General features: G+C 75.4%; 197 protein-coding genes, 2 tRNA genes, 1 other RNA gene and 3 pseudogenes (1 of these 203 cut by a window edge). 89 read left to right on the top strand and 114 right to left on the bottom strand.

What is annotated here, in order from left to right:
* From ASF47_RS06250 to ffs, 5 genes are all read right to left on the bottom strand, one after another.
* Positions 1-84, bottom strand: the 5' portion of a protein-coding gene (locus tag ASF47_RS06250) for a DUF5063 domain-containing protein (protein WP_082500080.1). Its footprint begins 600 nt before the window's first position; 84 of the gene's 684 nt are visible here — the first part of the coding sequence; its start codon is at positions 82-84; its stop codon lies beyond the left edge, outside the window.
* A complete protein-coding gene (gene recR, locus ASF47_RS06245; protein WP_056863159.1) occupies positions 81-677 on the bottom strand; it encodes a recombination mediator RecR in 597 nt (198 codons plus the stop codon). The genes ASF47_RS06250 and recR overlap by 4 nt, the downstream gene beginning before the upstream one ends.
* A gap of 27 nt (positions 678-704) precedes the next feature.
* Positions 705-1,079 carry a YbaB/EbfC family nucleoid-associated protein gene (locus ASF47_RS06240; RefSeq protein ID WP_056863158.1) on the bottom strand — a complete coding sequence of 125 codons (375 nt, stop codon included), beginning with the start codon at positions 1,077-1,079 and terminating at the stop codon, positions 705-707.
* Positions 1,080-1,149: 70 nt separating this feature from the next.
* Positions 1,150-3,513: a DNA polymerase III subunit gamma and tau gene (locus ASF47_RS06235; protein ID WP_056863157.1), complete on the bottom strand. Its 2,364-nt coding sequence runs from the start codon at positions 3,511-3,513 to the stop codon at positions 1,150-1,152.
* A gap of 103 nt (positions 3,514-3,616) precedes the next feature.
* Positions 3,617-3,707, bottom strand: an RNA gene (ffs, locus tag ASF47_RS20590) — signal recognition particle sRNA small type.
* A gap of 139 nt (positions 3,708-3,846) precedes the next feature.
* On the opposite strand from ffs, the gene ASF47_RS06230 reads away from it, so the two are divergent.
* A tRNA-Ser gene (locus tag ASF47_RS06230) sits at positions 3,847-3,935 on the top strand.
* 82 nt (positions 3,936-4,017) lie between these two features.
* Here the strand turns inward: ASF47_RS06230 and ASF47_RS06225 are convergent.
* Positions 4,018-4,677 carry a hypothetical protein gene (locus ASF47_RS06225; RefSeq protein WP_056863156.1) on the bottom strand — a complete coding sequence of 220 codons (660 nt, stop codon included), beginning with the start codon at positions 4,675-4,677 and terminating at the stop codon, positions 4,018-4,020.
* 297 nt (positions 4,678-4,974) lie between these two features.
* On the opposite strand from ASF47_RS06225, the gene ASF47_RS06220 reads away from it, so the two are divergent.
* Positions 4,975-6,114, top strand: coding sequence for a hypothetical protein (locus ASF47_RS06220; RefSeq protein WP_056863155.1), 1,140 nt, complete (start codon positions 4,975-4,977; stop codon positions 6,112-6,114).
* A gap of 57 nt (positions 6,115-6,171) precedes the next feature.
* Here ASF47_RS06220 and ASF47_RS06215 read toward each other — a convergent pair whose 3' ends face one another.
* The 6 genes from ASF47_RS06215 to ASF47_RS06190 form a co-directional block, all read right to left on the bottom strand.
* Positions 6,172-7,491, bottom strand: coding sequence for a S8/S53 family peptidase (locus ASF47_RS06215; protein ID WP_156697775.1), 1,320 nt, complete (start codon positions 7,489-7,491; stop codon positions 6,172-6,174).
* The gene (locus ASF47_RS06210; RefSeq protein ID WP_056863153.1) at positions 7,488-8,900 is read right to left on the bottom strand and encodes a type VII secretion protein EccB; all 1,413 of its coding nucleotides are present in this window, start codon (positions 8,898-8,900) and stop codon (positions 7,488-7,490) included. Before ASF47_RS06210 ends, ASF47_RS06215 begins: the two co-directional genes overlap by 4 nt.
* A gap of 4 nt (positions 8,901-8,904) precedes the next feature.
* Positions 8,905-10,257 (bottom strand): type VII secretion integral membrane protein EccD, encoded by a 1,353-nt coding sequence (gene eccD / locus ASF47_RS06205; protein WP_056863152.1) that lies wholly within the window; start codon positions 10,255-10,257, stop codon positions 8,905-8,907.
* Between the two features lie 199 nt (positions 10,258-10,456).
* On the bottom strand, positions 10,457-10,753 hold the full coding sequence (locus tag ASF47_RS06200) for a WXG100 family type VII secretion target (protein WP_056863151.1): 297 nt from the start codon (positions 10,751-10,753) through the stop codon (positions 10,457-10,459).
* Positions 10,754-10,785: 32 nt separating this feature from the next.
* On the bottom strand, positions 10,786-11,112 hold the full coding sequence (locus ASF47_RS06195; RefSeq protein ID WP_056863150.1) for a WXG100 family type VII secretion target: 327 nt from the start codon (positions 11,110-11,112) through the stop codon (positions 10,786-10,788).
* 269 nt (positions 11,113-11,381) lie between these two features.
* On the bottom strand, positions 11,382-12,752 hold the full coding sequence (locus ASF47_RS06190) for a hypothetical protein (protein WP_056863149.1): 1,371 nt from the start codon (positions 12,750-12,752) through the stop codon (positions 11,382-11,384).
* Between the two features lie 212 nt (positions 12,753-12,964).
* Between ASF47_RS06190 and eccCa the strand changes: the two genes are divergently transcribed.
* The 4 genes from eccCa to ASF47_RS06175 all read left to right on the top strand — a co-directional run bounded on the left by eccCa (position 12,965) and on the right by ASF47_RS06175 (position 18,266).
* Positions 12,965-16,984, top strand: coding sequence for a type VII secretion protein EccCa (gene eccCa, locus ASF47_RS06185; protein WP_235558661.1), 4,020 nt, complete (start codon positions 12,965-12,967; stop codon positions 16,982-16,984).
* 227 nt (positions 16,985-17,211) lie between these two features.
* Complete coding sequence (locus tag ASF47_RS20990; RefSeq protein ID WP_162242262.1) at positions 17,212-17,367, top strand: hypothetical protein; 156 nt, start codon at positions 17,212-17,214, stop codon at positions 17,365-17,367.
* Between the two features lie 69 nt (positions 17,368-17,436).
* Positions 17,437-17,754, top strand: coding sequence for a type II toxin-antitoxin system VapB family antitoxin (locus tag ASF47_RS06180; RefSeq protein ID WP_056863148.1), 318 nt, complete (start codon positions 17,437-17,439; stop codon positions 17,752-17,754).
* Positions 17,751-18,266, top strand: coding sequence for a LytR C-terminal domain-containing protein (locus ASF47_RS06175; RefSeq protein ID WP_056863147.1), 516 nt, complete (start codon positions 17,751-17,753; stop codon positions 18,264-18,266). The genes ASF47_RS06180 and ASF47_RS06175 overlap by 4 nt, the downstream gene beginning before the upstream one ends.
* An 8-nt stretch (positions 18,267-18,274) precedes the next feature.
* Here the strand turns inward: ASF47_RS06175 and ASF47_RS06170 are convergent, their stop codons facing one another.
* On the bottom strand, positions 18,275-19,786 hold the full coding sequence (locus ASF47_RS06170; protein ID WP_056863146.1) for a potassium/proton antiporter: 1,512 nt from the start codon (positions 19,784-19,786) through the stop codon (positions 18,275-18,277).
* Between the two features lie 124 nt (positions 19,787-19,910).
* On the opposite strand from ASF47_RS06170, the gene ASF47_RS06165 reads away from it, so the two are divergent.
* From ASF47_RS06165 to ASF47_RS06135, 7 genes are all read left to right on the top strand, one after another.
* Entirely contained in the window at positions 19,911-21,107 is a 1,197-nt protein-coding gene (locus ASF47_RS06165) for a pyridoxal phosphate-dependent aminotransferase (RefSeq protein WP_235558660.1), read from the top strand.
* Between the two features lie 77 nt (positions 21,108-21,184).
* The gene (locus tag ASF47_RS06160) at positions 21,185-21,649 is read left to right on the top strand and encodes a hypothetical protein (protein ID WP_056863145.1); all 465 of its coding nucleotides are present in this window, start codon (positions 21,185-21,187) and stop codon (positions 21,647-21,649) included.
* Complete coding sequence (locus ASF47_RS06155; protein WP_056863144.1) at positions 21,649-22,653, top strand: hypothetical protein; 1,005 nt, start codon at positions 21,649-21,651, stop codon at positions 22,651-22,653. The genes ASF47_RS06160 and ASF47_RS06155 overlap by 1 nt, the downstream gene beginning before the upstream one ends.
* Entirely contained in the window at positions 22,650-24,176 is a 1,527-nt protein-coding gene (locus ASF47_RS06150) for a hypothetical protein (protein WP_056863143.1), read from the top strand. The genes ASF47_RS06155 and ASF47_RS06150 overlap by 4 nt, the downstream gene beginning before the upstream one ends.
* Before the next feature lie 112 nt (positions 24,177-24,288).
* Entirely contained in the window at positions 24,289-24,741 is a 453-nt protein-coding gene (locus ASF47_RS06145; RefSeq protein ID WP_200918975.1) for a hypothetical protein, read from the top strand.
* A gap of 74 nt (positions 24,742-24,815) precedes the next feature.
* On the top strand, positions 24,816-25,781 hold the full coding sequence (locus tag ASF47_RS20985) for a hypothetical protein (RefSeq protein WP_056863142.1): 966 nt from the start codon (positions 24,816-24,818) through the stop codon (positions 25,779-25,781).
* Complete coding sequence (locus ASF47_RS06135) at positions 25,778-27,265, top strand: hypothetical protein (RefSeq protein ID WP_056863141.1); 1,488 nt, start codon at positions 25,778-25,780, stop codon at positions 27,263-27,265. Before ASF47_RS20985 ends, ASF47_RS06135 begins: the two co-directional genes overlap by 4 nt.
* An 11-nt stretch (positions 27,266-27,276) precedes the next feature.
* Here ASF47_RS06135 and ASF47_RS06130 read toward each other — a convergent pair whose 3' ends face one another.
* Both ASF47_RS06130 and ASF47_RS06125 read right to left on the bottom strand, forming a co-directional pair.
* Complete coding sequence (locus ASF47_RS06130; RefSeq protein WP_056863140.1) at positions 27,277-28,734, bottom strand: VWA domain-containing protein; 1,458 nt, start codon at positions 28,732-28,734, stop codon at positions 27,277-27,279.
* Positions 28,731-29,612, bottom strand: a complete 882-nt coding sequence (locus ASF47_RS06125; RefSeq protein ID WP_056863139.1) for an AAA family ATPase — start codon at positions 29,610-29,612, stop codon at positions 28,731-28,733. The genes ASF47_RS06130 and ASF47_RS06125 overlap by 4 nt, the downstream gene beginning before the upstream one ends.
* A 227-nt stretch (positions 29,613-29,839) precedes the next feature.
* Between ASF47_RS06125 and ASF47_RS06120 the strand changes: the two genes are divergently transcribed.
* Both ASF47_RS06120 and ASF47_RS20980 read left to right on the top strand, forming a co-directional pair.
* Positions 29,840-30,277, top strand: coding sequence for a hypothetical protein (locus tag ASF47_RS06120; protein WP_056863138.1), 438 nt, complete (start codon positions 29,840-29,842; stop codon positions 30,275-30,277).
* A 121-nt stretch (positions 30,278-30,398) separates the two neighbouring features.
* A complete protein-coding gene (locus ASF47_RS20980) occupies positions 30,399-30,599 on the top strand; it encodes a hypothetical protein (RefSeq protein WP_156697772.1) in 201 nt (66 codons plus the stop codon).
* Positions 30,600-30,751: 152 nt separating this feature from the next.
* On the opposite strand, the gene ASF47_RS06115 is transcribed toward ASF47_RS20980, so the two are convergent.
* The 3 genes from ASF47_RS06115 to chrA form a co-directional block, all read right to left on the bottom strand.
* Entirely contained in the window at positions 30,752-31,522 is a 771-nt protein-coding gene (locus tag ASF47_RS06115; RefSeq protein ID WP_056863137.1) for a crotonase/enoyl-CoA hydratase family protein, read from the bottom strand.
* A gap of 357 nt (positions 31,523-31,879) precedes the next feature.
* Positions 31,880-32,413, bottom strand: coding sequence for a gamma carbonic anhydrase family protein (locus ASF47_RS06110; protein WP_056863136.1), 534 nt, complete (start codon positions 32,411-32,413; stop codon positions 31,880-31,882).
* Positions 32,414-32,475: 62 nt separating this feature from the next.
* On the bottom strand, positions 32,476-33,837 hold the full coding sequence (gene chrA, locus ASF47_RS06105) for a chromate efflux transporter (protein ID WP_056863135.1): 1,362 nt from the start codon (positions 33,835-33,837) through the stop codon (positions 32,476-32,478).
* A gap of 234 nt (positions 33,838-34,071) precedes the next feature.
* On the opposite strand from chrA, the gene ASF47_RS06100 reads away from it, so the two are divergent.
* A complete protein-coding gene (locus tag ASF47_RS06100; protein WP_156697771.1) occupies positions 34,072-35,220 on the top strand; it encodes a hypothetical protein in 1,149 nt (382 codons plus the stop codon).
* A 186-nt stretch (positions 35,221-35,406) separates the two neighbouring features.
* Positions 35,407-36,987, top strand: a complete 1,581-nt coding sequence (locus tag ASF47_RS06095; protein WP_156697770.1) for a hypothetical protein — start codon at positions 35,407-35,409, stop codon at positions 36,985-36,987.
* 231 nt (positions 36,988-37,218) lie between these two features.
* Here ASF47_RS06095 and ASF47_RS06090 read toward each other — a convergent pair whose 3' ends face one another.
* Positions 37,219-37,692 carry a hypothetical protein gene (locus ASF47_RS06090; RefSeq protein ID WP_056863132.1) on the bottom strand — a complete coding sequence of 158 codons (474 nt, stop codon included), beginning with the start codon at positions 37,690-37,692 and terminating at the stop codon, positions 37,219-37,221.
* A 593-nt stretch (positions 37,693-38,285) separates the two neighbouring features.
* Positions 38,286-38,375: transfer RNA gene (locus ASF47_RS06085), tRNA-Ser, on the bottom strand.
* A 118-nt stretch (positions 38,376-38,493) separates the two neighbouring features.
* On the opposite strand from ASF47_RS06085, the gene ASF47_RS06080 reads away from it, so the two are divergent.
* Together ASF47_RS06080 and ASF47_RS06075 are read left to right on the top strand one after the other, a co-directional pair.
* A complete protein-coding gene (locus tag ASF47_RS06080) occupies positions 38,494-39,447 on the top strand; it encodes an alpha/beta fold hydrolase (RefSeq protein WP_082500075.1) in 954 nt (317 codons plus the stop codon).
* 219 nt (positions 39,448-39,666) lie between these two features.
* Positions 39,667-40,068, top strand: coding sequence for a PGPGW domain-containing protein (locus tag ASF47_RS06075; protein WP_056863131.1), 402 nt, complete (start codon positions 39,667-39,669; stop codon positions 40,066-40,068).
* Between the two features lie 138 nt (positions 40,069-40,206).
* Here ASF47_RS06075 and ASF47_RS06070 read toward each other — a convergent pair whose 3' ends face one another.
* The 11 genes and pseudogenes from ASF47_RS06070 to ASF47_RS06020 form a co-directional block, all read right to left on the bottom strand.
* Positions 40,207-40,878 (bottom strand): LutC/YkgG family protein, encoded by a 672-nt coding sequence (locus tag ASF47_RS06070; protein ID WP_056863130.1) that lies wholly within the window; start codon positions 40,876-40,878, stop codon positions 40,207-40,209.
* Between the two features lie 169 nt (positions 40,879-41,047).
* A pseudogene (locus tag ASF47_RS06065) lies at positions 41,048-42,523 on the bottom strand (lactate utilization protein B); the annotation flags it as partial.
* Positions 42,520-43,332 carry a (Fe-S)-binding protein gene (locus ASF47_RS06060; protein ID WP_442937558.1) on the bottom strand — a complete coding sequence of 271 codons (813 nt, stop codon included), beginning with the start codon at positions 43,330-43,332 and terminating at the stop codon, positions 42,520-42,522. The gene ASF47_RS06060 and the pseudogene ASF47_RS06065, both read right to left, overlap by 4 nt.
* 104 nt (positions 43,333-43,436) lie before the next feature.
* Positions 43,437-44,957, bottom strand: a complete 1,521-nt coding sequence (locus ASF47_RS06055; protein ID WP_235558658.1) for a rhamnulokinase — start codon at positions 44,955-44,957, stop codon at positions 43,437-43,439.
* On the bottom strand, positions 44,954-46,990 hold the full coding sequence (locus ASF47_RS06050; RefSeq protein WP_056863129.1) for a bifunctional rhamnulose-1-phosphate aldolase/short-chain dehydrogenase: 2,037 nt from the start codon (positions 46,988-46,990) through the stop codon (positions 44,954-44,956). The genes ASF47_RS06055 and ASF47_RS06050 overlap by 4 nt, the downstream gene beginning before the upstream one ends.
* Before the next feature lie 75 nt (positions 46,991-47,065).
* The gene (rhaI, locus tag ASF47_RS06045) at positions 47,066-48,256 is read right to left on the bottom strand and encodes an L-rhamnose isomerase (RefSeq protein ID WP_056863128.1); all 1,191 of its coding nucleotides are present in this window, start codon (positions 48,254-48,256) and stop codon (positions 47,066-47,068) included.
* 3 nt (positions 48,257-48,259) lie between these two features.
* On the bottom strand, positions 48,260-48,694 hold the full coding sequence (locus ASF47_RS22075; protein WP_082500073.1) for an L-rhamnose mutarotase: 435 nt from the start codon (positions 48,692-48,694) through the stop codon (positions 48,260-48,262).
* A gap of 106 nt (positions 48,695-48,800) precedes the next feature.
* Entirely contained in the window at positions 48,801-49,832 is a 1,032-nt protein-coding gene (rhaS, locus tag ASF47_RS06035) for a rhamnose ABC transporter substrate-binding protein (RefSeq protein ID WP_056863127.1), read from the bottom strand.
* Positions 49,829-50,953: an ABC transporter permease gene (locus ASF47_RS06030; protein WP_056863126.1), complete on the bottom strand. Its 1,125-nt coding sequence runs from the start codon at positions 50,951-50,953 to the stop codon at positions 49,829-49,831. Before ASF47_RS06030 ends, rhaS begins: the two co-directional genes overlap by 4 nt.
* The gene (locus tag ASF47_RS06025) at positions 50,950-52,059 is read right to left on the bottom strand and encodes an ABC transporter permease (protein ID WP_228941226.1); all 1,110 of its coding nucleotides are present in this window, start codon (positions 52,057-52,059) and stop codon (positions 50,950-50,952) included. Before ASF47_RS06025 ends, ASF47_RS06030 begins: the two co-directional genes overlap by 4 nt.
* The gene (locus ASF47_RS06020; RefSeq protein WP_082500072.1) at positions 52,056-53,645 is read right to left on the bottom strand and encodes a sugar ABC transporter ATP-binding protein; all 1,590 of its coding nucleotides are present in this window, start codon (positions 53,643-53,645) and stop codon (positions 52,056-52,058) included. The genes ASF47_RS06025 and ASF47_RS06020 overlap by 4 nt, the downstream gene beginning before the upstream one ends.
* A 223-nt stretch (positions 53,646-53,868) precedes the next feature.
* Between ASF47_RS06020 and ASF47_RS06015 the strand changes: the two genes are divergently transcribed.
* Positions 53,869-54,891 (top strand): LacI family DNA-binding transcriptional regulator, encoded by a 1,023-nt coding sequence (locus ASF47_RS06015; protein WP_056863125.1) that lies wholly within the window; start codon positions 53,869-53,871, stop codon positions 54,889-54,891.
* 328 nt (positions 54,892-55,219) lie between these two features.
* Here the strand turns inward: ASF47_RS06015 and ASF47_RS06010 are convergent, their stop codons facing one another.
* Entirely contained in the window at positions 55,220-55,654 is a 435-nt protein-coding gene (locus tag ASF47_RS06010) for a nucleoside deaminase (RefSeq protein ID WP_056863538.1), read from the bottom strand.
* A gap of 210 nt (positions 55,655-55,864) precedes the next feature.
* Complete coding sequence (locus tag ASF47_RS06005; RefSeq protein ID WP_056863124.1) at positions 55,865-56,350, bottom strand: tRNA adenosine deaminase-associated protein; 486 nt, start codon at positions 56,348-56,350, stop codon at positions 55,865-55,867.
* A 205-nt stretch (positions 56,351-56,555) separates the two neighbouring features.
* Between ASF47_RS06005 and upp the strand changes: the two genes are divergently transcribed.
* Positions 56,556-57,197 carry a uracil phosphoribosyltransferase gene (upp, locus tag ASF47_RS06000; RefSeq protein ID WP_056863123.1) on the top strand — a complete coding sequence of 214 codons (642 nt, stop codon included), beginning with the start codon at positions 56,556-56,558 and terminating at the stop codon, positions 57,195-57,197.
* Between the two features lie 178 nt (positions 57,198-57,375).
* Here upp and ASF47_RS05995 read toward each other — a convergent pair whose 3' ends face one another.
* The 7 genes from ASF47_RS05995 to ASF47_RS05965 all read right to left on the bottom strand — a co-directional run bounded on the left by ASF47_RS05995 (position 57,376) and on the right by ASF47_RS05965 (position 63,638).
* The gene (locus ASF47_RS05995) at positions 57,376-57,807 is read right to left on the bottom strand and encodes an organic hydroperoxide resistance protein (RefSeq protein WP_056863122.1); all 432 of its coding nucleotides are present in this window, start codon (positions 57,805-57,807) and stop codon (positions 57,376-57,378) included.
* Between the two features lie 70 nt (positions 57,808-57,877).
* Positions 57,878-59,281: an NAD(P)(+) transhydrogenase (Re/Si-specific) subunit beta gene (locus ASF47_RS05990; RefSeq protein WP_056863121.1), complete on the bottom strand. Its 1,404-nt coding sequence runs from the start codon at positions 59,279-59,281 to the stop codon at positions 57,878-57,880.
* A complete protein-coding gene (locus ASF47_RS05985) occupies positions 59,278-59,613 on the bottom strand; it encodes an NAD(P) transhydrogenase subunit alpha (protein WP_056863120.1) in 336 nt (111 codons plus the stop codon). The genes ASF47_RS05990 and ASF47_RS05985 overlap by 4 nt, the downstream gene beginning before the upstream one ends.
* Entirely contained in the window at positions 59,610-60,791 is a 1,182-nt protein-coding gene (locus ASF47_RS05980; protein ID WP_056863119.1) for an NAD(P) transhydrogenase subunit alpha, read from the bottom strand. Before ASF47_RS05980 ends, ASF47_RS05985 begins: the two co-directional genes overlap by 4 nt.
* A gap of 73 nt (positions 60,792-60,864) precedes the next feature.
* Entirely contained in the window at positions 60,865-61,458 is a 594-nt protein-coding gene (gene thpR, locus ASF47_RS05975) for an RNA 2',3'-cyclic phosphodiesterase (protein WP_235558656.1), read from the bottom strand.
* Between the two features lie 185 nt (positions 61,459-61,643).
* Entirely contained in the window at positions 61,644-62,396 is a 753-nt protein-coding gene (locus tag ASF47_RS05970) for a VIT1/CCC1 transporter family protein (RefSeq protein ID WP_056863118.1), read from the bottom strand.
* Between the two features lie 96 nt (positions 62,397-62,492).
* Entirely contained in the window at positions 62,493-63,638 is a 1,146-nt protein-coding gene (locus ASF47_RS05965) for an acyl-CoA dehydrogenase family protein (RefSeq protein WP_056863117.1), read from the bottom strand.
* 164 nt (positions 63,639-63,802) lie between these two features.
* Here ASF47_RS05965 and glgX point away from each other — a divergent pair, with 164 nt between their 5' ends.
* Genes glgX through ASF47_RS05940 form a run of 5 tightly spaced genes read left to right on the top strand, consistent with a single transcriptional unit; the run spans position 63,803 to position 73,870 of the window.
* The gene (gene glgX / locus ASF47_RS05960) at positions 63,803-66,034 is read left to right on the top strand and encodes a glycogen debranching protein GlgX (protein WP_056863116.1); all 2,232 of its coding nucleotides are present in this window, start codon (positions 63,803-63,805) and stop codon (positions 66,032-66,034) included.
* Positions 66,034-68,493 (top strand): malto-oligosyltrehalose synthase, encoded by a 2,460-nt coding sequence (gene treY, locus ASF47_RS05955; RefSeq protein ID WP_056863115.1) that lies wholly within the window; start codon positions 66,034-66,036, stop codon positions 68,491-68,493. Before glgX ends, treY begins: the two co-directional genes overlap by 1 nt.
* Before the next feature lies 1 nt (position 68,494).
* Positions 68,495-70,306 (top strand): malto-oligosyltrehalose trehalohydrolase, encoded by a 1,812-nt coding sequence (gene treZ, locus ASF47_RS05950; RefSeq protein ID WP_056863114.1) that lies wholly within the window; start codon positions 68,495-68,497, stop codon positions 70,304-70,306.
* A 58-nt stretch (positions 70,307-70,364) separates the two neighbouring features.
* Complete coding sequence (locus ASF47_RS05945) at positions 70,365-72,101, top strand: ABC transporter transmembrane domain-containing protein (protein ID WP_056863113.1); 1,737 nt, start codon at positions 70,365-70,367, stop codon at positions 72,099-72,101.
* A complete protein-coding gene (locus ASF47_RS05940) occupies positions 72,098-73,870 on the top strand; it encodes an ABC transporter ATP-binding protein (RefSeq protein WP_056863112.1) in 1,773 nt (590 codons plus the stop codon). Before ASF47_RS05945 ends, ASF47_RS05940 begins: the two co-directional genes overlap by 4 nt.
* A 104-nt stretch (positions 73,871-73,974) precedes the next feature.
* Here ASF47_RS05940 and ASF47_RS05935 read toward each other — a convergent pair whose 3' ends face one another.
* From ASF47_RS05935 to ASF47_RS05925, 3 genes are all read right to left on the bottom strand, one after another.
* On the bottom strand, positions 73,975-74,673 hold the full coding sequence (locus ASF47_RS05935; RefSeq protein WP_200918973.1) for an NAD-dependent deacylase: 699 nt from the start codon (positions 74,671-74,673) through the stop codon (positions 73,975-73,977).
* A 100-nt stretch (positions 74,674-74,773) separates the two neighbouring features.
* A complete protein-coding gene (locus ASF47_RS05930) occupies positions 74,774-75,337 on the bottom strand; it encodes a DUF4333 domain-containing protein (RefSeq protein WP_056863110.1) in 564 nt (187 codons plus the stop codon).
* Positions 75,338-75,560: 223 nt separating this feature from the next.
* Positions 75,561-76,478 carry a 1,4-dihydroxy-2-naphthoyl-CoA synthase gene (locus ASF47_RS05925; RefSeq protein ID WP_056863109.1) on the bottom strand — a complete coding sequence of 306 codons (918 nt, stop codon included), beginning with the start codon at positions 76,476-76,478 and terminating at the stop codon, positions 75,561-75,563.
* 78 nt (positions 76,479-76,556) lie between these two features.
* Between ASF47_RS05925 and ASF47_RS05920 the strand changes: the two genes are divergently transcribed.
* Positions 76,557-77,003 (top strand): nitroreductase family deazaflavin-dependent oxidoreductase, encoded by a 447-nt coding sequence (locus ASF47_RS05920; protein ID WP_056863108.1) that lies wholly within the window; start codon positions 76,557-76,559, stop codon positions 77,001-77,003.
* Positions 77,004-77,067: 64 nt separating this feature from the next.
* Here ASF47_RS05920 and ASF47_RS05915 read toward each other — a convergent pair whose 3' ends face one another.
* The 6 genes from ASF47_RS05915 to ASF47_RS05890 all read right to left on the bottom strand — a co-directional run bounded on the left by ASF47_RS05915 (position 77,068) and on the right by ASF47_RS05890 (position 87,934).
* Positions 77,068-77,676, bottom strand: coding sequence for an ACT domain-containing protein (locus ASF47_RS05915; protein ID WP_056863107.1), 609 nt, complete (start codon positions 77,674-77,676; stop codon positions 77,068-77,070).
* A 9-nt stretch (positions 77,677-77,685) separates the two neighbouring features.
* Positions 77,686-79,662 (bottom strand): exodeoxyribonuclease V subunit alpha, encoded by a 1,977-nt coding sequence (recD, locus tag ASF47_RS05910; RefSeq protein WP_082500069.1) that lies wholly within the window; start codon positions 79,660-79,662, stop codon positions 77,686-77,688.
* Positions 79,659-83,090, bottom strand: coding sequence for a UvrD-helicase domain-containing protein (locus tag ASF47_RS05905; protein ID WP_056863536.1), 3,432 nt, complete (start codon positions 83,088-83,090; stop codon positions 79,659-79,661). Before ASF47_RS05905 ends, recD begins: the two co-directional genes overlap by 4 nt.
* A gap of 107 nt (positions 83,091-83,197) precedes the next feature.
* Positions 83,198-86,620 (bottom strand): exodeoxyribonuclease V subunit gamma, encoded by a 3,423-nt coding sequence (gene recC / locus ASF47_RS05900; RefSeq protein ID WP_056863106.1) that lies wholly within the window; start codon positions 86,618-86,620, stop codon positions 83,198-83,200.
* A gap of 153 nt (positions 86,621-86,773) precedes the next feature.
* Positions 86,774-87,265, bottom strand: a complete 492-nt coding sequence (locus tag ASF47_RS05895) for a PGPGW domain-containing protein (RefSeq protein WP_056863105.1) — start codon at positions 87,263-87,265, stop codon at positions 86,774-86,776.
* A 120-nt stretch (positions 87,266-87,385) separates the two neighbouring features.
* Complete coding sequence (locus tag ASF47_RS05890) at positions 87,386-87,934, bottom strand: PGPGW domain-containing protein (protein ID WP_056863104.1); 549 nt, start codon at positions 87,932-87,934, stop codon at positions 87,386-87,388.
* A 185-nt stretch (positions 87,935-88,119) separates the two neighbouring features.
* Here ASF47_RS05890 and ASF47_RS05885 point away from each other — a divergent pair, with 185 nt between their 5' ends.
* The 3 genes from ASF47_RS05885 (at position 88,120) to ASF47_RS05875 (ending at position 91,367) form a co-directional block, all read left to right on the top strand.
* Entirely contained in the window at positions 88,120-89,022 is a 903-nt protein-coding gene (locus ASF47_RS05885) for a sulfite exporter TauE/SafE family protein (protein ID WP_056863103.1), read from the top strand.
* 250 nt (positions 89,023-89,272) lie between these two features.
* Entirely contained in the window at positions 89,273-90,166 is an 894-nt protein-coding gene (locus tag ASF47_RS05880) for a hypothetical protein (RefSeq protein ID WP_056863102.1), read from the top strand.
* A 238-nt stretch (positions 90,167-90,404) separates the two neighbouring features.
* Entirely contained in the window at positions 90,405-91,367 is a 963-nt protein-coding gene (locus ASF47_RS05875; protein ID WP_056863101.1) for a hypothetical protein, read from the top strand.
* A 150-nt stretch (positions 91,368-91,517) separates the two neighbouring features.
* On the opposite strand, the gene ASF47_RS05870 is transcribed toward ASF47_RS05875, so the two are convergent.
* Entirely contained in the window at positions 91,518-93,419 is a 1,902-nt protein-coding gene (locus ASF47_RS05870) for a flavin-containing monooxygenase (RefSeq protein ID WP_056863535.1), read from the bottom strand.
* Positions 93,420-93,812: 393 nt separating this feature from the next.
* Between ASF47_RS05870 and ASF47_RS21855 the strand changes: the two are divergent.
* The 3 genes and pseudogenes from ASF47_RS21855 to ASF47_RS05855 form a co-directional block, all read left to right on the top strand.
* A pseudogene (locus ASF47_RS21855) lies at positions 93,813-94,223 on the top strand (transcriptional regulator); the annotation flags it as partial.
* An 841-nt stretch (positions 94,224-95,064) separates the two neighbouring features.
* Positions 95,065-95,277: a TOBE domain-containing protein gene (locus ASF47_RS05860; protein WP_056863099.1), complete on the top strand. Its 213-nt coding sequence runs from the start codon at positions 95,065-95,067 to the stop codon at positions 95,275-95,277.
* Between the two features lie 162 nt (positions 95,278-95,439).
* Positions 95,440-96,045, top strand: a complete 606-nt coding sequence (locus tag ASF47_RS05855; RefSeq protein WP_056863098.1) for a hypothetical protein — start codon at positions 95,440-95,442, stop codon at positions 96,043-96,045.
* A 144-nt stretch (positions 96,046-96,189) separates the two neighbouring features.
* On the opposite strand, the gene ASF47_RS05850 is transcribed toward ASF47_RS05855, so the two are convergent.
* Together ASF47_RS05850 and ASF47_RS05845 are read right to left on the bottom strand one after the other, a co-directional pair.
* Positions 96,190-97,281 carry a TerC family protein gene (locus ASF47_RS05850; RefSeq protein WP_235558655.1) on the bottom strand — a complete coding sequence of 364 codons (1,092 nt, stop codon included), beginning with the start codon at positions 97,279-97,281 and terminating at the stop codon, positions 96,190-96,192.
* Between the two features lie 130 nt (positions 97,282-97,411).
* Positions 97,412-98,014: a TetR/AcrR family transcriptional regulator gene (locus ASF47_RS05845; RefSeq protein WP_082500067.1), complete on the bottom strand. Its 603-nt coding sequence runs from the start codon at positions 98,012-98,014 to the stop codon at positions 97,412-97,414.
* A gap of 133 nt (positions 98,015-98,147) precedes the next feature.
* On the opposite strand from ASF47_RS05845, the gene ASF47_RS05840 reads away from it, so the two are divergent.
* The gene (locus tag ASF47_RS05840) at positions 98,148-99,317 is read left to right on the top strand and encodes an acyl-CoA dehydrogenase family protein (protein WP_056863097.1); all 1,170 of its coding nucleotides are present in this window, start codon (positions 98,148-98,150) and stop codon (positions 99,315-99,317) included.
* A 313-nt stretch (positions 99,318-99,630) separates the two neighbouring features.
* Here the strand turns inward: ASF47_RS05840 and ASF47_RS05835 are convergent, their stop codons facing one another.
* Complete coding sequence (locus tag ASF47_RS05835; protein WP_056863096.1) at positions 99,631-101,586, bottom strand: acetoacetate--CoA ligase; 1,956 nt, start codon at positions 101,584-101,586, stop codon at positions 99,631-99,633.
* 46 nt (positions 101,587-101,632) lie between these two features.
* Here ASF47_RS05835 and ilvA point away from each other — a divergent pair, with 46 nt between their 5' ends.
* Positions 101,633-102,997: a threonine ammonia-lyase IlvA gene (ilvA, locus tag ASF47_RS05830; protein ID WP_200918971.1), complete on the top strand. Its 1,365-nt coding sequence runs from the start codon at positions 101,633-101,635 to the stop codon at positions 102,995-102,997.
* 345 nt (positions 102,998-103,342) lie between these two features.
* On the top strand, positions 103,343-104,542 hold the full coding sequence (locus tag ASF47_RS05825; protein WP_056863095.1) for a 4-hydroxybenzoate 3-monooxygenase: 1,200 nt from the start codon (positions 103,343-103,345) through the stop codon (positions 104,540-104,542).
* 46 nt (positions 104,543-104,588) lie between these two features.
* Here the strand turns inward: ASF47_RS05825 and ASF47_RS05820 are convergent, their stop codons facing one another.
* A complete protein-coding gene (locus tag ASF47_RS05820; protein ID WP_056863094.1) occupies positions 104,589-104,816 on the bottom strand; it encodes a hypothetical protein in 228 nt (75 codons plus the stop codon).
* A gap of 111 nt (positions 104,817-104,927) precedes the next feature.
* On the opposite strand from ASF47_RS05820, the gene ASF47_RS05815 reads away from it, so the two are divergent.
* The gene (locus ASF47_RS05815) at positions 104,928-105,275 is read left to right on the top strand and encodes a hypothetical protein (protein ID WP_056863093.1); all 348 of its coding nucleotides are present in this window, start codon (positions 104,928-104,930) and stop codon (positions 105,273-105,275) included.
* Positions 105,276-105,293: 18 nt separating this feature from the next.
* Here ASF47_RS05815 and ASF47_RS05810 read toward each other — a convergent pair whose 3' ends face one another.
* The 6 genes from ASF47_RS05810 to ASF47_RS05785 all read right to left on the bottom strand — a co-directional run bounded on the left by ASF47_RS05810 (position 105,294) and on the right by ASF47_RS05785 (position 113,044).
* A complete protein-coding gene (locus ASF47_RS05810; protein WP_156697767.1) occupies positions 105,294-109,271 on the bottom strand; it encodes a SpoIIE family protein phosphatase in 3,978 nt (1,325 codons plus the stop codon).
* Complete coding sequence (locus ASF47_RS05805) at positions 109,268-109,726, bottom strand: STAS domain-containing protein (protein WP_082500066.1); 459 nt, start codon at positions 109,724-109,726, stop codon at positions 109,268-109,270. Before ASF47_RS05805 ends, ASF47_RS05810 begins: the two co-directional genes overlap by 4 nt.
* A 98-nt stretch (positions 109,727-109,824) precedes the next feature.
* Positions 109,825-110,502, bottom strand: coding sequence for a 3-oxoacid CoA-transferase subunit B (locus ASF47_RS05800; protein ID WP_056863091.1), 678 nt, complete (start codon positions 110,500-110,502; stop codon positions 109,825-109,827).
* A complete protein-coding gene (locus ASF47_RS05795) occupies positions 110,499-111,215 on the bottom strand; it encodes a 3-oxoacid CoA-transferase subunit A (RefSeq protein WP_056863090.1) in 717 nt (238 codons plus the stop codon). Before ASF47_RS05795 ends, ASF47_RS05800 begins: the two co-directional genes overlap by 4 nt.
* Positions 111,212-112,462, bottom strand: coding sequence for a thiolase family protein (locus tag ASF47_RS05790; protein ID WP_056863089.1), 1,251 nt, complete (start codon positions 112,460-112,462; stop codon positions 111,212-111,214). Before ASF47_RS05790 ends, ASF47_RS05795 begins: the two co-directional genes overlap by 4 nt.
* Before the next feature lie 72 nt (positions 112,463-112,534).
* A complete protein-coding gene (locus tag ASF47_RS05785; protein ID WP_056863088.1) occupies positions 112,535-113,044 on the bottom strand; it encodes a MarR family winged helix-turn-helix transcriptional regulator in 510 nt (169 codons plus the stop codon).
* 91 nt (positions 113,045-113,135) lie between these two features.
* Between ASF47_RS05785 and ASF47_RS05780 the strand changes: the two genes are divergently transcribed.
* Both ASF47_RS05780 and ASF47_RS05775 read left to right on the top strand, forming a co-directional pair.
* Complete coding sequence (locus ASF47_RS05780; protein WP_056863087.1) at positions 113,136-113,927, top strand: pirin family protein; 792 nt, start codon at positions 113,136-113,138, stop codon at positions 113,925-113,927.
* A gap of 96 nt (positions 113,928-114,023) precedes the next feature.
* Positions 114,024-114,527 carry a VOC family protein gene (locus tag ASF47_RS05775; RefSeq protein ID WP_056863086.1) on the top strand — a complete coding sequence of 168 codons (504 nt, stop codon included), beginning with the start codon at positions 114,024-114,026 and terminating at the stop codon, positions 114,525-114,527.
* A 55-nt stretch (positions 114,528-114,582) separates the two neighbouring features.
* Here the strand turns inward: ASF47_RS05775 and ASF47_RS05770 are convergent, their stop codons facing one another.
* The 4 genes from ASF47_RS05770 to ASF47_RS05755 all read right to left on the bottom strand — a co-directional run bounded on the left by ASF47_RS05770 (position 114,583) and on the right by ASF47_RS05755 (position 120,276).
* Entirely contained in the window at positions 114,583-115,392 is an 810-nt protein-coding gene (locus ASF47_RS05770; RefSeq protein ID WP_082500132.1) for an IclR family transcriptional regulator domain-containing protein, read from the bottom strand.
* A gap of 178 nt (positions 115,393-115,570) precedes the next feature.
* Entirely contained in the window at positions 115,571-117,841 is a 2,271-nt protein-coding gene (locus tag ASF47_RS21655) for a sugar phosphate isomerase/epimerase and 4-hydroxyphenylpyruvate domain-containing protein (protein ID WP_200918970.1), read from the bottom strand.
* A gap of 6 nt (positions 117,842-117,847) precedes the next feature.
* Positions 117,848-118,888 carry a shikimate dehydrogenase gene (locus tag ASF47_RS05760; RefSeq protein WP_082500065.1) on the bottom strand — a complete coding sequence of 347 codons (1,041 nt, stop codon included), beginning with the start codon at positions 118,886-118,888 and terminating at the stop codon, positions 117,848-117,850.
* Positions 118,885-120,276, bottom strand: a complete 1,392-nt coding sequence (locus ASF47_RS05755) for an MFS transporter (protein WP_056863085.1) — start codon at positions 120,274-120,276, stop codon at positions 118,885-118,887. Before ASF47_RS05755 ends, ASF47_RS05760 begins: the two co-directional genes overlap by 4 nt.
* 112 nt (positions 120,277-120,388) lie before the next feature.
* On the opposite strand from ASF47_RS05755, the gene ASF47_RS05750 reads away from it, so the two are divergent.
* From ASF47_RS05750 to ASF47_RS05735, 5 genes are read left to right on the top strand one after another with little or no spacing between them, the layout of a single operon-like run.
* Positions 120,389-121,444, top strand: coding sequence for a LacI family DNA-binding transcriptional regulator (locus ASF47_RS05750; RefSeq protein WP_056863084.1), 1,056 nt, complete (start codon positions 120,389-120,391; stop codon positions 121,442-121,444).
* A 50-nt stretch (positions 121,445-121,494) separates the two neighbouring features.
* Entirely contained in the window at positions 121,495-122,055 is a 561-nt protein-coding gene (locus tag ASF47_RS21440) for a TlpA family protein disulfide reductase (protein WP_056863083.1), read from the top strand.
* Positions 122,055-122,210 (top strand): hypothetical protein, encoded by a 156-nt coding sequence (locus ASF47_RS20970; protein ID WP_156697765.1) that lies wholly within the window; start codon positions 122,055-122,057, stop codon positions 122,208-122,210. Before ASF47_RS21440 ends, ASF47_RS20970 begins: the two co-directional genes overlap by 1 nt.
* Before the next feature lie 21 nt (positions 122,211-122,231).
* The gene (locus ASF47_RS05740; protein ID WP_056863082.1) at positions 122,232-122,636 is read left to right on the top strand and encodes a TlpA family protein disulfide reductase; all 405 of its coding nucleotides are present in this window, start codon (positions 122,232-122,234) and stop codon (positions 122,634-122,636) included.
* Positions 122,637-122,685: 49 nt separating this feature from the next.
* On the top strand, positions 122,686-122,946 hold the full coding sequence (locus ASF47_RS05735) for a hypothetical protein (RefSeq protein ID WP_156697764.1): 261 nt from the start codon (positions 122,686-122,688) through the stop codon (positions 122,944-122,946).
* 145 nt (positions 122,947-123,091) lie between these two features.
* On the opposite strand, the gene ASF47_RS05730 is transcribed toward ASF47_RS05735, so the two are convergent.
* The 5 genes from ASF47_RS05730 to pcaH all read right to left on the bottom strand — a co-directional run bounded on the left by ASF47_RS05730 (position 123,092) and on the right by pcaH (position 127,972).
* Entirely contained in the window at positions 123,092-123,751 is a 660-nt protein-coding gene (locus ASF47_RS05730; protein WP_162242264.1) for an SCO family protein, read from the bottom strand.
* Positions 123,752-123,941: 190 nt separating this feature from the next.
* Positions 123,942-125,297: a bifunctional 3-oxoadipate enol-lactonase/4-carboxymuconolactone decarboxylase PcaDC gene (pcaDC, locus tag ASF47_RS05725; RefSeq protein WP_235558654.1), complete on the bottom strand. Its 1,356-nt coding sequence runs from the start codon at positions 125,295-125,297 to the stop codon at positions 123,942-123,944.
* Positions 125,294-126,502, bottom strand: a complete 1,209-nt coding sequence (locus ASF47_RS05720) for a lyase family protein (protein ID WP_056863079.1) — start codon at positions 126,500-126,502, stop codon at positions 125,294-125,296. The genes pcaDC and ASF47_RS05720 overlap by 4 nt, the downstream gene beginning before the upstream one ends.
* A gap of 4 nt (positions 126,503-126,506) precedes the next feature.
* Positions 126,507-127,100, bottom strand: coding sequence for a protocatechuate 3,4-dioxygenase subunit alpha (gene pcaG, locus ASF47_RS05715; protein ID WP_056863078.1), 594 nt, complete (start codon positions 127,098-127,100; stop codon positions 126,507-126,509).
* The gene (pcaH, locus tag ASF47_RS05710; RefSeq protein WP_082500061.1) at positions 127,097-127,972 is read right to left on the bottom strand and encodes a protocatechuate 3,4-dioxygenase subunit beta; all 876 of its coding nucleotides are present in this window, start codon (positions 127,970-127,972) and stop codon (positions 127,097-127,099) included. The genes pcaG and pcaH overlap by 4 nt, the downstream gene beginning before the upstream one ends.
* Positions 127,973-128,075: 103 nt before the next feature.
* Here pcaH and ASF47_RS05705 point away from each other — a divergent pair, with 103 nt between their 5' ends.
* The 7 genes from ASF47_RS05705 to ASF47_RS05675 all read left to right on the top strand — a co-directional run bounded on the left by ASF47_RS05705 (position 128,076) and on the right by ASF47_RS05675 (position 135,634).
* Positions 128,076-129,476: an MFS transporter gene (locus tag ASF47_RS05705; RefSeq protein ID WP_082500060.1), complete on the top strand. Its 1,401-nt coding sequence runs from the start codon at positions 128,076-128,078 to the stop codon at positions 129,474-129,476.
* Positions 129,477-129,530: 54 nt separating this feature from the next.
* A complete protein-coding gene (locus ASF47_RS05700; RefSeq protein WP_056863077.1) occupies positions 129,531-130,277 on the top strand; it encodes an IclR family transcriptional regulator in 747 nt (248 codons plus the stop codon).
* Positions 130,278-130,650: 373 nt separating this feature from the next.
* Positions 130,651-131,970 (top strand): hypothetical protein, encoded by a 1,320-nt coding sequence (locus ASF47_RS05695; protein ID WP_056863076.1) that lies wholly within the window; start codon positions 130,651-130,653, stop codon positions 131,968-131,970.
* Between the two features lie 3 nt (positions 131,971-131,973).
* Positions 131,974-132,594: a class F sortase gene (locus ASF47_RS05690; protein WP_056863075.1), complete on the top strand. Its 621-nt coding sequence runs from the start codon at positions 131,974-131,976 to the stop codon at positions 132,592-132,594.
* Between the two features lie 217 nt (positions 132,595-132,811).
* On the top strand, positions 132,812-133,804 hold the full coding sequence (locus tag ASF47_RS05685) for a DICT sensory domain-containing protein (protein WP_056863074.1): 993 nt from the start codon (positions 132,812-132,814) through the stop codon (positions 133,802-133,804).
* Position 133,805: 1 nt separating this feature from the next.
* Positions 133,806-135,128, top strand: coding sequence for an NAD(P)/FAD-dependent oxidoreductase (locus tag ASF47_RS05680; RefSeq protein ID WP_056863073.1), 1,323 nt, complete (start codon positions 133,806-133,808; stop codon positions 135,126-135,128).
* Positions 135,129-135,166: 38 nt separating this feature from the next.
* Positions 135,167-135,634 carry a hypothetical protein gene (locus tag ASF47_RS05675; protein ID WP_056863072.1) on the top strand — a complete coding sequence of 156 codons (468 nt, stop codon included), beginning with the start codon at positions 135,167-135,169 and terminating at the stop codon, positions 135,632-135,634.
* 59 nt (positions 135,635-135,693) lie between these two features.
* On the opposite strand, the gene ASF47_RS05670 is transcribed toward ASF47_RS05675, so the two are convergent.
* Positions 135,694-137,970, bottom strand: a complete 2,277-nt coding sequence (locus ASF47_RS05670; RefSeq protein ID WP_056863071.1) for a SpoIIE family protein phosphatase — start codon at positions 137,968-137,970, stop codon at positions 135,694-135,696.
* A gap of 192 nt (positions 137,971-138,162) precedes the next feature.
* Complete coding sequence (locus ASF47_RS05665) at positions 138,163-139,038, bottom strand: NAD(P)H-binding protein (RefSeq protein ID WP_056863070.1); 876 nt, start codon at positions 139,036-139,038, stop codon at positions 138,163-138,165.
* A 155-nt stretch (positions 139,039-139,193) separates the two neighbouring features.
* Between ASF47_RS05665 and ASF47_RS05660 the strand changes: the two genes are divergently transcribed.
* The 4 genes from ASF47_RS05660 to ASF47_RS21650 all read left to right on the top strand — a co-directional run bounded on the left by ASF47_RS05660 (position 139,194) and on the right by ASF47_RS21650 (position 142,513).
* On the top strand, positions 139,194-139,550 hold the full coding sequence (locus tag ASF47_RS05660) for a winged helix-turn-helix transcriptional regulator (RefSeq protein WP_235558653.1): 357 nt from the start codon (positions 139,194-139,196) through the stop codon (positions 139,548-139,550).
* A gap of 162 nt (positions 139,551-139,712) precedes the next feature.
* Complete coding sequence (locus ASF47_RS05655; protein WP_056863068.1) at positions 139,713-140,147, top strand: SRPBCC family protein; 435 nt, start codon at positions 139,713-139,715, stop codon at positions 140,145-140,147.
* Positions 140,144-141,832, top strand: coding sequence for a phytoene desaturase family protein (locus ASF47_RS05650; RefSeq protein WP_056863067.1), 1,689 nt, complete (start codon positions 140,144-140,146; stop codon positions 141,830-141,832). The genes ASF47_RS05655 and ASF47_RS05650 overlap by 4 nt, the downstream gene beginning before the upstream one ends.
* A gap of 252 nt (positions 141,833-142,084) precedes the next feature.
* Complete coding sequence (locus ASF47_RS21650) at positions 142,085-142,513, top strand: hypothetical protein (RefSeq protein WP_056863066.1); 429 nt, start codon at positions 142,085-142,087, stop codon at positions 142,511-142,513.
* A 66-nt stretch (positions 142,514-142,579) separates the two neighbouring features.
* Here ASF47_RS21650 and ASF47_RS21850 read toward each other — a convergent pair whose 3' ends face one another.
* On the bottom strand, positions 142,580-142,888 hold the full coding sequence (locus ASF47_RS21850) for a CDGSH iron-sulfur domain-containing protein (protein ID WP_235558651.1): 309 nt from the start codon (positions 142,886-142,888) through the stop codon (positions 142,580-142,582).
* Positions 142,885-143,862, bottom strand: a complete 978-nt coding sequence (locus tag ASF47_RS05635) for an iron-containing redox enzyme family protein (RefSeq protein WP_056863064.1) — start codon at positions 143,860-143,862, stop codon at positions 142,885-142,887. The genes ASF47_RS21850 and ASF47_RS05635 overlap by 4 nt, the downstream gene beginning before the upstream one ends.
* Positions 143,863-144,106: 244 nt before the next feature.
* Between ASF47_RS05635 and ASF47_RS05630 the strand changes: the two genes are divergently transcribed.
* Positions 144,107-144,802, top strand: a complete 696-nt coding sequence (locus ASF47_RS05630) for an SDR family NAD(P)-dependent oxidoreductase (protein WP_056863063.1) — start codon at positions 144,107-144,109, stop codon at positions 144,800-144,802.
* 39 nt (positions 144,803-144,841) lie between these two features.
* Here ASF47_RS05630 and mmuM read toward each other — a convergent pair whose 3' ends face one another.
* Entirely contained in the window at positions 144,842-145,930 is a 1,089-nt protein-coding gene (mmuM, locus tag ASF47_RS05625) for a homocysteine S-methyltransferase (protein ID WP_268778306.1), read from the bottom strand.
* A 137-nt stretch (positions 145,931-146,067) separates the two neighbouring features.
* Between mmuM and rraA the strand changes: the two genes are divergently transcribed.
* Positions 146,068-146,574, top strand: coding sequence for a ribonuclease E activity regulator RraA (gene rraA / locus ASF47_RS05620; RefSeq protein ID WP_056863061.1), 507 nt, complete (start codon positions 146,068-146,070; stop codon positions 146,572-146,574).
* A 423-nt stretch (positions 146,575-146,997) separates the two neighbouring features.
* On the opposite strand, the gene ASF47_RS05615 is transcribed toward rraA, so the two are convergent.
* Positions 146,998-147,150 carry a hypothetical protein gene (locus ASF47_RS05615; RefSeq protein WP_156697763.1) on the bottom strand — a complete coding sequence of 51 codons (153 nt, stop codon included), beginning with the start codon at positions 147,148-147,150 and terminating at the stop codon, positions 146,998-147,000.
* Between the two features lie 147 nt (positions 147,151-147,297).
* Complete coding sequence (locus tag ASF47_RS05610) at positions 147,298-148,341, bottom strand: SMP-30/gluconolactonase/LRE family protein (protein ID WP_235558650.1); 1,044 nt, start codon at positions 148,339-148,341, stop codon at positions 147,298-147,300.
* 150 nt (positions 148,342-148,491) lie between these two features.
* On the opposite strand from ASF47_RS05610, the gene ASF47_RS05605 reads away from it, so the two are divergent.
* Entirely contained in the window at positions 148,492-148,908 is a 417-nt protein-coding gene (locus ASF47_RS05605; RefSeq protein ID WP_056863059.1) for a VOC family protein, read from the top strand.
* A 28-nt stretch (positions 148,909-148,936) separates the two neighbouring features.
* Here the strand turns inward: ASF47_RS05605 and ASF47_RS05600 are convergent, their stop codons facing one another.
* Positions 148,937-150,181, bottom strand: coding sequence for a GAF domain-containing sensor histidine kinase (locus ASF47_RS05600; RefSeq protein WP_056863058.1), 1,245 nt, complete (start codon positions 150,179-150,181; stop codon positions 148,937-148,939).
* Between the two features lie 343 nt (positions 150,182-150,524).
* Between ASF47_RS05600 and ASF47_RS05595 the strand changes: the two genes are divergently transcribed.
* Positions 150,525-151,559 carry a PIG-L deacetylase family protein gene (locus ASF47_RS05595; protein WP_056863057.1) on the top strand — a complete coding sequence of 345 codons (1,035 nt, stop codon included), beginning with the start codon at positions 150,525-150,527 and terminating at the stop codon, positions 151,557-151,559.
* Between the two features lie 22 nt (positions 151,560-151,581).
* Here ASF47_RS05595 and ASF47_RS21435 read toward each other — a convergent pair whose 3' ends face one another.
* On the bottom strand, positions 151,582-151,995 hold the full coding sequence (locus ASF47_RS21435) for an STAS domain-containing protein (RefSeq protein ID WP_056863056.1): 414 nt from the start codon (positions 151,993-151,995) through the stop codon (positions 151,582-151,584).
* Positions 151,996-152,339: 344 nt separating this feature from the next.
* On the opposite strand from ASF47_RS21435, the gene ASF47_RS05585 reads away from it, so the two are divergent.
* Positions 152,340-153,545 carry a homogentisate 1,2-dioxygenase gene (locus ASF47_RS05585; RefSeq protein ID WP_056863055.1) on the top strand — a complete coding sequence of 402 codons (1,206 nt, stop codon included), beginning with the start codon at positions 152,340-152,342 and terminating at the stop codon, positions 153,543-153,545.
* A 43-nt stretch (positions 153,546-153,588) separates the two neighbouring features.
* On the opposite strand, the gene ASF47_RS05580 is transcribed toward ASF47_RS05585, so the two are convergent.
* Genes ASF47_RS05580 through ASF47_RS05570 form a run of 3 tightly spaced genes read right to left on the bottom strand, consistent with a single transcriptional unit; the run spans position 153,589 to position 157,673 of the window.
* A complete protein-coding gene (locus tag ASF47_RS05580; protein ID WP_056863525.1) occupies positions 153,589-154,689 on the bottom strand; it encodes a PLP-dependent cysteine synthase family protein in 1,101 nt (366 codons plus the stop codon).
* Positions 154,686-156,725, bottom strand: coding sequence for an alpha-amylase family protein (locus tag ASF47_RS05575; RefSeq protein ID WP_082500129.1), 2,040 nt, complete (start codon positions 156,723-156,725; stop codon positions 154,686-154,688). The genes ASF47_RS05580 and ASF47_RS05575 overlap by 4 nt, the downstream gene beginning before the upstream one ends.
* 54 nt (positions 156,726-156,779) lie before the next feature.
* The gene (locus ASF47_RS05570; RefSeq protein ID WP_056863053.1) at positions 156,780-157,673 is read right to left on the bottom strand and encodes an aldo/keto reductase; all 894 of its coding nucleotides are present in this window, start codon (positions 157,671-157,673) and stop codon (positions 156,780-156,782) included.
* A 121-nt stretch (positions 157,674-157,794) separates the two neighbouring features.
* Here ASF47_RS05570 and ASF47_RS05565 point away from each other — a divergent pair, with 121 nt between their 5' ends.
* The 3 genes from ASF47_RS05565 to ASF47_RS05555 all read left to right on the top strand — a co-directional run bounded on the left by ASF47_RS05565 (position 157,795) and on the right by ASF47_RS05555 (position 161,878).
* Positions 157,795-159,270, top strand: coding sequence for a protein adenylyltransferase SelO (locus ASF47_RS05565; RefSeq protein ID WP_082500056.1), 1,476 nt, complete (start codon positions 157,795-157,797; stop codon positions 159,268-159,270).
* 161 nt (positions 159,271-159,431) lie between these two features.
* The gene (locus ASF47_RS05560; RefSeq protein WP_056863052.1) at positions 159,432-160,553 is read left to right on the top strand and encodes an SPFH domain-containing protein; all 1,122 of its coding nucleotides are present in this window, start codon (positions 159,432-159,434) and stop codon (positions 160,551-160,553) included.
* A gap of 14 nt (positions 160,554-160,567) precedes the next feature.
* Positions 160,568-161,878, top strand: coding sequence for a hypothetical protein (locus ASF47_RS05555; protein ID WP_200918969.1), 1,311 nt, complete (start codon positions 160,568-160,570; stop codon positions 161,876-161,878).
* A gap of 103 nt (positions 161,879-161,981) precedes the next feature.
* On the opposite strand, the gene ASF47_RS05550 is transcribed toward ASF47_RS05555, so the two are convergent.
* Positions 161,982-163,667, bottom strand: a complete 1,686-nt coding sequence (locus ASF47_RS05550) for a sigma-54-dependent Fis family transcriptional regulator (protein ID WP_056863051.1) — start codon at positions 163,665-163,667, stop codon at positions 161,982-161,984.
* 279 nt (positions 163,668-163,946) lie between these two features.
* Here ASF47_RS05550 and ASF47_RS05545 point away from each other — a divergent pair, with 279 nt between their 5' ends.
* The 3 genes from ASF47_RS05545 (at position 163,947) to ASF47_RS05535 (ending at position 167,009) form a co-directional block, all read left to right on the top strand.
* Complete coding sequence (locus ASF47_RS05545) at positions 163,947-165,059, top strand: NDMA-dependent alcohol dehydrogenase (RefSeq protein WP_056863050.1); 1,113 nt, start codon at positions 163,947-163,949, stop codon at positions 165,057-165,059.
* 7 nt (positions 165,060-165,066) lie between these two features.
* A complete protein-coding gene (locus ASF47_RS05540) occupies positions 165,067-166,050 on the top strand; it encodes an AAA family ATPase (protein ID WP_082500055.1) in 984 nt (327 codons plus the stop codon).
* A 146-nt stretch (positions 166,051-166,196) separates the two neighbouring features.
* Complete coding sequence (locus ASF47_RS05535; protein ID WP_056863521.1) at positions 166,197-167,009, top strand: VWA domain-containing protein; 813 nt, start codon at positions 166,197-166,199, stop codon at positions 167,007-167,009.
* A 180-nt stretch (positions 167,010-167,189) separates the two neighbouring features.
* Here the strand turns inward: ASF47_RS05535 and ASF47_RS05530 are convergent, their stop codons facing one another.
* The 3 genes from ASF47_RS05530 to ASF47_RS05520 are packed head-to-tail and all read right to left on the bottom strand — an operon-like array spanning position 167,190 to position 171,054.
* Positions 167,190-168,203 (bottom strand): ABC transporter permease, encoded by a 1,014-nt coding sequence (locus ASF47_RS05530; protein WP_056863049.1) that lies wholly within the window; start codon positions 168,201-168,203, stop codon positions 167,190-167,192.
* On the bottom strand, positions 168,200-169,900 hold the full coding sequence (locus ASF47_RS05525) for a sugar ABC transporter ATP-binding protein (protein ID WP_082500054.1): 1,701 nt from the start codon (positions 169,898-169,900) through the stop codon (positions 168,200-168,202). The genes ASF47_RS05530 and ASF47_RS05525 overlap by 4 nt, the downstream gene beginning before the upstream one ends.
* Entirely contained in the window at positions 169,897-171,054 is a 1,158-nt protein-coding gene (locus ASF47_RS05520) for a sugar ABC transporter substrate-binding protein (protein WP_056863048.1), read from the bottom strand. The genes ASF47_RS05525 and ASF47_RS05520 overlap by 4 nt, the downstream gene beginning before the upstream one ends.
* Positions 171,055-171,244: 190 nt before the next feature.
* Here ASF47_RS05520 and ASF47_RS05515 point away from each other — a divergent pair, with 190 nt between their 5' ends.
* The 3 genes from ASF47_RS05515 to ASF47_RS05505 are packed head-to-tail and all read left to right on the top strand — an operon-like array spanning position 171,245 to position 173,729.
* Entirely contained in the window at positions 171,245-172,006 is a 762-nt protein-coding gene (locus ASF47_RS05515; RefSeq protein ID WP_056863047.1) for an SDR family NAD(P)-dependent oxidoreductase, read from the top strand.
* A 32-nt stretch (positions 172,007-172,038) separates the two neighbouring features.
* Complete coding sequence (locus ASF47_RS05510; protein ID WP_162242263.1) at positions 172,039-172,761, top strand: TetR/AcrR family transcriptional regulator; 723 nt, start codon at positions 172,039-172,041, stop codon at positions 172,759-172,761.
* Positions 172,762-172,763: 2 nt separating this feature from the next.
* Positions 172,764-173,729 (top strand): alpha/beta hydrolase, encoded by a 966-nt coding sequence (locus ASF47_RS05505; RefSeq protein ID WP_056903117.1) that lies wholly within the window; start codon positions 172,764-172,766, stop codon positions 173,727-173,729.
* Here the strand turns inward: ASF47_RS05505 and ASF47_RS05500 are convergent.
* Positions 173,720-175,363 carry a flavin-containing monooxygenase gene (locus ASF47_RS05500; RefSeq protein WP_235558648.1) on the bottom strand — a complete coding sequence of 548 codons (1,644 nt, stop codon included), beginning with the start codon at positions 175,361-175,363 and terminating at the stop codon, positions 173,720-173,722. The two genes, ASF47_RS05505 and ASF47_RS05500, sit on opposite strands and share 10 nt — an antisense overlap.
* 198 nt (positions 175,364-175,561) lie before the next feature.
* Between ASF47_RS05500 and ASF47_RS05495 the strand changes: the two genes are divergently transcribed.
* Genes ASF47_RS05495 through ASF47_RS05485 form a run of 3 tightly spaced genes read left to right on the top strand, consistent with a single transcriptional unit; the run spans position 175,562 to position 179,038 of the window.
* Positions 175,562-176,536 (top strand): enoyl-CoA hydratase-related protein, encoded by a 975-nt coding sequence (locus tag ASF47_RS05495; protein WP_056863044.1) that lies wholly within the window; start codon positions 175,562-175,564, stop codon positions 176,534-176,536.
* 4 nt (positions 176,537-176,540) lie between these two features.
* Positions 176,541-178,259 (top strand): class I adenylate-forming enzyme family protein, encoded by a 1,719-nt coding sequence (locus ASF47_RS05490; RefSeq protein WP_056863043.1) that lies wholly within the window; start codon positions 176,541-176,543, stop codon positions 178,257-178,259.
* Entirely contained in the window at positions 178,256-179,038 is a 783-nt protein-coding gene (locus ASF47_RS05485; protein ID WP_056863042.1) for an SDR family oxidoreductase, read from the top strand. Before ASF47_RS05490 ends, ASF47_RS05485 begins: the two co-directional genes overlap by 4 nt.
* 98 nt (positions 179,039-179,136) lie before the next feature.
* Here ASF47_RS05485 and ASF47_RS05480 read toward each other — a convergent pair whose 3' ends face one another.
* The 15 genes from ASF47_RS05480 to mftA all read right to left on the bottom strand — a co-directional run bounded on the left by ASF47_RS05480 (position 179,137) and on the right by mftA (position 194,812).
* Positions 179,137-180,273, bottom strand: coding sequence for an NDMA-dependent alcohol dehydrogenase (locus ASF47_RS05480; RefSeq protein ID WP_056863041.1), 1,137 nt, complete (start codon positions 180,271-180,273; stop codon positions 179,137-179,139).
* A 98-nt stretch (positions 180,274-180,371) separates the two neighbouring features.
* The gene (locus ASF47_RS05475) at positions 180,372-181,853 is read right to left on the bottom strand and encodes an aldehyde dehydrogenase family protein (protein ID WP_228941295.1); all 1,482 of its coding nucleotides are present in this window, start codon (positions 181,851-181,853) and stop codon (positions 180,372-180,374) included.
* A 238-nt stretch (positions 181,854-182,091) separates the two neighbouring features.
* Positions 182,092-182,856 carry a crotonase/enoyl-CoA hydratase family protein gene (locus ASF47_RS05470; RefSeq protein ID WP_056863040.1) on the bottom strand — a complete coding sequence of 255 codons (765 nt, stop codon included), beginning with the start codon at positions 182,854-182,856 and terminating at the stop codon, positions 182,092-182,094.
* A complete protein-coding gene (locus ASF47_RS05465) occupies positions 182,856-183,707 on the bottom strand; it encodes a nuclear transport factor 2 family protein (protein ID WP_056863039.1) in 852 nt (283 codons plus the stop codon). Before ASF47_RS05465 ends, ASF47_RS05470 begins: the two co-directional genes overlap by 1 nt.
* Positions 183,704-185,224 carry an AMP-binding protein gene (locus tag ASF47_RS05460; RefSeq protein WP_056863038.1) on the bottom strand — a complete coding sequence of 507 codons (1,521 nt, stop codon included), beginning with the start codon at positions 185,222-185,224 and terminating at the stop codon, positions 183,704-183,706. The genes ASF47_RS05465 and ASF47_RS05460 overlap by 4 nt, the downstream gene beginning before the upstream one ends.
* Positions 185,225-185,234: 10 nt before the next feature.
* A complete protein-coding gene (locus ASF47_RS05455) occupies positions 185,235-186,422 on the bottom strand; it encodes an acyl-CoA dehydrogenase family protein (protein ID WP_056863037.1) in 1,188 nt (395 codons plus the stop codon).
* A 52-nt stretch (positions 186,423-186,474) separates the two neighbouring features.
* Positions 186,475-187,620: a thiolase family protein gene (locus tag ASF47_RS05450; protein WP_056863518.1), complete on the bottom strand. Its 1,146-nt coding sequence runs from the start codon at positions 187,618-187,620 to the stop codon at positions 186,475-186,477.
* A 63-nt stretch (positions 187,621-187,683) separates the two neighbouring features.
* Entirely contained in the window at positions 187,684-188,559 is an 876-nt protein-coding gene (locus ASF47_RS05445; protein ID WP_200918968.1) for a 3-hydroxyacyl-CoA dehydrogenase family protein, read from the bottom strand.
* A gap of 169 nt (positions 188,560-188,728) precedes the next feature.
* Positions 188,729-190,180 (bottom strand): mycofactocin biosynthesis glycosyltransferase MftF, encoded by a 1,452-nt coding sequence (gene mftF / locus ASF47_RS05440; RefSeq protein WP_056863036.1) that lies wholly within the window; start codon positions 190,178-190,180, stop codon positions 188,729-188,731.
* A 13-nt stretch (positions 190,181-190,193) separates the two neighbouring features.
* The gene (locus tag ASF47_RS05435; protein WP_056863035.1) at positions 190,194-190,967 is read right to left on the bottom strand and encodes a mycofactocin-coupled SDR family oxidoreductase; all 774 of its coding nucleotides are present in this window, start codon (positions 190,965-190,967) and stop codon (positions 190,194-190,196) included.
* Positions 190,964-191,725, bottom strand: a complete 762-nt coding sequence (gene mftE, locus ASF47_RS05430) for a mycofactocin biosynthesis peptidyl-dipeptidase MftE (protein WP_056863034.1) — start codon at positions 191,723-191,725, stop codon at positions 190,964-190,966. Before mftE ends, ASF47_RS05435 begins: the two co-directional genes overlap by 4 nt.
* Positions 191,726-191,733: 8 nt before the next feature.
* Positions 191,734-193,023, bottom strand: a complete 1,290-nt coding sequence (gene mftD / locus ASF47_RS05425) for a pre-mycofactocin synthase MftD (RefSeq protein WP_056863033.1) — start codon at positions 193,021-193,023, stop codon at positions 191,734-191,736.
* Positions 193,024-193,032: 9 nt separating this feature from the next.
* A complete protein-coding gene (mftC, locus tag ASF47_RS05420; protein ID WP_082500050.1) occupies positions 193,033-194,421 on the bottom strand; it encodes a mycofactocin radical SAM maturase in 1,389 nt (462 codons plus the stop codon).
* Positions 194,418-194,708 carry a mycofactocin biosynthesis chaperone MftB gene (mftB, locus tag ASF47_RS05415; protein WP_056863032.1) on the bottom strand — a complete coding sequence of 97 codons (291 nt, stop codon included), beginning with the start codon at positions 194,706-194,708 and terminating at the stop codon, positions 194,418-194,420. The genes mftC and mftB overlap by 4 nt, the downstream gene beginning before the upstream one ends.
* A complete protein-coding gene (mftA, locus tag ASF47_RS20560; protein ID WP_082500049.1) occupies positions 194,693-194,812 on the bottom strand; it encodes a mycofactocin precursor MftA in 120 nt (39 codons plus the stop codon). The genes mftB and mftA overlap by 16 nt, the downstream gene beginning before the upstream one ends.
* A gap of 188 nt (positions 194,813-195,000) precedes the next feature.
* Between mftA and mftR the strand changes: the two genes are divergently transcribed.
* Complete coding sequence (gene mftR, locus ASF47_RS05410; protein ID WP_235557501.1) at positions 195,001-195,600, top strand: mycofactocin system transcriptional regulator; 600 nt, start codon at positions 195,001-195,003, stop codon at positions 195,598-195,600.
* Positions 195,601-195,732: 132 nt separating this feature from the next.
* Here the strand turns inward: mftR and ASF47_RS05405 are convergent, their stop codons facing one another.
* Entirely contained in the window at positions 195,733-196,521 is a 789-nt protein-coding gene (locus ASF47_RS05405) for a siderophore-interacting protein (RefSeq protein WP_056863030.1), read from the bottom strand.
* Between the two features lie 468 nt (positions 196,522-196,989).
* Positions 196,990-197,157, bottom strand: coding sequence for a hypothetical protein (locus tag ASF47_RS20965; protein WP_156697762.1), 168 nt, complete (start codon positions 197,155-197,157; stop codon positions 196,990-196,992).
* 158 nt (positions 197,158-197,315) lie between these two features.
* Here ASF47_RS20965 and ASF47_RS05400 point away from each other — a divergent pair, with 158 nt between their 5' ends.
* From ASF47_RS05400 to ASF47_RS05390, 3 genes are all read left to right on the top strand, one after another.
* Entirely contained in the window at positions 197,316-199,466 is a 2,151-nt protein-coding gene (locus tag ASF47_RS05400; RefSeq protein ID WP_056863029.1) for a PAS domain-containing sensor histidine kinase, read from the top strand.
* Between the two features lie 433 nt (positions 199,467-199,899).
* A complete protein-coding gene (locus ASF47_RS21645) occupies positions 199,900-201,309 on the top strand; it encodes a pyruvoyl-dependent arginine decarboxylase (protein WP_200918967.1) in 1,410 nt (469 codons plus the stop codon).
* Positions 201,310-201,340: 31 nt separating this feature from the next.
* Positions 201,341-201,709, top strand: coding sequence for a response regulator (locus tag ASF47_RS05390; RefSeq protein WP_056863028.1), 369 nt, complete (start codon positions 201,341-201,343; stop codon positions 201,707-201,709).
* 330 nt (positions 201,710-202,039) lie between these two features.
* Here the strand turns inward: ASF47_RS05390 and ASF47_RS05385 are convergent, their stop codons facing one another.
* Positions 202,040-203,074 carry a zinc-binding dehydrogenase gene (locus ASF47_RS05385; RefSeq protein ID WP_056863516.1) on the bottom strand — a complete coding sequence of 345 codons (1,035 nt, stop codon included), beginning with the start codon at positions 203,072-203,074 and terminating at the stop codon, positions 202,040-202,042.
* A gap of 11 nt (positions 203,075-203,085) precedes the next feature.
* The gene (locus ASF47_RS05380) at positions 203,086-204,678 is read right to left on the bottom strand and encodes a flavin-containing monooxygenase (RefSeq protein ID WP_156697761.1); all 1,593 of its coding nucleotides are present in this window, start codon (positions 204,676-204,678) and stop codon (positions 203,086-203,088) included.
* Positions 204,679-204,747: 69 nt separating this feature from the next.
* Between ASF47_RS05380 and ASF47_RS05375 the strand changes: the two genes are divergently transcribed.
* Positions 204,748-205,767: an AraC family transcriptional regulator gene (locus tag ASF47_RS05375; protein WP_056863027.1), complete on the top strand. Its 1,020-nt coding sequence runs from the start codon at positions 204,748-204,750 to the stop codon at positions 205,765-205,767.
* 61 nt (positions 205,768-205,828) lie between these two features.
* On the opposite strand, the gene ASF47_RS05370 is transcribed toward ASF47_RS05375, so the two are convergent.
* Complete coding sequence (locus ASF47_RS05370; protein WP_056863026.1) at positions 205,829-206,851, bottom strand: SDR family oxidoreductase; 1,023 nt, start codon at positions 206,849-206,851, stop codon at positions 205,829-205,831.
* 229 nt (positions 206,852-207,080) lie between these two features.
* Between ASF47_RS05370 and ASF47_RS05365 the strand changes: the two genes are divergently transcribed.
* The 5 genes from ASF47_RS05365 to ASF47_RS05345 are packed head-to-tail and all read left to right on the top strand — an operon-like array spanning position 207,081 to position 211,615.
* Entirely contained in the window at positions 207,081-207,530 is a 450-nt protein-coding gene (locus ASF47_RS05365) for an SRPBCC family protein (protein WP_056863025.1), read from the top strand.
* Complete coding sequence (locus tag ASF47_RS05360) at positions 207,527-208,705, top strand: glycosyltransferase (protein ID WP_200918966.1); 1,179 nt, start codon at positions 207,527-207,529, stop codon at positions 208,703-208,705. The genes ASF47_RS05365 and ASF47_RS05360 overlap by 4 nt, the downstream gene beginning before the upstream one ends.
* Positions 208,702-209,781, top strand: a complete 1,080-nt coding sequence (locus ASF47_RS05355; protein ID WP_056863024.1) for a glycosyltransferase — start codon at positions 208,702-208,704, stop codon at positions 209,779-209,781. The genes ASF47_RS05360 and ASF47_RS05355 overlap by 4 nt, the downstream gene beginning before the upstream one ends.
* Positions 209,778-210,806 carry a glycosyltransferase gene (locus tag ASF47_RS05350; protein ID WP_056863023.1) on the top strand — a complete coding sequence of 343 codons (1,029 nt, stop codon included), beginning with the start codon at positions 209,778-209,780 and terminating at the stop codon, positions 210,804-210,806. The genes ASF47_RS05355 and ASF47_RS05350 overlap by 4 nt, the downstream gene beginning before the upstream one ends.
* Positions 210,803-211,615, top strand: coding sequence for a glycosyltransferase family 2 protein (locus ASF47_RS05345; RefSeq protein WP_056863022.1), 813 nt, complete (start codon positions 210,803-210,805; stop codon positions 211,613-211,615). The genes ASF47_RS05350 and ASF47_RS05345 overlap by 4 nt, the downstream gene beginning before the upstream one ends.
* Before the next feature lie 495 nt (positions 211,616-212,110).
* On the opposite strand, the gene ASF47_RS21640 is transcribed toward ASF47_RS05345, so the two are convergent.
* From ASF47_RS21640 to eat, 6 genes are all read right to left on the bottom strand, one after another.
* Entirely contained in the window at positions 212,111-213,799 is a 1,689-nt protein-coding gene (locus ASF47_RS21640) for a glycosyltransferase family 2 protein (RefSeq protein WP_200918965.1), read from the bottom strand.
* The gene (locus ASF47_RS05335) at positions 213,793-215,085 is read right to left on the bottom strand and encodes a hypothetical protein (RefSeq protein WP_056863020.1); all 1,293 of its coding nucleotides are present in this window, start codon (positions 215,083-215,085) and stop codon (positions 213,793-213,795) included. The genes ASF47_RS21640 and ASF47_RS05335 overlap by 7 nt, the downstream gene beginning before the upstream one ends.
* Positions 215,082-216,200 (bottom strand): WcbI family polysaccharide biosynthesis putative acetyltransferase, encoded by a 1,119-nt coding sequence (locus ASF47_RS05330; RefSeq protein WP_056863019.1) that lies wholly within the window; start codon positions 216,198-216,200, stop codon positions 215,082-215,084. Before ASF47_RS05330 ends, ASF47_RS05335 begins: the two co-directional genes overlap by 4 nt.
* Before the next feature lie 728 nt (positions 216,201-216,928).
* Positions 216,929-217,711: an ethanolamine ammonia-lyase subunit EutC gene (gene eutC / locus ASF47_RS05325; RefSeq protein WP_200918964.1), complete on the bottom strand. Its 783-nt coding sequence runs from the start codon at positions 217,709-217,711 to the stop codon at positions 216,929-216,931.
* A 170-nt stretch (positions 217,712-217,881) separates the two neighbouring features.
* Entirely contained in the window at positions 217,882-219,297 is a 1,416-nt protein-coding gene (locus ASF47_RS05320; RefSeq protein ID WP_056863018.1) for an ethanolamine ammonia-lyase subunit EutB, read from the bottom strand.
* Positions 219,294-220,748: an ethanolamine permease gene (gene eat, locus ASF47_RS05315; protein WP_082500045.1), complete on the bottom strand. Its 1,455-nt coding sequence runs from the start codon at positions 220,746-220,748 to the stop codon at positions 219,294-219,296. Before eat ends, ASF47_RS05320 begins: the two co-directional genes overlap by 4 nt.
* A gap of 277 nt (positions 220,749-221,025) precedes the next feature.
* Here eat and ASF47_RS05310 point away from each other — a divergent pair, with 277 nt between their 5' ends.
* On the top strand, positions 221,026-221,313 hold the full coding sequence (locus ASF47_RS05310) for an excalibur calcium-binding domain-containing protein (protein ID WP_056863017.1): 288 nt from the start codon (positions 221,026-221,028) through the stop codon (positions 221,311-221,313).
* Positions 221,310-222,323 carry a DUF2510 domain-containing protein gene (locus tag ASF47_RS05305; RefSeq protein ID WP_056863016.1) on the top strand — a complete coding sequence of 338 codons (1,014 nt, stop codon included), beginning with the start codon at positions 221,310-221,312 and terminating at the stop codon, positions 222,321-222,323. The genes ASF47_RS05310 and ASF47_RS05305 overlap by 4 nt, the downstream gene beginning before the upstream one ends.
* Before the next feature lie 178 nt (positions 222,324-222,501).
* Here the strand turns inward: ASF47_RS05305 and ASF47_RS05300 are convergent, their stop codons facing one another.
* Positions 222,502-223,791, bottom strand: coding sequence for an NADH:flavin oxidoreductase/NADH oxidase family protein (locus ASF47_RS05300; protein WP_235558646.1), 1,290 nt, complete (start codon positions 223,789-223,791; stop codon positions 222,502-222,504).
* A gap of 220 nt (positions 223,792-224,011) precedes the next feature.
* Between ASF47_RS05300 and ASF47_RS05295 the strand changes: the two genes are divergently transcribed.
* Positions 224,012-225,388, top strand: a complete 1,377-nt coding sequence (locus ASF47_RS05295) for a flavin monoamine oxidase family protein (RefSeq protein ID WP_056863015.1) — start codon at positions 224,012-224,014, stop codon at positions 225,386-225,388.
* A gap of 202 nt (positions 225,389-225,590) precedes the next feature.
* On the top strand, positions 225,591-226,334 hold the full coding sequence (locus ASF47_RS05290) for a hypothetical protein (protein WP_056863014.1): 744 nt from the start codon (positions 225,591-225,593) through the stop codon (positions 226,332-226,334).
* A 95-nt stretch (positions 226,335-226,429) separates the two neighbouring features.
* On the opposite strand, the gene ASF47_RS05285 is transcribed toward ASF47_RS05290, so the two are convergent.
* Positions 226,430-227,446: a helix-turn-helix domain-containing protein gene (locus ASF47_RS05285; protein ID WP_056863013.1), complete on the bottom strand. Its 1,017-nt coding sequence runs from the start codon at positions 227,444-227,446 to the stop codon at positions 226,430-226,432.
* Positions 227,447-227,566: 120 nt separating this feature from the next.
* Here ASF47_RS05285 and ASF47_RS05280 point away from each other — a divergent pair, with 120 nt between their 5' ends.
* From ASF47_RS05280 to ASF47_RS21840, 3 genes and pseudogenes are all read left to right on the top strand, one after another.
* Positions 227,567-228,508: a helix-turn-helix domain-containing protein gene (locus ASF47_RS05280; RefSeq protein WP_056863012.1), complete on the top strand. Its 942-nt coding sequence runs from the start codon at positions 227,567-227,569 to the stop codon at positions 228,506-228,508.
* A gap of 122 nt (positions 228,509-228,630) precedes the next feature.
* Positions 228,631-229,968 (top strand): annotated as a pseudogene (locus tag ASF47_RS21845) (GAF domain-containing protein); the annotation flags it as partial.
* 1 nt (position 229,969) lies between these two features.
* Positions 229,970-230,686 (top strand): methyl-accepting chemotaxis protein (locus ASF47_RS21840; RefSeq protein WP_235558644.1); only part of this gene is annotated, 717 nt, incomplete at both ends.

Below are 230,686 nucleotides of genomic sequence, written 5' to 3'. Positions count from 1 at the left end.
GCGCTCGGCGCCGGCGGCCAGGGGCGCGCCGGTCTCGCGCACCGCGGGGCCCGTGGCCGGGTCAGAGGTCTGGGTCGGGGTCATTCTGCTGCTCGCCTCCCTGCGAAAGCACGTCCGAGGGTGACCTCGTCGGCGTACTCCAGGTCACCACCCACCGGCAGTCCACTCGCCAAACGCGTGACGCGCAACCCGATCGGGCGCAGCATCCGCGTGAGATAGGTCGCGGTGGCCTCGCCCTCGAGGTTGGGGTCGGTGGCGAGGATCGTCTCCGTGACCGTGCCGTCGGCCAGCCGCATCATCAGCTCGCGGATGCGCAGCTGGTCGGGCCCGATGCCGTCGATGGGGCTGATCGCCCCGCCCAGCACGTGGTAGCGCCCGCGGTACTCCCGGGTGCGCTCGATGGCCACGACGTCCTTGTACTCCTCGACCACGCACAGCACGGTCGGGTCGCGCCGCGGGTCGCGGCAGATCCGGCACTGCTCGTCCTCGGAGACGTTGAAGCAGATCGAGCAGAACTTCACCTTGGCCTTGACCTCGATCAGCACGTCGGCGAGGCGCCGGACGTCGACCGGGTCGGCCTGCAGGAGGTGGAAGGCGATGCGCTGGGCGCTCTTCGGACCGACCCCGGGCAGGCGCCCGAGCTCGTCGATGAGGTCCTGGACGACACCCTCGTACACCGCGCTCCCCTCCCCTGCTGCTCGGACCTAGAGCCCGAGCGAGCCGCCGGGCATGCCCGGGATCTCGCCGCCGCCGGCCAGCGGGCCCAGGGCCTCGCTGGCCATCGCGTCGGCCTGGGTCTTGGCGTCGCGGTAGGCCGCGACGACCAGGTCGCCGAGGTCGACGAGGCTCTCGGCGTCGCTGGCGTCGAAGCCTCCGGGGGCGATCCGGACGCCGACGAGCTCGCCGACACCGCTCACCGTGGCGGTCACGCCGCCCGCGGTGCCCTCGACCGTGGTCGAGGCCAGCCGCTCCTGGGCCACCTGCAGCTGCTCCTGCATCTGCTGGGCCTGCTGGAGCAGGGCGTTCATGTCGAAGCCGCCACCGCCGCCACCGAGCGCGTCGAAGGGGTTCTGCGTCATGGGGTCACCTCTGTGTCCGGTCGGGTGCGTGCGTGCGGGCCCAGCATGACGGGTCGCGCCAGGACGGCGGTCACTGGTGCCGGATCTCCTCGATCATCCGGGCACCCAGCTCGCGCTCCAGCAGCTCGGCGCCCCCCAGCTCGTGGCTGTCGGCGTCGAGGTCGTCGGGGTGGGCGTCGGCGTCGCGCTCGGCCAGGTCGTCGCTGCGCGGACGGTCCACACCGCCCGTGCGGGTCTGCTGGATGGCGCCGCGCGCCGCCGCGATCGAGTCGGGGCCGGCGGTGCGGACCTCCGGCACCACCGCCACCGTCGCCTCGGGGGCGACGCCCCGGGCCGGGGCGCCGTCGACCGCGCCGTGGTCGTCGGCCCGGGGCGTCCGCCCCTCGTCGTGGTGGTCGTCGGGCACACCCGGGGAGCCCTGCGCGCCCGGAGCGCCCGCGCCCTCGGAGCCCTGTCCCTCGGGTCCGGGCTCGTCGGCCCACGACGGCGGGCCCGCGGGCTCCTCGCGCGCCGGCGGCTCGGGGGGCTCGGAGCGCAGCGGCTCCGCCGGGCTCGCCGGTCGGGTCACCTGCGGCGTGCCCTCGGCCTGCGCGCCGGGGTCGACGATGGTCTCGATGCGCCAGTCGGAGCCCACGACGTCGATGGCGGCCTGGCGCACGATCTCGCCGCTGCCGCCGTTCTCGAACGACTCCCGGGCCCCGGAGTTGGAGAAGCCGAGGGTGAGGGTCTTGGCGTCGACGCCGACGACCTGGGCGTGCTGGGTGAGGTGGATCCAGGTGACCCGCCGGCGCAGCTTCGTGGCCTCGACGATGTCCGGCCAGAGCCGGCGTACGTCGACCAGGCTCAGCCCGGCCGCCGGGCCCGCCGCAGCGGCGGGGGCGGGCTCCCGCGCCGGCGCGGGTGCCGGCGCGGGAGCCGGTGGGGCCGGGGCCGGCGGAGCGGGCTCCGGCTCCGACGCCTCGACGGGCGGGGCGGGCGGTGCGGCCGCGGCCGCGGCGACGGACGGTGGCTGCGGCTCGGCGGGCGGGGCGGGCGGCTCGGGCCGGCGCGGCGGCGCCGGCGCGCGCTCGTGCTCCGTGCCGGGGACGGCCGACTCCTCCACCGGGGGCACGACCACCTCGGAGCTGATGCGGGGCACGACGGCGTCGGGGGCGGCGACCGGCTCCGGCTCCAGCGGCGGCTCGACCCGGGAGGCCTCGCGGTGCGGGCGGTCCTGGACGGGCGCGCCCGCGCGCACCGGCGAGGCCGCTGCCGAGGGGGTGCCGCTGATGGCCACCCGGCGCTCGAGGCGGTCGAGGCGCGCCATGAGGCCCTCGGTGGAGTGGTCGGCCGCGGGCAGCAGCACCCGGGCGCAGATGAGCTCGAGCAGCAGCCGTGGGGCGGTGGCGCCGCGCATCTCGGTGAGTCCCGCGGCCACGAGGTCGGCGGCACGGGTCAGCTCGGCGCTGCCGAAGCGTGCGGCCTGCGCCACCAGCCGCTCGCCCTGGTCCTCGGAGACGTCGATGAGCCCGGTCGCCGGCGCGTCGGGCACCGCGGCCACGATGACGAGGTCACGCAGGCGGCGCAGCAGGTCCTCGGTGAAGCGGCGGGGGTCCTGGCCGGTCTCGACGACCTTGTCCACCACCCCGAAGACCGCGCTGCCGTCGGCCGCGGCGAAGGCGTCGACGACCTCGTCGAGCAGCGCGTCGGGGGTGTAGCCGAGCAGGGCGGTCGCCAGCTGGTGCGTGACGCCGGCGGGACCCGAGCCGCCCAGGAGCTGGTCGAGCACGGAGAGCGTGTCGCGGGCCGAGCCCGCACCCGCCCTGACCACCAGGGGCAGCGCCGCCGGCTCGATCGGCACGCCCTCCTGCTCGCACAGCTGGGAGAGGTACGACGACAGCAGCCGCGGCGGGATCAGCCGGAAGGGGTAGTGGTGGGTGCGCGAGCGGATGGTCGGCAGCACCTTGTCGGGCTCGGTGGTCGCGAAGATGAAGCGCAGGTGGGGCGGGGGCTCCTCGACCAGCTTCAGCAGGGCGTTGAAGCCCTGCGTGGTGACCATGTGGGCCTCGTCGATGATGTAGACCTTGTAGCGGCTGCGCACGGGCGCGAAGAAGGCCTTCTCCCGCAGGTCGCGGGCGTCGTCGACGCCGCCGTGGGAGGCCGCGTCGATCTCGATCACGTCGATCGACCCCGGGCCGCCGCGGGCCAGGTCGCGGCAGCTGTCGCACTCCCCGCACGGGTCGGCGACGGGCGCCTGCTCGCAGTTGAGCGCCCGGGCCAGGATGCGCGCCGAGGTGGTCTTGCCGCAGCCGCGGGGCCCGGAGAACAGGTAGGCGTGGTTCACCCGGTTGTTGGCCAGCGCCGCGCGCAGCGGCTCGGTCACGTGGTCCTGGCCGATGACCTCGGCGAAGGACTCCGGCCGGTAGCGGCGGTAGAGGGCGAGCGGTGAGTCCACGCCCCGACCCTAGACGGCCGCTCCGACAACCACCACGGGCGGCGGCGCGACCGCGGGAGCGACCCGCGCGGACGCGGTCGGCGCCCTCCGCGTGCGGGCATGAAAAGGCCCCCCGCGCACCCGACAGAGCTCGCTTACCCTTGCTGCCTTCCGGCCCTGGGGGAGTTCGGCGAGATGCCGCCACACGGGGGGTTGGCCACGAGTGTAGGTGAGGCCCGCAGCAGCGCCAACACGAGCCCGCGACCGGCCGGCCGTCCCGGCCCGGGGCCCTTCCGGAGCCGCCCGCGGGGGTGCGATTTCACCGCGAGGACCGCCACGGGTACGCTCCTGCGCGGAGGATTCGCCTAGTGGCCTATGGCGCTCGCTTGGAAAGCGGGTTGGGTTAACAGCCCTCAGGGGTTCGAATCCCCTATCCTCCGCCACTCGACGGCGCCGCACTCGTGCGGCGCCGTCGCTGTCTGTCGGCACCCGTCGCCCCGCGAGGCCACCGCCTCCGGGGCCCGCTCAGCCCGCGCTCTCGCGGATGAGGTCGTCGACGTCGAGCCCGAAGGCCTCGGCGGTGTCGAGCAGCACCGTGGCCCAGTCGCGCAGCCGCTCGAGCGAGGCGCGGTCACGCACCTGTCCGATCTGCTCCTCGTTGTGGAAGGCGACCGTGTCGCGCACCATCTCGGCCACCACCGCAGCGGCCGAGCGCGGGTGGCTGCCCGTGGCCTCGACGTGCCACTCGAAGTGGTCGCGGTAGGCCTGCCAGTCGAAGCCGTGCCGGCTCGCCGAGAGCCGCGCGGCGCGGCGGAAGTCGGCGTCGCTCATCGTCGCCACCGCCGGGTGCGTCACCAGCTGGGCGGCGTCCTCCGTGGCGGTGCGGTAGTGCTCGTCGTCGGTCTCGAGCCGGCGCAGCGAGGCGCGCAGCACCTCGAAGCGGCCCCGGTGGGCGCGCGCCGCGGCGTCCCAGACCTCGCGGGCCTGGGAGGCGAAGGGGGCGAACTCCTCGGCGATCGCCGTGCGCACCCCCGCCTCCTCGGCCAGCCGTGAGCGCACCCCCGGCGGCAGCAGCTGCAGCTGCTCGTCGCTCAGCCGGCTGCCACCAGCCTGGCGCAGCGCGTCGGCGAGCGACGCGACGAGGCGGGTGCGGCCACGGTCGTCGGTCACGGAGTAGATCGGCACGGGGGGTCCTTCGTCGGACGGGGCGGCGGTGTCGCCGGGACGGGTCTGGTGGAGGCGAGGGGGCAGGGAGACGAGTCAGTGGTGCAGTTCTACGTCGGAGTCGGGCCCCGGCGGGGCCGGACGCGGTTTCTCGGACGATCCCGGACAGCGTCGGGTTCCGCAGCAGGGCCCCCGGCACGCCGGACCGCGCCCGGGACGGCGGGCCGGAGGGACTCCCGACACCGCCGTATGCTTCGGCCTCGGGCGGGCCCACCGGGAGCGCGCCCGCACGTCGTCGGGTCACTCGGGGGGCCATCGGTGGAGCAGGACACGGCCGGGGGGCCCAGCGGGTCGGGCGACCCCTCGCGGTGGGACGGTCTGGCCCTGGAGCTCCAGGCCCTGCGCGCCCGGGTCGGCGACCCGTCGTACGCCGAGATCGCCCGCCGCGTCAGCGGCGCCCGCGAGGCGGCGGGCACCCCGGCGCACGCCGCACGGGTCGCCCGCACCACCGTCTACGACGCCTTCCGCACCGGTCGCACCCGGGTCAACCTCCCGCTCGTGCGCGAGATCGCCCACGCGCTCGGCGCCGAGGACGAGCGCGTCGACGCGTGGGTCGAGCAGTGCCGGCGGCCGCGGCCGACCGCCCCGGCCCACCCCTCGGAACCCTCCGTGCCACCCACGCCCCCAGCGTCCCCAGCACCCCCGGGACCCCCAGCACTCTCCGCCCCCGACGGGGCCGACGCGGCGGACGGCGCGGAGGGCCGCACGGCCCGCCCCGTCGACCCCCCGCCCGCGCCGTCCGGGCCCGACCCGTCGTCCGGGGCCGGCACGGGGGTGCCGCCGCGTGGGCTGCTCCTGCTCCTGGTCGTGTGCGTCGTCGTCAACCTGCTGGGCCGCTCGCTGGTCGAGCTCCTGCAGCTGCCGGTGCACCTGGACATGGTCGGCACCGCGATCGCGGCGCTGGCGCTCGGGCCGTGGCGCGGCGCCGCGGTGGGCCTGGCCACCAACCTGCTGGGCGTGGCCGAGAGCGGCCCCTCGTCGGTGCCCTTCGCGCTGGTCAACGTGGCCGGTGCGCTGGTCTGGGGCTACGGCGCGCGGCGGTGGGGCCTGGGCCGCAGCCTGCCGCGGTTCCTGGCGCTCAACGTGCTCGTGGCCGCGGCCTGCTCGGCCGTGGCCGTGCCCATCCTCGTCTGGCGCTTCGACGGCGGCACCGGCAACGGCGGCGACATGGTCACCGACTCGGTGCTCGACCTCGGCGTCCCCTCGCTCGCCGCCCTCGCGGTCGCCAACCTGATGGTGTCGCTGGGCGACAAGATGATCAGCGGCTTCGTGGCGCTGGTGACGATCTCGGCGCTGCCCGCCGCCCTGCGCACGGCGGTGCCGGTGCTGCTGCCCGCGTCACCCCCGCCGGCCGACCCGAGCCCGCCCGGTGGGAGCCAGGAACTCGACCGCACCTGACCCGGCCGCTCCTGACCCGGCCGGCCCCGTCCGACCGGCAGGGCTCCCGGCCGACCGTCAGCGGCGGCGGGCCAGCACGGGTCGCAGCACCAGCGCGAGCAGGAGCGCGCCGCCTCCGAGCAACCCCCACCACAGCGCCTCGTCGCGCGCCCCGGCCAGCGGGTCGCTCACCGGCGGCGGGGCCAGCGCACTGGCGGTGTCACGGGCCACGGTGGTCTCCCCCGAGGTGCCCGAGCGCTGCGGCAGCAGCGGCCGGGTGACCGCCTCGGCGGCCTGCACCAGCCCGGCCCCCGTGAGCCGCGACGCGACGTCGGCGCGTCCGGCGGCGGTGCCGACCAGGCGGTCGACGAGCTGCTGCGGGGAGTCGCCGGGGAAGCGCGAGACCAGCAGGGCCAGCACCCCCGCCACCTCCGCGGTCGCGATCGTGGTCGAGGGACCCGGCGCGATGCAGGGGGCACCGTTGGCCGCCCACGACAGCGCGCCCACGCTGGGGGCGGCGACGTCGACGGCGGAGGAGCGCAGCGGGTCGGCGACGTCGGTGGCGGCGACGCCCACGACGTGCCCGGCGCCGGCCGGGCCCAGCACGTCGGCGGCGTCCTCGGTGGCCGACGGCCGCGCCAGCGGCACGTCGGCGCTGTCGGGGCGCGCCTCATCGACGACCGGGCGGTCGCCGACCCCGGCGACCACGATCGCCCCGGCGTCCCACAGCTCCTCGGCGGCGGCCTCGAGCGCGCGGTCCCGCGGCACCGCCACGGGCACCGCAACCACCACCGTCCGGTCGGCGGCGCGCACGAGCGGCAGCACCGAGCGCAGCCCGGCGGTCAGGGCCTCGGTCGTCGCCCCGACGCCCTCGGCGTCGGGGTCGACGTCGTCGAGCACCCGCACCGAGACCACCTGCGCCCCCGGGGCGATGCCGATCGGGGTCGGCCGCTCGGCGCCCTCCTCGGTGAACGACGCCCCGGCCACGATGCCGGCGAAGGTCGTGCCGCGGTGGTCGAGCGGGCGTCCGCCGCCCGCCTGGCTCGGCAGCACGGCGCCGGCCGGCACCGCGGGGACCTCGACGGCGCCCGAGTCCAGCACCACCACGGTGACCCCGGCCCCGGGCTCGACGCCCCGGGCGGCGAGCTCCTCCTGCGCCGCCGGCACGCCCATCGCCTCGAGGGGCAGGCTGTCGCCGGTCAGGGGCTCGCTGACCTCCGTGCCCTCCTCGAAGGCCTGGTCGCAGCCCTGCCCGAAGGGGCTGGCGGCGCCGGCCGGCGGCGGCGGCGGCAGCAGCGTGCCCAGCAGCGCGGTGACGGCGAGCCCGCCGACCACGACCCGCGAGCGGTGCCGCCGCTCGGGCCTGCTCGAGCCAGCCGGGGCGGACCGCCGGGTCACGCGCACTCCGTGGCCTCCTCGACGCTCTGCGGCGGGCACAGGGCCAGCTCGGGTGAGAGGACGACACCGGTGTCGAACATGTCGAGCCACGCGTCGGGCACGACCGGCAGGGTCATGTCGCCGTAGCCGAGGTAGGTCAGGGTGTCGGGACCCTCGAGGTTGAAGGCCGTGCCGGTGGAGTCGACGACGAAGGTGCTGGTGCTGGGCGCGCCCGACCAGTCGCCCACCACGAAGATGGCGCCCGCGCCGGGCTCGACCCGGACGTCGCGCTCGGCCCGCGGCAGGTCGGCCGCGCTGGCGTCCTCGCCCGGCTCGGCGTAGGCCTGGGCGCGGGGGGCGCCCTCGGGGTCGGTCTCCAGCAGCGCGCACTGGCCGCTGGGCACGGCCTGCTCCGGCGCCGCCGTCGGCCAGCGCGCACCGGCGTAGACGTCGCGGTTCTGGTCCACGTCGGGCGGAGCGATGTCGAGCGGCTCGCGGTCGGTGCCGCGCGCGGCGTTGGCGTAGACGGCGAGCGCGAAGGGGTCGAGCAGGCCGGGGCCGTCGCTGGTGAGGACGTAGCCGCCACCGTCGTCGGTGGCGACGTAGTCGCCGGCCACGCCCTCGGCGCGGGAGAGCCCGGGCACCTCGCCGCCGACCTCGCCGACGTCGAAGGAGTCGAGGTCGAGGGGGTCGCCCTCGGGGAAGAGCTGCAGCCAGTCGCCGCTGACCGCGGTGGCCTGGGCCTGGGTGGAGAGCCCGAACTCGTTGAGGAAGAAGTCGCGGCCGTTGTCCATCGACAGCAGGTACCGGTAGGCCTGGGCCGGGGTGTCGACGGTGGCCGGGGCGGTCGCGACCACCCAGACCTCGCCCTCGCTCTTGACCACGAAGGCCTGGCCCTCGCCGATCGGGGTGGCGTCGGGTCGCGCGGAGACGTCGACCTGGAGCGCCTTGGCCGGGCCGGTGCAGGCCGTCCACCCGCTCTCGACCATCTCGTCGGAGCCCGGCAGCGTCTCGGGCCCCTGGAGGATGCCGATCTCCGGCCCGAGCGGCAGCGTGTCGATGGTGTCCTGGGCGATGGTGGTGGGCTCGTCGAGCTGCCCCTGCAGCGCCAGGCGCGCGGAGACCACGTTGTCGACCGGGCGCGCCTCGGGGTTGCCCTCGCCGTCGAGGAGCACGACGTAGGAGGCTCCCTCGTCCTCGGAGATCAGCAGCCCCGGCTCGTCCCAGCCCTCGGGGGTGCGGTCGGTGAAGATGCCCGTGATGGCGGCACCGGCCACCAGGAGCACGGCGAGCGCCGCGCCGCCGATGAGGGTGCGGCCCGGCCGCGCCGGCTCGACCTCGCGGCCGCCGGGGGCGCCGGAGACGAAGGCGGTGACGAGCCGGCGCCGGCTGAAGGCGTGGGCCTCGACGAGGTCCTTCTTGGTCGCCACCGGGTCAGCCCGTGATCGAGGAGAACAGGCCGCTGGCCAGCACCAGCAGCGGGAGCATCGCCAGCAGCGCCACGGTCTCGACCACGTCGCCGAAGCGGCCGCCGCGCACCGACGGGGTGCGGGGCAGGAGGGTCACCGCCAGCAGCACGGCGCCCGCGGCGGCCAGGACGACCGCGGTCGTGGGCCGCCACTCGGGCTGGAGGTACATCAGTGAGAGCGCGACCGCGCCGAGCCCCACGATGCCGCTGACCAGGCCGACCAGCACCTCGGAGCCGGTGCGGTACTGGCGGGTGCGGAGCATGACCACGAGGCAGGCCACCACGGCCAGCAGGGTGCCGGACAGGCCGAGCCCGACCGCCAGCGGCACGACCAGCACCAGCAGCAGGCCCACCGTGGCCGAGATGGCCACCAGGATCTCGTGGGCCACGCGGGCGTCGGCGCTCACGCGCACGGGGTCGATCTCGTCGGGGTCGGTCGTGATGTCGGCGACGGAGTAGATCTGCTCGACGGTGGTGCCGGTCAGCCCGAGGGCCAGCCACGGGAAGACGCTGCCGGCCAGCACGACGAAGGCCATCGCGGTGGTCAGCACCACCGCCGTGTCGAGGTCGGCGACCCGGATCAGCAGGCCGGTGGCCACGAAGACGGCCCCCACCACCACCGGCGGCAGCACCAGCGTGCGCCCCTCCCCCAGCCCCACCAGCGCGACCAGCCCGGCCACGAGGGCCGCGCCACCGGCGCTGACCACCGCCGAGGGAGCGTCGTACGCCGACTCCGCGAGCACCAGCCCGGCCACGGCGGCGTAGAGGCAGCCCATCCACGCCACGGCCACGGCGGCCTCGGCCTCGCGCTGCGCGCGGGAGAGCACCACCGCGCCCGCCACCAGCACGGCGGCGACCACGGCGGCCGCGGTGCCGGCCAGCCGGGCGTCGCTCTGCACGAGCAGCGCCACGGCGCCGAGGGCCATCAGCAGCCCCGAGGCGCTCAGCGCCGTGCGGCGTCCCGAGGCGGGCGACCACGGCTTGAGGTCGCGCTCGACGACGTCGGTCATCGCCTCGACGACGTCGTCGTAGACCCGGGGCGCGGGGGCGTCGATGCCGGCCGTGACGGTGAGCAGGCCGCCGTCCTCGACGCCCTGCATCACCAGGCCCGAGTCGGGGGCCAGCTCGCGACCCTCCGCGGTCACGACGCGGTAGCCGCCGTAGACCGTGAGGGCGTCGAGCAGGCCGACGCTGCGGGCCAGCTCGGGCACGAGCTCGGCCACGGGCACCGAGCCGGGCAGGACCAGGTCGACCCGGCGGGTGCCGGAGGCGACGGTCACGCGCACCAGGCCGGTCGCGCTCACTGGCGCCTGGCTCATCGGCGTCTCCTTCTCCTCACCGGAGGTCCCTCCGGTGCTGTGCGCTGGGTCGATCGCCCACCGGTCTACCCCGTGGTGGTCCACGGACTCCCCGGTCCAGACCGGCAGTGATGCTAGCGGTGCCGCGCGACGGGGGCGGGCGGCACGACGAGGGGGCCGGCACCGGACGGTGCCGACCCCCTCGGGGTGGGTGCTGGGCTCAGCCGCCGAAGAGGCCGGCGCCGCGCTTGTCGGCCTCGCGGTACTCGGTGTTGGCGGTGGCGACGGCGTTGCTGGTGCGGGCGAGCAGGTCCTTCATCTCCAGGATGGCCTGGTCCCACTTGCGCTTGGCGTCGTCGTAGGCGAGGCGGGCGTTGCCGACCCAGGCGCCCTTGAGCTCGCTGAGCTCGTCCTCGAGCTGCTGCAGGCGGTTCTCGATGTTCTTCACGCCGGTGGCGAGGTCCTGCGCACCGGTGTCGAGTCCGGCGTGGTTGACCTTGATTCCGTCGAGCGACATGGCTGTGTCTCCTTGCTGTGGTCTGTGGGGGGTCAGACGCCGGGAGCGGCGTCGAGGCCGGCGCTGATGGACGCCATGGTCGAGGACTGCGACTCGTCGGTGGCGACGTTGTCCTTCTCCGTGGTCTGGAGGTTGGACTCGAAGACGTTGAGCGCGCTCAGGATCTTGTTCTGCTTGGCCTGCCACTCCTGCGAGAGCGTGTCGAAGGCGCGGAAGCCCTGGCCGCCCCACTGGGACTTGAGCTGCTCGACGTTGCCCATGAGGGTCTTGGAGATGTTGTCGAAGTCGCCCTTGGCCTCCGCAACCATGCCGGCTGCGCGGGAGAGGACCTTTTCGCCTTGGCCGTACTCGTTGGACATGCCAACTCCTTCTTTCGGGGGTGCGGCCGTCTCGCCGCGCGGGGGTGGGGGTGTCGCTGTGCCGTGGTCCGGGGCCCGGGACCGGAGCGACGCGGGACGAGCGCTAAGACGTCCTGCGCGGCGCCGGTGGCGGACACGCATCGGTCTACCCGGGGCCCCTGGGGCTAAACCTGGCCCGCCGCAGACCTGTGCAGGACCCCGGCCGCAGCGGCGTGTCGGGCGCGGCTCGCCGTGGCGGCGCGGCCCTCGCGCCAGGTCCCCACGACGGGTCAGCCCGGCAGGTTGATGCTCTCCCAGAGCACGCGGAAGATCCCGACCGCGACCACGACGCTGGCCAGCGCCCCGGCCCCCACGAGACCCTCGGCCACCTCGGCCCGCCGCGACCACCAGGCCGAGCGCCACCCCCGGCCGGTCGCGACGGCGACGAGCACGACGAGCGCGGCCAGCAGCACGGACCCGACCGCGAGCAGGGTGCCGGCGCCCTCGCGCAGCGCCCCGACGAGCGCGACGAGCAGCACGAGCCAGCACACGAGGCCTGCGCACCGCAGCAGGGCCCGCGCCGCGACGTGGCGGTAGCTGCGGGCCGCCAGCAGCAGGACGGCGCCGCTGAGACCGACGAGCACGCGCGCACCCACCCGGTCGACCGGCAGGGTGGCCGAGGCCAGCAGCAGGGGGGCCGCGACCGCGACCAGCACCAGCACCGCGGCCGACCAGGCCGTCAGCGTGCGGGCGCCCTGCTCGGCGACGGTCTCGACCGCGGAGGGGCGCACGACGGTGCGACCGCGCCGCCCGCGCGGACGCTCCCGCGCCGACCAGGCGCTCACGGCGAGGCGCTCCAGGTCGACGAGCAGCTGGTCGGGCACGTCCACGGCGTAGGCGGGGACGAAGCGGGGGGCCAGCACGGCCACGACGAGCAGCAGTGACCAGACCACCGGCGGCTCGAGGCCGACCAGCGCGCAGCCGGTGGCGAGCACGAAGACCAGGGAGCCCACGACGATCCAGACGCGCAGCCCCTCCTCCTGCCGCTGGTCGAGCGAGCGGCCCACCGCCGCGGTGAGGGCCGCGACGAGGGCGGCGAGGCCGATGACCGTGGGCAGCCGGGCCGGCTCGGGGTCCCAGACGACCGCGAGCGCGGCGGCGCCGGCGAAGACCGGGGCGGCCAGGGCACGGTGGCCCGCGAGACGACCGACGGGCATCACGCCGACCACGGCGGCGGCGACCAGCAGCCCCACCGTGAGGTCGCGGGTCGTGCCGTCGGCGCGGGTGGCGAGCAGCCCCGCCAGCACCGCGGTCGCCGCGGCGAGCGCCAGCCAGACCACCGCCAGGGCGCCGGGCGCGTCGGAGGGTCCGGTGGAGCCGCGCCGTGACCGGGAGGGCGAGGGGGCCGTGGTGGGGGCGGTGAGGGCGACGAGCACGTCGCCGGCCCGCACGCCCGACCCGGCGAGGGAGGCGCCGGGCTCGAGGGTGGCGCCGCGGTGGGTGCCCAGCGGCGGCACGTCGGCCAGGCCGGCCTGGGTGGCGTACTCCCGGGCGACGTCGAGCACGGTGACCGCCGTGGGCACGACCAGGTCGAGGGACCCGCGGGGCCCGTGCACGGTCAGCGCGACGCTGTCACCGACGTTGCTGCTCGCTCCGGCCACGGCTGCTCCACGCGCCTGGCGCCCGGGCCCCCCGGCCGGCGCCGGACCAGGGGGCGTGCCCGGGCGGTTTGGCCCGGTCGCACGCAGGGTAGTCGGTCGGCGGTGCGGCGCCTATCATCGCTGGACCTCAGCCCGACCACCCCACCCGGTCGCGCGGCGCGACCCCGGTCGGAGCCCCGTCACCCGGCCAGACCGACCCCGAGGGGACCTCGTTGACCACGACGCTGCGCGGGCACCGGCTCGAGGAGCCGGAGATGCCCTCCGGTCAGATCGTCCTGCAGGCCCCGCCCGAGATCGAGGACAGCGAGGGCGCCGGCGGCGTCCTGATGAACGCGATCCCGATGCTCGGCAGCCTCGGCTCGATCGTGCTGGTGGCCAGCATGGGCGGGCAGACCGGCGGGCGCTCCTACATCGCGGCCGGCATGTTCCTCTTCGCCACCCTGGGCTTCATCGTCGTGCAGATCGACCGGCAGCGGAAGCAGCGCGCCCAGAGCGTGACGGGCTCGCGCACCGAGTACCTGCGCTACCTCGCCGGCGTGCGCAAGATCGCCCGCGACGCCGCCGACCAGCAGCGCCGCGCGCTGACCTGGCACCACCCCGAGCCCTCCTCGCTGCCCGCGATCGCCGAGGAGCGCTCGCGGGTCTGGGAGCACGGCACCGCCGACCCCCAGTTCCTCCACGTCCGGTACGGCGTGTGCGCCCAGCCGCTCGGGCTCGAGCTGGTGCCGCCCGAGTCGGCGCCGATCGACCAGGTCGACCCGGCCGCCGCCTCGGCGCTGCACCGTCTGCTCGTCGTGCACCGGCTGCAGCCCGACCTCCCCGCGTCGGTCGACCTGCGCGCCTTCGACCGCCTCGAGCTGTGCGGGCCCGACGACCCCACCCGCGCGCTGGCCCGGGCGCTGATCTGCTCGGCCACGGCGTTCCAGTCGCCGGACCACCTCGTGGTGGCGGTCCTGGCCTCCGAGCGCACCCTGGCCCACTGGGACTGGGTCAAGTGGCTGCCCCACAGCCTGAGCCCGCGGGCCACCGACGCCGTCGGGCCGATGCGCATGGTCAGCACCTCCCTCGACGACCTCGCGGCCCTGCTGCCCGAGGACCTCTCCGACCGGCCCCGCTTCGGGGCCGACGAGCGGCCGGCCACGCCCCACCTGCTGCTGGTGCTCGACGGCGCCACGCTGCCTCCGGGCAACCACGTCATCCCGCCCGACGGCCTGCACGGCGTGACGGTGCTCGACCTGCCCTCGCGGTGGGACGAGATGGACGACGCCAGCAGCCTGCGGCTGCTCTTCGGCGGCGAGGTCGGCGCCGACGGCCGCGTGCCGGTGGAGGCGCTGCGCCTGCGCGAGGAGCCCATCCGGGCGCGCGCCGACCAGTGCGACCTGGCCACCGCGGAGGCCTTCGCGCGGCGCCTGACCCCGCTGCACACGGTGGCCGCGACCGGCGGCGACGCCGCGCCCTCCGGCGGCGAGATCACCGGGCCGACCGACTTCATGGAGCTGCTCTCGCTCGGCGACGTCCACACCTTCGACCCCGCGGTGGCCTGGCGCGCCCGGCCCGCGCGCGACCGCCTGCGGGTGCCGATCGGCAACGGCGAGGGCGGCGGGCTGGTGCACCTCGACATCAAGGAGTCGGCGCAGCAGGGCATGGGACCCCACGGCCTGTGCATCGGGGCCACGGGATCGGGCAAGTCGGAGTTCCTCCGCACGCTGGTGCTCGGTCTCGTGATGACACACTCCCCCGAGCAGCTCAACCTCGTGCTGGTCGACTTCAAGGGCGGCGCGACCTTCGCCGGCATGTCGGAGATGCCGCACGTCTCCGCGGTCATCACCAACCTCTCCGAGGAGCTCACCCTCGTCGACCGCATGCAGGACGCCCTGTCGGGGGAGATGGTGCGCCGCCAGGAGCTGCTGCGCGCCGCCGGCAACTACGCCTCGATCCGCGACTACGAGAAGGCCCGCGCCGCCGGCGAGGACCTCGAGCCGATGCCCTCGCTCTTCATCGTGGTCGACGAGTTCTCCGAGATGCTCTCGGCCAAGCCGGAGTTCATCGACCTCTTCGTGGCCATCGGCCGCCTCGGCCGCTCGCTGGGGCTGCACCTGCTGCTGGCCTCCCAGCGCCTGGAGGAGGGCCGGCTGCGCGGCCTGGAGTCGCACCTGTCCTACCGCGTGGGCCTGCGCACCTTCAGCGCCCAGGAGTCCCGTGCGGTGCTCGGCGTGCCCGACGCCTACGAGCTGCCGGCCGTGCCCGGCCTGGGCTACCTCAAGCCCGACCCGACCAGCATGGTGCGCTTCAAGGCCGCCTACGTCTCGGGCCCGCCGTCGGGTCGCACCCGGGTGATCCGCGACGAGGGCGGCCACGTGCAGGGGATCCTGCCCTTCACCGTCTCCGAGGTGCAGATGCTCGAGGTGCCGAGCGCACCCGAGCCGGAGGAGGCACCGCGGCCCGCGGCCAAGCAGGAGGGCCAGCAGAAGTCCCTGCTCGACATCGCGGTCGACCGCATGGTCGGGCACGGCCCCGAGGCCCACCAGGTCTGGCTGCCGCCGCTCGACGTGCCCGACACCCTCGACCAGCTCTTCGGCGACCTGGAGGCCGATCCCGAGCTCGGCCTGGTCTCGCGCCGCTGGCGCGAGCTGCCCGGCCTCACGATCCCCCTCGGCACCGTCGACCGCCCGCGCGAGCAGCGCCGCGACACGCTCACCGTCAACCTCACCGGCGCCGCCGGCCACGTCGTGGTCGTCGGCGGGCCGCGCTCGGGCAAGAGCACCCTGCTGCGCAGCGTCGTGACCAGCATGGCGCTGACCACGACGCCCACCGAGTCGCAGTTCTTCGTGCTCGACTTCGGCGGCGGCACGTTCACCCCGCTGGCCCGCCTGCCCCACGTCTCGGGGGTCGCGACGCGCTCCGAGCCCGACGTGATCCGGCGCATCATCGCCGAGGTCGTCGGGATCGTGGACCGGCGCGAGGCCTACTTCCGCGCGCACGGCATCGACTCCATCGAGACCTACCGCAGCCGCCGCGCCCAGGGCCGCGCCGACGACGGCTACGGCGACGTGTTCCTCGTCGTCGACGGCTGGAGCACCCTGCGCGCCGACTTCGACGACATCGAGATCGAGCTCCAGCAGCTCGCCGGGCGCGGTCTGACCTTCGGTCTGCACATGCTGCTGGGCGCCGCGCGCTGGTCGGACATGCGCGCCGCGATGCGCGACGTGCTCGGCACGCGCCTGGAGCTCAAGCTGGGTGACCACATCGACTCCGAGATCGACCGCAAGGTGGCCGCCCTCGTGCCGGCCGGTCGGCCCGGCCGTGGCCTGGTCAGCAGCAAGCTGCACTTCCTCGGCGCGCTGCCCCGCATCGACGGCGACGCCTCCGCCGACAACCTCGGCGACGGGGTCGACGACCTGATCACCCGGGTGGCCGACGCCTGGACCGGCCCTGCCGGTCCCAAGCTGCGGCTGCTGCCGGAGCGGATCGACCTCGAGCAGGTGCGCCGCCTCGCCGGTCTCGCCGAGGTCGACCCCGCGGCCGAGAAGCCCGGCGGGCCGATCCTGCTCGGCATCAACGAGAAGGAGCTGGCCCCGGTGGGGCTCGACGTCGACGCCGAGCCGCACCTGCTGGTCTTCGGCGACGGCCAGTCGGGCAAGAGCGCCCTGCTGCGCTCCTACGCCCAGGAGATCGTGCGCACCCGCACGCCCCGGCAGGCCCAGATCTTCCTCGTCGACTACCGCCGCTCGCTGCTCGGGGAGGTGCCCGAGGACTACCTGCTCAACTACATGACCTCGGCCACGCAGGCCACGCCGGTGCTCAAGGACCTCGCGACCTACCTCGAGAACCGCATCCCCGGACCCGACGTCACCCCCGACCAGCTGCGCAACCGCAGCTGGTGGGCCGGCGCGGAGGTGTTCCTGCTCGTCGACGACTACGACCTGGTCGCCACCCAGCAGAGCTCCCCGCTCCAGGCGCTGCAGCCGATGCTCGCCCAGGCCCGCGACGTGGGTCTGCACGTCGTGGTCACCCGCCGCTCCGGCGGCGCCTCGCGCTCGCTCTACGAGCCGGTCATCCAGTCGCTGCGCGACCTGGCCATGCCGGGCATGCTGCTCTCGGGCAGCCCCGACGAGGGGCCGCTCATCCGCAACCTGCGTCCGCTGCCCGCCCCGGCCGGCCGGGCCCGCCTGGTCACCCGCGACCGCGGCATCGAGGTCATCCAGAACGCCTGGAGCGAGCCCACCCTGTGAGGCCCCTCGCCCGTCCCGCGCCCGTCAGCAGCACACGACGGCCGCGGGCGGGGCGGAACGGCGCGGTCGACCGCGAGTCGTACGTCACGGCACGTGAGACCTGCTCGTAACCCGCGCTCAACAGTGCGGCCATCGACGCACCCCACGCTGGAGCCTCCGACCGGGACACGGGTCCCGGTCACGCCGACAGGCACCAGTCAGGGAGGCCGATGATGGAGAACCCCACCGTGTCCGACCGGGACCTCGAGCGTGCGCGCCAGCAGCGCGACCTCAAGACCCGCCACTCGCAGGCCCTCGCCCGCCTCATGGGCGAGCGCGCCGACCTGCGGGGCGTCAACGCCCTCGCCGACCTGGTCGACGACTCGCTGCGCTGGTCGGCCTGACCCGTCCGGGGTGCGGCGGGGCCGCCTCGCCGCGGCCACGGCGCACGTCGGGCTGGTTATAGTCGCGGCGTGATCTTCAAGCGCGTGGGCGAGGGCCGTCCCTATCCCGCCCACGGCCTGTCCTCGCGCGGTTGGGCCGACGTGCCGCCGCGCCAGGTGCGCCTCGACCAGCTGGTGACCACCAAGGACACCCTCCAGCTCGCCGCGCTCCTCGACGAGGACTCCACCTTCTACGGCGACCTCTTCGCCCACGTCGTGGAGTGGCGCGGGGAGTACTACCTCGAGGACGGTCTGCACCGCGCGCTGCGCGCGGCGCTTCAGCAGCGCACCGTGCTGCACGCGCGCGTGCACGCCGTGGTCGGGACCGGCGCGGGGACCGCGTCGTGAACAGCGCCCAGGCCCGCTCGGCGATCACGCTGACCGTGCTCGCCGTCCTGCTCGTGGCCGGGGCGGCGTGGGGCCTCTCGGCCGTCACCGCCCCCTTCTCCGACTCCGACGAGGCCTCCTCGAGCGCCTGCGTCGAGACCGACGTGGCCCGCGGCTCGACGCTGAGCAGCGCCCAGGTCCTCGTCAGCGTGCTCAACGCCGGCGACCGCTCGGGACTGGCCGGGCGGACGCTGCAGGGACTGGTCGACGCCGGCTTCGCCCGGGGCAGTGGTCAGGACGCGCCGGGCGACGCCGACGTGGCCCGCGCCCAGATCTGGACCGACGACCCCACCAACCCCGCGGTGCGGCTGGTGCGGACCCACCTCGGCGCCGACACCGAGGTCGTGCGCCGCGACGCCCCGGTCGACGGCGTCGTCGTGGTCGTCGGCGACGACTTCGACGAGCTCCTGCCGGGCAAGCAGCAGGTCAAGGTCCGCGGCGACGCCACCGTCTGCGTGCCGCCCGACGCCTGACCGGCGGCTCAGCCCCGCGGACCCTGCTCCGGGCTGCTCCACCGCGCCAGGCGGCCCGAGGCACTGACCAGGCGCAGCCGCTCCTCGGTGAGCTCGCGCTGCTTGCGCGGGGTCACGACGAGCAGGTCGTCGCCGCGTCGCAGCACCGTGCGCGGGTCGGGCACGAGCGTCCGGCCGTCGCGGATGACCATCGACACCGACACCCCCACGGGCAGCCGCAGCTCGCCCACCTCCACGCCGTGCAGGCGCGAGACCGGGCTGATGGTGATCTGGAGCAGGTCGGCGGCCACCCGCTCGAGGGGCGCGGCCTCGAGCTCGAGGTCGCGCGGCTCGGAGCGGCGGGCGACCCGCAGCACGCGCGCCACCCAGGGCAGGGTCGGCCCGGTGAGGAGGGTGTAGAGCACCACCATCACGAACACGATGTCGAAGAGCCGCTCGGCCCCCTCGACCCCCTCCGACAGCGGGATGGTCATCAGCACGATCGGCACGGCACCGCGCAGCCCGGCCCAGGACAGGAAGGCCAGCTGCCGCGGCGGCATCGGCTGGGCCAGGGCGCTCACCGCCACCGACAGCGGTCGGGCCACGAAGGTCAGCAGCAACCCGGCCACCACCGCCAGACCCACGGTCGCGGCGTCGATGCGGCCCGGCGAGAGCAGCAGACCGAGCATGACGAAGAGTCCGATCTGGGCCAGCCAGGCGACGCCCTCGGCGAAGGACCGGGTGGCCGCGCGGTGGGGCAGCTCGGAGTTGCCGAGCACGAGCGCGGCGACGTAGACGGCCGCGAAGCCGCTGCCGTGCAGCGCCGTGGCGCCGCCGTAGGCCAGGAAGGTCAGGCAGAGCACGGCCAGGGGGTAGAGACCGGAGGAGGGCAGGGCGGCGCGGCGCATCGTCCAGGCGCCGCCGAAGCCCGCGGCGAGCCCCAGGGCCACACCGACCGCGAGCTCGAAGACGATGATCGCGAGCACCACCAGCGGCGGGTGCTCGCCGACCGCCCCGGTCGAGATGAGGGTGACCAGCACCACCGTGGGGGCGTCGTTGAGGCCCGACTCGGCCTCCAGGGTGCCGGTGAGCCGGCGGGGCAACGGCACGACCCGCAGCACCGAGAACACCGCGGCGGCGTCGGTGGGCGAGCACACCGCACCCAGCAGCACGGCCAGCTCCCACGGCAGGCCCAGCACGTAGTGCGCCCCGACGGCGACCACCGCGACCGAGACCGCGACGCCGACCGTGGCCAGCGACAGGCCCAGGCGCATCACCGGTCGCGCCTCGCGCCAGCTGGTGGTGAGCCCGCCCTCGGCCAGGATGACGGCCAGGGCCGCGAACCCGAGGGCGTGGGCCAGCTCGGCGTCCTCGAAGCCGATGCCGAGGCCTGCCTCGCCGAGCGCGACGCCCATCAGCAGGTAGAACAGCAGGCTGGGCAGCCCGGCGCGCGAGGAGATCCGCACGGCCAGGATCGCCAGGAGCGTGACGGCCGAGCCGACCAGCACGAACTGGTCGAGCTGGTGGACGTCGAAGGTCATGTCACCTCTGCGCGTGGGGTGGCGGGCACGCAGTCTATCGGCGCGGGAGGCCGCCGCGGAGCGCCGCGACCGCTCCCGGACGCCCTCCAGGGTCCCCACTGGGGTCCCCTTCTAGGGTCGCAGGGTGACCGACCGGATGCAGGTGGCCAGCCGCGCCGCCGTACCCCCCTTCCACGTGATGGACATGCTGGCCGCGGCGGCGGAGCGCCGGCGCACCCACGGCGACCTCGTCGACCTGCTCGCCGGCCAGCCCAGCACCGGCGCCCCCGGACCGGTCGCCGCCGAGGCCGTGCGGCTGCTCGGGTCGGGCGACCCGCTGGGCTACACCCCGGCCACCGGGGTGCTGGAGCTGCGCGAGGCCATCGCGGGCCACCACCGGCGCACCCACGGCATCGACGTCGAGGCCGACGACGTCGTCGTCACCACCGGGAGCAGCGGCGGCTTCCTGCTCGCCTTCCTCGCCGCCTTCGAGCACGGCGACCGCGTGGCGATCGCGCGCCCGGGCTACCCCTGCTACCGCAACGTGCTCAGCGCGCTCGGCTGCGAGGTCGTCGAGGTGGCGACCGGCCCGGAGACCCGCTTCCAGCCCACGGTCGAGCAGCTCGACGCGCTGCACGCCGAGGTGGGGCTCTCGGGCCTGGTGGTGGCCAGCCCCGCCAACCCCACCGGCACCATGCTGCTGCCCGAGGAGCTCGCCGCCCTGGCCCGCTGGGCCGAGGAGCACGGGGTGCGGCTGATCTCCGACGAGATCTACCACGGCATCGAGTACGCCCCGCTCGAGCAGGGCCCGCAGGCCCGGCTGGCCCGCTCGGCGTGGGAGACCAGCCGCCAGGCCGTGGTCTTCTCCAGCTTCAGCAAGTACTTCTCCATGACCGGGTGGCGCATCGGCTGGATGCTCGTGCCGCGCGACCTGCGACGCGCCGTCGACGTGCTCACCGGCAACTTCACCATCTGCCCGCCCGTGCTCGCCCAGCGTGCGTGCCTCGCGGCCTTCACCGAGGAGACCTACGCCGAGCTCGACGCCCACGTGGAGCGCTACGCCCACAACCGGCGGCTGCTGCTCGACGGGCTGCCGCGGCTGGGACTGAGCCGCCTCGCGCCGGCCGACGGGGCGTTCTACGTCTACGCCGACGTCTCCCACCTCACCGACGACTCCATGACCTTCGCCCGCGACCTGCTCGCCCGCACCGGCGTGGGCGTGGCCCCGGGCGTCGACTTCGACGTGGTCGAGGGCCACCGCTCGGTGCGGCTGAGCTTCGCCGGACCCACCGCCGTGGTCGAGGAGGGCCTCGACCGGCTCTCCACAGCCCTGCGTCCGTGACGTTTCCGGGCCGCCGAGGTCGGGCACGGTCCTGCCACAGCACCCGGCCCACCGCCCACCCCCCTCGGAGGTCCACGATGTACGGCGACCCCTCGGCCCTCCTCGGTCTCGCCCGCCGCATGCGTGACGTGGCGGGCGACGTCCGCGCCGAGGCCGACCGGCTGGTGGGCCGGGCGGAAGCCACCACCTGGACCGGCGTCGCCGCCGACGCGGTGCGCCGGCGGGCCCGGCAGCGGGCGGGTGACCTGCGGCGCACGGCCGCCCTCCACGACGCCGCCGCCGAGGCCCTCGAGCGCCACGCCCGCGAGGTCGACCGGCTGCGCGAGCTCATCGCCGCGGCCGAGCGCCGCCTCGCCCGGCTCCTCGACGCGGTGCGCGAGCGCGCCGACGACTGGCTGGACCCGCTCGGCGGGCGGCTCGACGACTGGACCGGAGGACTGGCCGACCGGCTCGAGCGGATCACCCCACCGCCCCCGGGCCACCGCGACTGGCTCGACCTGGAGCTGCCGGGCCTGCTGCCCGGCCTCGGGAGTGCGGCCTGATGACGACCCGGATCGACCTCGGTCGTCTCGACGGCGCCGGGGCCGAGCACGAGGCCGCACCCGGACCCGGACCCGGACCCGGGGCCGGGGCCGGCCGGGAGAGCGCGGATCCGCGCCGGGTGCGGGTCTCGCGGCGCGCGGCCGAGGCCCTGGGGCGCCGCCTGGAGTCACCGATGCCGTGGCAGGTCGCCCGCCGCACCGGCCCCGACCGGACCCTCGACGGCTCGATGCGTCCGGCGCCCGTGCCGCCCCACGACCCCGACGACACGACCGACCCGTGGGAGGAGCTCGGCGGGCTCGGCCTGGTCGACGCCTCCGGCCGGCTCTTCCCGGAGCTGCCCGGCGCCCTCGACGTGCTGGCCCGCCCCGAGACCGCGGTCGACCTCGACCTCGTCGTGCGACGCCCGACGACGGGCGCCGCCCCGGTCGCCGCCCCGGGTGACGGCGCCGGGCCGGGCGGGTCGACCGACGTCCAGCTGCGCGCCTGGCACCGCCGGCGCGCGGGACGGGTCACCGCCGTCGCCACCGCGGGCGCGCAGGTGGAGATCGGCTGGTTCGACGACCGCTCGTGGGCCGCGGAGCTGGCCCGCGTCGCCGCGGTCACCAGCGCCCTGGCGCCCACCCCGCCGGCGCGCGACCTCACCCTGCCCCACGAGCTCATGCTCGGCGTGGGCGTGGCGCGCCGCACCGACGCACCCCGGCTCACCGAGGAGCTGCTGCGCCGTCACCTGCCGCACATGCGCGTGCCGGAGGGCGCCGACGCCCGTGAGCAGGTGCAGCTGCTGCACTCCGGGGTGGTCGGACGCCTGCGCGCCGTGGTCTCCGGCCAGGGCGACGACGGCCGTCGCAAGGTCGGCTGGGTGAGCTGGCTGCTCTTCAGCGACGGCTGGCGCACCCTGCGTCCCCACGTCGACTCAGGGGTGTCCCAGGTCGGGGTGCACCACGTCGAGCCCTCCGCCCTGGGCCGCGAGGTGGCCCGGCTCGTCGCCGGGGTCGCGTCGTGAGCGCCCCAGGCGACCCCACGGTCACCGACGCACCGGGCCACGCCCTCCCGCCCCTGACGTCGCTCACCGGCGGCGCGACCGGCCTCGCGGCGAGCTGGCCGCAGCTGGTCGCGCTGGCCTCGGCGTACGACGCCTCCGGGGACCGGCTGCGCGACTGGGCGGGCGAGGGGTCGCGGGTCCTGCTCGACGCCGACCTGCTGGCCTCGGCGCCGCTGGCGCCGCGCACGTTCGCAGCGGCCGAGGCCGCCGTGGTGGCCGCCTGCGCCGGACCGGACGGGGCGCTGGCCGCCTCCGCGGCCTGGGAGACCGACGCCGTGATGGTGCGGGTGACGCTGCACTGGCTGCGCGAGAGCGACGAGCTGGTGCGGGCCACCTTCGAGGCCGTGGACCTGCTCGCCGGCCGGGCGGTGGGCTTCACGCTGACCGCCTCGGCCCCGCTGTGGCTGCCCGGCGCCGTGGTCGTGGGCGGGGCGGCGGCCCTGCTCTGGCCGACGCTGCTCCGGCCGGCGCTGCCGCCGTCGGTGCGGCGCGACCTCGACCGGGGCCTGACGGGGGTCGGCCGGCTCACCGAGCAGTGGCTGCTCGAGCACCCCGGGCTGGTGCAGCACCTCGCCAACGGCGGCGGCGGGCTGCTCGACGGCCTCTGGGACGGGCTCACGCCGGCGACACCGGGCGGTCCCTTCGGGCCGCCGTCGTCGACCCCCGACACCGAGTCGGCCGCGGGCCTGCTCGCCGCGCTCTACGACGACCGCACCGGTGTCGCGGTGCCGCGCGGCGACCTCGCGGTGGGCCTCGGCGCCGTCGCCCCGGCCACCCTCGCCGGGCTGCTGACCCACCTCCAGCAGGTCGCCGCGCTGTCGGGGCCCGACGGGCGCGGGGCCCCGGGGGCCGTGGAGGTGCAGACGCTCCACGGGCCCGACGGCCAGGTGCGCCACGTCGTCTACCTGCCCGGCACCGACGACCTCGGCACGCTGCCGTGGACCCAGGACTCCGACGTGCGCGACATGGCGACCAACTACCTCCTGCTCGCCGGCGAGAGCAACGCCTACCAGGACGGTGTGGTCGCCGCGCTCGAGCAGGCCGGGGTGCAGCCCGACGAGCCGGTCCTGCTCGTGGGTCACTCCCAGGGCGGCATGACCGCCGCGGCCCTGCTCGCGCAGGGCAGCCCGTACGACGTCACCCACGTCGTGACCGCCGGCTCCCCCACCGCCCACCTCGACGGCTTCCCGGCCGGTGCCCACGTGGTGTCGCTGGAGAACCACGGCGACGTCGTGCCCCTGCTCGACGGCGAGGACAACCCCGACACCGCCGAGCAGCTCACCGTCGGCTTCGACGCCGGCGGCGCGGGCGTGGTGGGCCACCACGGACTGCCGGCCTACGTCGCCGGCGCCGCAGCGCTCGACACCTCGACCCACCCCGGCGTCGTGGAGCAGGTCCAGAGCCTCACCGCCGCCGGCTTCCTCGACCCCGGCGGCCACTCCACCGCCTCCAGCCAGGTGCTCCAGGTGGTCGCCGAGCGCTGAGACCACTGCCGACCACGGGCCGACCACGGGCCCCGACGCGGGGCCGGGGCCGTGGTTTCGCCGCCCCGGGCCCGGGGAAAGCGAGCGCACGAGGAGAGGCGAGGGAGGCACGATGTACGGCGACACCGACGTCATGCGCAGGCGGGTGCTGCAGCTGCGCGAGCAGGGCGGCGACATCCGCGCCCTGGCCGACCGGCTGGTCGCCCGCACCGAGGCCGTCGGCTGGAGCGGACGGGCCGCCGAGGCGATGCGCGAGCGGGTCAGGGAGCGCGCCGGGCACCTGCGCGACGCCGCCGCCGACCACGACGCCGCCGCCGACTCCCTGGAGCGGCACGCCCAGGAGGTCGGCCTCCTGCAGGAGACCATCGGCGAGCGCGAGCGACGCGCGGCGACGCTGGTCGCCGACGCCCGCGCCCGCGTCGCCGCGGTGCAGGCCCACGCCGACGCCGACGCCGCCCTCGGGGTGCGACGTCTCGCCGACCCGGCCGACGAGCAGGTCGCCGGCTTCGACGCGCCACCCGCGGGGCACCGCGACTGGCTGAGCGTCGAGCTCCCGGGCCTGTGACCCTCCACCCCCGGGCCGCGTGAGCCCGTGACCACGTCCGGCCCACCCCCCGACACCGTCTCGAGAGGACGCCGATGCCCACCATCGACCTGAGCAACCCGCCGCCCCCGGCGGCCAACCTGCTCGACGCGCTGCCGCGACGGGTGGCCCTCACCCTGGCCGAGCTGCACCTGGTGGCCGAGGCCGCCGGAGGCGCTCCGCTGCCGTTCGCCCCGACGCCCGCGCCCGCCGCGGGCCCGGGCGGGCTGGACGGTCGCCTCGGCTCGAGCCGCGGCACGACGGAGGACGCGGCGTACGCCTCGGCGCTGTCGTCCCTGCACGACCCCGAGGCCTCGCTGGGCCGTCGTGGCCTGCTGGCGGGCGGCGAGGTCGACTCCGGCCTTCTCGGAGCCGTCGGCCTGCTCGCCACGCCTGTCGTCGCCCTCGACGTCGACCTCGCGGTCGGCCCCCTGCGCTGCAAGGCCTGGCACCGCCAGGCCGGGGACGCCGTCGCCACCCTGGCGACGGCCGACGGCATCGTCTTCGAGCTGGCGTGGTTCCCGGTCTCCCAGTGGGCCATGGAGCTGGCCCGGGTGGCCGTGGTGCCCGAGGACCTCGCGCTGACCACCTCGCAGGTGCCGGCGGTGCTCGACGCCCCCTTCGCGCTGGTCGACGCCGCGGGCGAGGCGGTGCGCTCGGGGCGCAGCGACCTGCTGCCGGTGCTGGTCGCGCAGCACACCGGCCGCACCCGCTCGATGAGCAGGACCGGCGCCGACGAGCGGTGGGCCGGTCGGCAGACGACGCTCGACGACGCCGCCACCGTGGGCGCGCTCGGCGCCCTGACCACCGAGGCACGGGGCCGCCTGCGGGCGTTGGTCGCCGACGTCTCCGGCGCGAGCACCAGTGTGGTCGGCGTCGTCTCCTGGGTGCTGCTCGCCGACGGCTGGCGCGCGCTGCGCCCGCGCCACGTCGACGACGAGCACCGGGTGGGCGTGCACCGCGTCGAGCCGCCCGACCTCGCCGCCGAGCTGGCGCCCGTGCTCGCCGAGGTGACCCGGTGACCGGGGACCTGCCCGACCAGGGCACGCCCGCCAGCGGACCCGGCAGCGGACCCGGCGGCGATCTCCTCGGGGAGCTCCTCGGCCGGCGGCCCGACGGGTCCGCCGGGGCCGCGGGAGACGCAGCGGCAGCGTCACCCGCGCCGCGCTCGGCGGTGGAGGACGCCGACCTCGCCGACAAGTACGACCAGATGATGCGGCTCGCCGACGAGTTCGACGCGGCTGGCCAGCACGTGCGCGAGCGGGCCCGCCTCGGCGTGGAGATCCTGCGCGACCCCGACGTCGCCGACTCCGCCGACCTCTCCCGGTCGACCTGGGCGCGGGCCGAGGACGACATCCGCGCCGCCACCGCCGGCAAGCACGGCCTGCTGACCCGCTCCATCGAGCTCGACGCCGACGCGCTCGTGCTCCGGGCGACGGTGCTGACCTACCGGTGGATCGACGAGCTGCAGTCGGCGGCCTACGAGACCCTCGGCTCCATCGCCGGTCGTGCCATCGGCTACCTCGCCCCCGGCGTGGCCCTGGGTGGCGCGATCGTGTCGGCCGGGCTGATCGAGACCGACGCCCTCGACCGTGACGGCGTGGCGGCCTACCTCAACGAGCTGGCCGAGAACAACCCCGAGCTGATGGACCACGTGAGCAGCGGCGGCGGTGGCCTGCTCGACGGGCTGCAGATGCGCTCGATGCTCACGGTCGGCGTGCTCGCGGGCGACACGCAGCGGGTCGCGGCCGCCGGCGGTCTGCGCGCCGCCGGGGTCACCGACTTCCCCACCGACCTCGGCTCCGCCCTGCGCGACGTCGCCGGCGGCCTCGTGGACGACGGGGCCCCCGGCGTCGCGGACGCGCCGGATGCCGGCGGCGCGGACGGGCCCGGCGTCCCCGGCGCGGACGACCCGGTGCAGCGCGCACCCCGCAGCATCGAGGAGCTGCTGACCGCGCTGGCCGCAAGCCGGCGCAGCGTCACCGTGCAGCGGGTCGGCCCGCAGCGCTACATCGCCTACCTGCCCGGCCCCGAGGCCGGGGAGGGCCGGCTGCGGCTGGTCGGGGGCGACCACACCGCCTACGACGCCGAGGTCGTGGCCGCGGTGGAGCGCGCCGTGGCCGGCGACGAGGGCGCGCGCGTGATGCTCGTCGGGTCGGCGCAGGGCGGTGTGACCGCCGCCGAGATCGCCGCCACCGTCGCCTCGCCGCACTTCGTGGTCGACCAGGTCGTGACCGCCGGCGCGCCGGGCGCGCAGGTGACGCGCGTGCCGGAGACCACACGGGTGCTGTCGCTGGAGGACCGCTCCGACCCGGTCGCGCTGCTCGGGTCGCTGGTCAACGCCGGTCTGCCGCACCGCGTCACGGTGGTCTTCGAGGGGGCCTCGGCCCGCGCCGACGGCACCAGCGTCTACCTCGCCGGTGCCCGGGCCGCCGACAGCGCGACCCACCCGGAGCTGCGCGCGGAGATCCAGCGCATCCAGGGGCTGGGCTACCTGGCCGGCTGACCCGGGCCGCCTCACAGCACCTGGTGGACGAACTCCCCGAGCTGGGTCAGGTTGCGGCACTCCACCATCGGCACGACCTCGCCGTAGCGCGACGCGGCGGAGTCACCGGTGTCCCAGTGGCGCCGGTGCTCGGGGTTGAGCCACCAGGAGTGACGGATGCCGGCGGTCAGCTCGCGCAGCACGTCGAGGCGGAGGTCGGCGTAGTTGGAGCGGGCGTCGCCCAGCACCAGCAGCGACGAGCGCGGACCCAGCGCGTCGGGGTGCTCCTCGGCGAAGCGGGTGAGGGCGCGGCCGTAGTTGGTGCGCCCGAAGCGGGCGGCGTGGGCCGCGCTGGCCGCCAGGTCGCCCATCACGTCGACGAGGTCGGCGCCGGGGCGGAAGTACGGCGTCACCTCGTGCACGTCGTCGACGAAGGTGAAGGCGCGCACGGCCTGGAACTGGTCGCGCAGCGCGAAGACCAGCAGCAAGGTGAACTGCGCGAAGTGGGCCACCGACCCGCTGACGTCGCACAGCACGACCAGCTCGGTGCGGTGGGGCCGGCGCGGCTTGTGGTGGGTGGTTAGGGGCACGCCACCGGTCGACATCGACGCCCTCACCGTGCGCCGGAAGTCCAGTGGGCCGCGACGTCGCGAGTGGTGCTCCTGGGTCAGCCGGCTGGCCAGGCGACGTGCGAGCGGGTGGATCTCGCGCCGCATCTCCTCCAGGTCGGCGCGACGCATGGAGAGGAAGTCGAGCCGGTCGATGGTGGGCCGCATCGCCACCGAGGCGACGTGGTCGGGCCCCTTTTCCTCGCCGATGCGGCGGCGCGCGTCGGCCTCGACGGTGCGGGTGAAGGCGCCGATCCGCTGGGCGGCCGCGCGGTCGGCCTCCTCGTCGCCGCGACCGCCCGCGACCAGCCCGGCCACGATCTTGTCGACCAGCTCGCCGGGCGCCACGCGCTGCAGCGCGGTGTAGGCCGACCACGAGGACAGTCCCGGGCCGCGGCCCGGCATCGCTCCGAAGCGGCCCACCATCTCCGCGGCCATGCGCGCGAGGGCGTCGTCGTCGCCGGCCAGCAGGGCGTCGAGCAGGCGCTCGCGGAAGTCGGTGAGCGCCGCGGCGTTGTCGCGCACGCCCTCCCCCGCGGCGTCGGGGCCGTCGGGAGCGTCGGGCCCGTCGGGCTCGCCGTCGGGCGAGGTGTCGGCGGTCGAGCCGCCGGGGGTGCCGTCGAGCCCGAGGCCGCCGTCGCCGACCAGGCGCGGAAAGTAGAGGTCGAAGAGGGCGTCGAAGGTGGGTCGCTGGGCGCGACGCTTGACCAGCGTCGCGGCGTACCCCTCACGGACGAGGGCCCGGTCGTCCCAGCTCAGCGCGGTGAGCGCGGCGATGGCGTCGAGGTCCTCGGCGAGCGAGACCGGGAGGCCGGCGGCGCGCAGCGCCTCGAGGAAGGCGATGTGCCGCTCGAGGAGGCCGCTCGTGCCGGCCGCGGTCATGCCCGCAGCCGCAGCTCGCGCACCGCGCGGTCGTGGTCGGAGGCGTGCTTGAGCACGACCCCGAGGGTGTCGGTGACGGCCTTGTCGTCGAGGTCGCGGATCTCGAGGGCGATGAGGGTGCGCGCCCAGTCGACCGACTCCGCGATCGACGGCGCCTTCTTCAGCTCCAGCTCGCGCATCCGGCCCACCATGACCACCAGCTGCTCGGCGACGCGGTCGTCGAGCCCCGGCACCTGCGAAGAGACGATCTCCCGCTCCCGCTCGGCGTCGGGGTAGTCGAGGTGGAGGTAGAGGCAGCGGCGCTTGACCGCCTCGGAGAGCTCGCGGCTGGCGTTGGAGGTGAGCACGACGAAGGGCCGGCGCACCGCGGTCACCGTGCCGAGCTCGGGGATCGTGACCTGGAAGTCCGAGAGCACCTCGAGCAGCAGCCCCTCGACCTCCACGTCGGTCTTGTCGACCTCGTCGATGAGCAGCACCGTGGGCTCCTCGCGCCGGATGGCGGTGAGCAGCGGGCGGGTCAGCAGGAACTCGTCGGTGAAGATGTCGTCGTGGGTGGCGCTCCACTCCTGCGCACCCTCCTGGGCCCCCTGCGAGGCCTGGATGCGCAGCAGCTGCTTCTTGTAGTTCCACTCGTAGAGCGCGCGGGCCTCGTCGAGGCCCTCGTAGCACTGCAGCCGCACCAGCTCGGCGTCGCAGGCCCGCGCGACGGCCTTGGCCAGCTCGGTCTTGCCCACCCCCGCCGGGCCCTCGACGAGCAGCGGCTTCTCCAGCGCCCCCGCGAGGTAGGAGGTCGTCGCGGTGGGGGTGTCGGCGAGGTAGCCCGCCGCGGCGAGCCGCTCGACGGCCTGCGCCGGGGAGGAGAACCAGGAGGAGGTCATGGCCCCATCCTGTCCCACCGGCGGTGCCGCCGGGCGCGGGACCGGTCTGGACCGGCCGGTGCCTCGCCGGTCGGGAGGGTCACCTCGGTGCGCGCGGGTCGTTGAGAGGGGACCACGAGCCCCGGCGGGGTCCGTGGGCGTGGTTCCGGGACCCGCAGCTCCCCCTCCCCCCCCGTCACCCACCTCCGCGGTCGCCGCCGCCGGTGGCCCTCCCCCAGGAGCCCGCCATGCACCCCTCCGCCGACGTCGCCCCGCCGTCGACCCCGCCGTCGACCCCGCCGTCGATCCCGCCGTCGATCGCGCCGCGGACACCGCCGCCGCTGGTGGCCCGGCTGCTGGTCGGGGTCCGGCTCGCGGTGGTGGTGCTCCTGGCCGCGCTCGTGGTGGCGCTCGTGCTCGGCCCGCGTACGACGGAGCCGTCCGGGTCGGCCCCGGGGCTGAGCGCCGAGCCCGTCGCCGACGTGCCCGACCGGGTCGACGCGCTGATGGCCCGCCACCGCTGCTCCACCCTCGGCCTCGGGCCCGACGTCATTCCCGCGCAGGCGCTGCTGCGCGGGCGCGACGGGGTGGTCCGGGTGACCGGCTTCGACCGGGGCTGGGCCGCGTGGACGGGTGAGGCCCCCGGTGAGCTGGTCGCCGTGTGCCTCGGACCCGCTCCTCGCTGAGCCCCGCCCCTCGCCGGACCCCGCGGGGACCGCTCGTCGTGCCGGACCGGCCGCCCGGCGCATGCCGCGGGGATCCACGGCCGGGGCCGTCACCCCCGGACCCGAGGCTCGTTGGAACGTCATGCGACGCCGTCCTCCCGCCGCCGCCGTGACCGCGGTGCGAGCCGTGAAGGCCACGGTCTTCACGCTGCTGATGATCCTGCTGGTCGGCCTGCCGCTCGGCGGCGGCCAGGGCGTCGGGTCGGCCGGCACCGGCGGCACCGGCGACGGTCCGGGCGCGCCGCGCCAGGCCGCCGTCACCGTCCTCGGCCCCGGCGACTGACCCCGGGACCCGCTGCCGGGACCCGCTGCCGGGACCCGCCGTTGGGACCCGCTGCCGGGACCCGCTGCCAGGACCCGCTGCCAGGACCCGCTGCCAGGACCCGCCGCCAGGACCCGCCGCCCGGCGCGCTGCCAGGACCCACCGTCGAGGGGTCAGAAGGCGCCGTGCCGCCCGGCCCCGGACGCGAAGCGGGCGGCGCCCTCCAGCGCTCCCGCCGCGAGCGAGGCCCGGCCGTGGTCGAGCTCGACGGCCAGGGCCTCGGCCTCGGGCAGTCCGTCCTGCTCCAGCAGCGAGAGCCGGTCGTGGCGCAGGCACTCCTGGGGGAGACCCGCGAGCTCGCGGGCGAGGGTCTCGGCCGCGGCGCGCGCCCCGCCCGGGGAGACCACGCGGTTGACCAGGCCGATCCGCTCAGCCTCGACGGCGCCCACCGGACGGCCGGTGAGCACGAGGTCGAGGGCCCGGGAGGCGCCGATCAGGCGGGGCAGCCGCACGGTGCCGCCGTCGATCAGCGGCACGCCCCAGCGCCGGCAGAAGACGCCGAGCACGGCGTCCTCGGCGGCGACCCTCAGGTCGCACCACGCGGCCAGCTCGAGCCCGCCCGCGACGGCGTACCCCTCGATCGCGGCGACCACCGGCTTGCCCAGCCGCATCCGGGTGGGACCCATCGGGGCGTCCTGGTCGACGTCGTCGACCCGGTTGCCGTGCTCGCCGCCGACCGCCTTGAGGTCGGCTCCGGCGCAGAACGTGCCTCCCTCGCCCCACAGCACCGCCACTGACTGGGTCTGGTCGGCGTCGAAGGCCCGGAAGGCCGCGGCCAGCGCGGCGGCCGTGGGACCGTCGACGGCGTTGCGGGCGTGCGGGCGGTGGAGCACCACGGTGGTGACCGGCCCCTCGGTCTCGACGCGTACGGCGGGAGCGCTCATGCCGGCAGCGTAGGACCCACGCACCGCCCGCCCCCGGACGTCATGCGCACCGTGGATGCGCATCCACCTCTCGTATGACGTCGCCGCCGCGCCGCCGCAACCGCCACGGGACGTCATGCGCACGGTGGATGCGCATCCACCTCTCGTATGACATCCCCGCCACCCCGCCGCGACCCCCGCACCGCCCGCCCCCGGACGTCATGCACACCGTGGATGCGCATCCACCCCTCGTATGACGTCACCGCCGCGCCCGCCACGCCGCCGCGCCCGCCACCCCGCCGCGCCCGCCGCAGGACGTCATGCGCACCGTGGATGCGCATCCACCCCTCGTATGACGCCCGCGACGGACCGGCCCGCTCAGTCCTCGTCCACCGGGCCGGCGCCGGCGGCGTGGCGGCGGGCGAGGTCCTGGTAGTAGCGGGCGTTGGACTCGATCCACGGCTCGGAGCTGCTGCCGGCGACGGGCTTGACCGCGCGGGCGGGGACGCCGGTGGCCACGACGCCGCCCTCGATGACCGCGCCGGGGGTGACCACCGAGCCGGCGCCGACCAGGGTGCGCGCGCCGATGCGGGCGCCGTCGAGCAGGGTGCTGCTGTTGCCGATGAGCGCCTGCTCGCCGACCTCCGCGCAGTGGACCACGCAGGAGTGGCCGATCGAGGCGTTCGGGCCGACCGTGAGCGTCTCGCCGGGTGCGGCGTGGAGCACCGAGCCGTCCTGCACGTTGGTGCCCTCGCGCACCACGATCGTGCAGATGTCGGCGCGCAGGACCGCGCCGTACCAGATGCTCGCGCCGGCCTCCACGGTCACGTCGCCGATGAGGGTGGCGGTGGGGGCGACGAAGGCGTCGGGGTGCACGGTGGGGCGCTTGCCCTCGAACTCGTAGAGCGGCATGGAGCCATTCCACACTCTCCCGGGCCCGCCGCGCGCGGCGGGCGCGCCGCCCGACCCACGGCTCAGCCGGCGAGCAGGTGCACGACCACGCCCGCGACCGCGCAGACCCCGAGGGTCCGCAGCACGGGCCAGCCCCGGCCGAGCACCAGCAGCAGCCCGAGGGCGGTGACGGCGAGGGCGGCGGGATCGAGCGAGGCCGGCACGGGCAGCTCGAGGGCGAGCGGCCCGCGGTCCACGCGCACCGTGTCGGTGAAGAGGGTGTGCACCGCGAAGTAGACCGCCAGGCTCGCGATCACCCCGACCACCGCGGCGGTGATCCCGGTGAGGGCGGTGCGCAGGGCGCGGTTGCCGCGCAGCCGCTCGACGTACGGCGCGCCGAGCAGGATGAAGACGAAGCAGGGCACGAAGGTCACCCACGTGGTCAGCAGCGCCGCCAGCACCGCCGCGAGCCAGGGGTCGAGCGTGCCGGGATCGCGGTAGGCGCCCACGAACGCGACGAACTGCACCACCATCACCAGCGGCCCCGGCGTGGTCTCGGCCAGCGCCAGACCGCGCACCATCTCGCCGGGGGCCAGCCAGCCGTAGACGTTGACCGCCTGCTGGGCCACGAAGGCCAGCACGGCGTAGGCCCCGCCGAAGGTGATGACGGCCGTGCCACCGAAGAAGAGCCCCTGGTCGACGAAGACGCTGTCGCGCCCGGCCAGCACCGCCGCCACGGCGACGGGGGCGGCCCACAGCAGCAGACCGAGGCCGAGCACGCGCAGCGAGCGGGCGGTGGAGGGGCGCTCGGTGTGGAGCGCCTCGTCGCCGATCAGCGGGGCGGGGCCGTCGTCGGCGAGCGGCGGCGGGGCGGCGCCCAGCCCGGGCAGCCGGGTGCCGAGGGCCCAGCCGAGCACGCCGGCGGCGAGCACGACCACGGGGAAGGGCACCCCGAAGACGCTCAGCGCCACGAACGACGCCAGCGCCAGGCCCACCAGGGCCGGGTGGCGCAGCGCCTTGCGCGAGAGGCGGGTGACGGCCTGCACGACGATGGCGACCACCGCCCCGGCCAGGCCGAGGAAGAGGCCCTCGAGCAGGGTGGTCTCGCCGTAGCCGACGTAGAGCGCCGACAGGGCCAGCAGCGTGACCACGCCGGGGAGCACGAAGAGGATGCCGGCGACCAGGGCCCCACGCACGCCGTTGAGCAGCCAGCCGACGTAGGTGGCGAGCTGCTGGGCCTCGGGGCCGGGCAGCAGGGTGCAGTAGGACAGCGCGAAGAGGAACCGCTGCTGGCCGATCCAGCGGCGCTCCTCCACCAGCGTGCGCTGCATGACCGCGATCTGGCCGGCCGGTCCGCCGAAGGTCTGCAGCGAGATGAGGAACCACGCGCGCGTGGCCTCCCGCAGCGGCACCACGTCGGCGGAGCGTGCGTCGCGCTGGCTCATCGGCGTCCTCGGGGTCGGTGCGGGCGGGCGGTCGTGCGGCCCGTCGAAGTCTAGTGATCGAGTGGGGTTTGCGGGGCGGGCGGGTGCTCCGACCACCACCCTGCCCGCCGCCGGCCTCATGAGGGTCGTCGGGAAGGACCGGCGGCGGCCCACAACGAAACCGACGCGGGGCGCGTCGACAAGGGGACGGCCGACCGCCGGCCCGTCGCGCCACCCTCCCGCGAAGGACCCCCGATGACCACCCACCTCCACCCGACGCCTCGCACCCCCGACCCCGCACCTGTCCCGGCACGCGCTCCTGCCTGCGTCCGTGCGACCGTCCCTGCCCGGCGCGCGCCCGGCGTCGTGCGGGCCACCGGGCTCACGGCACTGGCAGCGGTGACGGCGGCGGTGCTGGCGGCGCTGGCGCCCGTCACGGCCACGGCGCTGCCACCCGCCGGCGGCGGGGCGCCGACCTCCACGGTGTCGACGGCGACGGACCGCGCCGTGCCCAAGACCGTGCTCAACCCCGGGCAGCTCGAGCGCGGAGCGGGCCCCCGGGTGCCCCGGGTGCTCGGCACCTCCATCGTCGACGGCTCCCTGGAGGTGCCGGTCGACGCCGACGAGATCGACCTGCTCGGCCCCGCCGGCGACGACTACGTCGTGGTGGCCTACGACGCCAGCGGCGGCGTCGTCGAGCGGGTCTCCCCCGACGGGTCCACCCGGGTGCTCCGCGAGAGCAACATCGGCCTCAACGAGCTCTCGAGCGACGGCAGCCAGCTCTTCGACGTCGTCACCCGCGGGCGCGACCGCACCGTGGTGCGGGTGCTCGACACCACCACCGGCGAGGTCACCGCCCGCCGCGGCTTCCCCGGCTTCGTCGACGTGCTCGACGCCGCCGACGGCGTGGCCGTGCTCGGCGGCACGGCGCCGCGCCGCACCATCTCCTGGGACACCGCCACCGACGAGACCACCCGGATCGTGAGCCGCCAGGGCTACCGCGCCGACCTGGCCGCCGACCGGCTCTCGACCTTCTCCGGCGACCCCTACGACGGCGGCTGCAGCCGGATCACCCCCCTCAGCGACCCGGCCCGCACCCTGTGGCGCTCCTGCGACGACATCGAGGTGGCCGCCTCCCCCGGAGCCGGTCGCCTGCTGACCGTGCCGCTGCTGCTCGACGGCCCGCTGAGCGAGGTCGCCGTGCGCGGCGCCGCGGGCCGGCTGCTCGGGGGCTACGGCACGCGGGGCACGTTCGGTCCGCTCGTCTGGGAGGACGACCGCACCGCGTTGATCACGGTCTACGGGGTCCGCAGGACGGCCGTGGTGCGGTGCACCGTCGCCGGCCCGGCCGAGGACCGCACCTGCGAGCGCGCGACGCGGCTGATCCCGACTCCCGGCCTCTGACCCGACGCGGCGGAAAGCCGGCGCGGTCGGGTCAGGTCGGGCCCCCACGGGCCGATGGACCAGACCGTGACCGGCTCCCCCCGAGGCCCTCGCGCCCACCCCCCGACCCGCCCCGCCCCGCGCGACGCCGTCCCCGCGGCACCGCGCCCTCGACGCCCACGGGCGCTGGCCGTCGTGCTCCTCGGCGTGCTGAGCCTCCTGACGGGTGCCCTGAGCGCGGCCACCGGCACCGCGACGGCGTCGCTGCCTCCCGCGCCGTCCGCGCTGGCGGTGTCACCGACCAGCTACGTCGGTGGCCAGGCCGTCACCTGGACCGGCAGCCTCGGGGTCGCCGGTCCGCGGGCGCTGGTGCTGGAGCACCACATGGGCCGACCGGGCGATGCGTGGGTCACCGAGCCCGGCGTGGTCGGCACGAGCGCCCTCGACGGGAGCTTCTCCTTCGTGCACGAGGCGCCGAGCATGATGAACATCCACTACCGGGTCAGGGGCGGCTCCGCGGTCTCCGCCCCGCTGACGTTCCTCGCCAAGACCCAGGACCTCACCATCCGCGTCGCCGGCACACGCGCCGACGCGGCCAACCCGCCCGGCCGGGTCGAGGCCGGTCGCCCCTTCGCGATCGCCGTCGACACCACGCCCGACGAGCTGCGCGGGTCGACCTCCCGCGGCCTGCCGGTCTTCGAGGGCCGCACCCTCACCCTCCAGCGCCGCGTCGACGCTGACACCTGGGACACCCTGGCCACCACGACGGTGCCCGCCGACGGCGCCACGCGCTTCACCGACCTGGAGGCCGACGCCGGCGTCGTCGTCTTCCGGGTCCGCGCCGAGGACCACCGCACCGGCGGCCACCGGATCGGCTGGACCCAGTCCTTCCCCCTCTACGTGCTCGTCGGCGAGCAGGCCCAACAGGCCTGGGACCGCGACCACCCGACGACGACCTCGCCCCGCCCGTCGTACGTCGGAGCCGCTGCGGCTGCGCCGACCAGGGCCGCCACCGCCGGCCGGGCCCTCCAGGCCGCGCCGGGGGCGACGGCGGGCCAGCGCCTGCGGTGGTTCCCTGCGCTCTTCGACTTCGCCTGGGAGTTCGGCCAGTCGCTGACCAGCCTGCCGGCGCGCGGCACCCGCCTGGCCGGTGGGTGGGTCGACCACTCCGAGGGCGCGGGTCGGGTGAGCAAGGTCAACGGTGGCCTGGCCATCGACAGCAAGCGCCTCGCCACGGCCGGCCCGGGCGACTTCGGCACCACCCGCGCGACCCTGCGCGGCAACGCCATGACCTACGGACGCTGGGAGGCCCGCATGCGCGTGCGCGACGCCGCCGAGCGCACCGGCCACCCCTACGACGTGCTCGCCGAGCTGGTGCCCGCCGCGGTGGGCGACCAGGACTGCGGCGCGGGCACGATCAGGCTGGCGCGGATCTCGCCCCACTCCCGGGTCGTGCGCTTCGGCGCCCAGTCGGCGCAGCACCGCTGGTCGGGCCGGGTCACCGGCCCCGACACCCCGACGCGCTTCGCCTACGCCGTCGCGGTCGAGGTCGGCCGCGACCACGTCACCTGGTTCGTCAACGGTGTCCCGGTCGGCACGGTGACCGGTGAGGAGGTCGTGCCGGGCGTGCCGCTCACCCTGCGCCTCTCGCTGGTCGGCGACGGCGCGCAGGAGATGGACCACACCGGGCTGATCTCCGACTGGCAGCGCGGCTTCCCGATCACCACCGGCGAGGAGACCCTCAGCCGCGACCGCCTGCCGCGCCGGGCCGTCGCCGCACGCTGCTGACGCCCTGCCCGGCGGGCCTGCCGCCCGCGACCAGCCGCAGACGCCGTCGCAGGGTTTGGGCCGACCCCAGGATGGCGGCTACGCCACGCGACCCCAGGGGAAAGGGCGGCTTGTGCCTTCGCTGGATTTTGGGTGGCCCAGTCCGCAGCAAACCCACAGTGGTCATTCTGAACCTGACTCCGGGTTTGCGGGGCTTGCTGCCCTGAAGCAGGTACTCATTCTTGTGGGTTCCTACTCGGTGGCTGCGGCCTGGTAGTCCTTCACTTGGGTTTCGAAGAGTCCGGCTATCACGTCGGCGTCAGATGACAGAAGACCACCGCCAGCCGTAACGACAATGGTGGGGCCGACAAGGGCGTAGTTCTGCAACAGGACAGTGCCCTCGGCATCAATGCGAACCCCGACCGAATCTTCACCGACCCTGGGCGCTGACATGGCGGCGTACACCAGTCGGGTTCCCTGGAACGTCTCGGATTCGCAGGCGTCGAGCGCTGTAGTGAGGGCCTCGAACGCTGCGCGGGCCCGATCAGGGGTCTCGTACTGACGAAGACCCGTGCGCAGGATCTGCCCGGACACGCCGCCACCCTTGGTGAACTCATGAAAGACGAAGGCGTCCTCCTCCGGGGCCTGGTAGTCGCAGAAGGTCTTGTTCCCCGGCTCACTGGGCGGGTCTTGGCTGTAGCCGACAGGGAGATCCTGAATGGTCAAGAGCGCCGCTGTGAGGGCGCTTTCCGACAGTACGTTGTACGCCGGCTCCGGCGAACCGGTCGCAGAAGGTGAGGCACTGACGGACTCTGACGATGCATCTGACTCAGGGGATATCGGGTCATCGATAGCAGGCGCGCCGCCGCAACCTGCGGCGAGAGCCAGGGCCGCGGCGGAAATTACGAGAGCTATGCGATTCATGAAAGGCCGTTCTGTCGAGTTCCAGGGTGGGTGCTGAAACGCATCATGTCCGAGAGGGCTGACACTTTCGAGCACCCCGCATCGCTGCCTCGCCGGATCGGTCGACGACATCAGGTCGAACCTGCAGCGTCGCAGAGAGCCAGTTAAAACGTCGCGACGCGGCTTCTGGCACGAGTGACGGCGTAGGGAACACCACCCGCAGGCTCCGCTTGGGAACTTCGTCCTCGCGGCTCACTACGACAGGACAATCAGCCGACAAGCTCTCGGCAACAAGGTGGGACTGTCGAAGGCGCGTACCGCTTGACTCAGCGGGGCGACCGGAGACGACAAAGCCCCACGCAGATCCAGTCCGCACGGGGCTTCGTCGTTCTCGGGTCACGACTTGCGAAACCCATTGGCGGTGGCGGTGGGATTTGAACCCACGGTGGGTTTAACCCCACACATCATTTCGAGTGATGCACCTTCGGCCGCTCGGACACGCCACCGCGGGAGAATGTACCGGAGGGGGTGGGTCAGGGCGAATCCGGCCGGACGTCGTCCCGGGGCCCGCCGCCACGGCGGTCGGGACGACCCCGGCTCGGGTCCGCGCGGCATGATCGGGCCGTGACCCCGAGCAGCGAGACCGGCCCCCGCCACGACGCCAACACTGGCACCGGCCACGGGCCCGACCACGAGCCCGACCGCCACGACGTCGAAGTCGAGGGCGGCGCCCTCGCCACCTTCCGGTACGGCGCCCCGGGCGCACCCCCCGCGCGCACGGTGCTGGCCGTGCACGGCATCACGGCCAGCTCGCGGGCGTGGTCGGCGGTCGCGCGGTCGCTGCCCGACGACTGGGCCCTCGTGGCCGTCGACCTGCGCGGGCGGGGCGCCTCACGCGACCTGCCCGGCCCGACCGGTCTCGACCGCCACGTCGCCGACCTCCGGGCCGTCGTACGGAGCCTGGACCCGGAGGGCTCGGGCGACCTGGTGCTGCTGGGCCACTCGATGGGCGCCTACGTCGGGCTGCTCCTGGCCGCCGACTCCCCCGACGCCTTCGCGCGCGTGGTGCTGGTCGACGGGGCCGTGCCGCTGCCCGTGCCGGCCGGCGCCGACCCCGACGTCGTGCTCGAGGCCACCCTCGGCCCCGCCCTGGCCCGGTTGAGCCAGACCTTCCCCGACGACGACGCCTACGTCGACGTCTTCCGCGCCCACCCCGCGCTGGCCCCGCACTGGAACGACGACGTCGAGACCTACGCCCGCTACGACGCGCTGACCACCGACGCCGGGGTGCGCTCGCGCGCGGTCGAGGACGCCGTGCGCGCCGACGGGCGCGACCTGCTGGTGCTGGGCGAGCGGCTCGACGCCGCCCTGCGCGGCCTGCGCACGCCGACGACGCTGCTCGTCGCGCCGCTGGGGATGTTCGGGGAGGCGCCCGGGCTGCTGCCGGCCGAGGCGGTCGCGGCCTACGACGCCGAGGTGCCGGCGCTGGAGGTCGAGACCCTCGCGGGGGCCAACCACTACACGATCCTCTTCGACCCGTCCGCCGCGCGGCGGGTGGCCGCCGCGGTCACGGGCTGACCCTGCCCGGGACGGGCCGGTCGGGCTGACCCGGTCGGGGTCGGGGTCGGGGTCGGGCCGGGCCGGGCTGACCCGGTCGGGGTCGGGGTCGGGCCGGGCAGGGCCGGTCGGTCGGGGTCGGGGTCGGGCGCGAGGCGCGGCGTTCCTCAGACGCCGCTCAGGCGGACCGGTGAGACTGGTCGCCCGCCGCCGTACCCCCGGAGCACCCCGGAGCCACCTGTGACCGACCTGACCCTCGCCCCGCGCGCCGACGCCCTCCTCGCCCGCATGGAGGCGTGGTCGGCGCGCAGCCTGGCCCGCTCGCTGGCCGTCAAGGCGGCGGTGACCGTCGCCGGGCCGCTCGTGGTGCTCACCGGGGTCGCCATGCTGGTGCTGCCCGGCCCCGGGCTCGTGGTCATCGCGCTGGGCCTGGCGCTGCTCGCCGTGGAGTACCCCTGGGCGCGCCACGCGCTCGCCCTGCTCGGTCGCGCCCTCGCGCGGGCCAAGCAGGCCACCCTGCCCGCCGGCGCCTCGGGCTCGCGGCGGCTCCTCGGCGTCGCCGCCATCGCCGGTGTGCTCGTCGTCGGCTTCCTCGCCACCACCGCGGTCACCGCGCTGCTCGGCTCGCTGGCGCTGCTCTGAGGCGGGCGCGGGTTTCGCCGGTCGGCTGGTGAAACCCGCACCTGTCGGCCCACGCGTCGGCCGACAGGTGCGGGTCCGGGCCGACCGGTGTGACGGGTGGTGCCGGTGGGGCAGGCCGCTCGGCGGCCGACGGGGGGGTCAGTCCACGAGCAGCACGTGCAGGGTCCGGGGGCCGTGGACGCCCTCGACGCGGTCGAGCTCGATGTCGCTGGTGGCGCTGGGGCCGCTGATCCAGGTGAGCGGGCGGGCGGGGTCGAGGAGCTCCACGGCGTCGGGGACGTCGGCGACGACCTGGTCGGCGCGCACGATGCAGACGTGGAGGTCGGGCACGAGGGTGATCGCGCGGCGGCCTTGGTCGGGGGTGTGGTCGAGCACGATGGTGCCGGTCTCGGCGACGCCGACGCGGGCGGCGGTGACCACGGCCACGCAGGCGTCGAGCTCGGCGGCACTGAGCACGCCGGCCTCCCCAGCGGTGTCCGAGGCGGCGGGCGAGGGGTCGTCGACCACGGCGCGTGGCACGTGTACGTCGAGCCCGGCGGGCACGACCACCCGGCCCTGCGCCGGCAGTGCGGCGGCGATGCGCTCCTCCAGCTCGGCGGCGGCGCAGCGCTCGACCACCGCGCGGTAGTCGGCGACGCGTTCGTCGAAGAGGTCCACCAGCGCGGCGTGGGCACCCTCGTGGGTCGCCGGGGTCGCGCGCGGCGGCACCACCGGCGAGGCGTCTGCGGCCTCGGGCACGACGTCGCCCAGCGCGGCGCGCACCCGGGCGAGGATCTCCTCGCGTGCCGAGGTCGGGGCGCGGTCAGTCATCGGCCAGTCCTGTCTGCGTGGGGCCTGTCTGCGTGGGGCCTGCCTGTGTCGGACCGGACTGTGTCGGACCGGGCTGTGTCGCACCGGTCGGGGCCTGTCCGGCCGAGGGCTGTCCGACGGGTCCAGTCGGGGCGGGTCCGGTGGGGGTGCGTCCGCCGTCGGTGCGCTGCCACCAGGCGCGGAACGACTCGGCGGGCGGGGCGGGCAGGTCGCGGGCGCCGGTCCAGGCGGCGCCGGGCCCGGGGAGGCGGCCGGCGGTGGCACGGCCTCCGGGCAGCGACGTACGCGACAGGCGGGTGAGGACCTTGCCGGTGAGACCGGAGGCCTTCTCGACCAGGCCGAGGCGGCGTGCGTCGGTGAAGGCCCAGGCGGCGGCCTTCATGGCCACGGCCTCGGCCTTGGGCACACGGTCGCCGCGGTGGCCGTCGACGACCTTGGAGCGCAGGTGGACCAGCACCTCGGGGATGTCGATGCGCACCGGGCAGACCTCGAAGCAGGCTCCGCAAAGCGAGGAGGCGTAGGGCAGCGAGTCGGTCTGGGCGCCCGCGGCACCGCCGGGGCCCTCGGGGCCGGTGCCCTTCATCAGCGGGTTGAGGATCGCCCCGATCGGGCCGGGGTAGACCGAGCCGTAGGAGTGACCGCCGGTGCGCTCGTAGACGGGGCAGACGTTGAGGCAGGCCGAGCAGCGGATGCAGCGCAGCGCCTGGCGCCCGACCTCGTCGGCCAGGGCGTTGGTGCGCCCGTTGTCGAGCAGCACGACGTGGACCTCCTGGGGGCCGTCGCCGGGGGTGACGCCGCTCCAGGTGGAGGTGTAGGGGTTCATCCGCTCCCCGGTCGAGGAGCGCGGCAGCAGCCGCAGCAGCGGGTCGAGCTCGGCCCAGGTCGGCACGACCTTCTCGATGCCCACGACCGAGACGAGCACCTCGGGCAGGGTCAGGCACATCCGGCCGTTGCCCTCGGACTCCACCACGACCAGGGTCCCGGTCTCGGCAACGGCGAAGTTGGCGCCGGAGACGCCGACCTTGGCCCGCAGGAACTTCTCGCGCAGGTGCAGCCGCGCCGCACCGGCCAGCTCGGCCGGCACATCGGTGAGGCCCTCGGGCGCGGGGCGGCCGGCCTGGCCCATGTGGTCGCGGAAGATCTCGCGGACCTCGGCGCGGTTGCGGTGGATCGCGGGCACCAGGATGTGGCTGGGCAGGTCGTCCCCGAGCTGCACGATCAGCTCGGCCAGGTCGGTCTCCCAGGCCGCGATCCCCTCGGCGGCCAGGGCGGTGTTGAGGTCGATCTCGGCGGTCGCCATCGACTTGACCTTCACGACCTCCTCGACCCCGTGGCTCCTCGCGACCTGCGCGACGATCGCGCAGGCCTCGGCGGCGTCGCGGGCCCAGTGCACCGTCGCACCGGCCGCGGTCAGGGTCGCCTCGAGCTGCACCAGGTGGGTGTCGAGGGAGCGCAGGGCGCGCTCCTTGACGGCGGCGCCGGCCAGGCGCAGCTCCTCCCAGTCCTCGACCTCGGCGACGACCTTGGCCCGCTTGGCGCGGATCGTGGCCGTGGCGTGGGCCAGGTTGTGGCGCAGCTGGGTGTCGCCGAGCGCCTCGCGCGCGGCGGTCGGGAAGGGCGGCATGCCCACGAACGTGCGGCTCATGCGACGTCTCCGCTCGGGCTGGAGGTCGGCATCGGGGCCTGGACCGGGGTGGCCTCGGCAGGAGCGGCCAGTACGGCGCCCTCCTCGGTGGAGGCCAGCACCTCGGCCAGGTGCATCACCCGCACCCCCGAGCGCTCGCGCGAGAGCAGGCCGCCGACGTGCATCAGGCAGGAGTTGTCGCCGGCCACCATCACCTCCGCGCCGGTCTCGCGCACGTGGCGGGCCTTGTCGGAGCCCATCGCCACCGAGGTGTCGGCGTTCTTGACCGCGAAGGTGCCCCCGAAGCCGCAGCACTCCTCCGCGCCCGGCAGGTCGACCAGGCGGATCCCCCGCACCGCCTCCAGCAGCCGGCGCGGGCGGTCGCCCACGCCCAGCATCCGCAGCGAGTGGCAGGTCGGGTGGTAGGTCACGCGGTGCGGGAAGTAGGCCCCCACGTCGCTCACCCCCAGCACGTCGACCAGGAACTCCGAGAGCTCGTGGACCTTCGGCGAGGTCGCCTCCACCGCCCGCTCCAGCGAGCGGTCGCCGCTGCGCCGTGCCACGATGCCGTGCTGGTGACGCGCCGAGCCCGCGCACGAGCCCGACGGCGTCACGATCGCGTCGTAGCCCGCGAAGGCGTCCACGAACGTCCGCACCACCGGCACCGCCTCGTCCAGGTACCCGGTGTTGACCATCGGCTGCGCACAGCACGTCTGCGCCGCCGGGAAGTCGACGTCGACGCCGAGGCGCCGCAGCAGCCGCACCACCGCCTGCCCCGTCTCGGGGAACATCGCGTCGTTGACGCAGGTCACCATCAGCGCGACGCGCACGGTGTCTCCTTCGGGTCGGTGCTGCGGGGGAGGGAGTGGTGGGTGCGGGGCCGTGCTCCCTCCGCGACCGTACGCCGGTCGGCGGCGGTCGGCACGGGGGCGGGTCAGGAGCCGCGGGGCAGGCGCGCCTCGGCGGCGTCCCAGTCGTGGCCCCCGCGGGGCTCGTGGCGGCGCAGCCCGTGGGTGGCGCGCACGAGTGCGCGCATCGCCGCCAGGTCGGGCAGGTCGGCGCCCAGGGTGCGGGCCTGCACCAGCACGTTGCCGAGGGCGGCCGCCTCGGCCGGCCCGGCGAGCACGGGCAGTCCGCAGGCGTCGGCGGTGAGCTGGCACAGCAGCGCGTTCTGCGACCCGCCGCCCACGACGTGCACGACCTCGAGGCGGCGCCCGGCCAGGTCGGCGGCGGTGCGCAGGTGGCGACGGTAGGCCAGGGCGAGCGAGTCGAGCACGCAACGCACCAGCGCCATCCGGTGCTCGGGCACCGGCTCCCCCGCCCGCGCGGCCAGCGCCACGACCCGGTCGGGCATCGGATCGAGCGCGGTGCTCGGCGCGAGCAGGGCGGGGTCGTTGATGTCGACCACGGTGCGCAGCGCGGGGGCCTCCCCCGCCCCGGCCAGCAGGGTCGGCAGGTCGGTGCCGGCGAGGCCCTGCTCGGTCCAGGACCGCACGCACTCCGAGAGCACCCACAGGCCCATGACGTTCTTCAGGAACCGCACGGTGCCGTCGACGCCGCCCTCGTTGGTGAAGTCGGCGACCCGCGCCGCCTCGCTCAGCACGGGCTTCTCCAGCTCGAGCCCGACCAGCGACCACGTGCCCGAGGAGATGTAGCCGAACTCCTCCTCGCCGGCCGGCACCCCGACCACCGCGGAGGCGGTGTCGTGGGAGCCGACGGCGATGACCGGCACGTCCTGGGCGAGGTCGAGCCCGGCGGCCACGTCGGGGCTGACCCAGCCGATCCGGTCGCCGGCGTCGCGCAGCGGCGGCAGGATCGCCCACGGCACGCCGACACGGCGCGCCAGGTCGGTGGACCACTCGCGGGCGCTCACGTCGTAGAGCTGGGTGGTGGAGGCGTTGGTGCGCTCGGCCCCGACCTCCCCGGTGAGCCAGTAGGCCAGCAGGTCGGGCAGCAGCAGCAGGGTCTCGGCCGACTCCAGCGCCGCGGTGCCGCGGGCGGCGACGAGCTGGTAGATCGTGTTGAAGGGCAGCTGCTGGAGCCCGGTGACGGCGTAGAGCTCCTCGGCGGGCACGGTGCGCAGCACCTCGGCGGCCACGCCGTCGGTGCGGCGGTCGCGGTGGCTGTGCACGTTGCCCAGCAGCGCGCCGTCGCGGTCGAGCAGGCCGTAGTCGACGGCCCAGGAGTCGATCCCGATGCCGTGCAGCGGGCCCGAGCGGGCCACCGCGCGCAGTCCGGCGAGCACCTCGCGGTGGATGCCCACGACGTCCCAGTACAGCGAGCCGCGCACGGGCACCGCGCCGTTGGCGAAGCGGTGCACCTCGCTCAGCGCGAGGTGGCCCGGCGCGACGGTGGCGGCCATGACCCGGCCGCTGGTGGCGCCGAGGTCGACGGCGGCGACCCGCAGCGGCGCGCCGGGGGCGGCCACCGGGGTCGCCGGGGTGCCCGGGCTCACCGCAGGAACGCCGCGGCCACGCCCGCGTCGACCGGCACGTGCAGGCCGGTCGTGTGGGTCATGTCGGGCCCGCAGAGCACGAAGACGGCGTTGGCGATGTTCTCCGGCAGCACCTCGCGCCTGAGGATGGTGCGCTGGGCGTAGAACTTGCCGAGGTCGTTTTCCTCCACGCCGTAGACCGCGGCGCGGTTGGCGCCCCAGCCGCTGGCGAAGATGCCCGAGCCCTGCACGACGCCGTCGGGGTTGACGCCGTTGACCTTGATGCCGTGGGCGCCGAGCTCGGCGGCCAGCAGCCGCACCTGGTGGGCCTGGTCGGCCTTGGTCGCGGAGTAGGCGATGTTGTTGGGGCCGGCGAAGACGGAGTTCTTGGAGGAGATGTAGACGATGTCGCCGCCCATCTCCTGCTCGACCATCACCTTGGCGGTCGCCTTCGAGACCAGGAAGGACCCCTTGGCCATCACGTTGTGCTGCAGGTCCCAGTCGGCGGCGGTGGTGTCCATGAGCGACTTCGACAGCGAGAGCCCGGCGTTGTTGACGACGAGGTCGACACCGCCGAAGGCGAGCACGGCCGCGTCGACCATGGCCTGCACGGCGTCCTCGTCGGAGACGTCGGCGGCCACACCGACGGCGACGTCGGAGCCGCCGATCTCGGCCGCGGCGGCCTGCGCCTTCTCCAGGCTCAGGTCGGCGATGACGACGCAGGCGCCCTCGGCGGCGAGCTTCTTCGCGGTGGCCTTGCCGATGCCGCCTGCGGCGCCGGTGACCAGGGCGACGCGGGTGGCCAGCGGCTTGGGCTTCGGCATCCGCTGGAGCTTGGCCTCCTCCAGTGCCCAGTACTCGATGCGGAACTTCTCCGCCTCATCGATCGGGGCGTAGGTCGACAGGCCCTCGGCACCGCGCATCACGTTGATGGCGTTGACGTAGAACTCCCCGGCCACGCGGGCGGTCTGCTTGTCCTTGCCGAAGCTGAACATGCCGACGCCCGGCACGAGCACGATGAGCGGGTCGGCGCCGCGGATGGCGGGCGACTCCGGGGTGGCGTGACGGTCGTAGTAGGCCTGGTAGTCCTCGCGGTAGGCCACCGCGAGCTCCTTGAGCCGCGCCACGCAGTCCTCGACGGGCGCGTCGGAGGGCAGGTCGAGCACGAGCGGCTTGACCTTGGTGCGCAGGAAGTGGTCGGGGCAGGAGGTGCCCAGCGCGCCGAGGCGGGGGTGCTCGGAGGAGGCGAGGAAGTCGAGGACCTCGCCGGTGTCGGTGAAGTGGCCCACCATGGGCCGGTCCTGCGAGGCGATGCCACGGATGGTGGCGCCGAGGGCGGCGGCCTTGGCGCGGCGCTCGGCCTGCGGCAGCGGGGCGTAGCCGGCCAGCGGCGGGCCGAACGGCTCGGGCCGGCTGTGCTCGGCGATGTAGGCCGCGGCCGTGTCGATGATCCACAGCGAGGCCCGCTCGGCCTCGTCGCTGGTCTCGCCCCACGCGGTGATGCCGTGGCCGCCGAGGATGCAGCCGATGGCCTGGGGGTTCTTCTCCTTGATCTCGGCGATGTCGAGGCCGAGCTGGAAGCCGGGGCGGCGCCACGGCACCCACACCACCTTGTCGCCGAAGATCGTCGAGGTGAGCTCCTGACCGTCGGCCGCGGTGGCGACGGCGATGCCGGAGTCGGGGTGGAGGTGGTCGACGTGGGGGGCGTCGACCAGGCCGTGCATGGCGGTGTCGATCGACGGCGCGGCGCCACCCTTGCCGTGCAGGCAGTAGTCGAAGGCCGCGACCATCTCGTCCTCGCGCTCGAGGCCGGGGTAGACGTCGACCAGCGCGCGCATCCGGTCGAGGCGGAGCACGGCCAGGCCCTGCTCGGTGAGGGTGCCGAGGTCGCCGCCGGAGCCCTTGACCCAGACCAGCTCGACGGGCTGGCCGGTGACGGGGTCGGTCTCGGTGCCCTTGGCGGAGGTGTTGCCGCCGGCGTAGTTGGTGTTCTTGGGGTCGGAGCCCAGGCGGTTGGAGCGGGCGATCAGGTCGGCTGCCGCGGGGTGGGTCATGGTGGTGTCAGTCCTCGGTGGGGTTCGACGTGGGGTTCGACGTGGAGTACGGCGGGAGGGCGGGTCGGGTGCGGCTCAGGTCCAGGACAGCTGGGCGCCGCCGACGCGGGCGGCCTCGATCTGCTGCTGGTGGCCGGAGGCGGCGTAGGCCTTCATCGGGTGCGCGGGCAGGCCGCGCTCCTCGCGCCAGGCGGCGAGGTCGGGGCGCACGTCGGTGCTGTAGGCGTCCATGAAGACCTCGTGGGCGCCGAGCACGTCTCCGGCCTCCTGGGCCGCGGCGAGCGCGGCGCGGTCGACGAACAGCGCGCGGGCCGTCATCTCCTGGACGTTGAGCACCGAGCGGATCTGGCCGGGGATCTTGTCCTCGACGTTGTGGCACTGGTCGAGCATGAAGGCGACGTCGCTGCGGCCGTCGGCGTTGGCGGGGCCGTAGCCGCCGCCGCGGATGACCTCGAAGAGGATCCGGAAGAGCTGGAAGGGGTCGGCCGAGCCGACGATGAGGTCGTCGTCGGCGTAGAAGCGGCTGTTGAAGTCGAAGGATCCGAGCTTGCCCAGCCGCAGCAGCTGCATGACGATGAACTCGATGTTGGTGCCCGGAGCGTGGTGGCCGGTGTCGAGGCAGACCACGGCCCGCTCGCCCAGGGCGCTGACCTGGGCGTAGGAGGTGCCCCAGTCGGGCACGTCGGTGTGGTAGAACGCCGGCTCGAAGAACTTGTACTCCAGCACCAGCCGCTGCTCCTCGCCGATCCGGTCGTAGATCGCGGCGAGCGACTCCGCGAGGCGGTCCTGACGCCCGCGCAGGTCGGCCTGGCCGGGGTAGTTGCTGCCCTCGGCGAGCCAGATCTTGAGGTCGCGGGACCCGGTGGCGTGCATGACGTCGATGCACTCGAAGTGGTGGTCGATCGCCTTCTGGCGGACCTTGGCGTCGGTGTGGGTCAGGGCGCCGAACTTGTAGTCGTCGTCCTGGAAGGTGTTGGAGTTGATCGTGCCCAGGGCCACGCCCTGCTCCTCGGCGTGGGCGCGCAGCGCGGCCCAGTCGTCGGTGAGGTCCCACGGGATGTGCAGGGCCACCGAGGGCGCGAGCCCGGTGAAGCGGTGCACGGTCGCCGCGTCGGAGACCTTCTCCTGGATCGAGCGCGGGGTGCCCGGCGTGCCGAAGACCTTGAAGCGGGTGCCGGAGTTGCCGAAGGCCCAGGACGGGAGCTCGATGGCCTGGCCGTCGAGCTGGTGCGCGATGCCGGCGAAGCGCGGCGTGGTGTCGGTCATGGTTCAGCTGCCTTCGGGAGTGTGCGGCGTGGTGGTGGGGGTGGGGCCCGGGGTGCGGGCGGTGGCGGTGGCGGGCGGCTGGCCCTGGAGCTGGTCCGGGAGCTGGTCCGGGAGCTGGTCCTCGAGGTGGAAGACCTCCTCCAGGACGAGGAAGCCCTCGTCGGGGGCGAGACCCTCGAGGTCGACGAAGAGCTCGCCCATCTCGGCCTGCCAGCGGGCGTTGACCTCGGTGGCGGCCATGCCGGCCTGCGCGGCGGCGAGGTCGGGGGTCTCGAGGTATCCGATCAGCAGTCCGTCCTCGCGCAGGAACAGCGAGTAGTTGTGCCAGCCGGTCTCGTGCAGCGCCCGGCACATCTCGGGCCACACCGCGGCGTGGCGGCGGCGGTACTCGTCGATGCGGTCGGGACGGACCTGGAGCTGGAAGCAGACGCGCTGCACGGGCCCTCCGAGTCGGGTGGTGGTCTGGTGACGGGTGGTGCCGGGGTCCGGCCGGCCCGGGTAGGTGGGCCGGCCGGACGGATCGGTCGTGTCGACCGGGGCCGACTCAGAAGTCGAAGTCGTCGATGTTCGACTCGTCGAAGACGAAGGGCTCGCCGAGGAGCACGACGCCGTCGGCGCCGACGGTGTACTCCCCGAGGTCGCCGGCCTCGAAGGTGTCGCCCTCCGCGCCGTCGATGTCGCCGTCGGCGAGGGCCTTCGCGGCGTAGGCGGCCAGGTAGCCGAGGTCCTCGGGGTTCCACAGCGCGAAGGCGGTGACGGTGCCGTCCTTGACGTACTCGCGCATCTGGTTCGGGGTGCCGAGACCGGTGACGGCGACCTCGCCCTTGTACTCCGAGGTGGAGATGTAGCGGGCGGCGGCCGCGATGCCGACGGTGGTCGGCGAGACGATGCCCTTGAGGTCGGGGTGCGACTGCAGGAGCGCGGCGGTCTTGTCGAAGGAGGTCTGGTCGTCGTCGTCGCCGTAGACGGTGTCGACGAGCTCGATGTCGGGGTGGTTCTCCTCGAGGTCGGCCTCCATGAGGTCGATCCACTCGTTCTGGTTCGTGGCGTTGGCGGCCGCGGAGAGGATGGCGATCTCGCCCTCGTCGCCGATCTGCTCGGCGATGAGGTCGACCTGGGCCTTCGCGATGCCCTCGGCGTCGGCCTGGCTGATGTAGAGGTCGCGGCACTCGGCGTCGGTGTCGGAGTCGAAGGTGACGATCTTGGTGCCGGCGCTGCTGGCCTCGTCGAGGGCGTCGCAGATGGCGGTCGGGTCGTTGGCCGAGATGACCAGCGCGTTGACGCCCTGCTGGGCGGCGGTGTTGATGAAGGGCACCTGCGCGTCGGGCGTCGCGGTGTCGGGCCCGACCTCCTCGAAGGTGCCGCCGAACTCGTCGACGGCCTTCTCGCCGCCGGCGTCGCTGGTGTCGAAGTAGGGGTTGCCCAGGTTCTTGGGCAGGAAGGTGACCGAGGTGGCGTCGCCGCCACCGCCGCCGGAGGACGAGGAGCTGTCGTCGCTGCCGCAAGCGGTCAGGCCCAGACCGGCCACCAGCGCCATCGCGGCGATCGTGGTCGTGCGCCGAAGGTTGTGCGTCATCGTGCGTCCCTTTCGTGGGTGTTCTCGGGCAGTGACCGCTTGCCGGTAGCTGCCGACCGCCTGCGGAGCAGGCCGGTGTTCCTCCCTGAGGTCAGAGCCGAGACCCAGGAGAGAAGGCTGGAGGAGATGACCGAGAGCACCAGGAGCACTCCGATCACGATGTTGATCACGTTGACCGTGTAGCCCTCGAGGCGCATCGCGGAGTTGATGACGCCGATGAGGAGCACGCCGGCCAGCACGCCGTGCAGCGCGCCCTTGCCGCCGAAGATCGACACGCCGCCGAGGAGCACGGCCGCGATGACCTGCAGCTCCATGCCGGTGGCGTTGTCGCCGCGGGCGCTGCCGTAGTAGAGCGTGAAGTAGATGCCGGCGAAGGCGGAGATGGCGCCCGCCAGCACGAAGGTGACGAACTTCGTGCGGGCCACGTCGACCCCGGTGAAGTGCGCCGCCTCGTCGTTGAGCCCGATCTCGAAGACGCCGCGCCCGAAGGGGGTGAAGTGCAGCACCAGCACGAAGAGCACGGCCAGCACGGCGATGGGCACGAGCACGAGCGGGTACGACGCCCCCTCGCTGATGCGCTCGCGGGCCAGGTCGGTCCACCTCTCCGGGAAGTCGGTCTTGGCCTCGGTGCCGAGCAGGCCCACCGCGATGCCGCGGTAGAGCGCCAGCGTGCCGATGGTGACGGCCAGCGACGGCAGGCCGACGTAGGCGACCAGGAAGCCGTTGAAGGCACCGCACACCACGCCGACCGCGATCGCGATCGCCCCGGCGACCGGGAGGGAGAGCCCGGCGTCGACGTGCAGGATGCCGACGAGCACCGAGCTGAGCCCCACCACGCTGGCCACCGAGAGGTCGATCTCGCCGGTGATGACCACCATCGTCATCGGCAGCGCGATGAGCAGGATCGGGGCGGTCTCGAGGAAGAGGTAGTACAGCGTCAGCGGGCCGTCGAAGAACTCGATGCTGCCGCGGGCGTAGAGGAAGACCGCGACGAGCAGGAAGATCACCGCGAACTCGCGGGTCAGCAGGGCGCGCATCCACAGCGGTCGGGAGTAGGCGCGGTAGGTGCGGGTCTCCCGCTCGCTCAGCGCCGGACCGCCCGGGGTCGTCGTCGTGCTCATGCCGTCACCTGCGTCCGGTCGCTGGGGTCGTGGGGGCCGGGGCTCGATCCCGGGCCTGGTCCGGGGCCGCCCGGCGGCGCCTCGTCGCGCGCGGCGACCAGGCGTCGCTCCTGGCGGAGCAGGAGCACGCGGTCGAGCACGATCGCCAGCAGGATCAGGGCGCCGACCACGGCGCGCTGCCAGAAGTCGGAGATGCCGAGCACGGGCAGGGCGCGGTTGATGGTCACGAGCAGGAAGGCGCCGATGGCGGCGCCCCAGACCGTGCCGCTGCCACCGAAGATGGCGACCCCTCCGATCACGGCCGCGCCGACCGCCTGGAGCTCGATGTCGCGCCCCGCCCCGGAGCTGATGGAGCCGTAGCGGGCGGCGTAGAAGACCCCGGCGAGGCCGGCGAGGGCGCCGCACAGCACGAACGCCGCCAGCACGCGCCGGTTGACCTTGAGGCCGTAGAGCGTCGCGGCGTCAGGGTCGGAGCCGATGGCGTAGAGCTCGCGGCCGCCGCGGGCGGTGTGGAGGTAGTAGCCCACCACGACCAGGGCGACCGCGGCGATGAGGATGAGCACGGGGATCGACAGCACCTGACGGGTGCCGAGGGCGAGGAAGCCCGAGGGGAGGTCGGAGGCGTTGATGCGGTCGCTGCCGGCCCAGGTCAGGAAGATGCCGCGGTAGATGTAGAGCGTGCCGAGCGTGATCACCAGGGCGGGCACCTTGCCGAAGGCGACCAGCACGCCGTTGACTAGGCCCAGGGCGGCCCCGAAGGCCAGCCCGATCACGAAGACCAGGACCACCGGGATGCCGGGGTAGGCGAGGAAGACCTTGCCCACGAGGTAGGCGGTGAGCCCCAGGGTCGACCCGACCGAGAGATCGACGTTGCGGGTGACGATGACCGCCGTCTGGCCGACGGCCAGGACCAGCAGGATCGAGGGCGTCAGCAGCAGGTCGCGCCAGCCCCCGCTGCTGAAGAGGAACGAGCTGCTCGACGCGGTGGTCAGCGCGACGAGCAGGAGCAGGACGGTCAGCACCGCCATCTCCCGCGAGCGCAGCAGGGTGCCGAGCAGGCGCCGGGCGGGCGGGACCGAGCTGGGCTCGACCAGGGTGGCGCTCACGCGGAGACCTCCTTGAGGTGGGTGTCGGGTCCGCTCGCGCCGGCGGCGTCGGGGTCGGTGGAGGCACCGCCGGCGAGGTGGCCCTCGCGGTGGGTGGCGGCGTGCATGACGGTCTCGGGCGTCGCGGCGTCACGGTCGAGGTCGGCGGTGAGCCGGCCCTCGCAGACGACGAGCACCCGGTCGGCCATGCCGAGCACCTCGGGCAGCTCGGAGGAGATCATGAGGATGGCCAGGCCCTGACCGGCCAGGTCGGAGAGCAGCCGGTGGACCTCGGCCTTGGTGCCGACGTCGATGCCGCGGGTCGGCTCGTCGATGATGAGCAGCGTGGGCTCGGTGGCCAGCCACTTGGCGATGACGACCTTCTGCTGGTTGCCCCCGCTCATGGTGGAGGCCTTCATGTCGAGCGCGCTGGTCTTCACCTCGAGGCGACCGGCCCACGGGCCCGCCGCCCTGTTCTCGTCGCGGGCGGTGAGCAGGCCGGCGTGGGACAGGCCGCGGCGGATGACGCCGGCGACGTTGCGCGCCACCGAGGCGTCGGTGACCAGGCCCTGCTTGCGGCGGTCCTCGGGGATGAAGGCCATGCCGGCGCGGATCGCCGCGCGAGGCTTGCGCGGCGGGACCGGCGCGCCGTGGAGGCTGACGCTGCCGGCGGAGTAGGCGTCGACACCGAAGACGGCGCGGGCGATCTCGCTGCGCCCGGCGCCCACCAGGCCCGCGAGCCCGACGATCTCGCCGGCGCGCACCTGGAAGGTGACGTCGTGGAAGACCCCGGGCGTCGTCAGCCCCTGCACGTCGAGCACCACGTCGCCGATCGGCGCGGGCGTCTTGGGGAAGAGGTCGGTGACCTCGCGGCCGACCATGAGGGCGACCACCTGGTCGACGGTGGTCTCGGCGATGGCGCGCGTGCCGACGTACTCACCGTCGCGCATGACGGTGACGGTGTCGCAGAGGTCGAAGACCTCCTCGAAGCGGTGGGAGATGAAGACCAGGGCCCGACCCTCGTCGCGCAGGCTGCGGGCCACCGCGAAGAGGCGGTCGACCTCGACGCCGCTGAGCGCGGCGGTCGGCTCGTCCATGATCAGCACGTGGGCGTCGAGGGAGATGGCCTTGGCGATCTCGATGATCTGCTGGTCGGCGATCGACAGCCCGCGGGCCAGGCGGCGCGGGTCGAGGCCGACGCCGAGGCGGGCGAAGATGGCCTCGGCCTCGGCGTGCATGCGCGCCCGGTCGATGCGGCGACCGCGACCGAGGGGCTGGCGGCCCATGAATATGTTCTCGGTGACCGAGAGGTCGGGGAAGAGCGTCGGCTCCTGGTAGATCACCGCGACGCCGGCCGACTTGGACTCGGCGGTGGAGCCGAAGTCGACGGCCTCGCCGCGCAGCTCGAAGACGCCGGAGTCGCGGCGGTGCACACCGGCGACGATCTTGACCAGCGTCGACTTGCCGGCGCCGTTCTCCCCCACGAGGGCGTGGATCGAGCCCGGGCTCACGGCCAGGCTCCCCGAGCGCAACGCCGCCACGGCCCCGAAGGACTTGGCCACGTCGCGCAGCACCAGGGTGGCATCGGCGGGTGCCGCTGCGGCCATGGTTTCCTCACTTCCGTCGTCCGGACCATCTGTTTTGAAAGGTTTCAATCCGGTGTCCAGACCGTAGGTGACTGCTGTCACAGCCGTCAAGCGCTCTACCGCAATTCGGGGGAAAAGACCGGTCAGCGGACACGGGACACAGGATCATCGGCGCACTAGGCTGCCCTAGATCGTTTCAAGCAGCGGGTCCAGACCACCCGCAGGAGCAGGCAGGGGTGGTGGTGTGAGCGACGCTGCGCGCAGCGCCTCGGTCAAGGACGTCGCCGCGGCGGCCGGGGTCTCCCTCGGCACGGTCAGCAACGTGCTCAACCGCCCCGACCGGGTCAGCCCCGCCACCCGCGCCCGCGTGCAGGACGCCATGCGCGAGCTCGGCTTCGTGCGCAACGAGTCGGCACGCCAGCTGCGCGCCGGCACCAGTCGGACGCTGGCCTACGTCATGCTCGACGCCGGCAACCCCTTCTTCACCGACGTGGCCCAGGGCATCGAGGTCGCCGCCGAGGACGTCGACCTCACCGTGGTGCTGTGCAACAGCGCCAACCGCGCCGACCGCGAGGCCGCCCACCTCACGCTGCTGGAGCAGCAGCGGGTGCAGGGCGTGCTGGTCACGCCCGTCGACCCCCACTCCGCCACGCTCGACGACCTCGTGCGCCGCGGGACCCCCGTGGTCATCGTCGACCGCACCCGCCCCGACGCCTCGCTGTGCTCGGTCTCCGTCGACGACGAGCTCGGCGGCCGCATCGCCGTCGAGCACCTGCTCGACCTCGGCCACGAGCGGATCGCCTTCATCGGCGGGCCCGCCACCCTCGGACAGGTGCGCGAGCGGCTCGCCGGCGCGCGGCGTGCCTGGGCCGACGCCGGCCGCCCCGAGGACGACCTGCTCGTCGTCACCACCGCCGCCCTCGACGTGCGCGAGGGGCGCGAGGCCGGCCAGCGCCTCGCCGGGCTCCCCGCCCGCCGTCGCCCCACCGCCGCCTTCTGCGCCAACGACCTGCTCGCCCTCGGCCTGCTGCAGCAGGCCATCGGCTCGGGCACCCGGGTGCCCGAGCAGCTCGCCATCGTCGGCTACGACGACATCGAGTTTGCCGCCGCGGCCGCCGTGCCCCTCACCTCCGTGCGTCAGCCCCGCCAGGAGCTCGGTCGCACCGCCGCCGCCCTCGTCCTCGCCGAGGCCACCGACGAGACCCACACCCACCGCCAGGTGCTCTTCACCCCCGAGCTGGTCGCCCGGGCCTCGACGACGGGGTAGGTGGGGCCGTCTGCGGGTTTCACCAGCCGGCTGGCGAAACCCGCACTGGTCGGCCCGTGCGTGGGCCGACAGGTGCGGGGGTGGGCCGACCGGTGTGACGGGCGGGGCTGGCGGGACGGCGCCGAGGCCGGAGGCAGCGGTCGCCACCAGGAGCGACGTCGGGACGGGTACGCCGCGGCGCGGGTTTCACCAGCCGGCTGGCGAAACCCGCACTGGTCGGCCCGTGCGTGGGCCGACAGGTGCGGGGTTGGGCCGACCGGTGTGACGGGTGGGGCGGGCGGGACAGGCCGGAGACGCGCCTGTGAGGCGCCGCGGTCGGGCGCGGGGGTCAGGCGCGGTGAGCGCGGAAGAAGTCCTCGAGCAGGGCGGCGGAGTCGGGGGCGAGCACGCCGGCGACGACCTCGGGCCGGTGGTTGAGCCGGCGGTCGCGCACGACGTCCCAGAGGCTGCCGACGGCGCCGGCCTTGTCGTCCCAGGCGCCGAGCACGACGCGATCGACCCGGCTGAGCACGGCGGCGCCGGCGCACATCGTGCACGGCTCGAGGGTGACCACGAGGGTGCAGCCGTCGAGGCGCCACTCCCCGCGGGCGCGGGCGGCCTCGCGCAGCGCGACCACCTCGGCGTGGCCGGTCGGGTCGGCCTCGGCCTCGCGCACGTTGCGGCCCCGCCCCAGGACGGCGCCGTCACCGTCGACGACCACCGCGCCGATCGGCACGTCGCCGGTGCCCAGCGCGGCCCGGGCCTCGGCCAGGGCCTCGCGCATGGCGGGCTCCCACGCGGCGAGGGCGGCCGGCGAGGAGGTCATGGCGGCATCATGCCGGGTCGCCCGACCAGGCGCGGACGCGTGGGCGTCGCGCACCGTCTCGTTCCCGGGGCGGCTCGTGCTCGGGGCGGCGCGGGCACCGGGCAGCGCGGGCGCGGGGCGGCACGAGGAGAGTGCGGCGCGGGCGCGGGCGGCGTACTCCGGGGTGGGTCAGACGTCGACCATGCCGACGACGTCGTCGAAGAGCTCGCCGAAGCCGAGGCGACGGGCGACGTCGGAGAGGATCTCGTCGGGGTAGAGGTCGACGTCGTCGAGCAGCACCCCCAGGTCGAGCTCGTGCATGCCGAGGTCGGCGAGCAGGCCGAGGTCGCCGGCCGGCACCTGCTCGTCGTCGTCGCCGAGGTCGGGCAGGCCGAGGTGCTCCAGCGCGGAGTCGGCGAGGTCCCAGTCGTCGGCGGCGGTGACGTCGGAGAGCAGCAGGCGCACCGACGTGCCAGCGACCCGGAGCAGCAGGAACCAGTCCTCGTCGACGGCCACCATGCCGATCGCGCCACCCTCGCCGGGCAGGCGGCGCAGCGCCTCGGCCAGGGTCTCGACGTCGTCGAGGTGGTGGTGGGTGATCTCCTGGACGCTCCAGCGGCCCTGCTCGCGGTAGGCCGCCACCGCGAAGTCGACCGCGTCGATCTGCTCGCTCACGGTGCTCTCCCGTCCGCTGCGTCCGTGGCCCCGGTCGGCGCCCGGGTGGTGCCCGAGGGATGACCGGGTGGTGGCTGGAGTGGTGCGGGTCGCCGGAGGTGGCCCGACCCCAGCGTGACAGACCGGGGTGGCCGGGGCCACCCCTGCGCGACGGGCTTGACCGACGGCTGAGCCGGCGCCGTCGGCGTGCCCTAGGGTTTCGCGCATGCGCACCCACGTCGTGGACCACCCGCTCGTCACCCACAAGCTCACCACGCTGCGTGACGAGCGCACCGACTCCCCGACCTTCCGCGCCCTGGCCGACGAGCTGGTGACGCTGCTGGCCTACGAGGCCACCCGCGACGTGCGCGTCGCGACCGTCGAGATCCGCACGCCCGTCTCGGCCGCCACCGGGGTGCGCCTGGCCTCCCCCAAGCCGCTCGTGGTGCCGATCCTGCGCGCCGGTCTCGGCATGCTCGACGGCATGATGCGGCTGCTGCCGACGGCCGAGGTCGGCTTCCTGGGCATGGTGCGCAACGAGGAGACCCTCGAGGCCTCCACCTACGCCGAGCGCCTGCCCGAGGACCTCTCGGGGCGCCAGTGCTATGTGCTCGACCCGATGCTGGCCACTGGCGGCACGCTCGCCTCGGCCATCCGCTTCCTCACCGACCGCGGCGCCGACCACATCACCGCGATCTGCCTGCTGGCCGCCCCCGAGGGCTGCGCGCGCCTGGAGCAGGAGCTCGAGGACATCGGCGTGCCGGTCACCGTCGTCACCGCTGCGATGGACGAGCGCCTCGACGAGAACGGCTACATCGTGCCCGGGCTCGGCGACGCCGGCGACCGGCTGTACGGCGTGGCCCACTGAGCCGAGCGCCCGGGGCGGCGCACGGCTGACGGCGCCACCGGGCGCCACCCGTCAGCCGGCACCGCCCGCCAACCGGCACCGCCGGCCACCACCGGGAGACGGCACGAGCCGCCACCCCGGAGGGCGACGGCTCGTGCGAGGTCCCGCCCGAGGGCGGGAGTGGATCCGGTGGCGAGGGTCAGGCGCCCCTGCCGACGACGGTGACGGGCACGTTGCCGCGGGTGGCCTTGGAGTAGGGGCACACCTGGTGGGCGGCCTCGACGAGCTCCTGGGCCTTGGCGTCGTCGACGCCGGGGATGGTCACCTCGATGTCGGCGGTGATGGCGAAGGAGTCGCCCTCGGGGCCGAAGCCGACGGCGATCTCGAGCTGCGAGCCCGAGGCGTCGACGCCGTGGGCCTTGGCGACCATGGTCAGCGCGCCCTGGAAGCAGGCGCCGTAGCCGACGGCGAAGAGCTGCTCGGGGTTGGTGCCGGTGCCGGGCCCGCCGGTCTCCTTGGGGGCGGTCAGCGAGAGGTCGAGCACGCCGTCCTCGGAGGTGGCGCGGCCCTGGCGGCCGCCGGTGACGGAGGCGCGGGCGGTGTAGACGATCTTCTCCGGTGTGTTGGTCATATGTGCTTCAACAGGTGGACCGCGCGGTCTCTTCCCCGACCGCACACCACGTCTCGCGATGTGGGAGCGCTCAGAGCGCCTTGAGGGCGGCGAGCAGCCTGGTGAGGGAGTCCTTGGCGTCGCCGAAGAGCAGCGTGGTCGTGGGCTCGTGGAGCAGGTCGTTCTCGATGCCGGCGAAGCCGGGGCGCATCGAGCGCTTGAGGAAGACGACCTGGCGGGCCTGGTCGACGTCGAGGATCGGCATGCCGTAGATCGGCGCCGACGGGGTGGTGCGGGCGGCGGGGTTGACCACGTCGTTGGCGCCGACGACGAGCACGACGTCGGTCTCGCGGAAGTCGGCGTTGATGTCGTCCATCTCGACCAGCTGCTCGTAGGGCACCTGGGCCTCGGCGAGCAGCACGTTCATGTGGCCCGGCATGCGCCCCGCGACGGGGTGGATGGCGTAGTCGACGCGGGTGCCGCGCGCGCCGAGCACGTCGACGAGCTCGCGCAGGGTGTGCTGGGCCTGCGCGACGGCGAGGCCGTAGCCGGGCACGACGATAACGCGCTCGGCGTAGGCCAGCAGGATCGCGACGTCGGCGGGCCCGGCGCTGCGCACGGGCCGGTCGGAGGCCTCGCCCGCGCCGAGGGTGGAGCCGCCGCGCAGGGCGCCGAAGAGCACGTGGGCGGTGGAGCGGCCCATCGCGCGGGCCATGAGCAGGGTGAGGAAGGTGCCGGAGGCCCCGACGAGGGTGCCGGCCACCAGCAGGGTGGTGTTGGCCAGCACGTAGCCGCCGGCGGCGACGCTCAGCCCGGTGAAGGCGTTGAGCAGCGAGATCACGATCGGTACGTCGGCCCCGCCGACCGGCAGCACCAGCAGCACGCCGAGCGCGAGCCCGAGCACGCCCAGGCCGATCCCGAGGCCGACCGAGGGGTCGAGCACGCACAGCACGGCGAGCACCACGGCGGCGACCAGCCCGACCGCGAAGACCACCGGGAGGCCGCGGAAGAGCACGGGGCGGGAGGTCATCAGCTCCTGGAGCTTGGCGAAGGTGACCACGGAGCCGGCCAGCGAGACCGAGCCGACCACGACGGTGAAGACGGTGGCGGCGACGTCGAACCACCCCGTCGACCCGGGGGCGGTGGCCGCCAGGGCGGCCTGGTGGTCGAGCTCCAGCAGTGCCACCAGGGCGGCAGCGCCGCCGCCGACGCCGTTGAAGAGGGCCACCATCTGCGGCATCTGGGTCATCTGCACCCGCCGGGCCCCGACCACGCCCACCACGGAGCCGAGCGCGACCGCGGCCAGGATGAGCGGCACGTGGTCGAGGCCGCCGGGCACCCCGGAGTCGACGAAGGGCACCGCCACGGCCACCACGGCCGCCGCGGCGCCGACCAGGTTGCCGGCGCGCGCCGTGCGCGGCCCCGAGAGACCCTTGAGGGCGAGGATGAAGCCGACCGCGCAGAGCAGGTAGACCAGCTCGGCCGCGGTGCTCACGCCCGGCCCCCGCGCCGGGGGGCGTCCGGCGCCTGCGACCCGGGACCGGGACGGCGGCGCACGAACATCTGCAGCATGCGGTCGGTGACCACGAAGCCGCCGACCATGTTGACGGTGGCCAGCACCACCGCGACCAGGCCCACGACGAGGCCCAGGGTGCTCTCGGCGGTGCCGGTGACGAGCACCGCGCCCAGCAGGATGACGCCGTGGATGGCGTTGGCGCCCGACATCAGCGGGGTGTGCAGGGTCGAGGAGACCTTGCCGACGACCTCGATGCCGACGAAGACGCTGAGCACGAAGACGGTCAGCCACACGATCGGGTCGTCGGTCACGGTGCTCCTGCGGTGGACGGGCCGACGGGTGGGCCGTCGGACGGGCCCTCGAGCAGGGCGCGGGTGGGACCGTGGCGCACCACGCCGTCGTGGGTGACGCAGGCGGCGTCGAGCACCTCGTCGGCGAGGTCGGGGGCGAGGGCCGCGGGCGCGTCGGCGGTGGCCGGGCGGGTCATCAGGGCCACCAGGTTGACGACGTTCTGGGCGTAGAGGCGCGAGGCCGGCTGGGGCATTTGGGCCGGCACGTTGCGCCCGCCCCAGACCTGGGCGGCGCCGACGCGCACCAGCTCGCCGGGCACCGAGCCCTCGACGTTGCCGCCGGAGTCGGCGGCCAGGTCGACGACCACGGAGCCGGGCGCCATGGCCTCGACCATCGCGCGGGTCACCAGCAGCGGGGCGGTGCGGCCGGGCACGGCGGCGGTCGTGATGAGCGCGTCGGCGGCGGCGACGTGGGGCGCCAGGAGCTCGCGCTGCAGCCGCGCCCGCTCCTCGTCCATCTCGCGCGCGTAGCCGCCGCTGCCCTCGAGCGGCGGGAGGTCGAGGTCGATGGCGCGGGCGCCCATCGAGGCGATCTCCTCCGCGGAGGAGGGACGCACGTCGTAGGCCCGCACGACCGCGCCGAGCCGCTTGGCGGTGGCGATGGCCTGCAGCCCGGCCACGCCCGCGCCGAGCACGACGACCTGGGCGGGCTCGACCGTGCCGGCGGCGGTCATGTTCAGCGGCAGGAAGCGCCGCAGCAGCCCGGCGGCGACCACGGCGCAGCGGTAGCCCGCGACCAGCGACTGCGAGCTCAGGGCGTCCATCGACTGGGCCCGTGAGATCCGCGGCACCAGCTCCATCGCGAAGCTGCTGATCCGCAGGTCGCGCAGGTCGGCGACCAGGTCGAGCTCCTGGGCCGCGGGCAGGAACGACACCGTGGTCGAGCCGCTGGCCAGGCGTCGCGCGGTGGCGCGCTCCAGCGGTTGCACCGAGACCACCACGTCGGCGTCCTCCACGGCACGGTCCTCAACCGTGGCGCCGGCCGCCTCGTAGTCGGCGTCCTCGGCCAGCGCGCCCAGGCCCGCGCCCGGCTCGACCACCACGTCGTAGCCCAGCGCGGTGAGCGCGCCCACGAGCTCGGGCACCAGCGCGACCCGGGTCTCCCCGGGTCGGGTCTCGCGGGCCACGGCGATCCTCACCCGGGCAACGTAGCCCCGCCGGCACCCCTTGCGCGCCCCCCGCGCCGCACCGGCGGGCGTGGTCGGACCGGCCTCAGCCGCCCAGCGGCAGTGTCGCGAGCACCTCGTGGCGCGGTCGCCCGCGCGGGCCCTCCCCGAGGTGGGACGACAGCAGCGCGACCTCGTCGGCGGTCCACGCCGGGCCGGCGTAGGTGTCGAGCAGCCGGACCCAGTCGAGCACCCCGGCGGGCGCGCCGAGGCGGCCCACGGTCAGGTGGGGTCGGAAGCGCTGGCCCTCGGGCGCGGCGCCGACGTGCGAGGCCGCGCCCCGCACCCCGGCGGCGAGCCGGTCGAGCTCGGCACGCGCGTCGTCGTCGAGGTCGAGGCCCGCCCACAGCACGCGCGCCGTCAGCGGATCGGGGAAGGCGCCGCCGCCGGCGACCCGCGCGCGGAGCGGCGTACGGCGGGCCGCTGCGAGCGCCAGCGCCTCGACCAGGTCGTCGAGCACGCGCTCGGGCGCGGCCGGGCAGAAGGCGAGCGTGAGGTGCACCTGCTCGGCGGCGCTCCAGCGGAAGGGTGCCGCCGCGCGGCGCGGCTCGAGGAACGCGTCGAGGTGCTCCAGCGCCTCCGGTGGCGGCACGAGCGCGACGAAGAGCCGCAGCCGGGCGCCGCGGTCGCGCCCGCTCACGCGCGGGGCCCGGAGGCGGCCGACCGGGCGGGTGGGACCGGCGAGGCCGGCGAGGTCGGCGAGGTCGGCGAGGTCGGCAGCGTCGGCGCGACGGGGAGGAGCAGCGGGGCCGGGGGCACCCGGCGATGCTAGGAGCCGACCGCCCGCGGGGTCGACGGGTTTTCCGGCCGGGCCCCGGCGCTCGGTCAGCCGATGCGGGTGCCGAGCAGGGCGCCGACGAGGTAGGTGACGCCCATGGCGAAGAGGCCGCCGGCGACGTTGCGCGCCAGGGCGCGCTGCGGGGGGCCGTCGGAGAGGCGGGCGCTGGTCCAGCCGGTGAGGGCCAGGGCGAGGGCGACCGAGACGACGGTGACCCAGATCCGCAGCGAGGCCGGCACGAGGGTGATGGTCAGCAGCGGGAGCAGCGCGCCCAGGGTGAAGGCGACCATCGAGGCGAAGGCCGCCGACCAGGGGCTGGTGAGGTCCTCGGGGTCGATGCCCAGCTCGGCCTCTGCGTGCGCGCCGAGGGCGTCGTGCGCGGTGAGCTGGCGAGCGACCTGGAGCGCGAGGTCCTGCGAGAGGCCCTTGTCGACGTAGAGCCCCGCCAGCTCGGCCAGCTCGTCCTCGGGGTCCTCGCGCAGCTCGCGCTCCTCCTTGGCCAGCAGCGCCTCCTCGGCGTCACGCTGGGTGCTGACCGAGACGTACTCCCCCGCGCCCATGCTGAGCGCGCCGGCGGTCAGGCCGGCGACGCCGGCCACGAGGATCGCGGTGCGGTCGGTGGTCGCGCCGGCCACGCCCATCACGATGCCGGCGGTCGACACGATGCCGTCGTTGGCCCCGAGCACCCCGGCGCGCAGCCAGTTGAGGCGGTTGTTGCGGCCCTCGACGTGCGGCTCGTCGGCGTGGGGGCCGGGCTCAAGGGGGAGCCCGTCGGCGCCGTGGTCCAGGTCGGTGGTCACGCGCCGATCATGACCCCGGCCGCCGCCCACGACAAGCAAGGCGAGGCTGGGCTGCCCGCCCCCCTCGACGGGCCGGCCGGAGCCGCACCGCGGCGCTCAGAGGCCGAGGTCGCGGCCGATGAGCTCCTTCATGATCTCGTTGGAGCCGGCCCAGATCTTCGAGACGCGGGCGTCCTTCCAGGCGCGAGCCACGCGGTACTCGTTCATGAAGCCGTAGCCGCCGTGCAGCTGCACGCAGTGGTCGAGCACGTCGTTCTGCACCTGCGAGGTCCACCACTTGGCCTTGGCGGCGTCGATGGGGGTCAGCTCGGCGCGGGTGTGGGCGAGCACGCACTCGTCGACGAAGGACTGGGTGACGTCGATCTGGGTCACCAGCTCGGCGAGCAGGAACTTGTTGTGCTGGAAGGAGCCGATGCCCTGGCCGAAGGCCTTGCGCTCCTGGGCGTAGACGATGGTCTCGGCGAGGATCTGCTTGGCGTGGGCCAGGTTGGAGACCGCGCAGTTGAGCCGCTCCTGCGGGAGGTTCTGCATCATGTGGATGAAGCCCTGGTCGAGCTCGCCCACGACGTCGTCGTCGGTGAGGCGCAGGTCCTCGAAGAACAGCTCGGCGGTGTCGGACTCGGGCTGGCCGACCTTGTCGAGCTTGCGTCCGCGCGAGAAGCCGGGCAGCGAGGTGGAGACGCCGAAGAGCGTGATGCCCTTGGCCTTCTTCTCCGGGGAGGTGCGGGCGGCCACGACGACGAGGTCGGCGGAGTAGCCGTTGGTGATGAAGGTCTTCGAGCCGCTGAGCACCCACTGGTCGCCGTCGCGCACCGCGGTGGTCTTGAGCGCGGCGAGGTCGGAGCCGCCGGAGGGCTCGGTCATGCCGATGGCCGTGAGCAGCTCGCCGCTGGCCACGCCCGGCAGCCAGCGCTGGCGCTGCTCCTCGGTGGTCAGCTCCACGAGGTAGGGCGCCACGATGTCGGAGTGGATGCCCACGCAGGAGGGCAGCGAGGCGTTGACCTTCGACAGCTCCTCGGTGAGCACCGCGTTGAAGCGGTAGTCGCCGGCGCCCATGCCGCCGTACTGCTCGGGCACCTCGAGGCCGAGCAGGCCCTGCTTGCCGGCCTCGAGCCAGAAGTCGCGGGGCAGGCCCTTGGCCTCCAGGTGCTCCTCGGCGTGCGGGGTGACGGAGCGGTCGACGAACTCCTTCACCGATGCCCGGAACGCCTCGTGGTCCTCGTCGTAGATCGCGCGCTTCATGGCGCCAGGCTACCGGTGGGTAACCGAGGGGTGAAGACACCCCGGGAGAGGGGTGGGTCACGCCCTGCCCCCCTCAGGGGTGGGCCTGCCACCGGCCCGTCATGCTTTGATCGATCCAAGGTTGGACCCCCACCCGCACCCTCGAGAACCAGCACGGAGTACCCATGGAGATCTGGCCCGGCCACGCCTACCCGCTCGGAGCGACCTACGACGGGAGCGGCACCAACTTCGCCCTCTTCAGCGAGGTCGCCGAGCGCGTGGAGCTGTGCCTCTTCGAGGGCAGCGGCGAGGACTTCACTGAGACCCGCCTGGAGCTGACCGAGGTCGACGCCCACGTCTGGCACTGCTACCTCCCGCAGGTGCAGCCCGGCCAGCGCTACGGCTACCGCGTGCATGGCCCCTGGGCGCCCGAGCAGGGCCTGCGCTGCAACCCCAACAAGCTGCTGCTCGACCCCTACGCCAAGGCGACCACCCACGAGATCGACTGGGACCCCAGCCTCTTCGCCTACGAGTTCGGCGACGAGGAGTCGCGCAACGACGACGACTCCGCCGCCCACATGATGCTCGGCGTCGTCATCAACCCCTTCTTCGACTGGGAGGGCGACCGCAAGCCGCACGTGCCCTACAACGAGACGGTCATCTACGAGGCCCACGTCAAGGGCCTGACCGAGCTGCACCCCGACGTGCCCGAGGCGCTGCGCGGCACCTACGCCGGCCTGGCCCACCCCTCGGTCACCAGCCACCTCAAGCGGCTCGGGGTGACCGCGATCGAGCTGATGCCGGTGCACCAGTTCATCCAGGACAACACGCTGCTCGAGAAGGGCCTGCGCAACTACTGGGGCTACAACACCCTGGCCTTCCTGGCCCCCCACGCCGACTACGCCGCCGCCGCGCGCGACGAGCACGGCCGCGGGATGCAGGTGCAGGAGTTCAAGGCCATGGTCAAGGCCATGCACGCCGAGGGCATCGAGGTCATCCTCGACGTCGTCTACAACCACACCGCCGAGGGCAACCACCTCGGCCCCACGCTGAGCTTCAAGGGCATCGACAACCAGGCCTACTACCGACTGGTCGAGGACGACCAGCGCTACTACATGGACTACACGGGCACCGGCAACAGCCTCAACGTCCGCCACCCCCACTCGCTGCAGCTGATCATGGACTCGCTGCGCTACTGGGTCACCGAGATGCACGTCGACGGCTTCCGCTTCGACCTCGCCTCCACCCTGGCCCGCGAGTTCTACGAGGTCGACCGCCTCGCCACCTTCTTCGAGCTCGTGCAGCAGGACCCGGTGGTCAGCCAGGTCAAGCTCATCGCCGAGCCCTGGGACGTCGGCCCCGGCGGCTACCAGGTCGGCGGCTTCCCGCCCCAGTGGTCGGAGTGGAACGGCGCCTACCGCGACGTCGTGCGCGACTTCTGGCGCGGCGAGCCCTCCCTGGGCGACTTCGCCAGCCGCCTGGCCGGCTCCTCCGACCTCTACGAGCACTCGGGGCGCCGCCCCTTCGCCAGCATCAACTTCGTCACCGCCCACGACGGCTTCACGCTGCGCGACCTCGTCTCCTACAACGAGAAGCACAACGAGTCCAACGGCGAGGACAACAACGACGGCGAGAGCCACAACCGCTCGTGGAACCACGGCGTCGAGGGCCCCACCGACGACGAGGCCGTGCTCGAGCTGCGCGCCCGCACCCAGCGCAACTACCTCACCACCCTGCTGCTCTCCCAGGGCGTGCCGATGCTGCTGCACGGCGACGAGGCCGGCCGCACCCAGGACGGCAACAACAACACCTACGCCCAGGACTCCGAGATCGCCTGGATGCACTGGGACCGCCTCGACGAGCCGCTGGTGGAGTTCACCGCCTCCGTCGCGCGGCTGCGCGCCGAGCACCCGACCTTCCGCCGCAAGCGCTTCTTCACCGGCAACGAGGTGCGCTCCGACGACGGCGAGCGCCTCGACGACATCGTGTGGCTGCACACCGAGGGCCGCCCCATGGGCGACGGCGACTGGGAGGCCGGCGACGCCGAGGGCGGCTGCCGAGCGATCGGCATGTACCTCAACGGCCAGGGCATCGCGGGTCTCGACGCCCGCGGCCAGCGCATCGTCGACGACCACTTCCTGCTCTACTTCCACCCCTGCGCGGAGGACGTCGAGGTCACCCTGCCCCCCGGTGAGTACGCCGAGCGCTGGAGCATCGTCATCGACACCGCGGGCGGCCACGAGCGGGGCCAGTCCCTCGACGCCGGCGCCACCCTGCCGCTGACCGGGCGCAGCGTCGTCGTGCTCCAGCAGCACGCCGACGTCGAGCCCGAGCCCGACAGCTCCGTGGCCGCCTCGGTCAAGGCGCTGACCACCACCACCGAGCAGACCGCCGCCGGCGGCCCCGAGGGCGTCTGATGGCCGGGACCTCCCCCGGGTCCGGACCCGGCGCCACCCCCGCCGGCGGCACCCGGCGACCGGTGTCGACGTACCGCCTGCAGATCACCGAGGACTTCGACCTGCACACCGCGGCGGGGCGGCTGGAGTACCTGCGCGACCTCGGCGTCGACTGGGTCTACCTCTCGCCGCTGCTGGCCGCCGAGCCCGGCAGCGACCACGGCTACGACGTGGTCGCCCACGACCGCGTGGACGAGTCCCGCGGCGGCGCCGAGGGCCTGGCCGCGCTGTCGGCCGAGGCCCGCCGGCTCGGGCTGGGCGTGCTCGTCGACATCGTGCCCAACCACGTCGGCGTGGCCACGCCCACCGACGAGCAGTGGTGGTGGGACGTGCTCAAGCTCGGCCGCGAGTCGGAGCACGCCACCGCCTTCGACGTCGACTGGGCCGCCGGCGACGGCCGCATCCGGATCCCGGTCGTCGGCGACGACGACCTGCCCGAGGGCGACGGCGGACCCATCGGCCACCTCACCCTCTCCCCCGACCGCGGCGAGCTGCTCTACCACGACAACCACTACCCCGTGGCCCCCGGCACGGCCGGCCCCGGCACCCCGGGCGGCGACGACCCGCAGGCCGTCCACGCGCTGCAGCACTACGAGCTCGTCAGCTGGCACACCGCCGACGACGGGCTCAACTACCGCCGCTTCTTCGCCGTCAACACCCTCGCCGCGCTGCGCGTGGAGGACCCCGAGGTCTTCGCCGAGTCGCACCGCGAGATCCGCCGCTGGTTCACCGAGGGCCTCGTCGACGGCCTGCGCGTCGACCACCCCGACGGCCTGCGCGACCCCCAGCGCTACCTCGACGACCTGCGCGACCTCACCGGCGGCGCCTACGTGCTCGTCGAGAAGATCCTCGAGCCCGGCGAGCGGCTCAGCGACTCCTGGGCCACCGACGGCACCACCGGCTACGACGCCCTGGGCCACCTCGACCGCGTGCTCACCGACCCCGCCGGCCAGGCGCCGCTCGACGCGCTCGAGACCCGCCTGCGCGGCCACGAGGTCGACTGGGCCGCGATGATCCACGACACCAAGCGCGAGGTCGCCGACGGCATCCTCGGCAGCGAGGTGCGCCGGATCACCCGCGAGGTGCGCCGGGTCACCACCGAGGCCCCCGAGGCCGCGGTCGTCGACGCCGTGGCCGAGCTGCTGGCCTGCTTCCCCGTCTACCGCTCCTACCTGCCCGACGGCGTCGAGCACCTCGACGAGGCCTTCGCGCTGGCCCGCGAGCACCGCCCCGACCTGGCCGGCACCCTCGACGTGCTGCGCCCCGTGCTCGGCGACATCTGGCACCCGCCGGCGCGCCGCTTCCAGCAGACCAGCGGCATGGTCATGGCCAAGGGCGTCGAGGACTGCGCCTTCTACCGCTGGTCGCGCCTGACCTCCCTCAACGAGGTCGGCGGCGACCCCAGCGTCTTCGCCCTGCCCGTCACCGCCTTCCACGAGGCGATGACCGAGCGGCAGCGGGAGTGGCCCCACGCCATGACCACGCTGTCGACCCACGACACCAAGCGCGGCGAGGACGTGCGCGCCCGCATCACCGTGCTCGCCGAGCGCCCCGAGGACTGGGCCGCCGCGCTGGAGCGGCTGCTGGCCCTCGCGCCGCTGCCCGACCCCGGCTTCGGCTCGCTGCTGTGGCAGGCCGTGCTGGGCGCCTGGCCGGCCAGCACCGACGGCGCCGGGGTCACCGGGGAGGTGCCCGCCGACCTGCGCGAGCGCCTCCACGGGTACGCGATGAAGGCGATGCGCGAGGCCGGTGACCGCACCACCTGGACCGAGCCCGACGAGGCCTACGAGGCGGCGGTCCACGCCGCCGTCGACGCCGCGATCGACTCCGCCGAGGTCCGTGCCGTGCTCGACAGCCTGCTCGCGCAGGTCACCGGGCCGGGCTGGAGCAACGCGCTGGCCGCCAAGCTGGTGGCGATCACCATGCCCGGCGTGCCCGACGTCTACCAGGGCTCCGAGCTGTGGGAGCAGTCGCTGGTCGACCCCGACAACCGGCGCCCCGTCGACTTCGACGACCGCGTCGCGCTGCTCGCCGAGGTCGCCGCCGACGGCGCCGGGGCTCCGCCGCTGACCGCCTCGGTCGACGACCACGGCGCGGCCAAGCTCCGCGTCACGGCCCGAGCCCTCGGCCTGCGCCGCGGGCGGCCCGAGCTCTTTTCGTCGTACGACGGGGTGCGCGCGAGCGGCCCCGCGGCCGACCACGTGCTCGCCTTCGACCGCGGCGGCGCGGTCACCGTGGCCACGCGGCTGCCCGCCGGCCTCGCCGGGCGCGGCGGCTGGCAGGACACCCGGCTCGAGCTGCCGGCCGGCGCGTGGCGCGACGTGGTCTCCGACCGCGTCGTGACCGCCGACGAGCAGGGGCTCGCGCTCGACGACGTGCTCGCGACCTACCCCGTCGCGCTGCTGGTGAGGGAGGACTGACATGACCGGGACCACCGGATCCACGACCGGCACGACCCGTGCACCCGCGCGGGGGCCCTTCGACGTCTGGGCGCCCGTGCCCGAGCGGGTGCGGCTGCACGTCGCCGGCGCCGAGCCGGTGGCGATGACCCGCGGAGACGACGGATGGTGGACCCCCGCCGGCGCGGTGCCCGGCGCCGACTCCGGCCCCGTCGACTACGGCTACCTGCTCGACGACGACGACACCCCGCGGCCCGACCCGCGCTCGCGGCGCCAGCCCGACGGCGTCCACGGCCTCTCGCGCAGCTTCGACCCCTCGGCGTACGCCTGGGGCGACGGCGCCTGGACCGGGCGCCAGCTCGCGGGCTCGGTCGTCTACGAGCTCCACGTCGGCACCTTCACCCCCGAGGGCACCCTCGACGCCGCGCTGGGACGCCTCGACCACCTGGTCGACCTCGGCGTCGACCTCGTCGAGGTGATGCCGGTCAACGCCTTCAACGGCACCCACAACTGGGGCTACGACGGCGTCGCCTGGTACGCCGTGGACGAGTCCTACGGCGGGCCCGAGGCCTACCAGCGCTTCGTCGACGGCTGCCACGCCGCCGGGCTCGGCGTGGTGCAGGACGTCGTCTACAACCACCTCGGCCCCTCCGGCAACTACCTGCCGCTCTACGGCCCCTACCTCACCGAGGGCCGCAACACCTGGGGCGACCTGGTCAACCTCGACCAGGAGGGCTCGGCGCAGGTGCGCCGCTACATCCTCGACAACGTCGCGATGTGGCTCGAGGACTACCACGTCGACGCGCTGCGCCTCGATGCCGTGCACGCGCTGCAGGACACCTCCGCGGTGCACCTGCTGGAGGAGATGGGCCTCGAGGTCGCCGCGCTGTCGGCCCACCTGCGCCGCCCCCTCACGCTGATCGCGGAGTCCGACCTCAACGACACCCGCATGGTCACCCCCCGCGAGGGCGGCGGGCGCGGTCTCGACGCGCAGTGGAGCGACGACTTCCACCACGCCGTGCACGTCGCGCTCACCGGCGAGACCACCGGCTACTACGCCGACTTCGAGCCGCTCGAGGCCCTGTCCAAGGTGATCACCCGCGGCTTCTTCCACGACGGCACCTACAGCTCCTTCCGCGAGGCCGACCACGGCCGGCCCGTCGACACCGCGACCATGCCGACCTGGCGCCTGGTGGTCTGCAACCAGAACCACGACCAGATCGGCAACCGCGCCGTCGGCGACCGGCTCACCGAGCACCTCGACGAGGGCGGCCTCGGTCTGGCCGCGCTGCTCACGCTCACCGGACCCTTCACCCCGATGCTGTTCCAGGGCGAGGAGTGGGCGGCCTCCACGCCGTTCCAGTTCTTCACCAGCCACCCCGAGCCCGAGCTGGGCAAGGCGACCGCCGAGGGACGGATCGCGGAGTTCGCGAAGATGGGCTGGGACCCCGACGCCGTGCCCGACCCGCAGGACCCCGCGTCCTTCGAGCGCTCGAAGCTGGACTGGTCGCAGGTCGAGGACCCCGCGGCCGGCGACGGCGTGCACGCCCGCGTGCTCGACCTCTACCGCCGCCTCGTCGCCCTGCGCCGGGCCCGGCCCGAGCTCACCGACCCCGCCTTCGGCGCCACCACCTGCGAGGTCGACGAGGCGGCCCGGCTGGTCACCATGGGCCGCGGCTCGCTGCGCGTGGTCGCCAACCTCGGCGACCGGCCCGTCGTGGTCACCACCGGCCCGGGCGAGGTGCTCCTGGCCACCGCCGACGGGGTCGCCCTGGACGTCTCCGGCACGCTCACCCTGCCCGCCCACGCGGGCGCGGTGGTCGAGCCGGCCTGACGCGTCCGCGGCACGCCCCACCCGCTCGGCGGGGGACAAGTAAGGCTAGCCTTACCCGGTGCCGACCACCCCCGCTCCCGCGCCGGCCACCGGCGGGGCGCTGCTGCGGCGGGCGCTGCGGCGCAACGCCCCCCGGCTCGGCGGCGCGTCGGCGCTGATCGCGGTGTGGCAGGTGTGCGAGGCGATGGTGCCGGTGATGATCGGCGTGGTCGTCGACCGCGCCGTCGCCACCGGCTCCTGGTCGGCGCTGGCGCTGTGGGGCGGGGTGCTCTGCGCCCTCTTCGCGACCCTGGCCTTCAGCTACCGCGGCGGCGCGATCGTCGGTGAGGGCGCGCTGCAGCGCGAGGGGCACCGGCTGCGCACGGAGGTGTCGGGCCACCTGCTCGACCCCCGTGGCGCCCGCGCCGACCAGGTGCCCGGCGACCTGCTCGCGGTGGCCACCGGCGACGCCGACCAGGCCGCGGCGGTGCTGCGCCAGGCGTGGTTCGCGGTGGCGGCGGTGGTCGGCTTCGCGGTCACCGCGGTGGTGCTGGCCCGCATCGACCTGGTGCTGACGCTGGTGGTGCTGGTCGGCGTACCGGTCGCGCTGCTCGTCAACCACCTGTTGGCCGGCCCCCTCACCCGCCGCAGCGCGGTGCGCCAGGAGGCGCTCGGACGCGCCACCGGCATCGCCACCGACCTCGTCACCGGCCTGCGCCCGCTCAAGGGCATCGGCGCCGAGGACGTCGCGCTGGCGCGCTACCGCCGCGAGAGCCACCGCGCCGCCGAGGCCAGCGTCGCCGCCGCCCGCTGGGAGGGCCTGCTGTACGGCGCGACCCAGGGGCTCAGCGGCGTCGTGCTGGTGGTGGTCGCCCTCGTGGCGGGCTCGCGCGCCCTCGACGGGGCGCTGAGCATCGGGGAGCTGATCGCGGTCGTCGGCCTCGCGCAGTTCGTGGCCGAGCCGCTGCAGACCCTGGCCTACTTCGTGGCCCAGCTCGCCCAGTCGCGGGCCTCGGCCGACCGCCTCGTCACGGTGCTCGCCACGCCCCGGCTGCTGCTCGCGGGCGAGGCCGCGGCCACCGGCCCGGCCGACCTCGCCCTCCGCGACGTCCACAGCGGCACGCTGCGGGGCGTGGACCTGCGCGCCGAGCCCGGCGAGCTGGTCGCCGTCGTGGCCGGGGACCCCGCCGACGCCGCCGCCCTGGCGCGGCTGCTGCGCGGCGAGCTGCGCCCCGACCGCGGCGAGGTGCGCCTCGGCGGCACGCCGCTCACCGACCTGACCCTGGCCGAGACCCGCCGGCTGCTGCTGGTCGCCGACCACCAGGTCGACCTCTTCGAGGGCACCCTGCGCAGCAACGTCGACCCCGGCGGCCGCCTCGACGACGAGCGCCTCGCGGCCGTGCTCGTCGCCTCGGCCGCCGACGAGGTGGTCGCCCACTGCGCGGGCGGTCTGGAGGAGCCGGTCACGGTCGGCGGCACCACGCTCTCCGGCGGGCAGCGCCAGCGGGTCGGGCTGGCCCGCGCCCTCGCCGCGCCGGCCCCCGTGCTCGTGCTCCACGACCCCACCACCGCCGTCGACGCCGCCACCGAGCACCGCATCGCCGCCGCCCTCGTCGCGGAGCGCCACCCGGGCGAGCAGGGGGCGGCGGCCGCCGCGAGTGGCGCGCCCACGACGCTGCTGCTCACGAGCAGCCCGGTGCTGCTGGCTCGCGCCCACCGCGTCGTGCACCTCGACGCGGGGCGGGTGAGGGCCACCGGCACCCACGCGCAGCTGGTGCGCGACGACAGCGCCTACCGCGAGGCGGTGCTGCGATGACCACCCTGCTCCCCCGCTCCACCCCCCGCGAGGCCGCCCGGCTGACGCTGACCCTGCTGCGCCGTCGTCGCCTCGACGTCGCGCTCACCGCCGGGCTCTACGTGCTCGTCGGGCTGGCCGGTCTCGTCGCGCCCTGGCAGCTCGGCGCCGTCGTCGACACCGTCGCCGAGGGCGGCAGCCGCGACGACGTCGTGCGCTCGGCGCTGTGGATCCTCGGCGCCGCCGTCGTGGTCATGGTCGGCACCGCGCTCGCCACGGGCCGCCTCGCACGGGCCGGCGAGCCGGCGCTGGCCGAGCTGCGCGAGCAGGCCCTCGACCGGGCGCTGCACCTCGACGGCGCCACGGTCGAGGAGGCCGGCAGCGGCGACCTGCTCAGCCGCGTCGGCGACGACGTGCGCCTCGTCGCGCAGTCACTCACCGAGGTGGTGCCGCTGCTCGTGGGCTCGGCGCTCGCGATCGTGCTCACCGCCGGCGGGCTCTTCGCGCTCGACTGGCGGCTGGGGCTGGCCGGGCTGCTGACGGCCCCGGCGTACGTGCGGGCGCTGCGGTGGTACCTCCCCCGCTCCGCCCCCCTCTACCAGCGCGAGCGCGAGGCCAACGGCGTGCGCGCGCAGGCCTTCCTCACCGGCGTGCACGGCAGCCGCACGCTGCGCGCCCACGGCCTCTCCGCCGCCCACCAGGAGCAGGTCGACGCCGCCTCGTGGGCCTCGGCGCGGATCTCCCTCGACGTGGTCGGCTTCTTCACCCGCTTCGGGCTGCGGCTCAACCGCGCCGAGCTGGTGGGCCTGCTGCTGGTGCTCGTCGCGGGCTTCCTGCTGGTGCGCGCCGGGGAGGCCAGCGTCGGCGAGGTCACCGCCGCGGGGCTGTACTTCCACCGGCTCTTCAACCCCATCGGCGCCGTGCTCTTCCTCTTCGACGCCGCCCAGTCGGCCGGCGCCTCGCTGACCCGCCTCGCCGGCCTCGCCCTGCTGCCCGCGCGCGTGCCGCCCCACGGCACCCGTGCCGGCACCGACACCACCCTAGAGGTCCGCGACCTCACCCACGAGTACGCCGAGGGCCGCCCGGCCGTCGACGGGGTGTCGCTGCGGGTGCCCGCCGGGCAGCGCGTGGCCGTCGTCGGGGCCAGCGGCGCGGGCAAGACCACCCTCGGCTCGGTGGTCGCCGGGCGCCTCGCCCCCACCCGCGGGGAGGTGCTGGTCGGGGGCCTGCCCGCCGACCGGGTCGTCGCGCCGGGTCGCGCGGGCCGACCGACCGTGGCGCTGGTGAGCCAGGAGGTGCACGTCTTCACCGGCAGCGTGCGCGACAACCTCACCCTGGCCCACCCCGGGGCCGAGGAGGCCGAGGTGGTCGACGCCCTCGACGCCGTCGGCGCGCTCGGCTGGGTGCGGGCGCTACCCGAGGGGCTGGATACCGCGGTGGGCGCCTCCGCCCACCCCCTCACCCCGGCCCAGGCCCAGCAGCTCGCGCTGGCCCGCGTCGTGCTGGCCGACCCGCTGGTGGTCGTGCTCGACGAGGCCACCGCCGAGGCCGGCTCCGCCGGCGCCCGCGACCTCGAGTCCGCTGCCCTCGCCGTCACCCGTGGCCGCACCTCGCTGACGATCGCCCACCGGCTCACCCAGGCCGCCAGCGCCGACCGGGTGGTCGTCATGGCGGCCGGCCGCGTCGTCGAGGACGGCCCCCACGCCGACCTCGTCGCCGCCGGCGGCCCCTACGCCCGCCTCTGGGCCGCCTGGTCGGGCACCGAGCCCGCTCCCCCCGCGCAGCTGTGACGCCGGGTCGCCTCCTCTGCCAGCCCGTCGTGACGGGCGGCAGATGCGCTGACGGGGCGTGAGCGCAGGGCGGCGCGGCGTGACCGGTGGCGGCGCGGGGCGGGTCAGTCGGCGGCGGGGCCGAGGAGGTCCTCGACCCAGGCGGGCACGAGGACGCCGGCGGGGCCGTGACGGGCCTCGCGGAACCACGCGGTGCCCTCGCTGGGCTGCAGGTTGAGCTCGAGGGTGGGCACACCGTGGCGGGCGGCCTGCTGCACGAAGCCGGCGGCGGGGTAGACCGCGCCGGAGGTGCCGATGGAGACGAAGAGGTCGGCGCGGCCGAGGGAGTCGAGGATGCGGTCCATCTCGTAGGGGATCTCCCCGAACCACACCACGTCGGGCCGCAGCGCCGGGGCCCCGCAGCCGGGGCAGGCGGGGTCGCCGCCCATCGGGCCGTCCCAGGGGTGACGGCCCTCGCAGGCCAGGCACCACGCCTTGAGCAGCTCGCCGTGCATGTGCAGCACCCGGGTGGAGCCGGCGCGCTCGTGCAGGTCGTCGATGTTCTGGGTCACCACGAGCAGGTCGTCGCCCAGCGCCTCCTCCAGCCGCGCGAGCGCGCGGTGGGCGGAGTTGGGCACCACGCCGGCGAGCGCGGCGCGGCGCGCGTCGTAGAACTCGTGCACCAGCACCGGGTCGGCGACGTAGGCCTCCGGGGTGGCGACGTCCTCGACGCGGTGGCCCTCCCACAGCCCGTCGGCGTCGCGGAAGGTCGGCACCCCGCTCTCGGCGGAGATGCCCGCCCCGGTCAGCACGACGATCCTCACGGCCGCCACCCTAGGGGGTCCCTGCGCGCGGGGCGCCCCGCTGCGTCCGCGGAGCGACCGCACCTCGACCCGGGAGCCCCCTCGTCCGGGCGTGCGCCGCTCAGCCCGCGTCGACGATGTCGAAGATGACCTGGAGGCCGTCGTTGCCCGTCGACGTCGCCTCCACGGCGCCCTCGCCGTCGGGCGAGGCGATCTCGCAGCGCGAGGTGTCGCCCGGGGTGGCCGAGAGGTCGTCGGAGCACTCGACGGAGTCCACGGTGATGCCCTGGTCCTCGACGTAGTCGGCCACGAAGTCGGCCAGGGCCGCGGCGGTGACGTAGAGGTCGATGGAGAAGTCGACGTCGTCCTCGTTGACGGTCTCCACCGTGGCACGGATGTTGGTCTCCTGCGGGTCGCCCTCGGCGGTGGCGCCGCACTCCTGCGAGGCGCCCTCCTCCGCGTCGAGGTCGCCCTCGCAGGCGACGTCGATGGTGTCGGCGTCGGCCCCGGTGATGAAGCCCGCGACCTGGGTCTCGAGCTCCTCCTGGGCGACCGTGCCGGGGTCGGTGCCGGCGCTGACCGAGCCGCTGCAGCCCGCGGCCAGCAGGGCGACGGCCGCGGCGAGCGCGAGGCCCGCGCGACGGGCGGGCGACGACGTGGAGGGCTGACGGGTGGGACGCGGCACGGGACACCTCGGCGGTCGACCTGGCTGCCCGCGATCGCGGGCCCGCGCCAGTATGGAGCCGTCCGCGCCCCCGCCGGGCCCGAACGCCCGCGCCCGGTCCACCCGGTCTAGCCGTCCCCCGGACGGGCGGCGCGCGTCCTACTGACCGTTGCGACCTCTACCTGACAGTCATGACGCCCTGCCAGTGGTCGCAACGATCAGTAGGACGCGATCGCGGCGCGGCTCAGTAGTACCAGGGGAAGGGCGACCAGTCGGGCTCGCGCTTCTCGAGGAACTGGTCGCGGCCCTCCTGGGCCTCGTCGGTCATGTAGGCCAGGCGGGTGGTCTCACCGGCGAAGAGCTGCTGGCCCACGAGGCCGTCGTCGATGGCGTTGAAGGAGTACTTCAGCATCCGCTGGGCGGTGGGCGACTTGCCGTTGACCAGGCGGCCCCACTCCAGGGCGGTGGCCTCTAGCTCGGCGTGGGGCACGGCGCGGTTGACGGTGCCCATGCGCACGCCGTCCTCGGCGGAGTACTCCTGGCCGAGGAAGAAGATCTCGCGGGCGACCTTCTGGCCCACCTGGCGGGCGAGGTAGGCCGAGCCGAAGCCGCCGTCGAAGGAGCCGACGTCGGCGTCGGTCTGCTTGAAGCGGGCCTGCTCGAGGCTGGCCAGGGTCAGGTCGCACACGACGTGGAGGCTGTGGCCGCCGCCGGCGGTCCAGCCCGGCACGACGCAGATGACGACCTTGGGCATGAAGCGGATCAGCCGCTGCACCTCGAGGATGTGCAGGCGCCCGAGGCGGGCCTTGTCGACGGTCTCGACGGTCTCGCCCTCGGCGTACTGGTAGCCCGCGCGGCCGCGGATGCGCTGGTCGCCGCCGGTGCAGAAGGCCCACTTGCCGTGCCGCTCGGCCGGGCCGTTGCCGGTGAGCAGGACGCAGCCGACGTCGCTGGTGGTGCGGGCGTGCTCGAGCACCCGCAGCAGCTCGTCGACGGTGTGGGGGCGGAAGGCGTTGAGCACGTCGGGGCGGTCGAAGGCCACCCGCACCGTGCCGTGCGCCCGCGCGCGGTGGTAGGTCAGGTCGGTCAGGTCCTCGAAGCCGGGCACGACGTCCCAGGCCTCGGCGTCGAAGATCTCCGACACCCCGTCGATGGCGCTCATGCGGGCAGGCTATCGCCGTGGGCCGCTGCGACCCGCCGGGGTCTGGAATACCGCCGCGCCGCGTGGTCTTCTGGCCCCATGGCACTGAGTGGAGAGTACGAGCCGAGCCCCGAGAAGTGGGTCCGCGAGCAGGTCGAGCGCTACGAGGCCACCGGCGGCGCCGAGGCCAACACGCTGCCCGACCGCCCCGACTGGCCGATCGTGGTGATCACCTCGCGGGGCGCGAAGTCCGGCAAGCTGCGCAAGAACCCCGTGATGCGCGTCGAGCACGACGGCGTCTACGCCGCGGTCGCCTCCAAGGGCGGCGCCCCCGAGCACCCGACGTGGTACCACAACTTCCTGGCCCACCCCGAGGTCGAGCTCCAGGACGGCCCCGAGCCCCACACCTACCGGGCGCGCGTGGCCGAGGGCGAGGAGCGCGCCGTGTGGTGGGAGCGGGCGGTGGCGGTCTACTCGCCGTACGCCGAGTACCAGGAGAAGACCGACCGCGAGATCCCGGTCTTCCTGCTCGAGCGCACCGACTGAGACCCGGCCCGCTCGGGCCGGGTCAGGCCCACCAGGTCAGGCCCACCGGATCAGGGTCACCGGGTCAGGGCCGGGCGATGGTCATGGCCAGGCCGGCCAGGTGGCCGATCCGGGCGACCTCGGAGTCGAGGAACTCCGGGCCGCCGCGGCGCCCGACGACGACGATCTCGTTGCCCGAGAGCCGGGCGCCGACGTGGATGGTCGTCTCCTCGCCCTCGACCTCGAGGCGCGCCGCGCGCTCGACCTCGACGAAGGGGAGCACGGCGGGGGCCGCCGCGGTGGCGTAGGTGACGCCCTGCGAGCGGTGCACCCGCGCGGCCCAGTCGGAGCGGAAGACCACCGGCAGCAGGTCGACCAGCCGGTCGGGGGCCTCGCTCGGGTTGGTGGTGAGGTCCTCGACGGCCTCGAGGTCGAGGAAGAGGTTGCCACCGGCGCCGTAGCGGCTGATCCACACCACCCGCACGCCGGCGAGCGCGTTGCAGGCCGAGACGATGGTGTCGGGCATGGCGGTGGGCGGCAGCTCGAGCAGCACGTCGTCAAGGGCCGTGCCGTCGTGGCGCTTCTCGACGATCTCGATCGCCTCGATGTCGCCCCCGGCCTCACCGATGGCGCCCGCGAGGCGTCCCAGCGATCCGGGGACGTCGGGCAGCTCGACACGCAGCAGGAAGGACACGCCGCGACCCTAGTGCGTCGGTGTTGCCGGCGGATTTCCCGCTGTCCGCACTGCGGGCCCCTCCGCAGGGGGGGTGTCGGCGCCGGCCAGCCGCTGGCGCAGGCCCGTGGCGCGCCGTGCGCGGCGCTCGACGGCGGCCCGCACGGCCGACTCCGTGCCGACCACGCGCACGCGCCGACGGGCCCGGGTGACCGCGGTGTAGAACAGCTCGCGGCTCAGGAGCGGGGAGTCCTCCGGCGGCAGCAGCACGGTCACCTCGTCGGCCTGGCTGCCCTGGCTCTTGTGGATCGTCATCGCGTGCATCGTGTCGACGTCACCCAGGCGCGAGGGGCTGAGCTCGAGGTGGTCGCCCACCCCGGCGACGACCGCGCGCAGGGCGGGCCCGCCCCGACCGCGACGGTCGGCCCGCCCCGCGGTCTGGTCCTGCGACGTGGACCCGTCGGGGTCCTCGGGCCCGGCGACCACGACACCGGTGTCGCCGTTGAAGAGGTGCAGGCCGTAGTCGTTGGCGGTCACCAGCAGGGGGCGTCCGACGTACCACTCCTGGCCCCAGCCGGGGCCGACCGGCGTCTCGGTGGCCTCGGCGACCCAGCGCTCGACCTGACGGTTCCAGTGCTGCACGCCGTAGGGGCCCTGGCGGTGGGCGCAGAGGAGCCGGTGGCGCTCGAGCACGGCCAGCGCGGTCTCGACGTCGCCCGCCGCTGCGGCCTCGCGCAGGTCGAGGGCGTGGCGCAGCAGCACCTCACGCAGCAGGGCCGTCCCCGGCCCCGGTGCCTGCGCCGCCACGGCTCCGGGGGGCGCGCCGGCGGCGGTGGGCCCCGGGTCGATCCACTCGACCTCCTCGCCGCCCTCGGCGAGCAGCGCCACGACGCGGTCGGCGTCGCCGACGCGCACGGCCTCCGCCAGGCGCCCGATGCCGGCGCCGAAGCGGTGGGAGGTGCGCAGCGCGACCACGGCGCCGGGGTCGCGCTCGGCGAGCCCGCCGACGAGGTCGGCGAGCACGGCCCCGGCCTCGACCGACGCCAGCTGGTCGGGGTCGCCCACCAGCACGAGCCGGGCCTCGGGCCGCACGGCCTCGACCAGGCGGGCCATGAGGGTCAGCGACACCATCGAGGTCTCGTCGACGACGATCACGTCGTGCGGCAGCCGGTTGCCGCGGTGGTGGCGGAAGCGGGTGCGCGAGCCCGGGCGCCAGCCCAGCAGGCGGTGCAGGGTCGAGGCGGTGAGCGCGAGCGGCGCGAGGCGCGCCCGGTCCTCCTCGTCGAGGGTCAGCGAGGCCTCGGCGACGGCCTGCTGGAGCCGCGCGGCGGCCTTGCCGGTGGGCGCGGTGAGCGCCACCCGCGGGAGGGAGCCGGTGGCCTCGGCCTGCTCGGCGAGCATGGCCAGCAGGCCCGCGACCGCGGTGGTCTTGCCGGTGCCGGGCCCGCCGGTGAGCACGGTGGTCCAGCGGCCGGCGGCGGTGCGCGCGGCGGCCCGCTGCTCGTCGAAGCCGTCGTGGGGGAAGACCCGCACCTCCGCGGCGCGCAGGGTGCGCTCGTCGACCGTCGGCGCCGCGCGCCCGGCGCGGGTCAGCAGGTCGTCGCGCACCTGCCCCTCCTCGCGCCAGTAGCGGTCGAGGTAGAGCAGGCTGCCCTCGACGCGCACCACCCCGGCGGCGGCCAGCGGCCCGGCCGCGACCCGCTGGGCCCACCCGGTCGCCTCGGGCCACGGCAGGTCGGCCACCTCGGGGGCGGCGGCGAGGTCGGCGGGGTCGAGCAGGTCGGCGAGGTCGACGCAGACCGACCCGTGACGCACGGCCCGCACGGCCAGGGCCAGCGCGAGGCGCACCTCCTCGTCGGTCTCCCCGGCCAGTGCGCACGCGCGCTCGGCGACGTGGACGTCGGCGGCGGTCAGCACACCCGCGAGGTTGAAGTCGCGCAGCAGCCCCGCGGCGCCGCGCGCCAGGCGCGGGTCGTGGGGGTCCTCGACGTCGAAGAGCTCGATCACGGCGCACCCGCCAGCAGGTCGGAGGCGGCCACCACGAGCGAGGCGGGCGGGCGCCAGCTGAAGACGCCGGCGGGGTGGCCGTCGACGACGGGGGTCTCGGGTCCGCACATGCCACGGACGTAGAGGTAGGCCACGCCGCCCAGGTGCACCGCCGGGTCGTAGCCGGGCACGCGCCAACGCAGGAACCGGTGGGTGACCACGGAGTAGAGCAGCGCCTGGAGCGGGTAGTGCGAGTGCAGCATGGCCTCGCGCAGCCGGTCGGGGGCGTAGTCGGCCGCGGTGAGCGGACGGCCGGGCTCGCCGAGCAGGTTGGTCTTGTAGTCGACCACGACGAAGCGCGTCGCGCCGTCGACCTCCGCGCGCAGCACCACGTCGACCGATCCCGAGAGGTAGCCCCGCAGCACCTGCCCACCCAGCAGCGGCTGCTCCAGTCGCGCGGCGTACGGCGCGAGCGCGTCGTCGGCCGGGAGGTGCTGGCGCAGCAGCCGCCCGAGACCGCGCAGGTGCACCTCGGCGGGCCGCCCGCGCACGTCGCCGCCGTCGAGCGGGATCTCGAAGTCGAGCTCGCGCAGCCGGTCGCCCAGACCGATGTCGCCCAGGGTCAGCCCCGGGAGCAACGGGCCGAGCGGCGTGCGGTGCAGCGGCACGAGGGCCTGGGCGAGGTCGTCGGCGGGCACGTCGACGGGCCACCAGCGCAGCTGCTCGACGGTGTGCCCGCGCAGCTCGGCCAGCAGGTCGGGCGCGTCGGGGTCGGCGTGCTCGAGCACCGCGTGGACCAGGCTGCCGAAGCCGGCTCCGGCGGGCAGGTCGGCCATCGGCGAGACCACGGCCGCCTCGGCGTCCGCGACCGGGTCGCCCGGCTCGAGGGCCGCGGCGGCGTCCGCGGCGGACACCGCGGCCAGGGCGTCGCCGGCGAGCGTCGCCTCGTCCTGCAGACCGGGCTCCTCGGGCTCGCTGACCACCCCCGGCGTGGCCGGGCCGGCCGGGCCCGCCTGCTCCTCCTCGACCCGGATCAGGCCGGAGTAGGAGGTGCGGCGCCACTCGGCGTCGACGGCGCGCCCGAAGCGCCTCAGGCTGAGCGGCGCATCGTCGGTGGCCCGGGCCGTGACGGCGGCCTCGGCGACCACCGACTCCTCGCGGGTGGGTCCGCCGAGCTCCTCGAGCAGCCCGAGGACGCGGGTGACGTAGTCGTCGTCGCGCACGGGCTGCTGGTCGGGCACCACCGCCACCCCGGGCTGGCGGCCGAGCAGGAGACGGTGCAGGCCGCCGTCGGCGGTGTTCCTGGTCGGGGCCCACCAGGCCACCACCTGGCCCTGGGCGCGGGTGAGGGCGACGTAGAGGTCGCGCAGCTCCTCCCCGGCGTCCTCACGCTGGTGGGCGGCGGCGCTCGCGGCCCAGTGCGGCCCGGAGCCGGTGACGTCGAGGGCGCGGTCGTGGCCGGCGTGGAAACGGGCGACCTCGACGGGGCGGACGAAGGTCTGGAAGAGGAAGGGGAGGTAGCACACGGGGTACTGCAGCCCCTTGCTGCCGTGGACCGTGACGATCTGCACCGCCGCGAGGTCGCTGTCGAGGCGGCGCGGGCGCTCGGTGCCGGCGGTGCGGCGCCGCTCGTCGCGGAACCACTGCAGCAGCGCGGTGAGCCCGAGCTGCTCGCGCACGACGACCTCGTGCATCACCTGGGCGAGGTGGCGCAGGTCGGTGAGCAGCCGCTCGCCGTCGACCCCGGCGAGCACGCGGGCGCTCAGGCCGCGCTCCTCGGCGGCCTCCACGAGGGCCGCCACCCCCCGGCCGCGCAGCAGCAGCGCCCACCCGCGCAGGGTGTCGGAGACGGCGTCGGTGAGGGAGTCGGCCCGGGAGTCGGCCCGGGGGTCGCCGTCGGCGTCGAGGTCGGCCACGTCGTGGCCGAGGAAGCAGGTGAGCGCGGCGGCCCGCACCCGGCCCGAGCGGTGCGGCTGCTCGAGGCCCTCCAGCAGCGCCAGCCAGTCGTCGGCGGCGGGCGTGGCGAAGACGTGGCCGCCACCGGCGACCACCGAGGCCACCCCGCGCCCGGCCAGCGCGCGCTGCACGAGCAGCCCGTGGTCGCGGGTCGCCACGAGCACGGCCACGTCGGCGGCGCGCAGGGGGCGGCCCTCCCAGGTGGCGTCGGAGGCCAGCAGCGCGGCGATGTCGCCCGCGCAGTCGCGGGCGACGTGCTCGCGGGCGTCGGCGGCACGGATGTCGCCGGAGCGCAGCAGCCGGAAGCCCGGCCGCAGGACCTGGCGCAGCCGGAAGGGCGAGGGGTGGGGCGCGCCGGCGAGGCGGGGCGGGGCGCCGTCGGCACCGTGGTGGGCCGCGACGTCGCGCACCACGATCTCGGGGTGGCCCAGCGCGGCGCCGCGCAGCACGGTCTGCAGCCGGCGCACGAGCCCGTCGTCGCTGCGCCAGTTGGTGGCGAGGGTCGCGCGGTGGGTGGCGGTGGAGGCGGCCGCGAGGTAGGCGACGACGTCGCCGCCCCGGAAGGCGTAGATGGCCTGCTTGGGGTCGCCGATGAGCACCATGGTGGCGGCCCCGGAGAAGGCGCGGTCGAGCACCTGCCACTGCACGGGGTCGGTGTCCTGGAACTCGTCGACGAGCACGATCCGCCAGCGCGCGCGCATCCGCTCGCGCGCCGGGGCGTCGTCGGCCTCGAGGGCGCCGGCGAGCCGGCTGAGCAGGTCGTCGTAGCCGAGCACCCCCAGGCGGCGCTTGCGCCGGTCGACCTCCGCGCGCACGGCGCCGGCGAAGACGAGCCGGGCGCCGCCCGGCGTGCCCGGGTCGGGGGCGGGCTCGGAGCCGGGGCCGCCGTCGGGCACGAGCCGGGCCTGCGGGTCGCCGACCGCGGCCCGGGCCAGCTCGAGCGCGGTGGCGCGGTCGAAGGGCGGCGCGTCGGGGAGGTGGCCGAAGCGGGCGAGGTAGAGGTCGTCGACGACCTCCACCACGAGGTCGTCGAGCGACTCCACCAGCGTGGCGCCGGTGTCGGTGTCGCCGGCGACCCCCAGGGAGCGCAGCACGAGCTGGCAGAACTGGTGGGTGGTGGCGATGGTCGCGCCGTCGAAACCGGCCAGGGCGTCGCGCAGCCGGTGGCGGCGCTCCGCCCGCCCCGCGTCGTCGACGGGCGCCGACGCCGTGCCGTGCACCAGGAGCGTGAGCAGGGCGTCGTCGGGGGCGACGTGCGCGGGGTCGCCGAGAGCGCGCTCGGCTGCCACCAGCTGCTCGCGCACCCGCTCGCGCAGCTCCTGGCTGGCGGCGCGGCCGAAGGTGATGACCAGCATCTCGTCGAGCCGCGCCAGGCCCTCCGCGACGTAGCGGGTCACCAGCGCGCCCACGGTCCACGTCTTGCCGGTGCCGGCGCTGGCCTCGAGCAGGGTGGTGCCGGTCGGCAGCGGGCCGGTCACGTCGAAGGGGGCCATCGCACCGCTCCTGCCCGCCCCGGGGGCGGCGCCGGGACCGACGCCGGGACCGACGCCGTGGTCGGCCCCGGCGCGGTCGGTCGCCGGGGTGCCGGCCTCGCCCGGGGTCACCACGCGCCCTGCTCGGAGTCGAGCAACGGGCTCCACAGGCGCAGGGCCAGGGCGCCGAAGCGGGTGGTCTCGCCGTCGTGCTCCTCGCCCTCGCGGGGGGCCTGGTCGAGACCCGGCACCGGAGCCCCCGGACCCCAGACCCGCACGTGGGCGGGGTCGGAGCACTCACCGGGGAAGCGGTCGTCGTCCCAGTCCCACGACACCTTCTCGAGGGCCTGGTCCTGGGGGGCGCGGGTGCGGCGCTGGGTGGCGTAGCGGAAGGACGACTTCACCGGCAGCGGCAGCGGCTCGCGGCGCCCCTGGTCGAGCAGGGCGACGAGGTCGCGCAGGTGGGTGAGCGCGGTGTGGTCGACGGGGCCGAGCAGCGAGCGGCCGACCGCGTCGCGCGAGCGGCCGTTGGAGGGACGGCCCAGGGTGTGGGCGGTCCAGTTGCGGTCAGGGTCGCTGGCGCTGAGCGCCAGGAGCTGCACCCACGACTGGAGGCGGTGGGTGGCCCCCAGGCGGGAGTAGCTCACCGGCACCAGCCGGTCGCCGAAGACCTCCGGCACGGTGCCGCGCAGGCGGCGGCCGCGGCCCAGGTCGACGTCGACGTCGACGGCCCGGGCCTCGTGGCCGCGGCGCTGGGCCAGGCCCTCCGCGGCCAGCGGGGCGGCGCGCTCGACGACCTGGCGCAGCAGCCGCCAGCCGAGCCGACCGGGAGGCAGCACACCGCGTCGCCACTCGCGCTCGGTGGCCCGCGCGGGGTCGAGACCGGCCAGCAGGTCGCGCACGACCCGGTCACCGACCGCCCACTGGGCCAGCTGGTCGATCTCGACCGGCAGCCCGTCGTCGACCGGCTCCTCGTCGAGGGGCAGCGCGACGTCGAGGCGCTGGCGCACGAAGTCGCGCACCGGGTGCTTGAGGAAGGTGGCCAGCTCCTCCAGCGACACGTCGTCGTCGGCGCCGCGCGCAGGGAGCACGCCGGGGACGAAGGGCACGGGCTCGCGGCGCGGACCCGCCGCGGCGCGGGCGCCCGCGAGCGCCGCGGGGTCGAAGGTGAACCCGGCGTCGGGCACGAGAGCGCCGCGGGTGAGGTTGCGGGCGTCGAAGGGCTGCAGCGGGTGGCGCACCCGCACCGCGTCGCTGACCCGGCGGGCCTGCGCCCCGGTGGCCGCGGGGACGGTGGCGGTGAGGTCGAGGGCGTCGAGCAGCTCGCCCAGGGGCACGGCGGGCGGGCGGGCCTGGCCGGAGTACTCGTCGGCGCCGGCGTAGGTGACGACCAGGGTCTCGGTGGCCGCGAGCACGGCGTCGAGCAGGAGCTGGCGGTCCTCGCTGCGGGCGTCGCGCTCCCCGGTGACCGGGTCACGGGCGAGCACGTCGTCGCCGTCGACGGCCCCGGCGCGGGGGAAGACGCCGTCGTCGAGCCCGAGCAGGCACACCACCCGGTGGGGCACCGAGCGCATCGGCACCATCGTGCAGACCGTGAGGGTGCCGGTGCGGAAGCTGGCCCGGGTGGGCCGCCCGGCGAGGCGGTCCTCCAGCAGCGCCCGCACGTCGGGCAGGCGCAGCTCGGTCGCGGCCAGGCCGGCGGCGTCCTCGCGCACCCGGGCCAGCTCGCGCAGGGCCTGCCCCGACTGCCACGCCTCGTCGCCCGCCACCGCGGTGAGGTCGCCCAGCCCGGAGGCGAGCACGTCGAGCCAGTGCTCGAGGGGGTGCACGCCGACGAGGTCGTCGGTCACCCGCTGCAGCCGCGCCACCAGCTCGGCCAGCCGCCCGGCCAGCTCGACCTGCCCGCTGCCGACGTCGTCGAGGGGCAGGGTGCGGTCGAGCCAGGCGCCGGCGTCCTCCGACATCGCGACCCCGGCGAGCAGCCTGTCGAGGCCGAAGCGCCACGTGCCGGAGACGTAGTCGGCGAGCCCGAACTCCTCGCGGTGCTCGGCGTCGAAGGCCCAGCGCACCCCCGACTCGCGCACCCACTCGGTCAGCTGCTGGAGGTCGTCGTCGCTGAAGCCGAAGCGGCGGCGCACGGGCTCGCTGTGGGCGAGGTCGAGCACGTCGCCCGCGCCAGCGCGGCCGCCGGCGAGGTCGAGCAGACGGGTGGCCACGCCCAGCACCGGGTTGGTGCGGGCCAGGGAGCGGTCGGCGAGGCTGACCCGCAGCCGGTGGGCCGGGTGGCCGTCGGCCCCCACCACGTCGCCGAGCCCGAAGCCGGCACCGACCAGCGGCGCGAAGGACTCGATGTCGGGGCACATCACCAGCACGTCGCGCGGCTCGAGGGTGGGGTCGTCGGCGAGCAGGCCGAGCAGCACCTCGCGCAGCACGTCGACCTGGCGGGCCTGCCCGTGGCAGGCGTGCACCTGCACGGAGCGGTCGCCCGGGGCGAGCACGCGCCCGCCCGCCGGGCCGACGGCGTTGGCGCGCAGGTCCTCCTGGAGCCACCCCAGCAGCGACGGGCGCGACCCCGTCGGGAGCACGGACGGGAGCACGGGCGGGGAGGGCGCGGGTGGGGTGTCGGTGAGGTCGACCGTGGCGAGCACGCGCTGCAGCTCGCGGGTGTCGCGGCCCAGGGTGGAGAGCAGGGGGTGCTCGACGCGGCGGTGGGAGGTGTCGAGCGCGCGGGGCACCGGGCCGCCCGCGGTCTCCGCGGCCAGGGCGTCCCACAGCGCGGCCGAGGGGTGCGGCAGCCACAGGTGCACGTCGCGGTGCTCCCCCAGCGCCGCGAGCAGGTCGACCTCGGTGAGCGGGAGCCGGGTGTGGCCGAAGAGGGAGAGCCGCGGGGGCAGGTCGCAGGCCGCGGGGTCCTCGCGCAGCCTGGCCACGGTCTGGGCGTGGCGCTGCGGCGGCGGTGAGCCGACCCGGGCCACCAACCGGCGCCACAGCTCCGGCTGCCAGGCCAGGTCGGGGGCCAGCGGGCGGCCCGCGCCGTCGGTGTCGCGCCCCGCCGACCAGTCGGCGACGAGGGTGGGGCGCTGCACGGCGTAGGACGACAGGAGGCGGGCCAGCCGCCGTGCGACCGCGAAGCGGCGGCCGCGCCGCAGGTCGCCCTCCTCGCCCGGCGTGTCGCCCTGCCCGGGGGCGGTGTGCCCCAGGTGCAGCGCGAGCGTGCGCGCCCACGGCTCGTCCAGCGAGGCGTCGAGGGTGGCCAGCAGCGGCCAGACCAGGGTGTCGGGGGCCCAGGGGTCGTCGTCGCGGGTGCCGGTCACCTCGGCGACCAGCGAGGTCGGCGAGCGGAAGTCGACGCCAGCGCAGACCCCGTCGTCGCGGCCCGGGGCGCGACCCAGCCGGTGGGAGACCCGCTGGCTCAGCCAGCGCTCCACGCCGCGGGCCGGGACCACCACGACCTCGGTGGCGAAGGGGTCGGCGAGGGGGGTCGCGAGGAGCTCGGCGAGGCCGTCGGCCAGCACGTCGGCGCGGGGCGCACGGTGCAGGGTCAGGGCCATGCGGCGCACCCTAGCCGCCGGTGCCGACAGGCCGGGCGGACCGGTCGGCGAGCGCTCGACGCAGGCTCGAGGCCGGGCTCGACGCAGGCTCGAGGCAGGCTCGGTGCGGGCTCGAGGCAGGCTCGGTGCGGGCCTGAGCGGTCCGGGGCCCGCTCAGCCGCTCGTGAGCGGTGACGCCTTGTCGGCCTCGTCGATGTCGCCCTCGAGGGCCTCGACGGCCTCGGGCTTGCCGTGGAAGCGGCGGTAGCTCCACACGATGAGGCCGAGCGCGATGAACATCGAGGCGACCTGGGTGATGCCGGTGGCCAGCCCGCCGGGCAGCCACCAGCTGTCGGCGAGGGTCCACCAGCTCGGCGGCGGCGGATCGCTGATCCACAGCACGCCGCAGGCGCCGACGACCAGGGCCACGAGGGTCGAGGCGACGATGCGGGGCCAGGTCTCCACGCTCTCCGCGGCGCCCTTGAGCGCGCGGTACTTCAGCGGCTCGAGGCGGCGCTCGGCCCACTCGTACTGCTGGGAGAGCACCGCGACCCCGGCGAACATCAGGATCAGCCCGGGGCCGGGCAGGACGAGGGCGGCGATGCCGACGACGAGGAGGGTCCAGCCCACGACCTCGAGCGTGACGCGCCTGGCGGCGCCCTTCACGGCCTGACTCCTGCACGATGCATGGCACGAGCATCCCAGAAGAGGCCAACTCCCGCGCCCCTCTCGTCCGAGACCGTCACCACGACCTCGCCACGAGGGTGCGACGGCGGGGCGACGACCTCACCCGACCGCCCCGCTGCGCCGGCCCTGCGACCGGTCCGGCGACCGGTGCGGCGGCGCGTCCTGCGGCGCTCCCGACGCCCCCGACGCCCCCGCACCGCGCGCGCCGAGCGCCTCGGGGACGCCGTGGAAGCGGCGGTGGGCCTGCACGGTGAGACCCAGGGCCACGGCGCCCGACACCAGCTGGCCGACGCCCGCCCAGGCGCCGCCCGGCAGCCAGGTCCACGCCGGCAGCACCCACCAGGCGGGCTGCGGCGGCGCCCAGAGCCACAGCAGCCCGCTGAGCCCGAGGGCGGTGGTGACCGCGACGGTCGTCAGCGTGCGCGGCCAGGTCGCCACGCCGCGCGCGGCCTCCCGCAGCGCGAGGCGCCGCCAGGGCTCGAGGCGCGCCGCGGCCCACGGGTCGTGGCGGGCCAGGAGCGCCGCGCCCACACCGAGCAGCAGCAGCCCGGGACCGGGCAGCGGGAAGAGCACCACGCCGAGGGCGACCAGCAGCCAGCCCGCGCCCGACACGAGGACGCGGCGCACGGGCGCGGGGGTGACGGGCATCCGGACACGGTGGCCGACGTCGGTGAACGGCGCGGGAGCGGCAGGCGGCGGGGGCGCGACGCGCCGAGGGATTTCCCCTATCGGAGCGATGCACTGCATAATGATTAGTAATTCACTACGCTTTACATCTCTCATCGACCACGTCGGGCCTGGGTGCGGGTCCGAACTCACCGATTGGCTCACTCATGCGCAAGCTCCTGGTCCTCGGATTCGTGGGCCTCCTGGCCCAGCTCATCGACGGCTCGCTCGGGATGGCGTACGGCGTCACCTCCTCGACGCTCCTGCTCGCCGCGGGCGTCGCCCCGGCCGCCGCCTCCGCCGCCGTCCACTTCTCCGAGATCGGCACCTCGCTGGTCTCCGGCTTCTCCCACCACAAGCTCGGCAACGTCGACTGGCGCACGGTCTCGATCCTGGCCATCCCCGGCTTCGGCGGCGCCTTCGTCGGCGCGACCTTCCTGGCCAGCCTCGACGGCGACACGGCCAAGCCGTGGGTCGCCGGCATCCTGCTCGCCCTCGGCATCTACGTGATCTGGCGCTTCCTGGTGCTCGGCGGGCGCCGCCCCACCTTCAAGTCGCGCCCCTCGGCCAAGATGCTGGCCCCGATGGGCGTGGTCGGCGGCGCGCTCGACGCCATCGGCGGCGGCGGCTGGGGCCCGGTCGGCACCACCACGCTGCTCTCCTCGGGTCGCCTGGAGCCCCGCAAGGTCGTCGGCTCGATCGACACCTCGGAGTTCGTCGTCGCCGTCGGCGGCTCGCTCGGCTTCATCCTGGCCCTCGGCTCGCAGGGCATCATGTGGTCCTACGCCGCGGCGCTGCTGGTCGGCGGCGTCATCGCCGCCCCCATCGCCGCGTGGCTGGTCAAGAAGCTCGCCGCCCGCGTGCTCGGCGTCGCGGCCGGCGGCCTGATCGTGCTCACCAACTCCAAGACCATCGTGGAGTCCTTCGGCGCCTCCGGCACCACCGTGGTCGCCGTCGCGATCGCGGTGGGCGTGCTGTGGATCGCCGGCATCGTGTGGGCCGTCAAGCAGGAGCGCCTCTCGCGCGAGCTCGCCGCCATGACCGACGAGCAGAGCCTCACCCCCGCCTGATCCCCGCCTGACGCCCGTCTGGTCGACGCGTCGGCCCGACCCCGCGCGGGGCGTGGCCGACACTCCCACCAGCTCCTCGCCACGGCCCGGTCGCACCCGCGACCGGGCCGTGGCGCGTCAGCGGCGCGCGCCGGGCCGGCGCGGTCCAGACCACCCGGTGTGATGTGGGCGACCTCGCCCGCGCCCCGTCACGCGGTCGTAACGTCCGACGGGTCGCCGGCCCCCCGAGCCGGACGGGAGAGGGAGAACCATGATCCGCAGCATCCTGCGCCTGGGCCTGGCCGCCTGCGCGAGCATCCTGCTCGCCGTCGGCCTGCTCAGCGCCGCCACCAGCACCGCCACGGCCGCCCCGGCCGCCGCCCCCAGCGGCCTCACCGCCGCGCGGGCCGCCGACTGCAGCACCCAGCAGGCCCAAGTCGACAAGGCCCGCGCCAAGCTGGCCGAGGCCCAGGCGAAGGACCGCCGCGCGGCCCGCGCCGTCGAGCGCGCCCAGCGCCGGGCCGACCGTGCCGACACCCGCGCCGAGAAGGCCCAGGCCCGCAAGCAGGTCACGGCGGCCAAGGAGCGCAAGGCCACCACCACGAAGGGCAAGAAGGCCCAGCAGCAGCGGGTGGCCCAGGCCGAGCGACGCCTCGCCGCCTGCGAGGCCGGCACCGAGCCGGAGCCCGCCAACGCCCTCCAGCCCGCCTGCGACGCCGGTCTGCCCCAGGAGATCTGCGACGCCTTCGCGACCCTGCCCACGCCCGGCGGCACCGGTGGCGAGAGCCCCATCCAGGCGCTGTGCGACCTCGGCCTGCCCCAGCCCATCTGCGACGCCGCCACCAGCCTCCCCTCCGTGCCCAGCACGCCGGGCGGCGGCGACAGCCCGATCCAGGCCCTCTGCGACGCTGGCCTGCCCCAGCAGATCTGCGACCTCGCCGCGGGCGGCATCCCCACCCTGCCGAGCCTGCCCGGCATCCCGACCGACGGCACCGACGTGCCCGCGATCCCCGGCTTCCCGGCCTTCCCAGGGCTGGAGGACCTCGACGCGCTGAGCACCCTGCTGCTCGCCCTGCTGCCGGCCGACTTCCCGGGTCTGGAGGCCGTCTGCGACCTCCCGGTCGTCGGCGCCGCCCTGCAGCCGGTGTGCGACCTGCTGCCCTGATCCACCCCGTTCGACGCACGACGACCCACGACGACCCACGACGACGCCGCCACACCGCCACCGGGTGGCGGCGTCGTCGTACGCCGGGGTCTGAGCGACCCGCGCTGGTCCAGACCGGTGCGGCGACTCGCCCGAAAGCAAAGAAATACCGGCCTCCGGGCCGCTAGACCGTCTTCAGACACCACGGACAGTCTCGGGACACCACGGGCCGGCACACGTCGGCGAGGAGGGAAACCCCATGATCCGCACCAGCACGAAGGCGGTGGTCACGGCGCTGCTCGGCATCGCCATGGTCGTCGGCTTCGCCACCGTCTCGACCGCCGGCTGGGCCGGGAGCCCCGGCCGCACCACCGCCGCCGCGGCGTCGTGCACGGCCGAGCAGCAGAACGTCGCGAGCGCGCAGGAGCGCCTGGCCCAGGCCAAGCGGGCGGTGGCCCAGGCCACCAAGCGCGTGAAGGCGGCCCAGAAGAAGGTCCGCGCCGCCGAGTCCCGGCAGCAGCGCACCACCGCCAAGCGGCAGCTGGCCCAGGCCAAGCGCACCCGCAGCGCCGCGCTGGACACCAAGATGGACCGCGCGGCCGAGCTCTCGCGGCGCCAGCGCGAGCTCGAGGCCTGCCAGGCCTCGCCGACGGCGAGCCCGACCAGCAGCCCCACCTCCTCGACCAGCCCGACCTCCTCCACCAGCCCGTCGACCAGCCCGTCGACCAGCCCGTCGAGCAGCACCACGCCGACCGCGACCCCGACCAGCACCCCGACCAGCACCGGCCCCGTGCAGCCGGTCTGCGACGCCGGGATCCCGCAGGCCGTCTGCGACGCCCTGGCCACGCTGCCGCTGCCCGGCGGCACCGGGGGCCCGAGCCCGATCCAGGCCCTGTGCGACCTGGGCCTGCCGCAGGCCATCTGCGACGCCGCCAGCGCGCCCAACCTGCCCGACGGCTCCGCGGCCATCCAGCCGCTGTGCGACGCCGGCCTGCCCCAGGCCATCTGCGACCTCGCCGCCGGCGACGTGCCGAGCCTGCCGGGCCTGCCGGGCATCCCCGGCGTCTCGGGCCTGCCGATCGATCCCTTCGGTGGCTTCGAGGGCCTGCCGAGCCTGCCCCCGGGCGGGCTGGGCGGCCTCGACTCCGCGTGCACGCTGCTGGAGACCGTGCCGATCCTGGGCGACGCCCTCCTCGGACCGGTCTGCGACCTGCTCCCGTGAGCGACTGACCGACCCGCACCACCGCACCTGGCACGACCGAGCGCCGCCACCCGAGGGGGTGGCGGCGCTCGCGGCGTACCCGGCCCTGACGCGCGGGCGCCGGCTCGGGAGCCGGCCCGGCTGGTCGGCCCAGCTGGTCGGCCCAGCGCGTCAGCTCAGGTGGTGCACCTCCTGCAGGGCGTAGACCGGGGTGTCGAGGCCCTCGTGGCGGGCCTTGAGCTGCAGGGCGAGGTAGAGCGAGTAGTGGCGCGACTGGTGCAGGTTGCCGCCGTGGAACCACAGCCCGGGCTGCTGGGTGGGCTTCCACATGTTGCGCTGCTCGCCCTCCCAGGGGCCGGGGTCCTTGGTGGTGTCGGAGCCCAGGCCCCACACCTTGCCGACCCGGTCGGCGACCTCCTGGCTGATGAGGTCGGCGGCCCAGCCGTTCATCGACCCGTAGCCCGTGGCGTAGACGACGAGGTCGGCAGGCAGCTCGGTGCCGTCCTCGAGCACCACGGAGTCCTCGGTGAGGTGGTCGACCTGGCCGTGGGCCAGCTTCACCTCACCGTCGGCGACCAGCTCGGCGGCGCCGACGTCGATGTAGTAGCCCGAGCCGCGGCGCAGGTACTTCATGAACAGCCCCGACCCGTCGTCGCCCCAGTCGTGACGGAAACCGGCGCGCTCGAGGCGCTCGTAGAAGTCCTTGTCGTCCTCGGCCATCGCCTGGTAGGCGGGGATCTGGAACTCGTGCATGATCCGGTAGGGCAGCGAGGCGAAGATCAGGTCGGCCTTCTCGGTCGTCACCCCGGCCTCCAGGGCCCGCTCGGAGTAGAGGTCGCCCAGCCCGTGCTCCATCAGCGAGCCGCTCTTGACGATGTGGGTCGAGCTGCGCTGCACCATCGTCACGTCGGCGCCGTGCTCCCACAGCGCGCCGCAGATGTCGAAGGCGCTGTTGTTGCTGCCGACCACCACGACCTTCTTGCCGGCGTAGGCGTCGGGCCCGGGGTGGGCCGAGGAGTGGTGCTGGTCGCCGCGGAAGACGTCCTGGCCCGGGAAGGACGGCAGGTTGGGCTTGCCCGACATGCCGGTGGCGAGGACGAGCTGCTTCGGTCGCAGCGTCAGCGGCGTGCCCTCGCGCTCGATCTCGACGGTCCACTCCTGGGTCTCCTCCGACCAGCTGGCCGAGGTGGCCACGGTCGAGGACCAGTAGGGCACCTCCATGACCTTGGTGTAGGACTCCAGCCAGTCCGCGATCTTGTCCTTCGGGGCGAAGACCGGCCAGTTGTCGGGGAACTTGAGGTACGGCAGGTGGTCGTACCAGACCGGGTCGTGCAGGCACAGCGACTTGTAGCGGCTGCGCCACTGGTCGCCGGGGCGGGGGTGCTTGTCGATGACCAGGCTCGGCACCCCGAGCTGGCGCAGCCGGGCGCCGAGCGCGATGCCGCCCTGGCCGCCACCGACCACCAGCACCGCGGGCTGCTCGGTGGAGCCGAGGCTCTCGGCCTCCTGCTGGCGCCGCTCGGCCCAGGTGGTGCGGTCCTTGCGGGCGCCGTGCTCCGCACCAGGCGGACGGCGCAGCCCGCGCGGCTCCTCGTGGCCCTTGAGCTCGTGCAGCGTGGTGAGCAGCGTCCAGGCGCGCCACTCGCCCTCCTCCTCGACCAGGCGCAGCAGGCCGCGCCCGCGACCCACCGCGGTCTCGAACTCGATCCAGGCCGTCACCACGCCGTCGGCGAGGTCGGCGGGCTCGGCGGTCGTGAAGCCGGTGGGGTCGGTGCGCTCGAGGTTGTGCTCGAGGAGGTCGGCGACCCCGGACCGGTCCTCGACGGTGACCAGGTTCCAGGTGAAGGAGACCAGGTCGCGCCAGAAGCTGGTCGTGGCGAAGCAGTCGGTGGCCGCACGCACGTCGCGGGCGCGCAGGGCCGACTCGAAGCGCTCCAGCCACTGCGTGGCGACGCGCTGGCCCTCGCCCCCGGACGGCTCGGTCGAGGTGGGCGGCTCGGTGGGCGGCTCGGTGGCCGGCTCGATGGCCGGCTCGATGGCCGGCTCGACGGCCGGCTCGACGGTCTGGGTCATGCTGCCTCCGGTGGTGCGCGGACGGATCGGGACCACGGGTCCCGGACGTGTGACGTGGGGCCTGTGACCCACAGCACACCGCGCGCGACGGCGCAGCGGAAGGGTTGCAGCGCGTTGCACCGCCCCCGGCGGAGCGGGCACCGGCCCGGCGCGGACGTCCACCGGCCCGTCCACAGGGGCCGTCCGGCCTGTGGCGCGCGTCACGCCCGCGACCTACGATCGCGGTGACGGGGCGGACCGGGTGGGAGGTGGAGCGTGGTGCACGCGCAGGCGTCGGGAGCCGACCTGGCCGAGCAGGCCCGCGCGCTGACCCGCATCCACGACGCCGTGCTGGGCGGGTCGCGCCCGCCGCAGCGACCCCGCGCCCTGGTTGCCCGCTCGTGGTCGCGGGTGATGCGCCTGGGGCTCGACCCCGACGGCGACAACGCGCGCGACCCGCTGCCGACGGCCGACCTGGAGCTGCGTCGACGTACGTCGCGCCTGGCGCTGGTGGTCGACGAGGTCCGTCGGGTGCTCACCAGCGTCGCCGACGCCTCGCAGTTCCTCGTGGTCGTCTGCGACGCCGACGGGGTCATCCTGTGGCGCGAGGGCGCCGCCCGGGTGCAGCTGCACGCCGACGGGCTCGGCTTCTCCGAGGGCGCCACCTGGACCGAGGAGGTCGTCGGCACCAACGCGATCGGCACCGCCCTGGCCGAGGCCGCGCCGGTGCAGCTGTTCTCGGCCGAGCACTTCGAGCACAAGCAGCACGCGTGGTACTGCACGGCCTCGCCCGTGCACGACCCCCGCACCGGCGAGCTGCTCGGCGTCGTCGACGTGTCCGGGCCCGCGCTGACCCTCCACCCCGCGCTCGGCGCCCTGGTCGACAGCGCGGTGCGCCTCGCCGAGGCCGAGCTGTGGCGCCACCACCAGCAGGGGCTGGAGCACCTGCGCCGCGCCGTCGAGCCGGTGGTCGGCGGTCTCACCGGGCCGCTGCTGGTGGTCGACGACCACGGCTGGGTGGCCCACCACGCCGGCATCGCCGCCCGCGACCGGATCGAGGTGCCGGTGGCCCACCGCGCCCTGGCCGTGCCGGGCCTGGGCTCGTGCGTGCCCGAGCGGCTGGCCGGCGGCTGGCTCGTGCGACCGCGCGGCGGCACCGCCCCGGTGACGGCCCGGCTCGTCGACGACGCCGCCGGGCGGCCGGTGCTCGAGGTCGACGCCGGCAGCGGCGCCTGGCGCTCCCCGCTCACCCGGCGCCACGCCGAGATCCTGGTGCTGCTGGCCCGCCACCCGCACGGCCTCACCGCCGCCGCCCTGAGCACCGCGCTCTACGGCGACGCCGAGCACCTCGTCACCGTGCGGGCCGAGGTCTCCCGCCTGCGCCGCAGCGTCGGCGCCCTGGTCTCCACCCAGCCCTACCGGCTGGCCGACGACGTCGTCCTCCTCGTCGCTCCCACGCCTGAGGCCCCGGATCGTCCCGGCGGACGGGTCGTCCCGCCGGTCGGGACGTCGACGCGGCGGCGCAAGGACCCGCAGCTCGGGGTCGGCGCCGCCGTCCCGCGCCGCAGACGCGGACGCCGGCCGGAGCGACTTGGGGCCGACGCCGCACCGACCTACCGTCAGCGTGACCGCTCGCACACCCACCCACCCCCCTCGGAGGAACCCCGTGAAGCTCTCCACCCGCAACCAGCTGCCCGGCACCGTCGTCTCGGTCGTGACCGGCGAGGCCATGGCCGTCGTCAAGGTCAAGCTCGACGGCGGCGACCAGGTGATCACCTCCTCGATCACCAAGGACGCCGTGGCCGACCTCGGTCTCACCGAGGGCGCCACCGTCACCGTGCTCGTGAAGTCGACCGAGGTCGCGCTCGCCGTGGAGTGACCGTGCGGGCCGGGTCGGTCGGAGCGGCGCCCGTGGCGGTGCCGCCCGGTCCGATCCGGCCGATCGCCCACGCGACCGCTCCGGCGGGCCTACCCTGCGAAGAACCCCAGTCCACCGCCGCCGGCGTCCGACGTCGCGCGGCGACCCCCAGGAAGCCGCGCCATGACACCAGAGCCCGCACGGACCCCCCGCCCCACCTCGGACGCACCCGTCACCCCCGTCGCCCTGAGGCGCCGCACCGGTCGGCCGGCGGCCGTCTCGGCGCTGCTCGGCGTCCTGCTCCTCAGCGGGGCGGTCGTCGGCGGTGTCAGCGCGATCGCGGTGGCCGACACCGGGTCGAGTCCGCGCGCCGCCGCGACCGCGACCAGCACGCCGACGTCGTCGAGCACGTGCCCCGAGGAGGCCGAGGCCGTCAACCGGGCCCAGACCGAGTACGACACCGCGCAGGCCCGCTACGAGCGCGCCCAGGAGCGTGTCGTGCGCGCGAAGGCCCGGCTGAAGGCGGCCGACACGGCCAAGGAGAAGAAGGCCGCGCGCGCCAACCTGGAGCAGGCGAGGAAGAACCGCGAGCAGTCGGAGGTGCAGGTGGGGCAGAAGGAGAAGGCCCTGGAGCAGCGGCAGAAGGAGCTGCGCCGCTGCGAGGAGCAGAACCCGCCCTCCCCCACCGCGTCGCCGACGACCTCGCCCACGGCCACCCCGACCGACGACCCAGGCCTCTGCCTGCCCGAGCTGGGCCTGCCGCTGCCCCCGATCTGCCTGCCGCTCTGACCCGGGCGCGACCCCGTCGCGACCCCCGCCGCCCGCCGCCCGCCGGGCGCACCCGTACGACGCACGAGGCCCCGCCGACCACTGCGGTCGACGGGGCCTCGTGCTGTGCGGTGGGCCGGTCCGGGGTGCCTGACCGGCGCCGGCTCAGCGGCGGCTGAGCGTGTCGGGGTCGTCGAGGTCGCCGGCGAACTCGTCGACCGGCCCGGTGGCGGCGGCGTCGGCCGTGGCGCTCTCCCCGGCGGCCTTCTCGGCCTTGGAGGAGGCGATCAGGCTCGTGACGGTGGTGAACACCAGGATGCCGACGATGACGCCGAGCGAGGCCAGGGTCGGGATCTCGGGCACCGAGCTCCACTCCATGTGGGCCCAGTGCAGGACCAGCTTCACGCCGATGAAGCCCAGGATCGCGGCGAGGCCGTAGGACAGGTGCACGAGCTTGGCCAAGGCGCCCTCGAGCACGAAGTACAGCGCGCGCAGGCCGAGCAGGGCGAAGGCGTTGGTGGCGAAGACGAGGTAGGGATCCCCGGTGATGCCGTAGACGGCCGGCACGGAGTCGATGGCGAAGACCACGTCGGTGGCGAAGACCGCGACGACGACCAGCGCGAAGGGGGTCAGGGCCCGCTTGCCGGCCTGCTTGACCGTGAGCTTGGGGCCGACGTACTCGTCGGTGACGGGCATCAGCCGCTTGGTGAGCTTGACGATCTTCATGTCGGCGACGTCGGTGGTGTGCTCGTTGCCCGACAGCGCGTCCTTGAGCAGCTTGGCGCCGGTGAGCAGCAGCACGAGACCGAAGACGAGGAAGACCCAGTCGAAGGCCGACAGCGCGGCGGCGCCGAGGGCGATGAAGATGCCGCGCAGGACCAGCGCGCCCACGATGCCGTAGAGCAGCACGCGCTGCTGGAGCGCCTTGGGCACCGCGAAGGCGGCGAGCAGCAGCATGAAGACGAAGAGGTTGTCGACGCTCAGCGCCTTCTCCACGAGGTAGCCGGTGTAGTACTCCACACCGCGCTCACTGCCGTGCTGCGACCAGACGTAGCCACCGAAGGCCAGCGGCAGGGCGACGTAGAAGATCGACCACAGGGTGGCCTCGCGCATCGTGACCTCGTGGGGCTTGCGCGTGGCGAAGAAGTCGAGCACGAGCAGGCCGACGACGGCGGCGATGGTGACCGCCCAGAGCGTCGGGGTGCCGATCGTGTCGATGGCCAGCACCGAGGGTGCGGCGGGCAGGGTGATGGACACAGGTCTCCTCAAGCATGGTGGCTTGAGGTCTCCCCCGCCCGGATCGCTCCGGGCGTCCAACCGGGACGTCCGCGGGGACGTCGTACTGACCGGATGGGCCTTGGGTGGGGTACTCCCCTCGGGGTGAATGTTAGCCAGGCAGCGCGCGCCGCTCCAAACCGTGCACCACCAGGTCGGCCAGGCGTCGGTACGCCGAGGCGTCGTCGAGCCCCGTGGCCTCGCCGATCGCGCCGGACTGGATCGCGGTCATCACCTGCGCGGTGGCGGCGCCGACGAAGGTGGCGTCGACGGGTCGCAGCGCACCCGCGGCGACCCCGTCGGCGACGAGCTCCTGCACGCGGCGGGCGGCGTGGCGGGTGTTGTCGCGGTAGACCTCGCCGGCCGGCGCGTAGGCCTCGAGGTCGGCGTGGAAGCGCGCCGAGGCCGGCTCGAGCTCCTCGGCCACGGCGGCGAGGTAGACGGGGATGCGCTCCCCGGGGTCGGGCTCGGCGTCGACACGGGTGGCGATGCGCTCGGCGGCGCGCTGGAAGTAGCGCCGCACGGCGGCCTGGATCAGCTGCTCCTTGCTGCTGGCCACGTCGTAGAGCGTGGAGCGCGAGCAGCGCAGCCGGGCGGCGAGGTCGCCGACGCCCAGGGCGAGGAAGCCCTCGGCGAGGTAGAGGTCGACCAGGCCGTCGAGCAGCTCGTCGCGGCGCACGCGGGCCCGGTCGGGCTGCACACGGGTCGGGGTCACCCGCCGAGGGTAGCGCCGGGAGGCGGCCGCTCCGGCTGGCGATCAGTACTCAGCGGCGTACTCTGGTACTCACCAGCGTCCTCGCCTGACGCAGCGGTCGTCCCACCGCCCGACCCCACCCCTGGAGGCCCCCATGCCCGCACGCCGCGTCCTCGCCACCGAGGAGTCCGTCGACCTGCTCCGCCTCGTGCGGCAGATCGCCGCCGACGAGCTCGCCCCCCGCGCCGCGGAGGCCGAGGCCGACGAGGCCTTCCCCCGCGACGTCTTCCGGCTGCTCGGCCGCTCGGGGCTGCTGGGCCTGCCCTACCCCGAGGAGCAGGGCGGCGCCGGGCTGTCCTACGAGGTCTACCTGCAGGTGCTCGAGGAGATCGGCGCGGTCTGGTCGAGCGTCGGCGTGGGCGTCTCGGTGCACGCGCTGTCATGCTTCGGCCTGGCGCAGTTCGGCACCGACGCCCAGCGCGAGCAGTGGCTGCCCGACATGCTCGGTGGCGACCTGCTCGGGGCCTACTGCCTCTCCGAGGCCCACGCCGGCTCCGACCCCGCCGCCATGCGCACCACTGCTCGGCGCGACGGCGACGAGTACGTCCTCGACGGGGCCAAGGCCTGGACCACCCACGGCGGGCAGGCCGACTTCTACAAGGTGATGGCCCGCACCAGCGACGAGGGCGCCCGTGGGATCTCCTGCTTCCTGGTGCCCGCCGACGCCGAGGGGCTCTCGGCCGACGCCCCCGAGCGCAAGATGGGCCTCACCGGCTCGGCCACCGCCACCATGCGCTTCGACGGCGTGCGCGTGCCCGTCGAGCGGCGCCTCGGCGACGAGGGCGCGGGCCTGCGCATCGCCCTGGCCGGCCTCGACTCCGGACGCCTCGGCATCGCCGCCGTCGCCGTGGGCCTGGCCCAGGGGGCGCTCGACAAGGCCGTCGCCTACGCCCAGGAGCGCGAGACCTTCGGCAAGCGGATCATCGACCACCAGGGCCTGGCCTTCGTGCTCGCCGACATGGAGGCCGCGGTGCAGTCGGCGCGCGCCACCACCCTGCACGCCGCGCGGCTGCGCGACGCCGGCCTGCCCTTCGGCCGTGAGGCCTCGATCGCCAAGATGGTCGCCACCGACCAGGCCATGAAGGTCACCACCGACGCCGTCCAGGTGCTCGGCGGCTACGGCTACACCCGCGACTTCCCCGTCGAGCGCTACATGCGTGAGGCGAAGGTCATGCAGATCTTCGAGGGCACCAACCAGATCCAGCGCATGGTCATCGGCCGCTCGCTCGACAAGGACCCCGGCGGCCAGATCACCCTGGCCTGAGCGCGCCGGCCGGGTCCGCAGCGGTACGGCGGTCGGCGTGCGGCGGGCGGGGCGGTGGCCGCTCGCGCAATTGCGCCGTTCCAGCAACTGGCCGACCCGCCCGCCCGCTCCAACCACGCAAACCTCGACCCCCGGCGGGCGGCCGCACGCGCAATTGCGCCGTTCCAGCAGCCCACCGACCCACCCACCCGCTCGGACCGCGCAAACCCCGACCCCGGTCGATGACTGCCCGCGCAATTGCGCCGTTCCAGCAGCCCACCGACCTACCCACCCGCTCGAACCACACAGACCTCGGCCCGACGATCGGGGTATGTCAGCGGCGCAGGGCGACGAACTGCTCCAGGGCGCTGGGGTCGTCGACGGACTTGGCGTTGGCCGCCTCCTCGGGAGGGAGCCCCGAGAGGATCCGCTTGACCGGCACCTCCATGCGCTTGCCGGTCAGCGTGTGGGGCAGCCGCTCGACCACCACCACGTCGTCGGGCACGTGGCGCGGGGAGAGGTCGGTGCGGATCGCGGTGCGCAGTCGGGCGACCACGTCGTCGTCGACGACCGCCCCGGGCGCGGCGACCACGAAGAGCGGCATCCAGTAGCCGCCGCCGGGCTCCTCCAGGCCGATGACCAGGGAGTCGGCGACCTCGCCGAAGGCGTCGACGACCTCGTAGATCTCCGCGGAGCCCATGCGCACGCCGTAGCGGTTCATGGTGGCGTCGGAGCGGCCGTGCACGACCAGGCTGCCGCGCTCGGTGACGGTCACGAAGTCGCCGTGGCGCCACACGCCGGGGTAGGTCGAGAAGTAGGCGTCGGCGTAGCGCGAGCCGTCGGCGTCGTCCCAAAAGAGGACCGGCATCGAGGGGATCGGCGCGGTGACCACCATCTCGCCGACGTCGCCCACGACCGGTCGGCCCTCGGTGTCCCACGACTCCAGCGCCACGCCGAGCAGGGGGGCCTGGATCTCGCCGGGCACGGCCGGCAGCGTCGCCACGCCGCCGGCGAAGGCCGAGCAGACGTCGGTGCCGCCCGTGGCCGAGGCCAGCCACACCGCGGGCAGCCGCTCGTTGACCCAGGCGGCCGTCGACTCCGGCAGCGGCGACCCGGTCGACCCCACGCCGACCAGCGACGCGAGGTCGAGACCGGCGAGGTCGAGGTCCTGCTTGTGGCTGCCGGCGAGGTAGGCCGCGCTCGTGCCGAGGTAGGTGAGCCGCTCGGCCTCGGCGAGGCGCCACGTCGCGTCGGGCGCGGGCCAGGTGGGACTGCCGTCGTAGAGCACGATCGTGGCGCCGAGCAGCAGCCCCGCGACCTGGGCGTTCCACATCATCCAGCTGGTGGTGGTGAACCAGTGGAAGCGGCTGCCGGGGCGCAGGTCGAGGTGGAGCGCGGCCCACTTGAGGTGCTCCAGCACGATGCCGCCGTGGCCGTGCACGATGCCCTTGGGACGCCCGGTCGTGCCGGAGGAGTAGAGCACCCACAGCGGGTGGTCGAAGGGCACCGGGAGCGGTGCGGGCTCCACCGGCGCCGCCACCACCTCGTCGTACGACGCACCGCGCGCACCGCCCGCGGCCGGGTCGAGGTGGCCCACCAGCAGCCGGGCGCGCAGGCTCGGCAGGGCGGCCGCCAGCTGGTCGGCCTCGGCGGTGCGGTCGTGGCGGCGCCCGCCGAAGTGGTAGCCGTCGGCGGTGACGAGCACGACCGGGTCGAGCTGGGCCAGGCGGTCGGCGGCGCCGGCCGGGGAGTACTCCATCGAGCAGGCCGACCAGGTCGCGCCGAGGCCGGCGGCGGCCAGGAAGCAGACGACGGCGGCGGGGAGGTTGGGCAGGTAGCCCGCGACGCGGTCGCCGGGCCCGACGCCCTGCTCGCGCAGCCAGGCCGCGACGGCGCCGACCTGGCCGCGCAGGTCCTCCCAGGTGAGCTCGGCGCGGGTGCCGTCCTCGACGACGAGCACGACCGCGACGCCGTCGCCGCGGTGGCGCAGGACGACGTCGGCGTAGTTGAGGGTGCTGCCGGGGAACCACTGCGCGCCCGGCATGGCGCGCGAGCCGAGCACGGGCGCGCCCGGGGGCCGCTCGAGGGGCACGTCGAAGTAGTCGACCAGCGAGCCCCAGAACTCCTCGGGCCGCTCGACCGACCAGCGGTGCAGGTCGGCGTAGGGCTCGGTCTCCGCGCCCGCCGGCCGCAGCCCGTGGGCCACGAGCCAGGCCTGGTAGTCGCGCAGCACGCTGGCCTCGACCAGGTCGGCGGGGGGCGTCCAGGCGGGGTGGGGCTGCGTGGTCACGGGGTCCTCCCGAGGGGTCGGCGGCACGTGCCGACATCATGGACCCATGAGCCAGCCCCCTGTGACGCCGGGCACCTCCGGTGCCTCCGGCCCCGACGCCCCCGCCCCGGGCGAGCGCGGCGCCCCCGCGGTGACCTCGGCCGACGTCGACCGCGCGGCGGTGGGCCTCGCCTCGGTGGTCGACCCGACCCCGCTGCACCGCAGCGACCGGCTCTCGGCGCTCACCGGCCTCGACGTGTGGCTGAAGCGGGAGGACCTCCAGCCCGTGCGCTCCTACAAGCTGCGCGGCGCCTACACCCTCATCAGCCAGCTCGACGACGACGCCCGTGCGCGCGGCGTGACCTGCGCGAGCGCCGGCAACCACGCCCAGGGCGTGGCCTTCGCGTGCGCCCGCGCGGGCGTGCGCGCCCGGGTGCACCTGCCCCGCACCACGCCGCGGCAGAAGCGCGACCGGGTCGCCGCCCTGGGCGGCGACATGGTCGAGGTCGTCATCGGCGGCGACACCTACGACGACGCCGCGGCCACCAGCCGCCACTTCGCCGAGACCACCGGCGCCACCCCGGTGCCGGCCTTCGACGACCCCCGCACCATCGCCGGCCAGGGCACCGTGGCCACCGAGGTGCTCGCACAGCTGGCCGCGGCGGGGCGCCCCGACCCGGCCGCGGTGGTGGTCGCCGTCGGCGGGGGCGGGCTGGTCGCCGGGGTGCTCACCGTGCTCGCCGAGCGGGCCCCCGGCGTGCAGGTGGTCGGCGTCGAGCCGGCGGGTGCGGCCAGCATGGCGGCCGCCGTGGCCGCCGGCGGGCCCGTGGAGCTCGCCGACCTCGACGGCTTCGTCGACGGCGCCGCGGTGCGCCAGGTCGGACGCCACACCTTCGACGTCGTGCACCGCCACGCCCCGCACCTGCTCGCCGTGCCCGAGGGCCTGGCCTGCGTCGAGATGCTCGACCTCTACCAGTCCGACGGGATCATCGCCGAGCCCGCCGGGGCGCTGGCGACCGCCGCGCTGCGCCTGGGCGCCGACCCGCTGCTGGCCGACCCCGTGCTGGCCGGCCTCGCCCCCGGCTCGACCGTGGTCGCCGTGGTCTCCGGCGGCAACAACGACGTCAGCCGCTACGCCGAGATCGTGGAGCGCGCCCTCGTGCACGAGGGGCTCAAGCACTACTTCCTCGTGGAGTTCCCCCAGGAGCCCGGCGCCCTGCGCCGCTTCCTCGACGAGGTGCTCGGCCCCGACGACGACATCACGCTCTTCGAGTACGTCAAGCGCAGCAACCGCGAGACCGGCCCCGCGCTGGTCGGCGTCGAGCTCCAGGACGCCGCCGACCTGCCCGCCCTGCTCGCCCGCATGGACGCCTCGCCCCTGCGGGTCGAGGTCGTCGCCCCCGACAGCCCGCTGTTCCGCTTCGTGCAGTAGGCGGCGGCCCGGGCGCGGGTCCGGGCCGACCGGTGTGACGGGTGGGGCGGGCGGGGCGACCGCGGGTACGGCGGCARGGGCGCGCCGCCCGCCCCGGCCCGGGAGGTGGCGGCTGGCCGCGTGGGCGCGGGTTTCGCCAGCCGGCTGGTGAAACCCGCACTGGTCGGCCCGCGCGTGGGCCGACAGGTGCGGGTCCGGGCCGACCGGTGTGACGGGCGAGGCGGGCGGGGCGACCGCGGGTACGGCGGCAAGGGCGCGCCGCCCGCCGCGGCTCGGGCGGCGACGACTTCCACCCACCGGAAGCAGGCGACGGGAGCTGGACCGGGGGCGCCGTACGGTCGCGGTGTGAACGCCGTCACCCCCGAGACCACCCGCGTCGGCATCGTCGGCGGCGGGCCCGCCGGCCTGATGCTGTCGCACCTGCTGGCGCTGGCCGGCATCGACTCCGTCGTGGTGGAGGTGCGCGAGCGCGCGGTCATCGAGCGCACCCACCGCGCGGGCATCCTCGAGCGCGACAGCGTGCGGATGCTCGTCGACGCAGGGCTCGACCGGGTGCTGCGCGACGGCCACGAGCACCGGGGCATCGACCTGCGCTTCGGGGGCGCCAGCCACCGCGTCGACTTCGCCGACCTGGTCGGTGCCTCGACGTGGCTCTACCCCCAGACCGACGTCTTCCTCGACCTCGCCGACGCCCGCGAGCGCGACGGCGGCGACGTGCGCTGGGGCGTCACCGACGTGGAGGTCAGGGGCGTCACGCGCGACCCCGCCGACCGGCCGGTCGTCGCCTTTACCGACGCCGAGGGGCGGCGGCGCGAGGTGCGCTGCGAGGTGGTCGTGGGCAGCGACGGCTCGCGCGGCATCTGCCGCGACCTGGTGCCGGAGGCCTCGCGGCGACGCTCGTTCCGCGAGTACCCCTTCGCGTGGTTCGGCATCCTCGCGCAGGCGCCCCGCACCCTCGACGAGCTCGTCTACGCCCGTGGACCCGAGGGCTTCGTGCTGGTGAGCTCGCGCACCGACGACGTGCAGCGGATGTACGTGCAGTGCGACCCCGCCGACCGCGTCGAGGACTGGTCCGACGACCGCATCTGGTCGACCCTGCAGGCGGGGGTCGCCGGCGACGACGGCCTCGCGCTGGCCGAGGGGCCCATCCTCGAGCGGACGGTGCTGCCCTTCCGCAGCTTCGTGCAGGAGCCGATGCGCTGGGGCGCCCTCGTGCTCGCTGGCGACGCCGCCCACACCGTCCCGCCGACCGGGGCCAAGGGGCTCAACCTGGCGCTGGCCGACGTCCGCGTGCTCGCCGAGGCCCTCGAGCGGACCCTCCTGGGCGACGACGCCGACGCCCTCGACGCCTACTCCGCCCGCGCCCTCGAGCGGGTCTGGCGCACCCAGCACTTCTCCTACTGGATGACCACCCTGCTGCACCGCCTGCCCGGCGCCAGCGCCTTCGACGAGCGCCGCCAGCTCGCCGAGCTCGAGACCCTCGCCTCCTCCCGCGCCGCCTCGACCCACCTCGCCGAGTGCTACACCGGCTGGCCGACGGGCTGAGCCGCCACCGACCGGAGGTCGAGCCTCAGGGCGGTGACGCCCGGGCTCAGTCGGGGGTCGGGGTGGAGCCGTGCCGGGTCTCCTCGGGGGCCTCGGTGCGCTCGTCGGAGTCGGCGAGGATCGCCGCGGCCTGCGCCTCGGGGTCGTCGCTGCCGGCCTCCTGCTCCTCGGGGAGCAGCTCGGCGCGGGTCTCGACCCGGTCGGGGTCGTGCCCAGCTCCGGGCGCGGTCGCGTCGTCGGGGCGGTCGGCCTGCTCGTCCTCGCCGTGGCTCATGCACCGAACCTAGCGCGGGCGGCCCGGGCCAGCCCCCGTGCTCACCGGGCGCGGCCGGCGGTACGACGGGGCGGGCCCGGGCTGTCGGCGGGGGCGGGCACGATGGGCGGCATGAGCGAGCCGATCGACGTCCCGAGCTCCGTGGTCCTGGTGGTGGGCAGCGAGCAGTTCACGCCCCCCACCACCTTCGACGGGCTCTCGTGCGCAGCCTCCGACGACTGCGTCGCGGTGGTGGTGAGCAGCCCCCTGGTGGTCGACTTCGCCGGCGCCGCGCCGGGCGACGCCCCGGTCGACCTCGGCACCTTCACCCTCGTCACCGAGGGACAGCTCTCGGTGCGCGACGTCTACAACCGCGGCTTCGAGTCGGCCGGTGTCGAGCCCGGCGCGGTCAGGCTCACCGTGTGGGGCGACCGCGCCGACGAGCCCGGGCGGATCGTGGTGCAGGTCCACCCCGACTGAGCGACCGGCCGGGTGCCCCTAGGGCTCCTCCGGGCCCGCCCAGCGCACCGAGCACCACACGGCCTTGCCGACCGGGGTGATCCGGGTGCCCCAGTCGTCGGACACGGCCTCGATGATGTTGAGCCCGCGACCGTGCTCGTCGGCGTCGTCGGGGCGCCGTCGCCGCGGGCGCAGCACGGTGTGGTCGGAGACCTCGAGCAGCAACTCGTGCTCCGTGCGCTGCAGCCGCAGGTCGATGGGCGGTCGGGCGTGGACCAGCGCGTTGGTGACCAGCTCGCTGGTGGCCAGGACGAGGTCGTCGACCCGCTCGGCGGGCACGCCCCACGCGCGCAGCCGCTCGGCGACGGCGTGACGGGCCTGGGCCGGGGCGACGTCGCGGTGGGCGAAGCGCTGCTGGAGCACGTCGACGTACGGCGAGCCCACCACCCGCGCCACCACGACCGCGATGTCGTCGTCGGCGGCGTCGCCGGCGAAGCGCGCGGCCAGGCCGTCGGCGAGCTCGGTCGGGCCGCCCGGGGCAGCCCCGGCCGGCGCCGACGCGGCCCGCGCCGACCCGGCCCGCGGTCCGTCGGCCACCGCCTGCCCGACCACCCGCTCCACCACGTGCTCGACGAGGTGGCCGATGGTCGCGTCGAGGTCGCCGTCGCGGCGCTCGACCAGCCCGTCGGTGTAGAGCACGAGGGTGCTGCCGGCGTGGGCCTGCTCGACGCGGGTCTCGGCGCCGAAGAAGCCGGCGCCGAGGGGCGGGCCGCTGGCCTCGAGCAGCAGCGAGCCCCCGTCGGGGTGGGCCAGCACGACCGGGAGGTGCCCGGCGTTGGCCCACGAGAGGGTCTGGTCGGAGGCGTCGAAGACGGAGTAGACGCAGGTGACGATCTGCTCGCCGGCGAGGTCCTGCACGAGGCCGTCGAGCTGCTCGAGCACGTCGGCGGGGGTCAGGCCCATCCGGGCGAAGGCCCGCACGGCCGCGCGCAGCTGGCCCATGACCGCGGCCGCGCGCACCCCGCGGCCCATCACGTCGCCGACGACCAGGGCGGTGCGGCCGGCGCCGAGGTCGACGACGTCGTACCAGTCGCCGCCGACGTGGGTGCCCTCGGTGCCGGAGCGGTAGAAGGCGGCGAGGTCGAGGGCCTCGACGGCGAAGGTGTCGTCGGGCAGCAGGCTGCGCTGGAGCTCGTCGGCGATGAGGCGCTCGCGGGCGGCGGCCCGGGTCTCGGCCTCGGCGGCCACGAGGCGTCGCTGGGTGGCGCGCTGCTCGGTGATGTCCTGGAAGGAGCCGCGCAGCACGCGGGTGCCCTCGCCGGGCTCTTCGGCGCGTCCCCGCAGCAGGAAGAGCCGCTCGCCGCCGGAGGGGAGCACGATCCTGGTCTCGTACTCGATGAGGTGACCGGGCACGGCCCCGGCCAGCTCGGCGGTGACCCGCGCGAGGTCGTCGGGGTGCACCAGGGTGCCGATCACCGCGGCCGTGCCGAGCCGGTCGAAGTCCTCCTGGGTGTGCTCCATGAGCTCGAGGAAGGTGCGCGAGGCCATGATCGTGTCGCGCTCGAGGTCGATCTCCCAGCTGCCGATGCGCGCCAGCCCCTGCGCCTGGTCGAGCAGCTCCTCGCTGCGCAGCAGCGCGTCGCGCACCCGCTCGGCGCGGTCGAGCTCGAGATTGACCCGCACCCGCGCGAGCAGCTCGCGCGCGGAGAAGGGCTTGACCAGGTAGTCGTCGGCACCGGCCTCGAGCCCCTCCAGCGTCGCCTCCTCGCCGCCGCGCGCCGAGAGCATCACCACCGGCACCGTGGCGAGCAGCGGCTCGGCCTGCATCGCGCGCAGCAGCCCGAAGCCGTCGAGGCGGGGCATCATCACGTCGGTCAGCACGAGGTCGGGCCGCTCGCGGGTCATCTGCTCGAGGGCGTCGACACCGTCGACGGCCACGCTCACGTCGTACGCCGCGCCGCGCAGCAGGTCGCCGACGTAGCCGCGCATGTCGGCGTTGTCGTCGACCACGAGCACCCGCGCGACGCCCGCCTGCGCCTCGGCGCTGCCGGTCCCGGAGTCCCGGGCGTCCCGGGAGTCGGCGCCGGAGGGCGCCCCGTCGCCCTGCCCCGGGACGGCCGCGGCCGGTTCGGCCAGCCACCGCATGGTCTCGGCGACCTTGCCGCGGGCCTGGGTGCCGGCCACGGCGTGGTCGCCACCGGAGGGCTCGTGGGCGACCTGGTCGAGCGGGAGGTGGCCCGAGCCCGTCGGCAGGGTGACGGTGAAGGTGGTGCCGACGCCGACCTCCGAGGCCACCGCCACGGTGCCGCCGTGGAGCGCGGCCAGCTCGGCGACGAGCGCGAGCCCGACCCCCGACCCCTCGTGGGAGCGCGAGCGCGCGCCGCGCACCCGGTGGAAGCGGTCGAAGAGCCGCTCGAGCTCCTCGGCGGCGATGCCCTCGCCGGTGTCGGCGACCCGCAGCTCGACCCGGCCGTCGGCCTCGACGAGGGTCACGGTCACCGCACCGTCGAAGGTGAACTTGACGGCGTTGCTGAGCAGGTTGAGCACGATCGTGGCCCAGTGCTCGCGGTCGACGTAGGTCGGTGACGACACCTCGCCGCTCACCCGCAGCGCGAGGCCCGCCCGGGCCGTGGCGGACGCGAACATCCCCACCAGCTCGGTGGTCTCGCGCACCAGGTCGACGCGCTCGAAGCGCCCGGTGGTGTGCCCGGCCTCGAGCCGGGAGAAGTCGAGCAGGGTGTTGACCAGCTGCAGCATCCGCTGACCGTTGCGGGCCACGACCTCGAGACGGTCGCGCTGCGGGGGCCCGAGCGGCGTCTCGGTGTCGGCCAGGGCGTCCTCGGCCGGGCCGAGCAGCAGGGTCAAGGGCGTGCGCAGCTCGTGGCTGACGTTGGTGAGGAAGTCGGTCTTGGCCTGGTCGAGACGCGCGAGGCCCTCGGCGCGCTCCTTCTCGGCCTCGATCGTCCGTGCGTCGCTGATCGCGGAGGACAGGTGGGCGGCCACGAGCTCCACGAAGCCGGCGTAGCCCTCGTCGAGGGGGCGGTAGCGGTTGAGCCCGACGACCAGCAGGCCGTAGGGGTGGCCGCTCGCGCCCTGCGCGGTCACGGGCACCACCAGGGCGCGCAGCGGCGGCTCGGCCCAGGCGCCGGTGGGCAGGTCGGCCCAGGTCGGGTCGACCGCGGGGTCGAGGTCGACCACCGAGGTCTCCCCGCGCCGGGCCGCGGCCGCGGGCCAGGGGGAGGCGGGGTCGTCGACCACCAGCGCCGACGGCGCGGCGGCGTGGTCGGTGGAGATGCCGGCGGTGCCGGCGCGCACCGCGGTGCGGCCGTCGTCGTCGAAGAGGTAGACCGCCACGAAGGGCAGCGACGCGGCGCCCCTCTCGAGGTGGGCGCAGGCCTCGGCCACGGCGGCCGCCTCGGTGCGGGCGGCGCCCGAGCGGACACCCAGGTCGCGCAGGGTGGTCATCCGGCGCTCCGCGACCACCTGCTCGGTGACCTCGGCGACCACGCAGAGCATGCCGGCGATGAGTCCGTCGTCGTCGGCCAGCGGGCTGTAGGAGAACGTGTGGTAGCTCTCCTCGACGTAGCCGCTGCGCTGCAGGAAGAGCTGGAGGGCCTCGTCCCAGGTGGCCTCGCCGCTGGTCATCACGTGGTCGATGCGCGGCTCGATGTCGGCCCAGATCTCCGACCACACCTGCGCGGCGGGGCGACCCAGCGCCCAGGGGTACTTCTCCCCGAGCGTGTCGCGGCGGTAGGCGTCGTTGCAGAAGAAGGTGAGGTCGGCGCCCCAGGCCATCCACATCGAGAAGCGCGAGGTGAGCAGGATCCTCACCGCGTTGCGCAGGCTCAGGGGCCAAGCGTCGGGCTCTCCCACCGACGTGGTCGCCCAGTCGACGTCGAGCAGGTCGCGGCCGACCTGTCCCCCGGCGGCGAGCACGTCGCGCATCGACCAGGCCGGCGGCAGGGCCGCCGGCGCCACGCGGGCGGGCGGCGTCGACCCGGGCCCCTCTGGGGTCACCCCCGCGGCTCCGGCTCCGCGACCCTCTCGGGCGCGCCCGGCTCGCGTGCGTCCTCGCGGGCGGAGGCCAGGGCCTCCTCGAGGGTCGCGTGCACGGTGAAGACCCGGTCGAGCGCGGTCAGCCGCAGCACCCGCAGAATCGCGTCGTTGACCACGACGAGCACGAGCGTGCCCCGGAAGACCCGGGCCCGCTTCTGCGCGCTGACCAGCGCACCGAGGCCCGAGGAGTCCATGAAGGTGACGCCGCTGAGGTCGACCACGAGGCGCGGGCTGCCCTCGACGAGGAGGTCGGTGAGGCGGGTGCGCAGGGAGCCGACGGTGCGGACGTCGACCTCGCCGACCACGGCGAGCACGGTGGCCGGCGGGTGGCTGGACTCGCTGAGACCGAGGGTGCCGTCGACGGGCGTGGAGGCGGTCGCAGACGCGCGCTGGGGCGCGTCCCCGGAGATGGGCATTGGCCGATGGTCCCAGACCGCGCCGCCGATCGGACCCCCTCCGGGCGAAGTCCACCCTTTCGGGTGCCCGACGCGCGGGCCCGGTCGGGGCCGGGCGGTCAGGCCCGCACCAGCGGTACGTCGAGCCGCGCGGCCAGCTCGTCGTACGTCGTGCCCCAGGTCTCGAGCACCTCGACCCCGCGCCCGTCGGGGCCGGTGCCGACGCGGAAGGTCGCGAGGTCGGTGTAGACCCGGTCGACGCAGCCGGCACCGGTGAGGGGGTAGGTGCAGGCCTCGACCAGCTTGGGCGAGCCGTCCTTCGCGAAGAGGCTCATCATCACCAGCACCTGCTTGGCGCCGATCGCGAGGTCCATGGCCCCGCCGACCGCGGGGATGGCGTCGGGCGCCCCGGTGTGCCAGTTGGCCAGGTCGCCGCCGGCGGCGACCTGGAAGGCGCCGAGGACGCACACGTCGAGGTGGCCGCCGCGCATCATGGCGAAGGAGTCGGCGTGGTGGAAGTAGGAGGCGCCGGGCAGCTCGGTGACGGGGACCTTGCCGGCGTTGGTGAGGTCGGGGTCGACCGGGTCGTCGGGTCCGCCGGTGGCGGCCGGGCCCATGTGGAGCATGCCGTTCTCGGTGTGGAGCACCACGCCGGAGCCCTCCGGCAGGTGGTCGGCGACCAGGGTGGGCTGGCCGATGCCGAGGTTGACGTAGGAGCCGGGCGGGATGTCGCGGGCCACGACGGCCGCCATCTCCGCCCTGCCCAGCGGGCCGCGGTCGGTGTGCTCGAGGGTCATGCCTGCTCCTGCTGCTGGAGGTCGCCGGCCATGACGCCGGGGCCCGCCCCGGGGGCGGCGACGACGCGGTCGACGTAGATGCCGGGGGTGACGACGTGCTCGGGGTCGAGCCCGCCGACGGGCACCACGCGGGAGACCTGGGCGATGGTGGTGCGGGCCGCGGTGGCCATGACGGGACCGAAGTTGCGCGCGGTCTTGCGGTAGACCAGGTTGCCCATCGCGTCGGCCACGTGGGCGCCGATCAGCGCGTAGTCGCCCCTGATCGGGTGCTCGAGCACGTAGGTGCGGCCCTCGATCTCGCGGGTCTCCTTGCCCTCGGCCAGGGGCGTGCCGACGGCGGTGGGGCAGAAGAACGCCCCGATGCCGGCGCCGGCGGCCCGCATCCGCTCGGCCAAGGTGCCCTGGGGCACGACCTCCAGCTCGATGCGCCCGGAGCGGTAGAGCCCGTCGAAGACCCACGAGTCGGACTGGCGGGGGAAGGAGCAGACCATCCTGCGCACCCGCCCGGCGGCCAGCAGCGCGGCCAGGCCGGTGTCGCCGTTGCCCGCGTTGTTGGACACCACGACCAGGTCGGAGGCGCCCTGCCGGATGAGGGCGTCGACGAGGTCGACGGGCATGCCGGCCATGCCGAAGCCGCCGATCAGCACCGTCGACCCGTCCTCGACCCCGGCGACGGCCTCGTCGTGGGTCTCGTGGACGGTCGTCGCGCTCACGCCCGGCCCGTCCCGGCGTGCTCGTTCTCCAGCACCACGGCCAGGCCCTGCCCGACGCCGATGCAGATCGCCGCGACGCCCCAGCGCTCGCCGCTGGCGCGCAGGCGGTGGGCGAGCGTGCCGAGGATGCGCGCACCGCTGGCGCCGAGGGGGTGGCCGATCGCGATCGCGCCGCCCCAAGCGTTGACCACCTCGGCGTCGCGCAGGCCGCGCGCGAGCCAGGCGTCGACGCAGGCGATCGACTGCACGGCGAAGGCCTCGTTGAGCTCCACGGCCCCGACGTCGCCCCACGCGACGCCCGCGCGGTCGAGGGCCTTCTGCGCGGCCTCCACCGGGGCGTAGCCGAAGCGCTGCGGCTCGAGCGCGTGGACCCCGCGGCCCGCGACCCGCGCGAGGGGCTCGGCGCCGAGCAGCTCGGCGGCCGACGCCGAGCCGAGCACGAGGGCCGAGGCGCCGTCGTTGAGCGGCGAGGCGTTGCCGGCGGTGATCGTGCCGCCCGCCTCGGCGCTGCGGAAGGACGGCGTGAGGCCCGCCAGCGACTCCGCGGTCGAGCCCGGGCGGATGCCCTCGTCGCGGGCCAGGTCGACGCCGGGCACCGGCACGACGAGGTCGTCGTAGCGCCCCGCGGCCCACGCCTCGTCGGCCAGCACGTGCGAGCGGGCGGCCCAGGCGTCCTGACGGGCCCGGTCGATGCCGAGCTCCTCGGCGAGCATCTCGTTGCTCTCGCCGAGCGAGACGGTCCACTCCGCGGGCATCCGCTCGTTGACCAGGCGCCAGCCCAGGGTGGTCGAGACGGCGGTGACGTTGCCGGCGGGGAAGGCGCGCGAGGGCTTGGGCAGCACCCAGGGCGCCCGGGTCATCGACTCCACGCCGCCGACGACCACGACGTCGGCGTCGCCGGTCTCCACGGTGCGCGAGCCCTGCATGGCGGCGTCGAGGCTGGAGCCGCAGAGGCGGTTGACGGTGGTGGCCGGCACGGAGACGGGCAGGCCCGCGAGCAGGACGGCCATCCGCCCGACGTTGCGGTTGTCCTCACCGGCGCCGTTGGCGTTGCCCCACAGCACGTCGTCGATGCGCGCGGGGTCGAGGTCGGGCAGCCGGTCGAGCACGCCGCGCAGCGCGGTCGCGGCCAGGTCGTCGGGGCGCACCTGGGCCAGTGCGCCACCGAAGCGGCCGAAGGGCGTGCGGGCCGCGGCGTAGAGGTGGGAGGTGGCGGCCCCGGAGGCCGGGGCGGGCGAGGACGGCATGGCGGGCTCCTGTTCCGAGCGCGACGTCCGGCAGCGTTCGCATGCCGAACATTCATTCGCTCTGCGAACAGGCTACCCCTCCTCGGCGTCCAAGCGCGAGAGGATCCGGGTCATGACCTCGCCGAAGGCGGCGACCTCGTCCTCGCTCAGGGCGTCGAAGACGAGCGAGCGCACCGTGCGCACGTGGTCAGGGGCGGCGCGCTCGATGGCGGCGCGACCGGCGTCGGTGACCGCGATGAACGCTCCGCGTGCGTCGTCGACGCAGTCCTCGCGCTCGACCAGTCCGCGGCGCCCCATCCGACCCACGTGGTGCGAGAGCCTGCTGCGCTCCCACTGCAGCGAGGCAGCAAGCGCCGAGACGCGCATGCGACCCTCGTCACTCTCGGTCAGCCGCACCAGCACGTCGAAGTCGGGCAGGGACAGGTCGCTGCTGCGCTGGAGGTCGCGGTGCAGGGCGGCGGGCAGGCGGCCCGACACCCGGATCCACTGGCGCCAAACCGCCTGCTCGCGGTCGTCGAGCCACGGAGCGTCGGCATCGGCGGCATCAACGGCGGCGTCGACGCCGGCGGCAGAGGTGGTCATGGGGACACCCTACGGAATAGTTGACATATCACCTAGGTTGAACTCTGGTAGTTGACGTATCATCTACCCATCGTCCCCGGGAGGACCACCCATGAGCGACCGCAGCACCCCCCGCAGCAGCGCCGTCCGGCTCGACGAGGGCCTCGACGTCCGGCGCTCCTCCGACCGCTTCGCGAGCAGCTTCGGCTGGCTCGACTCCAAGCACTCGTTCTCCTTCGGCCACCACCACGACCCGGCCAACACCCACCACGGGCTGCTGCTGGTCAACAACGACGACGTGGTCGACGCGGGCACGGGCTTCGACACCCACCCGCACCGCGACATGGAGATCGTCACCTGGGTGATGCAGGGCTCGCTGGTCCACCAGGACTCGACCGGTCACTCCGGCATCATCTACCCCGGCCTGGCCCAGCGCATGAGCGCCGGGCGGGGCATCCTGCACTCGGAGAAGAACGACTCCTGGCGTCTCGAGGGGCAGGCCCACACCGACCCGGTGCACTTCGTGCAGATGTGGGTCGTGCCGGACGAGTCGGGCGTCGTGCCCGGCTACGAGCAGCTCGAGATCGACGCCGAGCTGATGAGCGGCAGCCTGGTGCCGGTCGCCTCCGGGATGAAGCAGCACGACGGCGCCTCGGCCATCCGCATCCGCAACCGCTACGCCGCGCTCCACGCCGCGCGGCTCCAGCCCGGCCAGAGCGTCGAGCTGCCCGACGCGCCCTTCCTGCACCTCTTCGTGCCGCGCGGTGAGGTGGTGCTCGAGGGCGCCGGCCCGCTCGCGACCGGCGACGCCGTGCGCTTCACCGCCACGGGCGGCCAGAAGGTGACCGCCACCGAGCCGGCCGAGATCCTGGTGTGGGAGATGCACGCCACGATCGCGGCCTGAGCCCGTCCAGGGCGTTCCCGCCCTCCCCGCACCTCCCCCGCACCAGCACCCGCACCAGCACCAGCACCAGCACCGCACCCAGAGAAGGAGCCCCCCGTGAGCGAGCAGGACCGCGACCTCGTCGCCATCGAGGCCGAGCGCACCCGGATCCGCGACACCCACCTGCGTCCGGCCGCCGAGCGACCCGCCTCCACCGCACGGGGTCTGCACCACACGGCCCTGATCAGCAGCGACGTCGAGCGCACCGTCCGCTTCTACCAGGACGTCCTCGGCTTCCCGCTGACCGAGCTGATCGAGAACCGCGACTACGCCGGCTCCTCGCACTTCTTCTTCGACATCGGCAACTCCAACCTGCTGGCGTTCTTCGACTTCCCCGGTCTCGACGTCGGCTTCTACGCCGAGGTGCTCGGCGGCCTGCACCACCTGGCCATCTCGGTGGAGCCCGAGCGCTGGGAGGCGCTGCGGGCCCGGCTCACCGAGGCCGGCGTGGAGCACGAGGTCCACTCCGGGGTCTCGATCTACTTCCGCGACCCAGACGGCGCGCGCATCGAGCTCATCGCCGACCCGCTCGGCGAGATGTACGGCGAGCACGTCCTCTGACCCACCGGCGCCCGGCCGTGGGAGGAGCCCGCCACGATGCAGCTGCGCAAGCGCCTCAGCCCGCCGTGAGGGCGAGGTCGGCCGCCACGGCCGCGGCGGTCTCCCGCAGGGCCTCGAGGTGGGTCAGCGGGTCGGGCCCGGTGGCCGAGGTGGAGATGTTGAGGGCCGCCACCACGGCGCCGTGCGCGTCGCGCAGCGGCACGGCGAGGGAGCGCAGGCCGAGCTCGAGCTCCTGGTCCACCAGCGCCCACCCCTGCCGGCGGGTCTCCTCGACCCGGTCCCGCAGGACGCTCGCCTCGGTCACGGTGTGCGGCGTGAGCGGGGTGAGGGCGGCAGCGTCGAGGTGGGCCGCGACCGCCTCGTCGGACAGGGCCGCCAGCAGCACCCGCCCCATCGACGTCGCGTGGGCCGGGAAGCGGGTGCCCACGGTGATCCCCACCGTCATCAGCCGCCGGGTCGCGACCCGCGCGACGTAGACGATCTCCGCACCGTCGAGCACCGCCGCCGACGTCGACTCGCCCACCTGCGCCGAGAGCCGCTCAAGGTGCGGCTGGGCGACCTGCGGCAGCCCCATGCCCGACAGGTACGCCGTGCCGAGACGCAGCACCTGCGGGGTGAGGGCGAAGCTGGTGCCGGTGAGGCGCACGTAGCCGAGCTCGACCAGGGTCAGCAGCAGCCGTCGCACGGTGGCCCGGCTCAGCCCGGTGCGGGCCGCCACCTGGCTGAGCGTCATCGAGCCGTGGTCGGCGTCGAAGGCCGTGATCACGTCCAGCCCCCGCGCCAGGGACTGCACGAAGTCCTCGCCCGGACCGCGCCGCCGGCCCGCCGGCGCGGCGGCAGCGGAGTCGGGGACGGGCTCGTTCATGGCGGCGAGCATAGGGCGGGACGGCAGCGTCGCAGGCCGCGCCGCACCCGGCCCGGGGCGACCTGCTCGCGTGCTAGGGGGAGGGGCACGGTCGTGCCCCTCCCCCTAGCAGCAGGACACGACCTGCGGAGTGGCCTCGTGGCGACCCACCCCGCCGCCGGCCGCCGTCTCCCCGTGCTCAGCCGCACCGGACGGCCGCGGCCGCCCGGCCCGCCTCGGCCGCACGGTCGGTCAGAGGGCCGGTCGGGGGATCGGTCGCCGGGTGGATCGCAGGGTGGATCGCAGGGTGGATCGCCGGGTCGGCCGCCGCGTCGGCCTGGGCTGCGAGCCGCACGTGGGTGCCGGCCTGGCCGTAGCCGTCGTAGCCCCCGCGGCGCTCGACCAGCTCTACGTGGAAGCCACCGGGCAGCACCGGGGTGTAGAGGTGCAGCAGCTCGCCGGCGCCCGCGCGGTCGTAGAGCAGCCCGTGCTCGCGCAGGTCGGCGATCCGCTCCGCGCCGAGGTCGAAGCGGGCGTCGAGGTCGACGTAGTAGTTGTCGGGCACCGGCATCAGCGCGATCCCCGCCTCACGCAGGCGCCGGGAGGCGGCGTGGGCGTCGGGCACGGCGAAGGCCACCTGCGTCACGCCGCGGCGCGGTGGGCCCGAGCGGGAGGTCTCGGCGACGTTGAGGACGACGCGCAGGTCGCCCTCGTGGGGGCGGAGCGCGCGGCTGCGGAGGCGACCCGCGGGCTCCATGAACTCCTCCACGGGGCCGGGCTCGAGCGCGAGCAGGGTGCGGTGGAAGGAGACCTCCTGGTCGAGCAGCTCGCGCGGCACGGCCACGCCCACGTGGTCGACGCCGAGCCAGCCGTGGTGCGTCCGGCCGGCGGCCTCCGGACGCACGGGGGCATCGGCCCCGCCCTGGTCGACGGAGGCCTGGTCGACGGAGGCCTGGTCGACGGAGGCCTGGTCGACCGGAGTCCGGTCGACGGAGGCCGTGTCGACGGAGGCCTGGTCGACGGAGGCCTGGTCGACGGAGGCCGTGTCGACGGAGGCCCGGTCGCCGGGAGTCCGGTCGAAGTCGCCCTGCCAGTGGTCGGCGCGGCCCGGCTCGTCGGAGAGGTGGACGTGGAGCCCGGAGGGGGCGGTGATCCCCGGGAGCAGGGCCTCACCCGCGCCGCGCAGGCGGTCGACGGCCGGCCACAGGAGGGCCCCCGCCCGGGCCGCGACCGACGCGACCGGCGGTGCCACCAGGCCGAGCGCGGTGACGGCCCCCGCCCGCGAGCCGGGCGGCAGGTCGGCCGTGCTCGCGTCGACCACCACGTGGGCCTCGCCGTGGCGCCACCACGTCACCGGCTTCGTGCGGTGCCGACCGGCGACGACGAAGCCGAGCCCGGCGAGCAGGTCGCCCACCCCCGGACCGTCGACGACCTCGACGAAGGCGGCGTCGGTGCGCCGCGCCGGCGGAGCGACGGCCCGGACCACCCCGCGGGCCGACGACACCGCATCCGCCCGACCGGCCGACGAACCGCCCGACGGACCGCCCGACGAGCCGCCCGATGAGCCGCCCGCCCCGGCGTCGGACAGGTCACCCGCCGGGTTGCTCTCCCTGGCGCCGGCCGCACCACTCGCCGCTGCATCCGCCGCTGCACCCAGTCGTGCGGCGAGCTGGTCCTCGAGGAAGACGAGGGAGCGCATGGCGTCGCGCGCGGTGACGTCGGGGTCGGCCTCACGCACGACGTCGGAGAAGACCTCGAGGGAGAGCGGTCCCCGGTAGCCCGCCTCGAGGGTGGCGGCCACGACGCCGGCCACGTCGAGGGTGCCCTGGCCCGGGAAGCAGCGGAAGTGCCGACTCCACTCGAGAACGTCCATGTCGAGCGCGGGCGCGTCCGCGACCTGCAGGAAGCCGATCCGCTCCCCCGGCACCCCCGCGAGGGCGGAGCCGTCGTCACCGCGGGAGAGGAGGTGGAAGGTGTCGACGGCGAGGGTGACGGCCGGGTGGTCGGCACGACGCACGACCTCCCACGCCTGGCCGACCCGGCTCACGTGGCGGCCCCAGGCGAGCGCCTCGTAGGCGATGCGGACGCCGGCGTCGGCGGCGAGGTCGCCCAGGGCCGCGAGCTGCTCCGCGCTGAGGTCGGGGTCGTCGACCGCGTCGGCGCCCGCGTGGGAGCAGCACAGCACGACCGGTGCACCCAGGTCGGCCATCACGGCGAGCTTGGCGCGGAAGCGGTGCACCACCCGGGCGAAGTCGGCCGGAGCCACTCCCTCGACGTCGCGCACCGGCTGGAAGAGGTCGACGGACAGTCCGAGGTCGGCGCAGCGCCTCGCGACCTCCCGGGGTGAGAGGTCGCTGGAGACGAGGTCGTTGTCGAAGAGCTCGATGCCGTCGAAGCCCGCCGCGGCGATCGCCGGCAGCTTGTCGACGAGCCGCCCGCTGAGGGAGACCGTGGCGATGCCCGTGCGCACGCCCGCTCAGCCCCGCCCGGCCATCGACCCGGCCGGAGACCCGGCCGACGACCCGGCCGACGACCCGGCCGACGAGTCGTCGGGGCCGGCCCCGGAGCGCCCGACGGCCCCCGCGTCCGGATCCGCGCCCGCCCGCACGCCAGCACCAGCGCCCGCACCAGCCGCGCCGGCCGCACCGGTCAGCTCCGCGAAGTGGCGCGACATCCGTGCGGCGTCGGGCACGTGCCCGGTGAAGAGCTCGAAGGCGCCCACCGCCTGGTGGACCGCCATGCCGCCGCCGGTCACGACCCGGCACCCGCGGTCGCGCGCCAGCCGCACCAGCTCGGTCTCGAGCGGGAAGTACACGACATCGGAGACCCACAACCGGGGGTCGACCAGCCGCGCCGGCACCGCGGTGCCCGGGTGGCCGAGCATCCCGACGGGGGTGGCGTTGACGACCCCGCCCGCCCCGGCCAGCGCACCCTCGAGGTCGGTCGAGGCACCGACGCGCTCGTCGCCCCAGCGCTCGGCCAGGCGCACGGCGCAGGCCTCGGCGCGCTCGTGGTCGGCGTCGACCACGGTGACGTGCTCGGCGCCCTGGTCGAGCAGGCCGTAGCCGACCGCCGCGCCCGCACCGCCGGCCCCGACGAGCACGACCCGGTCCTCGACGGCGTCGGGCAGCACCTGCCGGAAGGCCCGGCCGTAGCCCGACCAGTCGGTGTTGCGGCCCAGCGCCCGCCCGTCGCGGAAGACCACCGTGTTGACCGCCCCGAGGTCGGCGGCGTCGTCGGAGAGGTCGTCGAGCAGCGGGATCACGGCCTGCTTGAAGGGGTGGGTGACGTTGAGCCCGTCGTAGCCCAGCCGCCGCGCCCAGGCCAGCACCTCGGCCAGCAGCTGGTGCGGGGCGAGACCGCCGAGGTCGCCGAGGTCGCGGGAGTCGGCGTCGAGCAGCCGGTAGGTCAGGGCCAGGCCCGCCTCCCGCCCCTCCCGCTCCTGCATCGCGGGGGTGAGCGAGGCGCCGATGCCGCGGCCGACCAGCCCGAGCAGGTACGACGTACGCCCGGTCACGCCACGCCCACCGGGGTCGCGGCCGCGCGCGCCGAGCGCTCGGCGCGGGTGGGGCCGAGGTCGCGGGTGGCGACGAGGTGGGTGGCGCGGGGGCCGGTGAGCACCGCGACGCCGGAGACGACGCAGGCGCCGCACGCGAAGGCGGCCACGCGCCACCAGTTGTCGGCCTCGCCGGCCATCAGGGCGCCGGCGATGGTGGGGGTGAAGCCGGCCAGGGCGAAGCCGAACTGGGTGCCGATGGCCATGCCCGACAGGCGCACCGAGGTGGGGAAGTACTCCGCGTAGGTCGCGGGCCACACGGCGTTGGGCATCGAGTAGACGACCCCGGCGAGGGCCACGCCGAGCACGAAGAGCAACGGCACGTCGCCGGCGGCGATGGCACCGAGGAAGGCGGTGACGAGCACCGCGCTGCCGACCAGGCCGCCGAGGAAGACCGGCTTGCGGCCGACGCGGTCCGACAGGCGCGCCCACAGCGGGATCGTGGCGATGGCGACCAGGTTGGCCACGATGGCCAGCCACAGCATGGTGGTGCCGCTGATCTCGATGCCGTAGTCCTCGGAGGTGGCGAAGCTCAGCGCGAACACCTGGAACATGGTGTTGACCATGGCCACGAAGGCGGCGAAGAAGACGCGCAGGACGCTGGGCCAGTGGTCGGCGAAGAGCTCGCGCAGCGGCGTGCGGGCCGGTCGGGCACCCGCCGCTCCGGCGGCGGCGTCGGCGCGGAACTCGGGGGTCTCCTCCAGCGAGCGGCGGATCACGAAACCGACCACGAGCAGCACCGCGCTGAGCAGGAACGGCACCCGCCAGCCCCACGAGAGCAGCTGGTCCTCGGGGAGCACCGCGGCCAGCGGCAGGAAGATCGCCGGCGCCAGGACCTGCCCGCCCTGGGTGCCGCCGAGGGTGAAGCTGGTGAAGAAGCCGCGGCGGTCGTCGGGGGCGTGCTCGAAGCTCATGGCGTTGGCCCCGGCCTGCTCGCCGGCGGCCGAGAGGCCCTGGAGCAGGCGGAGCACGACGAGGAGGGCCGGCGCGAGCAGACCGACCTGGTCGTAGGTGGGCAGGCAGCCGATGAGGAACGTCGAGACGCCCATCAGCAGCAGCGTGCCGACCATGACCGCCTTGCGGCCGACGCGGTCGCCGATGTGGCCCATGAGGAAGGAGCCGAAGGGGCGGGCGACGTAGGCGACGCCGAAGGTGGCCAGGGCGGCGATCGTGCCGGCGCCGCCGTCGCTCTCGGGGAAGAAGACCTCGGGGAAGACCAGGGCGGCGGCGGTGCCGTAGATCGCCAGGTCGTAGTACTCCAGCGCGCTGCCGCTCCAGGCGGCCAGCGCGGCCTTGCCCGGGGTGCGGGCCTGCTCGACCTCGGCGGCCGGGCTCGTGGGTGCGTCCATCGTGTTGCCTCCAGGTGTGGCGACCGTCTCACGGTCGGCGACTGCGGTGGACGCTAGGAGTGGCTCCCATCACATGACAATCGTTTGCCACAAATTGCCATACGATGCCGCCGTGGACTCCCCACCGACCGCGCCCGGGCCCCGCCGCCGCGCCACCATCACCGACGTCGCCCGCGAGGCCGGCGTCGCGGCCTCGACCGTGTCGCGCTCCTTCACCAACCCCGGCCGGGTCAACCACCGCACCCGGGCCCACGTGCTCGAGGTGGCCGAGCGGCTCGGCTACGCCCCCGACCCCACCGCCCAGGCCCTCGAGTCGGGACGCCGCGGCACCGTCGCCCTCGTCGTGCCCGACATCACCAACCCCTACTTCGCCGGCGTCATCAAGGGCGCCGAGCGCGCGGCCACCGCCGCCGGCACCACCCTGGTCATCAGCGACTCCCAGGAGAGCGCGGCCACCGAGGAGCAGCTCGTGCGTCGCCTCGGCCCCGCCGTCGACGGCTTCGTGCTCGCCGCGTCGCGCCTGCCCGACGAGACCCTCGCCCGGCTCGCCGAGACCGAGGCGATCGTGCTGGTCAACCGTGCCGCCGCCGCCCTGACCTGCGTGGTCGCCGACTACGACGCCGGCACCGAGCAGATCGTCGCCCACCTCGCCTCCCACGGGCACCGCGCGTTCGTCTTCCTCGGTGGCCCGGCCGAGTCGTGGTCGGGCGCCCGGCGCTGGGCCGGCCTGCGCGCCGCGGCCGAGCGCCACGACCTCGCCGCCACCCGCTTCGGGCCCTTCACCCCCACCCGGGCCGCCGGGGCCGCCGCGGCCGACTCGGTGCTGGCCGCCGGTGCCGCCGCCGTCGTGGCCCACAACGACGTGCTCGCCATCGGCGTGCTCGGCCGCCTCGCCGAGCGCGGCGTGCGGGTGCCCGACGACGTCAGCGTCGTCGGCTTCGACGACGTCTTCGGCGCCGACTTCTGCCACCCGCCCCTCACCACGCTGGCCGAGCGCACCGAGGACGCCGGGGCCCGGGCGCTGGAGGCCCTCCTCGCCCAGGCCGCCCTGCGCGGCGGGCGTCGGGGAGCCCGCCGCCCGCCCCCCGAACGGGCCGGCGACGTGCCGGCGCGGGTGCTGCCCACCTCGCTCGTCGTACGCCGCTCGACGGGACCCGCGCCCACCTGAGCCGGGCGCGCGGGCGGGGCCAGGCGCGCCCGGCCGGTACCGTGGAGGGCGTGCCGCGCCGCCTGCTCCGCCCCCTCGCCGCCCTCACCGCTGCCGCGGTCTGGACCCTCGCCGGCTGCTCGACCACCTACGTCGACTCCACCCCCGACGGCGCCGACGAGGACGCCCCGGTCGCGGCCGGCTGGACCCGCGTCGACCCGATCGCGGCCGAGCTGCCCACCGACCAGCCCCTCGGCGGCACCGACGCCACCAGCGCCGACCTCACCGAGCCCACCCTGGTCAACGTCTGGGCCAGCTGGTGCGAGCCCTGCCAGGCCGAGATGCCGCTGCTCGACGAGGTGTCGCGCTCCGGCGACCTCCAGGTGCTCGGCCTCTCCCGCGACGTCACCGCCGCCCAGGGCCAGACCATGATCGACGACCTCGACGTCACCTTCGACAGCTGGCTCGACGCCGACGCGGAGTTCGCCGTCGCCCTCGACGGCCGGATGCCGCTCAACAGCGTGCCCGCCTCGGCCATGGTGGTCGACGGCGAGGTCGTGGCCGTGCACCTCGGCGAGTTCCGCGATCGCGCCGAGGTGCTCGACGGCCTCGACTACGTGCCCGCGCGCTGATGCCGCGCCCCGCCGGTGCCGTCAGGACCGGTCGTCGGCCCCGGCACGCCGCCCTCGTCACGGCCGGCGCCGCGCTCCTGCTCGCCGGCTGCTCCACCACCTACGTCGACACCTCCCCCGACACCCGCCCCGCCGACCTCCCGCAGTCGGGCTGAATCGCCGTCGACCCGATCGCGGTGACGCTGCCGACCGACGCGCCCCTGGGCGCGGCACCGGCGACGGCGCCCGATCTCGACGAGCCCACCCTGGTCAACGTCTGGGCCAGCAGCTGCGGCCCCTGCCGCGAGGAGATGCCGCTGCTCGACCGGGTCGACGCCTCCGGTGACCTGCAGGTCGTGGGGCTCTCACGCGACGTCTCCACCGACGACGGCGAGGACCTGATCGCCGACCTCGGTGTCGCCTTCGACAGCTGGCAGGACGCCGACCTGTCCTTCCTGCGCTCCCTCGACGGCCGGGCGTCGCTGGTCTGGCTGCCCGCCTCGGCGATGGTCGCGGACGGCGAGGTGGTGGCCGTCCACGTCGGGCCGTTCCACTCGCGCGCCGAGGTGCTCGAGGGACTCGACCACGTGCCCGGGCGCTGAGACACTGAGGCGCGACCATCCTGCGTGGAGCGCCGCTAGCCTGGCCGCCATGGCCACGCCCCGCACCCGCCCCCGAGCGGCGAGGACACGGACCTCGCCGGTCGTGCTCGCCCTGGCCGGAGTCGTGGCCGGAGCCACCCTCGCCAGCGTGGCCTGGATCGCCGTGCTGCTCGCCGCTGCCTACGGTCCGCTCGGCAGTGCGGGCATCCTGTCGGCCGTCGTGGGCCTCACCGTCGTCACCGGGCTGCTGCTGCGGCGTCACTCCCCGCGGCGGCGCCGACCGGCCGCGAGCCCGTCCTCGCCGGGCTGAGGCTCATCCAGGCGGCGCCGGACGTCGAGGCCGGGCAGGCCGCCTCGGACGGTCGGACCGCCTCGGTCGGGCGCGGGCGGTCGTGCGCGGGCGGGCGTGCGCGGGCGGGCGCGGGCGGCCGGCGCGGTGCGGCGTACGGGCCGGGTCAGCCCTGGCGGACCTCGCCGGTGAGCAGGAAGCCGATGTCGTCGGCGAACTGGCTGGGCGAGGTCTCGCGGCCCCAGATCGCCGGGGCCTCGCCGTCCTGGTCGACGGCGATGACGTAGGTGCCGTGGGCGTTGGGGTCGTAGCCGCCGCCGGGCAGCGCCTCGCCGTCGTCGACGTAGACGCCGACCGACTCCCCGAGCTGGTTGACGGCGTCGAGGTCTCCGGTGAGGCCGGTGAAGGAGGGGTCGAAGTTGCCGAGGTAGTCGTCGATGACCGCCGGGGTGTCCTTCTTCGGGTCGGTGCTGACGAAGACCACGTCGACCTCGCTGCGCTGCTCCTCGTCGAGCTTGAGCAGCCCCGAGGCCAGGGAGTTGAGCACCTGCGGGCAGATGTCGGGGCAGGAGGTGTAGCCGAAGAAGAGCAGCGTCAGCGGCTTGTCGGCGTCGGTGGCCAGGGTGAAGGGCTGGCCGTCGGTCGTCTCGAGGGTGGTGTCGGCGACCTCGAAGGGCGGGTCGACCACGCGGCCGGTGAAGTCGACCTGCTGCTCCTGCGAGCATCCCGAGGCGACCAGCGCGGTCACGGTGAGAGCGGCCAGCGCCCCCGCCGTACGCCGCCGTCGCGGGCTCGGACTGGTCGGTCGGGCGGATCGGATGCGCACGGGATCGATGGTACGAGGGCCTCCCGCAGGCCCCGCCGGGCCGGTGGCGGCCGGTCGCGACCGGTGTCGGCTGGGCCACAGCCGCCACGTCAGCCACACCTGTCGGCCCGGACCCGCACCTGTCGGCCCACGCACCGGCCGACAGGTGCGGGTTTCGCCAGCCGGCTGGTGAAACCCGCCGAGCCGCCCCTCAAGCCTCCCCGAGGTCGGCCAGCACCTGCTGGGCGACGCGGAAGGCGGCGTTGGCGTCGGGGACGCCGCAGTAGATGGCGGTCTGGAGCAGGACCTCGCGGATCTCCTCGACGGTGACGCCGTTGGTGCGGGCGGCGCGCACGTGCATCGCGAGCTCCTCGTGGTGGCCGCGGGCGACGAGGGCGGTGAGGGTGACCAGGGAGCGGCTGCGGCGGTCGAGGCCGGGGCGGTTCCAGACGCCGTCCCAGGCGTAGGCGGTGATGAAGTCCTGGAAGTCGCGGGTGAAGTCGGTCGTGGCGGCCCGGGCGCGGTCGACGTGGGCGTCGCCGAGCACCTCGCGGCGGGTGACCAGGCCGGCGGCGACGCGCGGGTCGTCACCGTCGTACGCCGCGGGCGCCGCGCCACCAGCGCCACCACCCGCGCCGCCGACGGCTCCGGGGCCGGCGAGCGCCTCGTCGATCGACCCGCCGAGCAGGTGCGCCCGCACCAGCCGGGCCACGACCTCGGGGGCCTCGGCGGGGGCGAGGTGGGCGACGTCGGGCAGCTCGACGTAGGAGCCGTGGACGACGCCCTCGGCGATCGCGCGCAGCGACCCCGGCGGGGTGGCGACGTCGTGGCTGCCGGCGACGGCGAGGACGGGGGCGGTGATCTCGCCGAGGCGGTCGCGCACGTCGAAGGCGGCCAGGGCGCCGCAGACGGCGACGTAGCCCTCGTCGCGGGCCGCCGAGAGCGCGTGCAGCAGCGCGGAGCCGGCCTCGGGCTCGCGGTCGAGGAAGCCGGGCCCGAACCACCGCTGCGCCGACCCGCTCACCATCGCGGGCGTGCCGGAGTCGGTGACCGTGGCCATCCGCTCGGTCCAGGAGGCGGCGGTGCCGATGCGCGCGCCGGTGCACAGCAGCACGGCGGCGTCGACGCGGTCGGGGGCGTCGAGGAGCAGCTGGAGGCCGACGGCGCCGCCGACGGAGTCGCCGGCGTAGGCGAAGGACGAGGCGGGCGGGTCACCGCGCTGGGTCATCACCTCGTCGACCAGCACGAGCACGCCGGCGGCCAGCCCGGCCAGGTCGAAGGCGCGCGCGGGCACGGCGGTGTTGTGGCCGTGTCCGGGCAGGTCCCAGGCCAGGACGTCGAAGGCCTCGGTGAGTCCGGCCGCGGCGCAGCGGGTCCACAGGGTGGCGGCCGAGGTGCCGAGCGAGGGTCCGAGCACGAGCAGGGGGAGGTCGGCGCGGTGGGCGGCTCCGCTGAGGCGCACCCCGGTGACCGCGGGCACGACCGGCGGCTCGCCGGAGGACGCACCCGCCGTGGCCGGGGCAGGACGCGGGGCGGGGGTCGGGTCGGGGGTCGGGTCGGGGGTCACGGGGTCACCTCACGGGCTCGGTGGAGGACGGCGTCGACGAGGGCGTCGGTGGCGCCGAGGTAGGTCGGTCGGGGGTCGCGCCCGGTGAGGGCGGCCATGCTCCGCTGCTCCGCGCGTACGTCGGAGCCCGCGGCCTCCAGCGTGGCCGCCATCCGCGCGGGGTGCACCCGGAGGCCGGCGAGCAGGTCGGCGGTCTGGGAGGCGGCGGTGCAGGTGCGGCGCAGCAGGTCGCGCAGGGTGGCCCACTCGGCGTGCCAGGCGCCGTCGGCGCGCTGGTCCACCTGGTCGGCGGCGGCGAGGTGGAGGGTGGCCGCGAGCTGGGGGGTGGTGAGCGCGGCGCGCCGCACGAGCACGGCCAGCACGGGGTTGGCCTTGTGGGGCATGGTCGAGGACCCGCCCCCGGCGCCCTCGGAGAGCTCGCCGATCTCGGGGCGGGCCAGGGTGAGCACGTCGCGCGCGACGTGGCCCCAGGCGTCGGTGCAGCGCACGGCGGCGTCGCCGACGCGGGTCAGCGGGCTGCGCACGCCGTGCCACGGCACGGCCGGCGCGAGACCGAGGGAGGTGGCGACCTCGGTGGTGAGCGCGAGGGGGTCGTGGCCGGGCGCCAGCAGCTCGCCGAGGGCGGCGAGGGTGCCGGCGGCGCCGCCGAGCTGCGCGGGCAGCGCCCGCCCGCCGAGGGCGGCGACCTCGTCGTGGGCGTCGAGCACGCCGCCGAGCCAGCCGGCGGCGACGAGGCCGAAGGTCGTGGGCACGGCGTGCTGGGTCAGCGTGCGGGCGGTCATCGCGGTGGTGCGGTGCTCCTCCACCAGCGCGACCAGGGTCGTGACCTGCACGCCGAGGTGGGTGGCCACGTCGTCGAGGGCGGCGCGGGCCAGCAGCACCAGCGCGGTGTCGACGACGTCCTGGCTGGTCAGGCCGCGGTGCAGCCAGCGCGCGGCGTCGGTCTCGGCGCCGAGGCGGGAGCGCAGCAGCGCCAGCAGCGGGAGCACCGGGTTGCCGCCGGCCTCGGCCCGCTCGGCGAGGCCGGGGAGGTCGCCGGGGCCCACGAGGCCGCCGAGGTCGGCGCGGGCGCGCACCGGCGCCACGTCGGCGGCGACGAGCGCGGCGAGCCAGGCCTGCTCGACGTCGAGCATCGCGGCCAGGAAGGCCTCGTCGGAGAGGACGTCGCGGGCCCGGTGGTCGCCGGGCCAGAAGAGGTCGGCCACGGCGTCAGTGTGTCCCACCGTCGCCGGGGGCCGCTCGCGCGGCGTGGTCGAGGAAGACGGTCTCGTGCTCGCCCTGCAGCCGCAGGTCGATGAGCAGACCGTGCTCGTCGTCGGTGCAACGCAGGGTCGCGGCGCGCGGACCGAGCGCGGCGAGGAGGTCGTCGTCGGGCGCGTCGGGGAGGTAGGCCCGAGTCTGGAGCCGGTCGAGCAGGCCGCGGGCGAGCAGCGTCAGGGCGACGTACGGCGTGCCCGGGCGCAGCGTCACGAAGGACCAGCGCCCCTCGCCGTCGGTGGCGCAGCGGCCCCAGCCGGTGAAGGTGACGCCGTCGCGGCGCAGCGAGCCGGGCTGCTGCACGACCGTGCCGTCGGGGGCGGTCTGCCACAGCTCGACCAGCGCGTCGGGCACGGGCTCTCCGGCGCCGTCGAGCACGCGGCCCCGGAGCACCACCGAGCCGGGCGAGCCGGGCGGCACGAGCTCGCGGTCGCGGGGGAAGGGCAGGGCGTCGTGGAAGAAGGGCCCCACGGTCTGCCCGGGCGTGGGCGCGGCGGGCGTGGGGTCGGGCGTGGGAGCGGGCGTGGGAGCGGCGGGGGTGCTCATCGGGCGTCTCCTGCTCGGTGCTCGGCGTGGTCCGGCTCGACGTCGTCCTCGCGCGGGGTGCGGTGGGAGCCGGTGAGCACGATGTCCCAGCGGTAGCCGGTGGCCCACTCGGGCTGGGTGAGGTCGTGGTCGTAGGTCGCGACGAGCCGGGCGCGGTCGGCGGGGTCGGTGACGGCCTGGTAGATCGGGTCGAGGGCAAAGAGCGGGTCGCCGGGGAAGTACATCTGCGTGACCAGGCGCTGGGTGAAGTCGGTGCCGAAGAGCGAGAAGTGGATGTGGGCGGGTCGCCAGGCGTTGCGGTGGTTGCGCCACGGGTAGGGCCCCGGCTTGATCGTGGTGAAGCGGTAGGTGCCCTCGGCGTCGGTGAGGCAGCGCCCGACCCCGGTGAAGTGTGGGTCGAGGGGTGCGGGGTGCTGGTCGCGCTGGTGCACGTAGCGCCCCCCGGCGTTGGCCTGCCAGACCTCGACGAGCTGGTGGCGCACGGGGCGACCCTCGCCGTCGACCACGCGACCGGTGACGACCATCCGCTCGCCGATCGGCTCGCCGCGCCCGCCGATGGTGAGGTCGGCCTCCAGCGGGTCGACGTCGCGCCGCCCGAAGACCGGGGCCCACAGCTCGAGCCCCTCGGGGTCGACCTGGTGCAGGGCCTGGGTGGGGTGGCGCAGGGCGGAGGACCGGTAGGGCGGGTAGTCCAGGCGCGGCTGGCGCCCGGGGGTGCCGTCGAGCGCGGCGATCTCGGCGCTGACCTCGGCCTGGCTGCCGGGCTCGGGGGCGGGCTCCGGGGTGGGCTCCGGGGTGGGCTCCGGGGTGGGCTCCGGGGTGGGCTCCGGGGTGGGCTTCGGGGTGGGCTCCGGGGTGATGGGTGTGCTCACCCCGGCACCGTAGGGCGACGCCGGTCACACCGGCGCCGCCGTCCTTCCGCTGACCGGAAGCGGCCGGTGGTCGACGTGATGTGAGCGCTGTCACGGTGAGGCCATGTCCTCCTCCCCCTCTCCCACCCCCGCGCGGCCCGGCACCGCCTCCGGGACCACCTCCCCCGGGGCGGCCGGCGTCCCCTCCGGACCCGCCGGGGCGGCGAGCCCCGCCGCGTGGTGGCCGGTGGCCCTCTGCTGGGTCGCGGTCGCCCTCGACGGCTTCGACCTCGTGGTGCTCGGGGTCGTCATCCCGGTGCTGTCCGCGACCGGGGCCCTGGCGTTCACCGACGCCTCACTCACCTGGGCCTCCACCCTCGGCCTGGTCGGGGTCGGCATCGGCGCGGTCGCGGTGGGCCCGCTCACCGACCGCTTCGGTCGTCGCCGCGCCCTCCTCACGAGCATCGCGGTCTTCTCCGTGCTCACGCTGGTGCTCCCGCTGGCGCGCACCGTCACCGAATTCACCGTGCTGCGCTTCCTGGCCGGTCTGGGTCTCGGCGCCTGCCTGCCGACCGCCCTGGCCTTCATGTCCGAGCACGCGCGGCCCGGCCGCGGCGGCAGTGCCGTGACCCGCATGATGACCGGCTACCACGTCGGCGCCGTGCTCACCGCCCTGCTCGGGCTGTGGCTGGTCGACGCCTACGGCTGGGAGGCGATGTTCGTCGTCGGCGGCGTCGCCGGCCTGCTCACGCTCCCGGTCATGTGGGCCCGCCTGCCCGAGTCGGAGGCCTACCTCCGCGCCCGCGACGAGCGCGCGACCGCGGGACCCACCTCGAGCAGCACCACCGGCGCCACCACCCGTGGCGCCGGCGACCCCGACCGCCACGGCTCCGTCACCCCCGACGCGCCCGTGGCGCGCGCGGCGCGCGCCTCCGACGTGGTCCGCGGGGTCTACCTGCGCATCAGCCTGGGGCTGTGGGTGGCCTCGTTCATGGGCCTGCTGCTGGTCTACGGGCTCAACACGTGGCTGCCGAAGATCATGGGCGAGGCCGGCTACTCCATCCAGGCCGGCACCGGCCTCATCCTGGTGCTCAACGTGGGCGCCGTGATCGGGCTGCTGGTCGCCGGGCACATCGCCGACGCACGTGGCAACAAGCGCACCGTGCTGGTGTGGTTCGGGCTCGCGGCGGTCTTCCTCGCGCTGCTGAGCATCCGCATCGAGAGCTCGCTGCTGGTCTACGTCGGCGTGCTGCTGGCGGGCGTCTTCGTCTTCAGTGCCCAGGTGCTGGTCTACGCCTTCGTCGGCCACCTCTACCCGCCGCAGGTGCGCGGCACCGCGCTGGGCATGTCGGCCGGCGTCGGTCGCGTCGGCGCCATCGTCGGGCCCTCGCTCGGCGGCGCGCTGGTCACCGCCGGCGTGGCCTACCCGTGGGGCTTCTACGCCTTCGCCGTCGCGGCCGTGCTCGCCGTCGTCGCCCTGGCCACCGTGCCCGCCCACGTGCGGGCCTCGGCGACCGCGGCCTGAGGAGTGGCGCCGGCCGGGGTCCACCGACCGGCGCCCGGTGGCAGGATCGCGACCATGGCCGGCAACTCCTCCGCCCCCGGGGCCAGCGTGGCCAGCAAGGTGCTGGCGCTGCTGGAGGCCTTCGACGAGGACCACCGTCAGCTCTCGCTGACCACGCTGGCGCAGCGCGCCGGCCTGCCCGTGCCGACGGCCCACCGCCTGGTGGCCGAGCTGGTCGGGTGGGGGGCGCTGGCCCGCGTCGAGAGCGGGGAGTACGTCGTCGGCCGTCGCCTCTGGGACCTCGGCCTGCTCGCCCCGCACCAGGCCGGGCTGGTCGAGATCGCCTCGCCCTTCCTGCAGGACCTGCACGCCGCCACCCGCTCGACCCTGCACCTCGCGGTGCGCGACGGCCTGGAGGTGCTCTACCTCGACCGCCTGCGCGGACACGCCTCCGTGCCGGTGGTCAGCACCGTCGGGTCACGGCTGCCGCTGCACGCCACCGGGGTCGGCAAGGTGCTGCTGGCCCACGCGCCCGCCGACGTGCAGGCCCAGGTGCTCGCGCGGCTGACCCGGGTGACGCCCTACACCGTGGTCGCCCCCGGCACCCTGCGCCGCCAGCTCGACCGGGTCGTCGCCGAGGGCTACGCCACCACCTCGGAGGAGATGAGTCTCGGCGCGTGCTCGGTCGGCGTGCCCGTGCGCCGCGGGGACGAGGTCGTGGCCGCCGTCGGCATCGTCGTGCCGTCGCTGCGCCGCGACCGGGCCCGTCTCGTGGCCGCCCTCGAGGTCGCCGCCCGCGGCATCGGCCGGTCGCTGGGCTGAGCGCCGGCCGGCGCGCGGGCGGGGCGTCATGCGCCCCGTGGATGCGCATCCACCCCCCGCATGACGTCCCACCCGCGGCCACCACAGCCACCCGCTCGCCGCCGCCCGGCACACCCACCCCACGACGTCATACGCCCCGTGGATGCGCATCCACCCCTCGCATGACGTCCCACCCGCGGCCACCCGCGACCACCCGCGACCACCCGGGGCGTCATGCGCTCCGTGGATGCGCATCCACCCCGCGTATGACGTCCCACCCCGCGGCCACCACAGGGGTGGGAGCCGCCGCGCCGGCGTAACCATCAGCGGGCGGCCCCGTTGAGTGAGCGTGGTCACGCGCGTGGCCGCACGCCTTGGGAGGGGTTTCTCGGACATGTCAGCACCCGCAGCACGCCGTACGCCCGGCCGGACCGGCCGCGCCCGCACCACCGCCCGCACCACCGCCCGCACCGCCACCCGGGTGGCCGCGACGACGGCCGCCGCGGCGGTGGCCGCGCTGGCCGCGAGCCCGGCGATGGCGGCCGGACCGGTCGCCCAGGCCAGCGCGACGGCGCTGGAGGTCACGGTGGCCAGCACGCCCACCGACTCGGGGTCCTACTCCGTGACCAACGACGGCCGCCGCGAGCGCGCCACCGGCACGAGCTCCCCGGCGATCACCGCCCTGGCCGGCCAGGACTTCGTGGGCGCCGGCACCCTCGCCCAGGACGCCACCACCCGCATCGTGGGCCGCGACGGCCGCTCGGCGGCGTGCGCCGGGCTCGCGGGCGACGGCGCCACGGTCGCCGCCGCCGGCGACAGCAGCTGCCTGACCCCGGGGCAGAACCTCACCCTCGACGCCGCGTCGCTCGACCTCACCGGCGTCCAGCTGGTGCAGTCCGACGTCCTGCAGGGCCTCGACCAGCAGCTCCAGGACGCCCTCGCCCCCGTGCTCGACCAGGTCTTCCCCGCGCTGCAGGACGCCGTCGGTCAGGTGCTCGACGCCGCCGACCTCGGGGTCTTCCTCGACGCCGGCGCCATCCAGAGCCGCTGCACGGCCGCGCCCGGCACCGCCGACGGCAGCGCCGACCTCGCCGACGTCAGCGCCTACGCACGCGTGATGGGACAGCGCGTCGACCTGGTCTCGCTGCCGGTCAGCCCCGCCCCCAACACCAAGGTCGTCACCGACCTCGGCGAGGTCGCGGCGCTGCTCGAGCAGGCGCTGCAGGAGCAGCTCACCACCGCCCTCGACGGAGCCCTCGGCCCGCTGGGCGACGCGATCGACCAGGCCGCCGTCGTGGAGGAGGCGCTCGCGACCCTCGGGGAGCAGCTCGCGCCGCTGGAGGAGAACGTCCTCGACCTCACCCTCAACAAGCAGGTCCGCCCCAGTGACGGCGCCATCGAGGTCACCGCGCTCGACCTGGCCGTGCTCCCGGTGACCAGCGACTTCGGCGTCGAGGTGCTCGGCGCCCAGGTCGGCCGCAGCACCTGCGGCCCCAACGGCCGCGTCGGCGCGCCGCCGCAGACCCCCGACCCGACCCCGACGCCCCAGCCCACCGACGTGCCCACCTCGGTGCCGGCCGGCGTGGCCGAGGCCGGCGCCACCGCCGGACCCGACGAGGGTCTGGGCGCCGGCGGCACCCTCGCCCTCGGCGGGCTGCTGGCCCTGGCCGGCGCCGCGGGCGTCGCGAGCTGGCGCCGCGCCACGAGGGCCTGAGCCGTGGGCACCGACAGCCCCGCCGGCCCGGGAGCCGGAGCCGGGGCGGGCGTCACCGCCCGTCTCGGAGCCCTCACCACGGCCCTGCTCGTGCTGGGCGTCGGGCTCGTCCTCGGTGGGCTGGTCCTGCCCAGCGGCACCGACGACAGCGGCCCGTCGTACGCCGACCTGGGCCCGGCCGACCCCGTGCGGCTGCAGGTGCGCTCGCTGCGCATCGACGCCCCCGTCGTGCCCGTCGCCGTCACCACCGACCGTGTGCTCGACCCGCCCACCGACGTGCTCGACGTCGGCTGGTGGGACGCCTCCGCGCAGCCGGGCGCCGAGAGCGGCCAGACCGTGATCGCGGGCCACACGGTGCACACCGGCGGCGGCTCGCTGGACCGCCTCGGCGACGTGCGGCGCGGCGCAGCGGTCGACGTGACCACCCCGCGGGGCCGGATGCGCTACGAGGTGACCCGCGTCGTGGTCTACGACAAGGACCAGCTCGCGGCCAACGCCCAGCAGGTCTTCGGCCAGGACCGTCGCGACGGGCGCCTCGTGCTCATCTCGTGCACCGACTGGGACGGCGCGGCCTACGCGAGCAACGTGGTCGTCTTCGGCCGCGCCCTCGGCGAGCCGGTCTGACCCGGCTCTCCGGACAGCCCGGGGCCGACCGGGGCCGACCGGGGCCGACCGCCGGCCCGGTTCCTGGCCGGCCTCGCGACCGGCCACGTGCCCGGCCGCTGGTCCGGTCACTGGTCCGGTCACTGGTCTGGTCCGAGGGGCACCCGGGGCCGCCCGGTGGGGTGTGAACAGTTGTCCACACGTTCCTCAACACCCTGTGGAGGTTTACAGTGGCGCCATGAACGACGCGTCGAACCCCGGTCCCGAGACCCTCACGATCGGTGACCTGGCCTCGCGCACGGGCGTCGCCCCGGCGACGCTGCGCATGTGGGAGCAGCGCCACGGCTTCCCCAACCCGCAGCGCCGCGACAGCGGTCACCGGCGCTACTCCGCGGCCGACGTCGAGGTCGTGCTCGACGTGATCCGCCGCCGCCAGATGGGGGTGCGCCTCGACGTCGCCGTCGAGCAGGCGGTCTCCGCGGCCTGGTCCGACGCCGAGCCGACGACCCCGTCGGCCTACGCCGAGCTGCGCCGGCTCCACCCGCGGCTCACCAGCTACCGCCTGCGCAAGTCGACGCTGCTGGCGCTGTCGTGGGCCATCGAGGACGAGTTCTGCGCGCTCGCCGACCGGCCCTACCTCTTCGGCGCCTTCCAGCACGAGAAGTTCTACGCCCACTCCCAGCAGCGCTGGGAGGAGCTGGCGCGGGTGGCCCGCCAGACCTTCGTCTTCGCCGAGTTCACCAGCCCGCCCGTGACCCGCAGCTCCGACGACGGCACCACCACGCTGTCGGCCGGGCCCGCCTCGGCCGGCGCGCCCGGGTCGCAGCCCGGCGCCGGGGCGCGCCCGACGCGTCCCGCGCGACCGCAGCCGCCGCGTCGTAAGCCGATGGCGGTGACCCTGCCCCACGACGCCCCGATGCGCCGCGAGTGGACCGTGGTCTGCGACGCCCCCGACCTCTCCGCCGCCCTCACCGCCTGGGAGCTGCCCGGTCAGGACGACACCCCCGACCGCGACCGGGTCTTCGAGTCGCTGTGGACCGTGGAGCCCGGCCCGGTGCGCGACGCGGCCCGGGTCTGCGCCCGCGTGGCCCAGGCCGCCGGCGTCGAGGAGGCCCGGCCCGTGCTCTACGAGCTGGCCAGCTCCCCCGACCCCGCGCTGGCCGACCTGGCCTCGGTTACGGCGATGTTCAACCGCGTCGTGTCCTACGTCGACCGCTACGCGGTCCGCTGACGTGACCCCTGCCGGCACCGCCGCCGAGGCGACCGGAGCGAGCGCCGCCGCGACCGAGACCGACGTCCTGGTCGTCGGCGCCGGTCTCGCGGGCCTGCGCTGCGCCCGCGTGCTCGCCGACACCGGCCTCGACGTGCAGGTCTGGGAGGCCGGCGACGCCGTCGGCGGCCGGATCCGCACCGACGTGGTCGACGGCCACCGGTGCGACCGCGGCTTTCAGCTGCTCAACCCGGCCTACGCCGCCGTGCGCGCCTGGGTCGACGCCCCGGCGCTGGGCCTGCAGTCCTTCGGGGCCGGGGTCGTCGCCGGCACCGACGACGGCCGGCTGCTGCTCGGCGACCCGCTGCGCGCCACCCGCACGCTGCCCTCCACGCTGCGCCACGTGGCGCCCCGCGCCCTCGACGTGCTGCCCCTGGCCCGCTGGGCCGCGCCCCTGCTGCGCCACCCCGCCGGACGCCACCTGGCCCACCACCTCACCAGCGGCGGCGACACCGACCTGCGCACCGCCCTCGACCGGGCCGGCGTGCACGGTCTGCTGCGCCGGGTGCTCGACCGCTTCCTGTCCGGGGTGGTGCTCGACGACTCCGGCGCCACCTCCTCGGCCTTCGCCCTGCTGCTGCTGCGCTCCTTCCTCACCGGTGTGCCCGGCCTGCCCGCGCAGGGCATGCAGGCGCTGCCCGAGCAGCTCGCCGCGCCGCTCGGCGGGCGGGTGCGGCTCGACCACCGCGTCGAGCGGGTCGGCTCCGCCGGGCCCCGCGGGGTGCTCGTCGAGGGGCCGGCCGGCTCCGTGCGGGCGCGCCGCGTGGTGGTGGCCACCGACGGCGTCGACGCCGCCGGGCTCACCGCGCTGGAGCCGGTGCGCACCCGCGGCGTGGTGACCACGTGGTTCGCCACCGACGAGCCGGTCGGGCTGCGCAGCGCCACCGAGGCCCGCATGCTCCACGTCGACGCGCGCGAGGTGCCCGCCGGTCCGCTGGTCAACACCGCGGTGGTGTCCGCAGCGGCCCCGACGTACGCACCGGAGGGGAGCCACCTCGTGCAGGGCTCGGCCCTGCTGCGGCGCGGCACCGCGCCGGCCACCGACGGCGAGATCCGCCGCCACGCCGGGCTCCTGCTGGGGGTCGACACCTCCTCGTGGCGCGTGGTGGTGCGCCACGAGGTGGAGCACGCCCTGCCGGCCCAGCCCGCGCCGCTGGCCGCGCGCCGCCGCCAGGCCCTCGACTCCGGCGTCGTGGTCTGCGGCGACCACCGCGACACCGCCTCCATCCAGGGCGCCCTGGTCAGCGGCGACCGCGCCGCCCGCACCGTGCTCGCCGACCTGTGAGCGCCGACCTGTGAGCGCCGACCTGTGAGCGCCACCCCGTGAGCGGTCCGCTCGGCGACCCCGACGTGGTGCGGGCGGCGCTGATCGCCGTCACGTGGCTCCACCTCGGCTTCCAGGCGGTCGTCAGCGCGCTGGTCTACCCCGTGCTGGTGGCCACCGGACGTGAGCAGCCCGAGCGCTGGCCCACCGCCCACGCCCGGCACTCGCGGGTGATCGCCCCGCTCGTCGGGTTCGTCTACGGCGCCCTGCTGGTCGTCGGCGTCGTCGCCGCGCTCGTCGTGCCCGGTCCCGCCGAGCTGGTCGCCCTCGCCGCGGCCGGCGGCGCCGTCGCGGTCACCGCCACGCTGGCCGCCCCCACCCACGGCCGGCTCGGCCGGCCCGGGCCCACCGGCGCCGTGCGGCCCGACCCGGCCCTGCTGCGCCTGCTGATGCGCGCCGACCTCGCCCGCGCGGTGCTGGCCCTCGTGGCCGCCGTCGCCGCGGCCCTCGCCGTGCTCGTGGCCTGACGCCTTCGGCCACGGCCCCGCTCACGCCCCGCACACGCCCCCGCTCAGGGGCGTCGGGCTCAGCCCTGCGGGCCCATCCGGATGGCGAGCACGGTGGTGTCGTCGTCCTTGACGCCGGCGACGGCCTCGACGATCTCGTCGACCCACTCCTGCATCCGCTCGCCGGGTCCGACGCAGGAGGTGACGCGCAGCTGCTCGAGCGTCTCGGCGATGTCGAGGCCACGACGCTCGACCAGGCCGTCGGTGTACATGAGCACCGTGGCGCCGCCGGAGAGGTCGACCTCGTCGACGACGGCCTGCCCCACCCCGATGCCGAGCAGCGGGCGCTGCCGCAGCGACAGCTCGTGGGCCTCGCCGTCGACGCACAGCAGCGGCGGGAGGTGGCCGGCCGAGGAGAGCTGGAGCACGCCGCTCGCGCGGTCGAGCACCCCGACGAGGGCGGTGGCGACCCGCTGGTCGAGCAGCCCGTCCATCAGCCGGTCGAGCCGGTCGAGACAGCCCGCGGGCGTGTCGCCGCCGAAGAGGTAGGCCCGCAGCGCGGTGCGCACCTGGGTCATCGCGGTCGCGGCCTGCACGCCGTGGCCGGCGACGTCGCCGACGACGAAGGCCACCCGGCCGTCGTCGAGCTCGAAGGCGTCCCACCAGTCGCCGCCGAGCTGGTAGGTCGAGGCCGGCAGGTAGCGCGCGGCGATCTCCACGCCGTCGAAGTCGGGGGCGACCTCGGCCACGACCGAGCGCTGCAGCGACTCCGCCATGGCGATCTGCTCGCGGGAGCGGGCCAGCAGCACCCCGGTGACGTGGGCGTTGAGGGCCTCGGCGGTGTCGACCTGCCAGGCGGTCCAGGGCTCGCTGCGTCCGCGCACGACCTGGCGCCACTTGTCGAAGGACTTGCGGGGGCTGAGGCGGACCTCGGGGCCCTCCGCGTCGTAGAGCAGCTTGTTGGTGGGGTCGCCGCCCCAGTCGACGACCTCCTCGAGCTCGGGCCGCACCCACATCAGCCAGCTGGTGGGGTCGCTGCTGCCGATCACCATCGCGCCGGCGGCGACGTCGGCGACCTCCTCGAGGTCGGGGGCGAGGACGCCGAGGTGGTGGGTGTGCACGGCGCGGCCGTCGGGGCGGTGCAGCAGGGCGCCGATGCGGCGCAGGTGCCGCTCCTCGGGCACCCGGCCGGTGGTGGTGATGACGCCCTCCACCGACAGCGCGGCTCCGCCGGCCCCGACCAGGCGCAGCAGCGCCGGGTCGGCCATGAGCTGCACCAGCGGGTTGAGCTCGGAGGCGGTGAGGGCGGCGGTGAACCGGTTGAGCTCGGCCTGGCTCCCGATGGCGGCCTCGCGCCCGTCGGCGCGCTCGCGGTCGTTGATCATCTGCGAGGCGACCTGCCCCAGGAACTCCACCGCGGCGCGCGCGTCGTGGCTGGGCCGGTGCGGCCCGGAGTAGTGGTGGCACGCCACCAGGCCCCACAGCTCGTCGTCGATGACCAGCGAGACCGACATCGAGGCGCCCACGCCCATGTTGGTGAGGTACTCGACGTGGATCGGCGAGACGCTGCGCAGCGTGGAGTGCGACAGGTCGAGCGGGGCGCCGGTGACCTCGTCGAGCACCGGGTCGAGCGGCACCGGGGTGTAGGAGACGTCGGCGATCAGCCGCGTCCAGTTCACGGTGTAGAGCCGCCGGGCCTGGGCCGGGATGTCGGTGGCGGGGTAGTGCAGGCCGAGGAAGGGGTTGAGGTCCTCGCGGCGGTCCTCGGCGATGACCTCGCCGTTCCAGTCCTGGTCGAAGCGGTAGACCATGACCCGGTCGAAGCCGCTGAGCCCGCGCACCTCGTGGGCCAGCCGGTCGGCCAGCTCCGGCACCGACCCGGCGCTGGCCAGGCGGGCCATCGCGCCGCGCGCCGACTGGTAGGACAGCGTGCCGGCGCCCGGGCCGCCGAGCTGCTCGAGCTCGACCACCACGCGCTCCCCGGAGCGGTGCACGGTGACGTCGACGTCGGCCCCGGCCAGCGCGCCGCGCGCACCGGTGGCCAGCGGCAGGTCCTCGGGCAGGCGCAGCACCATCGGCTCACCCTTGGTGGGGCTCGCGGCCCGCGGCGCGATCGCCGCGGCCGCCGCCTCGCCGAGCAGCTCGGCCAGCGCGCGTCCGCGCGCGGCGCCCGACGGCACCCCGAGCAGCTGCTCGCAGTTGGCGGAGACCACCACCGCGGTCAGGTCGTCCGGCTCCAGGGCCAGCAGCACGCCGTGGGGCTGGATCGCGCCGGGCACGTGGATCGGCTCCCGGTCGCACGTCGTGAGGTCGACACCGCCGTAGGCGGGGGTGTGCGACGGTCGGACGTCGGTCAACGCGGGGCTCCAGGCGACAAGGGGGCGAGGGGGGCGGGCGGTCACTGCGGGTACGGCGGGCACGGCCCGGTCGTGCCGGGGGCCCGGCGCGTCGCGGCGTCCTGCTGGGGAGCCTAGGCGCTCCGCGCCGTTCCCGTGCCCGCCCCGCCCCGACCTCGCCCGTCCGGGCGGGGCGCGACGCGCCTCCCGGGCTCAGGCCATCGCGCGCAGGGCGTCGACCAGCGGGGTCGTGGGGCGCCCGGCCAGGCGGGACAGGTCGCCGGGGGTCGCGGCGAGCGCGCCCTGCGCGATGGCGGCGTCGAGACCGGCGACGAAGCCCGCGGTGCCCTCGTCGAGCCCCGCCTCGCGCAGGGCGGCGACGTGGGTGTCGGTGTCGACGGCCCGCAGCGTGACGTCACGGCCGAGCACCTCGCCGAGCGCGGCGATCAGCTCCTCGGCGTCCCAGGCGTGGTCGCCGGAGAGCTCGTAGGCCGTACCTACGTGCTCGGCGCCGTCGCCGGCGGCCACGTCGACGAGCACGCGCGCGGTGGCGGCGGCGTAGTCGTCGCGGGTCGCGCTGGCCACGCGGCCCGCCCCGGTGCTGGTCAGGACGACGCCGGTGGCGCGCGCCTGCTCGAGGGTGGGGGCGTAGTTCTCGGTGTACCACCCGTTGCGCAGCAGCGTCACCGGCAGCCCGCTGGCGCGCAGCAGCTCCTCGGTGGCCTCGTGCTCCGCGGCCAGCGACAGCGGGGTGGCGCCCGCGCCGAGGACGCTGGTGTAGGCGACGTGCGCGACGCCGGCGTGGACGGCGGCGTCGATCGCCGCGGCGTGCTGCGGCACGCGCCCGCCGGGCTCGCTGCCGGAGACGAGCAGGTACACGTCGCCGGCCGACAGGGCCGCCCCGAGGGTCGCGGGGTCGTCGTAGTCCATCCGCGCGGTGCGCACGCCGGTCGCCTCGCCCAGCGCCGCGAGCCGCCCCTCGTCGCGACCGCCGGCCACCACGTCGGCCGGGGCCACACCCCGCGCCAGCAGCTCCTCCACCACGCGCCGGCCCAGCTGCCCCGTCGCCCCGCTCACCACGATCGTCATCCCTGTCTCCTCCACACGTCGCTGCCGCGGCGGTCACCGCGGCGGGCCGCGCCGTCGGCGGCCCCGCCCCTGCCAACCGCGCCCGCCCCGACACCCTTCCCGCGGTGGGGTACGCACTTCGAAGTGGGGTACTCACCTCGGAGTAAGGTCGGATCGTGACCACCCTCCCCGGCACCCCCGCCGCCGCGGTGCCCGTGGACTCGCTGTGCCCCGCGACCCGCGCCGTCTTCGAGCACGTCACCAGCAAGTGGGGCGTGCTGGTGCTGGTCACCCTGGCCGGGGGCACGCTGCGCTGGAGCGCCCTCAAGCGCCGCATCGACGGGGTGAGCGAGAAGATGCTCATCCAGACCCTGCAGACCCTCGAGGCCGACGGCCTGGTGCTGCGCGAGGCCCTGCCGGTCGTGCCGCCGCACGTGGAGTACTCCCTCACCCCCGCCGGCCAGCAGGCGGTCGCGCTGATGACGCCGCTGCTCGGCTGGATCCGCGACCACGTGGCCCCGCTCGCCCCCTGACGACCGCGGTCGCCGCCGCGCGCGCGTCCTACTGACCGTTGCGACCACTGGCCGACCGTCATGACGGTCAGGTAGTGGTCGCAACGGTCGGTAAGACGCGCGCGACCCGCCTGACCCCCGCGGGTGTGGTGCCCGGCGGGGGGTGCGAGGAGGGTGGGAGCCATGAGCCACACCTCGCGCGACGTCGCAGCCACCCCCGAGACGGTCTGGGAGGTCCTCAGCGACGGGTGGATGTACCCCCTCTTCGTGGTGGGCGCCTCCCGGATGCGCGAGGTCGACGAGGACTGGCCCGAGGTCGGGTCACGGCTGCACCACTCCGTCGGCGCCTGGCCGGCGCTGCTCGACGACAGCACCCAGGTCGTCGAGATGCACCCGCGCACCACCCTGACCCTGCTCGCCTACGGCCGGCCCTTCGGCCGAGCGCGGGTGACCTTCCGCCTCACGCCGTCGGGCGCCGGCACGTCGGTGGAGGTCGAGGAGCGCGTCGACCGCGGACCGGGCCGCTTCGTGCCGAGCCTCCTCCACGACCCGCCGATGACCTGGCGCAACACCGAGACCCTGCGCCGGCTGGCCTACGTGTGCGAGAACCGCCCGTGACGGGAGCGACGTACGACGCCCTCGTCATCGGCTCCGGCCCCAACGGGCTGGTCGCCGCCAACCTGCTCGCCGACGCCGGCTGGTCGGTGCTCGTGCTCGAGGCGCAGCCCGACGCCGGCGGCGCGGTGCGCAGCAGCCACGAGCTGGCCGACGGCTTCGTGCACGACACCTTCAGCGCCTTCTACCCCTTCGCGCGGGCCTCGCCGGTGATGCTCGGGCTCGACCTGGAGCGCCACGGCCTGACCTGGTCGCACCCGCCCGCGGTGCAGGGCCACCCCTTCCCCGACGGCTCGTGGGCGCTGCTGCACCGCGACCGCGGGATCACCGCCGACCTGGCCGAGCGCGCCCACCCCGGCGACGGCGAGGCCTGGCTGCGGCTGTGCGCCGACTGGGACGCCATCGGCCCCGCGCTCATCGACGCGCTGCTCACCCCGTTCCCGCCCGTGCGCGGGGGCCTCGGGGTGCTCACCCGGCTGCGCCACGTCGGCGGCGTCGACTTCGTGCGCACCCTGCTCAGCCCCGCGCTGACCATGCTCGACGGACGCCTGGGCGGCGAGGCGCTGCGCACCCTGGTGGCCGGCAACGCCGGCCACGCCGACATCCCCCTCGACGCGGCCGGCTCGGGCATGCTCGGCCTGCTGCTGACGATGATGGGCCAGACCGTCGGCTTCCCCGCCCCGCAGGGCGGCGCCGGCGAGCTCAGCGCCGCGATGGTGCGCCGCCTGGAGTCGCGGGGCGGCGAGGTGCGCTGCGACGCCGAGGTCGTGGCCGTCGAGACCGACCGCGGCCGCGCGACCGGGGTGCGGCTGCGCTCGGGCGAGCGGTACGCCGCGCGCCGCGCCGTCGTCGCCGACGTGGGCGTCGAGGCGCTCTACCGCCACCTGCTCGACCCCTCCGACGTGCCCGCCCGGGTCGCCCGCGGGCTCGACCGCTTCGAGATGGACCCCGCGACGGTCAAGGTCGACTGGGCCCTCGACGGCCCCATCCCCTGGGCCAGCGCCCCCGCGCACGCCCCGGGCACGCTGCACCTGGCCGCGTCGCGCGCCGAGATGGCCGAGGCCACCGCGCAGGTCGCCTCCGGCTACGTGCCCGCCCACCCCTTCATGCTCGCCGGGCAGATGACCACCGCCGACCCCACCCGCTCCCCCGCCGGCACCGAGGCGGTGTGGGCCTACACCCACGTGCCGCAGCAGACCCGCGGCGACGCCGCGGACGGCGCGGCGAGCGGCCCGGGCGGCACCGGTGGCACGGTCGGCGGCGACTGGGGCCCCGACGACCGCGAGCGCTTCGCCGACCGCATGCAGGCGCGCTTCGAGGAGCTGGCCCCGGGCTTCGGGTCCCTGGTCAGGGCCCGTCGCGTGCTCGGCCCCCGCGAGCTGGAGCAGCGCAACGCCAATCTCGTCGGCGGTGCCGTCGGCGCGGGCACCTCCCAGCTGCACCAGATGCTGCTCTTCCGGCCCGTGCCCGGCCAGTGGGGCCGCGCCGAGACCGGCGTCGCCGGGCTCTACCTCGGCTCGGCCGCCGCCCACCCCGGCGGCGGCGTGCACGGCGCCCCCGGCAGCAACGCCGCCCGCGCCGCGCTGGCCCACGCCCGGGTCTCGACGCTGACGGCGCTGCCGCGCTCGGTGGGACGCTCGGTGCGGGGCACGCTCGGCCGCGGCACGGCCGGCGGGGGCGCGTCGTGACCGGCCCCGGCGCCGACCACGTGGTGCGGCGGGCGGAGTTCGGGCCGCTCGTGCTGACCTTCGACGACCGGGTGCTCGAGCCGCGGGAGTGGACGCTGGCCCAGTCGCGGTGGGCCGCCGAGCTCCTCGCCGAGCGGGACGGCACCGCGGCCGGGGTCACCGGGTCCCCCGGGGCCGAGGGGGCCGTGCTCGAGCTGTGCGCGGGGGTCGGCCACATCGGCCTGGCCGCGGTGGCCGGGTCGCGGCGGGCGTGTGTGCGTCGACGCCAACCCCGTGGCCTGCGCCTTCGCCCGCGACAACGTCGCCGCCAACGCCACCGCGGAGCGGCCCGCCGAGCTCACCGAGGTCCGCGAGGGCGACCTGCGCGAGGCCGTGGCCGACCACGAGCGGTTCGCGCTGGTCATCGCCGACCCGCCCTACCTGCCCTCCGCCGACACCGGGCGCTTCCCCGCGGACCCGCTATTGGCCATCGACGGCGGCGCCGACGGCCTCGACCTGGCCTGGACCTGCCTGGAGGTCGCCGAGCGCCACCTGCTGCCCGGCGGCTCGGTGCTGCTCCAGCTCGCCGACACCGCGCAGTGCGACGTCGTCGAGGCGGCCTGGGGCACCCGCCACGGCCTCGTGCCGGTCGACCGTCGCGTCGTCGGTCGTGGCGCCCTGCTGCGCCTCGACCGCGCCTGAGGTCGCTCCGCGCGGGCTGCGGCTGAGCTGCGGTCCGGCCGCGGTCGGGCCGCGGTCACGCTGCGGTCAGGGACGCAGCCCGGCGGGCAGCACCTTGTGGGTGCCGTCGCACCACGGCAGCGTGGCCGAGCGGCTGCAGCGGCAGATCGCGGAGACCGGGCGGTGGGTGGTGTGCCGCACGCCCTGGTCGTCCTCCACCACGAGCCGCCCGCGCACGAGCATCGGGCCCCCGGGGCAGAGCACCACGTCGGGGCGTGAGACGTCGTCGACCACCGGGGCGGCCTCCACCGCGCGCTCCCCCGCCCCCACCACGGGTACGCCGGCTCCGCAGGCGCCGACCCGCGGCGGGGCCGTGCGGGGGGTCGGGTCGCTCACGCCGCGCGGTCCCAGCGGGCGAGCAGGTCGGTCGCGGTGCGGGCCTCGAGGTCGAGGCAGATCGCGGCGCCGAGGAGCACGTCGCCGGCGAGGTGGGGCTCACGCTCGACCAGGGCGCCGCAGATGGCGCGCACGGCGAGCTGCTCGTGCACGGCGTCGGCCTCGACGTGCTCGGTGTAGTACTCCACCATCTCGGGGGCGAAGCCGAGGCGCTGCAGGCCGCGGGCCATGCGTCGCGACGGTCCGGAGCTGCTGGCCTCGACGGCGGCGAGGTGGCCCAGGGCGGCGCCGCGCAGGCGGCGGTGCAGGCCCAGCATCGACAGCGCGGCGTTCTGCTCCAGCACCGCGGCGCTCGCCTCGTCGACGGTGGCGCCGTAGTCGGCGCTCATGCCCGAGGCGGCCAGGCCGCGGGCGAAGAGGTGGTGGTGCAGGCGGGCGGGGTCGCCGCCGCCGTACTCGTCGAGCTGCACCTCCATGAGCGCGGCCTTGACCGTGGCCTCCAGGCGCGGCACGACCCAGGTCGTGGGGTCGGCCTCCTTGAGGTGGTAGACCGAGCGGTGGCGCAGCAGCTCCTCGACCTCGTCACGGGTCGCGGTGGTCTCGACGTGGCGGGCCAGCGAGGGTCCGTCGTCGGCCTCGACCATGGCGAAGAGCCGCTCGGCCAGGCCCTCGGCGGTGTGGTCCTCGGGTCGCGGCACCAGGTCGGCGTGGCGCTCGCGCAGCCGCGCCTCGAGGTCGGCCTCGAGCTCCCAGCGCAGCGCGTGCACCGCGGGGTGCCACTCGAGGGCGTCGTCGACGTCGTCGAAGCCGCGGTAGTGCAGCTCCTGGAGCGCCCAGAGCGTGGCCGCGGCGTCGTCGCGGGAGTCGGCGTCCCCGCCGCGGCCGAGACCCGCACTCGCGGTGTCCTCGAGGCCTCCGGTGAGCTGCGGGAAGACCCGCTCGCTCAGCGTTCCTCGGGCCTGGGGGATCAGCATCGGTGGTCCTCCCTGGTCGGCGGTGGTCACCCGGGCGGGCGGCCGCGCGGGGCGCTCCTCCGACGGTAGCCACGGCCACCGACGCTGCTCCCACCCCTGCGGGTGTGAGTCCTGGGTGATCGCCCGGCAGGCCCCCTACCGTCGCTCGGGAGGGCCTCGTCGGGGCCCCTCGGACCCGCCCGGGACCCGCGTCGAGCCGCCGCACCACGGCCCGCGCCGACCGGGCCCGCACGCAGGAGGAGCCATGGAGCTGTCGGGAGCACGCGCACTGGTCGTCGGGGCCTCGGGGGTGCTCGGCGCAGGCATCGCCCGCGCCCTCGTGGAGCGTGGCGCGACCGTGAGCGTCGCCGGTCGCGACGCCGGGCGGCTCGCGCCGGTGGCGCAGGCCTGCGGCACCGAGCCGCTCGTGCTCGACCTGGTCGACACCGACGCCTGCCGCGAGGTCGTCGGGGCGGCGGCCGACGCCATGGGCGGCCTCGACCTGCTCGTCGTGGCCACCGGGGTCGCGGGCTTCGGCCCCGCGACCGAGGCCGACCCGGCGGTGGTCGAGGAGCTCTTCGCCGTCAACACCCTCGGTCCGATGGCGCTCGTGCGCGCGGCCGCCGGGCGCTTCGAGGACGGCGGCACGGTCGCGGTGCTCTCGGCCATCCTGGCCGAGCTGCCCACCAACCAGATGGCGGAGTACTCCGCCACCAAGGCGGCCCTCTCCACCTGGCTGACCGTCCTGCGCCGGGAGAACCGTCGCGCCTTCACCGTGCTCGACGTGCGCCCGCCCCACCTCGACACCGGGCTGGCCGAGCGCGCGCTGGCCGGCGAGCCGCCGAAGCTGCCCGCCCCGCTGCCCGGTGAGGTCGTGGTCGACACCGTGGTCGAGGCCCTCGCCTCCGGCGCCACCGAGGTGATCTGGGACGCCGGCGCCAAGGAGCTCGTCGCCCGCTGAGGCCGAGTGTGCGAGGCCGGGAGGCACCCCGGCGGTCGGTCAGGCTCCCAGGCTCCGGGCCAGCCGCTCGATGTCGGCGGGTCCCACGCGGCAGCAACCGCCGACGAGCCGGGCCCCGTCGCCGACCCAGCCGGCCGCGGGCGCGACGTCCCAGTCGCGCTCGCCGCGCCACGCCTTGGCCACCGCGTCCCAGGTCTCGCCGCGGTTGGGGTAGACCACGCCGGGCAGCCCGGTCACCTCGGCGGCCACCCGCACCGCCGCGGCCACCTCGCCCGGGGCGGAGCAGTTGAGCCCGGCGGCCACCACGCTGGTGCTGCCGGCCAGGACGGCGTACGCCTCCTCGAGCGGCTGGCCCGCCCGCGTGCGTCCCCCGGCGACGGAGTAGGACACCCACGCGGGCAGGCCCAGGTCGTCGAGGAGCGGCACCAGCACCTCGGCCTCGCGCACGTCGGGCAGCGTCTCCACCGCGAGCAGGTCGGGTCCGGCGGCGGCGAGCGCGTCGAGGCGCCGCGCGTGGAAGTCGCGCAGCGCGCGGGGGGTGAGCCCGTAGTCGCCGCGGTACTCCGACCCGTCGGCCAGCACCGCGCCGTAGGGGCCCACGGACGCCGCCACCAGCAGCCGACCGCGCTCGGCCCCCCGGTGCTCCGGCCCGCCCGACCCCGCGCGCAGCTCCTGCGCCGCGTCGCGGGCCCGGCGGGCCACCTCGACGCTGCGCGCCAGCAGCGCCCGGGCCTCCTCGGGCGTGCCGCCCGCGGCCACGACGCCCTGCTCGCTGACCTGGTAGCTGGCCGTGGTGGCGACCTCGGCCCCGGCGGCGAAGTAGGCCGCGTGCACGGCCTCGACCTCCTCCGGCGACCCGCGCAGCACCGTCGCGGTCCACAGCTGCGACGACAGGTCGACGCCGCGGTCCTCGAGCGCGTTCGACAGCCCGCCGTCGAGCACGACGGGTCGGTCGGCGGACTGCGGGGCGAGGTCGTCGAGGCCGGCTGGGCTGGCGGGACCGGCTGGGCTGGCGGGGTTGGCGGGGCTAGCGGGACCGGCTGGGCTGGCGGGACCGGCGGGGTTGGCGGGGCTAGCGGGACCGGCTGGGCTGGCGGGACCGGCGGGACCGGCGGGGCGGGGAGTCACACGCCCATCGTCCCCCGCCGCGGGCGCGGCGCGGCGACGGGTGGCCCGCGGTGGGCGGACGGCGGCGGGCGGACGGCGGCGGTCGGCGGCGGACGGCGGCGCCGGGCGGGCTGGGCGCGCTGTGCTGGGATGGCCGCGTGACCTCCACTCCCCAGCCGACCACCGGGCCGACCACCGGGCCCACCCCGACCGCCGACCTCGTCGACGAGCACGGCGAGGCGCTGCAGTCCTGCGACCTCCAGCTGCGCCAGTACGGCGCTCGCGCCCGCTTCGCCGGCACCGCCGTGACGCTGCGCTGCCACCAGGACAACGCCCTCGTGAAGGCCACCCTCGCCGAGCCCGGCGCCGGCAAGGTGCTGGTCGTCGACGGGGGCGGGTCGCTGCACACCGCGCTCATGGGCGACCTGATCGCCGCCTCGGCCGTCGCCAACGGCTGGGAGGGCGTCGTGATCCACGGTGCCGTGCGCGACGTCGCCGCCCTGCGCGAGCTCGACCTCGGGGTGAAGGCCCTCGGCTCCAACCCGCGCAAGAGCGCCAAGGACGGTGCGGGCGAGCGCGACGTGGTGGTGGAGTTCGGCGGCGTGTCGTTCGCCCCCGGCGCCACCGTGGTCAGCGACGACGACGGGATCGTCGTCCTGCCCTGAGCCGGACGGGGCGCAACGCCTCGTCCCGCGCGACGTCATGCGCTCGGTGGATGCGCATCCACCCTTCGTATGACGTCCCCCTCGACGCCCCGCGGCCGCCCGCCCGACGTCATGCGCTCAGCGGATGCGCATCCACCCTTCGTATGACGTCCCCCTCGACGCCCCGCGGCCGCCCGCCCGACGTCATGCGCTCAGCGGATGCGCATCCACCCCTTGTATGACGTCCGTGCGCGCCCACCTGGACGACGTCCCTCCCCGACCTCACCGCAGGCGGGACGTCATGCGCAGGCGGGACGTCATGCGCGGCGTGGATGCGCATCCACCCTCCGCATGACGTTCCCCTCGACGCCCCGCGGCCGCCCGCCCGACGTCATGCGCGGCGTGGATGCGCATCCACCCTCCGCATGACGTCCGGCGCGGCGCTCAGTCGTCGATCTCCTCGCTCATGTCGAGCTCCCGCACGAACTGCATCGTCTCCCGGCGCTCGGCCGCCCGCGCCCGGGCGCGGGCCGCGTCGGCGCGCACCTGCTCCTCGCGGGCCTCGCGGGCGAGGCGCTCCTCCTCGGTCTCCTGCATCTCCCCACGGTGCCCGATCCGGGCTCCGCGCGGAAGCCTCCCGACCACGGAGCGCGTCACGGAGCGGGTCACGCGGCCGGTACGCGGCCGGCGCCGGACCTGGCGGGCGGCGGACCCGGCGGACCCGCCCCGCCCCGTGCGGGTGGCTCAGCCGCGGGGCACGGCCACCCGGGTCACCCAGTACTCGGTGGTGGGGGTCGGCGGGGTGGAGAAGCGGGCGTTGGGCAGGTAGAGCCGGTCGCCGAGTCGCGCGATGGTGGTCGGCACGTCGAACTGGCCGGAGGTGAGGGTCCGCTGCAGCGTGCCGTTGCGACCGCCGGCGGAGACGCGCAGCACGGCCACCTGGTTCAGCCGGTTCTGCACGACGTAGAGCCGGCGGCCCTCCAGCAGCATCCCGTCGCCGTTGGTGAGCTCGGCGCCGCCGAGGTTGACCCGGGTGGCGTCGCCGGTGGCGGGGTCGACGCGGAAGAGCCCGCCGGAGGCGGAGTTGACCACGAGCAGCGCCTTGCCGTCGGGGGTGGCGGTGATGCCGTTGGCGTTGAGGCCCTCGGCCTGCTCCCAGTCCCCGCCGAGCGGCAGCCGCACGACGTCGGCGGCGTCGGGGAGGTCGCCGCCCTCGAGCGGCAGCCCGAAGAGCTGGGCGTTCTCGGAGTCGGTGAACCACGCGGTGTCGTCGGTGAGCACGACGTCGTTGATGAAGGCGGCGTCGGAGTCGGCGGGCACGTCGACGAGCTGGTAGCTGGCCAGCACCTCGCCGCTGCCGGCCTTCACCACACGCACGTCGCCGGCGGTGCCGCCGGAGACGAAGATCCGGTTCTGCTCGTCGACCTTGAGGCCGACCGACGGGGTGCCGGGGCCCTGGCTGATCACGCGGCCGGTGCCGGTGCGCAGGTTGGCGCGGTAGAGGTCGCCGTCGAGACGGGACCCGAAGTACGCCGCGAAGCCGCGGCCGACCGCGATGCCCTCGGGCTGGAAGCCGTCGGGCAGCGCCACGCGCTGCGGGAAGGGCCCGTCGCCGGGGGCCTGCGCAGCACCGGCCGCGGTCGGGGCGAGCAGGGCGGAGGCCGCGAGACCGGTCGCGGTCAGACCGGTGGCGGCCAGTGCGGCGAGCCGCGCCAGGCCCTGGCGCGGACGCCGGCGGCCGGTGCGGCCGGCGAGGGGGGACGAGCGGGGCGGGGAGAGCAGGGTCATCGGTGGCTCCGAGAGTGAGGGCGCCCGGCTGGACGCGGCTGGTCGGGACCTCCTCGACGCTAGCCACGCCCCTGCCCCCGGACCTCCCCCTTCCGGCCCGGCCCCACTCGGGTGAGCCCGTCGCGGCGGGGGCGGTGGCACCGTGGCGGCATGCCCATCCAGACCAGCGCCTACGCCCACGTCCGCCTGACCGTCACCGACATCGCGCGGTCGCGGAAGTTCTACGACGACGTCTTCGGCCTCCCCGTCGCCTTCGAGCTCCCCCCGAACGCTGACGAGGAGACCCGGCAGCAGCTCTCGTTCCTCTTCGGCGGCGTCATCTACCAGCTCGGCGACAGCCTGCTGGGCCTGCGCCCGGTGGCCGACGACCACTTCGACGAGGACAAGACCGGCCTCGACCACGTCGCCTTCGCCGTCGCCGACCAGGCCGCGATCGAGGCCGCCGCGGGCGTGCTCGACGACCTCGGTGTGGCCCACGAGGGCGTCAAGGACATCGGCGCCGGCTGGATCCTGGAGTTCCGCGACCCCGACAACATCGCGCTCGAGGTCTTCGCCCCCAAGGCCTGAGGCCACCGGGCTGCCGGACCCGCGACCTTCACCGCGGGTCGGGCAGCTCGAACCACACGGTGGCCCCACCGCCGGCGGTCTCGCGCAGCCCGATGCGCCCGCCGTGGGCCTCGATGATGGCGCGGCAGGTGGCCAGCCCCAGCCCGGTGCCGGGCGCCAGCGCCTCGTGCTCGCCCACCCGAGCGAAGGCCTCGAAGACGCGCTCGCGCTCGGCCTCCGGCACCCCGCGGCCGTGGTCGGCCACCTCGACGAGCCACGACCGGTCACGCCGCGACGCGGTCACCGTCACCTGGCCGCCGTGCTCGGTGGCGGTGAACTTGGCCGCGTTGGACAGCAGGTTCTGCAGCACGAGGCGCAGCAGCGGGCCGTCGGCGACGACGACCGGCAGCGCCCGCGCGGTCACGTCGACCCCGTCGAGGGCCGGGCCCAGGTCCTCGCGGGCGTCCTCGACGAGCGAGCCCAGGTCGACGGGGTGCGGCGAGGCGGGCGCGCCGGTGGCGTGCACGAAGAGGTTCTCCACCACACCGCGCATCCGGGTCGCACCACGCAGGGCGCGGGCCAGCACGGGCTCGAGGTCGGGGGGCGACCAGCCCTGCGCGAGCCCGACGCCGAGCAGCTCCAGCGACAGCGTCATGGTGGACAGGGGGGCGCGCAGGTCGTGGCTGACCTGGCCCGCGAAGGCGCGCAGGCTCTCGTTGTCGGCGCGCAGCCCGGCGCGCACCTCCTCCAGCGCGCGGACCTCGTCGCTCAGCGCGCGCACCCGGCGGTCGAGCTCCAGCACCCCGACGACACGGTCGGCGAGCGCCTGCAGCAGGCTGCGCTGCTCGGCGCCGAGCACGTGGGGCCGGTCGTCGAAGACGCAGAGCGTGCCGATCGACACGTCGGCGTCGGTGCGCAGCTGAAAGGCGGCGTAGAAGCGGATGCGGCCCTCGCGCACGAAGGGGTTGGCGCTGAAGCGGGGGTCCTCGCGGGCGTCGGCGACCACGACGGGTCGGGGCTCGTCGACGATGATGCTGCACATCGAGTCGCGGCGGGGCAGGGCCGCGATCTCGAAGCCCACCGTGGCCAGGGCGCGCTGCTCGTCGCCGGCGAGGAGGTGGATCGCAGCCGTCGGCACACCCGCCGCGGCCGCGGCCACCGCCACCAGCGCCGACAGGTCGTCGGCGGCCGGGTGCTCGCCGTCCGGCAGGCCGAAGTCACGCAGCGCCCTGAGGCGGGCGCGCTCGCGTGGATCGTCCAGGTCGTATCCGCTGTGCGTCCCGGCTGCGCTCATGCCGCTCCCTCCCCCGAGACACGACGACCACCCGTGCATCGGGCGTGGGGGGCCGCCGCCCCACCAGGCAAACAGGTGGAGGCCGGGCCGACCAGGGTCCAACGGATGATTGACATGGTCCGATCGGACTGTCGCGAAACTGCTGACAGACCACCACCCGTTGGCTACAGTGGATCTCGAAGGCGCCGGGGACCCGAGACCCCGGCGCCTTCTTCTATGCCCGCAGGACCTCCGTCCTCTCCCGTGGCGAGCTCGTCACCGCGGCCCGTCCCGGCGAGCGGCCCGGCTGCTCCCGTCGCCCGGGAGCGGCCGTCTAGGCTCAGCGGCGGACCTGGGGAGGGACGTGGAGACCGACGAGCACGCGCCGACGACGCTGCCCGCCGGGGTGGTGCGCGAGGCGCACGGCCCCGAGCGGCTCGTGGTGGTCTGGGCGCGCACCGACCTCGGGGCGCTCCTCGCCACCCTCGAGCGCGCCGGCCACCTCCCGCTCCTCGTCGACCCGGCCGAGACCGAGGACCTCCTCGAGACCGCGGGGGCGCCCGCGCTGCTGCTCGTCGAGTCCGACCTGCTCGACGAGGCCACCGTGGCCGTGCTGGAGCGCGTACGCCGACGCTCGCGCCAGACCCGCGTCGCCGTCGTGGCCGACGCCGGGGCCGGCGCCCACGGTCTGCTCACCGCGCTGCGCCACGGCCTCTCCGACGTCGTCGCCCCCGACGACCCCGCCGCCCTCGAGCAGCTGCTGCCGGCCCGGGCCCACCACCGCGGCGAGCGCGTCCTGGCCATCGGCGCCCACCCCGACGACGTCGAGATCGGCTGCGGGGCCACCCTGCTGCGCCACGCCGCACAGGGGCACCCGGTGTCGGTGCTCACCCTGAGCCGGGGCGCCGTGGGCGGCCCGCGCGAGGAGCGCCGGCGCGAGGCGGTGGCCGCCGCCACCGCGATGTCGGCCGAGCTGCTGATGGCCGACCTGCCCGACACCCGGCTGGAGGAGGCCCACGAGATGATCGGGCTGATCGAGGCCGTGATCGCCTCGGTCTCCCCCACGACGGTCTACGTCCACTCCGCGGCCGACAACCACCAGGACCACCGCGCCGTGCACGCCGCCGCCGTGATCGCGGCCCGGCGGGTGCCGCAGCTGTTCTGCTACCAGTCGCCGTCCTCGCGCAACGGCTTCGCGCCCACGCGCTTCGTGCCCGTCGAGGACACCATCGAGACCAAGCTCGACCTGCTGGCCTGCTACCGCTCGCAGTCGGCGCGCGACTACCTCGAGCCCGACCTGGTGGTGGCGAGCGCCCGCTACTGGTCGCGCCAGGTCTCCCACACCCGCTACGCCGAGCCCTTCGAGGTGCTGCGCGCCAGCGAGGTCGTCGGCGGCTGACCCGCCCCCCGGTGCAGGGTGCTCAGCGGCGTCCGGTCGTCGCGCCGAGCGCCGGCACGAGCCGGAGCCCGGCGGCCCCGGCGGCCTCGCCGCGGGTGCGTGTGGCAGGCGGCGCAGGCGGCGCTGCCGGCGGGGGCCAGAGCGGCTCCGACCCGAGCCGCAGCAGACGGCGTACGGCCGGCGACTCCGCGAGCACCCCGACGTCGGCGCCGTGGGCCACCGCGGCGCGCAGCGCGCGGCGCAGCCAGTGCAGGCCCGCGGTGTCGACGAAGTCGACCTGCTCGAGGTCGACGAGCACCACCGTCGGCCGCTCCCGGCGCAGCCGCTCCACCACCGCGCCGACCGCCGGCCCGGCCGACACATCGAGGTCGCCTCTGACCACCAGCGCCATCGTCGGGCGCCCCTCGCGCCCCGTCGGACCGTCCACGAGCTCCACCGAGCACGTCGTCCTGCACACGTCACGACCCCCTCGTCGTCCGTTCCCCCGGGTCCGGACCCCCAGCCCGGCACCCGGAGCAACGACGCCGACCCGGCAGGATGAGGCCGCGGCCGCGAAACCCCCCGTCCGGGCCATGGTCGGCGGCCCGGGCATGGCCCGTGCGGGCCATGCCGCGCGGCCGGTCGGAGGATGCCGCGCACTCGTGCGACTCCGGGCCGCCGCGCGACCGACCACGCGGTCGACCACGCGGTCGACCACGCGATTGACACGGTCGGGAGCGCCGAGCAGCATCGCCGCAGCGGGGACGACGAGGTCCCCCTCTCGGTGTGAGGTGGCTGGCTGTGGCGTACTACCGACGGGTCGGAGAGGTGCCGCGTCAGCGGCACACCCAGCTCCGCGACGCGCAGGGCGCGCTGCGCTCCGAGGAGCTGATGGGCGAGGAGGGCTTCTCCTCCGACTCCTCGCTGCTCTACCACCGCGGCGTGCCGTCGGCGATCGTGGCCAGCGAGGTCTGGGACCTCCCCGACCAGGCCCTCACCCCCAACCACCCGCTCACGCCGCGCCACCTGCGCCTGCCCGACCTCGTGCCCGCCGACGTCACGGGCGTCGACGCGGTCACCGGGCGCCGGCTCGTGCTCGGCAACGCCGACGTCCACCTGTCCTACGTCGTCGCCGCGGCCGACTCCCCGCTCTACCGCAACGCGCTGGGCGACGAGTGCGTCTTCGTCGAGGCCGGCAGCGGGGTGGTCGAGACCGTCTTCGGCGTCGTGCCCTACCGCGCCGGCGACTTCGTCGTGGTGCCCCGGGCCACCACCCACCGCTGGCGCCCCGACGCGACCTCCGGGCCGAGCCGGCTCTACGCGATCGAGTCGGCCAGCCACGTCGCGCCGCCGAAGCGCTACCTCTCGCGCTACGGCCAGCTGCTCGAGCACGCCCCCTACTGCGAGCGCGACCTCCACGGCCCCACCGAGCCACTGCTCGCCGGCGCCGGCGAGCCGGCGTCCGACGTCGAGGTGCTCGTCAGGCACCGCACCTCGGCCGGGATCGTCGGCACCCGGATGACCTACGCCACCCACCCCTTCGACGTCGTCGGCTGGGACGGCTGCCTCTATCCCTACACGTTCAACGTCGAGGACTACATGCCGCTCACCGGCAAGGTCCACCAGCCCCCGCCGGTGCACCAGGTCTTCGAGGGCGCCGGCTTCGTGGTGTGCGCCTTCCTGCCCCGCAAGGTCGACTACCACCCGCTCGCCGTGCCCGTGCCCTACTACCACTCCAACGTCGACAGCGACGAGGTCATGTTCTACGTCGCCGGCGACTACGAGGCCCGCAAGGGCTCGGGGATCGGTGTCGGCTCGGTGACCCTCCACCCCGGTGGCCACGCCCACGGTCCCCAGCCCACCGCCGTCGAGGCCTCCCTCGGCGCCGAGGCCTTCGACGAGACCGCGGTCATGGTCGACACCTTCCGGCCCCTCGAGCTCGGCGAGGCCGGGCGGGCCGTCGACGACGGCGCCTACGCCTGGAGCTGGGCCGGTCGACGGCTCTGAGGCACCGCGCGCCGGAGCGGCCGACGGCACGACCCGCCGGACGTCACGTCCCGAAGAGCCGCGCGACCTCCTCGACGTGGGGTGCGGGGTCGAGGTCGTGCTCGACCAGCCAGGCGTCGGAGTAGTAGGTGTCGGCGTAGCGGTGGCCGTCGTCGCAGAGGAGGGTGACGACGCTGCCGGTCTCGCCGGCCCGACGCATCCGGTCGACCAGCTGCAGGGCGCCCCACAGGTTGGTGCCGGTCGAGGGTCCCGGCCGGCGGGCGAGCAGCCGGTCGACGTGGCGCATCGTCGCCACCGAGGCCGCGTCGGGCACGGTGATCATGTGGTCAACCACCCCCGGCAGGAAGCTCGGCTCCACCCGCTGGCGCCCGATGCCCTCGATGCGGGAGCCGCGGTCGGTGGTGAGGCCGAGGTCGCCGCTGCTCCAGGCGGGGTGGAAGGCGGAGTGCTCGGGGTCGACCACGCACAGCCGGGTCGGCAGGCCCTGGTAGCGCACGTAGCGGCCGAAGGTCGAGGCCGTGCCGCCGGTGCCGGCGCCCACGACGATCCAGGTCGGCACGGGGTGGCGCTCCAGGCGCAGCTGGTCGAGCACCGACTCGGCGATGTTGTTGTTGCCACGCCAGTCGGTGGCGCGCTCGGCGTAGGTGAACTGGTCCATGTAGTGCCCGCCGCACTCGCGGGCCAGCCGCTGGGAGACCTCGTAGACGCCGGCGGGGTCGTCGACGAGGTGGCAGCGCCCGCCGTAGCCCTCGATGAGGCTGATCTTCTCCGCGCTCGTCGTGCGTGACATGACCGCCACGAAGGGCAGCCCGACGAGCTGGGCGAAGTAGGCCTCCGAGATCGCGGTGGAGCCCGAGGACGCCTCGACCACGGTGGTGGTCGGGCCGATCCAGCCGTTGACCAGCGCGTGGAGGAAGAGGCTGCGGGCGAGGCGGTGCTTGAGGCTGCCCGTGGGGTGGGTCGACTCGTCCTTGAGGTAGACGTCGACGCCCCACTCCTCGGGCAGCGGCAGCCGCAGCAGGTGGGTGTCGGCCGACCGGTTGGCGTCGGCGCGGATCGTCGCGACGGCCCGGTTGACCCACGCGCGCCGCTGCCCGTCGTGCACCCCGGCCTCCGGCCCCGCGGGTCCCTGACCCGCCGTCATCCGGCGCACACCCACAGCACCTCGTACGGCGCGAGCGCCAGGCCGTCGCCGTCGCCGCCCGGGTCGGCCCCCTCGCCCAGCGCCCGCCCGGTGATCCGGTCGACCGGCGGCCCGCCGACCAGTGAGGTCAGCCGGCCGCGGGAGACCCACTGCGGCTCGGGGGTGACGTTGGCCAGCATCACCATCGCGCCGAGCGGGTGGACCCGCCGGGTGGCGAAGACGCCGGGGGCCGGCGGGTCGAGCACCTCGGTGGGCACGCCGGCGTGCAGGTGGGGCAGGTCGCGGCGCACACCGACCAGGTGGCGCAGCCGCTCGCGCAGGCCGTGGGGGTCCTCGACCGGCCAGCCCATCACCGGGCGGTGGACCCACCGGTTGTCGGCGGCGTGGGCGGGGTCGGCGTCCCAGTCGTGGTCGTTGAGCAGGCCCACCTCGTCGCCCATCCACAGCACGGGCAGGCCACCGAAGCCGAGCACGACCGCGTGGACCGCCAGGATCCGGTCGACGGCGTGGGGGTCACCGGCCTCCAGGCCGGCCAGGGAGGCCAGGGAGCCGGAGATGCGCTGGTCGCCGGTGCGCGGGTTGTCCTGGAAGACCAGTCCGCGCGCCCACGAGCCGGGGAAGTCGCCGGCGTGGAACTGCGAGAGGAAGCGGCGGTGCAGGTGGCCGTCGAGCCCGGCGGCCGCCGCGTCGGCGTCGTCGATGGCCCACCCGATGTCGTCGTGGCAGCGGGCGTAGGTCACCCAGGAGGTGGAGGCGGGCGTGGCGGGGAGCCGCTGGAGGGCGCGGGAGGCCAGACCGGCGTCCTTGGTGGCCAGCATCGACCACACGTGCACCATGAGCGCGTTGTGGTAGGCCAGGTCGCTGACCTTGCCGTGGTGGCGGCCCTGGCCGAGGTAGGCCGGCAGGTCGTCGGGGCCGACGATGGCCTCGGCCTTGAACACCACCGCTGGGCAGGCGATGCGGCCCAGCACCCGCAGCGCCTGGGTGAGGGCGTGCACCTGCGGGAGGTTCTGGCAGGTGGTGCCGAGCTGCTTCCACAGGAAGGCGATGGCGTCGAGGCGGAAGACCTCCACGCCGTCGTTGGCCAGGGTCATGATGATGTCGGCGTACTCGCGCAGCACCGCGGGGTTGGACCAGTTGACGTCCCACTGGAAGGTGTTGAAGGTCGTCATCACCCAGCCGTCGAGGTCGGCGTCGAAGCTGAAGCTGCCGGGGGCGAAGTCGGGGAAGACCTCGGGCAGCGTCTGCTCGAAGGCGTCGGGCACGCTGCGGTCGGGGTGGACGTAGAAGTAGTCGCGGTAGGCCGGGTCGCCGGCCCGGGCCCGCTCGGCCCACTCGTGCTCGCGGGCGACGTGGTTGAGCACCAGGTCGAGGCACAGGCTGATCCCCGAGGCCCGCAGCCGGGCGGTGAGGGCGGCGAGGTCCTCGGTCGTGCCGAGGTCGGAGCGCACCCGGCGGTAGCTCTGCACGGCGTAGCCGCCGTCGCTGTCGCCGGGCCGCGGCTCGAGCAGCGGCATCAGGTGCAGGTAGGTGACGCCCAGGTCGCGCAGGTAGTCGATGCGCTCCGCGACGCCCGCGAGGTCACCGGCGAACCGGTCGGCGTAGGCGGCGTAGCCGAGCATCTCGGGGCGCTGGAACCAGTCGGGTGCCAGCGAGCGGCGCAGGTCGAGGTGGTGCAGCTCGTCGCTGCGCTCGGCGTAGCGCTGCGCGGCCAGGGCGACGAGGTCGTCGGCCAGGCCCTCGGGGTCGGGGTAGACCTCGGCGAGGGCCTCGACCAGGTCGGGACGCCACCGCTCGACCCGCGCGGCCAGCACCTCGGCGCGGTGGTCGGGCACTGCGGGGCCGGTCGCGCCGCTCGGCGCGCCCTCCTCGGTCGCCGGGCCGGCGTGACGACCGGCCGGTCGCGGGGGCTCGTGCCCGCCGCCAGACGCGTCGGGGACATGACCGGAGCCGCCCACGCTGCCCGGCGCGGGCGCCGCTGCGGCCGGCGGCGCGGCGGGGGTCGGGGGACGGTGGCGACGGGGCAGCAGCGGCATGCGCCGCATTCTCCCCGGCCACCTCCCCGGCGGCGACCCCGCCGGGGTCGGGTCTCAGCCCTCGGGGTCGGCGTCGAGGCGGGCGAGCTCGTCGGCGGTGAGGTCGAGGTCGGCAGCCGCGGCGGAGTCGGTCACCGAGGAGGGACGCTTGGCCCCGGGGATGGGGATGACGACCGGCGACTGCGCGAGCTCCCACGCCAGCGCGACCTGCTGCGGGCTGACACCGCGCGCCTCGGCGACCTCGGCGAAGGCCGGGTGGTGGGCGGCCAGCTCCTTGGCGTCGCCCAGACCGCCCAGCGGGCTCCACGGCAGGAAGGCCAGGCCCAGCTCCTCGCAGACCTCGATCTCGGGGGCGCTGCTGCGGAACTTCGGGGAGAACTGGTTCTGCACGCTCACCAGGGCGCCGCCGAGCACGGAGTGGGCGAGACGGATCTGCTCGGGGTCGGCGTTGGAGAGCCCGAGCCGCTTCACCTTGCCGGAGTCGTGGATCTCCTTCAGCGTCGCCACCACCTCCTCGTAGGGCACGGCGGGGTCGGGCCGGTGGTGCTGCCACAGGTCGAGCTGCTCGACGCCGAGCCGCTCCAGGCTCGCGTCGACGGCCTCGTGGAGGTGCTGGCGGGAGCTGTCGACGTCCCAGCCTCCCCCGTCGGTGCGCACGTGGCCGCCCTTGGTGGCCAGCAGCACCCGCTCGCGCAGCCCGAGCTCGTCGAGCAGGCCGATGGCCAGGCGCTCGTTGGCGCCCTGGGCGTCCTGGCCCAGCTCGTCGCCGGGGCCGTAGGCGTCGGCGGTGTCGAAGAGGGTCACCCCGGCGTCGACCGCCGCCTGCACGGTGTCGAGCAGCTGCTGTCGCGGCTGGGTGCCGGTCTGGTCGAAGGTCATCAGGCCCAGGCCGATCGCCCCCACCTGCACGCGTCCGACGGTGTCGTTGCCGATCTCTCGAGTCCTCATGGGTCCTGTCTACCGCCGCGCGCCGACACGCAGCACCGCCGGAGGGGTGAGCACGCCACCGACGCGCGGCTCCCGAGTCGCGTCGCACCCGGCCTCCCGGGGGCCCTCGTAGGCTCGAGTCATGAGCACGACACGCGTCACGAGCACCTCCGCGCCCGCCCTGGGCCACGTCTTCGCCGACGCGCTGCCGGAGCTGGCCAAGCCCTGGCGGGCCGAGGAGGCGCCCGAGCCCCGGCTGCTGCACCTGGGCGAGGAGCTCGCGCGCGAGCTCGGCCTCGACCCGGAGTGGCTGCGCACGCCCGAGGGCGTCGGTTTCCTCGTCGGCGGTGAGGTTCCCGAGGGCGCCCACCCCGTCGCGCAGGCCTACGCCGGGCACCAGTTCGGAGGCTTCAACCCCGGCCTCGGCGACGGCCGGGCGCTGCTGCTCGGCGAGCTCACCGCCCCCGACGGCCGCCTGGTCGACCTGCACCTCAAGGGCTCCGGCCGCACGCCGTTCGCCCGTGGCGGCGACGGCCTGGCCGCGGTCGGCCCGATGCTGCGCGAGCTGGTGGTCAGCGAGGCCATGCACGCGCTCGGCGTGCCCACCACGCGCGCGCTGGCGGTCGTCGCCACGGGTCGCGGCGTACGCCGTGAGCTCGGGGTGCTGCCCGGCGCCGTCCTGGCCCGCACGGCGGCCAGCCACCTGCGCGTCGGCAGCGTGCAGCTCGCCCGGGCCCGCGACGACCGCGACCTGCTGGCGCGTCTGGCCGACCACGCGATCGCGCGGCACCACCCGGCGGCCGCCGACGCCGAGCACCCGCGCCTCGCCCTCTTCCAGGCCGTCGTGGCCGCGCAGGCCGACCTGGTGGCGCGGTGGATGCTGCTCGGCTTCGTGCACGGCGTCATGAACACCGACAACATGACCCTCTCCGGCGAGAGCATCGACTACGGCCCCTGCGCCTTCATGGAGGCCGTCGACCCCGCCACCGTCTTCAGCTCCATCGACCACGCCGGCCGCTACGCCTACGCCCAGCAGCCGCCGATCGCGGAGTGGAATCTCGCCCGTCTCGCCGAGGCGATGCTGCCGCTGCTGCACGACGACCAGGAGCAGGCCGTGGCGCTGGCCGTCGAGGCGCTCGGCGGCTTCCGCCCGCGCTACGACGCCGCCTGGACCGAGGGGATGCGCGCCAAGCTCGGCCTGCCCGCGGGCCTGGCGCCCGACGTGGTGCTCGCGCTGGCCACCGACCTGCAGGCGCTCATGCAGGCCGGCCGCGTCGACCACACGTCCTTCCACCGGTCGCTGGCGGCGGCGGCGCGCGGCGACGCCGAGCCGGTGCGCGGGGTCGTGCTCGACCTGCCCGCGCTCGACGCATGGCTCGAGCGGTGGCGCGCGCTGGGGCCCGACCCCGACGCGATGGACCGGGTCAACCCGCTCTACGTCCCGCGCAACCACCTGGTCGAGGAGGCCCTCGACGCCGCCACCGCGGGCGACCTCGCTCCGCTCGAGCGGCTGCTCGACGCGGTCCGGTCGCCCTACGTCGAGCGCCCCGACCTCGAGGCCTTCGCGGCCCCCGCACCGCCCGACTTCGGCGCCTACACCACCTACTGCGGCACCTGAGCCCGCACGGCCCCCACCCCGCGCGGACCCCGCGCCCACCCTGCGCCCACCCTGCGCCGACGACGCCGCCTGGGGAGTTCGCCCGCGCGGCGGCCCCCGGCCCCCTACGCTCGGCGGGTCGGGCACAGGGCCGGCGCGCGAGCTGAGGAGACGACACGGCGATGGGCTTCATGGACAAGGTGCGCGGGCAGTTCATCGACATCGTCGAGTTCCTCGACGACGGCCGCGACACCATCGTGTGGCGCTTCCCGCGCCAGGGCAACGAGATCAAGAACGGCGCGAAGCTCGTGGTGCGCGAGGGCCAGGTGGCCGTCTTCGTCGACGAGGGCCAGATCGCCGACGTCTTCACCCCCGGCACCCACACCCTCGACACCCAGAACCTGCCGGTGCTCTCGACCCTCAAGGGCTGGAAGTACGGCTTCGACTCCCCCTTCAAGGCCGAGGTCTACTTCGTCGGCACGCGGCTCTACACCGACCTCAAGTGGGGCACCCAGAACCCGGTGACCGTGCGCGACGCCGAGTTCGGGATGGTGCGGCTGCGGGCCTTCGGGGCCTACGCGCTCCAGGTCGTCGACCCCGCGGCGCTGCTGCGCCAGCTCGTCGGCACCGACCCCGACTTCCGCACCGACGAGGTCGCGGAGTTCCTCCGGCAGAACATCGTCAGCCAGGTCGGCACGGCCCTGGCCAACTCCCAGCTCCCGATGCTCGACCTCGCCGCCCAGCAGCAGACCATCGCCGCGACCCTCGCCGGGACGCTGACCACGAGCCTGGCTGACATGGGCGTGAGCATCCCGAAGTTCGTCATCGAGAACATCTCGCTGCCCCCGGAGGTCGAGGCCGCCCTCGACAAGCGCACCCAGATGGGGGTGCTGGGCAGCCTCGACCAGTACGCGAAGTTCCAGGCCGCCACCGCCATCGGCGACGCCGCCACCAACCCCGGCGGCGCGGGCGAGGGCCTCGGCATGGGCATGGGCATCGCCCTGGGCCAGCAGATCGCCCAGGCCATGGCTCCCCAGACGGCTCCCCAGGCCGCTCCCCAGGCTGCTGCGCCGGGTCCGCCGCCCCTGCCCGGGGCGGCCCAGCCCTGGTTCCTGGCCGTGGGCGGCCAGCAGGTCGGACCGGTCCCCGCTGCCGACCTGCCCGGCCGGGTCGCCTCGGGCGAGCTCACCGCGACCACCCTGGTCTGGCAGCAGGGCATGACCGCCTGGACCGCGGCGGCCGAGGTGCCGGCGCTGTCCGCGCTCCTCGCCGCCACGCCGCCGCCGCTGCCGCCCCAGGCCTGAGCCGAGGAGACCCGGTGCCCACCGACCCGACCCCCACCGGCCAGCAGCCCGCCGACCCGGCGGGTCCCCCTCCGCTGCCCGGCGGGCGCACCGCGGGGCCACCGCCGCTGCCCGAGCCGCCCGCGACCTCGCCCCCCGGCGCAGCCCGCGTGGTCGACCCGGTCGGCCCGGTCGACGCGAGCGACCCGGTGACCCCGGGCGCCGCGACGCTCAGCGCCACCTGCGGCAGCTGCGGCGCACAGGTCGCCTTCGCCCCCGGCACGACCTCCCTGCGCTGCGGCTCGTGCGGCGCGCAGACCGCCATCGCCGCGACCGGAGCCACGATCCGCGAGCACTCCTACGACGCGTGGCGCGCGCGCAACGGCGACACGACGGTCGCCTCGATCGGAGCCCACGTGCTCCAGTGCGGCGGGTGCGGCGCTCGCACCGAGACCGTCGACCTGGCCGGGCGCTGCCAGTTCTGCAGCGGCGCCCTCGTGGTCGTCGAGCACCCCGAGGGTCTCGTGGCGCCCGAGGCGGTCATCCCGTTCCACGTCGACGAGTCGGGCGCCCAGCGGGCCTTCGGCGAGTGGGTCGGCTCGCGGCGCTTCGCCCCGGGGGCCCTGAAGGAGGTCGGCTCGACCCACGGCCTCCAGGGCACCTACGTCCCGCACTGGACCTTCGACGCCCAGACCGTCACCGACTACACCGGCCAGCGCGGCGAGCACTACTACGTCACCCGCACCCGCACGGTCTCCGACGGCAAGGGCGGCACGAGGACCGAGACCTACCAGGAGCGCCGGACGCGGTGGCACCCCGCGTCGGGTCGCGTCTCCCGCGGCTTCGACGACGTCCTGGTCGTCGCCAGCGAGCGGCTGGAGCCGGGGAAGCTGGCGAAGATGGGGCCCTGGACGCTCGCCGACGCGCGCCCCTTCCAGCAGGAGTACCTCACCGGCTACTCCGCCCTGCGCTACGACGTCGACCCGCAGGAGGGCGCCAAGGAGGCCCGCGGCCAGATGCGCGAGGTCATCGAGGACGACTGCCGCCGTGACATCGGCGGTGACGAGCAGCGCGTCAGCGACATGGACGTCACCTACGCCCAGGCGACCTTCAAGCTGCTGCTCGTGCCGCTCTGGCTGGCCAGCTACCTCTACCGCGGCACGACCTACCAGGTGATGGTCAACGCCACCACCGGCGAGGTCGTGGGCGACCGGCCCTGGAGCGTGCCGAAGATCCTCGCCGCCGTGCTGGTGGCGCTGCTGCTCGTCGGCGCCGTCGTCGCCGCCCTCGTGCTCACCGGCGACAGCAGCACCGCCCCGACGCCCGCCCCCGGCGTCCGACCCTGATCCACGCCCCGGTCCACGCCCCGGTCCACGCCCCGGTCCACGCCCCGGTCCACGCCCCGGTCCACGCCCCGGTCCACGCCCCGGTCCACGCCCCGGTCCAGGCTCAGCCGTTGATGCGCAGCGCCCGCATCCGCGCGTAGAGCGTGGTGCGCGAGAGCCCGAGCGCCTCGGCGGCGCGCACCTTGACCCCGCCGGCGTCGCGCAGCGCGGTGACGATGACGTCGCGCTCGGCCTGCTCCAGCGCGGTGAGGGCGCCGGCAGGAGCACCCGAGCGGTACTGCTCCGGCAGGTCGTCGACGGTCAGGCCGCCGGTGGAGCGGGCCTGCGCCAGGTGGACCACCACGGCCTTGAGCTCGCGCAGGTTGCCCGGCCACGCCTGGGCGCACAGGGCCTCGACCACGCGTGGGGTCAGGTGCACGGGGCGCCCGCCCGCGACCTCGCGCAGCATGGAGGCCGCGAGCTCCGGCACGTCCTGACGGCGGGCCGCCAGCGGCACCAGCTCCTCGCGCCGGGTGGCCATGCCCGCGAGCGTGGCGGCCGCGCCCTGCAGCCCCGCGACGGGGCCCGAGGTCAGCACGAGGTCAGGTCGGGTGGGGGCGTCGACCCACCCGGTCACGACGTCGAGCAGGGCGTCGGGCAGCAGGTCGATGCCGTCGACGCAGACGGTGCCCGACCCCCGCCGCATGGCGGCCTCGAACTGTCGGGCCCACTCCTCGGCGCCCTCCAGCAGCGCGGTCGCGGGTCGCATCACCTGCACGGGGAGGTGGTCGGCGGCCAGCGCGCGGGCGCGGGTGGTGCGGCCGCTGCCCGAGACGCCCGCGACGAGCCGGGGCGGTCCGACCCGGTCGCGACGGGTGCGGCTGCGGGTGGTCACCGCCCGCGCCAGCGCACCGCTCACCTTGTCGACGCGCAGCAGCGCACCGCGGCGGGCTCCGCTCACGCGGGTGACCTCGACGCTCACCGGCTGGCCCGACTCCAGGGTCAGTTCGATGGCCTGCTGGTCGCGCTGCTGGGGCTCGTCGGCCAGCACCCGCAGGAGGGCGACGTCGGCGGGGCTGAGCAGGTCCTGCGCGGCGTGGTTGGAGAGCACGATGTCCTCGCCGACGGCCAGGATCGGACGGCGCCGCAGACCCACCGCGCCCTGGAAGGCCGCCAGCAGGCTCTTCTCCGAGGCCCGGCTGCCGTCGAGGAGGCGCTGCTCGATCTCGTGCACGGCGCGCGAGACCAGCGGCGCCAGCAGCGGGCTGGCCTGCTCGCGCAGCGCGGTGAGGTCCAGCACGCCCTCGATCCGCTTGGTCAGGGGGTGACGGATCGGGTGGCCGTAGCAGCTGAAGGCCTGCAGGGCCTCCACGAAGTGCTCGCTGCCGTGCACGGCGACACCGTGGCGGGCGACCATCGCGGTGCCCAGCGCGTTGGTGCCGATGCGCTCCTCGAGCAGGCTGGCGCCGACGCGCACGTCGAGGGAGTCGAAGGCCTCGCCGAGCCGCGGGTCGTCGCACCATCGCCGGGCCACGCGGCAGTCGCGGTCGACGAGCACGGTGGAGTAGCGGCTGCCGCGCAGCCCCTCCTCGAGGTCCTCGAGCACCGGCACGGCGCCGCGCAGCAGCGTGCTGCCGACGTCGGCGACCGTCTCCACCCCCGCGTCGGCGTCGGTGTCTACCGGCGCCGCGGGGTCGAGACCGGCGAGGCGCACACGGCGCCAGGAGGAGGCGATCTCCTCGCGCACGCCCGGCGCCCCGGCCGCGGGGGGCAGGCCGGGGCCCGCAGCCGCGCCGCTGGTGCGCCTCATCGGTCCTCCCGGGCCCGCTGGCGGTCGCGGGCGGTCGACGTGTGTCGCAGGTCACACCCTGCGCCGTCGAGGTTGGTCCGCGGTTGCCCGACCCCGCGGCGGCGCAGTGCCACCCCGACGCCGGACCCGGGGTGCGACGGAGTGTGCAGAGACTGAACAGTCACCCCGCCCCCGGCTTGTCATGGTGTGGCTCCCGTCACGTCGCCCGACGACCCGCGCCCGGCCGCTGCGCCGCCGCGGCCGCCCGGCGGACCGCCGTACACCCCAGAGGAGCCACCGATGAAGACCATCGCCGCCGTCGTCTACGAGCCCGGCAAGCCGATCGAGATCGAGGAGCTCGACCTCGACGGCCCCCAGGCCGGTGAGGTGCTGATCCGCTACACCCACGCCGGGCTGTGCCACTCCGACGTGCACATCGCCCACGGCGACCTCGAGGCGCGCCTGCCGATGGTGCTGGGCCACGAGGGCGCCGGGATCATCGAGGAGGTCGGGCCGGGCGTGACGCGCGTGCAGCCCGGCGACCACGTGGTCTGCTCCTTCATCCCCAACTGCGGGTCGTGCCGCTACTGCGCCAACGGCCAGCAGTCGATCTGCGACATGGGCGCCACCATCCTCGAGGGCTACCTGCCCGGGGAGCGCTTCCCGATCACCGGCCCGCGCGGGCAGTACGGCGCGATGTGCATGCTCGGCACCTTCAGCCAGTACGGCGTGATCCACCAGAACTCCTGCGTCAAGGTCGACGACGACCTGCCGCTGGAGAAGGCGGTGCTGGTGGGCTGCGGCGTGCCGACCGGCTGGGGCGCGGCGGTCAACACCGCTGGCGTGCGCGCCGGCGACACGGTCGCGATCTTCGGCATCGGCGGCATCGGCATCAACGCCGTGCAGGGCGCGCGCCTCAGCGGCGCGAAGAACATCGTGGTCGTCGACCCCCTGGAGAACAAGCGCGAGAAGGCCATGGAGCTGGGCGCCACCCACGCCTTCGCCAGCGCCGAGGAGGCCCAGGACACCATCACCGACCTCACCCGCGGCCAGATGGCCGACTCCGCCATCCTCACCCCGGGACTGATGACCTCCGAGATCGTGGCCAGCGGCTTCAACGCCGTCGGCAAGGGAGGCACGGTCGTGCTGACCGGGCTCAACAAGCTCGACGAGCAGAACATCGAGCTGCCGGGCTCGATCATGACCCTCTACCGCAAGACCCTCAAGGGCAGCCTCTTCGGCGACTGCAACCCCACGACCGACATCCCGAAGATCCTCGGGCTCTACCAGAGCGGCGACATCAAGCTCGACGAGATCATCACCCGCACCTACCGCCTCGACCAGGTCAACGAGGGCTACGACGACCTGCTGGCCGGCAAGAACGTGCGCGGCGTCGTCGTGCACGAGCACTGAGCGGCCCGTGCCCGACCACCCCACCCCGGTCACCGCGGGCGCGACGGCCGACGCCGTCGCGCCCGTGGCCGCGGTCGACCGCTCCGAGGAGGCCCAGGTGCTCCAGGCGGCGCTGCGCAGCGGCGCCCACGTGCTCCTCGAGGGACCGCCCGGCACCGGCAAGTCGACCCTGCTGCGCCAGGTCGCGCGCGAGCGCGACATCCCCTTCGTGCTCGTCGAGGGCAACGCCGAGCTGACCCCCGCGCGGCTGGTCGGCCACTTCGACCCCGCGCTGGTGCTGGCCCGCGGCTACAGCCCGGAGATCTTCGAGGACGGGCCGCTGCTGGCCGCGATGCGCTCGGGAGGCCTGCTCTACGTCGAGGAGCTCAACCGGATCCCGGAGGAGACCCTCAACGTCCTGCTGGCCGCGATGTCGGAGAAGGAGATCACCGTGCCCCGCCTGGGCTGCGTGGTCGCCGCGCCCGGCTTCGGCCTGGTCGCCGCCATGAACCCCTTCGACGCGATCGGCACCGCGCGGGTCTCCAGCGCGCTCTACGACCGCACCTGCCGGATCTCGATGGGCTACCAGCCCGCCGCGGCCGAGCGCGCCATCGTGGCGCTGCACACCGGCGCCCCGGGCAGCACCGGCAGCACCGGCGGCACCACCGGCACCGCCGGTCCGGAGTGGGAGGCGAAGGTCGTCGAGCTGGTGCGCGCCACCCGCGAGCACCCCGACCTCGAGTGGGGCTCCTCGGTGCGCGGCGCGATCGACGTGGCCCGGATCACCGTCGAGCTGGCCGCCCTGCGCGGCGTACCGGCCACCGAGTGGCACGTCGGCCTGGCCGCCGCGAAGGCCTCGCTCACGGGGCGGGTCAGGCTGCACGAGGGCTGCGGCTGCACCCCCGAGCAGGTCGTCACCGAGCTGTGGACCCGTGTCTTCGGGCCGCCCCCGGAGACCGACCCGCCCGACGGCGCGCCCGACACCGGGGAGGCGGGGCCGGGGGAACCCTGAGCCCGCCCACCCCGGCGGGCTCGCCCCCCTCACCCTCGGCCCCCTCCAAGCCGCAGCCCCGCGAGCGACTGCGCAACGAGCGCACCACCGGGCGCTCGGAGCTGGCCCGCAACCCCCGCTTCGCCGAGCTCTCCCCCGAGACCGGCGTGCTCGACCAGGACGCCCTCGACGCCGCGCTGCGCGAGGACCCCGACCTCACCCTCACGCTGCTGGTCGACATGTCGCGGGCCACCGACGAGGCGCTGCGCGCCCAGGTACGCCGGCTGGCCCCCCGCCTCGTGCTCGACCAGACCCGTCGTGGTCTCCCCCGGTCGGCCGGGGTCGCCCGCCGGCGCACGCGCCCCGCCGTGGCGGGCGGCGACCTCGACCTCGACCGCTCGATGGAGGCCGTCGTCGGCGCCCGCGCCGAGGGCCGCATGCCGCGCCTCGACGAGCTGGTCTCCTCCGACTGGGCCCGCCCCGACCTCGCGCTGTGCCTCGTGGTCGACCGCTCGGGGTCCATGAACGGCGCCCGCCTGACCGCCGCCGCCGTGACGACCGCCGCGTGCGCCAGCATGGCTCCGCGCGAGCACGCCGTGCTGACCTTCGCCTCCGGCGTGGACGTCCTCGCCCCGCTCACCGCGCGCCGCCCGGCCACCGAGACCATCGCCACGGTGCTCGCGCTGCGCGGCCACGGCACCACCGCCCTGCCCGCCGCCCTCGACGCCGCGCGGCTCCAGCTCTCGCGCGCCACCGCCCGCCGCCGGGTCACCCTGCTGCTCTCCGACTGCCGCACCACCGACGACGACGCAGTGCCCGCGGCCAGCCGGCTCGACGAGCTGGTCGTCCTCGCCCCGGCCGACGACGACGAGGAGGCCCGCCGCCTGGCCCTGCGTGCCGGCGGGCGCTGCGCCAGCGTCGCCGGCGTGCTCGACGTGCCCCGCGCCCTCAACCGTCTCCTCGCCGACGACCGGCCCTAGACCACGCCTCGCCCGGCAGCCCCGGCGACCGCAAGCCCTCGACGGGCACGGCCTGGCTGCTGCTCGTGCTGCTGACCCCGTGGCTGGGCCTCGAGGCGTGGTCGCTCAGATCCGCCCGGCTGCGCTGCGTCGACAACGTCACGCGACTGACGGCAGCCCTCCAGTGAGCGCCGCCGGGCCTCACGGAGCGGCAGCGACACGGGCGTCGCTCGGGGCCTCCCCCCTGACGAGCTTGCGACGGGCCTTCTCCTCGGCCGCCCGCTGGCGTCCGAGGGCGACGGCGACGGCGGCGACGAGCGCACCGCCGCTGAACATCGGGTCGAGCCACTGGGCGTTGGTGGCCAGCTGGAGACCCTTGACCCCGGTGGCCAGCACGAAGATGGCGAGCACCGTGCCCCAGACGTTGAAGCGGCCCGGGATGACCTGCGTGGACCCGAGGAAGACCGCCGCGAAGGCGGGCAGCAGGAGCGAGGCGCCGTAGGTCAGCGACGGCCCGGCGAGGGAGGCGTAGATCGCCCCGGTGAGACCCGCGATGGTGCCGGAGGCGATGAGGGCCAGCCACGTGTAGAGGTCCACGCGCGCGCCGGACAGGCGTGCCGCCTCCGGACTGCTGCCGATGGCGAAGAGGTAGCGGCCCACCGGGGTGTGCTGGAGCACCCACCACAGCAGGACGGCCAGGATCAGCATGTAGACCACGACCACCTGGAAGCCCAGGATGGTGGACTGGGTGAACGCGGCCCACGAGGCGTTGATCGGTGGGAGCGGCTGGGCGTTGTCGGTGATGATGATCTGGAAGGCCGCGATCATCGACGAGGTGCCGAGCGTGGTGATGAAGGAGCTCACCTTGAGCTTGACCACGATGAAGCCGTTGACGGCTCCGATGAGGGTGCCGAGCAGCGTGCACACCACGACCACGGTCGGCCACGCCCAGTCGTCGTTGACCAGCATGACCGCGGAGATGGTCGAGATGTTGGCCGTGGCGCCGACCGAGAGGTCGAAGGCACCGCACGCCAGCGGCACCAGGATCGCGAGGGCCAGCATCGCCGCGATCGACCGGTCGGCGGCGATCGAGTGCACCGTCGCCATGGTCGGGAAGTAGAGCGGCTGCCAGACCGAGAAGACCACGATGAGCACGGCCCACAGGTAGAGGCCGCTGAAGCGTTCGAGGCCGAGGCCGCGCGGGAGCCGGGTCATCGCAGATCTCCTTCGAGGCTGCCGACCGCCGCACGGTCGGAGCGGTGGTCGACAGGGTGGTCGGGCGGGTCGGTCGTGAGGTGGGGGTGGCGGAGGTCAGCCGGGTCGCCCTCGCTCTCCATCACCTCCATGAGGTCGGAGGCCTGGTCGGGCTCGATGCCGAGGCAGGCGCGGGTCAGGGCGTGGGCACTGATCTCGTCGCCGACGAGCTCCTCGACCAGCTCCCCCACCCTGAGCACGAGGACGCGGTCACAGACCGCGATCAGCTCCTCGGTGTCGCTGGAGCTGACCAGCACGGCGGCGCCCCGCTCGGCGGCCTCGAAGAGCGCGCGGTGGAGCTCGGCCTTGGCGCCGACGTCGACGCCCTGGGTGGGCTCGTCGAGCAGGAAGAGCACCGGCTGACGCTCGAACCACTTGCCGTAGACGATCTTCTGCTGATTGCCCCCGCTGAAGGTCGACATCGCACGCTCGGTGCCGGACCGGGGCCGCACGTCGAGCCGCTCGAACCAGCCCGTGGCGAGGTCGTGCTCGCGGCGCCGACTGAGGCCGGCGCCGCGCCAGAGGCTGCGCAGGCTGCCGAACCCGATGTTCTCGCGGGCGGGCAGGTCGACGAAGCAGCCCTCGAGCTTCCGCTCGGCCGGCACGTAGGCCACGCCGGCGGCCATCGCACGGTCGGGTCGGTCGGCCCCGACCCGTCGTCCCGCGACCCTCACCTCGCCGTGGTCGCGGTGTCGTGCCCCGAAGACGGTGCCCAGGAGCGAGTCGCGCCCCGAGCCGGTGATCCCGGCCACGCCGACCACCTCGCCGGGACGGACCTCCAGGTCGATCCCGTGCAGGCTCTCCGAGCCCAGGCCGGTGACGCTGAGGGCCGGCTCGGAGGCCGGGTCCGACCGCAGTGGCGGCCGCTCCTGGGCTTCGAGAGCGGCCCCCAGCAGGTGGTGCAGCAGGGAGTCGCGGGTCAGGCCGGCCACCGGCTGGGTCGTCATCCGCACCCCGTCGCGGAGCACGGTGGCCGCCGTGGCGACGGCGAAGACCTCGTCGAGGCGGTGGGTGACGTAGAGGACGCCGATGCCGCGTGCCGAGACCCGGCCGACGATCTCGAGGAGGGCCTCGACCTCGTGCTCGGGCAGTCGTGCGGTGGGCTCGTCGAGCACCAGCAGGTGCACGGGGCTGGACTCGTCGTCGAGCAGGGCGCGGGCGACGGCGACGCCGGTCTTCTGGGCCGGGGAGAGCCGGCCGACGTGACGGTCGGGGTCGACCTCCACGCCCACCGACTCCAGCGCGCGGGCGGCCCGTGCCCGGGCCGCGCGGCCGCGGATCGTCCCGAAGCGCGTCGGGAAGCCAGGGCCGAAGGCGAGGTTGTCGCTGACCGAGCAGTCCTCGACCAGCCCGAGGTCCTGGTGCACGAAGCGCGCACCCAGGGCGTACGACGACGCCGCGCTGCCCGTCACCAGCTCCTCGCCGCCGATGCGGATGGAGGCCCCGGGATCGGGGCGGTGGAAGCCCGAGAGGGTCTTGATGAGCGTGGACTTGCCCGATCCGTTCTCGCCCAGCAGGGCGTGGACCTCCCCCGCGCCGATGCGCAGGTCGACGTCGCGCAGCGCGTGACCGCCGACGAAGGTCTTGGTGAGACCGACGATGTCGAGCGCCGGGGCGGAGTCCGTCCCGGCCGTCGCGGAGGAGGTCCCGGTGCTCACTTGCCCCACAGCGCCTTGTACTGCTCGCGGTAGTCCTCGGGGAACCCGAGCCCGGCGGGAGAGGGCGTGCCGACGTTGTCCTGCACGGCGATCATCTGCACGCGACCTCCGTCGGCCTCGGGCACGTCCATGCCGGTCATGGTGCGGGCGACGATGTCGACCGCGGTCCACCCGTACTGGTCCTCGGCGGTGGCGCTCACCGCCGCGATGTCGCCGCTGACGACACCCTGCAGGCTGTTGATGTCGGGCGAGCCGCCCACCACCTTGACCCCGCTGATGCCGGCGGCCTCGAGGGCGCTGGGCAGGCCTGCGGCGAGGAAGGCGGTGTCGGTCGAGACGACGTAGTCGATGTCGGGCTTCTTCTGCAGCTCCGAGACCACCGACGGGACGATGCCGTTGGAGGCCAGCTGGGCAGGGGCGTTCTCCAGCTCGGTGATGGTGCAGCCCGAGCAGTACTCCGCGATGCCCTCGCGGAAGCCGTCGCCGTAGGCGGCGAGCACCGCGAAGGCCGGCACGTCCTGGAGCAGGATGGTGGCGTCGGCCGCGGAGTCGGCGGTGACCCAGGCGGCCATGGCCTTGCCGGAGGCCGCGTAGTCGAGCTGGCTGGCCGAGCCCTGCGTGACGGGGCCGCCCGGCTCGGTGTCGCCCACGGCGACCGGGGTGATGATCACGCCGGCGTCCTCGAAGTCCTGGACGAGGGGCTGCCACAACGTCTGGCTGAAGCCGATCGGGGCCACGGCGAAGGGGTCGTAGGTCAGCGCCTCCTTCATGGCCGAGGTCAGCGTGGCGCCGTCGGTGGTCTTGTAGGCCAGCAGCTCTGTCTCCCACCCCATGGCCTCGGCGGCCTCGAGGGTGCCGTCGGAGATCAGCTGGCACTGGGGCAGCTCACAGGTGATGACGACGAAGGGCTTGTCGCTGGAGGTGTCGCCGGTGATCGGCTCGGTCTGGTTGATGGTGCTGGGCGTCTCCAGGAGTGGGGTCACCACCTCCTGGGCGGCGCTCACCTCGGCCTCGGCGGCCGACCCGGCCTCGGCCGTCGCCGCGGCCTCCGGCGCTCCTGCGGAGTCCTCGGGAGCGGCGCAGGCGCCGAGGATCAGCATCCCGGCGGCGGCGATCCCCGCCATGCCGCGCAGTCGTGCGTGGTGGTTGGTCATCGGTGGGTCCCTTCGAAGGCCCGAGAAGCACGGCGACGAGCCTGGCGGCGCGTCATGTGTCGTGCATCACAACAGCCTGCGATCCGACTGTCAACTGCCGTGTTGACTAAATCTACGAACGTGTTGACCTGGGTCGACGTCGGTCCTACCGTCGACCCACGCCCGCCGGGCGACAAGGAGGAGCACCCGCATGAGCGTTCTCGACCGGTTCCGACTCGACGGCCAGGTCGCCGTCGTCACGGGCGCCTCCTCAGGGCTGGGGGTCGCCTTCGCCGTGGCCCTCGCCCAGGCCGGCGCCGACGTCGTGCTCGCCGGTCGACGTGAGGAGCGGCTGCGCGAGACCGCCCTCCTCGTCGAGGCGGAGGGGCGCCGGGCGGTGCCGGTCGCGACCGACGTGACCGACCCGACGGCCTGCACGACACTCGCGCAGACCGCCATGGAGCACCTGGGCCGCATCGACGTCCTGGTCAACAACGCTGGCGTGGGCACGGCGCACCCCGCCACACGGGAGACACCGGAGCAGTTCCGCGAGGTGCTCGCGACCAACCTCGAAGGTGCCTACTGGATGGCCCAGGCCTGTGGCCGGGTGATGCGCCCCGGGAGCAGCATCGTCAACATCTCCAGCGTCATCGGACTCCGCCCCCAGCCCCTCCCCCAGGCCGCCTACGCCTCGAGCAAGGCCGCGCTCATCGGTCTCACCCGCGACCTGGCCAACCAGTGGACCCGCCGCAAGGGGATCCGTGTCAACGCCATCGCGCCCGGCTTCTTCGAGACCGAGATCAGCGACGGCTACGCACCGGGCTACGTCGACACCCAGCTGGAGCGGGTCGCGGTGGGTCGCCAGGGCGACCCCGAGGAGGTCGCCGCGACGCTGGTGTGGCTGGCCAGCAGCGCCGCCGGCTACGTCACGGGGCAGACCGTGGTGGTCGACGGTGGGTACGTGATCGGGTGAGCGCCACGGCGCGGCGCACTAGGGTGCCCGACGTGAGCGACGACCGCACCCCTCCCCTCTCCAGCGGCGCGGGCGACCCGCCTCCGGCCGACCCTCCCGCCGCCGACCCCGACGACAGCGGCATCGGCCGGCGCCGGGCCGCCGCGCGAGGACGCAAGAAGGGCGGCTACAGCCTCAGACGGACCGAGATCATCAACGCCGCCGCACAGGTCTTCAAGGTCCGCGGCTACCAGGGCACGTCGCTGGCCGACATCGCCGAGGCCGTCGGCACGGAGCGGGCCAGCCTGTACTACTACGTCAGCAGCAAGGAGGAGCTCCTCGACGAGGTCGTCACCGACGTCGTCAAGGCCAACCTCGTGGTCGCCGAGGGCATCCGCGACTCCGACCAGCCGGCGCCCGCGAAGCTGCGCGAGCTGATCACCTCGCTCATGGTCAGCTACGCCGAGAACTACCCGTTCCTCTACGTCTACCTCCAGGAGAACCTCGCCCACGTCGCCGAGGCGCGGCGCGAGTGGGCCGAGGAGATGCGCAAGGTCAACCGTCGCTGGGAGGAGGCCGTCACCGCGATCGTCACCCAGGGCGTCGAGGAGGGCACCCTGCGTCCGGTCACCGACCCGCGGGTCATGGCCTACGGACTGATCGGGATGGTCAGCTGGACCAACCGCTGGTTCAACCCCCAGCGTTCCGCCGTCGACGCCGCCACCATCGGGGAGTCCTACGCCAGCATGCTCCTGGACGGCGTGGAGGTGAGGTGAGCGTGGCGGAGCCCACCGCCCACCCCGACGTGGCGCGCCTCGTGGCCCAGTTCGACGAGCTGGCCGTGCCGACCTACGACACCGTGAGCGTGCCGCACGCCCGCGCGCTGCTCGACGGAGTGCTGCGCCTGCAGCACCCGGCCACCCCGGTCGCCGGGGTGCGCGACGTGCTGCTGCCCGGAGACGCCGGCTTGCTGCCCGCCCGGGTCTACCACCCCTCGCCCGACGAGCAGCGCCCGCTGGTGCTCTACCTGCACGGTGGCGGGTTCGTGCTCGGCGGACTCAAGGCCGCCGACCGTCCGTGCCGGGCCCTGGCCGCCGCGAGCGGCTGCGTCGTGGTCTCCCTCGACTACCGCCGGGCACCGGAGACCCGCTTCCCCGGCCCGCTGCTCGACTGCGTCGCGGCCGCGCGCGCCCTCGCCGCCGACCCTGCCGCGCTCGGGGGCGACCCCGCACAGGCGCTGGTGCTGGTCGGCGACAGCGCGGGTGGCAACCTCGCCGCCGCGACGGCGCTCGAGCTGCGCGACAGCCCAGGGGCCGTGCGGGCGCAGGTGCTCGTCTACCCGTGCCTGCACCCCGCCCTCGACACGCCCTACGCCTCCTACCGCCGCCGCGCCGACGGACCGCTCATGACCGCGCGGGAGCTGGCGTGGTTCTGGGACCTCTACCTGCCCTCGCCCGCGGCCGGCCGGGACCCGCGCGCGGCGCCCGTGCTGGCCGAGGACCTCAGCGGCCTCCCGCCGACCACCATCGTGACCGCGGAGCTCGACCCGCTGCGCGACGAGGCGCTGCACTACGCCGCGCGTCTCGCCGAGGCCGGCGTCGCTGTCGAGGAGACGACGTACGCCGGGGCGGCGCACGGATTCTGGTGGATGGACGCGGCGCTCAGCCAGGCCGCCGAGCTGACGGAGCTCCTGGCCGCGACCTGCGCCGGCGGCGCTGGTCCGACCTGGTCGGCTCAGGCCTGAGCCGGCTCCCGCTCGCGGCTCGAGGAGAGCTCGAAGCCGGAGTAGCCCTCGTCGACCACCCGCTCCAGGATCCTGCGGTAGGCGCGCACGCCACCGGGGTAGGGCATGAAGACCCGAGGCTTCCCCTCGACCTCGTCACCGTTGTAGTAGCTCGTGGCGAGCGGGTAGAGCGTCTCCTGGGCCCGCTCGTTCACGTGGGCCACCCACGCCTGCTCGGCCGCCTCGGTCGCCTCGACGACGTCGGCGCCGACGGACTCCAGGTGGGCGAGGAGCGCGGCGATCCAGTCGACGTGCTGCTCGGTCGACAGCAGCACGTTGCTCAGCAGGGAGGGGCTGCCCGGACCTGCGACGATGAACAGGTTGGGGAAGTCGTGCACGCACAGCCCGAGCTGAGTGACCGGCCCGGCCGACCACTTCTCCTTCAACGTGAGCCCACCCCGACCGGTGATGGTCGGACGCAGCAGGGAGCCCGTGAGGGCGTCGAAGCCGGTGGCGAAGACGACGACGTCGAGGTCGTGCTCCGCACCGCTCGCCGTGCGGAGCCCGGTCGGGGTCATCGCCTGCAGCGGATCCTCCCGGATGTCGGCGAGCGTGACGTCGTCGCGGTTGAAGGTCTCGAAGTAGCCACTGTCGACCGAGGGGCGCTTGGCGGCGAAGGGGAAGTCGCGCGGCATCAGCTTCTCGCGCAGCACGGGGTCGTCGATCTTGGCGGCGATCTTCTCCCGGATGAAGTCGGCGGCGGTGTCGTTGGCGGCCCGGTCGCGCAGGATGTCGTAGTAGACGAGCGCGAACCCGAAGCCGGCGGTGGCCCAGTAGTCCTCGTAGCGCTCACGACGCTCGGCGTCGCTCACCTCGAGCGCGGAGGTCCTGCTGATGGGGATGGTGCCGAGACCGCTCGGCGAGTTGCGCGAGGCCTCGCGGCGCTCGGCGTAGGACGCCTTGACCTCGGCGTCACGCTCGTCACTGATCGGCCCGTTGGTGGCCGGCACGCTGAAGTTGGGGGTGCGCTGGAAGACCGTGAGGTGGGCGGCCTCCTGGGCGACGACGGGGATCAGCTGCATGCCGGACGACCCGGTGCCGATCACCCCGACCCGCTTGCCGGACAGGTCGACGCCCTCGCGGGGCCACTGCGCGGTGAGCAGCACCTGACCGCGGAAGTCGTCCTGGCCGGGCAGGCTCGGGGTCTTGGTGGTCGAGAGCTGCCCCGTGGCCATGACCAGGAAGCGGGACCTCCAGGCCCCGCCACTCTCGGTGCTCACCGACCAGCGGGCGCTCGCGTCGTCCCAGGTGGAGTCGACCATCCGCTGGCCGAGGCGGACGTCTCGACGCAGGTCGAAGCGCTCGGCCACGTGGTGGATGTAGCGCAGGATCTCGGGCTGGGTCGCGTAGCGCTCGCTCCAGCGCCACTCCTGCTCGAGCTCGGAGGAGAAGCAGTAGGAGTAGTCGTAGCTCTCCACGTCGCAGCGCGCACCGGGGTAGCGGTTCCACTGCCAGACGCCGCCGATGTCGTCGCCCGCCTCGAGCACCACCACCGAGTGGCCCGCCCCGCGCAGCGTGTGCAGGGCACGCAGACCGGCGAAGCCGGCCCCCACCACCACGACGTCGACCTCGGTCACGTCCACCACAGGGTCCACCACAGCCGGTCTCCTCGCTCGTCGTGCTCCGGAACACCGACGGTAGCCATCGCGATCCGCTCGGTCAACACACTTGTTGACGGGACCGGGGGGACTCCTTGCGACACCCCGCGTCAACGCTTATGTTGATGCACAGTGACGTGCATCACCCAGCGCCGCGTCGGCCGAGCCGGCGACGAGCAGACAGGAAGGCCACCCATGGAGCTCGAGACGCTCGTCTACGAGAAGTCCGACCGCATCGCGACGATGACCCTCAACCGCCCCGACCGTGGCAACGCCCTGTGCCGGCAGATGCGCGACGACATGGACCTCGTCATGGACGACCTCGACCGCGACGACGACACCCGCGTGCTCGTCGTGAAGAGCAACGGAAAGAACTTCTGCACCGGCTACGACCTCACCGAGTGGGGCTACCTGTGGGGCAGCGGGGAGCCCTCGCGTCCCGAGGACAGCCGCCCCCACCGGCGTGCGCCGATCTTCTCCAGGCGCGAGTTCCACGAGTCCCGCGAGAGGTGGATGCGCCTGTGGCGCATCCGCCAGGCCACTGTCGGGGTCGTGCGAGGGGCGTGTGTCGCCGGTGGGCTCGATCTCGCCGGCGTGCTCGACATCGTCTTCACCGCCGACGACGCGCAGTTCGGGCAGCCCGAGGCCCGCACCATGGGCGAGATCCACACGTTCGGTCTGTGGCCGGTCCACCTGGGCATGCGCAAGACCAAGGAGTGGTTGTTCACCGGCGACAGCATGACCGGCACCGAGGCCGCCGAGCTCGGGCTCGCCAACCGCGCCGTGCCCGCCGAGGAGGTGCTCGACGTGGCCATGGCCTACGCCGAGCGCATCGCGCACGTGCCGCTGGAGATGCTCTACTCCCACAAGGAGGCCACCAACCGGTGGTGGGACGCCATGGGCATCGCCTCGGCGATCGCGGCCGCCAACGACGCCGACGCCATGGCCATCGCCGGGCCTGCGATGGCGGACTTCAAGCGGTTCCAGGACGCCCACGGGGTGCGCGCCGCGGTCGAGGACCGCGATGAGCCCTTCTCCCACCACCGCACCTACTGGGACGCCTACCAGGCCTCGCGCGGTCGGCAGGGCGGCCGCGAGGACGAGCAGCACGACGACCACCTCCGCACCCGCGCCGACCAGGGCGTGGCCGCGCAGAACGGGAAGGGCTGAGCCGATGCTCCCCAGCGTGGCCGAGCGCCAGGAGGCGCTCGAGGGGCGGCACCCGGCCTGGGTCGCGCGACGCCTCGACGAGCAGCTCGACGCCGCTGTCGAGGAGTTCGGTGACCGCCCCTACGTCGTCACCGACCACCGCAGCTGGACCTACCGCGAGGTCGCGGACTGGTCACGTCGCCTGGCGCGTGGCCTGGTCGCCGCCGGGGTGCGCCCCGGGGACCTCGTGGCCCTGGTCATGGCCAACCACCCGGAGTTCGTGGCGCTCAAGTACGCCATCGCGCGCGCCGGGGCCACCGCGGTGCCGGTGAACTTCCTCAACCGCCGCGACGAGCTGGGCTACGTGCTGCGCCAGTCGGGTGCCTCGGCGCTGGTCACGATGGACGCGTTCCGAGACCTCGACTACCTCGACATGCTCGACGACCTCGCCCCCGGCTGGGAGTCCGGTGGAGGAGGGGTCGACCTGCCCGACCTGCGGGCGGTCTTCGTCCTGACCGGGGAGGGACGCACGCCGCGCCCCGGAGCCCGCACCGTCGAGGAGCTCGGCGGCACGGACGAGGGCTGGGAGCCCGTGACCTCGACCGGTCCGGGCGCCCCCGCGGACGTGCTCTACACGTCCGGCACGACCGGCAGCCCGAAGGGTGTGCTGCTCACCCACGACATGCTGCTGCGCACGGCGTACGGCAGTGCCTTCGGCCGGGCCTTCCAGGATGGTCGCCGGGTGCTGTTCTCCCTGCCGATGTACCACGTCTACGGCTACGTCGAGGGCCTGCTCGCGACGCTCTTCGTCGGCGGCTCGATCGTGCCACAGCTGACGTTCACCCCTGCCGCGACGCTGGCGGCGATCGAGCGCCACCACGTCGACGACGTGCTGCTCATCCCGACGATGACCCAGGCCCTGCTCGACGAGGTCGAGACGGGTGGGCCGGTCCACGACCTGTCGTCGCTGAGCTCCATGATCTCCTCCGGCGGCGTCTCCCCCACCGGACTGTGGCACCGGATCGAGGCCGTCCTCGGCCCCCTCGAGCTCACCACGGGCTACGGGATGAGCGAGACCACCGCCTCGACCACCGTCACCCGGCCCGACGACCCCCGTGAGCGCCGCCTCAGCACCAACGGCAGGCTGCGCGACGTCGGCGTCGCCGGCGACCCCGCCCTGGGCGGCCGGCTCGCGGTCTACCGCGTCGTCGACCCCGCCACCGGCGCGGTGCTCGGGGTCGACCAGGTCGGCGAGCTCCAGGTGCGCGGGCCCGGGGTCACCCCTGGTTACCACCGCAAGCCCGAGGAGGACGCCGCCGCCTTCACCGACGACGGCTGGCTCCGCACGGGCGACCTGGGCCGCCTCGACGCCGACGACTACCTCACGCTCGTGGGACGCAGCAAGGACTGCTACCGCTGCGGCGGAGAGCAGGTCGTGCCCAAGGAGATCGAGGACGTGCTGACCTCACACGATGCCGTCAACCAGGCCCACGTCGTGCCGCTCCCCGACCGGCGGATGGGCGAGGTCGGCGTCGCCTACGTCGTCCTGCGCCCCGGCCGCGCCGTCGACGTCGACGAGCTCCTCGCCCTGTGCACCGCCCGTCTGGCCCGCTTCAAGGTCCCCCGGCACGTGGTGGCCATCGGCGCCCACGAGGTGCCGGTCACCCCCAGCGGGCGGCCCCGCAAGTTCCTGCTCGCCGAGCGCGCCCGCGCCGAGCTCCAGCCGACCGGCGCCGCGTCGTGACCCGCGAGGCGGTCGGCAAGGAGCCCGCAGGGCCCCCGGTCGCGATCGTGACCGGGGCGGCCCGCGGCATCGGCGCCGAGATCGCCGTGCGTCTGGCCGACGACGGACACGACGTCGCTGTCGTCGACCTCGACGAGGCCGCGTGCGCGCAGACCGTGAATCGTGTGAGGGAACGGGGCCGGCGAGCGCTGGCCGTCGGGGCCGACGTGTCGCGGGAGGACACCGTCGTCGCCGGCGTGGCCCGGGTGGCCGAGGAGCTCGGTCCCCCGCTGGTGCTGGTCAACAACGCGGGGGTCCTGCGCAACGGCCTCGCCTTCAAGATGAGCCTCGACGACTGGGACACCGTGGTCGACGTCAACCTGCGCTCCGCGTTCCTGATGAGCAGGGAGGCCCAGCGCCACATGACCACGCGCGGCTGGGGCCGCATCGTCAACCTGTCCTCGATCGCCGCCCTCGGCACCGTGGGCCAGGCCAACTACTCCGCGGCCAAGGCCGGGCTGCAAGGCCTCACCAAGACCCTCGCCCTCGAGCTAGGTCGCTACGGCGTGACCGTCAACGCCGTCGCGCCGGGCTTCACCGTCACCGAGATGACGCGGGCCTTGGCCGAGCGCGCAGGCGTGTCCTTCGACGACCTGGTCTCCGAGCAGGTGGCCGGGATCGCGGTGGGGCGGGCCGGCGCGCCCGACGACATCGCCCAGGCGGTGTCGTTCTTCGCCGACGTGCGGTCCGGCTTCGTCACCGGCCAGGTCCTCTACGTCGCCGGCGGTCCCCACGGCTGAATCCGGGGCGGCGACGGGGAGGGCCCGACGCACACGCACAGCGGCCCGGTCGTCCGAGGACGACCGGGCCGCTGCTTCCCCCGGGACCCGGGGCCGACTCACCAGTCGGCGGGGCCGTACTCGATGAGGCCGCGGATGTTGGTGCCGGCGTTCATGTCGGCGTAGCCCTGGTTGATGTCCTCCAGACGGTAGCGGGTGGTGATCAGCTCGTCGAGCATGAGCTCGCCCTCCATGTAGAGGCGCAGCAGGTTGGGGATGTCGAAGCGGGGGTTGCCCGAGCCGAAGATCGCGCCCTGCAGCCGCTTCTGGAGCAGGGTCAGCTCGAAGAGGCTGAGGCTGACGTCGGTGTCGAGCATGGAGCCCATGCCGGTGACGACCGCCGTGCCGCCCTTGCCGACCAGCGACAGGGTGCCAGCGATGTCCTCGCCGCGGATCCGGCCCACGCAGATGATCGCCTTCTGGGCCATCGCACCCCACGTCAGGTCGGTGACCGGCGCCGTCGCCTCCTCGATGCTGGCGTAGGCGTGGGTGGCGCCGAGCTTCATCGCCATCTCACGCTTGAACGGCACGGGGTCGATCGCGACGATGTGACGGGCTCCGGCAGCACGGGCGCCCTGCACGGCGTTGGCGCCGATGCCGCCGACGCCGACCACGACCACGGTCTCGCCGGCCCGCACGTCGGCGGCGTAGACCGAGGAGCCCCATCCGGTGGTGACACCGCAGCCCACGAGGGCGGCCTTGTCGAGCGGGATGTCGGGCAGGATCTTGATCGCCGAGGCCTCGTGCACGGTGACGTAGGGCGAGAAGGTGCCGAGCAGGCACATCGGCGAGGCGTTCTGCCCCTTCACCTGGATGCGGTTGGTGCTGTCGGCGATGGCCTGGCCGGTGAGCAGCGTCGCACCGAGGTCGCAGAGGTTCTGGTGACCGCGGGCGCAGGCTGCGCACTGCCCGCAGGAGGGGATGAAGCCGAGGACGACGTGGTCGCCCTCCTTGACGCTGGTGACCCCGGGGCCGACCTTGGTCACGACCCCCGCGCCCTCGTGCCCTCCGATGAAGGGGAACGCGCCGGGCTCCACCATCGGGATGTCGCCGACGCGCACGTGCTCGTCGGAGTGGCACAGGCCGGAGGCGGCGAGCTGCACCTGCACCTCGTTGGCGACCGGTTCGCCGAGCTCCACCTCCTCGACCTGCCAGTCCTGGTCGGCTCCCCACAACACTGCTGCTTTGGTCTTCACGCGCTTGTCCTTTGGTCGGTCCTGACGGTGCTGGGTGGTCCCGAGAGGGTCGTGCTGGCTGGTACGTCGTGCCGGTGGGCGCCGCGGTGCGGCGCCGCTCAGCGCTGGATGGCCTTGGTCTCGAGGAACTCCTCGATGCCCGCCGGGCCGGCCTCGCGGCCCAGGCCCGACTGCTTGTAGCCGCCGAACGGAGCCGCGGGGTTGAACGCTCCGCCGTTGACCTCGATCTGGCCGGCTCGCAGCCGCTTGGCCACGCGCAGCGCTCGCTCGTCGTCGCCGGACCACACCGCGCCGGCGAGGCCATAGTCGGTGTCGTTGGCGATCGAGACGGCCTCCTCCTCGTCGGAGTAGGGGAGGATCGAGAGCACGGGGCCGAAGATCTCCTCCCGGGCGATGGTCATGTCGTTGGTGACGTCGCTGAAGATCGTCGGCGTCACGAAGTAGCCGCTCTCGTGCTCGTTCTCCAGGCCCCCGACCACCAGGCGCGCGCCCTCGTCGATGCCGGTCTGGATGAAGCCCCGCACCTTCTCGTGCTGGGTGGCGTTGACCAGGGGGCCGAGCACGCTGGACTCCTGGTCCCACGGGCCCGTGGTGTAGGTCGCGGCGACACGGGTGGCGATCTCCTCGACCTCGGCGAGACGCGAGGCCGGCACGAGCATCCGGGTGAGCGCGGTGCAGGCCTGGCCGCAGTTGAGGTAGGCGTTGGCCAGTCCCCCGGTGACGGCCTGCTCGAGGTCGGCGTCATCGAGGATGACGTTGGCCGACTTGCCGCCGAGCTCGAGCGCGACCCGCTTCACCGTGCCGGCGGCGACCTCGGCGATCCGCTTGCCGGCTCGCGTCGACCCGGTGAAGGAGATCATGTCGACGTCGCGGTGCGCGACGAGAGCCTCGCCGACCCCGGGCCCGTTGCCGTGGACCATGTTGAAGACACCGGCCGGGAGGCCGATCTCGTCGAAGATCTCGGCCAGGGCCACCACCAGGAGCGGGGTGACCTCGGTGGGCTTCACCACCACGGTGCAGCCGGCGGCGAAGGCCGCGGCCACCTTGAGGGCCACCTGATGCAGGGGGAAGTTCCACGGCGTGATGCAGCCGACCACGCCCACCGGCTCGCGCACGATGAGGGAGTTCCCGATCTCGGTGCCCTCGAAGTCGTAGGAGGTGGCCAGGTCGGCGTAGTAGCCGAAGTTGAAGATCGGCAGGCCCAGCTGCACGGCCTTGACCGCCTCGAGCGGGGCTCCGATGTCCCGCGACCCGAGCTCGGCGAGGGCCTCCATCCGCTCGACGAGCAGCTCGGAGGTCCTGGTGAGGTAGGCCGCCCGCTCGGAGGGGGCCAGGGCCGCCCAGGCGGGGAAGGCGGCCCGCGCGGCGGCGACGGCCTTGTCGACGTCGGCGGCGGCGCCCTCGGCGACCTCGGCGATGACCTGCTCGGTGACCGGGCTGCGCACCTCGATGCGCCCGGGCGCGTCGGAGGCGACCCACCGCCCGTCGATGTAGAGGGCGGTGGCGTCGACGACCTCGTCGGCACGGAGGCCGGCGAGCATCGCCTCGAGGGTCGGGCTGGCGAGCGTGCTCTGCGACATGGGAAGCGTCCTTCGCGAAGGGCCTGGCGGGCCGGATGGCTGCGTGTCGCCAGGGGCACTCCGAGTCGTGCGCCGGGCTGTGGTGTCGATCACACCACCCTGAGGTGCGGGCGTCAACCCTGGTGTTGACAAAAGTCCGGGAAGGGCGGGCGGCCTCCCTCCCAGCGCCCTCGGGGCGGCCGGAGGAGGGCAGGCGCGCAGCGCGCACCGCCGCCCGCAGCACCTCGGGGGCCGCCCACTAGGGCGTCCGGCCCCACACGGGTGGGCGCTTCTCGGCGAAGGCGCGTGCACCCTCGCGAGCGTCGTCGGAGGCGGCGAGCGCCTCGAGCAGCTCGTCCTGACGGGCCACGTCGTCGGCCGAGGGCGCGAGCCGCCGGTCGAGCAGCTCCTTGCTCGCCCGCAGCGAGCCCGGCGCGCTGGCCGCGACCTGGCGCGCGAGGGCCAGGGCGCGGTCGAGCGCCTCCCCGGGCGCCGTCACCTCGTTGACCAGGCCCCATCGCTCCGCCTCCTGCGCCGAGAACGGCTCCCCCGTGAGGGCGCACCGCATCGCGACCGCCCGGGGCACGCGTGCGGAGAGCCGCAGGAGGCCACCCGCCCCCGCCACCAGACCCAGCCTGGCCTCGGGGAGGCCGAGACGCGCGTCCAGGGCGGCCACGACGAGGTCGCAGGCCAGCACGAGCTCGAAGCCACCCGCGAGGGCCGTGCCCTCGACGGCGGCCACCAGCGGCTTGACCGGCGGCCGACGGGTGAAGCCGAGACCGCGGCCGGGCACCTCCGGACGCTGCCCGGTGGCGAGGAAGGCCTTGAGGTCCATGCCGGCGCAGAAGTGGCCGCCGGCGCCGGTGATCACCCCCACGGCCAGGGCCGGATCGTCGTCGAGGCCGTCGAGGGCCTCGGCCAGGGCGGTCGCGGTCGGGAGGTCGAGGGCGTTGCGCACCGCGGGGCGGTCGAGGGTGACCACGCGCACGGCCCCGACGTCCTCGACACCGACCGCGGCACCCATCAGTCCGCCTGCCGCGACTTCTTCAGCGCCGAGCGGGCCGCCAGCCGGTCGGAGACCACGACCCCGCTCGCCACCTTCCCGTCGACCACGGTGACGAAGCCGGCCACGTCCATCACGGCGCTGCCGCCGGAGCCGTCGGCCGCCGCGCCGGCGAGACGCCCGTGGAAGGCGACCCGCGAGCCCGCCGACACCACCACGTCGACCTCCCCGCCGTGCGACGTCAGCGCAGGGCCGGCGTCGTCGAGGTCCGCGTCGTCCCAGACCACGCCCTCGACCGCTGGCAACCCTGCCTCCAGCCACGCCAGCACGACGGACTCGGCGGTCGGGTCGGCGGGCTCCGCGGGGGTGTCCCACGGCGCCACGGCCGGGGAGCCGACCGGGTCGGGCGTGCCCGAGGCGAGCTGTCGACGCCGCGCGGCGTAGTCCTCCTCGGCCCAGGCGCGGGTCAGCCGGTCGCCGCCGGCCCCGTTGCCCCTGACCCCGGAGTCGGAGTCGGAGTCGAAGAGCACGACCCCTGTCCAGGCCGCGGCGTTGCCGTCGTGGCGCAGCGAGACGCCGTGCTCGGTGAAGTGCACCGCTGCCTGGCGGCCGTTGGTCAGCACGTCGTGCACAGTCAGCACGAGCCCGGGGAACTGCGCGAGCTGGCCGACCGTGGCCTCGACGTAGTCGTCACGGCGGTCGACCTCGAAGGTGCCGATACGCAGCCGGTAGTCCTCGGCGAGCAGGTCCTCGCACGCAGCGGGGTCGTGGCCGTTGAGCCAGCTCACCGTCCACCGCCTCACCAGCGGCAGGACCCGGTCGGGCACGGCCCCGACGGAGCCCTTCTCGACACCTGCCACCTCGGCGCTCACGAGACGGGACTTCCGTGGGACATGCGCAGCTCCTTCTTGAGGATCTTGCCCGAGGCGTTGCGGGGAAGGACCTCGATGGTCTCGACCGCGCGGGGGCACTTGTAGTGGGCGAGGCGGTCGCGGGCGAAGGCGATCAGGTCGGCGGCGTCGACCTCGACGCCGGGGCGGGGCACGACGAGCGCCTTGACGCTCTCGCCCCACCGCCGCGACGGCACGCCGATCACCGCGACCTCCAGCACCGCCGGGTGGTGGGCCAGGACGTTCTCGACCTCGGCGGGATAGACGTTCTCACCGCCTGTGATGACCATGTCCTTCATCCGGTCGTGGAGGAAGAGGAAGCCGTCGGCGTCCCGGTAGGCAGCGTCCCCGGTGCGCAGCCAGCCGTCGGCGGTCAGCGCCTGCGCGGTCGCCTCCGGCTGGCGCCAGTAGCCGGGCGTCACCTGGCCCGAGCGGACCCAGATCTCCCCCACGGCGCCCACCTCGGCCGCCTCGAGTGTCACCGGGTCACGCACCTCGACCTCGCAGGCCCACGGCAGGGCCTTGCCGATCGAGCGCAGCAGGTGGGCGCGCGGGCCGCCCGGGTCGTGGTCGGTGGCAGCCAGCGCGACCACGGTGCCCGAGGTCTCGGTCATCCCGTAGACACCGAGGAAGTCGCAGCGCAGTGCCGCGATCGCCGACTCCAGGAGCGCCTCGCTCATGGGTGCCCCGCCGTAGGCCACCAGCCGCAGGCTGGAGACGTCGGAGGTGCGCAGCGCCGGCGAGCCGACGATGCCCTGGATCACCGCAGGCACCATGAAGGCGTGGGTCACCCCGTGACGCTCGATCGCACCCAGCAGCGTGAGGGGGTCCGAGTCGGGCACCAGCACGGTCGTGCCGCCCTGGGTCAGGGCGGTCGAGCCGTAGCCCGCGCCGCCGATGTGGAAGAGCGGCGAGGGCACCAGGTTCACCGTGTCGGCGTCCATACCGTAGAGCAGGCGACCGCTGGTCCGGGTGAAGGCGAGGTTGTCGTTGGTGATGAGCGTGCCCTTGGGCAGGCCGGTCGTGCCGGAGCTGTAGAACTGCAGCAGCACGCTCTCCCCACGCGTGCGCGTCTCGACCGGGGTGTCGTCGGCCGCAGCGACGAGGGCGTCGAGCTCGGACCCCGTGGTCACGACGCGCACCCCGGCGTCGGCGTCGACCAGGTGCACGAGGTCGGGCGAGACCACCAGCAGCGACAGGTCGGCGTCGGCGGTGATCGAGACCAGCTCGGAGCGGGAGAGTCGCCAGTTGAGCCCGACGAGCACGGCGTCCTGGAGGCTGCAGGCCAGGGCCAGCTCGAAGAAGGCCGGGGAGTTCCTGCCCAGGAACCCGACGCGCCGCTGGTCGGCGACGCCGAGCCCGTCGAGCACGTGGGCCAGCCGGGTGCCCCGGCCGTGGAGGTCGGCGAAGCTGAGGCGCTGCTCCTCGAAGAGGATGGCCGTGGCGTCGGGGGTGCGGGACGCCAGGTCGCCCAGCGCCTCCGCGAAGGTGAAGGTCACGCCGCTCTCCTCAGTAGCTCTTGGGCAGCCCGAGGCTGTGCTGCGCGACGTAGTTGAGGACCATCTCGCGGCTCACGGGAGCCGTTTTGAGCATGCGTGCGGTGAACCACAGGTCGGAGAGCCCGTACTCGTTGGACAGGCCGTTGCCACCGTGGGTCTGCATCGCCTGGTCGAGTGAGAGCAGGCAGGCGTCGGCGGCGGCGAGCTTGGCGATGTTGGCCGCCTCGGCGCAGGCGGCGTCCTGACCGGTGTCGTAGAGCTCCGCGGCGCGGAAGTTCATCAGCCGGGCCTGCTGCACGTCGATGTAGGCCTTGGCGAGGGGGTGCGACAGGCCCTGGTGGGCGCCGATGGGCTGGCTCCACACCGTGCGCTGGTTGGCGTAGAGCGCTCCGCGCTGCAGGGCGTACAGCGCGATGCCGGAGGCGATCGCCGCAGCAGCGACCCGCTCGGGGTTGAGCCCGGCGAAGACCTGCTGGAGACCGCGGCCCTGGTCACCGACGATCGAGTCGGCGGCGACGGGCACGTCGTCGTAGAAGGTGACGAACTGTCGCTCCGGCGCCCGCAGGGCCGAGTCGATCACGGTGTAGCTGAATCCGGGCGCGTCCGTCGGGATCAGGAAGAGCGACAGCGTGCGCTTGCCGTCGGGGCCCGGCTCGGCATCGCGGGCCACCACCATGACGGCGTCGGCCTCGTCGACCCCGGAGGTCCAGTACTTCTGTCCCGTGAGGGTCCACCCGCCGCCGGGCGACGGCGTCGCGGTGGTGGAGATGTTGTGGGTGTTGGTGCCGGCGTCGGGCTCCGTGATCGCGAAGACCACCTTCTTCTCCCCGCTGCAGATCCCCTCCAGCCACCTCTCCTTGAGCACCTCGGATCCGTGGCGGGCGATGATCGATGCGGTGATCGAGCTGATGACGATCATCTGCATCGGGCAGCCCTGGGCGGCGCACTCCTCGATCACGACGGCCAGGTCGGCCAGGCCCCCGCCCCCGCCGCCCCACTCCTCGGGCATGTTCACGCCCAGGAAGCCGGCGTGCCCGAGGTCGCTGTAGAGCTCGTCGGGGAAGCCGCCCCGGGCTGCCGCCTCCTGGAAGTAGGCACGACCGTACTTGCCGGCCAGGGCCGCCACCGACTCCCGCAACGCCCGACGCTCCTCGGTCTCCGGGATGAGCGGAGAGTGGCTCAGCTTCAGGTCGGACATCGGGACTCCTCGTGGTGGCGGGTGGTGGACGGCGCGTGGCAGGTCGACCGGGTCAGAGCAGCTCGAGGATCGTGGCGTTGGAGAGCCCGCCGCCCTCGCACATCGTCTGGAGGCCGTAGCGCACGCCGGCCTCGCGCATGTGGTGGACCATCGTGGTCATCAGCCGAGCCCCACTGGCGCCGAGCGGGTGGCCGATGGAGATCGCACCACCGTGGGGGTTCATCAGGGCCGGGTCGGCTCCGATCTCCTTCTGCCAGGCGAGCGGCACCGAGGCGAAGGCCTCGCTGACCTCGAAGACGCCGATGTCGGAGAGCGACAGGCCCGAGCGGTCCATGGCCTTGCGGGTGGCGGGGATCAGGGCGGTGAGACTGATGATGGGGTCGTCGCCCGCGACGACGGCGGTGTGCACCCGCGCGATCGGCGTCATGCCGAGCTCTCGCGCCTTGTCGCCGGTCATGACCAGCAGCGCCGCCGCGCCGTCGTTGATCGAGGAGCTGTTGCCGGCGGTGAGCAGGCCGTCCTCGGCGAAGACCGACCGCAGGCCGGCGAGCTTCTCCAGCGAGCCGCCCGGCCGGATGCCCTCGTCGTGCTCGACGGTCACTCCGTCGGCAGTGGTCACCGGGACGATCTGGCTCTCGAAGAGGCCGTTCTTCTGGGCGTGGGCCGCCTTCTCGTGCGACGACAGCGCGAACTCGTCGAGCTGGGTGCGGGTGAGCGACCAGCGACGGTTGATCTCCTCGGCGCCGAGGCCCATGTGGGGTCGACGCCCGTCGTAGCGGGCGGCGAAGCGCTCCCCGAACGGGTCCTTGTCGAGCACCGAGGCCCCCATCGGCACGCGGCTCATCACCTCGACGCCGCCGGCGACGACGATGTCGGCCTGCCCCGAGACGACCATGGCGGCGGCGGAGTGCACGGCCTGCTGGGAGGAGCCGCACTGCCGGTCGAGGGTCGTGCCGGGCACCGACTCGGGCCACCCGGCAGCGATCACCGCGTTGCGCGCCACGTTGTAGGTCTGCTCGGCGACCTGGTGCACACAGCCCCAGTGGACGTCGTCGACCAGGGCGGGGTCGAGTCCGGTCCGGGCGGCGAGGGCGACGAGCAGGTCGGCCGAGAGGTCGACCGGGTGCTCGGCGGACAGGCCGCCGCCCCGCTTCCCGACGGGGGTACGGATGGCTTCCACGATCACGGCGTCGCGCACGGTCACTCCTCAGGTGGTGTCGGTCACACCAGTATCAACACATGCGTTGACGCTCCACAAGGCCTACGGGCGCTCTCCTTCGGACCAGTCGAAGAACCCGCGCCCCGACTTCCGGCCCAGCCGACCCTCGGCGACCATCTCCTCGAGCAGGCGCGGGGGCGCGAACCGCGGGCCGAGGGACACCTCGAGCTGACGGCTGATGTCGAGGCGCACGTCGAGACCGACGATGTCGCTGAGCGTGAGCGGCCCGACCGGGTGGCGGTAGGCCAGCCGCACGGCCCGGTCGATGTCCTCGGCCGCGGCGACACCCTCCTCGAGCATCCGGATGGACTCCAACGCCAGCGTCAGGTCGAGCCGGCTGGTGGCGAAGCCCGGCGAGTCGTTGACGACGGCGCTCTCCTTGCCCATCGCCCCGACGAGGTCGAGGGCGAGGGCGAGGGACTCCGCGCCGGTGCGAGCCCCCCGGACCACCTCGACGAGCCCGATCGACCAGACCGGGTTGAAGAAGTGCAGGCCGCAGAAACGCTCAGGATGCGCCAGGGGAGCAGCCAGGGCGTCCACCGACATCGAGCTCGTGTTGGTCGCGAGCAGTCGTGGAGCGAGCGCCTCGGCCGCGGCGAGCACTGCCGCCTTGAGGTCCGCCCGCTCGGGCACGCTCTCCACGATCACGTCCAGACCCACGGGGAGGTCCTCGACCGACCCGACGACCACGAGGCCCTCGCGGACGGCGTCGGCCCGCGCCTCGTCGAGGCGTCCGCGGGCGACGCCGCCGGCCAGCGCGGCGTCCACCTCGTCGCGCAGGGCCCTCACGCGCTCGGCACTGGGCTCCACCACCGTGGTGCGCAGGCCGTGGGTGGCCATCACGTAGGCGATGCCCACCCCCATGGTGCCGCCGCCGACGACCGCGCCCCGGAGCGCCGCCCGCACCGGAGTGCTCACCACCCGACTCCCCTCACACGGTCGCAGCACGGACGGGAAGGTCGGGTCATCGTGGTCCTCGGCTTCACTCGGTCGGCCCGACGGTCGGGGACCGCCCCGACCGTACGGCGCCCCGCGCTCGACCGTCAACGTTCTTGTTGACGGACTGCGGTCCGCTCGCAAGGGCGGCTCAGCGACGCGAGCGCGGCGAGCGCGGCAGCAGGCAGCGCGGCGAGCGGGCGCGCAGAGCGCCCAGCCACAGGCCGGTGCCGTAGGCGAGGTCGTCGAGGCGGCGGCCGAGCAGCAGCAGGCGGGGGTCGGCGCGGGGGTGCTCGCGCACGCCGGCCACCAGGTCGACCACGAGGGCCGAGACGACGACGCGGCGCACGTCGCGGCTGAGGGCGGCGCCGACCACGGTGAGCGGCCACCAGTGCCGCAGCAGCAGGCCGGTCTCCTGGCGCACGGCCCAGCCCAGGCCGCGGGCGGTGAGGCCGGCGGCCAGGCGCGGGCGCTCCGGCGCCTCGGGCAGCGTGGTGGCCAGCGCGTGCGCGCCGCGGGCCACGGCCAGGGCCGCCACCGGGGCCGACCAGCGGCGGCGCAGCAGCAGCGCCGCCGCGGCGAGCGCCAGCTCCGGTGAGAGCACCGCGGGCGCGCCGCGGTCGCCGTGGCGCTGGGCCAGCAGCGCCCCACCGGTGCCGTAGAGCACCTTGCGGCCCAGCCAGCCGCGCACGGTGGCCCGGGCGTCGTGGTCGACCTGCTCGTCCGCGTCGTAGCGCACGGTGCGACCGGCGGCGTCGAGGCGCCAGACGAGGTCGACGTCCTCGGCCACCCGCAGCCCGGGCTCGAAGCCCTCGCCGAGGTCGGCGACCCGCCCGACCAGGCAGGCGGCGGGCAGCCAGCCGACCGCGGCGCCCGGGCGCACGACCCCGCCGCGGGTGCCGAGGCCGAGCGAGGAGGCGACCTCGTCGTAGCTCTCCCACCACCGCGTCCGCGTGCTGCGCGCCCGGCCGACCACGCGCGGGCCGACCAGCGCGACCGTCGGGTCGAGGAGGTGCCGGGCCAGGCGCAGGAGCAGGTCGGTGCCGACGGTGACGTCGCAGTCGACGAGGGCGACGTAGGGCGTGCGCACGTGCGCCAGGCCGGCGTTGCGGGCGCCGCCCGGCCCGACGTTGACGGCGAGCGCGAGCACCTCGACGCCGTGGCGGCGGGCGACCGCGGCGACGGCGGCGGGGTCGCGGGAGGCGTCGTCGACGACGAGCACGCGGCAGGCCCGACCCAGCGCGCCCAGCGCGCGGTCGAGTTGGTCGCAGCGGTCGCGCACGGGCAGCACCACGGTGAGCAGGTCGGCCGCGACCGGTGCGGGGTCGAGCACCGGCTCCGCGACGTCGGCGCGCAGCAGGCTCGCGGCCAGCGCGGCCGAGCGGTCGTCGGTCACCACGAAGCCGCCGTCGCCCAGCACGGCGAGCGCCGCGGGCGAGAGCCGCATCGCGCGCATCGGCGAGCCCCCGACGAGCAGCCGTCCGCCGTCGAGGCGGCGTACGTCGGGGCGCAGGGCCACCCGGAAGCCGTCGGGCAGCCGGTCGGGGGTGCGGGCGGCGCGGGGAGCCGCGGCGTCGGCGCGGGTCGGTGCGTCGAGACTCATCGGCGCGGGACCCTCATCCGGGGAAGCCGCCGTCGGCGTGGACGACGCCGCCGTGGAGCACGGCGCCGGCCGGCGAGCAGCAGAAGGCGATGGTCGCGGCGAGCTCCTCGGGCTCCAGCGGTCGGCGCAGCAGCTGGTGGGCGGCGAGGGCGGCGACGTCGGTGTCGTAGAGCGCGGCGGTCTGCTCGAGCATGGGGGTGCGGGTGGAGCCCGGCGAGACGGCCACGGCGGTGACGCCGGTGCCGACGAGGTCGGCGGCCAGACCCTTCACGAGGCCGACCACGGCGTGCTTGACCGCGTTGTAGCCCGCCATCCGGAAGAGGCCGTGCGTGCCGGCCGCCGACGCGACCGCCACGAACCGGCAGCCCGACGGGTCGGGCCCGGCCAGCATCGCGGGCACGCTCACGGCGGCGGTGAGCCACACCCCGCGGGCGTCGACGTCCCAGAGCAGGTCGAGCTCCTCGTCGGGGGTCTCCCACAGCGCTCGTCCCCCCGCGACCACGGCCGCCGCGGCGACCACGGCGTCGAGGCGGCCCCAGCGCTCCAGCACCCGGGCGACGGCGGCGGCGAGGGCGGCGCGGTCGCGCACGTCGGCGACGCACGCCTCGACCTCGGGCCAGGGCGCCACCACGGCGTCGAGGTCGGCCCGCGTCGGCAGGGCGTACGGCGACGCCTCGGGGCCGGCGCACGCGTCGAGCGCGAGCACCGCCCAGCCGTCCTCGGCCAGGCGCGCGACGGTCGCGGCGCCGATGCCGCGGGCCGCGCCGGTGACCAGGGCGACCCTCACGCGGGGGCCCCGGCGGGCTGCGCCGCAGCGGTGCCCTCGCGCGCGAGGCGCTCCACCACGTCGCGCGCCATCGCCTCGAGCACCCGCTCGCCCTCCGCGGCGCTCGCGCCCGCGGGGTCGCCGAGCACGCCGTTGGCCGAGACCGCGCCGACTCCCCCGCTCCGCAGGGCGGGCAGCAGCTCGTGCACCGGCGTCGTGTTGCCGGCCACCGCGCGGTCGAGGCGCACCGACGCGGGGCGCAGGTGGAGCATCAGCGAGGTCTCGGTGTAGCCGGCGTGGGCGTCGACCTCCTCGGTCGCGCAGGGCGCCCAGGTGACGTCGTGACCCTCCGCGCGCAGCTGGCGCAGCGCCGCACCGAGGGCCTGGAGGTTGCCGCCGTGGGCGTTGACGAAGACCACCCGGCCGGCCCACGTGCGCAGCGAGCGGGTGAGCTCGACCAGGAGGGTGCGGAGCGCGTCGGTGCCGATCGAGGCGGTGCCGGCGAACATCTGGTGCTCCCCGCTCGCGGCGTAGACCACCGGCGGCGCGACCCACAGGTCGCCCGACCCGTCGGGGTCGAGCAGCTCGGCCACCCGGCGGGCGACGGCGTCGGCGATCGCGGCGTCGGTGTCGAGCGGGAGGTGCGGGCCGTGCTGCTCCAGCGACCCCAGCGGCACGAGCACCGTCGGGGTCGCCGGGAGGTCGGGCCAGGTGGCGTCGGCCAGGTCACGGCGGTCGGCCGGCGTCGCGACGCCGGCCGGCGCGGGGTGCGGGTCCACCGGGGCCCTCAGTGGTGGACCGGGTCCGGGGCCGCGTCGGGGGCCCCCTCGGGGGTCGGCGCATCGGCCGGCACGCCGAGGGCGTGGACGAAGCCGTCGGGCACGACCAGCAGGTCGGGGGTGAGCTGGTCGATCGACGACAGACCCATGCCGAGCAGGGCGGAGTCGATGCCCGAGCGCAGCACGTCGAGCACGTTGCCGACGCCCTGCTCGCCGTTGGCGGCCAGGCCCCACAGGTAGGCGCGCCCGATCATGACCGCGCGGGCGCCCAGGGCCAGGGCCTTGACCACGTCGGAGCCGCGCCGGACGCCGCCGTCCATGAGCACCTCGACGTCGTGGCCGACGGCGTCGGCGATCGGCGCGATCACGCGGATGGTGGCCGGGGTGCCGTCGAGGTTGTTGCCGCCGTGGTTGGAGACCGAGATCGCCGTGACGCCGCAGTCGCGGGCCCGCAGGGCGTCGTCGACGCGGCAGACGCCCTTGAGCATGAACGGCATGCCGCTGAGCTGGGTCCACTGCTCGCGCATCCACGCGACGTCCTCCCAGGTGGGCGGGGTGGTGGTCATCCACTCGTAGTAGGCGCCGAAGAACGTCGGCCCCTTCGCCTGACCGGGAGGGGCGAGGTTGGGGGCGGTGAGGTCGGGGATCGTGCCCGTGCGGCCGAACTGGTAGAGCCAGCGCGCCTTGGTCGCCACCTGGGGCGCCATCCGCACCATCGTCCTCAGGTCGACCTTCTCGGGGATCTCGGGGCTGCCCCAGTCGCGGCCCATCGAGAACGACCAGTCGAGGGTGGCGATGAGGCCCTTGGCGCCGGCCTTCTTGGCCCGCTGCATGCGCTGGAGCATCACGTCGCGGTCGCCGGTCCAGTACATCTGGAAGAAGGTCTGGTCGTTGACCGCGCAGACCTCCTCCACCGACTTCGAGGCGAAGTTCGACAGCCCCATGACCGTGCCGCGCGACGCCGCCGCCCGGGCGACGGCGACCTCGCCGTCGGGGTGGACGGCCTGCACCCCGGTGGGGCTGATCACCACCGGCAGGGAGATCTGCTGCCCCATGACGGTGGTGGCCATCGAGCGCTCGGGCTGGTGGCCCGCGACGTGCGGGGCGAAGCCGATCTCGGCGAAGGCGGCCTGGTTGTCGGCGATGGTCTGGCCGCGCTCGGAGCCGGCCACGAGAGCGCCGTAGACCGGCGCGGGCAGGCGCTTGCGGGCCCGCTCCTGGGCCACCGCCACCGACTCGAACCACGGGTTCTGCTTCCAGGGGTTCTCCACCTTGGAGAGCCACTCGGGCTTGGTCATGGCGCTACCTCACTGCTCGGCGTGCGGGATCGACTGCGGGTCAGGCTGCTGGACCGACTGCTGGACCGACTGCTGGACCGGCTGCTGGGGCGGCGGGGGCACGAAGCCCGCGAGCGGGCTCTCCGCGCACGCCGAGACCGGCGGGGCCGACGGCAGGGTCAGGGTGTCGGGGCGCCGCCCGAGGGTCAGCATCACCGGCTGGTTGCGCGTCGGCGCGGTCTTGGAGTGGTCCTGGCTCGACGCGGGCACCTGGCGCCCGCCGGCGGCGTCGAGGGCGACCAGCGCCTGCTCGCCGTAGCCCTGCACGCACTCGGGGTCGGGGCCGTCCATGGGCAGGCCGGTGAAGAACTTCGCGGCCATGCAGCCGCCGCGGCAGGTGTCGTAGAACTGGCAGCTCGCGCAGGCCCCGCCGGTCTGCGGCGCGCGCAGCCCGAGGAAGAGCTCGGAGGTCTGCCAGACCTTCTGGAAGCCGCCGTCGGCGAGCAGGTTGCCCGCGAGGAACTCGTCGTGGATGGCGAAGGGACAGGCGTAGACGTCGCCGACGGGGTCGATGAGGCACACCACGCGCCCGGCGCCGCACAGGTTGAGCCCGGGCAGCGACTCGCCGTAGGCGGCGAGGTGGAAGAAGGAGTCGCCGGTGAGGACGTCCTCGCCGTGGGCGACCAGCCAGTCGTAGAGCTCGCGCTGCTGGTGGGGCAGCGGGTGCAGCTCGTCCCACACGTCGGCGCCGCGGCCGCTGGGGCGCAGCCGGGTGAGGCGCAGCGTCGCGCCGAAGCGGTCGGCGAGGGCCTTGAACTCGTCGAGCTGGCCGATGTTCTCCCGCGTGCAGACCACCGAGATCTTGGCGTCGGTGAAGCCGGCGTCCTGGAGGTTGGCCAGCGCGGTCAGCGCGGTGTCGTAGGAGCCCGGGCCGCGCACGTGGTCGTTGACCTCCGCGGTCGCGCCGTCGAGGGAGATCTGCACGTCGACGTAGCCGCCGAAGGCGGGCGAGGCCAGCAGCCGTGCGTTCTCCGGGGTCAGGCGCACGCCGTTGGTGGAGAACTTCACGCCGACCTGGTGGTCCACGGCGTACTGCAGCAGGTGCCAGAAGTCGGGGCGGATCGTGGGCTCGCCGCCGCCGACGTTGACGTAGAAGACCTGCATGCGCTGCAGCTCGTCGATGACCGCCTCGGCCTGCTCGGTGGTGAGCTCGCGGGGGTCTCGCCGGCCGCTGCTCGAGAGGCAGTGGGCGCACTCGAGGTTGCAGGCGTAGGTGAGCTCCCAGGTCAGGCAGATGGGGGCGTCGAGGCCGAGCTCGAACTGCTCGACCAGCGTGCCGCCGAGGGGGCGCTCCCGGGTGGTCGGGGCGGCGGGCGGGGTGGCGGTCGGGGCGGCGGGGCGGACGGGGGCGAGGGTCATGCGACGGCCTCCTGGGCGCGCGGGCGGATCATGTCGGAGTCGGCCAGGCCGCGCAGGGCCCCGGCGTACGCCGCGTGCTGCGGCTCGGGCACGCCGACGGCCTCGAGGGTCGTGCGGACGTCGGGGTGGTCGGCGAGGGCCCGGACCACTGCCACCAGCTCCGGGCGCTTGAGGAAGGTGAGCTTCCGGTTGCCGAAGTGGTAGGCCAGCGCACCGAAGGGCTCGGGTCGCAGGGCCACCGAGGGCGACAGGGTCCAGGCCTCGTCGAGCATCAGTACACGCCGCACATGCCGTCGATCGAGACCTCCTCGATGAGGCTCTCCGCGGTCAGGCCGGCCTCCGGGCCGGCGGCCTCGGGCGTGATGTCCGGCGTGGTGTCCTCGGGGTTCATGGGTGCTCCTCTCGTGCTGCTGCGGATCGTGGTGCAGGTCACATCGGACGCTAATGGCACCCGTGGCCAAAACGCCAGGGGTCAGGGGTCCCGAATCCGGCACGGCCTCAGAACCCTCCGAACGGGCAGGTGCCGCCGCCGCCCGGCCGCGCAGGGCCGCCGCTCGTCCGCGGGTGTACCTTGCGGCCGTGGTCGACGACAGCGCGCGCCGTCAGGGGCGACCGGTCGTCACCACCCACGCGGCCATCGAGCAGGCCGCCTTCCGACTCTTCGCCGAGCGCGGCTTCGAGGGCACCACGCTCGACGCGATCGCCGACGAGGTCGGCGTCGGGAGGCGGACCCTCTTCCGCTACTACCGCTCCAAGAACGACATCCCGTGGGGCCGCTTCGACCTCACCCTCGCGCGCTTCCGCCACCTGCTGGCCGACGCCCCGGCCGACGAGCCGCTGTGGCGCGGCGTGCACCGCGCCGTGCGCGCCTTCAACGAGTTCCCGCCCGCCGCCGACCCCACCCACGTCGACCGGATGCGGCTGATCCTGCGCACCCCGGCGCTCCAGGCGCACTCCGTGCTCCGCTACGCCGAGTGGCGCCAGGTCATCGCCGAGCACGTCGCCGCGCGCACCGGCACCCGCCCCGGCGACCTGCTCCCTCAGACCGTGGGCCAGGTCAGCCTCGCCCTCGCGCTCGCGGCGTACGACGTGTGGCTCGACGACCCCGCCCGCTCGCTGCCCGACCTGGTCGACGCCGCGATGCTCACCCTGCGCGCCCACCTCGACCCCACCGCCTGACCCCGGCGCCTGACCCCGATCCGCGCCGCCGGTGCGCGCCGCCGGCGCCGGTGCCGGTGCCGGGCAGGCGTGGCGCGCGGATCGCACGCAGACCGTGCGTGCGATCCGCGCGTCAGGCCCCGCCGGGCCGTGTCAGTCGCGCGGCTGGGCCTGCTTCCACTCGCGGAAGCCCTCCTCGGTGCGGCCCCGGCGCCAGTAGCCGGAGATCGACAGGTCGGCGCGGTCGACGCCGCGCTCGCCGAGCAGGTGGGGGCGCAGGCGACGCATCACCTCGCCCGCCTCGCCGTGCACGAAGGCACTGACCCGCCCGGGCGGCCAGTCGAGGGAGCGCACCGCGGCCTCGAGGGTGCCGCCGTCGCTGCGGTGCGCCACGACCAGCTCGCCGTGCTCGCCGGGATCCAGCCGGGGAGCGTGCGCGGGCGACTCCACGAGCACGACGATCCGCACGCCCGCGTCGGGCGGCAGCACGGCCAGCGCGGCGGTCACCGCCGGCAGCGCCGACTCGTCGCCGACGAGCAGGTGCCAGTCGGCGGTGGGGTCGGGCGACCAGGCACCGCCCGGGCCGTTGACCACCAGCGTGTCGCCCGGCGCGGCCGAGGCGGCCCACGGCCCCGCGACGCCCTCGTCGCCGTGCACCACGAAGTCGATGGCCAGCGTGCCGGCGACGAAGTCGGGGAAGAGCGCGGTGTAGGTGCGCACGACCGGCAGGTCCTCGGGGGCCATCGTGGTGCGCAGCGCCCGCAGGTCGAGCTCCTCCAGCGGCGCGGGGTAGGCGACGCCCGGGCGGGGCAGGACGAGCTTGACGTAGCGGTCGGTGTGGTGGCTGTCGGCGAAGGCCGAGAGGTCGTCGCTGCGGAACCACACGCGGCGCAGGCCGCTCGGCGTGGTCTCGGCGCTGGTCACGGTGAGGCGGGTCGCCATGGCGCTCCTGGGTCGGTGGTCGTGGGCTGCCCTCCTGCCTACCGCACCTGCCCAGCAGTGGTCCCCGGACCGGCTGTGGGGAGGCTGGGGAGCAGGGGGGTCTGCGGGTTTCACCGGCCGGCTGGCGAAACCCGCACCTGTCGGCCCACGCGTCGGCCGACAGGTGCGGGTCCGGGCCGACCGGTGGGGCGCAGGAGGCTGCTGGGACCAGCGGGTGCGCCGAGGGCGAGCACCGACGGGAGTCAGGCGGGGAGCGGGCGAATCGGGACCGGCGTGGTCGCGAGCAGACCGGCGGAGCGGACCGGCGGAGCGGACCGGCGGAGCGGACCGGCGGAGCGGACCGGCGGAGCAGACCGGCGGAGCAGACCGGCGGAGCAGACCGGCGGAGCAGACCGAGCCCCCCGCTCCGGCAGGGCCGGGGCGGGGGGCTCGACGGGTGCCGCGGGTCGGCGGCAGGTCAGCGGCAGGTCAGCGGCGGCGGCCGGTGAGCTTGCCGAGGACGCTGCGCACGCCGCGGCCGATGGCCTCGTCCTGCGAGCGGCTGCCGCCCGTGGCGGTGCCCCCGACGGGACGACCGGTGGTGGCGCCGGTCGAGCGGCCGCGTCCGAGGACGCGCGAGACGATGCTGGTGATCATGGTGCTCCCTCCCGGGACGGCGACGGTGCCGTCCCGGAGCCCAGGATGGCGTGGCGGGACCTGCAGCCGGACCACCCCCGGGGAGGACCCGGACGGCCACCACCGGCGGACCCGATCGGACGACGCCCGCCGGGCGGCGGCGCTGATAGCGTCGAGCCATGGACTCGGGGGGGCCGGCGCTCGGGCGCACGCACTTCGACACCGCGCGTGTCGTCGTCGCGGGCCTGCTGGTGCTGACCACCCTCCTGCTGCTGCCGTGGCTGCCGATGGGCGTGCGCGGCTCGGTCACGACCGTCGCGCTCCTCGCCGCGGGTGTGCTCGGCTCGGCCAGCGCGGCGCTGCGCGCTCGGCGTACGACGCCCCGCGACCGACGGCCGTGGCTGCTGCTGGCGATCGCCGGCGTCACGGCCATCAGCGGCAACGCGTGGTCGGCGGCCATGGGGTCGGACCCCGTCTCCTCCCCCAGCGTCGTGGGCGACGGCCTCTTCGCGGTGGCGCTGCTCATCGCCACCGCCGGGCTGCTGTCCTTCCCCACCGCACGACGCCGCGGCGCCGAGCTGGTCGTGATGTTCCTCGACGGGCTGGTCGCGGGCGGCGCGCTGCTGCTCATCGTCTCCGTCCTCGTCTACCCCCAGCTGCTCGACTCCTCCGCGCGCGACGGGTCGGCAGCGCAAGCGCTCGCCCTGCTGCTGCCCCTGCTCGACGTCGTGCTGGCCACGGTCGCGGTGCTGCTGCTCCTGCGGGTCTCGCGCTCGCAGCGCCTCGGGCTCGGCCTGGTGGCCACCGGCTTCCTGCTCTACGCCGTGGGCGACCTGACCTTCGCCGTGCGCGCGGCCGAGGGCAGCTTCGTCTTCGGCACGGTGCTCGACCTCGGCTGGATCGCGGGCTACGCCTTCTTCGGGCTGGCCGCCTGGGCCCCCCTGCCCAGCGAGGACGAGGACACCGGTCGGGGCCTGCCGGAGTCGATCGGCACGATGGTGGTCTTCGCGGTGCTGCTCGTCGCCGCCGTGGTGCAGGTGACCCTCGGGGAGTCGCGCAACCCCAACGGCGCCCAGGCGGTGGCGTGGCTCGTGCTGATCGTCGCCGCCGGGGTGCGGCAGGTCCTGCTCACCGCCGACAACGCCGCCCTGCGGCGCGGGCTCGAGCGGCGGGTGGCCGAGCAGACCGAGCACCTGCGCCAGCTGGCCCGGCAGAACGAGCTGCTCCTCGACTCCGTCGGCGACGGCATCTACGGCGTCGACCGCGACGGACGCGTCACCTTCCTCAACCCCTCGGCCGGCGAGGCCCTCGGCTACACCCTGGCCGAGCTGGAGGGACGACCGGCCCACCCGGTGCTGCACGCCACCACCGTCGAGGGACGCCTCGTGCCGTGGGAGGAGTGCCCGGTCTTCGCGGCGATGAGCACCGGGCAGGTGCAGGTGGCCGACGACGAGCTGCTGCGCCGCGCCGACGGCTCGACCTTCCCCGCCGACATGACCGCGGCGCCGCTCATCGACGACGACGAGGTGCTGGGCGGGGTCATCGTCTTCCGCGACGTCACCCAGCGCCGCGAGGTCGACCGGATCAAGGACGAGTTCCTCTCCGTCGTCAGCCACGAGCTGCGCACCCCGCTGACCTCCATCCGGGCCTCCCTGGAGATGGTCGCCGACGGCCACCTCGGTCCGCTGTCGGCCGGCGCGACCCGCATGGTCACCGTCGCGCTGGAGAGCAGCGAGCGCCTCTCCCGGCTGATCAACGACCTGCTCGACCTCGAGCGGCTCGAGACCGGCGAGGCCACCCGCTCCCACACCGCCCAACCTGCCCGCGACCTGCTCGAGGCCGCCGCCCGCCAGATCGAGGGCATGGCCGGGTCGCTCGGCGTCGGCATCGAGGTCGGTCGCGCCGACGGCGTCGTGCACGCCGACGCCGACCAGGTGATGCAGACCCTCACCAACCTCATCGGCAACGCCTGCAAGTTCTCCGAGCCCGGCTCCGTGGTCACCCTCGAGTCCGGTCCCACCGCCACCACCACCGCCACCGCCACGGACACCGCCGCCGCGGGCCGGGCGGCCGAGGCCGGCGCGGTGGTCGCGGGGCCGCAGGTGCTGTTCGAGGTGCGCGACCACGGTCGCGGCATCCCCGCCGACATGCTGAGCAGCGTCTTCGAGCGCTTCGAGCAGGTCGACTCCTCCGACACCCGCGAGAAGGGCGGCACCGGTCTCGGCCTGACCATCAGCCGCCAGATCGTCACCCGCCACGGCGGGCGGATCTGGATCGAGAGCGAGGTCGGCGTCGGCACGTCGGTGTTCTTCACCCTGCCCGCCGCCTGACCCTCCCCGCACCCCGGTCCGCCGCTCCCCCGGTCCACCGCCGGACCGCCGCTCCCCCGGGTCCACCGCCGGACCGCCGCCGCGCGCGGGGGGTGGCACGGAGTCGGACGGGCACAGTCGCCGCGGCCGACCCCCCGACCCGCCGACCCCCGCCACGGCAGGCCGCCCGGCCCGCTCGCCCGACGTCGCGCGCCCCTGTGCCCGTCCGACCCCGACACGTCGCAGCGGCCGGGCACCCGGGGGGCCGATCGGGCAGCGGGGCATGGCCCGTCCGGGGGGTGCCGGCGCGCCGATCGACGGGGGCCGGTCGGTGCGCGGGAGAGCGCGGCGTACATAATTCCGATGACGGCACGACGTCGCCCCGGGCCGGGACGGTGGCGCACGCGGGTCGTCGACGCGTGCGGCGGGGACCGCAGCGGTCGACGGGAGACGCATGGGCCACGACACGACACTGCGCGCAGGACGCTCCGGCGAGGCGGCGCAGACCCTCGACATCACGGTGCGCACGGGATCGGGGTCGGGCCGCACCCCGCTGTCGGCCTTCGACGCCGCGCTCCAGGGCGCCGGCGTCGCCGACTTCAACCTCGTCACCCTCTCCTCGGTGATCCCGCCCGGCTCCCGCGTGCGCCAGGTCGGCGCCGACCTGCCCGGGGGCCACGGCGACGTGCTGTTCTGCGTGCGCGCCGAGGCCTACGCCGAGCGGCCCGGCGAGACCGGCTGGGCCGGGCTGGGGTGGTGCGTCGACGCCGAGGGAGCCGGGCTGTTCGTGGAGCACCACGGCCCCACCGAGGAGTCGGTGCTGGAGCAGATCGAGCTCAGCCTGGCCGACATGAAGGCGACCCGCCGCGGCCACTACGGCGCCGTGCAGACGGCCGTCGCGTCGGTGACCTGCGTCGACCTGCCCGCGTGCGCGGTCGTCCTCGCGGCCTACCGCGTCTCGTCGTGGTTCGACCCCGCCGCCGTCACCGGCCCGCTCGCTCCCACGGCCTCCTCGGCCCCCGCGGGCCGCCCGTCCGGCGTCGCCCCGACCGTCGCGACCGCTCCGACGGTCCCGCCGGGCGTCGGCGGCGGGAGCGGCAGCACCCCGGGCACCGGCGCGCCCGGGGTCGACCCGGGCACGGCTGCACCGGCGGGCCGGCACGACGGCGTGGCCGCGACGCCGCTCGCCGCCCGACCCGAGCCGACCGAGGGCCGGGCGCGGGCCGCCGCCTTCGCGGCGGCGCCGGCGACGCGGCCGGTCGGGCGCGTGCGCCCGGGGCTGACGATCACGGTCGAGAAGGAGGTCGACGAGGCGACCTCCCAGCGCTACTACCGGCTCTACCGCGACACCTTCAGCGAGCTCGAGACCCTCGCCGCGGCGCGCCAGCTGCTGCACGAGGAGGAGTTCCACGCCGAGATGGTCGACCCGCGCGTGCAGAAGTGGCTGGCCTGGGACGAGGCCGGCGAGGCGGTGGGCATGGCCACCCTGACCGACGACCTCGACACCGTGCCGTGGATCAGCCCGGGCTTCCTGGCCGAGCGCTTCCCCGACCACGCCGCCCGCGGCGCGGTCTACTACCTCGGCTTCACCCTGGTCGCGCCGACCCACCGCAGTGCGCGGGTCTTCCACGCCATCATCGAGGAGATGGCGGCGCTGATGGTGGCCGAGCGGGCCGTGGCCGCCTGGGACATCTGCGCGTTCAACGACGACCGCCGGCTCAGCGGCAACGCGGGCCGGCTCCTCTCCCGGCTGGCCGAGGTCAGCATCGAGCCGGTGGACCTGCAGACCTACTACGCCGGCACCTTCCACGGCCCCAAGCAAAGAAGTGGCGGAAGGCCCGCGCTGGCGGCCGTGCGCGACTAGCCTGGCTCCTCCTGCTCTCGGAGGTACCCGCGTGTCCGCCCCCACGATCCTGGTCACCGACGACGACGAGGCGATCCGCGAGGTCGTCCAGATGACCCTGGAGATCATCGCCGGCTGGAGCGTGCTCACCGCCGCCAGCGGCGCCGAGGCCGTCGAGGTCGCCCGCGCCCACCAGCCCGACGCCGTCCTGATGGACATGATGATGCCGGGCATGAACGGCCTCGAGGCGACGGCCGCCCTCGCCGCCGACGAGACCACCCGCCACATCCCGGTCGTGCTGCTGACGGCCAAGGCCCAGGTCGACGACGCCCCCGGTGTGCGGGGCGTCATCGCCAAGCCCTTCGCCGCCCGCGAGCTGCCCGCCCAGATGGCCGAGCTGCTGGGCTGGCCCGCGCCCTAGTCCGCCCCAGCGCCGCCTCGGCCGCGCGGCTGCGGCCCCGGCTGAGGTCACCGCTGGCGCAATTGCGCGATCCACGCGCGCCAACCGCGCAATCGCGCGGCTGCGCACCTCCTGGACGGCCCAGGTGCTGCCGCACATCAGGGGCCGGCTCAAGGTTTGCGCCGCTTCGACGATCCGCCACCCGGCAGAGCTGCACCAGCCGCGCAAACCCACTCGCCCGGCCAACGACGACCCGCACAATTGCGCGATCCACGCACACCGACCGCGCAATTGCACGATCCACGCGCAGCCACACCGGCGGGACCGGAGGTGGTGCGCGGACGGGGGACCCTAGGGCTGCACGAGGATCCGCACGGGGCTGCCCTCGCGGTCCTTGAGCAGCCGGATGCCCTCCGCGACGTCCTCCAGCGGCACGATCCCGCTGATGGAGCGGCTCAGGTCGAGTCGTCCGGTGGAGACGAGCCGGGCGAGGACCCCGATGTCGGAGACGTCGTAGCCGAGGTGGCCGCGCACCTGCTTGCGGCTGAGGTTGAAGAGCATGCTCGGGCCCAGCGACCACTCCTCGCCGCTCATGCCGACACCGACCAGACGCCCGCGCGAGCCGAGGCTGGCCAGGGCCTGGTCGAAGGTGACCTTCAGGCCGACCGCGTCGAAGGCGACGTCGAGCATCTGCCCGCCGGTGACCTCGGCGATCTTCGCGGCCAGGTCGGGGTCACGGGAGTCCAGGGCGAGGTCGGCGCCGAGGTCGAGGGCGCGCTGGCGCACGGTCTCGTCGAGGTCGACGGCCACGATCGGGGTGGCCCCGACGAGGCGGGCCAGCTGCACGACGTGGGTGCCGACGCCGCCGGCGCCCCACACCCCGACCGACTCCCCGACGCGCACGTCGCCGGTGTGGACGACGGCGCCGTACGGCGTGGAGACGGCGTCGGCGAGGATCGCGGCCTGCTCCATCGAGACGTTGTCGGGGATCCGGGTCAGCCCGCCGGCCTGGGCGAGGGTGTACTCCGCCCAGGCGCCGTCGTAGGCGAAGGCCATGAGGGCGAGCTGGGTGCAGCTGCTGAAGTCGGAGCGCCGGCAGAAGGCGCAGCGACCGCACGGGCGGCCGGCGGCGGGCACGACCCGGTCCCCGACGGCCCAGCCCTCGACGCCGGCGCCGAGCTCGGCGATGGTGCCCGAGGCCTCGTGGCCCTGGGTGATCACCGGCGGCCCCATGGCGGGGAAGGTGCCGTCGAGAAGGCTGAGGTCGGAGTGGCAGATGCCGCAGAACGCGACCTTCACCAGCACCTCGCCCGGGCCGGGGGTCGGCACGGGCACGTCGGTGACCTCGAAGGTCAGGGTGCGGGTGTCGAGGCGCTGGGCGCGCATCGTGCGGGCGCTCACCGGCCGGCTCCGACCGGCTGCGCGTCGCGGCGTACGGCGGAGCGCGGGGTGGTCCGCAGGGTCCGGCGCAGGTCGGCCCGCAGGGTGGTGAGCGAGTCGAGCACGTAGTTCTGCCGCACCCGCCACGGGCCGCTGTCGCCCTGGCGCGGGAAGGCGCCGATGGAGCGCTGGACGTAGCCCGAGGCGAGGTCGAGCAGCGGGCGTTCGGTGAGCTCGCGGTCGGGGTGGGGCTCGACGGCGGCGAGGTCGCGGTCGTCCATCCAGCGCAGCACCTTGCACACCAGCCGGTGCGACAGGTCGGCGCGCAGGGTCCAGGAGGCGTTGGTGTAGCCGATGCAGACGGCGAAGTTCGGCACGCCGGTCATCATGGCGCCCTGCCAGACGAACTGCTCCGAGAGCGGCACGGTCTCGCCGTCGACCTTCGGGCTGATCCCGCCGAAGGCCAGCAGCTGCAGGCCGGTGGCGGTGACGACGACGTCGGCCTCGAGCACGCGGCCCGAGCTGAGCCGCACGCCCTCGGGCACGAAGCGGTCGATGGTGTCGGTGACGACCTCGGCGTCACCGCCCTTGATCGCCTTGAATAGGTCGGCGCTCGGGATGGCGCACAGGCGCTGGTCCCACGGGTCGTAGGAGGGCGTGAAGTGGTCGGCGACCAGCTGCTCGTCGCCGAGGACCTTGGTGGCCAGGCCCGTGAGGAGCTTGCGGGCGCGGTCGGGGTAGCGCCGGCAGAACTGGTAGAAGGCCGTGCCGAAGGCGATGTTCTTGCTGCGGATCAGGGTGTGGGCCAGGTCGGCGGGCAGGTGCTCGCGCAGCCAGTCGGCCTTGGTGTCGCGGCTGGGCACGGCGGAGATCCAGGTGGGGCTGCGCTGCAGCATGGTCACGTGGGCCGCGGCGCCGGATCCGTCGACGCCCTCGTCGCCGGTGGAGTCGCGCAGCATCGAGGGCACCAGCGTGACCGCGGTGGCCCCGGAGCCGATGACGACCACGCGCTGCCCGGAGTAGTCGAGGTCCTCGGGCCAGAACTGCGGGTGCACCACGGTGCCGCCGAAGTCCGACAGGCCCGGCAGGTCGGGGGTGTAGGTCTCGTCGTAGTCGTAGTAGCCCGCGCAGGAGTAGAGGAAGTCGCAGGTCATCGTGGTCTCGACGCCGTCGCGCAGCAGGGTCAGCGTCCAGCGCGCCTCGGCGGTGGAGAAGTCGGCGCCGAGCACCTTGGTGCCGTAGCGGATGTGCTCGTCGATCCCGAACTCCTCCGCGGTCTCGCGGATGTAGCGCAGGATCGTGGGGCCGTCGGCGATCGACTTCGGCTCGCGCCAGGGCTTGAACTGGTAGCCCAGGGTGAACATGTCGGAGTCGGAGCGGATGCCGGGGTAGCGGAAGAGGTCCCACGTGCCGCCCATCGCCTCGCGCGACTCGAGCACGAGGTAGCTGCGGTCGGGTACCTCGGTCTGCAGGCGGTAGCCCGCGCCGATGCCGGAGAGGCCGGCGCCGACCACCACGACGTCGACGTGCGCGGGCAGCGGCCGGCGCGCGCCGGCGGTGCCGGTGCCGGTGCCTGCGGCGGTGCTGGGACGGGTGTCGGTGTCGCTCATACCTCCATGGTGCGCCGCTCGATGCGCCCGTTCTTGATCTGACGCGACAGTTCCTTGATCCTGGACGACATGTCCGTGATCCGCTCCGCCGGCCTGCGCGGCTTCCGCGCCGTGGTGGAGGAGCTGGGCGGCGACGCCGACGACCTGGCCCGCCGGGCCCGCCTCGACCCCGCCGCCCTCGACGCCGACGACCTGCTGGTGCCCGACCTGGCCATGGCCGGTGTGCTCGAATTGGCCGCCCACGAGCTCGACCGGCCCGACCTCGGCCTGCGGGTCGCGGCCCGCCAGGACCTCTCGCTGCTCGGCCCGCTGGCCCTGGCCATCGAGAACTCCCCCACCGTGGCCGAGGCCATGGAGTGCACCTCGCGCTACCTCTTCGTCCACGCCCCCGCCATGCGGATCAGCCTCGAGCCCGACCCCGACGGCGTGCGCGGCGTCGAGGCGCTGCGCTACGACGTCACCCCGCCGGGGGTCGACCCGCCCCGCCAGGGCACCGACCTCAGCCTGGGCTCCCTGCACCGCAGCATCCGCTCGCTCGCCGGGGGCGGCTACGGGCTGCGCACCGTCGACCTGCCGGGGCGACCGGTCGCGCCCCGGGCGGCGTACGAGGACTTCTTCGGGGTGCGCGTGCGCTTCGGCCGCCCCGCCGCGCTGCTGCGGCTGCCCAGCAGCCTGGGCGCCCTGCCGCTCACCGGCCGCGACGAGTCCGTGCGCCGGATGGCCCTCGACTTCCTCGACCGCCAGGCCCCGGTGGACGGCGACCGCGTGGCCCCGCGCGTGCGCGGCGCGGTCGACCAGCTGCTCGGCACGGCCAGCCCCGAGGTCGGCGCGGTGGCCCGCCTGCTCGACCTGCACCCCCGCACCCTGCAGCGGCGCCTGGCCGCCGAGGACACGACCTTCGCGGCGATCCTCGACGACGCCCGCCGGGCCGCGGCACGGCGCTACCTGCTCACCACCGACCTCCCGCTCGCTCAGGTCGCCGGCCTGCTCGGGCTCTCCGAGCAGGCCGTGCTCACCCGCGCCTGCCGTCGCTGGTGGGGCCGCACCCCCCGCGACGTGCGCCGCCACGGGCTCGACCCCGCGGTCTAGGTCGAGAGGCGGCCGGCCCTCCGGTCGACGGGCCGGTCCGCCCGCCGTCGCTCACCGGCGCTCACCGGCGCACCGCCCGGAGCGCACCACCGGTCAGCCCGGCGAGCACCCCGGCGCCGACGACGCCGGTGAGGGCGCGTCGGTGGCGGCCGATCGCCGAGACCGGGTCGCGCTGGCCCGACTGGTCGGAGAAGGGGCCCCGGGCGCCCTGGTCGCGCTCGGCGTCGCGGGGCTCGAAGACGTTGGAGCCCAGCCGCGGCGTCTCCTGCTCGGTCTGCTGGGAGTCCACGCCGGTGCGGGCGAGGTAGCGGTCCATGAACGCCGGGGCGAGGCGGTTGCCCAGCACGGTGTAGACCGCGGCGATGCCGACCCAGGCGTTGCGGCGGGGGTGCTCGGCGACGTGCCGGATGGCCCGGGCGGCCACCTCGGGCTCGAGGATCGGCGGCACCGGCATCGGACGGCCGGCCATGCGGTTGAGGTTCCAGGTGAACTGCGGGGTGTTCAGGCCCGGCAGGGTCACCAGCGAGACGCGCACGGCGCTGCCCGTGGCGAGCAGCTCGGTGTGCACCGACTCCGTCAGGCCCTTCACCGCGTGCTTGGCGCCGCAGTAGGCGGCCTGGAGCGGGATCGAGCGGTAGGCCATCGCCGAGGAGACGTTGACCACCGACCCGCGGTCGCGGGGCCGCATCACGCGCAGCGCGGCCCGCAGCCCGTGCACCTGGCCGTGGTAGGTGACGTCGGTGAGCCGCCGGTGCTCCTCGGGCGTGGTGTCCCAGAAGTACGACAGGGCGCCGACGAAGGCGTTGTTGACCCACACGTCGATCTCGCCGAGCTCGGCCTCCACCCGGTCGGTGGCGGCCTCGACGGCCTCGCCGTCGGCCACGTCGACCTGCAGCGGCAGGCAACGGCGCCCGAGGCCCTCTACGTCGCGGGCGGTCGCGGCCAGCCCCGCCTCGCCGCGGGCGAGGACGGCGACGTCGTAGCCGGCCCCGGCGAGCTCGCGGACCACCGCGCGTCCGACGCCGGCGGTGCCTCCGGTGACCACGGCCACGCGAGGTGTGGTGGGTGCTGTGGATCTGCTCATGCTCGACCTCCTGGTCGCTCTGCGCGCCCGCCGCACCCGCGCCCGACGGGCGCCGGCGGCGGGGCCGCCCTGCCACCATGACGGCCGCCGACGGGGCCCGACAGGGGCTCGCGCGAGACCTGGTCCAAGGGGTGAGGCGGCCTCACCCCACCGGCTCCCCCCGCAGGGATGGAGCGCTCCGGAGGCGGGGGGCCGTAGAACGGAGGTCCGACAACCGAAGGACTCCGCCGTGCCCAGCGTCGAGCGCACCGTCACCACCCACACCCCCCTCCCGCGGGTCTGGGACTACCTTTCCGACTTCACCTCCACCGAGGAGTGGGACCCGCCCACGCAGCGCACCACCCGCACCTCCGGCGACGGCGGGGTCGGCACGATCTACCACAACGTCTCGTCCTTCCTCGGCTCCGAGCAGGAGGTGGAGTACACCGTCGTGGAGCGCGTCGAGCAGGAGCGCCTGGTGCTCACCGGCGACGCCGGGTCGGTGCAGCTGCGCGACACCCTGACCTTCGCCACGACCGCCCTCGAGGACGGCACGACCGGCACCGCGGTGACCTACCACGCGGAGTTCGAGCCGCAGGGCGCCGCCAAGCTGGCCACCCCGGTGCTCCCGGCCGCCCTGAAGGTCCTGGCCGACAAGGTCGCCTCCAGCCTCGAGGAGCGCCTGGAGCGCCTGTCGTGACCCTCGACGTGGCCCCCCGCCCCTCCGCCGGCGCCCCGGCGCCGGGCGGGGCGGGCACGCCGGACCGGGCGGGCGCGCGCACCCTGCGCGTCGCCTCGGTGCCTTCGGGCCACGTCTACGTGCGCCACCTCGACCGCGAGGACGGCCTCGGCGCCGTCGAGCGACTCCCCGACCCGCACCCCGACGACCCCTCGCGGGTCGCGGAGGAGCGGTGGTGGCCCCCGGTCATGCTCGACCCGGAGTGGGTCGAGCGGGCCGCGCCCGACGCCTTCGACGTCTACCACCTGCAGTTCGGCTTCGACGCGCGCGAGCCCGCCGAGCTGGAGCGCCTGGTCGCGGCCCTGCGGAGACGACGTACGCCGCTCGTCTACACCGCCCACGACCTGCGCAACCCCCACCACCTCGACCGCGCGGCCCACGACGCCCAGCTCGACGTGCTCGTGCCGGCCGCCGACGCGGTCGTCACCCTCACCCCCGGCGCCGCCGCGGAGATCCGCGCGCGCTGGGGCGTCGAGGCCGTGGTGGTGCCGCACCCCCACGTCGTCGACACCGACACCATGGGCGTGGCCCAGGACTGCCGCGCGCGCCGGCGCACCGGCGCCTTCCGGATCGGGCTGCACCTCAAGAGCCTGCGCGCGAGCATGGACCCGATGGCGGTGCTGCCGATCCTGGTCGAGACCGTGGCCGCGCTGCCCGACGCCGTGCTCCAGGTCAACGCCCACCACGACGTCATGGACCCCGGCTTCGTGCGCCACGACGCGGCGCTCGCGGCCTACGTGCAGGACGCCGCGCGCGCCGGGCTGGTCGACCTCGAGGTCCACGACTACCTCCCCGACGACGCGCTGTGGCGCCACCTGGGCTCCCTCGACGCCTCCGTCCTGCCCTACCGCTTCGGCACCCACTCGGGCTGGCTGGAGGCCTGCCGCGACCTCGGCACGACCGTGCTCGCCCCGACCTGCGGCTACTTCGCCGAGCAGGGTCCGGTGCTGTCGTACGCCGCCGACGAGCACGGCGTCGACGCCGACTCGCTGGCCGCCGCGGTGCGCCGCGCCCACGACGAGCGCCCGCGCTTCGGGGCCACCATCGAGGAGCGCCGTCGTCAGCGCGACGCCGGCGCCGCCACCCACCTGGAGCTCTACCGCTCGCTGGTCGCCGCCGCACGAGGGGTCTCGTGAGGGACCGGCTCCGCATCTGCCTGGTCGCCTCGAGCCTCTACCCGATCGGCGAGCCCTTCGCGGGCGGGCTGGAGGCCATGACCCACCAGCTGGCGCGCGAGCTGCTGCGCCGCGGCCACGAGGTGTCGCTCTTCGCGGCCCCCGGCAGCGACCCCGCGCTCGACGTCACCGAGCTCGACGTGCCCCGCTTCGTGCCGTCGCCGGCGGCCGAGGCCGACGTCAACGCCCCGCCGCGGCGGTGGATGGCCGAGCACCACGCCTACCTCGGGCTGATGCTCGACCTCGCTCGCGACGCCTCGACCCGCTTCGACGTCGTGCACAACAACAGCCTCCACCACCTGCCCGTGGCGATGGCCCACACCGTCGACGTGCCCCTGGTGACCACCCTGCACACCCCGCCCGTGCCGTGGCTGGAGTCGGCCGTGGCGCTGTCGCCGGCCAGCAGCTCCTTCGCCGCGGTCTCCGAGCACACCTCGCGCGCCTGGGCCCACCTGGCCCCGGCGGTGCCGATCCTCAACGGCGTCGACGTCGACCGCTGGACCCCCGGCCCCGGCGGCGGGCCCGCGGTGTGGTCGGGCCGGCTGGTCGCCGAGAAGGCGCCCCACGAGGCCATCGACGCCTGCCGGCTGGCCGGCATCCCGCTGGTGCTCGCCGGACCCGTGCCCGACGAGGCCTACTTCGAGCGCGAGATCGCCCCGCGCCTGGGTCGCCAGGCGGTGCACGTGGGCCACCTCGACCACAAGGCGCTCACCCGCCTGCTCGGCCGGGCCTCGGTCGCGCTGGTCACCCCCGCCTGGGACGAGCCCTACGGCCTGGTCGCCGCCGAGGCGATGGCCTGCGGCACCCCCGTGGCGGCCTACGACCGCGGCGCGCTGCGCGAGGTCGTCGCCGACGAGGCCGGCGCCCTCGCCCCCGGCGGGGACGTCGAGGCGCTCGCCGTCGCGGTCACCGCCGCGCTCGGGCGCGACCGGGGCGCGGTGCGACGCCACGCCGTGCAGCACTGCTCGCTGCGGCGCATGGTCGACGAGTACGAGCGGCTCTACCGCTCCCTCGGCCGGCTCCGGGACGCCGCATGATCGGCTACTACGTCCACCACCACGGCAAGGGCCACCTCCACCGCGCCACCGGCCTCGCCCGGGTGCTGCACGCACGCGGCGTCGAGGTCACCGGACTGTCGTCGCTGCCGGCGCCCGAGGCCTGGCCCGGGCCGTGGGTGCGCCTCGACCGCGACGACGAGGGCTCCCAGGCCCTCGACGTGAGCGCCGGCGGCCGCCTGCACTGGGTGCCGCGCCACGACGGCGGCCTGCGCCGACGCTCGGCCCAGGTCTCGCGGTGGATCGAGGAGGCCGTGCCCGACCGCGTGGTCGTCGACGTCTCGGTCGAGGTCGCGCTGCTGGCCCGGCTGCACGGCGTGCCCGTCACCGGCGTCGTCCTGCCCGGGCGCCGCGGCGACGCCGCCCACCTGCTCGGCCTCGACGTGTGCGACCAGCTGGTCGGCTTCTGGCCGGCCGTCGCCACCGGGGCGCCGGGCGGGCCCGGCATGCTCCGCGACGTGCCCGACACCGTGCTCGAGCGGCTCCACGCCGTCGGCGGGCTCTCCCGGCTCACAGCCCCGCCGGCCGCCGAGGCACCCGAGCGTCGTACGCCGGGGCGCGAGCGCTCCGTCGTGGTGCTGCTGGGCGCCGGCGGCGACACCGTCGGCGCCGACGTGCTCGACCTCGCCCGCGCCCAGACGCCCGGCTGGCGCTGGACCGTGCTCGGCGGGGCCCACGGCGCCTGGGTGCCCGACCCGACCGCCCTGCTGGCGGAGGCCGAGGTGGTGGTCACCCACGCCGGGCAGAACGCGGTGGCGGAGGTGGCCACGCTGCGCCGCCCGGCCGTGGTCGTGCCCCAGGACCGCCCCCACGACGAGCAGCGCTGCACCGGCGAGGCCCTCGCCGCCGGACCCTGGCCGGTCGTGGTCGAGCCGCACCTGCCCGCCGACGGCTGGGCCGCGCGCCTGGAGGCCGTGGCCGCCCTCGACGGCGAGGGGTGGGCCGGCTGGTGCCCGACCGACACCGCCGAGCGCTTCGCCGACCTGGTGACGGGGGCTCCCGCGTGACCCGGGTCGCCGTCACGACCATCGCCCACGGCCGGGGCGACCACCTCGCCGCCCAGCACCGCTCGCTGGCCGCGGGCGGCCGGGTGCCCGACGACTACCTCGTCGTCGCCATGGACGACCCGTCCCTCGAGCCCGCCACGGTCGGTGGCCTGCGCCGCCGCGTGGAGCGCGTCGGTCGCGACGCGGTCGGCCTGCCGCTCGCCCGGGCCCGCAACCGCGGCATCGAGGACGCCTTCCGCTCCGGCGCCGACGTCGTGGTCGCGCTCGACGTCGACTGCCTGGCCGGCCACGACCTCGTCGCGTCCTACGCCGACGTCGCGCTGCGCCGCCCCGACGCGGTTTGGTCGGGCCCGGTCACCTACCTCCCGCCCTCGCCCGGCGGCTACGACCTCGCCCGGCTGCCCGCGCTCGACGACCCCCACCCCGCTCGCCCCGACCCCGCGCCCGGCGAGGAGCACGTGGGCGGGCGGCCCGACCTCTTCTGGTCGCTGTCGTTCGCGCTCTCGCGCGAGGCGTGGACCCGCGCCGGCGCGTTCTGCGAGGAGTACGTCGGCTACGGCGGCGAGGACACCGACTTCGGTCACCAGGTCGCCGCCGCGGGCGTCGGGCTCGGCTGGGTCGGCGGCGCCCGCGCCTACCACCAGCACCACCCCACCACCGACCCCCCGGTGCAGCACGTCGACGACATCCTGCGCAACGGTGCCCTCTTCGCCCGCCGGTGGGGCCGCTGGCCCATGGAGGGCTGGCTCGAGGCCTTCGAGGCCCGCGGCCTGGTCCGCCGGGTCGACGGCGGCTGGGCCCGCGCCTGACCCGCACCACCCGGTGGTCGGGGTGGGAGCCCCGGCGCGGGGCCGACGGGGCCGGTCGAGACGTCATACGAGACGTGGATGTGCATCCACCCTGCGCATGACGTCGGAGCGCGGGGCGGGCCACCGCGGGAGCCCCGGCGACCGCGGCTGACGGGGCCGGTCGAGACGTCATACGAGACGTGGATGCGCATCCACCATGCGCATGACGTCGGAGCGCGGGGCGGGCCACCGAGCCCGTCCCGGCGACCGCGGCTGAGGGGACCGGTCGAGACGTCATACGAGACGTGGATGCGCATCCACCGTGCGCATGACGTCGGAGCGCGGGGCGGGCCACCGAGCCCGTCCCGGCGACCGCGGCTGAGGGGACCGGTCGAGACGTCATGCGGGACGTGGATGCGCATCCACCGTGCGCATGACGTCTGAGCGCGGGGCGGGCCACCGAGCCCGTCCCGGCACCACCGACGCGTGCCGGCGGCCGGTGAGCGGGCCGCTCGGTCAGCCCCAGCCGCCGAGGTAGGACTCGAGCGAGGCGTCGGGGGCGACCGGCCGCAGGTCGAGGCCGGTCAGGGTGGTCTCGCCGAAGAGCGCGTCCACGCCCTCGGCCCCGGCTCGGGCCCAGCGTCGCCGGCGGCGCACCGTGCGCAGGTCGGTGAGCCGCAGCCACTCCGCGGCACCGTCGCCGGGACCGTCGCCCGACGCGCCCTCCCCGCCCACCCCGACCGCCCCGGGGGCGTCGACGCCGCCGACGGCGTCGAGCACCGCCCGCCAGCCCGCGGCGGGGCCGCGCACGGGTCGGCGTACCTCGAGCAGGCGGGAGGCGGTGCGCAGGTCGGGGCGGCCCAGCCGCAGCCGGTCGTCGGCGCCGCCCAGCCGGGCGTGGTCGGCGCGGGAGAGGTGCACCCGGGCCCGCGGGAGCGCGGCGAGCAGGCTGTCGACGCAAACGGCGACGCCGGTGGGGTCGAGGCCCTCGGCCACGACGACCACCGGGTCGGGCGGGCCGAGCCGCAGGCCGGTGGTGGTGGCGCCGGGGCCGTCGAGGCGGCGCGCCACGGCGAGGGTCTCGTCGAGCTTGCGGGCGCGACGCTCGACCTCGTCGCGACCGGCCCAGTCGGGTCCGTCGTGCCAGGCCACCGCGTCGGGGGCGTGGGCGAGCAGCCCGCCGTGGCGCCACACGCGGGCCGCGAGCTCCCAGTCCTCGCCGCCGTAGGCGCGGAAGGTCTCGTCGAAGCCGCCGAGACCCTCGAAGAGCCAGCGACTGCACGCCAGCACCGCCGCGATGACGAAGCGGTAGGAGCGCTCGTCGGCGTCGAGCAGGTCGCGGCTGGCGGTGTAGGCGTCGTCGAGCCACGCGGGGGCGGGCAGCTCGCGTTGCGGACCGACCTGCTCCACCGGCGTCGCGGGGTCGGTGGCGGCGAGGTCGGCGTGGCGGCGGCGGCCCACGACCAGCGCCTCGGGGCAGCAGGCGGGCAGCCTCACCATCGCGGTGAGGAAGCCCGGCTCGGGGGTGGTGTCGGCGTCGAGGAAGACCAGCACCTCGCCGCGGCCGGCCGCGGCGCCGAGGTTGCGCGCGGCGCCGGCGCGGAAGCCGCGATCGGCCTGGCGCACGAGCCGTACGCCGTCGGGCACCGCCGGCGCCTCGCGCGAGCCGTCGTCGGCGACCACCACCTCGACGTCGCGCCAGGTCGTGCCCGCGCCGGTCTGGCGGGTGAGCGCGTGCAAGGTGCGGGCCAGCTCGCGGGGCTGCTCGAAGTGGGTGACGACCACCGTCACCGACGGCGGGCCGCCGCGGGCGGGGGCGTCGGAGTGGGCGTCGAAGTGGGCGGCGGATCGGGCGTCGGAGTGGGCGTCGGAGTGGGCGTCGGAGTGGGCGGCGGAGTGGGCGCCGGAGTGGGCGCCGGAGTGGGCGTCGGAGTGGGCGCCGGAGTGGGCGGCGGAGTGGGCGCCGGAGTGGGCGCCGGAGTGGGCGGCAGCGGAGTCGCAGGTGCCGGCAGGGTCGCGGGCGTCGGCGGGGTCGTGGACGGGGGTGGGTTCGCGGGCGTCGGCGGGAGCGACCGCGAGCGCGAGGTCCCACCGGTTTCCCGGCACGGGCAGGACGCCGGGCGGCGCGACCTCGAGGCCCGGCAGGTCGACGGGGCCGGCCAGCGGGCCGGTCCGCTGGGCCGCACGACGGCCTCCCGTCACCACGGCTCGAGCACCGGCTGCGGCGGGTGGGGCAGGGCGCGGTGCACGCCGGCCCACCAGGCGGCGTAGGTCCGCGCGGTGTCGCTCAGCAGGGGGCGCAGGTCGTCGGCCGCGGCGCGGGTGCGGGAGGGGTCGGCCAGGGCGGCACGCAGCTCGTCGACCAGCGAGTCGTCGTCGTAGAGCCGGAAGCCGCCGGGGCGCAGGGCGTCGACCTCGCGCACGTAGGGCCCGTCGAGCGCGAGCGGGCGGCGGCCGGCGGCGAGCCAGGAGTTCATCGACCCCGACGCCGAGACGTGGCGGTGGCCGGTGACCGGCACGTCGACGGCACGCATCCACTCTGCGAGGTCGGCGTCGCCGAGGTAGCCGGTGACCCGCCAGCCCACCCCGCCGGTGCGGGCACGCGCGGCGAGCTCGTCGAGCAGGTCGTCGTGGCCGGCCACCGGCGCCCCGAGGGCGACGACCTCGACGTCGTGCCCCTCCTCGGCCAGCGCCGAGGCCGCGCGCACGAGCTCGCGGTGGCCCTTGTCGGGGTAGACGAAGCCCAGCAGCGCGAGGCGCACGCGCCCCGCCGGGGCCTCCGGCACGGCGCCGTCGCCGGGCTCCGCTGCGCTCGCGGCATCGGCGGGATCGACCGGGTCGAGCGGCACGACGGGCAGGTGCACCACGGTCGAGCGCAGCGCCCCGGGAGCGGACGCCCCGGGCACCCGGTCGAGCACGCCCGCGAGCAGGTCGGCCTCGTGGTGGCTGTTGACCGCCCAGGTGCGCACGCCGCGCACGACCTCGGCGTACGCCGCGGCGCGGTCCTCGCCCGCCCACGGCTGGGGCACGTCGTGCAACGTCAGTGTCGTCGGCACCTGCGCGGCCAGCGCCACCACGGCCGCCGCCGACTCCGCGGACGAGTCGCCGAAGAGCCGGTCGGTCCAGTGCACGTGCACCGAATCCGCGCCGGTGCGACGCGCCTCGGCGACGGCGTCGGCCGGGGTGCCGACGAGCACCCGGGCGCCCAGCGCCTCGGCGACCTGACGGGCGTAGAGCGCCACCCCGTGGCGCGCGTCGTCGTGCACCAGGTGCAGCGGGAGCGCCGCCCGGCGACGGGTCTCGGCCGGGTCGGGGCGATCGGTCCCGGTGCGGTCGGCCTGGGGGCGACCGGAGTGATCGGCACCGGAGGGATCAGCACCGGGGCCGACGGTCGACGGACCGACGGCCCGGGCGTCGCCGGAGGTGGGTCCGGGAGGCGCACCACCGGTCCCGGCGTCGCGGGTCAGGTCGCGGGTCAGGTCGCGGGTCACGGGGCGAGCCCGAGGTGGTCGAGGGTGCGGCCGTGGCGGGCGAGGGCCTCGCGGACCATGGCCGGGTGGTCGGCGTACCAGGCCAGCTGCGCCGCCAGCACCTCCCGCTCGGCGACCGACCGGCCCCCGACCCGCCAGTGGTCGGGCGAGGGTGCGGGGCCGTCGGCCGGACGGCGTACGGCGGCCACCGCCGGGTGCACCGGCGCGTGCACGTCGTCGAGCAACGGGCGGCCCGGGTCGACCTCCAGCGGAGCCAGACCCAGCGAGGCGCGCACCCGCCGGGCGACCCCGGCCAGGACCCGCGGACCGGGGTGGTTGACCGTGCGCATGTCGTCGACCGCCGGGTCGTCGAGCAGGTCGGCCACCGCGACGCCGCCGTGTTGCTGCTGGCGACGGCGCAGCTCGGCGCCCGAGTCGTCGCCCACCGCCCGCACGGCGTCGGCGGTGAGCGGGGGGAGGTCGCCGAGCAGGGCGTCGAGGCGGCTGCCGTCGGCGCCCGGGTCGGTGTGCCCGCGCGCGGCCAGCACGACGGCGCGCAGGTCGTGGTAGGCCACCACCGGGGGCACCACCCCGTCGAGCTCGGGCGGGTGGACGACGACGTGGAAGGGGTGGAGCCCGGCGTACCGCACGCTCGACACCAGGGCCGTGCGCAGGTCGGCGCGGGCGCGGGCGAGCACCTGCTCGGTGCCGAGCGGCAGGTCGCGGTAGTCGGCGCGGGTCGGCTGGGCCACGAGGAGGTCGGCGCGCTCGAGCAGCGCGTCGAGGTGGGGCAGGTCGTCGGCGGTGAGCTCGTGGATCGGCGGCACCCGCACGCTCACGACGTCGCTCGTGGGCCGTGTCGGGTGGGCGCCGCGCAGGACCGCGGAGCGGGTGAGGCCTGGGGCGGTGGGGTGGGCGCCTCGCAGATCGGCAGGCGGGTCGGTCGGCGGGTCGGTGGCCGCAGGGCCGGCAGGCTGGTCGAGGGGCTCGGCGGCGGGGTCGAGGAGCAGCCGCAGCGACTCGGCCTGGCAGTTGCCGAGCAGGAGCAGCAGCGGGCGGTCGGTGGGGACCGGGTCGAGGCCGTAGAACGCGCCGTAGTGGCGGCGACGGCCGAGGTCGACGATGGTCGCGGGCACCGGGCGGCTCCTGGGGATCTCTGACGGGCAGGGGGTGGTGCGGGGGCGGTCCACGGATGCGGCGGCCCGGGCCGGTGACGCGGGCCGGTGACGCGGGCCGGTGACGCGGGCCGGTGACGCGGGCCGGCGACGCGGACCAGCGGTCCGGTCGACCCGGCGACCGGACAGCGCGGCTGGCTCACCGGCCGGACCACCTCGTGGGCGACCACCCACTCCACCACTCCCCCGCCCCGTGGGGCTCACCCGCAGGGCCGAGGGCCGGCGCGGCGGGCCGCACCCGGGGCAAGGCGTCGTAGCCGAACGGGCACACCAGCGCCACAGCGCCCCGTCGTCCCGGGCGCGGCGCGTGGCAGGGCGGATCCGCACGGGAGCAGGTGCCGCCGGCGAGCACTGTGCCCGCTCGGTTACGGCGCCCGCCCGCCCCCGGACGTCATACGCCCTGTGGATGCGCATCCACCCTCCGCATGACGTCCCACCCTGGCCCCGCGCGCCCGCCCCGGGACGTCATGCGCCCTGTGGATGCGCATCCATCCTCCGCATGACGTCCACCCCCGGGCCCCCGGCCCCGACCCGACCCGGCGCGCCCGCCGTACGCCGCGATCCGCCGGCTCGAGGACCGCCCTGGACCGAGCCTGTCGGCCCGGACCCGCACCTGTCGGCCCGTGTGCCGGCCGACAGGTGCGGGTTTCGCCAGCCGGCCGGTGAAACCCGCGGAGGCCGACCCCCGGTCAGTCGGCGGCCAGCTCGGGGGCGAGCGAGGAGTCCTTGAGGCGCACGCCGGAGGCGCCGAGCTCGCGGGCGCCGCGCACGAGACCGGCCACGACGGCGGCGGCCCGCTCGTAGGAGAGTCCGTCGGGCGGGTGCACGTTGGAGACGCAGTTGCGCTCGGCGTCGCTGCGGCCGGCACGGGGGTGGTGGGTGAGGTAGATCCCGAGGCTGTCGGCCACCGAGAGACCCGGGCGCTCGCCGATCACCACGAGGAGGGTCTCGACGCCGAGGGCCTCGCCGACGTGGTCGGCCAGGGCGACGCGGGCCTGGGTGGCGATCACCGGCGGAGCGATCGTGCAGTCGTCGCCGAGGGCGGCGCGCAGGGCGGCGACGATCGCCGCGAGGAGGCCGGGTCCGTGGTCGACCAGGGCGCGCGGGGAGAGCCCGTCGGCCAGCACGATCCCGACCTGGGCCCCGCCTCCGGCACCGGCACCGGCACCCACGCCGGTCCCACCCCCGGCCAGTCCCGCGAGGTCGGCGGGCTGACGGCCGAGGTCGGGCCGTCGCAGGTACTCCGCGCGCGAGGTCGCCCTGCTGGTGACCCGCAGCGGCTCGCCGAGCCCGACCGCGGCCACCGCGGGCGCCAGCGCGTCGACGTCGAGCGGCTCGTGCACGGCGTCGCGCGCCGCGGCGTGGGCGGCCTGGAACTCCAGCACCCGCCGGGTGGGCAGCGCGTCGCCGGCGCGGCCGAGGCCGATGCGGGCCTGGGTCGTCGTACGCAGCGACGACCAGAGGTCGCCCACCACCGCCGGGTCGACCCCACCGTCCGGCGCACCGGCACCCGCGCCCTCCGGCGCACCCGCGCCCTCCGGCGCACCGACCCCCTCCGCGGCGGACGCCGACCACCCGCTCCCCCCGCCCGCTCCGGCGGCCCCGGTCGTCCCGGCCGTCCCGCTCACCGCGCTCACCCCGGTCACCGTGCGGTCAGCTCGCGCAGCGGCGAGGCGTCGAGGTCGGTGGGCAGGATCCGACCGGCGTCGCCCAGCATGCCGAGCCCGTCGAGCCACGCCTCGAACTCCGGCGCCGGCCGCAGCCCCTGCACCTGGCGCAGGTAGAGCACGTCGTGGAAGGACAGGCTCTGGTAGCCCAGCATCACGTCGTCGGCGCCGGGCACGGCGATCACGAACGACGCCCCCGCGGTGCCCAGCAGGGTCAGCAGGGTGTCCATGTCGTCCTGGTCGGCCTCGGCGTGGTTGGTGTAGCAGACGTCGACGCCCATCGGCAGGCCCAGCAGCTTGCCGCAGAAGTGGTCCTCGAGCCCGGCGCGTACGATCTGCTTGCCGTCGTAGAGGTACTCGGGGCCGATGAAGCCGACGACGGTGTTGACCAGCAGCGGGTCGAGCATCCGGCACACGGCGTAGGCCCGGGCCTCGAGCGTCTGCTGGTCGACCGGGCGCCCGCCGACGCCGAGGTGGGCGCCGGCGCTGAGCGCGGAGCCCTGCCCGGTCTCGAGGTACATCACGTTGTCGCCGACCGTGCCGCGGCGCAGCGAGCGCCCGGCCTCGTTGCCCTCGCGCAGCAGGTCGAGGGTGACCCCGAAGCCGGCGTTGGCGCCCTCGGTGCCGGCCACGGACTGGAAGACCAGGTCGACCGGCGCGCCGCGCTCGACCAGCTCGATGGTGGTCGTGACGTGCGAGAGCACGCACGACTGGGTCGGGATCTCGTAGCGCTGGCGGATGTCGTCGAGCAGGTGCAGCAGGGTCGCGGTGGCCTCGGGCGAGTCGGTCGCGGGGTTGATCCCGATCACCGCGTCGCCGCAGCCCAGCAGCAGCCCGTCGAGGGTGGCGGCGGCGATGCCGCGCGGGTCGTCGGTGGGGTGGTTGGGCTGCAGGCGGGTGGCCAGGCGTCCCGGCAGCCCGATCGTGGTGCGGAAGGCCGAGGTCACCCGGGCCGCGCGACCCACCGCGATGAGGTCCTGGTTGCGCATGATCTTGCTGACCGCGGCCACCATCTCCGGGGTCAGCCCCGGCGCGAGCGCGGCGAGCACCGCGGCGGCGTCGGGGCGGGTGCAGGTCTGCAGCAGCCAGTCGCGCAGCCCGCCGACGGTCAGGTGCGAGACCGGGGCGTAGGCGGCGCGGTCGTGCCCGTCGAGGATCAGCCGGGTGACCTCGTCGCTGTCGTAGGGCACCAGCTCCTCGGTGAGGAAGGTGTCGAGCGCGACGTCGGCCAGCGCCCACGCGGCGGCCGCGCGCTGCTCGTCGGACTCCGCCGCGCAGCCGGCCAGCTGGTCGCCCGAGCGCACCGGGGTCGCCCGGGCCATGAGGTCGACCAGCCCGTCGAAGGCGTACGTCGTGCCGCCGAGGTGCTGGCTGTAGCGGGCCCCGGTCACCGCACCGACGCCTCCGCCTCGGCGAGCGCCGCGAACTCCTCGTCGGGCGAGCCGGCCACGAGGTGGTGGCGGCTGTACAGGCCGAAGTAGGCCATGAACGCCACGAAGACGCCCAGGCACGACAGCGCGGCGACGGTGTCGACGAGGAAGGTGGCGACCACGGCGAGGGCGGCCACGACCAGGGCGAAGCCGGTGGTCACCGCACCGCCGGGGGTGCGGTAGGGCCGCGGCATGTCGGGCTCGCGGCGGCGCAGCACGACGTGGCTGGTCATCATCAGCACGTAGGACAGCGCGGCCCCGAAGACGGCCATGTTGAGCAGCACTGCTCCCTGGCCGGTGAAGGTCAGCGCGAAGCCGATGACGCCGGGCACGACGAGCGCGAGGAGCGGCGCCTTGCGCCGCGTCGTGATCGACAGCACCCGCGGCAGGTAGCCGGCGCGCGAGAGCGCGAAGAGCTGGCGGGAGTAGGCGTAGATGATGGAGAAGAAGCTCGCGACCAGACCGGCCAGGCCGATGTAGTTGACCGTCGTCGCGGCGGCCCCGGAGCCGAGCGCCTCCACCAGCGGGTTGCCCGAGCCCTTCATCGCGTCGGCGCCCCCGGCCCCGGTGACCAGCAGCAGCATCGCGGCCGCGCTGACCAGCAGGAGCGCCATCGCGGCGATGATCCCGCGCGGCACGTTGCGCTCGGGCTCGGCCGCCTCCTCCGCGGCCAGCGGCACCCCCTCGATGGCGAGGAAGAACCAGATCGCGTAGGGCACCGCCGCCCACACCCCGAGCACCCCGAAGGGCAGGAAGGCCGACGAGCCGGCCGCGTCGGTGGGGGCGATGTCGGTGAGGTTGTCGAGGTCGAAGAGCGGCACCGCCGCCACCGCGAAGACCACCAGCCCGAGCACGGCCACCGCGGTGATCACGAACATCACCTTCAGCGCCTCGCCCACCCCGGCCAGGTGCACCCCGATGAAGAGCGCGTACGCCGCGAGGTAGACCCACCAGCCGTCGGTGATGCCGAACAGGCCGAGCGACTCGACGTAGGCCCCGATGAAGGTGGCGATGGCCGCGGGCGCGATGGCGTACTCGATGAGGATCGCGGTGCCCGTCGCGAAGCCGCCCCAGGGTCCGAGCGCGCGGCGGGCGAAGGTGTAGCCGCCGCCGGCGGCCGGCAGCGCCGAGGACAGCTCGGCCATGCCGAGCACGAGGGCGAGGTACATCGCCGCGATCAGCACCGTGGCGATGAGCAGGCCGCCGAAGCCGCCCTGCTCGAGACCGAAGTTCCACCCCGAGTAGTCACCGGAGATGACGTAGCTGACGCCGAGGCCCGCCAGCAGCACCCACCCCGCCGAGCCCGAACGCAGGCTCCGCTTGGCGAGGTACTCCGCGTCCGCGCCTCCCGGGGCACCGGGCGGCGCAGCCGTGGACGTCGCGGCGGCAGGGGTGGTGAGACGTTCCGACATGGCGGACCAACCTTCGACGGGGTGCTGCTCGGTCTAGTGGGTCCGGCGACGCTAGGTCAAGGGTGTGACGGCCCTGCTCCGCCCGCGTTGCGGCCACGTGACGCGCGCGTCCGGGTCGCGACCGCCTGCCGCACCGGCGCCGGGTGGCCCGTCCGGCACCGCCGCCCCGACCCGACCGTGCGCAGCCCATGGCCCGACCGTGCGCCGCGCATGGCCCGTCCGGGTGGTCCTGACCCGATCGCGCACGGCGTCGGCCGCGTCTCTTTACCTTCGGGGCATGACCTTCGCCCCTCGCATCGCCGCCGTCGTCCTCGCCCTCGGCGTCGCCGCCTCCCCCGCCCTCACCTCGGTGAGCGCCGACGCCCACACCACCGGCATCCACGACAACTGCACCAACCTGCAGAAGCAGTGGAAGCACGGGGTGGGTCGCAGCAACGCCGTGGACAAGACCTCGGGCAAGAAGGTCACGAACTTCTACCGCAACACCAAGGCCTACAACACCGCGGTCGCGCACAACGGCACCCTCGACGCCGACAAGGACGGCATCGCCTGCGAGAAGGCGTGAGCACGCCCGGGCCGGGGTGGCACCAGGACCCGGCGCGCCCGGCCGGGCACCTGAGGTACTGGGACGGCCGACGCTGGACCGAGGCGGTCGCCACCCCGCCACCCGCGGCCGCCGGGCGCCCCGCGCCGTACGCCGCGCCGCCGCCGCGACCCACCCGACCCGGCGCGCCGGGCGGTCCGGTGCGCTGGGCCGCGCAGCACCGGCGGCTGACCGCGGCAGCGGCCGTGCTCGCCCTCGTGGCCCTCGCCGGCGCGGTCGGCGCCGAGGAGGACCGACCGGCCGAGGCTGCGTCGGGCGACCCGGTCGCCACCGCACCCCGGCCGACCGACCCGGCCACCGCACCCGGACCGACGCCGACCGACGCCGTCGAGCCCGCCGCCGACGCGAGCACCGACCCCGCCGCGACCGGCGCCGGGTCGGGCAGGGCCGCACCTGCGCAACGTCCGCCGCGTCCGCCGCGCACCTACCTCGTCACCCGGGTCGTCGACGGCGACACCCTGGAGCTGGGCGACGGCACCACGGTGCGCCTGGTGGGCGTCGACACCCCCGAGGTCGGCGAGTGCGGCTCGGAGAAGGCCACCGCGCTGCTCAGCCGGCTGGTGCTGGGCGCGCGGGTGGACCTGCGCCGCAGCGACGAGGACCGGGACCGCTACGGGCGTCTGCTGCGCTACGTCGACCTCACCTCGGGCCCGCGCCCCGACACCGGGCTGCGCCTCATCGACGCGGGTCTCGCCGTCGCGCGCTACGACTCGCGCGACGGCTACGGCGCGCACCCGCGCGAGCGGTCCTACGTCGCCGCCGACCGCGCCGCCGGCGACCTCACCTGCCGTACGCCGGCGCCGGTGCGCGCCCCGGCCGCGGCCCCGGCGTCGTGCGCCGCGGGCTACTCGCCGTGCCTTCCGCTCTTCCCGCCCGACGTCGACTGCGCCGACGTCGACGGGCCGGTGCGGGTGACCGGACCCGACCCGCACGGCCTGGACGCCGACGGCGACGGCACCGCCTGCGAGTAGGGCAGGCGGGACCGCCACGGAGTCGGACGGGCACACCGCCCCGACCTGCGCCGGGCGTGGCCGGGTCGCCGCATCACCGCGGGCGGCGCGCGGCCGGCGCGCGCCCACCCGCGGGACAGCGCCGGTCCGGCTCCGCGGGCCCCGCGCTCGAGCCGGGCTCGAGCCGGGCCGAGCCCGGTCAGAGCCCCCGGCGGGTCGAGCGGATGCTGTCGCGACCGTTGCGGGCGAGGTACTGCGCCACGTTGAGGGCGGGGTGGCGGTCGGGGGCGGGGTCGCGGCCGTCGGCCATGCGCCACATCTGCACCGAGTAGTGGACCAGCTCGGTGAGGTTGTCGAGGGTCCTGATGCCGCTGCGGCGCGGGCGCACCTGGCTGCTGGTGACGCTGCCGTCGAGCAGCCCGGCGGGGGCGTGGGGCTCGACCGTGAGCGGGCGGCCCAGCCCGACCACGTCGACCGCGCCGCTGGCGACGGCCTCGCTCATCGCGCCCAGGGTGCGGAAGCCGCCGGTGAGCATGAGCGGCAGGTCGGGCACCTCGCGGCGCAGGCGCTCGGCGAAGTCGACGAAGTAGGCCTCCCGGCGCCGCGTGCTCTCCTTCAGGCTCGGGTCGACGCCGAGCATGGCGGCGCTGGAGTAGGTGCCACCGGAGACCTCCAGCAGGTCGACGCCCTCCTCGGCGAGCACGCGCGCCACCTCCAGGGAGTCGTCCTCGCCGAAGCCGCCGCGCTGGAAGTCGGCGGAGTTCAGCTTCACCGACAGCGACCGGTGCTCCCCGATCTCGGCGCGCACCGCGCGCACCACCTCGACCAGGAACCGGCGACGACCTTCGGCGTCGCCGCCCCAGCGGTCCTCGCGGCGGTTGGTCACCGGGGAGAGGAACTGGCTGATGAGGTAGCCGTGGGCGGCGTGCACCTGCACCCCGTCGAAGCCGGCGCGGCACACGATGCCGGCGGTGCGCGCGAAGCGGGCCACCAGGTCGACCACCTCGTCGTCGGTGAGCGCGCGCGGGGTGACGAAGAGGCCGCCGGTGCCGGGCACGGCGATCGCCGAGGGGGCGACGGGCCGGGGGGTCAGCGTGCGCGGCGCCTGGCGCCCGGGGTGGTTGAGCTGCACCCACACCCGCGCGCCGCCGGCCTTGGCCGCGCTCGCCCAGGCGCGCAGGTCCGCGAGGTCGCGCTCGTCCTCGACCGCGACGTTGCCGGCCTCGCCGAGGGCGGTGCGGTCGACCATGACGTTGCCGGTGACGATGAGCCCGGTGCCGTTGTCGGCCCAGCGCTCGTAGAGCCGTCGGATCCGGCTGCCGGGCGAGAGGTCGCGACGACCGAGACCCTCGCTCAGGGCGGCCTTGGCCAACCGGTTGGGCAGCGGGTCGCCGTGGGCGAGCGGGAAGGGCCGGGCGAGCAGGGCGCGCTGCTCCTCCGGGGACGGGCCGGGGTCGGGCGTCGGCGGGGTCGGCGAGGCGGCGGTCACCGCAGCATCCTCGCCCGACGCGCGGCCCGCGCGCAGCCGACGTGACGCGCGACACGTCCGCCCGTCGGTGCCGGGCGATCTTGCCGATTCCGTCGTACGGCGGCGCCCTCGGCTACGATTACCGCAGTCCGCACCCCGATCGGACACCCCGATCCGCAGCAACGCCTCACGTGGACGACCTCGCGCCGACCACCTCGCCCCAGCCTCCTGGAGAGACCGCATGACGACCACGCCCGACCCGCAGTCCGCGACGACCGCGCCCGACCGCGACGTGGTGGTCGTCGGCGCCGGACCGGCGGGGCTGATGACCGCCCGCACGCTGCAGGCGGCCGGGCTGAGCGTGGCCGTGCTCGAGGCCCGCGAGCGGGTCGGCGGGCGCACGTGGAGCGACGTCGTCGACGGCGCCTTCCTCGAGCTGGGCGGGCAGTGGGTCTCCCCCGACCAGACCGCGCTGCTGGGGCTGCTCGACGAGCTCGGCCTGTCGACCTTCCCGCGCTACCGCGAGGGCCGCTCGCTCTACCGCACCGCCGAGGGCGAGACGGTGGCCTACGAGGGCGACACCATGCCGGTCGGCGACGCGACCGCGGCCGAGATGGAGCGGCTCACCGCGCTGCTCGACGACCTGGCCGCCGAGATCGGCTGCCGCGAGCCGTGGGCCTCGCCGCGCGCCCGCGAGCTCGACCGAGTCTCCTTCCACCACTGGCTGCGCGAGCAGTCCGGCGACGAGGTGGCCTGCGACAACATCGGGCTCTTCATCGCCGGCGGCATGCTCACCAAGCCCGCGCACGCCTTCTCCGCGCTCCAGGCCGTGCTGATGGCGGCCTCGGCAGGGTCGTTCTCCCACCTGCTCGACGACGGCTTCATCCTCGACCGGCGCGTGGTGGGCGGCATGCAGTCGGTGAGCGAGGCCATGGCCGCCGACCTCGAGGTGCACCTCGAGACCCCCGTGCGCACCATCCGCACCCACGCGGCCGGCGTGGTCGTCGAGTCCGACCGGACCACCCTCGCCGCCCGTCGCGTCGTCGTCGCGGTGCCGCCGAACCTCTACACCCGCATCAGCTTCGACCCGCCCCTCCCGCGTCGCCAGCACCAGATGCACCAGCACCTGTCGCTGGGCCTCGTCATCAAGGTGCACGCGGTCTACGACCGCCCGTTCTGGCGTGAGCGGGGACTGTCGGGCACCTGCTTCGGCCCGAGCTCGCTGGTGCAGGAGGTCTACGACAACACCAACCACGACGACCCCCGCGGCACGCTGGTCGGCTTCGTCTCCGACGAGAAGGCCGACGCCCTGCTCGAGCTCGACGACGACGCGCGGCGCGCTGCCGTGCTCGGGTCGATCGCGGAGTACCTCGGGCCCGACGCCCTGGCCCCCGAGGTCTATGCCGAGTCCGACTGGGCCAGCGAGGAGTGGACCAGGGGCGCGTACGCCGCGTCCTTCGACCTCGGCGGGCTCTCGCGCTGGGGCCGCCACCAGACCGCGCCCGTGGGCCGCATCCACTGGGCCTGCTCCGACACCGCCGCCGAGGGCTACCAGCACGTCGACGGGGCGCTGCGCCGCGGGGCGGCCGCCGCCCAGGAGGTCCTCGACGCCGGCTGACCGTCCCGACCGGCGACGGGCTCGTCGACCGCCCAGCGGCCGCGGACGGCCTGGCGCGGTGCGCCGTACGGCTCGCCCTCGGCGCCGCACGGCGCGTCAGCACCCGGCCGGCCCGGCCGATCGGATCTGCGAGCCGAGGGTCCCCCCGCCCTCCCGCCCGACCCCGCGTCGCGGCGCCCCCTTCCCCCTCTCGGAGACCGTCATGACCCTCGACACCCTCGCGAGCACGCCCACGAGCCCCTCGTGCGTCGCCGGCGCGCCGACCAGCCCGGGTCGCGGGCACGCGGCCCGGTCGACGCCGCACGGTCGGCGCCGCCCCGAGGGTCCCGGCGCGGCCGGCGTGGGCTGGCTCCTCGCCGCGGCCGGCACGTCCTCGGCCGTGGTCACCCTGCTGACCACCGCGGCCGCGCAGCCGGGGCTCGCGGGTGCCGCCGCCCCGGCCACCGCAGCCGCGACGACGGGCGCCGTCGCCCTGCTGGCGGGTGGCGCCGGCGCCCACCTCGCCCGCGACCACGCGCGGTCGGCGTCGGCCCACCGCCTGCTGCGGCGCTCCGGGCGCAGCGCCGCGGCCGCCGCGGTGACGGCCGCGGTGGTGCTCTGCCTCGGACCCGCGGCACCGGTACTGCACGTCGTGGCGGGTGCCGCGGTCTGGGCCCTGCTCGGCTGGACCGCGTCGTGCCTCCTCGCGGCCCACCGCGCCCAGGGGCCCTCGAGGCGCAGGCGGCGTCTCGTGAGCGCCGGCCTGCTCGCCGGTGCCGCCGGACCGCTCACCAGCGGGGCCCTCGCCGCCCACCTGGCCGCCGCGGCCGCCGGGCCGGGCGCCGCCGCCCACGGGGTGCAGGTGGCGACGCTCCTCGTCGTGCCGCTGTCGCTCTGCCTCGCCGCGCTCGGCGCCCTCGGCGAGGCCGCCCGCCGCGGACCCCGGACCGGCTCGGCGCGAGGCTGAGGCCCGGCGGGCACGCGCGGGCCGGCCTCGGCCGCCGCCCCCCCGTCCCACCCGGTCACCAGCGGACGGTCGGGAGGGGCAGGCGCTCGGGTCGCTCAGTAGAGGCCGGGTCGCCCGTAGTTGCGCTCGAGGCGCCGCAGCGCGAAGGCCAGGTCGAGCCGGAGCCGGCCGGCCGGCTCGGTCACCGACCAGCCGAGCTCGCGCTCCAGGCCCTTGACCTGGCGCTGGAGCGTGGAGTGGTGCACGGGGATCCGCTCGGCCGCCGAGCGGATCGTCGTGGTCTCGGATATCGCGGTCAGGGCCCGGCCGGCGGGGCTGTCGGGGGCGCCGACGGCGTCGAGGGCGACGACGTCGCGGCTGCGCATGGCCCCGGCCACGAAACCGGCGGCCAGGGCGAGCAGCCCGCTGCCGACGTCGCCGGCCCTGACCCACCGCTCGCCCGGGTCGTCGGCCTCGCCCGTCGCCGTCAGCCGCAGCGCCATCCGCGCCTCGTTCCAGGCGATCGGCAGCTCCGAGGCCGGCCTCGGCCGGGACACCCCCACCTGCGACCAGGCCGGCGGAGGGGCCAGCGACGGACGCGGCCCCGGCACGGCGTGCAGGACGAGCGTCTGCTCCGGGCGCAGCCGCAGCCGCCGCAGCGCGTCGAGCCGGTCCTCCGGCGTGGCCCCCGGGTCGACCGCCACCTCGAGGGCGCCCTCGCCCGCGTCGGTGGGGGCGCTCGCCCTGCGGCGCTCGTCGAGCAGCGGGCCGAGGAGGCGCGCTGCGCGCGCGGTGACCACCGAGGCGAGCAGGTCGTCGTGGTCGCCGCGGCGCAGCAGGAAGCCCACGCCCCCCTCGAGGGGGGCGAGCGGGTGCTCGGGCCCCGGGGTGTGCCGCTCGGCGCCGACCGGGATCGGGTCGACCCGCGTGGCCGAGGCGCGCAGCCAGAGGCCGTGTGCGGGGGCGTGGAGCTCGACGACCGAGCCGGCGAGAGACGCGACGGTGCGCAGGCACTCGTCGACCCCGGCCACGCCGGTCCACGGACTGTCGAGGCCCTCGAGGGCCCGGAGCGCGTCGGCGGCCTCCTGGTCGACGTCGGCGATGCGCGCCACGAGCCGCGTCAGCGCGTCCATGCACCACCTCCGTGATCGCCCGAGAAGTCCACGTCGATGGCGCGACGCGTCGGCGACGCTACACAGCACTGTTTGACGTATCACCTAGCGCCGGATGTCACGCCGGTAAAGTTGTGTGCGATGAGTCCCGCGGTCGCTCCCCCGTCGTTCCCCGAGTCCCTGTCGGCCGCCATCGCCGCCCGCGGCGTCACCCTGCGCGAGCTCGTCGACTCCCTGGGCGCGCGCGGCCACGCGGTCAGCCTGTCGACCCTGTCCTCGTGGCGCACCGGACGGCGCCGGCCCGACGGCGCGGCCTCGCGGGAGGTCGTCGAGGCCCTCGAGGACGTGCTCGACCTGGCCCCGACGACGCTGTCCAGCCTGCTGGGCCCCAGTCGCCGCCCGGGCCCGCGCGACACCACGCCCTACAGCGTCGGCGGGGAGGAGGGCACCGCGGAGGCCCTCCGCGCGCTGGGCATGAGCGACCCGCACGCCCTGGTGGAGAGCAGCTCGCACGTCGTGCTCGACGTCGACCTCACCGGGCGTGTGACCCGCCTGACGGCCCGCGCGGCGTGGCTGGCGCGCACGCCGGGGGCCCACCACGCGCCGTACTTCGTCGCCGTCGACACCCCCGCCGCCTCCTCCTCGTCGACCGCCGAGGCCGCCGTCGCGACCCCCCACGCCGCCGACGGCGCGATCCCTGCCCTGGAGCCCCCGACGATCCGCGCGGTCGCCGGCTGCACCATCGGCGCCACCCACCACCGCGCCGAGACCGGCCTCTTCGCCGCGGAGCTGCGCCTGCACCGGCCGCTGGAGACCAACGAGACCGTGATCACCGAGATCGAGCTCAGCGGCATGCTCGGCGGCCCCGACGAGCCCGGGTGGGACCTCATGGTCACCCGACGCCAGCGGGTGCTGGCGCTCTGGGTCCGCTTCGACCCCCGGCGGGTGCCCCGCACCATCCACGCGATCACCCACGACGCGCGAGGCAGCGTGCGACGCCGTGTGGCCGCGATCGGGCCCGAGGCCCACCTGCTCCAGCCCGGCTTCGGCCCCGGCACCGCCGGGCTGCGCTGGGAGTGGTGAGCACGCCGTACGGCGGGTGACTCCCGCCACCCGGCGGCTCGGACCGGGCCCCCCGGGTGCCGACCGGTCTGGTGACCGGCTGCACCAGCGGGTCTTCCCCCACCCGCCCGGAGGCCCCCCGCATGAGCCAGCTCGCTCCCGACCGCCCGCACTCACCCGAGGACGACGAGCCCACCCCCGTGCCGCGGCTCCAGGCGCCGCTCCCCGTGCCGCGGCTCCAGGCGCCGCTCCCCGCGCCCCCCGCCGACTCCCAGGCCGGCGCCACCGCACCGACCCGTGACGAGCCGACGGGCGACCAGCTGCTGGCCGCCTTGCCGATGCCGGCCGTCGTGGTCGACGCCGATGGCACGGTGCGCCACGCCAACGACCTGGCCGACCTGGCCTGGCGGATGACCGCGAGCCCCGGCAGCGAGGACTCGGTCGTCGACCTGCCGCTGGCGCGGCTGCTGCCCCTGGAGCCCGGCACCCTGACGCCCGGGCCCGCCGACCGCGGCCCGCGCCGACTGCGCGTCTCCCACGTGGGTCGCGACCTCGACGTGGTCGTCACCCTGGTCCGCGAGGGCGCCCGCCCGCTGCAGCTGGTCACCCTCACCGACGTGACCGACGCCGTCGCCACCGAGCGGGTCCGCGAGGCCGACGCCCGCGACCGCGCCGCGGTGCACCGCGTGGAGGCCGGGGTCGCCGCCGCCACGACCGAGGTCGAGGCCGCCCGCACCGCGATCGAGCGGGTCCGCGAGGAGTTCGGGTGGGCCTACGGGTCCTACTGGACGGTCGACCCGAGCGACCGCACGCTGCGGTTCTCGCTGGAGTCGGGCGACGCGGGGCCGGAGTTCCGCGAGGTCACCAGGCGCTCCTCCTTCGCCGAGGGCGTGGGGCTCTCGGGGCGGGCCTGGCGCAGCCGCGACCTGTTCTTCACCCCCGACCTGGGTGAGATGACCGACTGCGTGCGCGCCCCCGTGGCCCAGCGCGTCGGCGTGAAGTCGGGGGTCTGCTTCCCGATCGTGGTCGACGGCGACGTCGTCGGCACCATGGACTTCTTCGCCACCGAGACGCTCTCGCCCTCGCCCCAGCGCCTGGAGGCGCTGCGCAACGTCGGACGCCTGGTCTCCGCCGCGCTGGCGCGCATCGCCCACGACGACGCCGAGAAGGCCGCCGCGGCCGACCTCGCCGAGAAGGTCGAGCAGGTGCTCGAGGTCGTGCGCGCCGCCTCCGCCGGCGACCTGACCCGCGAGGTCACCCTCACCGGCACCGACGCCATCGGCCAGCTCGCCGCCGGCCTCTCCACCCTGCTCACCGCCCAACGCGACTCCATGATCGCCATCGGCCGCACCGCCGACTCCCTCGCCATCGCCGCCGAACAACTCACCATCCTCTCCCAAGGCATGGGCGACGGCGCCACCCTCACCTCCGATCGCGCCGCCTCGGCCACCGGCTCCGCCGGCGAGGTCTCCGCCTCCATCNCTCACCATCCTCTCCCAAGGCATGGGCGACGGCGCCACCCTCACCTCCGATCGCGCCGCCTCGGCCACCGGCTCCGCCGGCGAGGTCTCCGCCTCCATCCAGACCGTCGCCTCGGCCGCCGAGGAGATGACCGCCTCCATCCGCGAGATCGCCCAGAACGCCACCGAAGCCGCCACCGTCGCCACCGGCGCCGTCACCGTCGCCTCCTCCGCCCAAGGCACCGTGGCCTCCCTCGGCGAGTCCTCCGCCGAGATCGGCCAAGTCATCAAGGTCATCACCTCCATCGCCCAACAGACCAACCTCCTCGCCCTCAACGCCACCATCGAGGCCGCCCGCGCCGGCGACGCCGGCAAGGGCTTCGCCGTCGTGGCCAACGAGGTCAAGGAACTCGCSAARGAGACCGCCCGCGCCACCGAGGACATCGGCCGCAAGATCGAGGCCATCCAAGGCGACACCACCGGCGCCGTCACCGCCATCGCCGAGATCTCCGARGTCATCGGCCGCATCAACGACATCCAGACCACCATCGCCTCCGCAGTCGAGGAACAGACCGCCACCACCAACGAGATCGCCCGCTCCGTCACCGAAGCCGCCGGCGGCGCCAACGGCATCGCCGACGACATCGCCCAAGTCGCCTCCGCCGCCGACGACACCCGCCACGGCGCCCACAACACCCTCGARTCCGCCACCGCCCTGGCCACCATGGCCACCGAGCTC

Source organism: Nocardioides sp. Leaf285, from assembly GCF_001422955.1.
In the GTDB taxonomy this organism is placed as follows: Bacteria; Actinomycetota; Actinomycetes; order Propionibacteriales; family Nocardioidaceae; genus Nocardioides; species Nocardioides kribbensis.
This window is presented reverse-complemented; position numbering and strand designations above follow the sequence as displayed.

What these genes read in the sequence shown, in the direction of transcription:
- ASF47_RS05940 (WP_056863112.1), top strand. Translation starts at nt 72,098, where the DNA reads ATGACCACCCTGCTCCCCCGCTCCACCCCCCGCGAGGCCGCCCGGCTG.
- treY (WP_056863115.1), top strand. Translation starts at nt 66,034, where the DNA reads ATGGCCGGGACCTCCCCCGGGTCCGGACCCGGCGCCACCCCCGCCGGC.
- ASF47_RS06170 (WP_056863146.1), bottom strand. Translation starts at nt 19,786, where the DNA reads ATGACCTTCGACGTCCACCAGCTCGACCAGTTCGTGCTGGTCGGCTCG.
- ASF47_RS05285 (WP_056863013.1), bottom strand. Translation starts at nt 227,446, where the DNA reads ATGGACGCGCTGACGCGGCTCGTGGCGCGCATCGCCGACGTCGACCAG.
- ASF47_RS05785 (WP_056863088.1), bottom strand. Translation starts at nt 113,044, where the DNA reads ATGACCACCTCTGCCGCCGGCGTCGACGCCGCCGTTGATGCCGCCGAT.
- ASF47_RS05475 (WP_228941295.1), bottom strand. Translation starts at nt 181,853, where the DNA reads ATGTCGCAGAGCACGCTCGCCAGCCCGACCCTCGAGGCGATGCTCGCC.
- ASF47_RS05495 (WP_056863044.1), top strand. Translation starts at nt 175,562, where the DNA reads ATGGAGCTCGAGACGCTCGTCTACGAGAAGTCCGACCGCATCGCGACG.
- ASF47_RS05545 (WP_056863050.1), top strand. Translation starts at nt 163,947, where the DNA reads ATGAAGACCATCGCCGCCGTCGTCTACGAGCCCGGCAAGCCGATCGAG.
- ASF47_RS05685 (WP_056863074.1), top strand. Translation starts at nt 132,812, where the DNA reads ATGAACGACGCGTCGAACCCCGGTCCCGAGACCCTCACGATCGGTGAC.
- ASF47_RS05925 (WP_056863109.1), bottom strand. Translation starts at nt 76,478, where the DNA reads ATGAGCGCCATCGACGGGGTGTCGGAGATCTTCGACGCCGAGGCCTGG.
- eccD (WP_056863152.1), bottom strand. Translation starts at nt 10,257, where the DNA reads ATGAGCCAGGCGCCAGTGAGCGCGACCGGCCTGGTGCGCGTGACCGTC.
- eat (WP_082500045.1), bottom strand. Translation starts at nt 220,748, where the DNA reads ATGTCGGAACGTCTCACCACCCCTGCCGCCGCGACGTCCACGGCTGCG.
- ASF47_RS05870 (WP_056863535.1), bottom strand. Translation starts at nt 93,419, where the DNA reads ATGACCCAGACCGTCGAGCCGGCCGTCGAGCCGGCCATCGAGCCGGCC.
- ASF47_RS06155 (WP_056863144.1), top strand. Translation starts at nt 21,649, where the DNA reads ATGACGACCCGGATCGACCTCGGTCGTCTCGACGGCGCCGGGGCCGAG.
- mftC (WP_082500050.1), bottom strand. Translation starts at nt 194,421, where the DNA reads ATGACCCTCGCCCCCGTCCGCCCCGCCGCCCCGACCGCCACCCCGCCC.
- ASF47_RS05380 (WP_156697761.1), bottom strand. Translation starts at nt 204,678, where the DNA reads ATGAGCGACACCGACACCCGTCCCAGCACCGCCGCAGGCACCGGCACC.
- ASF47_RS05400 (WP_056863029.1), top strand. Translation starts at nt 197,316, where the DNA reads ATGGACTCGGGGGGGCCGGCGCTCGGGCGCACGCACTTCGACACCGCG.
- ASF47_RS06110 (WP_056863136.1), bottom strand. Translation starts at nt 32,413, where the DNA reads ATGCCGCTCTACGAGTTCGAGGGCAAGCGCCCCACCGTGCACCCCGAC.
- ASF47_RS21645 (WP_200918967.1), top strand. Translation starts at nt 199,900, where the DNA reads ATGGGCCACGACACGACACTGCGCGCAGGACGCTCCGGCGAGGCGGCG.
- ASF47_RS20985 (WP_056863142.1), top strand. Translation starts at nt 24,816, where the DNA reads ATGCCCACCATCGACCTGAGCAACCCGCCGCCCCCGGCGGCCAACCTG.
- ASF47_RS05815 (WP_056863093.1), top strand. Translation starts at nt 104,928, where the DNA reads ATGAGCGAGCCGATCGACGTCCCGAGCTCCGTGGTCCTGGTGGTGGGC.
- mftA (WP_082500049.1), bottom strand. Translation starts at nt 194,812, where the DNA reads ATGAACCCCGAGGACACCACGCCGGACATCACGCCCGAGGCCGCCGGC.
- ASF47_RS05280 (WP_056863012.1), top strand. Translation starts at nt 227,567, where the DNA reads ATGAGTCCCGCGGTCGCTCCCCCGTCGTTCCCCGAGTCCCTGTCGGCC.
- ASF47_RS05630 (WP_056863063.1), top strand. Translation starts at nt 144,107, where the DNA reads ATGGAGCTGTCGGGAGCACGCGCACTGGTCGTCGGGGCCTCGGGGGTG.
- ASF47_RS20965 (WP_156697762.1), bottom strand. Translation starts at nt 197,157, where the DNA reads ATGATCACCAGCATCGTCTCGCGCGTCCTCGGACGCGGCCGCTCGACC.
- ASF47_RS06010 (WP_056863538.1), bottom strand. Translation starts at nt 55,654, where the DNA reads ATGCGCGAGGCCCTGGCCGAGGCCCGGGCCGCGCTGGGCACCGGCGAC.
- ASF47_RS05820 (WP_056863094.1), bottom strand. Translation starts at nt 104,816, where the DNA reads ATGAGCCACGGCGAGGACGAGCAGGCCGACCGCCCCGACGACGCGACC.
- ASF47_RS05635 (WP_056863064.1), bottom strand. Translation starts at nt 143,862, where the DNA reads ATGCTGATCCCCCAGGCCCGAGGAACGCTGAGCGAGCGGGTCTTCCCG.
- ASF47_RS05470 (WP_056863040.1), bottom strand. Translation starts at nt 182,856, where the DNA reads ATGGGTGCCGCGGTCGGTGTCGAGGACGTCGGGGCCGTGCGCGTGGTC.
- ASF47_RS06200 (WP_056863151.1), bottom strand. Translation starts at nt 10,753, where the DNA reads ATGTCGCTCGACGGAATCAAGGTCAACCACGCCGGACTCGACACCGGT.
- ASF47_RS05600 (WP_056863058.1), bottom strand. Translation starts at nt 150,181, where the DNA reads ATGAGCGCAGCCGGGACGCACAGCGGATACGACCTGGACGATCCACGC.
- ASF47_RS05570 (WP_056863053.1), bottom strand. Translation starts at nt 157,673, where the DNA reads ATGAGGACTCGAGAGATCGGCAACGACACCGTCGGACGCGTGCAGGTG.
- ASF47_RS05310 (WP_056863017.1), top strand. Translation starts at nt 221,026, where the DNA reads ATGACCTTCGCCCCTCGCATCGCCGCCGTCGTCCTCGCCCTCGGCGTC.
- ilvA (WP_200918971.1), top strand. Translation starts at nt 101,633, where the DNA reads ATGAGCCAGCCCCCTGTGACGCCGGGCACCTCCGGTGCCTCCGGCCCC.
- ASF47_RS06020 (WP_082500072.1), bottom strand. Translation starts at nt 53,645, where the DNA reads ATGGCCGCAGCGGCACCCGCCGATGCCACCCTGGTGCTGCGCGACGTG.
- ASF47_RS05695 (WP_056863076.1), top strand. Translation starts at nt 130,651, where the DNA reads ATGTCAGCACCCGCAGCACGCCGTACGCCCGGCCGGACCGGCCGCGCC.
- ASF47_RS05655 (WP_056863068.1), top strand. Translation starts at nt 139,713, where the DNA reads ATGAGCCACACCTCGCGCGACGTCGCAGCCACCCCCGAGACGGTCTGG.
- ASF47_RS06125 (WP_056863139.1), bottom strand. Translation starts at nt 29,612, where the DNA reads ATGACCTCCTCCTGGTTCTCCTCCCCGGCGCAGGCCGTCGAGCGGCTC.
- ASF47_RS05350 (WP_056863023.1), top strand. Translation starts at nt 209,778, where the DNA reads ATGATCGGCTACTACGTCCACCACCACGGCAAGGGCCACCTCCACCGC.
- ASF47_RS05885 (WP_056863103.1), top strand. Translation starts at nt 88,120, where the DNA reads ATGCGCAAGCTCCTGGTCCTCGGATTCGTGGGCCTCCTGGCCCAGCTC.
- ASF47_RS05780 (WP_056863087.1), top strand. Translation starts at nt 113,136, where the DNA reads ATGAGCGACCGCAGCACCCCCCGCAGCAGCGCCGTCCGGCTCGACGAG.
- ASF47_RS06240 (WP_056863158.1), bottom strand. Translation starts at nt 1,079, where the DNA reads ATGACGCAGAACCCCTTCGACGCGCTCGGTGGCGGCGGTGGCGGCTTC.
- ASF47_RS05880 (WP_056863102.1), top strand. Translation starts at nt 89,273, where the DNA reads ATGATCCGCAGCATCCTGCGCCTGGGCCTGGCCGCCTGCGCGAGCATC.
- mftF (WP_056863036.1), bottom strand. Translation starts at nt 190,180, where the DNA reads ATGAGTCTCGACGCACCGACCCGCGCCGACGCCGCGGCTCCCCGCGCC.
- ASF47_RS20970 (WP_156697765.1), top strand. Translation starts at nt 122,055, where the DNA reads ATGCCGCGCCCCGCCGGTGCCGTCAGGACCGGTCGTCGGCCCCGGCAC.
- ASF47_RS05790 (WP_056863089.1), bottom strand. Translation starts at nt 112,462, where the DNA reads ATGCCGTCCTCGCCCGCCCCGGCCTCCGGGGCCGCCACCTCCCACCTC.
- ASF47_RS05840 (WP_056863097.1), top strand. Translation starts at nt 98,148, where the DNA reads ATGCCCGCACGCCGCGTCCTCGCCACCGAGGAGTCCGTCGACCTGCTC.
- ASF47_RS06070 (WP_056863130.1), bottom strand. Translation starts at nt 40,878, where the DNA reads ATGACTGACCGCGCCCCGACCTCGGCACGCGAGGAGATCCTCGCCCGG.
- glgX (WP_056863116.1), top strand. Translation starts at nt 63,803, where the DNA reads ATGGAGATCTGGCCCGGCCACGCCTACCCGCTCGGAGCGACCTACGAC.
- ASF47_RS06195 (WP_056863150.1), bottom strand. Translation starts at nt 11,112, where the DNA reads ATGTCCAACGAGTACGGCCAAGGCGAAAAGGTCCTCTCCCGCGCAGCC.
- ASF47_RS06120 (WP_056863138.1), top strand. Translation starts at nt 29,840, where the DNA reads ATGCACCCCTCCGCCGACGTCGCCCCGCCGTCGACCCCGCCGTCGACC.
- ASF47_RS06145 (WP_200918975.1), top strand. Translation starts at nt 24,289, where the DNA reads ATGTACGGCGACACCGACGTCATGCGCAGGCGGGTGCTGCAGCTGCGC.
- ASF47_RS05455 (WP_056863037.1), bottom strand. Translation starts at nt 186,422, where the DNA reads ATGTCCGACCTGAAGCTGAGCCACTCTCCGCTCATCCCGGAGACCGAG.
- rhaS (WP_056863127.1), bottom strand. Translation starts at nt 49,832, where the DNA reads ATGACGCACAACCTTCGGCGCACGACCACGATCGCCGCGATGGCGCTG.
- ASF47_RS05800 (WP_056863091.1), bottom strand. Translation starts at nt 110,502, where the DNA reads ATGACCCTCGAGCACACCGACCGCGGCCCGCTGGGCAGGGCGGAGATG.
- ASF47_RS05615 (WP_156697763.1), bottom strand. Translation starts at nt 147,150, where the DNA reads ATGCAGGAGACCGAGGAGGAGCGCCTCGCCCGCGAGGCCCGCGAGGAG.
- ASF47_RS05920 (WP_056863108.1), top strand. Translation starts at nt 76,557, where the DNA reads ATGGCACTGAGTGGAGAGTACGAGCCGAGCCCCGAGAAGTGGGTCCGC.
- ASF47_RS05995 (WP_056863122.1), bottom strand. Translation starts at nt 57,807, where the DNA reads ATGACCAACACACCGGAGAAGATCGTCTACACCGCCCGCGCCTCCGTC.
- ASF47_RS05515 (WP_056863047.1), top strand. Translation starts at nt 171,245, where the DNA reads ATGAGCGTTCTCGACCGGTTCCGACTCGACGGCCAGGTCGCCGTCGTC.
- ASF47_RS05370 (WP_056863026.1), bottom strand. Translation starts at nt 206,851, where the DNA reads ATGAGCAGATCCACAGCACCCACCACACCTCGCGTGGCCGTGGTCACC.
- rhaI (WP_056863128.1), bottom strand. Translation starts at nt 48,256, where the DNA reads ATGACCGACACCACGCCGCGCTTCGCCGGCATCGCGCACCAGCTCGAC.
- ASF47_RS05905 (WP_056863536.1), bottom strand. Translation starts at nt 83,090, where the DNA reads ATGGCCCCCTTCGACGTGACCGGCCCGCTGCCGACCGGCACCACCCTG.
- ASF47_RS05770 (WP_082500132.1), bottom strand. Translation starts at nt 115,392, where the DNA reads ATGAACGAGCCCGTCCCCGACTCCGCTGCCGCCGCGCCGGCGGGCCGG.
- ASF47_RS05530 (WP_056863049.1), bottom strand. Translation starts at nt 168,203, where the DNA reads ATGACCCGGCTCCCGCGCGGCCTCGGCCTCGAACGCTTCAGCGGCCTC.
- ASF47_RS05890 (WP_056863104.1), bottom strand. Translation starts at nt 87,934, where the DNA reads ATGCCCGTCACCCCCGCGCCCGTGCGCCGCGTCCTCGTGTCGGGCGCG.
- ASF47_RS06115 (WP_056863137.1), bottom strand. Translation starts at nt 31,522, where the DNA reads ATGAGCGCTCCCGCCGTACGCGTCGAGACCGAGGGGCCGGTCACCACC.
- ASF47_RS05550 (WP_056863051.1), bottom strand. Translation starts at nt 163,667, where the DNA reads ATGAGGCGCACCAGCGGCGCGGCTGCGGGCCCCGGCCTGCCCCCCGCG.
- pcaG (WP_056863078.1), bottom strand. Translation starts at nt 127,100, where the DNA reads ATGAGCACCCCCGCCGCTCCCACGCCCGCTCCCACGCCCGACCCCACG.
- ASF47_RS05755 (WP_056863085.1), bottom strand. Translation starts at nt 120,276, where the DNA reads ATGGACGCACCCACGAGCCCGGCCGCCGAGGTCGAGCAGGCCCGCACC.
- mftD (WP_056863033.1), bottom strand. Translation starts at nt 193,023, where the DNA reads ATGACCAAGCCCGAGTGGCTCTCCAAGGTGGAGAACCCCTGGAAGCAG.
- ASF47_RS05855 (WP_056863098.1), top strand. Translation starts at nt 95,440, where the DNA reads ATGACACCAGAGCCCGCACGGACCCCCCGCCCCACCTCGGACGCACCC.
- ASF47_RS05295 (WP_056863015.1), top strand. Translation starts at nt 224,012, where the DNA reads ATGACGACCACGCCCGACCCGCAGTCCGCGACGACCGCGCCCGACCGC.
- ASF47_RS06160 (WP_056863145.1), top strand. Translation starts at nt 21,185, where the DNA reads ATGTACGGCGACCCCTCGGCCCTCCTCGGTCTCGCCCGCCGCATGCGT.
- ASF47_RS05575 (WP_082500129.1), bottom strand. Translation starts at nt 156,725, where the DNA reads ATGCCGCTGCTGCCCCGTCGCCACCGTCCCCCGACCCCCGCCGCGCCG.
- ASF47_RS05805 (WP_082500066.1), bottom strand. Translation starts at nt 109,726, where the DNA reads ATGCCCATCTCCGGGGACGCGCCCCAGCGCGCGTCTGCGACCGCCTCC.
- recC (WP_056863106.1), bottom strand. Translation starts at nt 86,620, where the DNA reads ATGGCCCTGACCCTGCACCGTGCGCCCCGCGCCGACGTGCTGGCCGAC.
- ASF47_RS05490 (WP_056863043.1), top strand. Translation starts at nt 176,541, where the DNA reads ATGCTCCCCAGCGTGGCCGAGCGCCAGGAGGCGCTCGAGGGGCGGCAC.
- ASF47_RS05665 (WP_056863070.1), bottom strand. Translation starts at nt 139,038, where the DNA reads ATGACGATCGTGGTGAGCGGGGCGACGGGGCAGCTGGGCCGGCGCGTG.
- ASF47_RS06130 (WP_056863140.1), bottom strand. Translation starts at nt 28,734, where the DNA reads ATGACCGCGGCCGGCACGAGCGGCCTCCTCGAGCGGCACATCGCCTTC.
- ASF47_RS20980 (WP_156697772.1), top strand. Translation starts at nt 30,399, where the DNA reads ATGCGACGCCGTCCTCCCGCCGCCGCCGTGACCGCGGTGCGAGCCGTG.
- chrA (WP_056863135.1), bottom strand. Translation starts at nt 33,837, where the DNA reads ATGAGCCAGCGCGACGCACGCTCCGCCGACGTGGTGCCGCTGCGGGAG.
- ASF47_RS05580 (WP_056863525.1), bottom strand. Translation starts at nt 154,689, where the DNA reads ATGACGGCGGGTCAGGGACCCGCGGGGCCGGAGGCCGGGGTGCACGAC.
- ASF47_RS05875 (WP_056863101.1), top strand. Translation starts at nt 90,405, where the DNA reads ATGATCCGCACCAGCACGAAGGCGGTGGTCACGGCGCTGCTCGGCATC.
- ASF47_RS05375 (WP_056863027.1), top strand. Translation starts at nt 204,748, where the DNA reads ATGTCCGTGATCCGCTCCGCCGGCCTGCGCGGCTTCCGCGCCGTGGTG.
- ASF47_RS05385 (WP_056863516.1), bottom strand. Translation starts at nt 203,074, where the DNA reads ATGCGCGCCCAGCGCCTCGACACCCGCACCCTGACCTTCGAGGTCACC.
- ASF47_RS05610 (WP_235558650.1), bottom strand. Translation starts at nt 148,341, where the DNA reads ATGACCCTGCTCTCCCCGCCCCGCTCGTCCCCCCTCGCCGGCCGCACC.
- ASF47_RS05290 (WP_056863014.1), top strand. Translation starts at nt 225,591, where the DNA reads ATGACCCTCGACACCCTCGCGAGCACGCCCACGAGCCCCTCGTGCGTC.
- ASF47_RS06050 (WP_056863129.1), bottom strand. Translation starts at nt 46,990, where the DNA reads ATGACCCACCCCGCGGCAGCCGACCTGATCGCCCGCTCCAACCGCCTG.
- ASF47_RS06030 (WP_056863126.1), bottom strand. Translation starts at nt 50,953, where the DNA reads ATGAGCACGACGACGACCCCGGGCGGTCCGGCGCTGAGCGAGCGGGAG.
- ASF47_RS05705 (WP_082500060.1), top strand. Translation starts at nt 128,076, where the DNA reads ATGTCCTCCTCCCCCTCTCCCACCCCCGCGCGGCCCGGCACCGCCTCC.
- ASF47_RS05735 (WP_156697764.1), top strand. Translation starts at nt 122,686, where the DNA reads ATGGCCACGCCCCGCACCCGCCCCCGAGCGGCGAGGACACGGACCTCG.
- ASF47_RS05605 (WP_056863059.1), top strand. Translation starts at nt 148,492, where the DNA reads ATGCCCATCCAGACCAGCGCCTACGCCCACGTCCGCCTGACCGTCACC.
- ASF47_RS05560 (WP_056863052.1), top strand. Translation starts at nt 159,432, where the DNA reads ATGGGCTTCATGGACAAGGTGCGCGGGCAGTTCATCGACATCGTCGAG.
- ASF47_RS05700 (WP_056863077.1), top strand. Translation starts at nt 129,531, where the DNA reads ATGGCCGGCAACTCCTCCGCCCCCGGGGCCAGCGTGGCCAGCAAGGTG.
- ASF47_RS05405 (WP_056863030.1), bottom strand. Translation starts at nt 196,521, where the DNA reads ATGGCGACCCGCCTCACCGTGACCAGCGCCGAGACCACGCCGAGCGGC.
- ASF47_RS06100 (WP_156697771.1), top strand. Translation starts at nt 34,072, where the DNA reads ATGACCACCCACCTCCACCCGACGCCTCGCACCCCCGACCCCGCACCT.
- treZ (WP_056863114.1), top strand. Translation starts at nt 68,495, where the DNA reads ATGACCGGGACCACCGGATCCACGACCGGCACGACCCGTGCACCCGCG.
- ASF47_RS05565 (WP_082500056.1), top strand. Translation starts at nt 157,795, where the DNA reads ATGAGCACGACACGCGTCACGAGCACCTCCGCGCCCGCCCTGGGCCAC.
- upp (WP_056863123.1), top strand. Translation starts at nt 56,556, where the DNA reads ATGCGCACCCACGTCGTGGACCACCCGCTCGTCACCCACAAGCTCACC.
- ASF47_RS05965 (WP_056863117.1), bottom strand. Translation starts at nt 63,638, where the DNA reads ATGAAGCGCGCGATCTACGACGAGGACCACGAGGCGTTCCGGGCATCG.
- ASF47_RS05520 (WP_056863048.1), bottom strand. Translation starts at nt 171,054, where the DNA reads ATGACCAACCACCACGCACGACTGCGCGGCATGGCGGGGATCGCCGCC.